Origin of the sequence: Streptomyces sp. NPDC101191 (assembly GCF_044767915.1) — a bacterium.
GTDB lineage: Bacteria > Actinomycetota > Actinomycetes > Streptomycetales > Streptomycetaceae > Streptomyces.
Genome location: NZ_JBIWOU010000008.1, coordinates 110,645 through 341,330 on the forward strand (window position 1 = coordinate 110,645; position 230,686 = coordinate 341,330).

General features: G+C 72.8%; 176 protein-coding genes, 3 pseudogenes and 1 riboswitch (1 of these 180 only partly in view). Of the genes and pseudogenes, 62 read left to right on the plus strand and 117 right to left on the minus strand.

All coding sequences use genetic code 11. The annotated features are described in order from the left end of the window. Positions 1–56: the 3' end of a polysaccharide deacetylase family protein gene (locus tag ACIRQF_RS28895; protein ID WP_376628975.1), read on the plus strand. Its footprint begins 898 nt before the window's first position; only the last 56 of its 954 coding nucleotides appear in the window; its start codon lies off the left edge, out of view; it ends in the stop codon at positions 54–56. Between the two features lie 20 nt (positions 57–76). On the opposite strand, the gene ACIRQF_RS28900 is transcribed toward ACIRQF_RS28895, so the two are convergent. Beyond that, positions 77–1,828 carry a hypothetical protein gene (locus tag ACIRQF_RS28900; RefSeq protein WP_404096307.1) on the minus strand — a complete coding sequence of 584 codons (1,752 nt, stop codon included), beginning with the start codon at positions 1,826–1,828 and terminating at the stop codon, positions 77–79. 291 nt (positions 1,829–2,119) lie between these two features. On the opposite strand from ACIRQF_RS28900, the gene ACIRQF_RS28905 reads away from it, so the two are divergent. Then, complete coding sequence (locus tag ACIRQF_RS28905; RefSeq protein WP_404096310.1) at positions 2,120–2,416, plus strand: FtsK/SpoIIIE domain-containing protein; 297 nt, start codon at positions 2,120–2,122, stop codon at positions 2,414–2,416. 162 nt (positions 2,417–2,578) lie between these two features. Here the strand turns inward: ACIRQF_RS28905 and ACIRQF_RS28910 are convergent, their stop codons facing one another. The 4 genes from ACIRQF_RS28910 to ACIRQF_RS28925 all read right to left on the minus strand — a co-directional run bounded on the left by ACIRQF_RS28910 (position 2,579) and on the right by ACIRQF_RS28925 (position 6,103). Continuing rightward, positions 2,579–3,670, minus strand: a complete 1,092-nt coding sequence (locus tag ACIRQF_RS28910; RefSeq protein WP_404096661.1) for an acyltransferase family protein — start codon at positions 3,668–3,670, stop codon at positions 2,579–2,581. Positions 3,671–3,808: 138 nt separating this feature from the next. Next, positions 3,809–4,459: an ABC transporter gene (locus ACIRQF_RS28915; protein WP_404096664.1), complete on the minus strand. Its 651-nt coding sequence runs from the start codon at positions 4,457–4,459 to the stop codon at positions 3,809–3,811. A 5-nt stretch (positions 4,460–4,464) separates the two neighbouring features. Continuing rightward, complete coding sequence (locus ACIRQF_RS28920; protein ID WP_404096313.1) at positions 4,465–5,415, minus strand: ATP-binding cassette domain-containing protein; 951 nt, start codon at positions 5,413–5,415, stop codon at positions 4,465–4,467. Between the two features lie 13 nt (positions 5,416–5,428). Then, positions 5,429–6,103: an AIM24 family protein gene (locus ACIRQF_RS28925; RefSeq protein ID WP_376628951.1), complete on the minus strand. Its 675-nt coding sequence runs from the start codon at positions 6,101–6,103 to the stop codon at positions 5,429–5,431. Positions 6,104–6,184: 81 nt separating this feature from the next. Between ACIRQF_RS28925 and ACIRQF_RS28930 the strand changes: the two genes are divergently transcribed. The 5 genes from ACIRQF_RS28930 to ACIRQF_RS28950 all read left to right on the plus strand — a co-directional run bounded on the left by ACIRQF_RS28930 (position 6,185) and on the right by ACIRQF_RS28950 (position 12,555). Further along, on the plus strand, positions 6,185–6,937 hold the full coding sequence (locus ACIRQF_RS28930; protein WP_404096315.1) for an aminoacyl-tRNA hydrolase: 753 nt from the start codon (positions 6,185–6,187) through the stop codon (positions 6,935–6,937). A 174-nt stretch (positions 6,938–7,111) separates the two neighbouring features. Continuing rightward, positions 7,112–8,854, plus strand: a complete 1,743-nt coding sequence (locus ACIRQF_RS28935; protein WP_404096317.1) for a DUF692 family multinuclear iron-containing protein — start codon at positions 7,112–7,114, stop codon at positions 8,852–8,854. A 7-nt stretch (positions 8,855–8,861) separates the two neighbouring features. Beyond that, the gene (locus tag ACIRQF_RS28940) at positions 8,862–9,935 is read left to right on the plus strand and encodes a TIGR04222 domain-containing membrane protein (protein ID WP_404096320.1); all 1,074 of its coding nucleotides are present in this window, start codon (positions 8,862–8,864) and stop codon (positions 9,933–9,935) included. A 28-nt stretch (positions 9,936–9,963) separates the two neighbouring features. Further along, positions 9,964–10,734 carry a TIGR04222 domain-containing membrane protein gene (locus tag ACIRQF_RS28945; protein ID WP_404096323.1) on the plus strand — a complete coding sequence of 257 codons (771 nt, stop codon included), beginning with the start codon at positions 9,964–9,966 and terminating at the stop codon, positions 10,732–10,734. 75 nt (positions 10,735–10,809) lie between these two features. Continuing rightward, complete coding sequence (locus tag ACIRQF_RS28950; RefSeq protein ID WP_404096326.1) at positions 10,810–12,555, plus strand: alpha/beta fold hydrolase; 1,746 nt, start codon at positions 10,810–10,812, stop codon at positions 12,553–12,555. Positions 12,556–12,577: 22 nt separating this feature from the next. On the opposite strand, the gene hemQ is transcribed toward ACIRQF_RS28950, so the two are convergent. Continuing rightward, positions 12,578–13,291: a hydrogen peroxide-dependent heme synthase gene (gene hemQ / locus ACIRQF_RS28955; RefSeq protein ID WP_376628940.1), complete on the minus strand. Its 714-nt coding sequence runs from the start codon at positions 13,289–13,291 to the stop codon at positions 12,578–12,580. Between the two features lie 17 nt (positions 13,292–13,308). Continuing rightward, complete coding sequence (gene hemG, locus ACIRQF_RS28960) at positions 13,309–14,928, minus strand: protoporphyrinogen oxidase (protein WP_404096330.1); 1,620 nt, start codon at positions 14,926–14,928, stop codon at positions 13,309–13,311. 138 nt (positions 14,929–15,066) lie between these two features. Between hemG and ACIRQF_RS28965 the strand changes: the two genes are divergently transcribed. Beyond that, positions 15,067–16,083 carry a DUF4349 domain-containing protein gene (locus ACIRQF_RS28965; RefSeq protein ID WP_404096332.1) on the plus strand — a complete coding sequence of 339 codons (1,017 nt, stop codon included), beginning with the start codon at positions 15,067–15,069 and terminating at the stop codon, positions 16,081–16,083. 5 nt (positions 16,084–16,088) lie between these two features. Next, positions 16,089–17,462 (plus strand): FAD-dependent oxidoreductase, encoded by a 1,374-nt coding sequence (locus tag ACIRQF_RS28970; RefSeq protein ID WP_389757025.1) that lies wholly within the window; start codon positions 16,089–16,091, stop codon positions 17,460–17,462. A gap of 320 nt (positions 17,463–17,782) precedes the next feature. Here the strand turns inward: ACIRQF_RS28970 and hemE are convergent, their stop codons facing one another. Further along, the gene (gene hemE / locus ACIRQF_RS28975; RefSeq protein ID WP_376628932.1) at positions 17,783–18,859 is read right to left on the minus strand and encodes a uroporphyrinogen decarboxylase; all 1,077 of its coding nucleotides are present in this window, start codon (positions 18,857–18,859) and stop codon (positions 17,783–17,785) included. A gap of 91 nt (positions 18,860–18,950) precedes the next feature. On the opposite strand from hemE, the gene ACIRQF_RS28980 reads away from it, so the two are divergent. The 7 genes from ACIRQF_RS28980 to ACIRQF_RS29010 all read left to right on the plus strand — a co-directional run bounded on the left by ACIRQF_RS28980 (position 18,951) and on the right by ACIRQF_RS29010 (position 27,787). Next, positions 18,951–19,691 (plus strand): DUF3000 domain-containing protein, encoded by a 741-nt coding sequence (locus ACIRQF_RS28980; RefSeq protein ID WP_404096336.1) that lies wholly within the window; start codon positions 18,951–18,953, stop codon positions 19,689–19,691. 472 nt (positions 19,692–20,163) lie between these two features. Next, entirely contained in the window at positions 20,164–20,829 is a 666-nt protein-coding gene (locus ACIRQF_RS28985) for a response regulator transcription factor (protein ID WP_017242457.1), read from the plus strand. Between the two features lie 144 nt (positions 20,830–20,973). Further along, positions 20,974–22,257: an HRDC domain-containing protein gene (locus ACIRQF_RS28990; RefSeq protein ID WP_382481515.1), complete on the plus strand. Its 1,284-nt coding sequence runs from the start codon at positions 20,974–20,976 to the stop codon at positions 22,255–22,257. 331 nt (positions 22,258–22,588) lie between these two features. Further along, entirely contained in the window at positions 22,589–23,803 is a 1,215-nt protein-coding gene (locus ACIRQF_RS28995) for a thiolase family protein (RefSeq protein WP_376628926.1), read from the plus strand. After that, entirely contained in the window at positions 23,800–25,938 is a 2,139-nt protein-coding gene (locus ACIRQF_RS29000; protein ID WP_376628924.1) for a 3-hydroxyacyl-CoA dehydrogenase NAD-binding domain-containing protein, read from the plus strand. Before ACIRQF_RS28995 ends, ACIRQF_RS29000 begins: the two co-directional genes overlap by 4 nt. Positions 25,939–26,008: 70 nt before the next feature. Continuing rightward, positions 26,009–26,362, plus strand: coding sequence for an NTP pyrophosphohydrolase (locus ACIRQF_RS29005; RefSeq protein ID WP_404096341.1), 354 nt, complete (start codon positions 26,009–26,011; stop codon positions 26,360–26,362). A 105-nt stretch (positions 26,363–26,467) separates the two neighbouring features. Further along, positions 26,468–27,787 carry a phospholipase D-like domain-containing protein gene (locus tag ACIRQF_RS29010; RefSeq protein ID WP_404096344.1) on the plus strand — a complete coding sequence of 440 codons (1,320 nt, stop codon included), beginning with the start codon at positions 26,468–26,470 and terminating at the stop codon, positions 27,785–27,787. A gap of 104 nt (positions 27,788–27,891) precedes the next feature. Here the strand turns inward: ACIRQF_RS29010 and ACIRQF_RS29015 are convergent, their stop codons facing one another. The 9 genes from ACIRQF_RS29015 to ngcE all read right to left on the minus strand — a co-directional run bounded on the left by ACIRQF_RS29015 (position 27,892) and on the right by ngcE (position 39,972). Then, positions 27,892–29,370: an amino acid permease gene (locus ACIRQF_RS29015; protein ID WP_382481549.1), complete on the minus strand. Its 1,479-nt coding sequence runs from the start codon at positions 29,368–29,370 to the stop codon at positions 27,892–27,894. A gap of 158 nt (positions 29,371–29,528) precedes the next feature. Beyond that, complete coding sequence (dxs, locus tag ACIRQF_RS29020) at positions 29,529–31,448, minus strand: 1-deoxy-D-xylulose-5-phosphate synthase (protein ID WP_404096347.1); 1,920 nt, start codon at positions 31,446–31,448, stop codon at positions 29,529–29,531. Positions 31,449–31,667: 219 nt separating this feature from the next. Continuing rightward, a complete protein-coding gene (locus tag ACIRQF_RS29025; protein ID WP_376628915.1) occupies positions 31,668–32,990 on the minus strand; it encodes a sugar ABC transporter permease in 1,323 nt (440 codons plus the stop codon). After that, positions 32,987–33,802, minus strand: a complete 816-nt coding sequence (locus ACIRQF_RS29030) for an ATP-binding cassette domain-containing protein (RefSeq protein ID WP_376628913.1) — start codon at positions 33,800–33,802, stop codon at positions 32,987–32,989. The genes ACIRQF_RS29025 and ACIRQF_RS29030 overlap by 4 nt, the downstream gene beginning before the upstream one ends. 171 nt (positions 33,803–33,973) lie before the next feature. Further along, positions 33,974–35,074, minus strand: coding sequence for a sugar ABC transporter substrate-binding protein (locus ACIRQF_RS29035; protein ID WP_376628911.1), 1,101 nt, complete (start codon positions 35,072–35,074; stop codon positions 33,974–33,976). Positions 35,075–35,196: 122 nt separating this feature from the next. After that, positions 35,197–36,435 carry an ROK family protein gene (locus tag ACIRQF_RS29040; RefSeq protein ID WP_404096352.1) on the minus strand — a complete coding sequence of 413 codons (1,239 nt, stop codon included), beginning with the start codon at positions 36,433–36,435 and terminating at the stop codon, positions 35,197–35,199. Between the two features lie 155 nt (positions 36,436–36,590). Next, complete coding sequence (locus tag ACIRQF_RS29045; RefSeq protein WP_376628907.1) at positions 36,591–37,532, minus strand: carbohydrate ABC transporter permease; 942 nt, start codon at positions 37,530–37,532, stop codon at positions 36,591–36,593. 15 nt (positions 37,533–37,547) lie between these two features. Next, positions 37,548–38,477 (minus strand): carbohydrate ABC transporter permease, encoded by a 930-nt coding sequence (locus tag ACIRQF_RS29050; RefSeq protein ID WP_376628905.1) that lies wholly within the window; start codon positions 38,475–38,477, stop codon positions 37,548–37,550. Between the two features lie 55 nt (positions 38,478–38,532). Beyond that, the gene (ngcE, locus tag ACIRQF_RS29055; RefSeq protein WP_382481525.1) at positions 38,533–39,972 is read right to left on the minus strand and encodes an N-acetylglucosamine/diacetylchitobiose ABC transporter substrate-binding protein; all 1,440 of its coding nucleotides are present in this window, start codon (positions 39,970–39,972) and stop codon (positions 38,533–38,535) included. Positions 39,973–40,353: 381 nt separating this feature from the next. On the opposite strand from ngcE, the gene ACIRQF_RS29060 reads away from it, so the two are divergent. Beyond that, positions 40,354–44,169, plus strand: coding sequence for a GH92 family glycosyl hydrolase (locus tag ACIRQF_RS29060; RefSeq protein WP_404096356.1), 3,816 nt, complete (start codon positions 40,354–40,356; stop codon positions 44,167–44,169). A gap of 59 nt (positions 44,170–44,228) precedes the next feature. Here ACIRQF_RS29060 and acnA read toward each other — a convergent pair whose 3' ends face one another. Next, on the minus strand, positions 44,229–46,943 hold the full coding sequence (gene acnA, locus ACIRQF_RS29065) for an aconitate hydratase AcnA (protein WP_404096359.1): 2,715 nt from the start codon (positions 46,941–46,943) through the stop codon (positions 44,229–44,231). Positions 46,944–47,289: 346 nt separating this feature from the next. Then, positions 47,290–48,138 (minus strand): alpha/beta fold hydrolase, encoded by an 849-nt coding sequence (locus ACIRQF_RS29070; RefSeq protein WP_404096361.1) that lies wholly within the window; start codon positions 48,136–48,138, stop codon positions 47,290–47,292. A 66-nt stretch (positions 48,139–48,204) separates the two neighbouring features. On the opposite strand from ACIRQF_RS29070, the gene ACIRQF_RS29075 reads away from it, so the two are divergent. The 4 genes from ACIRQF_RS29075 (at position 48,205) to ACIRQF_RS29090 (ending at position 51,908) form a co-directional block, all read left to right on the plus strand. Next, positions 48,205–48,894: a sigma-70 family RNA polymerase sigma factor gene (locus ACIRQF_RS29075; protein WP_404096363.1), complete on the plus strand. Its 690-nt coding sequence runs from the start codon at positions 48,205–48,207 to the stop codon at positions 48,892–48,894. A gap of 56 nt (positions 48,895–48,950) precedes the next feature. Continuing rightward, positions 48,951–49,307, plus strand: coding sequence for a VOC family protein (locus ACIRQF_RS29080; RefSeq protein ID WP_376628893.1), 357 nt, complete (start codon positions 48,951–48,953; stop codon positions 49,305–49,307). Between the two features lie 50 nt (positions 49,308–49,357). Continuing rightward, the gene (locus ACIRQF_RS29085; RefSeq protein ID WP_404096366.1) at positions 49,358–50,887 is read left to right on the plus strand and encodes a helix-turn-helix domain-containing protein; all 1,530 of its coding nucleotides are present in this window, start codon (positions 49,358–49,360) and stop codon (positions 50,885–50,887) included. A 295-nt stretch (positions 50,888–51,182) separates the two neighbouring features. After that, on the plus strand, positions 51,183–51,908 hold the full coding sequence (locus ACIRQF_RS29090; RefSeq protein WP_404096368.1) for a methylmalonyl-CoA mutase family protein: 726 nt from the start codon (positions 51,183–51,185) through the stop codon (positions 51,906–51,908). 114 nt (positions 51,909–52,022) lie between these two features. Here the strand turns inward: ACIRQF_RS29090 and ACIRQF_RS29095 are convergent, their stop codons facing one another. From ACIRQF_RS29095 to ACIRQF_RS29105, 3 genes are all read right to left on the minus strand, one after another. After that, positions 52,023–53,573 (minus strand): MFS transporter, encoded by a 1,551-nt coding sequence (locus tag ACIRQF_RS29095; protein ID WP_376628865.1) that lies wholly within the window; start codon positions 53,571–53,573, stop codon positions 52,023–52,025. A gap of 115 nt (positions 53,574–53,688) precedes the next feature. Next, on the minus strand, positions 53,689–54,087 hold the full coding sequence (locus ACIRQF_RS29100) for a RidA family protein (protein ID WP_403522085.1): 399 nt from the start codon (positions 54,085–54,087) through the stop codon (positions 53,689–53,691). Further along, positions 54,084–55,214: an acyl-CoA dehydrogenase family protein gene (locus tag ACIRQF_RS29105; RefSeq protein ID WP_404096372.1), complete on the minus strand. Its 1,131-nt coding sequence runs from the start codon at positions 55,212–55,214 to the stop codon at positions 54,084–54,086. Before ACIRQF_RS29105 ends, ACIRQF_RS29100 begins: the two co-directional genes overlap by 4 nt. Positions 55,215–55,434: 220 nt before the next feature. Here ACIRQF_RS29105 and ACIRQF_RS29110 point away from each other — a divergent pair, with 220 nt between their 5' ends. Both ACIRQF_RS29110 and ACIRQF_RS29115 read left to right on the plus strand, forming a co-directional pair. Next, complete coding sequence (locus ACIRQF_RS29110; protein WP_404096375.1) at positions 55,435–57,090, plus strand: AMP-binding protein; 1,656 nt, start codon at positions 55,435–55,437, stop codon at positions 57,088–57,090. Positions 57,091–57,094: 4 nt separating this feature from the next. Then, positions 57,095–57,901, plus strand: a complete 807-nt coding sequence (locus tag ACIRQF_RS29115; RefSeq protein WP_376628857.1) for a PaaX family transcriptional regulator C-terminal domain-containing protein — start codon at positions 57,095–57,097, stop codon at positions 57,899–57,901. Positions 57,902–57,911: 10 nt separating this feature from the next. Here ACIRQF_RS29115 and ACIRQF_RS29120 read toward each other — a convergent pair whose 3' ends face one another. The 4 genes from ACIRQF_RS29120 to ACIRQF_RS29135 form a co-directional block, all read right to left on the minus strand. Next, positions 57,912–58,301 carry a VOC family protein gene (locus tag ACIRQF_RS29120; RefSeq protein ID WP_376628855.1) on the minus strand — a complete coding sequence of 130 codons (390 nt, stop codon included), beginning with the start codon at positions 58,299–58,301 and terminating at the stop codon, positions 57,912–57,914. After that, positions 58,298–58,597 (minus strand): ArsR/SmtB family transcription factor, encoded by a 300-nt coding sequence (locus ACIRQF_RS29125; RefSeq protein ID WP_403522076.1) that lies wholly within the window; start codon positions 58,595–58,597, stop codon positions 58,298–58,300. Before ACIRQF_RS29125 ends, ACIRQF_RS29120 begins: the two co-directional genes overlap by 4 nt. 140 nt (positions 58,598–58,737) lie before the next feature. After that, positions 58,738–60,981: a bifunctional salicylyl-CoA 5-hydroxylase/oxidoreductase gene (locus ACIRQF_RS29130; RefSeq protein ID WP_404096667.1), complete on the minus strand. Its 2,244-nt coding sequence runs from the start codon at positions 60,979–60,981 to the stop codon at positions 58,738–58,740. Between the two features lie 335 nt (positions 60,982–61,316). Then, a complete protein-coding gene (locus tag ACIRQF_RS29135; RefSeq protein WP_376628851.1) occupies positions 61,317–62,144 on the minus strand; it encodes an enoyl-CoA hydratase family protein in 828 nt (275 codons plus the stop codon). A gap of 322 nt (positions 62,145–62,466) precedes the next feature. Here ACIRQF_RS29135 and ACIRQF_RS29140 point away from each other — a divergent pair, with 322 nt between their 5' ends. Then, positions 62,467–62,928, plus strand: a complete 462-nt coding sequence (locus ACIRQF_RS29140) for an ATP-binding protein (protein WP_404096379.1) — start codon at positions 62,467–62,469, stop codon at positions 62,926–62,928. A gap of 11 nt (positions 62,929–62,939) precedes the next feature. Here the strand turns inward: ACIRQF_RS29140 and ACIRQF_RS29145 are convergent, their stop codons facing one another. Then, entirely contained in the window at positions 62,940–63,791 is an 852-nt protein-coding gene (locus ACIRQF_RS29145) for an MBL fold metallo-hydrolase (RefSeq protein WP_404096381.1), read from the minus strand. A 68-nt stretch (positions 63,792–63,859) separates the two neighbouring features. On the opposite strand from ACIRQF_RS29145, the gene ACIRQF_RS29150 reads away from it, so the two are divergent. Together ACIRQF_RS29150 and ACIRQF_RS29155 are read left to right on the plus strand one after the other, a co-directional pair. Then, on the plus strand, positions 63,860–64,402 hold the full coding sequence (locus ACIRQF_RS29150; RefSeq protein WP_376628846.1) for a MerR family transcriptional regulator: 543 nt from the start codon (positions 63,860–63,862) through the stop codon (positions 64,400–64,402). 412 nt (positions 64,403–64,814) lie between these two features. Next, positions 64,815–65,744: pseudogene (locus ACIRQF_RS29155) on the plus strand (IS5 family transposase). A gap of 4 nt (positions 65,745–65,748) precedes the next feature. On the opposite strand, the gene ACIRQF_RS29160 reads toward ACIRQF_RS29155, so the two are convergent. The 17 genes from ACIRQF_RS29160 to ACIRQF_RS29240 all read right to left on the minus strand — a co-directional run bounded on the left by ACIRQF_RS29160 (position 65,749) and on the right by ACIRQF_RS29240 (position 95,188). Next, the gene (locus tag ACIRQF_RS29160; RefSeq protein WP_404096384.1) at positions 65,749–66,183 is read right to left on the minus strand and encodes a hypothetical protein; all 435 of its coding nucleotides are present in this window, start codon (positions 66,181–66,183) and stop codon (positions 65,749–65,751) included. Between the two features lie 48 nt (positions 66,184–66,231). Further along, positions 66,232–67,239: an ornithine carbamoyltransferase gene (argF, locus tag ACIRQF_RS29165; protein WP_389750584.1), complete on the minus strand. Its 1,008-nt coding sequence runs from the start codon at positions 67,237–67,239 to the stop codon at positions 66,232–66,234. Between the two features lie 212 nt (positions 67,240–67,451). After that, a complete protein-coding gene (locus tag ACIRQF_RS29170) occupies positions 67,452–68,684 on the minus strand; it encodes an arginine deiminase (protein ID WP_376628842.1) in 1,233 nt (410 codons plus the stop codon). A gap of 40 nt (positions 68,685–68,724) precedes the next feature. Continuing rightward, the gene (locus tag ACIRQF_RS29175; RefSeq protein WP_404096388.1) at positions 68,725–71,319 is read right to left on the minus strand and encodes a hypothetical protein; all 2,595 of its coding nucleotides are present in this window, start codon (positions 71,317–71,319) and stop codon (positions 68,725–68,727) included. A gap of 3 nt (positions 71,320–71,322) precedes the next feature. Further along, the gene (locus ACIRQF_RS29180) at positions 71,323–73,452 is read right to left on the minus strand and encodes a hypothetical protein (RefSeq protein ID WP_404096391.1); all 2,130 of its coding nucleotides are present in this window, start codon (positions 73,450–73,452) and stop codon (positions 71,323–71,325) included. Further along, complete coding sequence (locus ACIRQF_RS29185) at positions 73,449–75,950, minus strand: hypothetical protein (RefSeq protein ID WP_404096394.1); 2,502 nt, start codon at positions 75,948–75,950, stop codon at positions 73,449–73,451. Before ACIRQF_RS29185 ends, ACIRQF_RS29180 begins: the two co-directional genes overlap by 4 nt. After that, a complete protein-coding gene (locus ACIRQF_RS29190) occupies positions 75,947–79,330 on the minus strand; it encodes a tubulin-like doman-containing protein (RefSeq protein WP_404096396.1) in 3,384 nt (1,127 codons plus the stop codon). Before ACIRQF_RS29190 ends, ACIRQF_RS29185 begins: the two co-directional genes overlap by 4 nt. 285 nt (positions 79,331–79,615) lie before the next feature. After that, the gene (locus ACIRQF_RS29195) at positions 79,616–82,258 is read right to left on the minus strand and encodes a VWA domain-containing protein (RefSeq protein ID WP_404096399.1); all 2,643 of its coding nucleotides are present in this window, start codon (positions 82,256–82,258) and stop codon (positions 79,616–79,618) included. 4 nt (positions 82,259–82,262) lie between these two features. Continuing rightward, a complete protein-coding gene (locus ACIRQF_RS29200; protein ID WP_404096402.1) occupies positions 82,263–82,847 on the minus strand; it encodes a Pycsar system effector family protein in 585 nt (194 codons plus the stop codon). Then, positions 82,844–84,325, minus strand: a complete 1,482-nt coding sequence (locus tag ACIRQF_RS29205) for a hypothetical protein (RefSeq protein ID WP_404096404.1) — start codon at positions 84,323–84,325, stop codon at positions 82,844–82,846. Before ACIRQF_RS29205 ends, ACIRQF_RS29200 begins: the two co-directional genes overlap by 4 nt. Beyond that, positions 84,322–86,736: a hypothetical protein gene (locus ACIRQF_RS29210; RefSeq protein ID WP_404096407.1), complete on the minus strand. Its 2,415-nt coding sequence runs from the start codon at positions 86,734–86,736 to the stop codon at positions 84,322–84,324. Before ACIRQF_RS29210 ends, ACIRQF_RS29205 begins: the two co-directional genes overlap by 4 nt. Next, on the minus strand, positions 86,733–87,632 hold the full coding sequence (locus ACIRQF_RS29215; RefSeq protein ID WP_404096409.1) for a hypothetical protein: 900 nt from the start codon (positions 87,630–87,632) through the stop codon (positions 86,733–86,735). The genes ACIRQF_RS29210 and ACIRQF_RS29215 overlap by 4 nt, the downstream gene beginning before the upstream one ends. An 85-nt stretch (positions 87,633–87,717) precedes the next feature. After that, positions 87,718–88,443 carry a Crp/Fnr family transcriptional regulator gene (locus ACIRQF_RS29220; protein ID WP_376628822.1) on the minus strand — a complete coding sequence of 242 codons (726 nt, stop codon included), beginning with the start codon at positions 88,441–88,443 and terminating at the stop codon, positions 87,718–87,720. A gap of 578 nt (positions 88,444–89,021) precedes the next feature. Then, complete coding sequence (locus ACIRQF_RS29225; protein ID WP_404096412.1) at positions 89,022–91,580, minus strand: polynucleotide kinase-phosphatase; 2,559 nt, start codon at positions 91,578–91,580, stop codon at positions 89,022–89,024. Beyond that, positions 91,577–93,214, minus strand: a complete 1,638-nt coding sequence (locus ACIRQF_RS29230; protein WP_404096415.1) for a 3' terminal RNA ribose 2'-O-methyltransferase Hen1 — start codon at positions 93,212–93,214, stop codon at positions 91,577–91,579. The genes ACIRQF_RS29225 and ACIRQF_RS29230 overlap by 4 nt, the downstream gene beginning before the upstream one ends. Before the next feature lie 143 nt (positions 93,215–93,357). After that, positions 93,358–94,260 (minus strand): homocysteine S-methyltransferase, encoded by a 903-nt coding sequence (gene mmuM / locus ACIRQF_RS29235; protein WP_404096417.1) that lies wholly within the window; start codon positions 94,258–94,260, stop codon positions 93,358–93,360. A gap of 4 nt (positions 94,261–94,264) precedes the next feature. After that, entirely contained in the window at positions 94,265–95,188 is a 924-nt protein-coding gene (locus ACIRQF_RS29240) for an LLM class F420-dependent oxidoreductase (protein ID WP_404096420.1), read from the minus strand. A gap of 249 nt (positions 95,189–95,437) precedes the next feature. On the opposite strand from ACIRQF_RS29240, the gene ACIRQF_RS29245 reads away from it, so the two are divergent. Next, positions 95,438–95,728, plus strand: coding sequence for a hypothetical protein (locus tag ACIRQF_RS29245; protein ID WP_404096423.1), 291 nt, complete (start codon positions 95,438–95,440; stop codon positions 95,726–95,728). A 310-nt stretch (positions 95,729–96,038) separates the two neighbouring features. Here the strand turns inward: ACIRQF_RS29245 and ACIRQF_RS29250 are convergent, their stop codons facing one another. The 7 genes and pseudogenes from ACIRQF_RS29250 to ACIRQF_RS29280 form a co-directional block, all read right to left on the minus strand. Next, positions 96,039–96,545 carry a DUF6099 family protein gene (locus ACIRQF_RS29250; protein ID WP_376628811.1) on the minus strand — a complete coding sequence of 169 codons (507 nt, stop codon included), beginning with the start codon at positions 96,543–96,545 and terminating at the stop codon, positions 96,039–96,041. 126 nt (positions 96,546–96,671) lie between these two features. Continuing rightward, positions 96,672–97,055: a nucleotide pyrophosphohydrolase gene (locus tag ACIRQF_RS29255; protein ID WP_389750570.1), complete on the minus strand. Its 384-nt coding sequence runs from the start codon at positions 97,053–97,055 to the stop codon at positions 96,672–96,674. Continuing rightward, on the minus strand, positions 97,042–98,478 hold the full coding sequence (locus ACIRQF_RS29260; protein ID WP_404096427.1) for an ATP-binding protein: 1,437 nt from the start codon (positions 98,476–98,478) through the stop codon (positions 97,042–97,044). The genes ACIRQF_RS29255 and ACIRQF_RS29260 overlap by 14 nt, the downstream gene beginning before the upstream one ends. 55 nt (positions 98,479–98,533) lie before the next feature. Continuing rightward, positions 98,534–98,956 (minus strand): cell division protein SepF, encoded by a 423-nt coding sequence (locus tag ACIRQF_RS29265; protein WP_376628805.1) that lies wholly within the window; start codon positions 98,954–98,956, stop codon positions 98,534–98,536. Positions 98,957–99,189: 233 nt separating this feature from the next. Further along, positions 99,190–99,511 (minus strand): annotated as a pseudogene (locus tag ACIRQF_RS29270) (hypothetical protein); the annotation flags it as partial. A 100-nt stretch (positions 99,512–99,611) separates the two neighbouring features. Further along, complete coding sequence (locus tag ACIRQF_RS29275) at positions 99,612–100,802, minus strand: amino acid deaminase/aldolase (protein ID WP_404096430.1); 1,191 nt, start codon at positions 100,800–100,802, stop codon at positions 99,612–99,614. Between the two features lie 49 nt (positions 100,803–100,851). After that, positions 100,852–102,168, minus strand: coding sequence for a D-arabinono-1,4-lactone oxidase (locus ACIRQF_RS29280; RefSeq protein ID WP_404096433.1), 1,317 nt, complete (start codon positions 102,166–102,168; stop codon positions 100,852–100,854). Positions 102,169–102,352: 184 nt separating this feature from the next. On the opposite strand from ACIRQF_RS29280, the gene ACIRQF_RS29285 reads away from it, so the two are divergent. The 7 genes from ACIRQF_RS29285 (at position 102,353) to ACIRQF_RS29315 (ending at position 109,389) form a co-directional block, all read left to right on the plus strand. Then, positions 102,353–103,300: a LysR substrate-binding domain-containing protein gene (locus ACIRQF_RS29285; RefSeq protein ID WP_404096436.1), complete on the plus strand. Its 948-nt coding sequence runs from the start codon at positions 102,353–102,355 to the stop codon at positions 103,298–103,300. A 344-nt stretch (positions 103,301–103,644) separates the two neighbouring features. Then, on the plus strand, positions 103,645–103,920 hold the full coding sequence (locus ACIRQF_RS29290; RefSeq protein WP_376628799.1) for an isoamylase early set domain-containing protein: 276 nt from the start codon (positions 103,645–103,647) through the stop codon (positions 103,918–103,920). Positions 103,921–104,491: 571 nt separating this feature from the next. Further along, complete coding sequence (locus ACIRQF_RS29295) at positions 104,492–104,968, plus strand: hemerythrin domain-containing protein (RefSeq protein ID WP_376628797.1); 477 nt, start codon at positions 104,492–104,494, stop codon at positions 104,966–104,968. After that, complete coding sequence (locus ACIRQF_RS29300) at positions 104,965–105,402, plus strand: hypothetical protein (RefSeq protein WP_404096440.1); 438 nt, start codon at positions 104,965–104,967, stop codon at positions 105,400–105,402. The genes ACIRQF_RS29295 and ACIRQF_RS29300 overlap by 4 nt, the downstream gene beginning before the upstream one ends. An 82-nt stretch (positions 105,403–105,484) precedes the next feature. After that, a complete protein-coding gene (locus tag ACIRQF_RS29305) occupies positions 105,485–106,189 on the plus strand; it encodes a DUF6766 family protein (protein ID WP_404096442.1) in 705 nt (234 codons plus the stop codon). Positions 106,190–106,393: 204 nt separating this feature from the next. Continuing rightward, positions 106,394–108,901 carry a molybdopterin oxidoreductase family protein gene (locus tag ACIRQF_RS29310; RefSeq protein WP_404096445.1) on the plus strand — a complete coding sequence of 836 codons (2,508 nt, stop codon included), beginning with the start codon at positions 106,394–106,396 and terminating at the stop codon, positions 108,899–108,901. After that, entirely contained in the window at positions 108,898–109,389 is a 492-nt protein-coding gene (locus ACIRQF_RS29315) for a hypothetical protein (RefSeq protein WP_404096447.1), read from the plus strand. Before ACIRQF_RS29310 ends, ACIRQF_RS29315 begins: the two co-directional genes overlap by 4 nt. A 345-nt stretch (positions 109,390–109,734) precedes the next feature. Here ACIRQF_RS29315 and ACIRQF_RS29320 read toward each other — a convergent pair whose 3' ends face one another. From ACIRQF_RS29320 to ACIRQF_RS29330, 3 genes are all read right to left on the minus strand, one after another. Beyond that, the gene (locus ACIRQF_RS29320; protein WP_404096450.1) at positions 109,735–110,418 is read right to left on the minus strand and encodes a UdgX family uracil-DNA binding protein; all 684 of its coding nucleotides are present in this window, start codon (positions 110,416–110,418) and stop codon (positions 109,735–109,737) included. Between the two features lie 377 nt (positions 110,419–110,795). Then, positions 110,796–111,362, minus strand: a complete 567-nt coding sequence (locus ACIRQF_RS29325) for a cysteine hydrolase family protein (RefSeq protein WP_404096453.1) — start codon at positions 111,360–111,362, stop codon at positions 110,796–110,798. 330 nt (positions 111,363–111,692) lie between these two features. Then, complete coding sequence (locus ACIRQF_RS29330; protein ID WP_404096455.1) at positions 111,693–112,967, minus strand: peptide ligase PGM1-related protein; 1,275 nt, start codon at positions 112,965–112,967, stop codon at positions 111,693–111,695. Between the two features lie 464 nt (positions 112,968–113,431). On the opposite strand from ACIRQF_RS29330, the gene ACIRQF_RS29335 reads away from it, so the two are divergent. Then, positions 113,432–114,322 (plus strand): glucose 1-dehydrogenase, encoded by an 891-nt coding sequence (locus ACIRQF_RS29335; RefSeq protein WP_404096458.1) that lies wholly within the window; start codon positions 113,432–113,434, stop codon positions 114,320–114,322. Positions 114,323–114,500: 178 nt separating this feature from the next. On the opposite strand, the gene ACIRQF_RS29340 is transcribed toward ACIRQF_RS29335, so the two are convergent. Continuing rightward, on the minus strand, positions 114,501–115,061 hold the full coding sequence (locus ACIRQF_RS29340) for a metallophosphoesterase family protein (RefSeq protein WP_404096459.1): 561 nt from the start codon (positions 115,059–115,061) through the stop codon (positions 114,501–114,503). A 205-nt stretch (positions 115,062–115,266) separates the two neighbouring features. Here ACIRQF_RS29340 and ACIRQF_RS29345 point away from each other — a divergent pair, with 205 nt between their 5' ends. From ACIRQF_RS29345 to ACIRQF_RS29360, 4 genes are all read left to right on the plus strand, one after another. Then, entirely contained in the window at positions 115,267–116,811 is a 1,545-nt protein-coding gene (locus tag ACIRQF_RS29345) for an FAD-dependent oxidoreductase (RefSeq protein WP_404096462.1), read from the plus strand. Positions 116,812–117,157: 346 nt separating this feature from the next. After that, the gene (locus ACIRQF_RS29350) at positions 117,158–119,428 is read left to right on the plus strand and encodes a catalase (RefSeq protein ID WP_404096464.1); all 2,271 of its coding nucleotides are present in this window, start codon (positions 117,158–117,160) and stop codon (positions 119,426–119,428) included. A gap of 344 nt (positions 119,429–119,772) precedes the next feature. Beyond that, the gene (locus tag ACIRQF_RS29355; protein ID WP_404096467.1) at positions 119,773–120,057 is read left to right on the plus strand and encodes a hypothetical protein; all 285 of its coding nucleotides are present in this window, start codon (positions 119,773–119,775) and stop codon (positions 120,055–120,057) included. After that, the gene (locus ACIRQF_RS29360; RefSeq protein WP_404096470.1) at positions 120,054–120,452 is read left to right on the plus strand and encodes a DNA-binding protein; all 399 of its coding nucleotides are present in this window, start codon (positions 120,054–120,056) and stop codon (positions 120,450–120,452) included. Before ACIRQF_RS29355 ends, ACIRQF_RS29360 begins: the two co-directional genes overlap by 4 nt. Before the next feature lie 392 nt (positions 120,453–120,844). On the opposite strand, the gene ACIRQF_RS29365 is transcribed toward ACIRQF_RS29360, so the two are convergent. Both ACIRQF_RS29365 and ACIRQF_RS29370 read right to left on the minus strand, forming a co-directional pair. After that, positions 120,845–122,173, minus strand: a complete 1,329-nt coding sequence (locus ACIRQF_RS29365) for a class I SAM-dependent RNA methyltransferase (RefSeq protein ID WP_404096472.1) — start codon at positions 122,171–122,173, stop codon at positions 120,845–120,847. An 80-nt stretch (positions 122,174–122,253) separates the two neighbouring features. Beyond that, positions 122,254–124,305 carry an APC family permease gene (locus ACIRQF_RS29370; protein ID WP_376628701.1) on the minus strand — a complete coding sequence of 684 codons (2,052 nt, stop codon included), beginning with the start codon at positions 124,303–124,305 and terminating at the stop codon, positions 122,254–122,256. A 379-nt stretch (positions 124,306–124,684) separates the two neighbouring features. Here ACIRQF_RS29370 and ACIRQF_RS29375 point away from each other — a divergent pair, with 379 nt between their 5' ends. Continuing rightward, the gene (locus tag ACIRQF_RS29375) at positions 124,685–125,353 is read left to right on the plus strand and encodes a TrkA family potassium uptake protein (RefSeq protein WP_046911473.1); all 669 of its coding nucleotides are present in this window, start codon (positions 124,685–124,687) and stop codon (positions 125,351–125,353) included. Continuing rightward, on the plus strand, positions 125,353–126,030 hold the full coding sequence (locus ACIRQF_RS29380) for a potassium channel family protein (RefSeq protein ID WP_376628699.1): 678 nt from the start codon (positions 125,353–125,355) through the stop codon (positions 126,028–126,030). The genes ACIRQF_RS29375 and ACIRQF_RS29380 overlap by 1 nt, the downstream gene beginning before the upstream one ends. Before the next feature lie 202 nt (positions 126,031–126,232). On the opposite strand, the gene ACIRQF_RS29385 is transcribed toward ACIRQF_RS29380, so the two are convergent. From ACIRQF_RS29385 to ACIRQF_RS29420, 8 genes are all read right to left on the minus strand, one after another. Beyond that, positions 126,233–126,979, minus strand: a complete 747-nt coding sequence (locus ACIRQF_RS29385) for a DUF3159 domain-containing protein (protein ID WP_404096476.1) — start codon at positions 126,977–126,979, stop codon at positions 126,233–126,235. Between the two features lie 3 nt (positions 126,980–126,982). Then, complete coding sequence (locus ACIRQF_RS29390) at positions 126,983–127,381, minus strand: OB-fold nucleic acid binding domain-containing protein (RefSeq protein WP_365340625.1); 399 nt, start codon at positions 127,379–127,381, stop codon at positions 126,983–126,985. 46 nt (positions 127,382–127,427) lie between these two features. Continuing rightward, positions 127,428–128,117 carry a response regulator gene (locus ACIRQF_RS29395; protein ID WP_376628695.1) on the minus strand — a complete coding sequence of 230 codons (690 nt, stop codon included), beginning with the start codon at positions 128,115–128,117 and terminating at the stop codon, positions 127,428–127,430. A 90-nt stretch (positions 128,118–128,207) separates the two neighbouring features. Further along, the gene (locus ACIRQF_RS29400) at positions 128,208–130,793 is read right to left on the minus strand and encodes a DUF4118 domain-containing protein (RefSeq protein ID WP_404096479.1); all 2,586 of its coding nucleotides are present in this window, start codon (positions 130,791–130,793) and stop codon (positions 128,208–128,210) included. Between the two features lie 402 nt (positions 130,794–131,195). Then, positions 131,196–131,864 (minus strand): ABC transporter ATP-binding protein, encoded by a 669-nt coding sequence (locus ACIRQF_RS29405; RefSeq protein ID WP_404096669.1) that lies wholly within the window; start codon positions 131,862–131,864, stop codon positions 131,196–131,198. Between the two features lie 232 nt (positions 131,865–132,096). Next, complete coding sequence (locus tag ACIRQF_RS29410; protein WP_376628691.1) at positions 132,097–132,855, minus strand: DUF3710 domain-containing protein; 759 nt, start codon at positions 132,853–132,855, stop codon at positions 132,097–132,099. A gap of 1 nt (position 132,856) precedes the next feature. Next, the gene (dut, locus tag ACIRQF_RS29415; RefSeq protein ID WP_389750413.1) at positions 132,857–133,369 is read right to left on the minus strand and encodes a dUTP diphosphatase; all 513 of its coding nucleotides are present in this window, start codon (positions 133,367–133,369) and stop codon (positions 132,857–132,859) included. Beyond that, positions 133,369–133,953, minus strand: a complete 585-nt coding sequence (locus ACIRQF_RS29420; protein WP_376628687.1) for a PaaI family thioesterase — start codon at positions 133,951–133,953, stop codon at positions 133,369–133,371. The genes dut and ACIRQF_RS29420 overlap by 1 nt, the downstream gene beginning before the upstream one ends. Positions 133,954–134,011: 58 nt before the next feature. Here ACIRQF_RS29420 and ACIRQF_RS29425 point away from each other — a divergent pair, with 58 nt between their 5' ends. Then, positions 134,012–134,500, plus strand: coding sequence for a DUF3093 domain-containing protein (locus tag ACIRQF_RS29425; RefSeq protein ID WP_382481652.1), 489 nt, complete (start codon positions 134,012–134,014; stop codon positions 134,498–134,500). A 478-nt stretch (positions 134,501–134,978) separates the two neighbouring features. Here ACIRQF_RS29425 and ACIRQF_RS29430 read toward each other — a convergent pair whose 3' ends face one another. The 4 genes from ACIRQF_RS29430 to ACIRQF_RS29445 form a co-directional block, all read right to left on the minus strand. Then, positions 134,979–135,980, minus strand: a complete 1,002-nt coding sequence (locus ACIRQF_RS29430) for a hypothetical protein (RefSeq protein ID WP_404096484.1) — start codon at positions 135,978–135,980, stop codon at positions 134,979–134,981. Between the two features lie 12 nt (positions 135,981–135,992). After that, on the minus strand, positions 135,993–136,289 hold the full coding sequence (locus ACIRQF_RS29435) for a DUF4193 domain-containing protein (protein ID WP_003955561.1): 297 nt from the start codon (positions 136,287–136,289) through the stop codon (positions 135,993–135,995). Positions 136,290–136,684: 395 nt separating this feature from the next. Next, entirely contained in the window at positions 136,685–137,920 is a 1,236-nt protein-coding gene (locus ACIRQF_RS29440; RefSeq protein ID WP_376628682.1) for a sensor histidine kinase, read from the minus strand. A 4-nt stretch (positions 137,921–137,924) separates the two neighbouring features. Then, positions 137,925–138,578, minus strand: a complete 654-nt coding sequence (locus ACIRQF_RS29445; protein WP_345485078.1) for a response regulator transcription factor — start codon at positions 138,576–138,578, stop codon at positions 137,925–137,927. 358 nt (positions 138,579–138,936) lie between these two features. Here ACIRQF_RS29445 and ACIRQF_RS29450 point away from each other — a divergent pair, with 358 nt between their 5' ends. Then, on the plus strand, positions 138,937–139,110 hold the full coding sequence (locus ACIRQF_RS29450) for a hypothetical protein (RefSeq protein ID WP_404096487.1): 174 nt from the start codon (positions 138,937–138,939) through the stop codon (positions 139,108–139,110). A gap of 72 nt (positions 139,111–139,182) precedes the next feature. Here the strand turns inward: ACIRQF_RS29450 and ACIRQF_RS29455 are convergent, their stop codons facing one another. After that, positions 139,183–139,983 (minus strand): inositol monophosphatase family protein, encoded by an 801-nt coding sequence (locus ACIRQF_RS29455; protein ID WP_404096489.1) that lies wholly within the window; start codon positions 139,981–139,983, stop codon positions 139,183–139,185. A gap of 13 nt (positions 139,984–139,996) precedes the next feature. Continuing rightward, positions 139,997–141,124: a ferrochelatase gene (locus ACIRQF_RS29460; RefSeq protein WP_376628677.1), complete on the minus strand. Its 1,128-nt coding sequence runs from the start codon at positions 141,122–141,124 to the stop codon at positions 139,997–139,999. Between the two features lie 169 nt (positions 141,125–141,293). Between ACIRQF_RS29460 and ACIRQF_RS29465 the strand changes: the two genes are divergently transcribed. Both ACIRQF_RS29465 and ACIRQF_RS29470 read left to right on the plus strand, forming a co-directional pair. After that, positions 141,294–142,565 carry an MFS transporter gene (locus ACIRQF_RS29465; protein WP_404096492.1) on the plus strand — a complete coding sequence of 424 codons (1,272 nt, stop codon included), beginning with the start codon at positions 141,294–141,296 and terminating at the stop codon, positions 142,563–142,565. Further along, positions 142,495–143,844, plus strand: coding sequence for a D-arabinono-1,4-lactone oxidase (locus tag ACIRQF_RS29470; RefSeq protein WP_404096494.1), 1,350 nt, complete (start codon positions 142,495–142,497; stop codon positions 143,842–143,844). Before ACIRQF_RS29465 ends, ACIRQF_RS29470 begins: the two co-directional genes overlap by 71 nt. A gap of 3 nt (positions 143,845–143,847) precedes the next feature. Here the strand turns inward: ACIRQF_RS29470 and ACIRQF_RS29475 are convergent, their stop codons facing one another. Continuing rightward, positions 143,848–144,648: a hypothetical protein gene (locus ACIRQF_RS29475; RefSeq protein ID WP_404096497.1), complete on the minus strand. Its 801-nt coding sequence runs from the start codon at positions 144,646–144,648 to the stop codon at positions 143,848–143,850. Positions 144,649–145,100: 452 nt separating this feature from the next. Here ACIRQF_RS29475 and sepH point away from each other — a divergent pair, with 452 nt between their 5' ends. Next, complete coding sequence (gene sepH, locus ACIRQF_RS29480; protein WP_376628670.1) at positions 145,101–146,156, plus strand: septation protein SepH; 1,056 nt, start codon at positions 145,101–145,103, stop codon at positions 146,154–146,156. A gap of 185 nt (positions 146,157–146,341) precedes the next feature. On the opposite strand, the gene ACIRQF_RS29485 is transcribed toward sepH, so the two are convergent. Continuing rightward, positions 146,342–147,169 (minus strand): sulfurtransferase, encoded by an 828-nt coding sequence (locus tag ACIRQF_RS29485; protein WP_382481641.1) that lies wholly within the window; start codon positions 147,167–147,169, stop codon positions 146,342–146,344. Between the two features lie 210 nt (positions 147,170–147,379). Between ACIRQF_RS29485 and ACIRQF_RS29490 the strand changes: the two genes are divergently transcribed. Then, a complete protein-coding gene (locus tag ACIRQF_RS29490; protein WP_376628666.1) occupies positions 147,380–148,156 on the plus strand; it encodes a VOC family protein in 777 nt (258 codons plus the stop codon). Between the two features lie 111 nt (positions 148,157–148,267). On the opposite strand, the gene ACIRQF_RS29495 is transcribed toward ACIRQF_RS29490, so the two are convergent. From ACIRQF_RS29495 to ACIRQF_RS29505, 3 genes are read right to left on the minus strand one after another with little or no spacing between them, the layout of a single operon-like run. Then, positions 148,268–149,551: a polysialyltransferase family glycosyltransferase gene (locus ACIRQF_RS29495; protein ID WP_404096501.1), complete on the minus strand. Its 1,284-nt coding sequence runs from the start codon at positions 149,549–149,551 to the stop codon at positions 148,268–148,270. A gap of 3 nt (positions 149,552–149,554) precedes the next feature. Continuing rightward, complete coding sequence (locus tag ACIRQF_RS29500; RefSeq protein WP_404096503.1) at positions 149,555–150,520, minus strand: glycosyltransferase family 2 protein; 966 nt, start codon at positions 150,518–150,520, stop codon at positions 149,555–149,557. A 39-nt stretch (positions 150,521–150,559) separates the two neighbouring features. After that, a complete protein-coding gene (locus tag ACIRQF_RS29505; protein ID WP_404096505.1) occupies positions 150,560–153,433 on the minus strand; it encodes a YfhO family protein in 2,874 nt (957 codons plus the stop codon). Positions 153,434–153,671: 238 nt separating this feature from the next. Here ACIRQF_RS29505 and ACIRQF_RS29510 point away from each other — a divergent pair. Then, positions 153,672–154,658 (plus strand): annotated as a pseudogene (locus ACIRQF_RS29510) (GlxA family transcriptional regulator); the annotation flags it as partial. Between the two features lie 200 nt (positions 154,659–154,858). Here the strand turns inward: ACIRQF_RS29510 and ACIRQF_RS29515 are convergent. The 4 genes from ACIRQF_RS29515 to ACIRQF_RS29530 form a co-directional block, all read right to left on the minus strand. Then, positions 154,859–155,509 carry a thymidine kinase gene (locus ACIRQF_RS29515; RefSeq protein WP_376628659.1) on the minus strand — a complete coding sequence of 217 codons (651 nt, stop codon included), beginning with the start codon at positions 155,507–155,509 and terminating at the stop codon, positions 154,859–154,861. Between the two features lie 71 nt (positions 155,510–155,580). Further along, the gene (locus ACIRQF_RS29520; protein WP_389750405.1) at positions 155,581–156,786 is read right to left on the minus strand and encodes an alkaline phosphatase family protein; all 1,206 of its coding nucleotides are present in this window, start codon (positions 156,784–156,786) and stop codon (positions 155,581–155,583) included. Further along, positions 156,786–157,379 carry a DUF5998 family protein gene (locus ACIRQF_RS29525; RefSeq protein WP_376628655.1) on the minus strand — a complete coding sequence of 198 codons (594 nt, stop codon included), beginning with the start codon at positions 157,377–157,379 and terminating at the stop codon, positions 156,786–156,788. The genes ACIRQF_RS29520 and ACIRQF_RS29525 overlap by 1 nt, the downstream gene beginning before the upstream one ends. A 78-nt stretch (positions 157,380–157,457) precedes the next feature. Then, entirely contained in the window at positions 157,458–160,349 is a 2,892-nt protein-coding gene (locus ACIRQF_RS29530) for a GNAT family N-acetyltransferase (RefSeq protein WP_404096509.1), read from the minus strand. A gap of 176 nt (positions 160,350–160,525) precedes the next feature. Between ACIRQF_RS29530 and ACIRQF_RS29535 the strand changes: the two genes are divergently transcribed. Next, on the plus strand, positions 160,526–160,807 hold the full coding sequence (locus ACIRQF_RS29535) for an HPr family phosphocarrier protein (protein ID WP_376628651.1): 282 nt from the start codon (positions 160,526–160,528) through the stop codon (positions 160,805–160,807). A gap of 197 nt (positions 160,808–161,004) precedes the next feature. Here ACIRQF_RS29535 and ACIRQF_RS29540 read toward each other — a convergent pair whose 3' ends face one another. The 4 genes from ACIRQF_RS29540 to ACIRQF_RS29555 all read right to left on the minus strand — a co-directional run bounded on the left by ACIRQF_RS29540 (position 161,005) and on the right by ACIRQF_RS29555 (position 165,742). Continuing rightward, positions 161,005–161,688 (minus strand): GntR family transcriptional regulator, encoded by a 684-nt coding sequence (locus ACIRQF_RS29540; RefSeq protein ID WP_404096511.1) that lies wholly within the window; start codon positions 161,686–161,688, stop codon positions 161,005–161,007. 158 nt (positions 161,689–161,846) lie between these two features. Continuing rightward, complete coding sequence (locus ACIRQF_RS29545) at positions 161,847–162,617, minus strand: M23 family metallopeptidase (RefSeq protein ID WP_404096513.1); 771 nt, start codon at positions 162,615–162,617, stop codon at positions 161,847–161,849. Between the two features lie 12 nt (positions 162,618–162,629). Further along, positions 162,630–162,796: riboswitch (cyclic di-AMP (ydaO/yuaA leader) on the minus strand. A 202-nt stretch (positions 162,797–162,998) separates the two neighbouring features. Continuing rightward, on the minus strand, positions 162,999–164,366 hold the full coding sequence (locus ACIRQF_RS29550; protein ID WP_376629178.1) for a M16 family metallopeptidase: 1,368 nt from the start codon (positions 164,364–164,366) through the stop codon (positions 162,999–163,001). Positions 164,367–164,392: 26 nt separating this feature from the next. Beyond that, a complete protein-coding gene (locus ACIRQF_RS29555) occupies positions 164,393–165,742 on the minus strand; it encodes a M16 family metallopeptidase (RefSeq protein ID WP_376628647.1) in 1,350 nt (449 codons plus the stop codon). A gap of 181 nt (positions 165,743–165,923) precedes the next feature. On the opposite strand from ACIRQF_RS29555, the gene ACIRQF_RS29560 reads away from it, so the two are divergent. Next, complete coding sequence (locus ACIRQF_RS29560) at positions 165,924–168,380, plus strand: DNA topoisomerase (ATP-hydrolyzing) subunit A (protein ID WP_382481623.1); 2,457 nt, start codon at positions 165,924–165,926, stop codon at positions 168,378–168,380. A gap of 69 nt (positions 168,381–168,449) precedes the next feature. Here ACIRQF_RS29560 and ACIRQF_RS29565 read toward each other — a convergent pair whose 3' ends face one another. Further along, positions 168,450–169,109 carry a TetR/AcrR family transcriptional regulator C-terminal domain-containing protein gene (locus ACIRQF_RS29565; RefSeq protein ID WP_376628643.1) on the minus strand — a complete coding sequence of 220 codons (660 nt, stop codon included), beginning with the start codon at positions 169,107–169,109 and terminating at the stop codon, positions 168,450–168,452. Between the two features lie 92 nt (positions 169,110–169,201). Here ACIRQF_RS29565 and ACIRQF_RS29570 point away from each other — a divergent pair, with 92 nt between their 5' ends. Next, entirely contained in the window at positions 169,202–170,653 is a 1,452-nt protein-coding gene (locus ACIRQF_RS29570; protein ID WP_404096516.1) for an FAD-dependent monooxygenase, read from the plus strand. A gap of 47 nt (positions 170,654–170,700) precedes the next feature. Here ACIRQF_RS29570 and ACIRQF_RS29575 read toward each other — a convergent pair whose 3' ends face one another. Further along, positions 170,701–171,762 carry a CobW family GTP-binding protein gene (locus ACIRQF_RS29575; protein ID WP_382481617.1) on the minus strand — a complete coding sequence of 354 codons (1,062 nt, stop codon included), beginning with the start codon at positions 171,760–171,762 and terminating at the stop codon, positions 170,701–170,703. A 170-nt stretch (positions 171,763–171,932) separates the two neighbouring features. Here ACIRQF_RS29575 and ACIRQF_RS29580 point away from each other — a divergent pair, with 170 nt between their 5' ends. Together ACIRQF_RS29580 and ACIRQF_RS29585 are read left to right on the plus strand one after the other, a co-directional pair. Then, positions 171,933–173,612, plus strand: coding sequence for an ATP-binding protein (locus ACIRQF_RS29580; protein WP_404096519.1), 1,680 nt, complete (start codon positions 171,933–171,935; stop codon positions 173,610–173,612). Next, entirely contained in the window at positions 173,609–174,328 is a 720-nt protein-coding gene (locus ACIRQF_RS29585) for a response regulator (protein WP_404096522.1), read from the plus strand. The genes ACIRQF_RS29580 and ACIRQF_RS29585 overlap by 4 nt, the downstream gene beginning before the upstream one ends. Before the next feature lie 6 nt (positions 174,329–174,334). On the opposite strand, the gene ACIRQF_RS29590 is transcribed toward ACIRQF_RS29585, so the two are convergent. From ACIRQF_RS29590 to ACIRQF_RS29600, 3 genes are all read right to left on the minus strand, one after another. Further along, positions 174,335–175,927: a cation acetate symporter gene (locus ACIRQF_RS29590; RefSeq protein WP_382481609.1), complete on the minus strand. Its 1,593-nt coding sequence runs from the start codon at positions 175,925–175,927 to the stop codon at positions 174,335–174,337. Then, positions 175,924–176,403, minus strand: a complete 480-nt coding sequence (locus ACIRQF_RS29595) for a DUF485 domain-containing protein (protein WP_404096525.1) — start codon at positions 176,401–176,403, stop codon at positions 175,924–175,926. Before ACIRQF_RS29595 ends, ACIRQF_RS29590 begins: the two co-directional genes overlap by 4 nt. Before the next feature lie 187 nt (positions 176,404–176,590). Further along, a complete protein-coding gene (locus tag ACIRQF_RS29600; protein ID WP_382481604.1) occupies positions 176,591–178,708 on the minus strand; it encodes a type IIA DNA topoisomerase subunit B in 2,118 nt (705 codons plus the stop codon). A 430-nt stretch (positions 178,709–179,138) separates the two neighbouring features. Between ACIRQF_RS29600 and ACIRQF_RS29605 the strand changes: the two genes are divergently transcribed. Continuing rightward, positions 179,139–179,369 (plus strand): hypothetical protein, encoded by a 231-nt coding sequence (locus ACIRQF_RS29605; RefSeq protein WP_365340701.1) that lies wholly within the window; start codon positions 179,139–179,141, stop codon positions 179,367–179,369. A 120-nt stretch (positions 179,370–179,489) separates the two neighbouring features. On the opposite strand, the gene ACIRQF_RS29610 is transcribed toward ACIRQF_RS29605, so the two are convergent. The 7 genes from ACIRQF_RS29610 to ACIRQF_RS29640 form a co-directional block, all read right to left on the minus strand. Further along, a complete protein-coding gene (locus tag ACIRQF_RS29610; RefSeq protein ID WP_376628629.1) occupies positions 179,490–180,308 on the minus strand; it encodes a serine protease in 819 nt (272 codons plus the stop codon). A gap of 165 nt (positions 180,309–180,473) precedes the next feature. Beyond that, positions 180,474–182,021, minus strand: coding sequence for an RNA polymerase sigma factor (locus ACIRQF_RS29615; protein ID WP_376628627.1), 1,548 nt, complete (start codon positions 182,019–182,021; stop codon positions 180,474–180,476). Between the two features lie 428 nt (positions 182,022–182,449). Next, positions 182,450–183,334, minus strand: coding sequence for a FadR/GntR family transcriptional regulator (locus ACIRQF_RS29620; RefSeq protein ID WP_404096529.1), 885 nt, complete (start codon positions 183,332–183,334; stop codon positions 182,450–182,452). Positions 183,335–183,494: 160 nt separating this feature from the next. Then, the gene (locus ACIRQF_RS29625) at positions 183,495–185,567 is read right to left on the minus strand and encodes an ATP-binding cassette domain-containing protein (protein ID WP_404096532.1); all 2,073 of its coding nucleotides are present in this window, start codon (positions 185,565–185,567) and stop codon (positions 183,495–183,497) included. Between the two features lie 173 nt (positions 185,568–185,740). Next, positions 185,741–186,505 (minus strand): NUDIX domain-containing protein, encoded by a 765-nt coding sequence (locus ACIRQF_RS29630; RefSeq protein ID WP_376628619.1) that lies wholly within the window; start codon positions 186,503–186,505, stop codon positions 185,741–185,743. A 141-nt stretch (positions 186,506–186,646) separates the two neighbouring features. Beyond that, on the minus strand, positions 186,647–188,689 hold the full coding sequence (locus tag ACIRQF_RS29635; RefSeq protein ID WP_404096534.1) for a glycogen debranching N-terminal domain-containing protein: 2,043 nt from the start codon (positions 188,687–188,689) through the stop codon (positions 186,647–186,649). A 433-nt stretch (positions 188,690–189,122) separates the two neighbouring features. Continuing rightward, positions 189,123–190,616: a DUF4192 domain-containing protein gene (locus ACIRQF_RS29640; protein WP_404096537.1), complete on the minus strand. Its 1,494-nt coding sequence runs from the start codon at positions 190,614–190,616 to the stop codon at positions 189,123–189,125. 133 nt (positions 190,617–190,749) lie between these two features. On the opposite strand from ACIRQF_RS29640, the gene ACIRQF_RS29645 reads away from it, so the two are divergent. Continuing rightward, positions 190,750–192,933 carry a RecQ family ATP-dependent DNA helicase gene (locus tag ACIRQF_RS29645; RefSeq protein WP_404096539.1) on the plus strand — a complete coding sequence of 728 codons (2,184 nt, stop codon included), beginning with the start codon at positions 190,750–190,752 and terminating at the stop codon, positions 192,931–192,933. Positions 192,934–193,149: 216 nt separating this feature from the next. Continuing rightward, entirely contained in the window at positions 193,150–193,776 is a 627-nt protein-coding gene (locus ACIRQF_RS29650; protein WP_376628612.1) for a hypothetical protein, read from the plus strand. A gap of 363 nt (positions 193,777–194,139) precedes the next feature. Here ACIRQF_RS29650 and ACIRQF_RS29655 read toward each other — a convergent pair whose 3' ends face one another. From ACIRQF_RS29655 to ACIRQF_RS29665, 3 genes are all read right to left on the minus strand, one after another. After that, positions 194,140–194,772, minus strand: coding sequence for a hypothetical protein (locus ACIRQF_RS29655; RefSeq protein ID WP_404096542.1), 633 nt, complete (start codon positions 194,770–194,772; stop codon positions 194,140–194,142). 129 nt (positions 194,773–194,901) lie between these two features. Next, entirely contained in the window at positions 194,902–195,612 is a 711-nt protein-coding gene (locus ACIRQF_RS29660) for a ribonuclease HII (RefSeq protein WP_404096544.1), read from the minus strand. A 116-nt stretch (positions 195,613–195,728) separates the two neighbouring features. Continuing rightward, positions 195,729–196,346, minus strand: coding sequence for a TetR/AcrR family transcriptional regulator (locus tag ACIRQF_RS29665; RefSeq protein WP_376628607.1), 618 nt, complete (start codon positions 196,344–196,346; stop codon positions 195,729–195,731). Positions 196,347–196,480: 134 nt separating this feature from the next. Here ACIRQF_RS29665 and ACIRQF_RS29670 point away from each other — a divergent pair, with 134 nt between their 5' ends. After that, complete coding sequence (locus ACIRQF_RS29670) at positions 196,481–198,034, plus strand: MFS transporter (protein ID WP_404096546.1); 1,554 nt, start codon at positions 196,481–196,483, stop codon at positions 198,032–198,034. Between the two features lie 89 nt (positions 198,035–198,123). Here the strand turns inward: ACIRQF_RS29670 and ACIRQF_RS29675 are convergent, their stop codons facing one another. From ACIRQF_RS29675 to ACIRQF_RS29690, 4 genes are all read right to left on the minus strand, one after another. Further along, positions 198,124–200,070, minus strand: coding sequence for a DUF4153 domain-containing protein (locus ACIRQF_RS29675; RefSeq protein ID WP_404096549.1), 1,947 nt, complete (start codon positions 200,068–200,070; stop codon positions 198,124–198,126). A 242-nt stretch (positions 200,071–200,312) separates the two neighbouring features. After that, the gene (locus tag ACIRQF_RS29680) at positions 200,313–201,227 is read right to left on the minus strand and encodes an ADP-ribosylglycohydrolase family protein (protein WP_376628601.1); all 915 of its coding nucleotides are present in this window, start codon (positions 201,225–201,227) and stop codon (positions 200,313–200,315) included. A 12-nt stretch (positions 201,228–201,239) separates the two neighbouring features. After that, positions 201,240–201,899 (minus strand): histidine phosphatase family protein, encoded by a 660-nt coding sequence (locus ACIRQF_RS29685; RefSeq protein WP_376628599.1) that lies wholly within the window; start codon positions 201,897–201,899, stop codon positions 201,240–201,242. A 33-nt stretch (positions 201,900–201,932) separates the two neighbouring features. Continuing rightward, complete coding sequence (locus tag ACIRQF_RS29690; protein WP_376628597.1) at positions 201,933–203,543, minus strand: ABC-F family ATP-binding cassette domain-containing protein; 1,611 nt, start codon at positions 203,541–203,543, stop codon at positions 201,933–201,935. Between the two features lie 99 nt (positions 203,544–203,642). On the opposite strand from ACIRQF_RS29690, the gene ACIRQF_RS29695 reads away from it, so the two are divergent. Beyond that, entirely contained in the window at positions 203,643–204,326 is a 684-nt protein-coding gene (locus ACIRQF_RS29695) for a TetR/AcrR family transcriptional regulator C-terminal ligand-binding domain-containing protein (RefSeq protein WP_404096552.1), read from the plus strand. Between the two features lie 229 nt (positions 204,327–204,555). On the opposite strand, the gene ACIRQF_RS29700 is transcribed toward ACIRQF_RS29695, so the two are convergent. Next, complete coding sequence (locus ACIRQF_RS29700; RefSeq protein ID WP_376628593.1) at positions 204,556–205,161, minus strand: YdbC family protein; 606 nt, start codon at positions 205,159–205,161, stop codon at positions 204,556–204,558. 32 nt (positions 205,162–205,193) lie between these two features. Continuing rightward, the gene (locus tag ACIRQF_RS29705) at positions 205,194–206,039 is read right to left on the minus strand and encodes an arylamine N-acetyltransferase (RefSeq protein ID WP_404096554.1); all 846 of its coding nucleotides are present in this window, start codon (positions 206,037–206,039) and stop codon (positions 205,194–205,196) included. 60 nt (positions 206,040–206,099) lie between these two features. On the opposite strand from ACIRQF_RS29705, the gene ACIRQF_RS29710 reads away from it, so the two are divergent. After that, on the plus strand, positions 206,100–206,630 hold the full coding sequence (locus ACIRQF_RS29710) for a TerD family protein (protein WP_404096556.1): 531 nt from the start codon (positions 206,100–206,102) through the stop codon (positions 206,628–206,630). Positions 206,631–206,679: 49 nt separating this feature from the next. Here the strand turns inward: ACIRQF_RS29710 and ACIRQF_RS29715 are convergent, their stop codons facing one another. The 3 genes from ACIRQF_RS29715 to nrdR form a co-directional block, all read right to left on the minus strand. Further along, entirely contained in the window at positions 206,680–207,366 is a 687-nt protein-coding gene (locus tag ACIRQF_RS29715; protein ID WP_404096559.1) for a DUF6215 domain-containing protein, read from the minus strand. Between the two features lie 156 nt (positions 207,367–207,522). Then, complete coding sequence (locus ACIRQF_RS29720) at positions 207,523–210,417, minus strand: vitamin B12-dependent ribonucleotide reductase (protein WP_404096562.1); 2,895 nt, start codon at positions 210,415–210,417, stop codon at positions 207,523–207,525. Between the two features lie 179 nt (positions 210,418–210,596). Further along, entirely contained in the window at positions 210,597–211,106 is a 510-nt protein-coding gene (gene nrdR / locus ACIRQF_RS29725; protein WP_376628584.1) for a transcriptional regulator NrdR, read from the minus strand. A 502-nt stretch (positions 211,107–211,608) separates the two neighbouring features. Here nrdR and lexA point away from each other — a divergent pair. Next, entirely contained in the window at positions 211,609–212,400 is a 792-nt protein-coding gene (gene lexA, locus ACIRQF_RS29730) for a transcriptional repressor LexA (protein WP_376628582.1), read from the plus strand. Positions 212,401–212,547: 147 nt separating this feature from the next. Here the strand turns inward: lexA and ACIRQF_RS29735 are convergent, their stop codons facing one another. From ACIRQF_RS29735 to ACIRQF_RS29755, 5 genes are all read right to left on the minus strand, one after another. Then, positions 212,548–214,524, minus strand: a complete 1,977-nt coding sequence (locus tag ACIRQF_RS29735) for an ATP-dependent DNA helicase (RefSeq protein WP_404096565.1) — start codon at positions 214,522–214,524, stop codon at positions 212,548–212,550. 50 nt (positions 214,525–214,574) lie between these two features. Further along, positions 214,575–216,371 (minus strand): IucA/IucC family protein, encoded by a 1,797-nt coding sequence (locus ACIRQF_RS29740; protein WP_404096568.1) that lies wholly within the window; start codon positions 216,369–216,371, stop codon positions 214,575–214,577. Positions 216,372–216,437: 66 nt separating this feature from the next. Next, positions 216,438–217,148: a GNAT family N-acetyltransferase gene (locus ACIRQF_RS29745; RefSeq protein WP_404096570.1), complete on the minus strand. Its 711-nt coding sequence runs from the start codon at positions 217,146–217,148 to the stop codon at positions 216,438–216,440. Between the two features lie 150 nt (positions 217,149–217,298). Then, complete coding sequence (locus tag ACIRQF_RS29750; RefSeq protein ID WP_404096573.1) at positions 217,299–219,185, minus strand: IucA/IucC family protein; 1,887 nt, start codon at positions 219,183–219,185, stop codon at positions 217,299–217,301. A gap of 47 nt (positions 219,186–219,232) precedes the next feature. Continuing rightward, positions 219,233–220,663, minus strand: coding sequence for a diaminobutyrate--2-oxoglutarate transaminase family protein (locus ACIRQF_RS29755; protein WP_376628573.1), 1,431 nt, complete (start codon positions 220,661–220,663; stop codon positions 219,233–219,235). Positions 220,664–220,982: 319 nt separating this feature from the next. On the opposite strand from ACIRQF_RS29755, the gene ACIRQF_RS29760 reads away from it, so the two are divergent. Both ACIRQF_RS29760 and ACIRQF_RS29765 read left to right on the plus strand, forming a co-directional pair. Then, positions 220,983–222,161, plus strand: coding sequence for a trypsin-like serine peptidase (locus ACIRQF_RS29760; RefSeq protein WP_382481554.1), 1,179 nt, complete (start codon positions 220,983–220,985; stop codon positions 222,159–222,161). Positions 222,162–222,318: 157 nt separating this feature from the next. Next, complete coding sequence (locus ACIRQF_RS29765; RefSeq protein ID WP_404096576.1) at positions 222,319–223,500, plus strand: trypsin-like serine peptidase; 1,182 nt, start codon at positions 222,319–222,321, stop codon at positions 223,498–223,500. An 87-nt stretch (positions 223,501–223,587) separates the two neighbouring features. Here ACIRQF_RS29765 and hflX read toward each other — a convergent pair whose 3' ends face one another. From hflX to dapF, 4 genes are all read right to left on the minus strand, one after another. After that, positions 223,588–225,081 (minus strand): GTPase HflX, encoded by a 1,494-nt coding sequence (hflX, locus tag ACIRQF_RS29770; protein ID WP_376628567.1) that lies wholly within the window; start codon positions 225,079–225,081, stop codon positions 223,588–223,590. 121 nt (positions 225,082–225,202) lie between these two features. Beyond that, on the minus strand, positions 225,203–226,738 hold the full coding sequence (locus ACIRQF_RS29775) for a M1 family metallopeptidase (RefSeq protein WP_404096580.1): 1,536 nt from the start codon (positions 226,736–226,738) through the stop codon (positions 225,203–225,205). Positions 226,739–227,096: 358 nt separating this feature from the next. After that, positions 227,097–229,259 (minus strand): RelA/SpoT family protein, encoded by a 2,163-nt coding sequence (locus ACIRQF_RS29780; RefSeq protein ID WP_404096583.1) that lies wholly within the window; start codon positions 229,257–229,259, stop codon positions 227,097–227,099. 200 nt (positions 229,260–229,459) lie between these two features. Next, the gene (dapF, locus tag ACIRQF_RS29785) at positions 229,460–230,332 is read right to left on the minus strand and encodes a diaminopimelate epimerase (RefSeq protein ID WP_404096585.1); all 873 of its coding nucleotides are present in this window, start codon (positions 230,330–230,332) and stop codon (positions 229,460–229,462) included. Positions 230,333–230,686 lie beyond the last annotated feature (354 nt).

Here is a 230,686-nt window from a genome sequence, read left to right on the forward strand (position 1 = left end):
AACTGCGCGCGAAGGGCTACCGCTTCGTGAAGGTCTCGGAGCTGATGAGCCGATAGGGAGCGCGGGTGACCCGGCCCTACGGCCGGGTCATCAGATCGAGGACGATCCAGCCCTCCCTGGTCGCCTTCCGCCACGGGTACTCGCACACCATCCGGTCGACCTCGGTGAAGTTCTCGGCCACGGTCCGCGTGGGGAAGGGCTTGCACTTCCCCTTGTCGGCGTACTTCGGGCAGGAGCCGTCCGGCTTGCGGAACTGGTGGGCCTGCCAGGCCAGCGTGCCCGCGAGCTTCTCGTCGGGGTGGGTCGGCAGGTACTGGTTGCTGAAGAAGGACCCGATCATGCCGCCCGCGAGCGCCATGGCGAGCAGCACGCCGACCGCGGTGAACCGCTGCGGCGGCGCCTGGCCCGGCTTCTCCTCGGCCCTCAGCCGCTTGACGAGGGGAGCGAGCCGCTGGGCGGCGAGCACGCAGGCCAGGACGGTGAGGGCGGTCAGCGTCACCTGAATCTGGATCATGGTCCGCGGGAAGAGCTGCACCTGCTGGTCCGCCTCCATGTGGCCGGCCAGCCAGAAACGGATGAGCCACGCGCTGCCGAAGCAGGCGAGCGGGGCGACGACCACGGCCTTGCGCAGGCCGAGCGCGACGGCGAAGCCGAGGCCGATCAGCACGATCACGGCGTACATGTGCAGCCCGGAGAACTCGCCGAAGCCCGGGTACTCACCGGGCTCGTCCCAGGCGCGGCTGCTCAGCGGGGTGGTGCCGATGTACGCGGGCTCGGTGAGCGTGTAACCGGAACACCACTGGTCACGCGTGCTGGTCGCCCCCAGCAGCACCCGCAGGTAGACCCCGGCGACGAGCAGGAATCCGCCGAGCGCGCTGCCGAGGAGGACGAGCCCGCGCAGCGGCCCGGTCCGCCACGGGTAGAAGAACAGCACGGCGACGATCACGCCGGGCAGCGACCACAGGTGCCAGCCGGAGTAGACGAGGAAGAGCAGCCCGAAGAGCAGCCCGAGGAAGCCGCCGCGCAGGACCGTGCCCCGCGTGCTGAAGCGCGGCGAGGCCCGCAGCCACAGCAGCAGCTTCGCGATGAGCGGCAGGAGCAGGACGAGGACGAAGGGGCTGTAGGGCTTGTGAGGGAGCGTCTGCTGGAGGGCGGGCAGCAGACCCAGGGCGAGCGCGGGCAGCGGCTTGAGGCACATTCGCCACAGCAGGTACGCGGCGGGGCCGGTGAGGGCCACGATGGCGATGAAGACCCACTTGAACGCGAGGGCGGGCTCGCCGTCGAAGAGCCCGGCCTTGGCGAGGTAGCCGATGGTGTAGGGCACGGCCGGCGGGTAGAAGGCGTCCATGGCGCCGGTGTGCAGCACCTCCTCGGCCCAGCCGAGGATGCGGTTGTTGTCACCGTAGGGACCGTTCAGCGGCCAGGGCGTGCCCCGCAGCGCGAAGATCTGGCCGGCCCCGATGAACCCGGTGGAGAGGCCTGCGACGGCCGCGGCGGCGAGGCGGTTGGTGATCTGCTTGACCCGGTCGGTCGCCCGGACGGTGACCCACCCCACGACGGCGAGGACCACGAGCACGACGACCGCGAACCGCAACTGAAGGGTGGAGAGCCCGCTGACCTGCCCCACGCGCGTGACGGGGCTGTTGCCGATGCTCAGCCCCCAGACGGTGAACCCGAGCGCGGTCGCGGTCGCCACCGCCACCTCTCCGGCAGCGGGCCCCCAACGGCGGGCCACCCTCCTGAGCAGGTCCTGCGGCGCCCGGCGCGGGGGTCTCTGATGGGCACCGGTGGCGGGCTCCGCCGCCTCCAGCGTCGTGGCTGTCTTCAACTGTCTCTCCAGAACGGCGGCCGGGCCCCGGGCCCGGCGTCGCAACCGCTTGCATCAAGGGGGAGGCGCCGCTCAGGGCACCAGAAGTCCAGAACTCAGACGATCCTCCACGCCGTTGGGTTGCCATCCAACTGGGGTGACCTTCGCCACGCGTCACAGAGGCCAACCCAATCCTGCCGCGAGTCCGCCGCGACATCGTTCCTCCACGCCACCACCACCCCGGCCGGCAGCAACCCCACGCAGCACCCCCGCCTCCCACCGCAACCGTGCAAACGGAGACGGCACGATGATGTGCTGCTCGGCTGGGACGAGGACGGCACCCCCATCGTGCTCAACCTCGCCTACTCCGCCCCCGCCCTCGTCGCCGGCCTCACCCGCTCCGGCAAATCGATCACCGTCAACACCCTCCTCGCCTACGCCTCGCTCATGCGGGATGTGCGGCTGATCGTGATCGATCCCAACCTCGGTGCGGTCGCGCCCTGGTGGCGTACCGCCTACAAGGTCTCCGACGCCATTCACCCAGACGAGCCGACCAAGATCCTGCGCTGGGTGCGCGAGGAGATGCAGCGCCAGGAACGGCTGTTCTAGTCCGGCCGCACCGACCGCATCACCGAATTCAGCCCCGAGCTGCCGCTGCTGCTCGTGGTGATCGACAGGAGCGACATTTCCACTGGGGCAAACGGGGCAGTGCTCCACCCTTTCGGGTGTCGGGCTTCACACGTGACCGAGAACGTGTTTGTCAGGTGAAGGTCACGTGTTGATCCCGGGGCTGCCCACGGCCCGGTGCCGCGCAACCTCGTCGGAACGGAAGAGCCAGCGGAGCCGCGGCTCGATCAAGGGCCGCATGAGGCGGTGCACGGGTCGCGTGCACAGCGCGAGGGCCAGGCCCGCCGAGAGGACGGTGAGGACCGCCTGCCCTGGCACGCCCTGGAAGAACTCGTGGTCGTAGAGACCGCCGTGGAGGGCGGCCTGCCGGACGAACGCGTGCAGCAGGAAGGCGGACATCGTGCCGGCCCCCAGAGCCGTGAACCAGGTGCGGCGGCTCGGGACGAGCACCAGGAACGCGCCGGTGAGGACGAGACCGACCGCGTAGACGGCCGAGGCCTGAACGAGCCAGTGCAAATAGGAGACGTGCAGCTCCGAGGCGCCGGCACTCCGGTAGAACCACACCGCGCTGATGTCCGGTGCGATCACGTAGGCCCCCACACCCGCGGTGACGAAGGCGACGACGGCCGCCGGCCTGGCCCACACCCTGTCGCGCAGCCACGCCAGCCGCTCGGGCGACACGGTGAGGCCCAGCACGAAGAAGGGCAGGAACTGCAGGACTCGGGTGATCGAGAGCTGAGCGCCGAGCGAGAAGGCGCCCGCGGCGAGGAAGACCGCCGTGGTGGTCGTCACCGGCGCCCGCAGGTTCTGCCACAAGGGCGCGGACAGCCGCCACAGGAACAGGGCGATCAGGAACCACGTGACCCAGACGGGAGTGAGCGGCAGGAGCTTCGGCTGCGTCTCCGTGAGAAAGCTGTTGAAGAGGGCGAGGAGCACGCCCCACAAGATGAAGGGGATCAGCACGCCGGTCGCCAGTCGGCGGACCTGCCGCGGCTGAGCCGTGTACGTCCTGGTGAAGTAGCCCGATATGAATACGAACGCCGGCATGTGGAAGGCGTAGACCAGCAGATACAGAGCCTTCACAGGGCGCTGCTCGGGCTGACCGATCAGGGGCTCCCAGAAGTGGCCGCAGACCACGAGGACGACGGCCAGCAACTTGGCGTTGTCGAAGTAGGCGGCGCGCCCGGGCGCGGCTGACTCGGAAGTGCCGACCTTCTGGGTCGGCAGGGCGGGCATGGACACGGAATTCCTCTGGGGCCGGCTGGTGACAGGACGTCCATGGCTGGGCGGCTCTGCAGCGCGGCACATGACACGGGTTTCGTCCGAGGCAGAGTCAATCACGGTACGGGAAGGTCCTGGGTCGGCCCCGGGCCTTCACGACCGCCAGGCCGTCGCCCGGCACGCGAGGGCCACGGCGCCCGTCGCGAGCGCCAGGGCCGCGCCCAGCGCGGGCCACGGGAGGGTGACCGCCGGCGCGCGGGCGTCGGTGACCAGGGCCGTCACGGCGGTCCGCACCGGGGAGCCCGCGGTGACCAGGGCGAGGAGGGAGCCGAGGAGCAGGGTCGCGAGCGACCAGCCGCGCGAGGGGATCAGCGGGCGGGTCGTGAGGGCGCCGACGGCGGCGCCGGTCAGCACGCAGACGGCGGCCGCGAGCAGGCCCTCGGCGCCCGCCTCAGGCGCGGTGACCCCGTGCCGGTCGCTCACCGCCGTCACCCCGAGAGCCGTTCCGGCGCCGGTGAACAGGACGGCCGCGGTGCCGGTCAGGATGGCCGCCAGGTGCGCGCGGGCGCGGCCGGCCGCCGCCGCGGTCACGGCGCGCGCGGCGGGCGGTTCCTGGTTCAGGCAGATCCGCACCGCCCAGGCCGCCACCGGGACGAGACCGGTCACCGCGTAACCGAGCGCGCCGAGTACCGGCTCCCCCGGTCGGATGCCGACGCCGACGTACGCCACGTAGAGCAGGAAAGGCGCGAGCCAGCGCTGCGAGCGCAGGAGCAGGGCGGCCTGGTAGCGGAGCAGGGCGGACATGCCCGTCATGCGCGGGTGCCTTCGGTCGTCGCCTCGGGGGTCAGGTGCTCGATGTGCCAGTCCGCGTCCAGCAGGGCCCGCAGGACGGCGTCGGAGTGGTCCGCGTGGACCGTCGCGACCAGCTGGTGACCGTGCCACGCGCAGTCCGGCGCGCCCGGCAGCCCCTCGGGCAGCCGCGTGCCGCCCGAGGCGGTGATCCGGGTACGGGTACCGGCGCCGGGGTGGACGGGGTCGCGGGTGTCGGCGCCCGGGTGGACCGGGTCGGAGGTACCGGCGCCCGGGTGGACGGGGTCGGAGGTGCCGGCGCGCGGGTGCACAGCCCGGGACGGAGCCGGTCCGGCGGGTTCCGTCCGGTGGAGTCTCCCGTCCGAGACGGCGTACTCCGCGTCCGCCTCCCCCTCCAGCCGGCCCGGGTCGTGGTCGACGAAGACGACCCGGGCGCCTGCCGCGACGCGTTCCCGCACCGCGCGGTCGAGTTCCGCGCGGGCGGCCGCGTCCAGACCGGTCCAGGCCTCGTCGAGGACGAGGAGGTCCGGCTCGGCGAGGAGCGCCTGCGCGACGGCGACCTTCTGGCTGGTGCCCTTGGAGAGGGCGGCCAGCGGGGTGTTCCCGTACGCGGCCGCGCCGAACCGGTCCAGCCACTCCCCCGCCCGCGACCGCGCCGTACGCCCGTCCAGGCCCTGGACACGGGCCAGGTGGACGAGGTAACCGCGCGCGGTCAGCGGCAGGGCGGCCGGGAAGCGTTCGGGGACGTAGGCCGTGCGGGCGGGGCGGGCCGTGATCCGCCCCTCGCTGGGAGCGTCGATGCCGGCGACCAGCCGCAACAGGGTGGACTTGCCGGTGCCGTTGGTGCCGTTGACGCGCGTCAGGGTGCCGGCGGGCAGGCCGAGGCCCACCTCGCGCAGCACCCAGGGCCCGCGTGGTGCGTAGCGGCGTCCGACGCCCTCCAGGATCACGGTCGCGCCGGGATCAGTTCGCGACCTTCTGCGGGGTCGCCTCGCTCGGGCGGACGATGACGAAGCCCTGGCCCTCCAGCTTCAGCTGGACCGCCTCGCCCGAACCGCCGCGGATCATCGAGCCGAAGGACTGGGAGCGGTGCAGCGAGGTCTGCAGGCGCTCGCTCCAGCCGACGACCGCGTCCGTGTCGACGAAGACCGGCTCCTGCGGGTTGACCGGGATGACGATCGGATTGCCCTCGCACATCAGGGCGATCTTGCCGTAGCCGGTGAAGACGCTGTTGAACAGGCCGCCACCGGTCATGCCGGCGCCCTTCACCGTCTTGATCTCGTAGTGGAGCGTGGAGTCGAAGCACAGCACGTTGCGGCCGTTGACGGTCAGGGCGTCGCCCTGCTCGATCTCCACGATGAAACAGTTCTGCGCCTCGTGGGCGAACCACGCCTCGCCCTGGCCGCGGACGGCCATCAGGGCCAGGCCCTCGCCGGTCACCGCGCGCTTGAGCAGGCCACCGAGGCCCTGGCTCTTGTGCTCGAACTGCAGGTTCCCCCGGAAGGCGATCATCGAGCCCTGTCGGGCGTGCATCTCCCCGTTGACGGTGTACTTGACCGACTTGGCGTTCTGGAGGGTCATCCCCGGAAACGTCGCCGCCTCGGCGAGGTGCTCACTGGCGAAAAGATCACTCTTCATGGACGGCATCCTGTCCCGGAAGCCCTCATTCCCACAAGAATCGCTCGTACGGGCATCCGGACGGGCTGGCAGACTTGCCGGGTGAGCAGCAACGACACCCGTGACGACAAGCCGCAGTTCGTCCTCCCCCTCGTGGTCCGCATCGAGAAGGCCGCGCCCCCGGCCCGTACCGACGCCCTGGAGACGGCCGCCCGCGCGGTCCTGGAGATCCTGGCCGACGAGCGGTCCCACGGCGAGGGCGAGTGGGCGCAGGCCATGACGGACTGGCAGGACGCCCGGATCCGCAAGGTCGTACGGCGGGCCCGCGGCGCGGAGTGGCGCCGGGCGGCGGCCCTTCCGGGGATCGCGGTGACGGGCGCGGGCGGCGGCGACGCCGACGGCGACGTCCCCGCCGCGGAGGTACGGGTCTTCCCGCCCGTCCCGCTCGACGGCTGGCCCAAGGAGCTGGCCAAGCTCCAGGTCTCCGGCACCGACCTCGACGACCCCGTCGAGCCCGGGCCGGTGCCGGAGGGCACGGTCGTGCTGTGGCTCAATCCGCAGCTGGACATGTCCGCCGGCAAGACCATGGCCCAGGCCGGGCACGGCGCCCAGCTGCTGTGGTGGGAGCTGTCGGACGCCGACCGCAGGACCTGGCGCGAGGCCGGCTTCCCGCTCGCGGTCCGCACCGCCGACCCGGAGCGCTGGGCCCGGCTGACGGCGGGCGGCCTCCCGGTCGTCCGGGACGCGGGCTTCACCGAGATCGCGCCAGGGTCGTGCACCGTCGTCGCCGAGGGCGGGGAGCGGGTCGGCGCGCGGCTGCGGCTGCGCGCGCAGGAGGACGTGTCCTTCGGTTGAGGGCCGGCGCGATCCGCAGGATCGTCCACGGCCCGCGTGGCAGGAAGAGGGCGTCGCCGGTGGTCACCACGGCTTCCGGCCGCGGCGAACCTCAAATCAACCTCTGAACGTCTCCCCGTCCGGATTCGAACGGCGGCTTCCGGGCCATCACGTGAGGGACCGAAGGAGGGGGACATGAAGGAACTCGGTATCGGCATCGGCTGGCGGCCCGAGATCGCGGACGCGGTCGAGGCGCTGCCCGGTGTCGACTGGGTGGAGGTCGTCGCGGAGAACGTCTGCGCCGGCCATCTGCCCGACTCCCTGCAGCGGCTGCGGGCGCGCGGGGTGACGGTCGTGCCGCACGGCGTCTCGCTGGGGCTGGGCGGTGCCGACCGACCGGACGCCGGACGGCTCGCCGCGCTCGCCGAGAAGGCCACCGCTCTCGGGGCGCCGCTGGTGACGGAGCACATCGCGTTCGTACGGGCCGGGGGGCCGCTGACGGCGACGCCGCTCCTGGAGGCGGGCCATCTGCTGCCCGTCCCGCGCACCTGGGACGCGCTGGAGGTGCTGTGTGAGAACGTCCGTGCCGCCCAGGACGCGCTCCCGGTGCCGCTGGCCCTGGAGAACATCGCGGCCCTGGTCGCATGGCCGGGCGAGGAGCTGACGGAGGGCCAGTTCCTGTCGGAGCTCGTGGAGCGCACGGGGGTGCGGCTCCTGATCGACGTGGCCAACCTGCACACCAACCACGTCAACCGGGGCGAGGACCCGGCGGAGGCGCTGTCCTCGCTGCCGGTCGAGGCCATCGCGTACGTGCACGTGGCGGGCGGCCTGGAGCGGGACGGGGTCTGGCACGACACCCACGCCCACCCGGTGTCCCGGCCCGTCCTCGACATCCTGGCGGACCTGGCTTCCCGGGTCTCCCCTCCGGGTGTCCTGCTGGAACGGGACGACCACTTCCCGGCGCCGCGGGAACTCGCGGCCGAGCTCTCCGCGATCCGCGCGACGGTCACCGGGGCCCGGCCCCGGCCCCTCCTCATCGGCGCGGGCGCCCGGGTCTCGGGGGGCCCGATGCCGGCACCGTCGGCGGACGGCGAGCCCCGCGTGCCCGCCCAGGCACCGGCCGGAGCGACCCGCGTCCCGGCGGAGGCCGGAGCCCGTACGCCGGTGCCGGTCCCGGCGGAGGCCGGAGCCCGTACGCCGTCGGTGCCGGTCCCCGCCGGAGCGACCCGCATCCCGGCAGAGGCCCGAGCCCGTACGCCGTCGGTGCCGGTCCCGGCCGGAGCGGCCCGCGTCCCGGCAGAGGCCGGAGCCCGTATGCCGGCGCCGGTCCCCGCGGAAGCCGGAGCCCGTACGTCGTCGGTGTCGGCCCCCGCGGGGACCGGAGCCCGCTCGGCGGCTCCCGGCGCGGCGCCGCTCCCGGCGCACGCGACCGGAGCCCGCTCGGCGGCTCCCGGCGCGGCGCCGCTCCCGGCGCACGCCCCGGCCGTGGCGGCCCCGGGGGCCGCCGCCCCGTCGGCGGGCGCCCCCGCGGCCGCCCGCCAGCGGGTCGCCGTCGCCGAGGCGGCGCTGCTGTCGGCGCTGGTGGCCGGGACGCCCACGCCCGAGGGCTTCGACGTACGGCGGCTCGGGGTGCAGAGCCGGGCGCTCGCGGCGAAGCGGGCGGACGTCGTGGCCAAGGTGGCACCCGAGCTCCCGGAGATCCTGGGCGAGGGCTACCGGCCGGCGTTCCTCGCGTACGCCAGGAACCGGCCCATGACCGACGGCTACCGGCACGACGCCCTGGACTTCGTCGAGGGCCTGCTCGTGGCCGGCCGGCCCGAGGACCCCGACGCCAGGCGGCGGCTGACCGCCTGGTGGAAGGAACGCGCCGGCATCCGGCCGCCCGGCCCGGCGGCGCGCCTCGCGCACCGGGTCCGTACCGCACTGGGAAAGGGGTGAGGCGGCCATGAACACGACCGCTGTCGTCTTCTCTGTCATCGCCGTCGGCGTCGCCGCCCTGCTCGTCACGAAGCTGCGGCGCACCCGGCGCGGCTCCGGCGGGCCCGTCCACGACCGTTACGAGGTCGCCTTCCTGAACGGCGGCCCGGCCCGGGTCGTGGACAGCGCGCTCGCCTCGCTGCAGGCGAACGGCCGACTCCTGATCGGCGGCCCGGGTCTGGTGTGGGCCGCCCAGCAGGGCGCCGTGGCGCAGGACCCGGTGGAGCGGGCCGTGCTCGCGTCGCTCACGGCGGCGGGCAACGGCGCGCTCGCCCCGCTGCGGATCGAGGTCATGCGGCACCCCGCCGTGCAGGAGACCGGCGACGCGCTGGCCGCGCGCGGGCTGCTCGTCGAGCCCCGGGCGCGGCGCTCGGCGCTCCGCTGGAGCATCGGGACGGGTATCGCGAGCCTCTGCATGCTGCCGGTGACCCTGATCCTGACCGTCGTGGAGATGACGGGCCCGGGCAGCCCCGTGCCGTTCGTCCTGAAGGTGCTGCCGGCGCTGGTCGGTGTGCTCGTCACGGCCGTGGTCTGCGCGTCCTCGGTGGCGAGCCGGACCACGCCCGCCGGCCGGGCGGCCGTCACGGCCTTCGGACGGGGGCACGCGCACCTCGCGGACCCGGGCACCCTGGTCGCCCTGCACGGGCTGCGGGCGCTGCCGGACCCGGAGCTGCGGCAGCAGCTGGCCACCGCGGCCCGTACCCCGGTGCACCGTCCCCGTCCCCACACCTCGCACCGGGTCCGTTCCTCGTCCGGGTCCGACTCGTCCTACGACGCCGCCGTCCTGCCGGTCATGTGGTGCGCGTCGGCCGCGGGGGGCGAGACCGGGGGCGGCGGCTGCGGGAGCGGCAACTCCTGCTCCGGGGGCGGCGGGAGCTCCTGCTCGGGCGGGAGCAGCTGCTCAGGGGGCGGCAGCTCCTGCTCCTCGTCGTCGAGTTCCTGCTCCTCCGGCAGCAGCTCCTGCTCCTCGTCGTCGAGTTCCTGCTCCTCCGGCAGCAGCTCCTGTTCCTCCAGCTCCAGTTCCTGCTCCTCCAGCAGCTGACGGGGCGCCCGGGAGGACCGCCATCGGGGTGGCGGTCCGGTCCGTCCTGCCGTACAACCTGATCGTGGTCTGGGTCCCGCTGCTCCTCGTCGCCCTCGTGGTCTCCGGTGTCGCCTGCGCGCGGGTGTGCCGGGACGCCGTCGCGGGCGACCGGCCGGCGCACGGGGACGCGCTCTCCGTCCGCGAGGCCGCGTATCTCGCGGGCGGGCCGCTGCGCGTCGTCGACCTCACGCTGGTCGGCCTGCACCGCTCGGGGCTCGTGCTGCTGGCGCACACCGGCTGGGCGACCGTCGTGGACGGCGCGGGCGGCCGGGACGTGCTCGAGCGCGCGGCGCTCGGCGCGATCGGGCCCGGCGGGCAGGCGCGGATCGGGGACGTACGGGAGCTGGCCGCCGGCGCCGCGGGCGTACGGGCGCTGGCCGACGGTCTGGTCGAGCGCGGGCTCGCGCTGCCCGAGGCCGAGCGGCGGGTGACGGCCGCGGGTGCGCGCGGGGTGCGGGGCGCGTTCCTGCTGACGCTGCTGCTCGGGGCCTGTGCGGTGCTGCCGGCGCCGGCGGGCGAGCGGGGACCGCTGGCGGCCTGGTTCTCGCTGCCGCTGGTGGCGTCCGGGCTGTGCCTTCTGATCGCCCGCGCCGACGACCCCGGCCACGGCTGCTGGGCCTCACCGGCCGGGCGGCGGCTGCTCTCGCAGCTGTCCGCCCACGACCCGCTGACGGCCCTCGCGCGGCGGGGCACCGAGGTGCTCGAACCGGAGCTGCGTGCAGCCTTCCGGGTACATGACAGGCGACACCCCGCCTAGGTCCTGGACGGGGCCGGTGCCCAGCGCCGACCCTCCTCGTGTCCGCTGCTCCGCGGCTACGAAGGGAAGGCGTCGATGAAGGCGGTCGCGCTGCACGCGCTGGTGCTGTCCACCCTCCTGACCCCCGCCGTGGCCGGTCCGCCCCGGCTCGACGCGCCGCCCTCCGAGAGCCGCGGCGTGTCGGCCGCGGCACGGGCCGCGGCGGCCACCGGGATCCGCTTCGGGCCGTGCCCGGCGGCGGAGAAGCTGCCGGCACCGGTGGAGTGCGGCACCGTACGCGTCCCGCTCGACTACGCGCACCCCGAGGGCACCCGCATCCCGCTCACCGTCAGCCGCGTGAAGGCCTCGGGCCCCGCGGCCGACCGGCAGGGCGCACTCGTCTACAACCCGGGCGGCCCCGGGGCCTCCTCCACGTACTTCCCGCTCGCCGCCGGGCTCCCCGCCTGGCGGCGGATCGCCGCCGCGTACGACCTGGTCGGCTACGCCCCGCGCGGGGTCGGGCGTTCCGCACCTGTGTCCTGCCAGGACCCGGCCGACCGCGTGACGGGCCCGACGCTCGCGCCGACCCACCCCTCCGACGTCTTCAAGAAGGAGCGGATCGCCCGCGCCACCACGTACGCGCGGGGCTGCGCCCGCCGCACCGGGGCGGCGCTGCGGCACTACCACTCGCTGAACAACGCCCGCGATCTGGAGGTGCTGCGGGCCGCGCTCGGCGAGCGGCGCCTGACGTACATGGGCGCCTCCTACGGCACGTACTTCGGCGCGCTGTACGCGACGCTGTTCCCGCACCGGGTGCGCCGGATGGTCTTCGACGCGCCCGTGAACCCCTCGCCGCGGCAGATCTGGTACGTCGACAACCTCGACCAGTCGCTCGCCTTCGAGCGCCGCTGGGCGGACTTCCGCGCCTGGGCGGCCAAGCACGACCGGGTGTACGGGCTCGGCACGAGCGCCGCCGCGGTGGGCGAGCAGTACGAGAAGGTGCGCGTCGAGCTCGCCGCCGCCCCGGCGGGCGGCAGGGTCGGGCCCGGGCAGCTGCACCGGGCGATGCTGCAGGCGCTGTACGACGACCGCTTCTGGCCGGCCCGGGCGGGTGCCCTCGGGGCCTACCTGCAGGGCGACCCCCGGCCGCTGATCGCCCAGGCGGCGCCGGCCGGCCCGGCCCGTTCCGGCGAGGCCGCGACCGGCGACCCCGGCAACGCGACCGCCGTCTACACGGCCGTGGAGTGCAACGACGCCCCCTGGCCGGAGGACTTCGCGCTGTGGGACCGGGACAACACCCGGCTCGCCCGCCGGGCACCGTTCGAGACCTGGGACAACGTGTGGGCCAACCTGCCCTGCGCGTACTGGCAGGCCCCCCGCCAACGGCCGCTGGACGTGCGGACCGGTCCGGGAGTGCTGCCGCCGGTGCTGATCCTGGCGGCCGAGCGGGACGCGGCGGCGCCGTACGAGGGGGCACTGGAGCTGCAGCGCCGCCTGGCGGGCGCGGCCCTGGTGACGGAGGCGGACGCCGGGTCGCACGGCATCGGGGGCGGCGCGAACGCCTGCGTGAACGCCTATCTGGAGCGCTATCTGCTCACCGGAGCGGTGCCCGGCGCGAAGGCGGGCGTGACCGCGGCTGCGGAGGCCGGCGCGGATGCCGGGAGCGACTCCGAGGAGGTGACCAGCGCTGCGGCCGGCACGGAAGGGACGCCGGTGCGGCGCGCGTCGTGCGCGCCGCACCCGGAGCCGGACCCGGTGTCGCTGGAGCGGCAGGCGGAGGTCCGCGCGCCGTCTGATCTTCCGGGTCGAGGGATCACCGCCGGGCTGGGCGCCGGGCGGTGACCGGGTCGGGTGGGCCGGGCCGTCAGGCCAGGCCGGCCACCAGGTCCGCCACGCTCTTGCGGCGGCCGGTGTAGAACGGGATCTCCTCGCGGACGTGCAGCCGCGCCTCGGAGGCACGCAGGTGACGCATCAGGTCGACGATCCGGTACAGCTCGTCGGCCTCGAAGGCGAGGATCCACTCGTAGTCGCCGAGCGAGAACGAGGCGACGGTGTTGGCCCGCACGTCCGGGAAGCCGCGGGCCATCTTGCCGTGGTCGGCGAGCATGCGACGGCGGTCCTCGTCCGGCAGCAGGTACCAGTCGTAGGAGCGGACGAACGGGTACACCGAGACGTAGTCGCGCGGGGTCTCGTCGGCCAGGAAGGCCGGGATGTGCGACTTGTTGAACTCGGCGGGGCGGTGCAGCGCCATGTTCGACCAGACCGGCTCGAGGGCACGGCCCAGCCTGGTGCGGCGGAAGAGGTTGTACGCCTCCTGGAGCTGGTCGCTCGTCTCGGCGTGCCACCAGATCATCACGTCGGCGTCGGCACGCAGACCCGAGAGGTCGTACGTGCCGCGGACGGTGATGTCCTTGGCGGCGAGCTGATCGAACAGCTCCTGGACCTCGTCGGCGTAACCGCCGCGGTCCTCGGGCAGAACGTCGCGCAGCTTGAAGACAGACCACAGGGTGTAGCGGATGACCTCGTTGAGGTCCTTCGCCTTCTTACCGGCGTTCGGGATCTTTTCGGGCGCACTCATGCGTCCATTCTCGCCCGTCACGAAGAGTGCCCTGCACCAGGGTGGGTGGTTTTCGACGTGGCGATGATCTCGTCGGCGGCACGGCTGCCCGAGGCGATGCACGCGGGGATGCCGACGCCCTCGTACGCGGCGCCCGCGAGGGCGAGTCCGGGCAGGCCCGCGACGGCGGCGCGGACGCGCTCCATCCGGGCCAGGTGGCCGACCGGGTACTGGGGCAGGCCGCCGATCCAGCGGGTCACGGCGGCGGCGACGGGCCGGGCGGCGAGGCCGGTGGCGGCGGACAGGTCCCGGAGGGAGACGTCGACGAGGTCGGCCTCCTCCCGGTGGACCTGCTCCTCCTCACCGTGGCGGCCGACGGAGGTGCGCAGGACGAAGAGGTCGGGGGCGGCGTCGGTCACCCAGCGCCACTTCTGGCTGGAGAAGGTGGACGCCTTGATGGTGTGACCGTCGACGGGCGGGACGAGGAAGCCGGAGCCGGGGAGCGCCGCCACGTCCGCGCGGCGGAAGGCGAGGGTGACGAGGGCCATGGAGGCGTACTCGACCGCGCCGAGCTCGGTCGAGGCGGTCGGCGCGTGGGCGGCGAGGAGCGCGGCGGCGGGTCCGGCGGGGGTGGCGAGGACGACGGCGTCGGCGGTGTACGTGTGCTCCGGGGTCACGGCCTGCCAGCCGTCCGGGCCGGTGCGGCGCAGCTCCGTCACCGGGGTACGGGTCAGGACCGTGCCGCCCGCGGCCCGGATCGCGTCGGCGACCGCGCCGGGCAGGGTCCCCACGCCGCCCCGGACGCCGGCGAACACCGCCGCGCCGAGACCCGTGCCGCCGAGGCCGGTGGCGGCGCCCGCGGCGTCACTCGGGGTGGCGGCGCCGGCCTGCTGGACGGCGCGCACGGCCTCGGTGAGCGTGGGGTGCCGGCGGGCGGCCGCGAAGAGCGCGGGCACGGCGGCCCTCATGGAGATGCGGTACGCGTCGCCCGCGTAGACCCCGCCGAGGAGGGGCTCGACGAGCCGGTCGACGACCTCGTGGCCCATGCGCTCGGCGACGTACGCGCCGATGGCGACGTCCTCGCCGATCTCGGTCGGCGGGAGCGCGAGGTCACGGCCGATCCGCGCGACGGCCTCGGCGGACAGCAGGCCCTCGACCGCGCGGCCGTCGCCGGGAACGCCCATGACGTGGCCCTTGGGCATGGGCACGAGCGTGCCGCGGGACCAGACGGAGGCGGTGGTGGTGGCGGGGGCCTGGAGCCGGTCGCCGAGACCGACCCGTTCGGCGAGCGCGACGGCCTCGGGGCGGCGGGCGAGCAGGGACTCGGCGCCGAGGTCGACGGGAGCGCCGGCGATCTCCCCGGCGAGGAGCTTGCCGCCGAGCCGGTCGGAGCCCTCCAGGAGGGTCACCCGGGCGCCCGCGGTGACGAGGCGGTGGGCGGCGGCCAGGCCGGAGATGCCGCCGCCGATCACGACGACGCGCGGTCCGGCCGCCCGGCCGTCGCCGACCCGCCCGTCGGTGGTCCGCCCGTCGCCCGTCCACCCGTCGGTGGTGCGGGCGTCGCCGGTCCACCCGTCGGTGGTCCGGGCGTCCGTGGTCCCGGCGTCCGTGGTCCGACCGTCCGTGCGCTGCGCGTTCGCGTTCATGGGGCCGTTCATGGGACCACTCTCTCAAATCGCCCGCGCGCACCCGTTCCGAGGCCCGAACGTGACCGCTTCGCGACCGCCGGACCGAAACCCGCTCCCCCACCCTGGCGTCCAAGGGGCACCACAGACCGAGACCTTGGGGGGTACGGCATGCGAAGAGGGCGCACGGCCGCGGCGGCGGCGCTGCTGACGGCTTCACTCGTCCTGACCGGTTGCGCGGGCGGCGCCGACGACGCGCGGGGGGACGCCAAGGGCCTGAGCGCGGAGAAGCCCGGATACGCGGGCCCCGAGGCCGCGTCGGACGGCGCCGCGGACACCGCGTCGGGCGCGGGGCGGAGCACCGCGCCGCAGCCCAGGACACCCGTCGCGGTGCGACATCACGTCATCCGGACCGCCGAGCTGACCGTGGAGGTCGAGGACGCGGCGAAGGCGACGGCCGCGGCGCGCCGGGCCGTCGGGAACGCGGGCGGCCACGTCGAGAACGAGACGACCGAGCGGGTCGACGACACCCACGTCACCTCGCGACTGGTGCTGCGCGTCCCGCAGGAGCGCTACGACGCCGTCCTCGCCGAACTGGCGGGCGCGGGCAAGCTGCTGTCGCGCAAGGCCGACGCCAAGGACGTCACCGAGCAGGTGGTGGACGTGGAGAGCCGGATCGCGACCCAGCGCGCCAGCGTGGCGCGGGTGCGAGCGCTGATGGACCGGGCCACGCGGCTGAGCGACGTGGTCACCCTGGAAGGCGAACTGAGCCGCCGTCAGGCGGACCTGGAATCGCTGCTCGCCCAGCAGTCCGCGCTCCGGGACCGTACGTCGATGGCGACGATCACCCTCCAGCTCACCGAGCCGGAGACCGCGCCGGCCGGGGAGGACACCGACCGGCCGGGCTTCCTCGACGCGCTCTCGGGCGGCTGGGACGCGCTCGTGGCCGCCGCCGCCTGGATCCTGGTGGTCCTCGCCGCGCTCGCGCCGTGGCTGGCGGTGGCAGCTCTCGCGTACGCGGTGTGGCGGTGGGTGATCCGGCCGCGGCGGACCCGGACGCGTCCCGTGCCGCCCGCGGAAGCGTCCGTACCGGCCGCGCGAGGGGCCGGAAACCGGCCCGGGGCATCCGCGGAGGAGGGGCGGGTCCGCTCCGGCGCGCCCGGAGAGGAGGCGAGCCCTGAAGAATAGGGCTCATGAGCGAACGACTGGTGGTCATCGGCGGTGACGCGGCGGGCATGTCCGCCGCGTCGCAGGCGCGCAGGCTCAAGGGGCCCGGGGAGTTGGAGATCGTCGCCTTCGAACGGGGGCACTTCAGCTCGTACTCGGCCTGCGGCATCCCCTACTGGGTGGGCGGGGACGTCCCCGTGCGCGACGCGCTGATCGCCCGTGCCCCCGAGGAGCACCGGGCGCGGGACATCGACCTGCGGATGCGGACCGAGGTCACCGAGCTCGACGTGGCCGGGCAGCGGGTGCGCACCCGGGACCTGGAGTCGGGCGCGGAGGCCTGGACGGGCTTCGACAAACTGGTCATCGCGACCGGCGCGCGGCCGCTGCGCCCGCCCCTTCCGGGCATCGACGCGCCGGGCGTGCACGGCGTGCAGACGCTGGACGACGGGCAGGCGCTGCTCGACTCGCTGTCCGCGGCCCGCGGCCGTCGGGCGGTGGTGGTCGGCGCCGGGTACATCGGGGTGGAGATGGCGGAGGCGCTCCTCGGCCACGGCTTCGAGGTGACGGTCCTGAACCGGAGCGAGCAGCCGATGGCGACGCTCGACCCGGACATGGGGCGGCTGGTGCACGAGGCGATGGACGGCCTGGGCATCACGACGGTCGGCTCGTCACCGGTGACGAAGATCCTCACGGGCGAGGACGGCCGGGTGCGGGCGGTGGCCACGGACGGGGGCGAGTACCCGGCCGACGTGGTGGTGCTCGGCACCGGCGTGGTCCCAGAGACCTCTCTGGCGCGGGCGGCGGGGCTGCCGCTCGGCGCGTACGACGGGCTGCTGACGGACCTGTCGATGCGGGTGCGCGGGCACGGCAACATCTGGGCGGGCGGCGACTGCGTGGAGGTCCTCGACCTGGTGTCGCAGCGGGAGCGGCACGTGCCGCTGGGGACGCACGCCAACAAGCACGGCCAGGTGATCGGCTCGAACGTGGGAGGCGGCTACGCGACCTTCCCGGGCGTGGTGGGGACCGCGGTGTCGAAGGTCTGCGACCTGGAGATCGCCAGGACCGGGCTGCGGGAGAAGGACGCCCGGGAGGTGGGGCTGCAGTACGTGACGGTGACCGTGGAGTCGACGAGCCGGGCGGGCTACTACCCGGGCGCGGCGCCGATGACCGTGAAGATGCTGGCGGAGCGGCGTACCGGGCGCCTGCTCGGCGTGCAGATCGTGGGCCGGGAGGGGGCCGGGAAGCGGGTGGACATCGCGGCCGTGGCGTTGACGGCGGGGATGACGGTGGAGGCGATGACGGCGCTCGACCTGGGCTACGCGCCGCCGTTCTCACCGGTGTGGGACCCGGTCCTGGTCGCGGCGCGCAAGGCGGTGGGGGCCGTACGGGCAGCGGGCTGAGCAGCCCTGGCCGCGGCGCGCGAGGCCGTGGCGGCCGTACGGGCGGCGGGTTGACCCGGGCGAACTGCGCGCTGCGCGCGCCTGGTCACGGCGCGCGGGGCGGTGGCGGCCGTACGGGCAGCCGGCTCCCGGGCGTGCTGCGGCGGGGCGCGTTTCCGCCGTACGAGCGGCGGGCGGTCCACGGCGGGGCGTCCCCTTCCGCGGTACGGGCCGCGGGTCGACCCGGGCGGCCGACGGCGGAGCGGGCGCGCTTCGCCGGCGGCCGGGCGGCCCGGCCGCCGCCCGCCGGGTGCCGTCGGGCGGGCGGCGGACCGCGGGTGTCAGGCGGCCGTGCGCGTGTGGACGTAGTCGACCAGGCGCGTCAGGGCGTCCGGGTCCATCGCCGGCATGACGCCGTGGCCCAGGTTGAAGACGTGCCCCTCCAGGCCCTTCGCGGCGGCGAGGACCTCGTCCGTCTTCGCCTCGACGACCTCGCGCGAGGCGAAGAGCACGGCCGGGTCCAGGTTGCCCTGGAGCGCCTTGCCGGGGCCGACGCGGCGGGCGGCCTCGTCGAGCGGGACGCGCCAGTCGACGCCGACGACATCCGCGCCGGCCTCGCCCATGAGGCCGAGGAGCTCGCCCGTGCCGACTCCGAAGTGGATGCGCGGGACGCCGTAGGAGGCGACCGCGTCGAAGACCTTCACGGAGGCCGGCATCACCGAGCGGCGGTAGTCGGCCGGGGCGAGCGCGCCCACCCAGGAGTCGAAGAGCTGGACGGCGGAGGCGCCGGCCTCGATCTGCACCTTGAGGAAGGCCGAGGTGATCTCGGCGAGGCGGTCGAGCAGGTCGGCCCACAGCTGCGGGTCGCCGTACATGAGCGCCTTGGTGTGCTCGTGGCTGCGCGACGGACCGCCCTCGACGAGGTAGCTCGCGAGGGTGAAAGGCGCACCGGCGAAACCGATCAGCGGAGTGGACCCCAGTTCGGCAGTGAGCATGCCGATCGCCTCGGTGACGTAGTGGACGTCCTCGGGGGTCAGGTCGCGCAGCCGGGCCAGGTCGGCGCGGGTGCGGATGGGCTCGGCGACGACCGGGCCGACGCCCGGCTTGATGTCGAGGTCGACGCCGATGGCCTTGAGGGGGACGACGATGTCGCTGAAGTAGATCGCCGCGTCGACCTTGTGCCGGCGCACCGGCTGCAGGGTGATCTCGGTGACCAGCTCGGGCCGCATGCACGACTCGAGCATGGGGATGCCCTCGCGGACCTTGAGGTACTCGGGCAGGGACCGCCCGGCCTGCCGCATGAACCAGACCGGCGTGTGCGGCACGGCCTCACGCCGGCACGCCTTCAGGAACGCGGAGTCGTACGTCTGCGGCTGGTGCTTCGTCGGGTTGCCCTCAGGGCGGTCATTGGCACTCACGCCCAGAATCTTCGCATGTGGCGAGAAGCCGCTCGCCCGGCCCGGGTGTCCCTCCCTGCGCACGGGCCCCGTTCCGCCTACTCTTCCCGGCATGGCTGCGGCTCAGGGACATTCTTCCGATCATTCCGACGGCATTCGAGGGACGGAGAAGGCGGCGGGCGACAGGGTGGACCCCACGGATCCCACGCCTCCGGAGGCGCCCCCGGAGGCGGACCCGCTGCCGCCCGCGTTCCTGCGGGCGGTCGAGGGACTGGACGCGGTCCGGCTGCGGCCGGAGATCGAGGTCGACCCGACCCGGCCGCCGCAGCGGCTCGCCCCGTACGCCCACGCCCTGGAGGCGGCGGTCGTGGACGGCGAGGACGACCTGGCGGACGGGCGTCTCGTGCTGCTGCACGACCCGGCGGGGCACGACGCCTGGAAGGGCACCTTCCGCCTGGTGACCCTGATCAGGGCGGAGCTGGAGCCGGAGATGGCCTCGGACCCGCTGCTGCCGGAGGTCTGCTGGTCCTGGCTGACCGGGGCGCTGGAGGCGCGCGGTCTGGCGTACGGGGAGGCGAGCGGCACCGTCACGATGGCGGGCTCGCACTACTTCGGCGGGCTCGCGGAGCGGCGCCCCGCGACGCAGATCGAGATCCGGGCCTCGTGGACCCCCAAGGAGGGCCGGACCGGGGTGCCGGACACCGGCACGCACCTGGCGGCCTGGTGCGACCTGCTGTGCCAGGTCGCGGGGCTGCCGCCGTCCGTGGACCCGGTCCCGGGGGCCGGCGCCGGGACGACCTCGGGTGCGGGCGTCGTCTCGCTGCCGCAGCGGCGCGGACCGCAGCATCCGTGACGCGGACGGCTCGGGCCCGGACGGCGGCTCCGTGACGCGGACGCCTCGCACGCGGACGGCTCGGGCCCGGACGGCGCCTCCGTGACACGGACGGCTCGCACGCGGACGGCTCGGGCCCGGACGGGCTCCGTGACACGGACGGCTCGCACGCGGACGGCTCGGGCCCGGACGGCGGCTCCCCGGCGCGGCCGCTCAGCGCGCGCCCCCCTGGCCCGGACCGCCGCTCCGTAGCGCGGACCCCGGCATTCGGAGGGTCGATTTCCGGACACTTTCGAGTGGGGCGGGCGTGAGGCTCGTACGATGATCGATCACTCGTCCGAATTGCCCCAATTGTTACTCACCAAATCGTGATCTTTCTCTAAAGGCGGGCGGCCCAGCTGCCGAAGGAGTCAGTGACCCCTTCACAGCACGGGTCCGCCCCCGGCTTCTTCCCCGAGCCGGCTCCGTCCCCCCACCTTCCCCAGGAGGCCTGGTGTCCGTTCTCCTCGAGCAGCCCGCAAGCCTGGTCGCCTACCGCCCGAACAAGCCGACGGCCATGGTCGTCGTGGCCGACCCACGCGTCCGCTCCACCGTCACCCGCCACCTGTGGGCGCTCGGAGTGCGGGACGTCATCGAGGCGTCGTCCATCGCGGAGGCCCGTCCCCGAGTCGGCAACCCACGCGACATCTGCGTGGCCGACGTCCACCTTCCCGACGGCAGCGGACTGACCCTGCTGTCCGAGACCCGCGCCGCGGGCTGGCCCAACGGCCTCGCCCTCTCCGCCGCCGACGACATCGGCGCGGTGCGCAACGCCCTCGCCGGGGGCGTCAAGGGCTACGTCGTCACCGGTACGCGCACCAACATCGGGCACCCCACCCGCCCCGGCGCCGCCCCCATCGGTTCCGCGGCCGCCCGCCTCGGCCACCGCCGCCCCCCGGGTGCCCCGAGCCACCCGGGCGGCTACCGCGAGCTCTCCGGCCGTGAGGTCGAGGTGCTGCGGCTGGTGGCCGAGGGACAGTCCAACAAGGCGATCGGCGTCTCCATGGGCCTGTCGGCGCTCACGGTGAAGAGCCACCTCGCCCGCATCGCCCGCAAGCTGGGCACCGGCGACCGGGCGGGCATGGTCGCCGTGGCCCTGCGCACCGGGATCATCCACTGAGCGGCACGGCCCCACGAAGGGCGTGAAGCGCGGCAGCTGCCTGTCGACGGAACGTTCCCTCTCGCTCCGACCGGTCCGGCCGGCGGTCGCGGGTTCGGGCTGTTCCGTCGATGGGCTCTTGCCATTCACAGATACCCTTGACAGGTGACCGACGCCCAAGACACCGCGAGTGACACCGCACTGCGCACCACCGGGGGCGCCCCCTCGGACGACGACGTCCCTGCGGATGGGCTGCCGATCCCGCTGCTCGAACCCCGCGAGGGCATTCCGCCCGTCGTCGCGACCGAGGACGCCCTCGCCGAGGTGATCGCCGCCTTCGCGGCCGGCCGCGGCCCCGTCGCCGTCGACGCCGAGCGCGCCTCCGGCTACCGCTACGGGCAGCGCGCCTATCTCGTCCAGCTGCGCCGGGAGGGCGCGGGCTCCGCGCTGATCGACCCGGTGGGCTGCCCTGATCTCTCCGCGCTCGGCGACGCGCTCGCCGGGACCGAGTGGATCCTGCACGCCGCCACCCAGGACCTGCCGTGTCTGCGCGACATAGGCATGGTGCCGACGCGGCTCTTCGACACCGAGCTCGCCGGGCGGCTGGCCGGCTTCCCGCGGGTCGGCCTCGGCGCGATGGTCGAGACGGTCCTCGGCTACGCCCTGGAGAAGGGCCACTCCGCCGTCGACTGGTCCACCCGGCCGCTCCCCGAACCCTGGCTGCGCTACGCCGCGCTCGACGTGGAACTCCTCGTCGACCTGCGCGACGAGCTGGAGAAGGAGCTGGACCGGCAGGGCAAGCTGGAGTGGGCGCTCCAGGAGTTCGACGCCATCGCCTCCGCGCCGCCCGCGCCGCCGCGCAAGGACCCCTGGCGCCGGACCTCGGGCATGCACAAGGTGCGCCGGCGCCGCCAGATGGCGGTCGTACGGGAGCTCTGGACGGCCCGCGACAAGGTGGCGCAGCGGCGGGACGTCTCCCCCGGCAAGGTGCTGAGCGACGCGGCGATCATCGAGGCCGCCCTGGCCCTGCCCCCGAACGTCGGCGCGCTCTCCGCGCTGCCCGGATTCGGGCAGCGGATGGGCAGGCGCCAGCTGGAGCAGTGGCAGGCGGCCGTGGACCGGGCCAAGGCCCTGCCGGACGCCGAGCTGCCGCAGCCGGGCCAGCAGGTGGCGGGCCCGCCGCCGCCGCGGGCCTGGGCCGACAAGGACCCGGCCGCCGCGGCCCGGCTGTCCGCGGCCCGCGCCGCGGTCTCGGCCCTCGCGGAGGAGCTGAACCTGCCGCAGGAGAACCTGATCACCCCGGACACGGTCCGCCGCGTCTGCTGGGAGCCGCCGTCCCCGGCCACCCCGGAGACGGTCGCCGCGGCCCTCACCGGGTACGGCGCCCGCCCCTGGCAGGTCGGCCTGGTCACCCCGCTGCTGACACGGGCCCTGGCCGCGCAGGCCTGATCCGGCCCAGCCGCATTGCTCGACGTCGACGAAGCCCCCCGTGCCCTCGCACCGGGGGCTTCGGTCGCCTCCCCCTCGGATGTTCCGCACCTGCGAGGTCCCTTGCTGAACCGTGTCCGTACCGTCCGGCACGGAGGGCGGGGCACGCCCCCGCCGGGGCCATGCGGTCCACAAGGGCACCCTGCGCAAGTGTGACGTTCGCCGCTTGGGGCGGGGGGGCTGGGCAGTCTGGTTACCCGCAAGTAGCATGGGGGGAGCAAGCGCGCGCTTAGCCGCGTGCCGGGCAGCGCGCCCGCAGCAGTGCCATCCCGCACCCTGGAGGAGAGCCATCGTGCCTCGTACCGTCAGGGACGTCGTCTTCGTCGACGGCGTCCGTACCCCGTTCGGCAAGGCGGGCCCGAAGGGCATCTACCACGAGACCCGCGCCGACGACCTCGTCGTCAAGGCCATCAGGGAGCTGCTGCGCCGCAACCCGGGTCTCGACCCCGCCAAGATCGACGAGGTCGCCATCGCCGCGACCACGCAGATCGGCGACCAGGGCCTGACCCTCGGCCGTACCGCCGGCATCCTCGCGGGCCTGCCGCAGTCCGTGCCGGGCTACTCCATCGACCGCATGTGCGCCGGCGCGCTGACCGCCGTCACCACGACCGCCGGTTCGATCGCCTTCGGCGCGTACGACGCCGTCATCGCCGGTGGTGTCGAGCACATGGGCCGCCACCCCATGGGCGAGGGCGTCGACCCGAACCCGCGCTTCGTGTCGGAGAAGCTCGTCGACGAGTCCGCCCTCTTCATGGGCATGACCGCCGAGAACCTGCACGACCGCTACCCCACCATCACCAAGCAGCGCGCCGACGAGTACGCCGTGCGCTCGCAGGAGAAGGCCGCCAAGGCGTACGCCGACGGCAAGATCCAGCAGGACCTGGTGCCGATCTCGGTCCGCCGCACCTCGCCCGAGGGCGGCGAGACGGGCTGGGGCCTGGTCACCGCCGACGAGCCGATGCGCCCGGGCACCACGCTGGAGTCGCTGGCCAACCTGAAGACGCCGTTCCGCGTCCACGGCAACGTCACCGCGGGCAACGCGGCCGGCCTGAACGACGGCGCCACCGCCTCGATCATCGCCTCCGAGGACTTCGCCCGCGAGAACAACCTCCCGGTGAAGATGCGCCTCGTCTCCTACGCCTTCGCCGGCGTGGAGCCCGAGGTCATGGGCTACGGCCCGATCCCGGCCACCGAGAAGGCGCTGGCCCAGGCCGGCCTGTCCATCTCGGACATCGGTCTCTTCGAGATCAACGAGGCCTTCGCCGTGCAGGTCCTCGCCTTCCTGGAGCACTACGGCATCGCCGACGACGACGCCCGCGTGAACCAGTACGGCGGCGCCATCGCGTACGGCCACCCGCTCGCCTCCTCCGGCGTCCGTCTGATGACGCAGCTGGCCCGCCAGTTCGAGGAGAACCCGCAGGTCCGCTACGGCCTCAACACGATGTGCGTCGGCTTCGGCATGGGCGCGACGGTCATCTGGGAAAACCCCCACTGGGAGGGCAAGTGAGCACCACCGCTGAGCTTCTGAAGGGCGCCGCCGAGCTCTTCCCGGACGAGGTCGTCACCTCGGCCCACGTCCGTCACTTCGAACTCCCCGCGGGTGCGGGCCGGTTCGCGCTGATCACGCTGGACAACGGCTTCGACCACACCAAGCCGACCACCTTCGGCCCGCAGTCGCTCGCCAACCTCAACACGGCGATCGACCAGGTCGAGGCCGAGGCCGCGAACGGCGAGATCGTCGGCGTCGGCGTCACTGGCAAGCCGTTCATCTTCGCCGTCGGCGCGGACCTCAAGGGCGTCGAGCTGCTCAAGCAGCACTCCGACGCGCTCGCCATCGGCAAGGGCGGCCACGACGTCTTCAAGCGTCTGGCGGGCCTGGCCGTCCCGACCTTCGCGTACTACAACGGCGCGGCCATGGGCGGCGGCGTCGAGGTCGGTCTGCACTGCACCTACCGCACCGTCTCGAAGGCCCTGCCGGCCTTCTCGCTGCCCGAGGTCTTCCTCGGCCTGGTGCCCGGCTGGGGCGGCTGCACGATCCTGCCGAACCTGATCGGCGCGGAGAAGGCCGTCTCGGTCATCATCGAGAACAGCCTCAACCAGAACCGCCAGCTCAAGGGCAAGCAGGTCTTCGAGCTCGGTATCGCCGACGCCCTCTTCGAGGGCGCCGACTTCCTGGAGCAGTCCCTCATCTGGACCGCGCAGGTCCTGAAGGGCGACGTCACCGTCGAGCGCCCGGAGATCGACCGCGGCGAGGGCTGGGACCAGGCCGTCGCCAAGGGCCGTGCCATCGCCGACTCCAAGGTGCACGGCGCTGCCCCGGCCGCCTACCGCGCCCTCGACATCATCGAGGCGTCCAAGGACGGCGACCTGCAGAAGGGCTTCGACGCCGAGGACCAGGCCCTCGCGGACCTGATCATGGGCGGCGAGCTGCGCTCCGGCATCTACGCCTTCAACCTGGTGCAGAAGCGCGGCAAGCGCCCGGCCGGCGCGCCGGACAAGAACCTGGCCCGCCCGGTCACCAAGGTCGGTGTCGTCGGCGCCGGTCTGATGGCCTCCCAGCTGGCCCTGCTCTTCCTGCGCCGCCTCGAGGTGCCGGTCGTGCTGACCGACATCGACCAGGAGCGCGTCGACAAGGGCGTGGGTTACGTCCACGCCGAGATCGAGAAGCTGCTCGGCAAGGGCCGCATCAACCAGGACAAGGCCAACCGTCTCAAGGGCCTGGTCTCCGGTGTCCTGGACAAGGCCGAGGGCTTCGCGGACGCGGACTTCATCATCGAGGCCGTGTTCGAGGAGATGTCGGTCAAGCAGAAGGTGTTCGCGGAGGTCGAGGCGGTCGCCCCGGCGCACGCGATCCTCGCCACCAACACCTCCTCGCTGTCGGTGTCGGAGATGGCCTCCAAGCTCCAGCACCCCGAGCGCGTGGTCGGCTTCCACTTCTTCAACCCGGTCGCGATCCTCCCGCTCCTGGAGATCGTCCGCGGTGAGCAGACCGACGACGCCTCCCTGGCCACCGCGTTCGGTGTCGCCCGGAAGCTGAAGAAGACCGCGGTGCTGACGAAGGACGCCCCGGCGTTCGTCGTGAACCGCATCCTGACCCGCTTCATGGGCGAGATCCAGAACATCATCGACGAGGGCACCCCGGTGGCCACGGCGGAGAAGGCGGTCGAGCCGCTGGGTCTGCCGATGTCCCCGCTGGTCCTCCTGGAGCTCGTCGGCCCGGCCATCGGTCTGCACGTCTCCGAGACCCTGAACCGCGCCTTCCCCGAGCGCTTCACGGTCTCCCCCAACCTGAAGGCCGTCGTCGAGGCCGGCAAGCGCGGCTTCTACGTCTACAACGCGGAGAACGGCTTCAAGCCGGAGCTCGACCCCGAGGTCGCCGCGCTCCTGAAGCAGGGCGACGTCGTCCTGACGGAGGAGCAGGCCCGGGACCGCGTCCTGGACGCGGTGGCGCAGGAGATCGGCCTGATGCTGGAGGAGGGTGTCGTCGCCGAGGCGCAGGACATCGACCTCTGCCTGATCACGGGCGCGGGCTGGCCCTTCCACCTGGGCGGCATCACGCCGTACCTGGACCGTGAGGGCGTCTCCGAGCGCGTCAACGGCAAGCGGTTCCTGGCGCAGGGCGTGGCGAGCGTCCCGGCGTAACCCGCGCGCTCACGCGTACGTGTGAACGGCCCCGGCACCCTGGTGGTGCCGGGGCCGTCATGCTGGGTGCATGGATCTTCTGATCGTGGACGGCGCCAACGTGGTCGGGTCGGTGCCCGACGGATGGTGGAAGGACCGGCGCGGGGCCGCCGAGCGGCTGCGGGACCGGCTCGCCGAGCGGGGCGGGCCCGAGGGCGGGCCGTACGAGATCGTGCTGGTCGTCGAGGGCCGGGCCCGTGGTGTGGCCTCCGTGCCGGGGGTCCGGGTCGATGAGGCGCCGGGCAGCGGCGACGACCGGATCGTGGAGCTGGCCCGGGAAGCGGCGGGCCGGCCGTGTGTGGTGGTGACCGCCGACCGCGAACTGCGGCGCAGGGTGGAGGCGGAGGGCGCCCGGACGACGGGGCCGCGTTCGCTGCCGTCCTAGGCGGGCGGCCGGGGCGGCTCCCGGAAGCGTGGCTTCCATGATCGACAATGGCTAGGATCGCCGGATTCCCCGGACCTCCCCTCCCTGTCGAACGGAACCCTCTCGATGCGCATACGCGCCCTCAGGCGTCTCGCGGCCGCCTCGGCCCTCGTCGTCGCCACCTCGCTCCTGGGCGCGCCCCAGGCGCTGGCCGAAGACCCGGCACCCGTCACGGTACGGGCGAAGGCGGTCTTCAACGACCCGGCGACCAGCCCGAACGCCGTACGCGACGAGCTGGTGACGCTGATCCGGAACACCGAGCCGAACGGTCTGATCCGCGGCTCGATCTACCTCTTCACCGACGGCGTCGTCCGCGACGCCCTCGCCACGGCCCACCGGGACCGGGGCGTCCGGGTCCAGATCCTCTTCGACCACGACGCCGTGGCCGACCAGAAGCTGGTGGACGGGGTGTGGAAGGCGACCGGGAGCGAGTTCTCCACGCTGGGCCAGCGGCTCGGCCGGGTCGTGGGCTACGGGGAGAGCGTCGACGCCGACGCCACCGGCTCCTTCGTGCTCGGCTGCCCGGAGAACCGGGGCTGCATCGGCAACCGCGGGCTGAAGAAGTCCGACGGCGGCGTCGAGTACGCCATCAACCACAACAAGTACTTCCTGTTCTCCAAGGTCGGGGCCACGCCGAACGTGGTCTTCCAGTCCTCGGCGAACCTGACGGCCAACCACCGCACCGGCATGTTCAACAACGCGGTGACCGTCCCGCACACGGGGCTCTACGACGAGTACACCCACTACTGGAAGGACCAGCTCACCCACGGCACGAGCGGGGCAGGGCTCGACGACTACTACCGGAGCACGGACGTCGGGGCCTACAAGACCTACTTCTTCCCCCGCATCGAGTCCGACCGTGACACCAGGGACACGTCGGCCGTGGATCCCCGCGAGGACGCGTCCACCGACACCGTGGTGTCGCTGCTGAAGAACGTCTCCTGCGCCACGACCCCCGCCACCGAGATCCGGGTCGCTATGTACGCCTTCACCCGGACGCAGGTCGCCGACCGGCTGGCCGCCCTCCAGGCCGCCGGCTGCCGGGTGCGCGTGGTGGTGAACGGGGAGGACGGCAACGTCGGGTCGGGCGTGCGCGCCGCGCTCACCTCGGCCGGCCTGACGACCCTGCGGCAGTGCGCGGGCACCGACGCCGGCTCGTACGGCGTCCACTCCAAGTACCTGCTGATCGACGGCTCGTACCTGGGCAGCCCGCGCAAGGTGGTCTTCACCGGGAGCCACAACTACACGTACCCGAACCTGCGTTCGCAGGACGAGACCCTGCTGAAGATCGACCAGGCCGAGATCTTCGAGGCCTACCGGCAGAACTTCGACACGACCCTGCTGGGCAGCGCCGCGTGCCAGGGGGCGCTCTCCTCGGCCCCGTAGCCGACGCCACGACCCCGTAGCCGACGGCACGACCCCGTAGCCGACGGCACGACGGCCCGGCGGGCCCTGACGGGCCGGCCGGGCCGGTACGGCGCTCCGTGGGGTCAGTACTTCGCCTCCTGCCCCACCTTGCCCAGGCGGCTGTGGCCGCGTCCGTACAGGAAGTAGACGACCAGACCGATCACCATCCAGACCGCGAAGCGGAACCAGGTCTCGCCCGGCAGGTTGAGCATCAGCCAGAGCGAGGCGGCGATGGAGAGGATCGGCAGGACCGGCACCCACGGCGTACGGAACGCCCGGTGCAGGTCGGGGCGGGTGCGGCGGAGGATGATGACGCCGACGGCGACCATGACGAAGGCGAAGAGGGTGCCGATGTTCACCAGCGTCGCGAGCTCGTTGATGCTGGTGAACCCGGCGACGACCGCGATGATCGCGCCGAGCAGGATGGTCGGCCGGTACGGGGTCCGGAAGCGCGGGTGCGTGACGGAGAAGAAGCGGGGCAGCAGCCCGTCGCGGCTCATGGCGAAGAAGACCCGGGTCTGACCGAGCAGCAGGATCAGGCACACCGTGGTGAGGCCGACGGCGGCGCCGAAGCTGATGACGCCCGCGTAGAACGGATGGCCGACCGCCTTGAAGGCGTCGGCGAGCGGCGCGCTGACGGACAGTTCCGTGTAGTGCTGCATGCCGGTCACGACGAGGGCGACCGCCACGTAGAGCACGGTGCAGATGAGCAGCGAGCCGAGGATGCCGCGGGGCATGTCGCGCTGCGGCAGCTTGGTCTCCTCGGCGGCGGTGGCGACCACGTCGAAGCCGATGAAGGCGAAGAAGACCACGGACGCGGCGGTGAAGATGCCCATGACGCCGAAGTTGCTCGGCTCGTAGCCGAAGATCAGCCCGACCATGGGCTCGTCCCACCCGGAAATACCACCCGGAGGGGTGACGGCCGGCGGGATGAACGGCGTGTAGTTGTCGCCGACGATGAAGAACAGACCGGCGATGATCACGATCATCACCACGGTCACCTTGATGGCGACGACGATGGCGGTGATCCGCGCGGAGAGCTTCATGCCGAGGACCAGGATGGCGGTCAGCACGAGGACGAGGATGAAGGCGAGGATGTCGAAGGTGCCGCCCGGCACGTCCGGGCCTTCGAGCGCGGCCGGTAGGTGCCAGCCGATGTTGTCCATGAGCGAGCGCACGTAGCCGGACCAGCCGACGGCGACGACCGCGGTGCCGAGCGCGAACTCCAGGACGAGGTCCCAGCCGATGATCCAGGCCGGCAGCTCGCCGATGGAGGCGTACGCGAAGGTGTAGGCCGAACCGGCGACCGGCACCGTGGAGGCGAACTCCGCGTAGCAGAGCGCCGCGAGCGCGCAGACGATGCCCGCCGCGACGAACGCGAGGGCGGTGGCCGGGCCCGCGTTCTCCTTCGCCACCTTGCCGGTGAGGACGAAGATGCCGGTGCCGATGATGACACCGACGCCGAAGACGGTGAGGTCCCAAGCGGACAGGGACTTCTTGAGCGCGTGCTCGGGCTCCTCGGTGTCACGGATCGACTGCTCGACCGTTTTCGTCCGGAACATCCCGGTGTTCGCGCGTGGCTGCTGATCCGTGCTCACGTCGTACCTCCCTGGCATGGGGCTGCCCGCCCTGAGGCCAGGATGCACGCGGAAGGGCCGATCGGCACCCGAAGGTGTGGTCCGACCGGCCCAAAGGTGACGCCGAGTGAGGTGCTGCCGCGTCAGTCCCGCGCGGGCTCCACGGCCTGGCTGCTGCTCTCGAAACGGCCGTCCAGGCGCGAGACCAGACCGGTGACCTGGCGGGCGATGTCCGGGGCGGTCAGCCCGATCTCGGCCATGACCTCGGCGCGCGAGGCGTGGTCGAGGAACCGCGGCGGGATGCCGAAGTCACGCAGCGGTACGTCCACGCCCGCGTCGCGCAGGGCCTGGGCGACGGCGGAGCCGACGCCGGCGGCGCGGCTGTTGTCCTCGACGGTGACGACCACCCGGTGCTGCTCGGCGAGCGGGGCCAGGGCCTCGTCGACGGGCTTGACCCAGCGCGGGTCGACCACGGTGGTGGTGATGCCCTGACTGTCCAGCAGAGCGGCGATCTCCAGGCACATCGGGGCGAGCGCGCCCACCGAGACGAGCAGCACGTCCGGCGTGTCGCTGCCGGCCTCGCGCAGCACGTCCATACCGCCGACGCGGCGCAGCGCGGGGACGGCCGGGCCGACCGCGCCCTTGGAGAAGCGGACCACGGTGGGGGCGTCGGTGACCTCGACGGCCTCGCGCAGCTGGGCGCGGACCTGGTCGGCGTCGCGCGGGGCGGCGAGCCGCAGGCCGGGCACCACCTGAAGGATCGACATGTCCCACATGCCGTTGTGCGAGGCACCGTCGGTCCCGGTGACACCGGCCCGGTCCAGGACGAAGGTGACACCGCACTTGTGCAGCGCCACGTCCATCAGGACCTGGTCGAAGGCGCGGTTGAGGAAGGTCGCGTAGACCGCGAACACCGGGTGGAGCCCCCCGGTGGCGAGGCCGGCGGCGGAGACCGCGGCGTGCTGCTCGGCGATGCCGACGTCGAACACGCGCTCGGGGAAGGCCTTGGCGAACTTGTCGAGGCCGACCGGCTGCAGCATCGCGGCGGTGATCGCGACGATGTCCTCGCGCTCCTTGCCGAGCGCGACCATCTCCTCGCCGAAGACACTGGTCCAGTCGGCCCCGGAGGACGCGATCGGCAGACCGGTGTCGGGGTGGATCTTGCCGACGGCGTGGAAGCGGTCGGCCTCGTCCTGGAGGGCGGGCTGGTAGCCGCGGCCCTTCTCGGTGAGGCAGTGCACGATGACCGGCCCGCCGAAGCGCTTGGCGCGGGTGAGCGCGGACTCCAGCGCCTCGATGTCGTGCCCGTCGATGGGGCCGACGTACTTGAGGCCGAGGTCCTCGAACATGCCCTGCGGGGCGATGAAGTCCTTCAGGCCCTTCTTGGCGCCGTGCAGGGTCTCGTAGAGCGGCTTCCCGACGACGGGGGTGCGCTCCAGGATGTCCTTGCCGCGGGCGAGGAAGCGCTCGTAGCCGTCGGTGGTGCGCAGGGTCGCCAGATGGTTGGCGAGGCCGCCGATGGTCGGCGCGTAGGAACGCTCGTTGTCGTTGACGACGATGACGAGCGGGCGGTCCTTGGCGTCGGCGATGTTGTTGAGCGCCTCCCAGGCCATGCCGCCGGTGAGGGCGCCGTCGCCGATGACCGCGACGACGTGGTCGTCCTTCTTCAGGACCTGGTTCGCCTTGGCCAGACCGTCGGCCCAGCCGAGGACGGTCGAGGCGTGCGAGTTCTCGATGACGTCGTGCTCGGACTCGGCCTGCGAGGGGTAGCCGGACAGGCCGCCCTTCATCTTGAGCTTGGAGAAGTCCTGGCGGCCGGTGAGCAGCTTGTGCACGTAACTCTGGTGGCCGGTGTCCCACAGGACCTTGTCCTTGGGCGAGTCGAAGACGCGGTGCAGGGCGATGGTCAGCTCGACCACACCCAGATTGGGACCGAGGTGCCCGCCGGTCTTGGAGACGGCGTCCACGAGGAAAGTCCTGATCTCTCCGGCCAGCTGGTCCAGCTGTTCCGAGGAGAGCCGGTCCAGATCTCGCGGTCCCCTGATACGGGTCAGCAGAGCCACCCGTGCCTCCTTGCGTTTGAACTGGTCGAGCTTGCCGATTTGTCGAGTCTAATGTTCCGTCTTGGATCGTGGGCAGCGGGCCGGGGGTGGCGCGCCACCCCGATGGCCGACACACCGCTGATCCGTGCGGCCGGTGCACTGGTCCGGACGCAGCAGCGCCCGGCGCCGGTTCTCGGCGCCGGGCGGACTGTGGCGAGCGTTACCCTCGCCGGCCGGGCATCAGGCTCGGCCCGCGGTCTTCTGCGTACGGCGGGAGACCGAGTCGATCACGACGGCGGCGAGCAGCACCGCGCCGGTGATCATGTTCTGGATCGCGTTGGACATGCCGATCATGTTCAGGCCCTGCTGGATCGACTGGATCACGATCATGCCCAGGAGCGCCGACCAGACCTTGCCGCGGCCGCCGAAGAGGCTGGTGCCGCCGATCACGGCCGCGGCGATGACCAGCATCAGCGTGTTGCCGCCGCCGAGGCTCTTGGTCGCACCGCCGGAGAGGCTCGCGATGAACAGGCCGCCGAAGGCGGCGAGGGTGCCGGAGATCGCGAAGACGGCGATCCGGACCAGGTCGACGTTGATGCCGGCGCGGCGGGCCGCCTCGGCGTTGCCGCCGACCGCGAAGACCTTGCGGCCGAAGAGGGTGCGGCGGGCGACGAAGTCGGCGAGCACCAGGACGGCCAGGAAGAGCACCAGGGCGAGCGGCAGGCCGCGGGCGCCGGCGGGCTCGTTCATCACGTAGGCGACGACGAAGACCAGGACGGCGACGACGGCGGCGCGCAGCACGATCTCGCTGACCGGGCGGGCCGGGAGCCGGGCGGCCTTGCGGCGGCTGCTGTCACGCAGCAGGGAGAGCACGTACGCGGCGACCGCGACCAGGGCGAGGCCATAGGCGGCGATCTTGTCGGCGAAGAAGTAGTTGGTGAGGTTCTCCACCACGCTGCCGGACGGCGTGTTGATGGAGCCCTCGCCACCCATGAGCCACTCCTGGAAGCCCATCCAGCCGAGGAAGCCCGCGAGGGTGACGACGAAGGCGGGAACGCCGATCTTCGCGAAGAAGAAGCCGTGGAGCGCGCCGATGGCGGTGCCGGAGAGCACCGCGAGCACGATGGCCACCCACTGGTTCATCCCGTTGCTGACCTGCAGGCCGGCCCAGACGGCCGCGCCGACGCCGGCGACGGAGCCCATCGACAGGTCGATCTCGCCGAGGACGAGGACGAAGACGATGCCGACCGCCATGATGCCGAGGCCGGAGGCGTAGACGGCGACGTTGGCGACGGAGCTCGCGGACAGGAAGTTGCTGTTCTGGAGCTGGAAGACGATCGCGATGACGATCAGGCCCAGGACCACGGGCAGGGAGCCGAGCTCACCGCCGCGGATCTTGCGGGTGAACTCCGTCCAGTAGCCCTTGAAGCCCTCCTCGCGGACGAGGAGGCGGGGGTCGACGGCCGGGACGGGCGCCGCGGAGGCCTCGACGGGTGCCCCGGTGGCCTCGGAGGGCGCCTCGGGGACCTCGGAGGCTTCGGGGGTCTTGGCGAGCTCGCTCACTTGGCGGCCCCCTTCACGGCGGTGTTCTCGGTGGTCTCGGCCTTACGGGCCTGCCTGCGGGTCACGGCGTTGTCCGTGGCGCCGGTGATGGCGGCGATGATCTCTTCGTGGCTGGTCTCGGCGACCTGGAAGTCGCCGTTGTTGCGGCCGAGGCGGAGCACGGCGACGCGGTCCGCGACGGCGCGCACGTCGGCCATGTTGTGGCTGATGAGGATGACGCCGTGGCCGCGCTCGCGCAGCCGCTCCACGAGGTCGAGCACCTGTGCGGTCTGCTCGACGCCGAGGGCGGCGGTGGGCTCGTCCAGGATGACGATCTTCGGGTCGCCGATCAGGGCGCGGGCGATGGCCACGACCTGGCGCTGGCCGCCGGAGAGGGCGGCGACGGGTATGCGGACCGACGGGATCCGGATGGACAGGGTGTCCAGGAGTTCCCGGGCGCGCTTCTCCATGGCGATCTCGTCGAGGACGGAGCCGGAGCTGAGCTCGCTGCCGAGGAAGAGGTTCGCGACGACGTCCAGGTTGTCGCAGAGTGCGAGGTCCTGGTAGACGGTCGCGACCCCGAGGTTCTGGGAGTCGTGCGGCTTGGTGATCTGGACGGGTCGACCGTCCCACTCGATGGTGCCCTCGTCGATCGGGTGGACACCCGAGATCGTCTTGACGAGGGTCGACTTGCCGGCGCCGTTGTCGCCCACGAGGGCGACGACCTCTCCGGCGTGGATCTCCAGATCGACATCGGTGAGCACCTGGACGGCGCCGAACCGCTTGGAGACCCCGCGCAACGCCAGCACGGGCGTAGCGGACACGTGAATCATCTCCTTCGCCGCCTGACCGGCGGGGATGTGGTGCGAGGACCCCCTCGGAGGGGAGGAGGGGGTACGTGGGGAGTCCGGCGCCCCGCCCCCGCTTGCGGGGCGTGGAGGACGGGGCGGGGCGCCGGACCGTTTCTGCGTGGGGGGCGCGGGCGGGCCCGGGGGCCCGGCGGGCTACTTGATGCCCGCCGCCTCGCAGGCCGCCTTGTACTCGGCGGTGCAGATGTCGGCCGCCTTGTAGACGTTGTCGGCGATGATCGTGGAGGCGATGTTCTCCTTGGTCACGACCTGCGCGTCGTAGAGCTTCGCCGGGATGTCCTTGAACTCACCGGTGAGGCTGGTGACCTTGACCGGGACGAGGTCGTCGATCTTCTCGCCCTTGAGGAGCTTGACCGCGATCTCGGCGGTCGTCTCGGCCTCGGGCTTGATCTGCTTGTAGATCGTGAAGGCCTGGTCGCCCTTCAGGATGCGCTGCAGACCCGCGAGTTCGGCGTCCTGGCCGCCGACCGGGACCTTGACGGCCTGCTTGTTGAGGGCGGTGATGATGCCGCCGGCCATGCCGTCGTTGGCGGAGTACACGCCCTGGAAGCCGGTCTTGCCCAGCGAGTCGATGGCGGCACCCATCTTCTTGTTGGCCTCGTCCGGGGACCAGTCCGGGATGTCCTGCTCGTAGACGACCTTCTTGACGCCGCTGTCGAGGACGCTGTGGGCACCCTTCTTGAACAGCGGGGCGTTGGGGTCGGTCGGCGAGCCGTTGATCATGACAACGTTGGCGTCCTTCGCCTTGTCGCCGAGCGCCTTCACGAGCGCCTCGCCCTGGAGGCGGCCGATCTTCTCGTTGTCGTACGAGACGTAGGCGGAGATCGGGCCCTCGGCCAGGCGGTCGTACGCGACGACCTTGACGCCCTTCTTCTCGGCCTGCTGGACCCAGGACTTGGTGGCCTTGTAGTCGACCGAGTCCAGGATGATGACCTTGACGCCCTGCGTCACGAGCGCGTCGAACTGCTTCTTCTGCGTCTCGGTGTCCTGCGCGGCGTTGTTGTACTTGACCTCGCAGTCCGAACAGAGGGCCTTGATCTTCGCCTCGATGATCGGGCGGTCGAAGGTCTCGTAGCGCGTGGTCTTGTTCTCCGGCAGCAGCAGACCGATGGTCTTGCCGTCGCCGCCGTTGCCGTCGCCGGACCCGTTGTCGCCGGCCTGGCCACAGGCGGCAAGGGAGAGGGCCATGGAAACCGCGGCCGTGCCTATGACGACGCGACGCGTCACTGCGTTCATGTGGGGTTGCCTCCCTGACGAGGCCGCGACATTGCGGCCGAGGTGGCTGGAAGTCAACTCGGCCGCCGGGTCGACGTCAAGGAGTAAATCCTTAACGAGACGACAACGGTGCCATTCGTTATCTAAGTGAAGGCAGGCGTCCGAGTCGCCGCGGTGCCCGACGGGGTGCCCGCATTGCTCGCGGACCCCCCGGAGCCTTCCAAAAGAGTCGAATCGCCCATCTCGCTAAGAACCAGGGCAAGGGCGCCGAGCACCTCCGCGCGCCCGCCCAGCGCCCCAGGGGCCAGCGAAAGCTGCCGGGCGGCGCTGGGGATGGCATAGCGCGACACGGAGTCCCTGATGGGCGCCAGGACCAGTTCTCCGGCCTCTGCGAGGTCGCCGCCGAGCACCACCCGGCTGGGGTTCAGGAGGTTACAGAGGTTGGCGATACCGCTGCCGATGTGCCGCCCGACGTCGGCGATCACCCGGCGGCAGCCGGGGTCGCCCTCCCTGGCCAGCTGGACCACCCGTTCCATGGTCAGGTCCGGGCCGTGGCTGGGCTGCAGCAGCGGCAGCACGTAGCGGGCGGCCGTGAAGGTCTCCAGGCAGCCCCGGTTGCCGCAGCGGCAGACCGGGCCCGACTCGTCGAGCGTGATGTGCCCGATCTCCCCCGCGGTGCCGCCCGGGCCGCGGTAGACCCGCCCGTCGATCACCAGACCGGCGCCGACACCGCTGGCGACCTTGATGTACGCGAGGTCCTTCACCCCCCGGCCGCTGCCCCAGACCAGCTCGCCGAGCGCGCCGAGGTTGGCGTCGTTGTCGACGTGCACGGGGACGCCGAGGCGGCCGGAGAGCTCGTCGGCGGGATTGATCCCGCTCCAGCCCGGCAGGATCGACGTGGAGCCCAGGGTGCCCGAGGAGACGTCGATCGGGCCCGGCACGCCGAGACCGACGCCGACGACCTTGTCCCGGCCGATGCCGGTGGCCGCGATCAGCCTGCTGACCAGCTGCTCCGCCCGGTCGAAGCCCTCCGCGGACGAGGCGTCCACGTCCAGCGGCTCGGCCTCCTCGGCGAGCACCTGGTGGGCCAGGTTGCCGACCGCGACCCGCAGGTGGGTGTGGCCGAAGTCGACGCCGATGACGATGCCGGCGTCGCCGCTCAGCGAGACGCTGCGGGCCCGGCGGCCCCCGGCGGAGGTCGGGGTGACCTCGACCGTCCCACCGTCCTTCAGCTCCCGCACGATGTTGGAGACCGTGGCGGCGGACAGGCCCGTCGCCCGGGCGATCTCCGCCTGGGTGAGCGATCCGGCCATCCTTACCGCCCGGACGACCCGCTCGAGATTGGCCCGGTGCAGCGAGGACTGCGACCCCGGAGTCTCCATTGACTCTCTCCACCCTACGACGTGTACAAGTTATGAACTCCAAGCTCCTTCGTAGGGCTTGTCGTCGTCAAGTCCTCGACGGTAGTCGAAAACGGACGCAAAAGGTCCGGTCCCGGGACGGAGCCCCGGGACCGGACCGTGGATCGGCGACCTTGTTACTTGAGCGTGGCCGAAGTGAGACCCGCCTGGACCTGCCGCTGGAAGGACAGGTAGACGACGAGCATGGGGATCATGGCGATGGTCACGCCGGCGAAGAGCACCGGCAGGTCGGTCTCGTAGCCCTGCTGCTGCTGGAGCTGGATCAGGCCCTGGGTGAGCACGTAGCGCTCGGGGTCGTCACCGCTCTGCGGCTGCATCAGCACGGTCGGGAGCAGGAACTGGTTCCACTGCCCCAGCGTGTTGAAGATGCCGACGCTGAGCAGGCCCGGCTTGGCCATCGGGAGCATCACCTGGAAGAAGGCCCGGGTGTGCGAGGCGCCGTCCAGGATCGCGGCCTCGAAGACGGCCGTCGGCAGCGTCCTGAAGAAGGAGTGCATGAAGAAGACGGTGAACGGCATCGAGTAGGCGACGTACACCAGGACCAGGCCCTGGTACGTGTTGAGCATCCCGAGCATCTTGACCATGAAGAAGAGCGGGACGAGCGCCAGGAAGACCGGGAACATCGCGCCGGCCACGAAGAAGTAGTAGATGAGCCGGTTGCCCCAGAACTGGTAGCGCGCCAGCACGTAGGCCGCCATGGAGCCGAAGAGCATGGTCAGCGGCACCGAGAACACCAGGACGACGATCGTGTTCACGAAGTAGTCGCCGATGCCCTTGTTCCAGGCGCGGCCGAAGACGTCGAGGGACCAGTTGGCCGGCCAGCCGAAGGCCGACCCGGCGATCTGGGAGTCCGTCTTGAAGGAGCTCAGTACGAGCCAGATCAGCGGCAGCACGATCATCAGCGCCCAGAGGGCGAGGAAGCCGTGCGAGAAGACGTTGAGGACGGTGCCCTCACGGGCGGGGCCCGGGGCCGGGGTGCTCCCCTTGCCGGCCGCGCGCTGCCGGGGTACGGCGGCACTCGTGACGGGGGCGTCGGACTTCTGGATGGGTGCAGTCATCGTGGGTTCTCCCGCTCAGAACTCGAGGCGCTCGCGGCGGGTGGCGCGCAGCGTGACCACGGACACGATCAGGGTGAGCAGCAGCATGACCACGCCCATGGCGCAGGCGTAACCGCTCTTACCGAAGTAGAGGAAGTTGCGCATCATGACCGTCGACATGGTCTCGCTGTGGTGGTCGGGGCCACCGCCGAACTCGCCCTGGGTCATGGTGGAGACCAGGACGAACATGTCCATGGCCACGATGCCGAGGTAGACCCAGGCGGTCTGCACGGCGTCCCACAGCAGCGGCAGCGTGATGCGGAAGAAGGACTGGGCCCGGCCGGCGCCGTCGATCAGCGCCGCCTCGTAGATGTCCCGGGGGATGGACTGCATGGCGGCGGAGAACAGCACGAGGTAGAAGCCCACGCCGTGCCAGACGACGACCGCGACGAGGGCCCACAGGACGAAGCTGGGCTCGTTCAGCCACTCGACCGGCTGGTCGGCCTCGATGAGGCCGAGCTTCAGCAGCAGGCCGTTGAGCATGCCGCCGGTGTCGCTGCGGTACACCGCGCCGAAGAGGACGGCGAGGATCGCGAGCGAGAGCACCTGCGGGAAGAAGTAGACGACCTTGTAGAACTTGGACCCGGCGACACCCGCGACGCCGCCGGCCCGGCTCCGCCCGCCCGCGTTCACCATGAAGGCGAAGAAGAGGGCGAGCAGAATGGTGATCACCGGGATGAACACCAGGAACAGGATGTTGTGCCAGACCGCTCCCAGGAAGATGTCGTCCTCGAACAGCGCGACGTAATTGTCGAGCCCGACGAAGGAGAAGGTCTGCGACTGGCCCTTCCAGTCGGTCAGCGAGTAGCCGAACGTCTGGATGTACGGCCAGATGACGAAGACCAGATAGAGGGCCACGGGTATGAAGAGAAATCCCGTGACGAACTTGTACTGCCCTTTGCGCATGGCGTTCCTGTCCCTGATGTCCCCGGCGGAGTGATACGCGAGTAGGTTCCGCGTGTCAGGCGCGGTGGTTGTTCTTGGACGCCGGGTCCTTGGCCGCCTTGTCGACCGCGGCCTGCGCCCGCTTGAGCCATTCCGCGGGCTGGATGCGCTTGGCCATCAGCTCGTTGGAGGCGTTCTGGATCTCCGTGTCCATCTCGCTGTACCACTCGGTGTACAGGTAGCGGAACGTGTTGGTGCCGGCCGCCTTGGACGCCTCGACCGTGGACTGGGTGCCGGGGCGCAGCTTGACGCCCGGGTCCACGCCGTCCTGCAGGATGGTGAGGGAGTTGGCCTCCTTCGCGAAGAGCGTCGACCACTCCTTCGAGAGCATCATCCGCATGAACTCCTTCGCCTCGGCCAGGTTCTTGGCCTTGGAGGGGATGATGAAGGGTTCACCGGAGCCGGCGCGGATCGCCTCGTACGGCATCGCGCTGCCGGGCAGCACCGGCATCGGCATGAACTTCATGTCGAAGTCGGCCGGGGTCTGCTTGAGCTGCTCGTTCTCCAGCCAGGAGCCACAGGTGATGAACGCGGCCTTGTACTGGTTCCAGCGGGTCTGCGACTCGGTGTGGGTGAGGCCGTTGGTGCCGGGCATGAGGTAGCCCTTCTCGACCACCTCGTAGATCGCCTCGACGGCCTCCTTGGCCGCGGCGGAGCCGACGAAGGCCTTGGGGTCGAGGTTGTCGATCGCCTTCATGGCGTCCAGACCGCCCTTCTTGGCGATCAGGTCCATGATGGCGACGTTGATGTAGTACGGGAACTTGCCCTGGTGGGCGAGTCCGCCGATGCCCTGGGCGGTGGCGTCCTTGCAGATGGCGAGGAACTCGTCCCAGGTCTTCGGCTCCTTCCAGCCCTTCTCCTTGAAGAGCTTGCCGGAGTACCACAGGCCCCACACCGTGTAGATGTAGTTGAGGGCGACGGTCTTGCCCTCCAGGACACCGGCGTCGATGGTGCCCGGGATCAGGGTGTCGCGGACCTTCTTGGCCGGGTCGTCCACGGACGGCGCGTCGAGGACCTCGGCGAGGTCCAGCAGCTGCCCGTTCTTGTGCAGGACGTCGATCTTGATCTTCTGGGCGCCGGAGTCGTCGACGATGTCCGGCGGGTTGCCGGCGTTGAAGCGCGGCTGGAGCTTGCCGGTGATCTCCTGGGTGCCCGTGTGGGTGGCGGTGATGCCCCACTTCTTTTCGAAGCTGGCCTCCCACGCCTTGGCGTAGTCGTCGCCGTATCCGCCCTTGAAGACGACGACGTCGATCTTGCCGCCCTTGGCGACGCCGAACGGATTGTCCTTCGTCTTCTCGCCCTTGGGCTTGTCGTTGTCCGTGCTGTCGCCACCGCTGGAGGCGCACGCGGACAGGAAACTCATGGTCGGCACCGAGATCAGACCGAGGGCGGCGGAACGCTTGATCAGATCGCGACGGCCGAGGCCCTCATCGTGCCGGGCGGAGGTGGATCCCATGCTCAAGTCCTCGCCTTCATTCAGGACTCAGGCGGTGTACCGGTCGCCCGTACAGAATTCGCCACAGGCGAAGGGCCCCGCCACCGCGGTCAATTGCAGCTGGGTCGTGCAGGCGTCGGGCCGTCGTCGGTGTCTACGACGGGCGGGACGCCGACAGGTATAGTCCACTTCCCGCCGCCGGAGCAAGATCGAAACCAGCTTTCCCCGGCAGTCTTCTCCGAGTTGAGACCTGCGGGATATCCGAGGCGTTTCTGCCCCGTTTCCTCCCTCGAATTGCCGTCAACACCCTTGACACCACCTGCGACTTGCCCTTCTCCTTGGTTCTTGCGCGACCGGTTTGACAACGTTGTCTAGAACCAGCGGCAGGAGCGACGACACGGCATGCACCCCCATCTCAGAGCGGTCTCCCTGGTGGCCTCGGCGGCGCTGGTCCTGAGCCTCACCCCCGCGGTGGCTCAGGCGCTTCCGGGCACAACGGAACAACCCGGCGGATCCGTACGGGAGTTCACCACCTCCTTCGAACCGGAGGAAACCCAGCCCACCTGGCGCAACACCGTAGAAGTCGGACCCGACGGGAGGAAGCGCGCCTCGGGCGTGGACGGCGGATTCGTCACCGGCATCCCCGGCAACGTCACCGACCACGTCACCACCGTGCGCGCCAGCGGCGAGAACGCGGGCTCCGGCGAGGTCAAGGAGAATCTGGTCGACCTCCAACCGGGTACCAAGTGGCTCGTCTTCGAGCCCACGGCCTGGCTGGAGTTCGACCTCGACCAGCCGGTGAAGCTCGCGACGTACGCGCTGACCTCGGCCAACGACGCCGCGGAGCGCGATCCGCGGGACTGGACCCTCAAGGGCTCGACGGACGGCAACGAGTGGACCGTCCTCGACACCCGCGCCGGCGAGAGCTTCACCAAGCGCTTCGAGACCAGGACGTACGACATCCCGGGCGGCGGCGCGACGGCCTACGCCCACTACCGCCTGGAGATCACCAAGAACGCCGGTGCGGGGCTCACCCAGCTCTCCGACGTTCAATTCTCGAACGGGGACACCTCACAGCCCGTCCCGGAGGAGATGCGCAGCCAGGTCGACCGCGGCCCCAGCGGCTCCCCCACCGCCAAGGCCGGCGTGGGCTTCACCGGCAAGCGCGCACTGCGCTACGCCGGCACCCACAAGGCCGACGGCCGGGCCTACTCGTACAACAAGGTCTTCGACGTCGACACCCGGGTCGTGCGCAACACCGAGCTCTCCTACAAGATCTTCCCGTCGATGTCGGCGTCCGAGACCGACCTGAACTACCCGGCCACGAACGTGTCCGTGGACCTCGCCTTCACCGACGGCACCTATCTGAGCGAACTCGGCGCCACCGACACCTACGGCGGACTCCTCACCCCGCAGGGTCAGGGCGCCGCCAAGCGCCTCTACGTCAACCAGTGGAACCAGGTCACCGCCCGGATCGGCGAGGTCGCCAACGGCAAGACCGTGGACCGGATCCTGGTGGCCTACGACTCCCCCAAGGGCCCGGGCAAGTTCCAGGGCTGGCTCGACGACCTCTCGATCGCGCCGGAGCAGCCGCGGGAGCCGTACGCGCGCCTCTCCGACTACGCCTCGACCCTGCGCGGGACCAACTCCTCCGGCTCCTTCTCCCGCGGCAACACCTTCCCGGCCACCGCGGTGCCGCACGGCTTCAACTTCTGGACGCCGGTGACCAACGCGGCGACGCAGAGCTGGATCTACGAGTACGCGCGCGGCAACAACGCGGACAACCTGCCGACCCTGCAGGCGCTGTCCGTCAGCCATCAGCCGAGCCCCTGGATGGGCGACCGGCAGACCTTCCAGGTGATGCCCTCGGCCGCCGCGGGCAGCCCACCGGCCGACAAGGGCGCCCGCGCGCTCCCCTTCCGCCACACGAACGAGTCGGCGAAGCCGCACTACTACGGCGTCACGTTCGAGAACGGTCTGAAGGCGGAGGTCGCCCCGGCCGACCACGCGGCCGTCATGCGGTTCACCTATCCGGGCGAGGACGCGAGCGTCGTCCTGGACAACGTCACCGCCCAGGGCGGACTCACCGTCGACCCGGCGACCCGTTCCTTCACCGCCTACTCCGACGTGAAGAGCGGGCTGTCCACGGGCGCGGGCCGGATGTTCGTGTACGGCGTCTTCGACGCGCCCGTCACGGACTCCGCGGCACAGGGCGTGCGGGGGCACCTGCGCTTCGACGCGGGCGCCGACCGCACGGTGACCCTGCGGATCGCGACCTCCCTGATCTCGGTCGACCAGGCGAAGGCGAACCTCGCCGGCGAGATCCCGGAGGGCACGGACTTCGGCACCGTGCGGGCGCGGGCGCAGGACGCCTGGGACGAGGTGCTCGGCCGGATCACGGTCGAGGGCGCGACCCACGACCAGCTCGTCACCCTCTACTCCAGCCTCTACCGGCTGTACCTCTACCCCAACTCCGCCTACGAGAAGGTCGGTTCCGAGGACAGGTACGCCAGCCCCTTCTCCGCCCCGGCCGGGCCCGACACCCCGACCCGGACCGGCGCGAAGATCGTCACGGGCAGGGCGTACGTCAACAACGGCTTCTGGGACACCTACCGGACGACCTGGCCGGCCTACTCCCTCCTCACCCCGCGGAAGGCGGGCGAGCTGGTCGACGGCTTCGTGCAGCAGTACAAGGACGGCGGGTGGATCTCCCGCTGGTCCTCCCCCGGCTACGCGGACCTGATGACCGGCACCTCCTCGGACGTGGCCTTCGCGGACGCGTACGTGAAGGGCGTCGACTTCGACGCGGAGGCGGCGTACGAGGCGGCCCTGAAGAACGCGACCGTCGTGGCTCCCAGCCGGGGCGTCGGCCGCAAGGGCATGGAGACCTCCCCGTTCACCGGCTACGCCTCGACCGAGACCCACGAGGGCCTCTCCTGGTCCCTGGAGGGCTATCTCAACGACTACGGCATCGCGAGGATGGGCCAGGCGCTCTACGAGAAGACCGGCAGGAAGCGCTACCAGGAGGAGTCCGCGTACTTCCTCAACCGTGCGCGCTCCTACGTCTCCCTCTTCGACACGAAGGCCGGCTTCTTCCAGGGCCGGGACGCCGCGGGCGCCTGGCGCGTTCCCTCGGCCTCCTACGACCCGCGGATCTGGGGCTACGACTACACGGAGACCAACGGCTGGGGCTACGCCTTCACCGCCCCGCAGGACTCCCGGGGCCTCGCCAACCTGTACGGCGGGCGGGCGGGCCTCGCGAAGAAGCTCGACGCGTACTTCTCGACGCCGGAGACGGCGAGCCCGGACGTCGCCGGCTCGTACGGCAGCGTCATCCACGAGATGACGGAGGCGCGGGACGTGCGGATGGGCATGTACGGGCACTCCAACCAGGTCGCGCACCACGTGCCGTACATGTACGACGCGGCCGGGCAGCCCTGGAAGACGGCTTCGACGGTCCGCGAGGTCCTCTCCCGCCTGTACACCGGCAGCGAGATCGGGCAGGGCTACCACGGCGACGAGGACAACGGCGAGCAGTCGGCCTGGTTCCTCTTCTCCGCGCTCGGCTTCTATCCGCTGGTGATGGGCAGCGGGGAGTACGCGATCGGCTCCCCGCTCTTCACGAAGGCGACCGTACGGATGGACAACGGGCGCACGCTGGTCGTCGAGGCCCCGCGCAACAGCGCGCGCAACATCTACGTCCAGGGCGTGAAGCTGAACGGGCAGCGGTGGAACTCGACGGCGCTGCCGCACGACCTGCTGGCCCGGGGCGGCACGCTGAAGTTCGACATGGGTCCGCAGCCCTCGGCCTGGGGCACGGGCGCCTCGGCCGGCCCGGTCTCGATCACCAAGGACGACAAGGTGCCGGCACCGCGCGCGGACCTGGTGAAGGGGGCGGGGCCGCTGTTCGACGACACCTCGGTGACGGCGGGGCCGGTGTCCGGCCCGGTCGGGCTCCCGGTGGCGGGTCCGGTGAAGGCTGTCCAGTACACGCTGACCTCGTCGGCGGACCGGGCGAAGGCGCCGGCGAGCTGGGTGCTCCAGGGCTCGGCGGACGGTGTGACCTGGAAGGACCTGGACCGGCGCGACGGCGAGTCCTTCGCCTGGGCGCGCCAGACCCGGGTGTTCTCGGTGTCGGCGCCCGGCACGTACGCGAAGTACCGGCTGGTGGCGGCCGGTACGGGCGGTGAGCTCGCGGAGGCCGAGCTGCTCGGCTGACGTTCCGCGGACATGCGTAAGGGCCCGTCTCCTCGGAGACGGGCCCTTACTGCTGATCCTTAGCCGCGGATCAGGTTGCGCAGCACGTACTGCATGATGCCGCCGTTGCGGTAGTAGTCCGCCTCACCGGGGGTGTCGATGCGGACGACCGCGTCGAACTCGACACCGGTGTCGGTGATGACCTTGACCGTGCTCGGGGTCGTGCCCTCGTTCAGCTCGGTGATGCCGGTGATGGAGAAGGTCTCCTCACCGGTCAGACCGAGCGAGTCGGCCGACTGGCCGGCCGGGAACTGCAGCGGCAGGACGCCCATGCCGATGAGGTTCGAGCGGTGGATGCGCTCGTACGACTCGGTGATGACGGCCTTGACGCCGAGGAGCGCGGTGCCCTTGGCCGCCCAGTCACGGGACGAGCCGGAGCCGTACTCCTTGCCACCGAGGATGACCAGCGGGGTGCCGGCGGCCTGGTAGTTCTGCGAGGCGTCGTAGATGAAGGAGACCGGGCCGCCCTCCTGCGTGAAGTCACGCGTGAAGCCGCCCTCGGTGCCCGGCGCGATCTGGTTGCGCAGGCGGATGTTGGCGAAGGTGCCGCGGATCATGACCTCGTGGTTGCCACGGCGCGAGCCGTAGGAGTTGAAGTCGCGACGCTCCACACCATGCTCGGTGAGGTACTTGCCGGCCGGGGTGTCGGCCTTGATGGCACCGGCCGGGGAGATGTGGTCGGTGGTGACCGAGTCGCCGAGCTTCGCCAGCACGCGCGCGCCGGTGATGTCGGTGACCGGGGTGGTCTCCATCGTCATGCCCTCGAAGTACGGGGGCTTCCGGACGTAGGTCGACTCGGCGTCCCACTCGAAGGTGTTGCCGGTCGGGATCGACAGCGCCTGCCACTGGGCGTCGCCGGCGAACACGTCCTGGTAGGACTTCGAGAACATGTCCTCGCCGATGGCGTTGGCGACGACGTCGTTGACCTCGGCCTCGGAGGGCCAGATGTCGGCCAGGTAGACCGGCTTGCCGTCCTGGTCGGTGCCGAGGGCGTCCTTGGTGATGTCCACCTTCATGGACCCGGCGAGGGCGTACGCGACGACCAGCGGCGGGGAGGCCAGGTAGTTCATCTTGACGTCGGGGTTGATCCGGCCCTCGAAGTTCCGGTTGCCGGAGAGGACCGAGGTGACCGCGAGGTCGTGCTCGTTGACGGCCTTGGAGACCTCCTCCGGCAGCGGGCCGGAGTTGCCGATGCAGGTGGTGCAGCCGTAGCCGACGAGGTTGAAGCCGACCTTGTCGAGGTACGGGGTCAGGCCCGCCTTGTCGAAGTAGTCGGTGACGACCTTCGAGCCCGGGGCGAGGGTGGTCTTGACCCACGGCTTGCGGGTCAGGCCCTTCTCCACGGCCTTCTTCGCAACGAGCGCGGCGGCGACCATGACGTACGGGTTCGAGGTGTTGGTGCAGGAGGTGATGGCCGCGACCGTCACCGCGCCGTGGTCGAGCGTGTAGGTCGAGCCGTCGGGGGCGGTGACCTGGACCGGGTTCGACGGGACGGTGCTGCTGACGGCCGGGGCGTCGGAGGCCGGGAAGGACTCCTGGCCCGCCTCGTCGACCATGTCGACGTAGTTGCGGACGTCCTGGGCGAACTGCTCGGCGGCGTTCGCGAGGACGATGCGGTCCTGCGGGCGCTTCGGGCCGGCGATCGACGGGACGACGGTGGAGAGGTCGAGCTCCAGCTTCTCGGAGAAGTCGGGCTCGGCGGACGGGTCCAGCCAGAGGCCCTGCTCCTTGGCGTACGCCTCGACGAGCGCGACCTGCTGCTCGGAGCGGCCGGTGAGCTTGAGGTAGTTCAGGGTCTCGCCGTCGATCGGGAAGATCGCGGCGGTGGAGCCGAACTCCGGCGACATGTTGCCGATGGTGGCGCGGTTGGCGAGGGAGGTGGCGGCGACGCCCTCACCGTAGAACTCGACGAACTTGCCGACGACGCCGTGCTTGCGCAGCATCTCGGTGATCGTGAGGACCAGGTCGGTGGCGGTGGTGCCGGTGGGCAGCTCCCCGGTGAGCTTGAAGCCGACCACGCGCGGGATCAGCATGGAGACCGGCTGGCCGAGCATCGCGGCCTCGGCCTCGATGCCGCCGACGCCCCAGCCGAGGACGCCGAGGCCGTTGACCATGGTGGTGTGCGAGTCGGTGCCGACGAGGGTGTCGGGGTAGGCCTGGCCGTTGCGGACCATGACCGTGCGCGCCAGGTGCTCGATGTTCACCTGGTGGACGATGCCGGTGCCCGGCGGGACGACCTTGAAGTCGTCGAAGGCGGTCTGGCCCCAGCGCAGGAACTGGTAGCGCTCGCGGTTGCGGCCGTACTCCAGCTCGACGTTCTGCGCGAACGCGTCGTTGGTGCCGAACTTGTCGGCGATGACGGAGTGGTCGATGACCATCTCGGCCGGGGAGAGCGGGTTGATCTTCGCCGGGTCGCCGCCGAGCGCCGCGACGGCCTCACGCATGGTGGCGAGGTCGACGACACAGGGGACACCGGTGAAGTCCTGCATGATCACGCGGGCCGGCGTGAACTGGATCTCCTGGCTCGGCTGGGCCTGCGAGTCCCAGTTGCCCAGGGCCCGGATGTGGTCGGCGGTGATGTTCGCGCCGTCCTCGGTGCGGAGAAGGTTCTCGAGGAGGACCTTCAGGCTGTAGGGGAGCCGGGCCGAGCCCTCCACCTTGTCCAGGCGGAAGATCTCGTAGGACTCGTCACCCACGCGCAGCGTTGCGCGGGCGTCGAAGCTGTTCGCCGACACGACAGTCTCCTTCATATATGTGCGCGTTCCACCACATCCTGCCGCCACGTACACGTCGTCGATCCGCTAAGGTAAGGCTAAGTTAGGTAATCCTTACCGGGGTGGCGGCAGCGGTGCGCCTCGGCAGATATCTCGATGTCGAGATAACTCTAGTACATGACCGGCGGTCGGTCATGCCCGGCATGCGCCCGAGCCGCTGCGGCTTCGCCGCGAGGACGGCGCGCACGCGGTCCGAGTCCGCCGGGTCGGCGGCGCCGCGCTTCGGAAGGACGGCGCGGATCCGCTGGCGGCGCCGTCCCCGGTCCACCCTCTCGTCCGCCTCTGCCCGATCACCCGCCTCCGCCGATCAGGCGGTGCCCAGGAAGGTGAGGAGCGACGCCGTGAAGGTGTCCGGGTCGTCGAGCCAGGGGTAGTGCCCGGCTCCGGGCTGGACGGTGACGGAGGCATCCGGCATCAGGTCCAGGAGTTCGGCCACCGCGCTCGGCGGGCTGTTGAGGTCGAACTCCCCCGCGAGCAGCAGCACGGGCGAGGCGAGACGGGCGAGCGCGGCACGCGTGGCGGCCGGGGTGAAGGCGCCCTCGGCGCCGAAGCCGGCGACGGCGTCCGCATTGTCCGGCCGGCCCGCGGCGTGGTGCCGGCGGGCGGCATCGTCCCAGCGCCCGTACCGGAAGGGCGCGACGGCCTCCCAGTCGGAGCCGGTGCCGTCGTTGATCGCTTCCAGGGCGGCGAAGGCGGCAGGGAACCAGGGCTCGTGCGCGCGCCGCAGGGCGAGGGCGAGCCGAGCCTCGGCCGGGACGTCGACGCCGACCGCGCGCAGCCCCGGGGTGACGAGGACGAGCCGGGCCACCCGGTGCGGATGGCGGGCGGCGTACTGGAGGGCGATGTTGGCCCCGGCCGAGTGGCCGAGCAGATCGACCCGGTCGAGGCCGAGGTGCGCGCGCAGCGCCTCGATGTCGTCGACGAGCCGGTCGCAGCGGTACGTGGCGGGGTCCGCGGGCCGGGCGGAGGCCCCGGTACCGCGCAGGTCGGGGACGACGAGGGTGCGGCGGGCGGAGAGTCCGCCGAGGTCGCCGAGGTAGGCGGAGTCGGCGGGGCCGCCCGGGACGCAGAGGAGGGGGCGGCCCGATCCGGTGAGGCGGTGGGCGAGCCGGGTGCCGTCGGCGGCGGTGAGGGTGTCACGTCGTTCTTGATGCATAACCACGTTGTACAACCTGGTTATGAGATCTGTCGAGTCCCTGCCGGATGCGGGTATAACTGAGTTGTGACAGACGACGAGAGCGCGGGCAGGCCCCAGGAGCGGACCGGGGGGATGTCCGGCGACCAGATCGGCCGGATGCCCGAGGAACAGGTCGGGCAGATGTCCGAGGAACAGGTCGGGCGGATGTCCGAGGAACAAGTCGGGCAAATATTCGCGGGAATGAACGAGATCATCCGCGCGGGCGAGGAGATGCGCCGCCTGCGCGCCGAGATGATCCAGGCCTTCGCAGGGGCCGGCTGGACCCAGGACCGGCTCGCCCGCCTCGCCGGCATGAGCCAGCCGGCCGTCTCCAAGCAGGTGGCCAAGGAGCGGACCGTCGGGGCGGTCGACATGTCGCTGGACCAGCACGACACCCCCTGGCTGGAAGGGCGGCTGTGGGGGCTGGCCGAGGAGATCTCGGAAGCCCTGGACGACGGCGCCCACTGCTCGCGCCTGGTGCACGTCCTGGCCCGGGGCCGGAAGCGGTTCACCGAGCAGAACGTGGACGCGCTCCGGCGCCTGATGGAGGAGGACCTCCGGGAGCATGCGACGGGGGCGGCATTTCCCGCATACCGGGTCGTCTATGACGCAATCGCGCGTTGCCTGGACGTGCGTTCCACGGCCCGCACGGACGAAGGACCGGCCGGGTCGGCGTCGGCACGGCGGACGCTCGCGTGCCAGATCCAGCGCGTACGCCTGCGGGGCGACATCTGAGCCCGGATGGCCGCAACACAATTGCCGCGAACCGGACTGACTCCGACAATTGAGTCATGTTCAGCGGCGCGCATGTGATCCTCTACAGTCGGGACGCGGAGGCGGACCGGGACTTCCTCAAGGACGTCCTCGGCTTCGACCACGTCGACGCCGGGCGCGGATGGCTCATCTTCAAGCTGCCGCCGGCCGAGATCGCGGTGCACCCCACCGAGGGCGAACCCCGCAGCGAGGTCTACCTGATGTGCGACGACATCGCCGCGACCCTGGCCGCACTGGAAGACCGCGGGGCCGTGGCCCCACGACCCGTCACCGACGAGGGCTGGGGCCGGGTCTGCTCCGTACGGCTGCCGAGCGGAACCGAACTGCCGCTGTACGAACCGCATCACCCCATTGCCCACAGCCTGTCACCCTGATGGCCTACCCCACCGCGAGCGTCATCTCATATCTGAGATAACGTGACGCCATGGCAGACGACTACCTCGTACGCATCGGCAAGCTCATCCGTGACGCCCGTCAGCACCGCGGCTGGACCCAGACGCAGCTGGCCGAAGCACTCGGCACCAGCCAGAGCGCCGTCAACCGGATCGAACGCGGCAATCAGAACATCAGCCTTGAGATGATCGCCCGCATCGGCGAAGCCCTCGACAGCGAGATCGTCGCTCTCGGTTACGCCGGACCGATGCACCTGCGGGTCGTCGGCCGCCGTCGGCTCTCCGGCGCCATCGACGTCAAGACGAGCAAGAACGCCTGTGTCGCGCTGCTGTGCGCCTCGCTCCTCAACTCGGGCCGCACGGTGCTGCGCCGGGTCGCCCGCATCGAGGAGGTCTTCCGTCTCCTGGAGGTCCTCAACTCGATCGGCGTCCGCACCCGCTGGATCAACGAGGGCGTCGACCTGGAGATCGTGCCGCCGGCCGAGCTGGACATGGAGTCCATCGACGCCGAGGCCGCGATCCGCACCCGGTCGATCATCATGTTCCTCGGCCCGCTGCTGCACCGCATGGACCGTTTCAAGCTGCCCTACGCCGGCGGCTGCGACCTCGGCACCCGCACGATCGAGCCCCACATGATCGCGCTGCGCCGCTTCGGCCTCGACATCACCGCGACCGAGGGCCTCTACCACGCGCAGGTCGAGCAGTCCGTCACCCCCGACCGCCCGATCGTCCTGACCGAGCGCGGCGACACCGTCACCGAGAACGCCCTGCTCGCGGCCGCCCGCCACGACGGCGTCACGGTCATCCGCAACGCCTCCTCCAACTACATGGTCCAGGACCTGTGCTTCTTCCTGGAGGCGCTCGGCGTCCGGGTCGAGGGCATCGGCACCACGACCCTGACCGTGCACGGCATCCCGCAGATCGACGTCGACGTCGACTACTCCCCCTCCGAGGACCCGGTCGAGGCGATGAGCCTGCTCGCGGCGGCCGTCGTCACCGAGTCGGAGCTGACGATCCGCCGGGTCCCCATCGAGTTCATGGAGATCGAGCTCGCGGTCCTGGAGGAGATGGGCCTCGACCACGACCGCTCGGCCGAGTACGCGGCGGACAACGGCCGCACCCGCCTGGTCGACCTCACGGTCCGCCCCTCCAAGCTGGAGGCGCCGATCGACAAGATCCACCCGATGCCCTTCCCGGGCCTCAACATCGACAACGTCCCCTTCTTCGCGGCCATCGCGGCCACCGCCCAGGGCAAGACGCTCATCCACGACTGGGTCTACGACAACCGCGCCATCTACCTCACCGACCTCAACCGCCTCGGCGGCCGCCTCCAGCTCCTCGACCCCCACCGCGTCCTGGTCGAGGGCCCCACCCGCTGGCGCGCCGCCGAGATGATGTGCCCGCCGGCCCTGCGCCCGGCGGTGGTCGTCCTCCTCGCGATGATGGCGGCGGAGGGCACCTCGGTGCTGCGCAACGTCTACGTCATCAACCGCGGGTACGAGGAACTGGCGGAGCGCCTGAACTCGGTGGGGGCTCAGATCGAGATCTTCCGGGACATCTAGGACGAAGCGCCCGGATGAGCCGCTGAGGCCGAGGCCCCGTCACCCCCGCTCCGGGGGTGACGGGGCCTCCGGCCGTTTGCGGGCCGCCCGTCGGACGCCGGTGCGGCCGCGGCCGCTTCGGCGTCCGCATCACCCTCGGCGTCCGCATCAGCCTCGGCGACCTCGTCCGCCCCGGCGTCCGGAAACTCGTCGCTCGGGGCACCGCCCGGCGGTTCCCCCCGGGCCCCCGCCTGGGTATTCATGGGTCCGGGACCGCTGTTCGCCGACGTCGAGCCGGTCCGAGGGAGGCACGACGGTGCACCACTACACGGGTCCCGGTACCGCGGTGGAGTCCAACGAGTATCTGAGGAGACGGGCCGACGGCGGCGCGCGGGCGCTGGCCGTCGTCGTCGACGTCCCCACCCGGCAGGGCTACGACTCCGACAGCCGCGAGGCCGCCGGGCGGGTGGGGCGGGCCGGGGTGGCGATCGACTCGGTCGACGACATGCGCGTGCTCTTCCGGGGGATCCGGCTGGGCGCGGTGTCGGTGACCCTGACCGCCGCCGACCCGGCCGGGGCGCTGCTCCTGCTGTGCCAGCTGGTCGGCGAGGAGCAGGGCGTTCCGGCCCGCCGGATGAAGGGCGTCCTGGGTACCGGGGGTGCGGGCGGGCCACGGGTCTTCCCGGCGTCCGCCGCGCCGCGGCCGGGCGCCGACGTCCTCGCGTACCTCCGCGCCGAACTGCCCGGCTGGACCTTCCGCGAGGTGGCCGCTCCCCCGCCGGACGCGGCCTGTCTGCCGTGCCCGGTGCTGGAGTCCCGGCAGCGGGAGCGGCTGGCGAAGCTGCGGGCCTGGCGGGACCAGGACCTGGTCGGCGAGGCGCTGTTGCGGGTGCACAAGGCCGCCTGGGGTACGGACGGGGTGCTCCCGCCGATGAAGGACGCGCTCAGGTCGGGCGCGACGGTGGGCGAGGTCTACGGGACGCTGCGCGAGGTGTGGGGCGGCGGGGTCGGCCCGCAGGGAGCGCCACGCCGGACGGCCTGAGGCCGGGCCGGCCCGCAGGGAACGCCACGCCGGACGGCCTGAGGCCGGTCGACCTGCCGGGGCGCCGCCGCGCCGGACGTGAGGCCGGGACGGCGCCCCCGACACCCGGGGCCCTCAGCCCGGTGGCACCATCGCCCCGCCCTGCAGGCGTTCGAGGTCCGAGGCGCGGACCTTGATGACGAACAGGGCGATGAAGAAGGCGACCACGCCGAAGATGGCGGCCGTGATGAATCCGGCCGAGACGCCGGAGGTAAGCACCTGGTCGGCCCACGGTGGGGGGAGTTCGCCGGTCTTGGCGAACGCGGCCTTCTGCAGGGGGGTCGCCTGCGAGAGGAAGAGGGGCACCTGGGTCTCCGCCTCGTTGCGGCTGGCGGTGCCGAAGACCGTGACGAGGATCGACAGGCCCAGCGAACCGCCCACCTGCTGCATGGCGTTGAGCAGTCCCGAGGCGGCTCCGGCCTCCTGGGGTTCGACGTTGGACAGCGCCATGATCGTGAGGGAGACGAACATCAGGCCCATGCCGAGACCGAAGACCAGGATCGGTCCGAGGATGCTGCCGAGGTAGGTGGAGTCGACGTCGGTCAGCGTCAGCCAGGACAGGCCTCCCGCGGCCAGGAGAGAGCCGGTCACCATGAAGGGTTTGGGTCCGTAACGCGGCAGCAGGTTGGAGGTGAGCCCCGCGCCGACCGCGATGATCGCGCTGACCGGCAGGAAGGCGAGTCCGGTCGAGAGCGGGCTGAAGCCCAGGACCTGCTGGACGAACAGGGTGAGGAAGAAGAACATCCCGAAGATCGCCGCCGCCAGGCACAGCATGATGGCGTAGGTGCCGGAGCGGTTGCGGTCGGCGAACATGTGCAGCGGGGTGATGGGCTGCTGCGAGCGCCGTTCGTTGAAGACGAAGGCCACGAGCAGGAGGATGGCCGCCACGAAGGAACCGATGGTGTAAGGATCCCGCCAGCCCTCCTGGGCGGCGCGGATGAAGCCGTACACCAGGGCGACCATGCCGAGGGTCGAGAAGAGGGCGCCGGCGAGGTCGAAGTGTCCGGGGTGCCGTTCGGACTCCTTGACGTGCCGGGGCGTGAGGAAGGCGATGAGCACGGCGATCGGCACGTTCACGAAGAAGATCCAGCGCCAGTCGAGCCATTCGACGAGCATGCCGCCGGCGACCAGGCCTATCGCGCCGCCGCCCGCCGAGACGCCCGCGAAGACGCCGAAGGCCCGGTTGCGCTCCGGTCCTTCGTCGAAGGTCGTGGTGATGAGGGAGAGCGACGTCGGCGAGGCGATGGCGCCGCCGACGCCCTGGAGCGCGCGGGCCGCGAGGAGCTGGCCCTCGCTCTGGGCAAGTCCGCAGAACAGGGAGGCGAGCCCGAAGAGCAGGACGCCGAACATGAAGACGCGGCGCCGGCCCAGGATGTCACCGGTGCGCCCGCCGAGGAGCAGCAGGCCGCCGAAGGTCAGCGTGTAGGCGTTGACGACCCACGACAGGCTGGTGGTGGAGAAGTCCAGCGCTTCCTGGATGTGCGGGAGGGCGACGTTCACGATGGTGATGTCGAGGACCACCATCAGCTGGCAGGAGGCGATCACGAAGAGGGCGATGCCCTTGCCGTCGCCGCCCGACTTCGGGGCGGCGGTCTGTTGCGGGGTCGTCGGCTTCGGAGTGCTCATGACGCATCGTGCCCTCACCTGCGGGAAGGGGCCGGTCAGTCCACCTTTCGACACTAAGCCCGGCCCCCGGGCGTGACCAGTTGATCAAGGGCATCCCCCGTCCGGGGGAAACCGGTCAGTCCAGCACCGCGAAGCCGTCGAGTTCGACCAGGGCCGGGTCGTCCCACAGGCGGACGACCCCGATCACGGCCATCGCCGGGTAGTCGCGGCCGGCCAAGCGGTGCCAGATGCGGCCGAGTTCGGGGGCGTTCCGGCGATAGGCGTCGACGTCCGTGGTGTAGACGGTCACGCGGGCGAGGTCCGCGGGCGAGCCGCCGGCGTGCCGGAGGGCGGCGAGGAGGTTGGCGAGGGCCGTCTCGAACTGCTCGGGCAGGGTGTCCCCGGTGACCTTGCCGTCCCGGTCGAGGCTGGTCTGCCCGGCGAGGAAGACCAGCCGCGTGCCGGTGGCGGTGACGGCGTGGCTGAAGCCGGTGGGCGGGGAGAGCTCGGCGGGGTTGTGGCGGTGCAGGCTCATGGACGGACCTCCCGGTAGAGCTCCTTGGCGATGATGGTGCGCTGGACCTCGGTGGCCCCTTCGTAGATCCGGGGTGCCCGCACCTCCCGGTAGAGGTGTTCCAGGAGGTGTCCGCGCTGCAGGGCACGGGCGCCGTGCAGCTGCACGGCGGTGTCGACGACGTACTGGGCGGTCTCCGTCGCGAGCAGTTTCGCCATGGCCGCGCGGCGCGGCACGTCCGCCCCGCCGCGGTCGTACGCCTCGGCCGCCGCGTAGACGAGGAGCCGGGCGGCCTCGGTGCGGGTGGCCATCTCGGCGACCTGGTGGGCGACGGCCTGGAGGTCGGCGAGCACGCCGCCGAAGGCGGGCCGGGCGGAGGTGTGGGCGAGGGTGGCGTCGAGGGCGGCCTGGGCCATGCCGACGGCGAAGGCGCCGACGCTGGGGCGGAAGAGGTTGAGGGTGGTCATGGCGACCCGGAAGCCCTCGCCGGGCGCCCCGAGGACGTCCTCGGGGCCGACGGGTACGCCGTCGAAGACGAGGCTCCCGAGGGCGTGCGGCGCGAGCATGTCGAGGGGCTCGCCGGACAGCCCGGGGCGCCCGGCGGGCACCAGGAAGGCGGTGACGCCGCGGGCGCCGCCCGTGCTGTCGCCCGTTCGGGCGAAGACGGTCGCGAAGTCCGCCTCGGGCGCGTTCGAGATCCAGCGCTTCTCGCCGTGGAGGCGCCAGCCGCCGGTCGCCGGGTCCGGTACGGCGTCCAGGGCCAGGGCGGCGGCGTCGGAGCCGGCGCCCGGCTCGGAGAGGGCGAAGGCGGCGACGGCGCGACCGGCGACGACCTCGGGGAGCCAGCGGGCGCGCTGGGCGGCGCTGCCGTGGGCGGCGACGGGGTGGGCGCCGAGGCCCTGGAGAGCGAGGGCGGTCTCGGCCTCGGTGCAGGCGTGGGCGAGCGACTCGCGCATGAGGCACAGGTCGAGGGCGCCCGAGTCGAAGAGGCGGGCGAGCAGTCCGTGGCTGCCGAGGGCGGCGACGAGCGGGCGGTTGACGCGGCCGGGCTCGCCCTTGTCGGCGAGGGGGCGCAGTTGCTCGGCGGCGAGGCCGCGCAGCGACGCGCACCAGGCGGTCTGTTCGGGATCGAGCGAGAATGCGGCCATCGGGGCCCTCTCTGGCGCGCCCGTCGGCCGCCGGACGGGCGACGAGCTGGCTTGTATCGCGAACCGTTGACTGTCGTCACCATCACGATACGCTCGTGGGGCGACGGTCGACCCCATCACGACGAGCCAGCGATCCGCGAAAGCCGCACGAGCCTCGCGATCCCAGCGAGCCACGCACACCACGCGACAGAGGAACATCCCACCGAACAGGGGGACGGACGTGGAGCTGACGCCCTCGGCCCATCTGGACACCTTCGCCCGCGACCATCTGCCGCCCGCCGGACAGTGGCCGAAGCTCCTCTTCGACCTGCCCTCGCTCGCCTACCCCGACCGGCTCAACTGCGGCGCCGAGCTCCTCGACCGCACGGTGGAGCGGTTCGGCCCCGAGCGGAAGGTCTTCCTGGACGGCGAGGGCGGCGTCTGGACGTACGGGCAGCTGCGCGAACGGGTCGACCGGATCGCCCACGTGCTCGACGCCGACCTGGGCGTCCGCCCCGGCAACCGGGTGCTGCTCCGCGGCCCGACCACGCCGTGGCTCGCGGCCTGCTGGCTCGCCGTGATGAAGACCGGCGCGGTCGCCGTGACCGTGCTCGCCCAGCAGCGGGCCCGGGAGCTGGCCGTCATGTGCGAGATGGCCCGCTGCACCCACGCCCTGTGCGACGTGCGGGCGGTCGACGAACTGCTCGCGGCCGAGGTGCCGGGCCTGCGCATCACGCCGTACGGCGGGGACGGCCCGGACGACCTGCTCAGCCTCGCGATCGGCAAGCCCGCGCGGTACGACGCGGTGGACACCGCCGCCGACGACGTGGCCCTCATCGCCTTCACCTCCGGGACCACCGGGCGCCCCAAGGGATGCCTGCACTTCCACCGTGACGTGCTCGCCGCCGCCGACACCTTCTCCGCGCACGTCCTGCGGCCGGAGCCGGACGACGTCTTCGCCGGCTCCCCGCCGCTCGGCTTCACCTTCGGTCTCGGCGGGCTCGTCGTCTTCCCCCTGCGGGCCGGGGCGTGCGCGGTCCTGCTGGAGCAGGCCGGCCCGCAGCAGCTGCTCGCCGCGATCGAGCAGCACCGGGTGTCGGTGCTGTTCACGGCGCCGACCGCGTACCGCGTGATGCTGGACGAGCTCGACAAGCCCGGGCACGGCCACGACCTCGACTCGCTGCGCCGCTGCGTGTCCGCGGGCGAGAACCTGCCGACGGCGACCTGGGAGGCCTGGCGGGAGCGGACCGGGGTGAAGCTGATCAACGGCATCGGCGCGACCGAACTGCTGCACATCTTCATCTCCGCCGCCGACGGCGAGATACGCCCCGGCACCACCGGCCGGCCGGTGCCCGGCTGGCAGGCGCGGATCGTCGACCGGGAGGGGCCCGGCCTGAAGGAGCTGCCGGACGGCGAGGAGGGGCTGCTCGCGGTCCGCGGCCCGGTCGGCTGCCGCTATCTCGCCGACCCGCGGCAGGCGGAGTACGTGAGGGACGGCTGGAACATCACCGGCGACACCTACGTACGCGACCCGGACGGCTACTTCCGCTACGTGTCCCGGGCCGACGACATGATCATCTCGGCCGGGTACAACATCGCCGGCCCACAGGTCGAGGAGGCCCTGCTCGCCCACCCCGACGTCGTGGAGACGGCGGTGATCGGCCGGCCCGACGAACGGCGTGGCCAGGTCGTGGTGGCGTACACGGTGGTGCGGGACGGGGTGCCGCACGACTCGGCCACGGCCGCGGCGCTGCGGACCTTCGTCCGCTCCCGGCTCGCCCCGTACAAGTCGCCGCGCGAGATCGTCTTCATGGACGCGCTGCCCCGCACGGCGACGGGGAAGCTCCAGCGCTACCGGCTGCGGGACGACGCGCGGGACCCCGGCCCCCTAAAGTGATCACGTGGCCGAGCAGCACACCCCCCGATCCCTGATCGTCTCCCTGTACGGCGCGTACGGGCGGTTGCCCGACGGCGCGCCGATGCCCGTGGCGGAGCTGATCCGGCTCCTCGCGGTGCTCGGCGTGGACGCCCCGTCGGTGCGCTCCTCCGTCTCCCGGCTGAAGCGCCGCGGGCTGCTGCTGCCGGGGCGCACGGCGGACGGCGCCGCCGGGTACGCGCTCTCGGACGACGCGCGGATGCTCCTGGAGGACGGCGACCGCCGTATCTACGCCCGCACCGAGCCGGCCCTGTCGGACGGCTGGGTGCTCGCCGTGTTCTCCGTGCCCGAGGCCGAGCGCCACAAGCGCCACCTGCTGCGTTCGCGGCTCGCCCGGCTCGGCTTCGGCTCGGCCGCCCCGGGTGTCTGGATCGCGCCGGCCCGCCTCCACGAGGAGACCCGGCACACCCTGGAGCGGCTCGACCTCGCCGCGTACGTGGACCTCTTCCGCGGCGACCACCTGGGCTTCGCGCCGACGGCGGAGGCGGTGGCCCGCTGGTGGGACCTGCCGTCGATCGCCAAGCTCCACGAGGAGTTCCTGGACGCCCACGAGCCGGTCCTGCGCGCCTGGTCGGCCGCCCCGGGCACCCCGGAGGAGGCCTACCGCGCCTATCTGCTCGCCCTCGACTCCTGGCGCCGGCTGCCGTACGCGGACCCGGTCCTGCCGCTCGCGCTCCTCCCGGAGAACTGGCCGGGCACCCGCTCGGCGGAGGTCTTCCTGGCCCTGCACGAGCGCCTGCACGCCCTGGGCGCGCGGTTCGTGCGGGTGTGACCGGGCCGGATCAGCCCTTGTACTCGGCGATCTGGATCAGGTTGCCGCAGGTGTCGTCGAGGATCGCGGTGGTGACCGGACCCATGTCCACGGGCTCCTGGGTGAAGCGGACGCCGAGGGCGCGGAGCCGGGCGAACTCGGCGTGCACGTCCTCCACGGCGAAGGAGTTCACCGGGATGCCGTCGGCGGCGAGCGCGTCCTGGTAGGCCTTGGCGGCGGGGTGCTGGTTGGGCTCCAGGACCAGTTCGACGCCGTCGGGGTCCTCCGGCGAGACGACGGTCAGCCAGCTGTGGCCGCCGAGCGGGACCTCGGTCTTCTTCACGAAGCCGAGCACCTCGGTGTAGAAGCGCAGGGCCTTGTCCTGCTCGTCGACGAAGACGCTGGTCAGGTTGATCCTCATGGGGTGCTCTCCGGGGGGTCGGGCCTGAGCCACCGGGTCGCGATGCGCTCGAGCGGCTCGGTTTCCAGGTCGTGGAATTTGTAGCGGCCCTCGCGCCGGGTCCGGACCAGGCCGGCGGCCTCCAGGACGGCGAGGTGCTGGCTGACTCCCTGGCGGGAGAGGCCGAGGCCGTGCCGGGTCGCCAGGCGCGCGCAGATCTCGAAGAGGGACTGCCCGTCCCGTTCCGCCAGCTCGTCGAGGACGATCCGGCGGGTGGGGTCGGCCAGCGCCTTGAAGAGTTCGTCGTCGTCCGCCACCGCTCCACCATAGGCAAGCTGCCACTTGCCTATCAAGTCGATCACCGGGTCGTCGGCCGGCGTTTCGCCGGCACCGGCCGATGTCAGGGGCACCGGCCGGTGTCAGGGGCACCGGCCGATGTAAGGGGCACCGGCCGGTGTCAGGGGTCCTTGCGGCCCGTCGGCGGACGGCGGCTGCCCGCACGGTACGGGGGCGGCCAGGGGGCGGCGGAGCCCGCGTAGCCCTGTTCGGCGGCGGCGTGCAGGGTCCAGTGCGGGTCGTAGAGGTGGGGGCGGGCCAGGGCGCACAGGTCGGCACGACCGGCGAGGAGCAGGGAGTTCACGTCGTCCCAGGAGGAGATCGCACCCACCGCGATCACCGGTATCCCGAGCGCCGAGCGGATCCGGTCGGCGTACGGGGTCTGGTACGAGCGCCCGAACTCGGGGCGCTCCTCGGGGACGACCTGGCCGGTCGAGACGTCGAGCGCGTCGGCGCCGTGCGCCGCGAAGGCCCGGGCGATCCCGACGGCGTCCTCGGGGGTCGTGCCGCCCTCGGCCCAGTCGGTGGCGGAGATGCGGACGGTCATGGGGCGGTCGGCCGGCCACACCTCCCGTACCGCGTCGAAGACTTCGAGCGGATAGCGCAGCCGTCCGGCGAGGTCGCCGCCGTAGGCGTCGGTGCGCAGGTTCGTGAGGGGGGAGAGGAAGCCGGAGAGCAGATAGCCGTGGGCGCAGTGGAGTTCGAGGAGGTCGAAGCCGGCCCGGGCGGCCCGGCGCGCGGCGGCGGTGAACTCCTCGCGGACGGCGGTGAGTCCGGCCCGGTCGAGGGCGTGCGGGGTCTGGTTGACACCGGGGCGGTACGGGAGCGGGGAGGCGGCCACGAGCGGCCAGTTGCCGTCGGGCAGCGGCTCGTCGATGCCCTCCCACATGCGCCGGGTGGAGCCCTTGCGGCCGGAGTGCCCGAGCTGGACGCCGATCGCGGTGCCGGGGGCCTGCGCGTGTGCGAAGGAGGTGACGCGGGCCCAGGCCTCGGCCTGCTCGTCGGTCCACAGACCGGCGCAGCCGGGGGTGATCCGGCCCCGTTCGCTCACGCAGACCATCTCGGTCATGACCAGCCCGGCGCCGCCGAGGGCGCGGGCGCCGAGGTGCACGAGGTGGAAGTCGCCCGGGACGCCGTTCTCGGCGACGTACATGTCCATGGGCGAGACCACGACCCGGTTGCGCAGGGTCAGGCCGCCGAGCCGGAAGGGCGTGAACATGGGCGGGGTGCCGGGCGGGCAGCCGAACTCGTCCTCGACGGACGCGGTGAAGGCGGGATCGCGCAGCCGCAGGTTGTCATGGGTGACCCGGCGGCTGCGGGTGAGCAGGTTGAAGGCGAACTGGCGGGGAGGCCGGTCGAGCTGGCCGGCGAGCTCCTCGAACCAGCGCAGGCTCGCGGCGGCGGCCCGCTGGGTCGACTCGACGGCGGGGCGCCGCTCGGCCTCGTAGGCGGCCAGCGCCCCGGTGAGATCGGGGTGCCGGCCGACTGCGGCGGCGAGGGCGACGGCGTCCTCGACGGCGAGCTTGGTGCCGGAGCCGATGGAGAAGTGCGCGGTGTGGGCGGCGTCGCCGAGGAGGACGGTGTTGCCGTGGGACCAGCGGGCGTTGACGACGGTACGGAAGGCGGTCCAGGCGGAGTTGTTGGAGCGCAGCGCGCGGCCGCGGAGCGGTTCGGCGAAGAGCTTGGCGCAGCGGGCGGCGGACTCGGCCTCGTCGAGCTCGTCGAAGCCGGCGGCCCGCCAGACCTCCTCGCGCATCTCGACGATGACCGTGGAGGAGGTGTCGGAGTAGGGGTAGGCGTGGAGCTGCATCACGCCGTACTCGGTCTCGGCGATGTCGAAGCGGAAGGCGTCGAGGGCGAAGTCGGCGGCGAGCCAGATGTAGCGGCAGCGGTGCGTGGCGATCGTGGGCCGGAAGACCTCGGCGTGGGCCTCGCGGGTCCGGCTGTGCACGCCGTCGGCGGCCACGACGAGGTCGTGACCGGCGGCGAGGACGTCGGCGGGCGGGGCCTCGGCACGGAAGCGGAGGTGCACGCCGAGCCCGGCGCAGCGCTCGTGCAGGAGCTCCAGGAGCCGGCGGCGGCCGAGGGCGGCGAAGCCGTGGCCGGTGGAGGTGAGCAGATGGCCGCGGTGGGCGATGTGGATGTCGTCCCACCGGACCAGTTCGCGGCGCAGGGCCGCGTGGACCTCGGGGTCGGCGTCCGCGATGCCGCCGAGGGTCTCGTCGGACAGGACGACGCCGAAGCCGAAGGTGTCGGTGGGGGCGTTCCGCTCCCAGACGGTGACCTCGCGGTCCGGGTCGTCCCGCTTGAGGAGCGCGGCGGCGTAGAGCCCGCCTGGCCCGCCGCCGACGACCGCGACCCGCAGGGCCCGGCTCCCGCCCCGCGCCGCGCCGGTGCCGCCCGGCGCGGAGCGGGGGTTGGGGGTGACGGGGGAGCCCGGGGCGGGACGGGAGGTGGGGGCGGGACGGGAGGCGAGGGCGGGACGAGAGGCGGGGGCGGGACGGGAGGTGGGGGCGATCAGGGAGCCCGGGGTTGGACGGGAGGTGGGGGTGACCGGGGAGCCCGGGGCGGTACGGGAGCCCGGGGCGGGACGGGAGACGGGGCCGGTACGGGAGGTGAGGGCCCGCGTCGCCGGCGTGCGTGGGGCGCCCGGCGCGGTGCCGGGGGACGGGCCGGGGCGGGGAGCCGGGGCGGGCACGGTCACCGCCCCCGCCACTTGGCGGGGCGTTTCGCGGTGAAGGCCGCGTGGAACTCGGCGTAGTCCTCCCCGTGCATGAGGAGGGCCTGGGTGGCGGCGTCCATCTCGACGGAGGCGGCCAGCGGCATGTCGAGCTCGGCGGTGAGCAGCGCCTTGGTCTGGGCGTGGGCGAGGGCGGGCCCCTCGGCGAGCCGGCGGGCGAGGGCGGCGGCGCGGGCGTCGGCGGCGCCCTCCTCCGTGAGCTCGCTGACGAGGCCGATGCGCTCGGCCTCGGCGGCGCCGACCGGGTCGCCCAGCATGAGGAGCCGGGTGGCGTGCCCGAGTCCGACGACCCGTGGCAGCAGATAGGCGGCGCCCATGTCGCCGCCGGAGAGCCCGACGCGGGTGAAGAGGAAGGCGAAGCGGGCGGTGGGGTCGGCGACCCGGAAGTCCGCGGCGAGCGCGAGGACCGCCCCGGCGCCGGCGGCCACGCCGTGGACGGCGGCGATCACCGGGAAGGGGCACTCGCGCAGGGCGCGCACGGTCTGCCCGGTCATCCTGTTGAAGTCGAGGAGCTGGGCGGTGTCCATGGACAGCGTGGCGCCGATGATCTCGTCGACGTCGCCGCCCGAGCAGAAGCCGCGGCCCTCGCCGCCGAGGACGAGCGCGCGGACGGCCCGCTCGCGGGACAGCTCGGCGAGCAGGTCGCGCAGGTCGGCGTAGGCGCCGAAGGTGAGCGCGTTCAGTTTCTCGGGGCGCGCGAGCGTGATCGTGGCGACCCCGTCGTCGACGGTGAGGCGCAGGTGCCGCCAGCGTTCGGTGCGGGTCGCGGAGCCGGTGAAGGGGCTCATCCGGGAGAACCTCCCTGTTGTGTGCACGTACGGGTACGGCATCACCTCCTGGAGGGTATCACTCACCTGTGACTGTCGTCACGAGTGCGCGATATCGGTCCCGGGCCCCCGGGAGCGAAGGTCCCGCGCAGGGCGGACGCAGGTCCCCGACCAAGGCGGGCGACCGCCTCTGTTTCAAGGTTTTCGGGTCCGTAAGGTGGAAACCAGGACGTCGCCCCCACCCGGCGTCCACCTCCCCCTCCCCCTCCCCCACGCCAGTCCCCGCCCGACTCCCCCACACCCCGGCCCCCACGCCCCCGTCGAGCCCGAACGGAACCCCGCCGTGTTCGAAGCCTCCGGTCCCGCCACCTGGCGCGTCGAGCTGCCGCACACCACGGCCGCCGTGCCGATCGCCCGTGCCCTGGTCCGCTCCGTCCTCACCGAGATCGAGCGCGCGCGGCGCGCCGCCGCCGACCGCGACACGGCCGAGCTGCTCACCTCCGAACTCGTCGCCAACGCCGTCGAGCACACCCCCGGCGACCGCCCGATCGAGCTGGTGGTCGAGCTGCTCCCGGCCTTCGGCGGCTGCCAGATAGAGGTCCACGACGGGCGCGCCGCGAACCCCGGCGAGCTGCTCCGCCCGGGGCCCGTCACCCCGGTCGACCCGTGGCAGGAGCACGGCCGCGGACTGCTCCTGATCCGCGCCCTCAGCAGCGACTGCGGTCACCGTCCCACCGCGCACGGCAAGGCGGTCTGGTTCACGCTCCCGGCCGTGCCGGCACCTCGTCGGAGTCCGGAGCAGTGAAGGGCGTGTTCCTATACGCGGCCGCCGGTTAGGCGTGCGAACTCCCAGGGGTCGTGCGCCGAGAAGACCGTCACCTCGTCACCGTGGTCGCGGACCAGCTCGCGCAGCCGGGCCTGGGTGCCGATCCGCAGGTCGCGATGGACCTGCGAGCGCGTCTGGACGACGTCCATCACCGGATGAACCTCCTTCGCCTCCTCGACCTCGCGGTGGTAGTAGTACGCGTCGCCGCAGTGCAGCAACCACCGGTCGGCGTCCCGGACGGCGACGCCGGTGTGACCGGCGGTGTGACCGCCGAGCGGGACGAGCCGGAACCCCTCGGGCAGCCCCTCCGGCCGGTGGGCGGCGAAGCCGAACCAGTCGTCGGCGTGGTCGGGGGCCGGGACGGGCCCGGTGTCGGGGTCGAGGTCGGAGGGGAAGGAGTACGTGACCCAGTCGGGCTCGTGGGCCCAGTGGGCGGAGCGGTAGCGGTAGCTGGGGGCCTCGGCACGCGCCGCGGCGAGTTCGGCGGCGAGCACGTGCACCCGGGCACCGGGGAAGTCGGGCAGGCCGCCGCAGTGGTCCACGTCCAGGTGGGTCAGCAGGATGTGCCGCACGTCGGCAGGGTCGTACCCGAGCCGGGCGACCTGCCGAATCGCCGTCTCCCCCTCGTCGAGCGCGGGCTGGGCCATGGCGACCCAGTCGGCGCCCAGCGTGACCTCCGGGTCCCGGACGTCGCCGAGGCCGAGGCCGGTCTCGACCAGGACCAGGCCGTCGGCATCGGTCTCCACGAGCAGGCAGTGGTTGACGGCGGGCAGGGACGCGGGGCCGTCGTAGGTGGGGTCGATGGTGCGGACCGAGCCGCAGTTCAGGTGATGGATCCTCATGACGGGTAGGCTGCGACTTGAAGCGCGGTTCAAGTCAAGGCCGGCAGCCGGACGAAGAGGAGACGGGCGTGCACGGGACCCTGCTGGACATCGCCGAGGTCGCCGAACGCTCGGGCCTCGCGCCCTCGGCGCTGCGGTTCTACGAGAAGAAGGGCCTCATCGCCCCCGAGGGACGGAACGGCCTGCGGCGCGCCTACCGCCCGGACGTCCTGGAGCGCCTCGCGCTCGTCACATGCGCCCGGAGCGCCGGATTCTCGATCGCCGAGATCGAGCGCTTCGTGGTGGCGCGCCCGTCCGACGCGGACGTTCGCGCCCGGATGACCGCCAAGGCCGACGACCTCGACGAACAGATCGGGCGGTTCACCCGGCTCCGCGACAGCCTCCGGCACGCCGCCGTCTGCGACCACGAACCGATCGTCGACTGCCCGGACTTCAAGCGCGCCGTCGGGAACGTGGCCGCGACGCCGACGGCGACTGCCCCTGCGGACGCGCCAACGGAGGCGTCCGCGGAGGCATCCGCGACAGGGACAGCGCCAGACACAGCGACAGCGACAGCGACAGCGAGGGAAGCAGGAACGGCGACGGCCGGCACCGCCGCGCGGATCGCCTAGCGGCGTTCGCGGTCGGGGCGTTCACGGGCGGCGAGCAGTCCGCCGACCGCGCGCCGCGTCCTTCCTGTGCGTCCACGGCCGCCTACCGCGTTGCCCGCTCGTCCCGCGTTGCCCGCTTGTGCCGTGCTTCCTGCTCGTCCCGGGTTGCCCGCTCGTCCCGTGCTTCCCGCTCGTCTCGGCATGGCTCTCCTCCAGGGGTCGGCACGGTGCGCGTCCTCGCATCGCGACCAGAGCCATGGTCGAGTCCTGCGGCGGTGAAGTCCGGCGGCAGGGGCCCAGCGGTGACGGGGGATCGCTGGGCGTCTGCACAGAGGGCCGGGGCAGGTCGGCGGCCGGGGTGGCCGGCTGGGCGGGCCTAGGAGCTGTCCGGTCGATCATGTGACTGTCGCCTGGTCTGATCGTTGTCCCGTGTATGGGGCGGGGTGATCTGCGTGATGCCGAGTGGGAACGGCTGCGGCCGTTCCTGCCGGTCAGTAACGGGCGGTGTGGCAGGTGGCGGGATCACCGGCAGGTGATCGACGGGATTCTGCACCGGGTGCGGACCGGGGTGCAGTGGCGTGACCTGCCCGAACGGTTCGGGCCGTGGAAGACCGTCTACGAACGCCACCGCCTGTGGTCGGCCGACGGCACCTGGGAGCGTCTGCTCCAGCAGGTCCAGGCCGCAGCAGACGCCGCAGGTGAGATCGACTGGGACATCTCGGTCGACTCCACCATCGTCCGTGCGCATCAGCACGCGGCCGGCGCCCGCACCGACCCGCCTCGGCCCCGGGATCAAAGGGGGCCGCAGGGATGGAACATCAGGACGAGACGCCGGGGCAGAGCCTGGTCGCCCGCTTGGTGGAGGTGGTGCTGGAGGTGAGGGTCTGGGCCGCTCGCGCGGCGGTTCACCAGCAAGCTCCACCTGAGCGCGGACGGCCGCTGCCGACCCCTGTCCCTGATCGTCACCCCAGGTCAGCGGGCCGACTGCACCCAGTTCAAGCCAGTCCTGGAGAAGATCCGAGTACCCAGATCGGGCCTGGGACGGCCACGCAAGAAGCCCGCCAGCCTCGCGGCCGACAGGGCCTACAGCAACGGCCCCGTCCGCGAGTACCTGCGACGGCGGGGAATCCGCCACACCATCCCAGAGAAGACCGACAGCCAGGCCGCCCGCCTGCGCAAAGGCGCACGCGGCGGACGACCACCCGGCTTCGACGGGGACCGCTACAAGAAACGCAACACCGTCGAGCGGGCGATCAACCGCCTGAAGCAGTCCCGGGCGGTCGCCACTCGCTACGACAAACGCGGCTACGTCTTCCTCGGCACCGCCACCGCCGCGGCCCTCGTCATCTGGCTCCGGACCTGAGCTCCTACGCGACCCAGCAGTAGACACTCTGGCCCTGGCGGCGGGCGGTGCTGACGAGAGCAGCGAGATCTCCCACGATCGCGTCGGCGATCTCCGTGCCGATGACCTCGCCGTCCTCCGCACGCAGCCGGATCCACGAGGCGGCGACGTCGCTCAACCTGGCGTGCGTGGCGTCCGCGAGCGCAGTGGACAGGCGAGGCGAGAGCGCGAAGACGACGCACCCGTCGTTGTCCTGGCCGGCGACGATGCGAGGCTCGCCGGCCTCGACGAGTTCCTCGAAGCTGCCGCCGGTCAGAAGGCATTCCCACTCGACCACGGCTTCTTCGGGATCGAAGTTGCCGAAGGAGAGCGACTCGGATGCCCGTCCCGGCCCGGACTGGAGGGCCAGACTCGCTGACCTGTCGTCCGGCGCCACGAAGAACTTCACGATGATGCTCACCCGGGCATCATGCCCGACAGCCTGCACCCATGATCGGCCGGACAAGTCCTAGGCGGGGTCGCCCATCGTGGCCACCATGACGGCCTTGATCGTGTGCATCCGGTTCTCGGCCTCGTCGAAGACGACCGAGTGCGCCGACTCGAAGACCTCGTCGGAGACCTCGAGCTCGGTCAGGCCGTGCCGGGCGTGGATGTCGAGGCCGACGGCGGTGCCGAGGTCGTGGAAGGCCGGGAGGCAGTGCAGGAACTTCACGTCCGGGTTGCCGGTGGCGCGGATGACGTCCATCGTCACGGCGTACGGGCCGAGCGCGGCGATCCGCTCGTCCCAGACCTCCTTGGGCTCGCCCATGGAGACCCACACGTCCGTGGCGACGAAGTCGGCCCCGCGCACGCCCTCGGCGACGTCCTCGGTGAGGGTGATCGTCGCTCCGCTGGTCCCGGCGAGGCGACGGGCCTCGGTGACGAAGTCCTCGGCCGGCCAGTAGGCCTTGGGGGCCACGATGCGGACGTCCATGCCGAGCAGGGCGCCGGTGATCAGGTAGGAGTTGCCCATGTTGAAGCGGGCGTCGCCGAGGTACGCGAAGGTCATCGCCTCGAGGGCCTTGTCGCTGTGCTCGGTCATGGTGAGGACGTCGGCGAGCATCTGGGTGGGGTGCCAGTCGTCGGTGAGCCCGTTGAAGACGGGCACCCCGGCGAACTCGGCCAGCTCCTCGACGGCGGCCTGGCTGTCGCCCCGGTACTCGATGCCGTCGAACATCCGGCCCAGCACACGGGCGGTGTCCTTGACCGACTCCTTGTGCCCGATCTGGGAGCCCGAGGGGTCGAGGTAGGTGGTGGACGCGCCCTGGTCGGCGGCGGCGACCTCGAAGGCGCAGCGGGTGCGGGTGGAGGTCTTCTCGAAGATCAGGGCGATGTTCCGGCCCCGCAGCCGCTGCACCTCCGTACCGGCCTTCTTCGCCGCCTTGAGCTCCGCGGCGAGCGCGACCAGACCGCGGAACTCCTCGGCGGTGAAGTCCAGCTCCTTGAGGAAGTGGCGGCCGGTGAGGTCGGTGGCCATGGGGGGCTCCTGAGATACGGTCGGTGACGTCGGGGGACGAGGACGGTGGAAGTCTATACGCGATTAGACATTCTTATACAGCCCCTCCTGGGCCCTGCCTCCTGGCCCCTGCCTCCCCGTCCCCCACCTCGGCCTCCGCCGCGCCCCCCGGGACCGTCACCCGCTCGTGCGCCTACGCGGGCACGCGGGATCCCCGCCCCACGGCCGCCGGGTCACACGGCGTCACGCTCGACAGGGCAGCTCATACAACGGGGCCCGCCCCTTCCCCGGCCGAGCTCGCTCCCCGGGATCTCGATCACCTCGATGCCCAGCTTGCGCAGATGCGTGTTGGTGGTCACGTTCCGCTCGTAGGCGACGACGACTCCCGGCTCGACGGCGAGCACGTTGCACCCGTCGTCCCACTGCTCCCGCGCCGCCGCGTGCACGTCCTGGGTGGCGGTGAGCACACGGATGTCCTGGAGGCCGAGGGCGGCGGCGATGGCGCTGTGCATCTGCTCCGGCGGGTGGTCGGTCACCCGCAGGGACTGCCCCTCGTCGCCCGGCTCGATCGTGTACGAGCGGAGCATGCCGAGACCCGCGTACTGGGTGAAGGTGTCCTGGTCCACCATCGTCATCACGGTGTCGAGGTGCATGAACGCGCGGCGCTTCGGCATGTCGAGCGCGATGATCGTACGCGCGGAGCCGGCCGCGAACATGCCGCGGGCGAGCATCTCCACGGCCTGTGGGGTGGTGCGCTCGCTCATGCCGATGAGGACGGCGCCGTTGCCGATGACGAGGACGTCGCCGCCCTCGATGGTCGAGGGGTAGTCGGACTGCCCCTCCGACCAGTGGTGGAAGTTCCCCGCCTCCGAGCCGGTGAACAGGGGGTGGTGCTTGTAGATCGCCTCGAAGTGCACGGTCTCGCGCTGGCGGGCGGGCCAGCGCATGGCGTTGATGGACACCCCGTCGTAGATCCATGCGGAGGTGTCGCGGGTGAAGAGGTGGTTGGGCAGCGGGTCGAGGACGAAGTCGTCCAGATCCAGGGCGTGGAAGCGGACCGAGGTCGGCTCGCGGTGGCCCGCGAGGAACTCGCGCTTCGTCATCCCGCCGACGAGCGCCTCGACGAGGTCCGGGGCGTCGAGCGCGTCGAAGGCCGCGCGCAGGTGGTCGGTGGCGAGCGGGCCGTACTCCTTCTCGTCGAAGACCCGGTCGAGCACGAGTGCGCGTGCCGCCGGCAGTTCCAGGGCCTCGCGCAGGAGGTCCCCGAAGAGGTGGACCTCGACGCCTCGGTCGCGCAGCACGTCCGCGAACCCGTCGTGCTCCTGACGGGCCCGGCGCACCCACAGCACGTCGTCGAAGAGGAGGGCGTCCTTGTTGGTCGGGGTGAGCCGCTTCAGCTCCAGATCCGGTCGGTGCAGGATGACGCGGCGCAGCCGCCCGGTCTCGGAATCGACATGGAATCCCATGCGCCCATCCTGACGGAGCGGGACGGCCCGCGCGTGGTACTCACGGTGTCAGGAGCGCCGCGAAGATGACGACGACGAGCGACACCAGGAGGAACAGGGCGCAACCGAGCACGGCGTAGGCCACCCGCCCGTCGCTGCGTTGCCTGGCGGACGAGGGGTCGGGGACGGGAGGACGGGCGGCCGGGGTGGGTGGATCCGTGCTGGACGGGGGTGCCGGGAAGGCCGGGGCCGGGGGCGGAGAGGGCGGGCACGAAGGGGACGGGGAGGAGGCCCTCGGGGCGGGGGCCGAGGACGCGGAGGAGGCCTTCGGGGCGGGGGCCGAGGACGGCGGAACGGCCGGGTGCGGGACGAGCGGGTTCGGCGAGGTGAGGCGGACGTCGAGGACGAGGGTGCGCCAGACCGACTCGGGCAGCCCGGGGCGCTCGCCCCCCACGATCCGGCGGAAGGCGGCCCGGGCGGCGGGGTCGGGACTGGTACGGAACCGGGCGAGCACGAGGGCCAGCCGTTCGACCGGCCCGTCGCCCTCCTTCGCGCCGCCGAGCATCGGGCGGACGGCCCAGTCGTGCAGCTCCGCGGCCTCGGCTGCGCGTTCGGCCGCGGCAACCCGGTCGTCGGGGTGGGCGCGTCCGACGAAGTACTCCTCGGCGATCACGAGGTCGCGCAGCTCCCGCCGCAGCTCGCGCCCCCAGGCCGGGAAGCGGCGGACGACCTCCTGGATCAGGACGGTGGTGACGAGGTGCGGGCGCCCACGGTCCCGGAGCGCCAGGAGCAGCTCCCCGTCGGACGCCTCGTCGGCGGCCTCCCGTACCTCCCCCCGTCCGTCGGCCCGTACGAGCCGCCCTTCCAGCCCGGTCTCCCGCCGCACGCGCTTCCGGCGCCCGCGGTACCTCCGCCGCGTCTCGACGGGCCCGGCCCAGGCGGACCCGAGCACACCACCGGCGCGGGGCTCGGCGACCGCGTCGGACGACCGGTCGGGACCCGCCGTATCGTCCGACGGGTCCGGACGCTCGGCGGCGGATTCGAGCCGCCGCGCGCCGAACGGACGGGCCGTGGTCTCCTCCGTGCCGGCCGGGCACTCGGCCCCCGGATCGGACGACCGGAGGCCGCCCTGCCCCGCCGGCCCCCGCCCCTCGGCCGACGACCGGGAGCCCCGGCCCTCCGCGGAGGACACGAAGGGCCGCGGGCCGGACCGGACCGGCGAGGCCGTGCCGTCGGCCGGCGGCCAGGCGTCCGAGCCCTGCGGAGCCCCCTGGGCCGGCGGCACCCGCGGCGCCCCGGGGAGCGAGGGCCCCCCGCCGCCCGACGGAGCCTCTCGGACACGGGGAACGCCTGGAACCGGCGAACCCCCTGGGACCGCCGAACGCCCAGGGACCGGCGGGGCCTCCGGGATCGAGGGAACGTCGCCAGGGACCGGCGGGTCCTCAGGAACCGAAGGAACGCCGCCAGGGACCGGCGGGGCCTCCGGAACGGGGGGAACGCCGCCTGAAATCGGAGGGACCTCCGGACCCGGGGCAGCACCGGGGATCGGCGACCCCGCCGGGACGCCGCCCGGGACACCGCCCGGGACCGCCGAGCCGTCCGGCCCCGACGGTACTCCCGGGGCCGCCGAGCCTCCGGATCCCGACGCTCCCGCCGTCCCCGAGCCCCACGAGGCCCCCGGCGCCCCCGCCGTCCCTCCGTCCCCCGTCGTGCGTCGACCGCCTGCGGCGGCGCTCCCGCCCCCGCCCGCCGGATAGCGCCTGTCCAACCGCGTCACGGCACCCCGGGCCGTCGCCATCAGCGGGGCGCCCGGCCGGGTCAGGGCGTGACGGAGGGCGGCGCCGACGGCGTACTCGCGGTCGGCGCCCGCCGCCACGCCGCGCAGGTGGTGGTCGACCAGGCGGGCGGCCAGGGACTCCGCCTCGTCGCCTGCGCGTTCACGGGGATCGGCGCGGTGGCGGTCGGTGTTGCTGCTTGCCGCACCGGCCCAGCGGCCGACGAAGACGAAGCGGAGGGCACGGAGTTCGGCCGTGTCGTGGCTCGCGAAGGTCCAGCGGAGGTCGGTGAGTTCGCCGAACATGCTGTAGAGCCCCCACAGCACCGGCAGAGCCGTGTCGCCCCGCTCGTCGAGGAGCGTGAAACGCCCCTCGGGCCGGCGCAGCAACTCCGCGACCGCGCCCGTGAGTTCGTCGGCGACCTCCGGGAGGCGTGTGTCGAGCGCGTGCTGGCCCAGGCCCGCCGCCGGGATCAGCGCGTCCTCCCGTACCTCCGGAAGCCCGCCCCGTACCGCCGCGAGCGGCAGGTCCGCGCCCTCCCAGGTCCAGCCGTGCAGCCCCAGGCAGAGCGACGGGTCCAGGAGGTCGGAGGGGCCGACGAGGGCGTGACAGATGGTGGAGGCCCCACCGCCGGGGTCGGTCCAGGGGATGCGGCGGATCAGCATGGCCTCCGTGCGGCGCTGGAGCCGGATCAGGGCCGGCCGGGTCTCCTCGCCGCTGGCCCTCAGCACCGTCCCGGCGCTGCGGAAGAGTGCCTCCGCCTCGTCCCTGCCGCCGGACCAGGCCACCGGTCCGAAGCCGGTGGTGCCCGACGCGTTCCCGCTGTCCCAGCGGAACACGATCTGGTCGACCCGTTCGGCCGCTCCGTCGGTGGGCGCCATGGGTCACTCCCTTCCTCGAAGCAGCCCGCACGCGGCGAAGACCGACAGCAGCGGTGCCAGGACCCGTCGCGGCCGGGCACCGTGCGGGAAGCGGTCGCCGCGGGCCTGTCCCCCGGTCGCGGCGACGAAGTGCAGGGTGCAGCGGGCGCAGTCGTCGAAGGGCCGCAGCCAGGCGGCGCTCGCGTGCCGGTCCAGGAACGCGTACGCGTCCCGGCTCTCGTCCTGCTCGGCAGCCGCGTCGTGGCGCTCGGGCAGGGCCCGCCCCAGCCAGCGGTCCACGGCGGGTTCGAAGCGCACCAGATCGCTCTTGTTCACGGCGAGCGCGGCGGGCGCCGCGACGAACCCGTCCCTGCGGGGCAGCCGGTTGAGGACGGTGGTGAACGCCTCGTCGCCCAGGTCGCGGCGTGGCAGCCCGTAGCGCTCGCGCACCGGGTCGAGGGCCGGCATCCGCAGGGCCCGCAGCGGGTCGACGACGAAGACGAAGGCGTCCACCCCGGTGAGGAAGCTCGTCACCTCCCCGTCCTGCGCGAGGTCCTCGCCCGCGAGGTCGAAGAAGACGACGGGCCGCGGGGTCCGGCCGGGCGCGGAGACGAGGAGTCCGTCGGCGAACCGGGCGAAGGTCTGCTGGCCGGTGCGCCCGAGCTGCCGCCCCTGCTGCAGGTTCTGCACGCGCTCGCGCAGATACGTGCGGTGCGCCTCCGGGTTGAGCGGCAGGCACTTGAGCCCGTACGGCTCCAGGCCGCCGAGCTCGACCTCGCCGAGCATGGCCGCCATCAGATGCGTCTTGCCGACGGCGGAGCTGCCGACGAAGGCGATGGACAGCGGCTCGCCGTTGGTGAGATAGGGCACGGGCAGTTCGTGTGCCTCGTCGCCTTCTCCGGTGTGCGGGCACAGGTGGTACGCGGTGCGCATGAGGTCCTGGCGGCGGCCGGGGCGGTGCTCGGCGGCGAGGTCGAGCGGGACGCGGTTGCCCTTGGCGTCGATGGTGACGAGCAGCCGCTCGTCGTACTCGACCGGCAGCAGGCAGTGCGGGCACAACCTCCCCCGCTGCGAGGGCGGTTCGGCCGCGGCCGGTGCCCGTGGCGGCGGGGACGGCGGCGGTGCTTCGCCGAAGAGCAGGGCGCGGAAGCCCCGCCGGGGCGGCGCGTTGTCCGCCTCCGATTCGGCCGCCTCTCCGCGCGCGGTCCGCAACGCGGTCCTCTTGCGGTCCAGTTCGGCGTCGTAGCGGGCCCTTCCGGCGGCGAGCGGGTCGGCGGTACCGACGGCGTGGGCGAGCGGGTCGGTCAGCCGGAGCAGCCGCAGGAGGTCGGCCGGGGACGGCCGGGCGGCGGCCTCGGCGGCGAAGAGGCCGCTCTGGGCGAGCGCGGCGAGCCGCCGGTAGTCACCGAGGTCCTCCGGCGGCCCGTCGGCCCGGTCGGTGCGGCCGGGCGGTCCGGGGTGGCCGGAGAGCAGCAGGTAGGCGATCCGCGCGAGCGACCACAGGTCGTCACGGCTGTCGGCGGCGCCCCGACCCGCGCGCTGCTCGGGCGAGGCCCAGGGGGCCGTGCCGAAGGGCTCGCGGGCCTCCCCGGCGCGCTGCGCCGCGTAGGGCTCGCACAGCCGCACATGGCTGCCGTCCCAGCGTACGGTCTCGGGTGAGAGCGCCCGGTGGACGTACCCGGCGTCATCCAGGAGCCTTACGGCGAGGGCGAGTTGTCCCACAATCCGCTGCTGCTCGTCCGCACCGAGCCGGGTCAGGCACTCGGTGAGCGGGGTCCCACCGGAGCGGCGGTAGAGCACGAACGGCTCGGAGCCGTCGAGGTCGAAGCCCACGATCCGGGTGAACACCTCGGCGTACTTCTCACCGCCGTAACGCCGTTCGAGGGCGATGGCCGCGGCCACCTCCCTTTCGAGCAGGGCGTACGCGTGCGGGTCCCCCTGGGCGGAGGAAGGCAGCCGGAACTGGATCACCGGCCAGCCCGCGCCCAGGGTGACCGGCCGCGTCCTCAGATACGGCCGCCCCGGCGCGCGGGCGTCCTCGCCGAAGCGGACGGCGAAGCGGATCGGCTCCTCCTGCGCGGTGAGGAACTCGAGCTCCTCGTCGGGCCCCTGCTCCTCGGGAGGACGGTCCTGGGGTCGGTCTGCGGTCGTCATGGGGCTCCCCCCTCCTCCGCCCTGACGGTGTGCACGACGTCGGACCGCAGCGGTACGAGACGCAGGACGCCCGCGTGCCGGCCGCCCCCCGTCCACACCACGTCCTCCACGGCGCCCCGCCATATGTCGTCACCTGCGGTCCCCCGCCGCATGGTCTCGGGCACGAACCGCACCCGGCGCACCGCGCCCGGCTCGTGGGAGAGCAGCCGCAGGTGCTCGGGACCGCACAGCGGAACGGTGAGGGCCGGCTCGTCGTCGGCGGCGAGCAGCCGGACGACGCCGTCCGGGGCGACGCCGATGAGCCGGGCCGCGTCGGGGCGGTCGCCGCGCTCCCGGCCGGGCGGCGGGGACGCGGCGGCATCCCGTTCCAGGCGGGTGCGGGTCTCGTCGAGCAGGGCGGTCATCGGCGCTTCCAGGGGGAGCCGGCCCGCGTTCCCGGGGTCGCGTTCGATGCCGGCCCAGCAGGTGTCGAGGATGCCCGTGACCCCCTCGACCAGGTCGGAGACCAGGGTGTCGACGAGGTCCGGTCCCCCGTCGCCGTACCGACGGTCGAGCCACTCCGGCGCCGGTGCGGGGGGCGCGGGAGCGAAGACCGGGGCGGCCGTCGGGGCGGCGCCCGGGGACGGCGGGAGCGGAGCGGTCCGGCCGGGCTCCTCCCGGTCGGACCAGACGTCGTCGTCGGCGCCGTCCGCCCAGCCGTCCCAGTCCCAGCCGGTATCCGCCGCGGTGCCGTCGCCCACGGCGCCGGCACCGTGCCCGCTCGCGGCACCCGTGCCGAACGGGTCGGCGGACACGTACGGATCGGAGCCGCCGTGCGGGTACGCGCCGGGCGCGCCCGGACCCGCGTACGCCTCCGCCGTCGCCGCGAGGCCGCGCAGCAGCCGGGCGACCGCGCCGGCGCCGTCCGAGCAGTGGTGGCGCACGTCGGCGAAGAGCCAGTCGTGCACGGCGGTCGTGACCACGAGCGTGTGGACCTCCTTGAGGGCTCGGCCGGCGTCCTCGGGGTCCACCCGGTCCCACCAGTCGTCCACGGCCCGGTTCCAGTCGCGCAGCGCGAGCAGCACGACCGCGGCGACGGCCAGGGCCAGGGCGGTCGCCGTCACCCAGAGCGGCAGGCCGAGGGCCTGTCCGGCGCCGGCGCCGGCGAAGCCGCCGACGAGACCGCCGAAGAGCCGTGCCCCCCAGCCGGTACGGGCGCCGCCGTCCAGGCGTCCGTCGGGCGACCGGTTGGGCCGGCGGCGCAGCATCAGCAGGGCGAGGACGGCCGCGAGCAGTCCCGTGGCGGGGCCGAGGACCCACCCGGCGCCGGGCCACAGGCCCGCGAGCAGGGCGAGGACACCGGTCACCAGCGCGGCGCCGGACTGCGAACCGCCGGCCAGGAACGGCTGCTGGGCGCCGAGCCGGTCGAGCCGCTCGGGCCCGCAGACGGCGTCGAGTTCGGCGAGGCGGGCGGCGCTGCCGGCGGGGGCGGTGCGGGCGGCGAGGGCCGCGAGCCGGGCGGCGACCGAGCGCAGCGGGAGCCGGCCGGCGATCAGCTCGTGGGTGTGGTCGCGGAGGGCGGGGACGATGCCGGTGCGGGTGATCTCGCGGGGCATCTCGGGGAGCCGGATGCCCCGGTCGCCGAGGAGTCCGCGCTCCTCGGCGCTGGGCCGGGTGGCGCCGGCGACGGTGAACGCATCGGCGACGGCGCCGCGGAAGCCGCGCAGTTCCAGGGCGAGCCGCTCGACGGTGCCGGGCAGGTCGGCGTCCCGGCCCGCGCGGGTGAGCAGCCCGGCGGGGCCGCGCACGCGCGCGTGGCCGTCGAGGGCGTCCTCCAGGGCGTCCTCGCAGGCCCGCAGCCGGCCGCCCGCGCGGCCGCCGGCGGGCAGCCAGCCGTGTGCGGACAACGAGCGCGGCACCGACTCGTCGAGCAGCAGGGCGAGTTCGCCGGGGACCTTGCCGACCGAGCCGGCGGCCGGGACGTCGGGGCCGGTCAGCGCCTCCACGGCCTGCCGCCAGGCCCTGGCCCGGGCCTCGTCGCTCAGGTCGTGCTCCAGGACCCGTACGGAGGGGACGGCGACGCCGCCGGCGACCCGCCCGAGGGCGCGCAGCACGGCGTCGAAGACCTCCGGGGCGGCGAGCACTTCCACCAGCGGACGCAGGGCGTCGGCGCCGGGCTCCTGGAAGCCGTCGAGCAGCCACAGCACTCCGGCGGCCGGCGGCCGCAGGGTCAGCGTGCGGCGCAGGGTCCGCTCCCCCGGGGCTCCGACGGCGAGGCACACGACGTGGGCGGGGCCGTAGGAGGAGAGGCGTTCGTGGAGGAGCTGGTGGCCGACGAGCCGGTCGGCGTCGTCGACGACGAGGAAGCGGCGCTCGCCCGCGGGCTGCGGGGCGGTCAGGGCCCGGTGGACGGCGTCCTCGGGCGCCTGCCGGTCCCCGGGGTCGTACGCCGCGGCCCGCAGGTCGAGGCAGACCGCGTGGCCCGGTAGCGGACGGTCGGGTACGACGGGCCGGCTCACTCCTCCTCACCGTCCCAGTCCCACGGGTAGCCGCCGTCCGCGGGCTCAGGTGCGGGCTGCGACGGGCCCGCCGAAGGGTGCTGCGGCGGGGAGGACTGCGGCGGCACGTGGGCGGAGGCGGTGCCGGCCGGCGCGGGCCCGGCCGGCGCGGGCCCGGCCGGCGCGGCGGGTCCGGGTACCGGGGCCGGGTTCTGCACATGCGCGTGGGAGGGCGCCGGGGCGGGCGCCGGCGGGTGCGCGGACGGCTGGACGGTGGACGGGGCGTGCCGCTCGTAGAGGGCGCGCAGGGTGGGCCGGGTGGGCTTGCCCGCGCCCGCGAAGCGCATGTCGAGGGCCCCGGGGAGGGTGACCTCCCAGAAGTCGCGCAACGGCGCCAGCCACTCGGCCTCCTCCTCCCCGTACTCGGCGGCCACTTCGTCGAGGAGCACCCGCTGGCGCGGGGCGACCTTCTCGACGAAGTGGACGAAGAGCGGCGAGGGCGGCGCCGGGGTGTGCGAGAGCCCCTTCGGCAGCGCCTGCATCAGACGGCCGCAGAACTCCTCGATGATCTGGCCCTCGTCGAGCAGCGCCCACCGCTCGTACGCCCTGAGCAGTCCCGCCCAGCTGGACAGTGCGCCGTCGAAGTCCTCCAGGCGCAGCGACATCGTCGCGGACTCGCCCTCCTGGAGCCGGATGCGGACCAGATGGGGCGAGTCCACCGGCCCCTCCGTGTGGATGTGCCCGTTCCACATCGCGCACAGGAGCCGGTGCATGATGCGCCGCCGGTCCTCCTCCGTGGAGACCAGCCAGTCGTCCTGGTGCCCCAGCCGCTGCCGCCAGTGCAGGAAGTCCTCCTGCCCGCCGGAGTCGCGCGCGTCGGCCCACTGGCTGAGGACGCCGCGGACCTCGGAGATGTCGGTGAGGTTCATACCGCTGCGGAAGAGGACGACGGTGATGGAGTCGGTGTCGACGGCCCGGTACTCCTGGGCGGCGCGGGGCGGCAGGTTGAGCTCCTGGCGCAGGTAGTCGGCCGCGCGGCCGTCGGACTCGCTCGCCGGGTGCACGATGAGGATCTTCAGGGGGCCGCCGCCGTCCGGGGTGAAGCCGACCGGGAGGAGTCCGGCGAGCGCGGCACGGAACTGCTCCAGCCAGCGGGCGTCGACCTTCGACTCGGCGGACTCGTCGCCGGACGCGGCGCGCAGCAGCAGCTCCATGGAGGGCAGCAGGGGACGGGTGAACCGGTCGTCGTTGGCCTCGCCGAACAGCTTCTTCACCCGCCGCTCGACGACCTGCTTGATCTCCTTGACGGCGGCGCCGGGCGACCGGCGCACGGCGTCGAGCGCGCTGCGCCACTCCTCGGGACGGACCAGCCGTTCGAGGAGGCCCGCCGCGTCGGTGTTCTCGGGCAGGCCCTCGCTCTGCACGAGCCGGGCGAGGACGTCGTCGTAGAAGGCGCGCAGACTGTTCTGCGGCGGCAGGAGGTAGGAGATGCCGGTGCGGTCGTCGCGGTAGAGCTCACGGCGCCGGTCGGCGAAGGCCTTGCCCTCGTCCTGCTCGTGGGCGCGCAGCACCTTGGCGAACTCCCCCAGCTCGTGCAGGGTCTTGGTGAGCGCGGGCCGCCACTGCGCCTCACCCGCCTGCCAGGCGCGGTGCCACAGCACCCTGGCCCGCCACTGGTACCACGCCTCCTGACGGGCCAGTGCCTCCTGGACGTCAGGGTCGCTCCACCGGGCGGCGACGATGCCGCCGGCGGTGCGCCGGATGTGCGGGATGGCGGGGGCGGAGGTCTGGACGTCCGCGGGCCTCTCGGGGTCGTTGCGGCGGTTGTCGAGCATGCCGGTGAAGCCGGCGGCGGCGACCCGGTCGGCGTGACCGTGCATGCCCTTCAGAACGGCCTCGATGCGGAACGGGCTCATGGGGCCGAGGAGTTCCCGTGCGGCCGTGCCCGGCTTGAAGTCCTCGGTGAGCCGCGGCACGTCACGGGCGAGCTCCGCCTCCAGGCGCCGCAGCGCGTCCCCCATGTCGCCGATCCGGTTGCGCAGCTCCTGGGTGATGGCCTTGCCGCCCTTGGGAAGGTGCTCGGGCAGCGGCACGTCGGGCGCCTCGCGGGCCCACAGACGCCCGATGCCCGAGCGGTTGAACATGTCCTGGACGAGGTGCTTGTCCTCCGGGGTGACCCGGCGCGCCTTCTCCCCGAGGCCGCGGACGGCCTGCGCGAGCAGCCGCGCGGCGACGATCTCGGCGAGGTCGTCGACCGGCACGGTGAGCGACGCCGCCAGGCTGGTGGACATGCCGCGGTAGCCGATGCCGGTGCGGGCCGGGGTGGAGCGCTCGACGCTCTTGTTGATGAAGCTGGCCGCGAAGGACTGGTAGTCGTCCTCGGCGCGCCCGGCGGCACCGGTCTCCTCGCTCAGCTCGGTGCCGATGAGGGACATCACCATGGCGGTGATCGAGCGGCGCAGGTCCTCCGTGCCGATGACGGCCGGCTTGGAGAAGAGGAAGGCGGTCTGCACCGTGGACGGGCGCAGGGCGACCACGCCGTCGCCGGGGTACTGGACGCTGATCCGGCCGCGCTGCTCCACGTCGCCGACGTCGTCGAGGGCGTCGGGCACGTTCTGGTCGTCCACGAGCCGGGAGAGGTCGACGAGGGCGCGGGCGGCGTTGAGTTCGGCCTCGCGGCCGCCGCCCGCCTCGGGCGGGAAGGCGGAGGGCATGACGACCAGCGGGTAGATCTTGACGCCGGGCACCTTGCCCTTGCGGAACTCGTGCCCGATGAGGTGGATGAAGTCGTAGAAGATGCCGGCGCCGGTGCCCCCGGCGACGGAGAAGGCGACGAAGACGTCACAGCCCCGGATACGGCCCCCGCCGACCCGCTGGAGATCGCCGGCCGCGTTGCCGATCGCGCCGATGGCCTCACGGAGCTGGCGCAGGACGGGGTCGAGGCCGGAGCGCATGGTCGCGAACAGCGCGGCCCGGCCCACCGTGGGCAGTTGGCCCGCGCCGTTGTGGAGCGGTGCGACACGTGGCTGGCGGGCCTGCGGCGGCAGCCACGACCGGGTCTCCTCGTGCAGGGCGACCCGCAGCATGCGGGTGACCTCGGGCGAGGAGTCGTAGTCGGTGGGCAGCAGGTCGCGCACCATGCGGGAGGTGCGGGCGTAGGCGGCGTTCTCGGCGCCCTTGGCCCGGAACTGCGGCTGGCGCTGCAGCTCCGCCTCGCTGAAGTCGGCGTACACGAACTGCAGGCAGTCGGGCAGCTGGAAGGGCAGCCGCCGGCCGCCGTCGACGAGTTCGGTGCCGTCGGGACCGCACAGCTCGCGGCGCAGGCTGCGTTCCAGCTCGCTGCCGATGCGACCGCCGGTGCCGCCGAGGCCCACGAAGAGCATGGGCTGGTAGATCTTCATTGTCGTCTCCCCTGGGGACCCGAGGGCCCGTGGTTCGTTCGTGGGGCGTGGTGTGGGGTGCGGGAGGGTGGGATGGGTGCGGGGCTGTGGGATCGGGCTGCTGTTCGGACCCGTGACGGCCTGGGGCCGGACCGGGCGGACGGGGTGGCCCGGCAGACGCGGGACCAGTCACGTGTGCGTACGGGGCCGCGCGGACGCGTGACCGTCGGACGGGGGACCGGCTGTCGCCGGGAGCCGGCCGGGCCTGGAGACCTGCCGGGCCCGGGACCGGCGGACGTGGGCGGGTCAGAAGTCCGGGTCCCAGCCGCCTCCCGGCGCCGTCGTGGTGGTCGTGGGGTCGGGGGCGGCCGGGTCGTCGACGCGCGGGGCGGTACGGGGACCCGGGGTCGTACGGCCACCTGGCCGGGGAATGCGCGTGCGAGGGCGCAGGCGGCTCCGGCCGGGGCTGCTGCCGTCGCGGACGACGACCTCGCACTCCTCCACCTCGACCGGCTCCCCGGCCCGTATCGGCGCCTCGCGGCCCCGGTGCGGCCGGAACAGGAGTTCGCCCGAGCCGGTCCTGCGCAGCCGGTGCGCCGCTCCGGCACCGCGGGCCCGGCGCAGGGTGGGCGCGGCGCCGCGCGGCTCCTCGACACTGAAGAGGAACTCGCCGCCCGCGCTCTGACCGGTGCGCACGGTGAGGGTGTCCAGGAGCCTTCCGTCCTTGAGGAGTTCGATCCTGACCCCGGCCAGGTCCTGACGCCGCCGGCGGGCGGCGAGCCGGACGCCGGCGACCGCCGCGGCGGCGAGGAGCACGAGGGCGCCCCCGACGACGTACGCCCACCAGAGGTCCCACCAGGTGGGCCGCGCCTCGACGAGGACGTCGAGGAAGGAGGTGTCGAGGACCCGGTCCCCCCGGGTGGTGTCCACGACCGTGAGCAGCCCGCCGAGTTCGCCGAGCGGGGTGTCCGGCGGAAGGGTGAGGGTGAACTCCGCGCGGGTGGCGGGTCCGGGCTTGGCCACCACCGTGGCCGGCGCGATCGCCGGTACGGAGCCCGGCGCCCCGGCCGCCTGCGCCGCCCCCGGGCCGCCCTGACCGCCGGTCCCGCCCCGCTCGTCGCCGAGTCCGAGCCGCAGGGTGTGCGGGGCGCCGTCGTCGTTGGTGATGTCGAGGAATCCGCGCACGGTGTCGCCCGGGTGGACGGTGACCCGTTCGACGGAGACCTGGGCGCTGAGCAGCGGGGTGCCCTCGGTGACGGCGGTGTGGAACGGGCGCCGGTCGGACGTGACGCCCGGCGCGGCCATCTCGGTGACGATCTCCAGGTCGCCGGTGGCCCCGGACGGCACCGTGAACGTGCCGGTGAAGCGGACGTCGCCGGCCTTGCGGTCCGGAGCCTTCCCGTCGTCGGAGAGGCGGACGCTCACCGGGGTGAATCCGGCGCCGGACAGCCGGGCGGCGACGGTGACGCCGGCCAGCTGACGCGGGTCCGAGATGACGACCCCGCGCCGGGTCTGCATCCGCACCTCGACCACGGCCTCCTGGCCGGGGCGCGGCGCGACGGGGTCGAGGAGCACGGCGGAGCTCAGCCGGCCCTGCCAGATCGCGCGGACGGCGACCTCGCGGTCCCGGTGCCCCTCCGGGGCCTCGACGTGCACCCGCCAGCGGCCGGGCAGGGGGTTCTTGACGCGCAGCGCCTCCACGGGCCCGTCCTCGCCGCTGACTTCGAAGGCGGAGCCGTCGAAGTCGCCGTGCGTCGGCACCTTGCGCTCCTGCGGGTCGTAGTAGGTGACCCGCACCTTGGGGTCGTGCTTGCTCACGGTGAGGGAGCCGTCGGTGGCGATGGGCGGGATCGTGACGTACAGGTCAGCGGGCGGCTTGCCGACGGTGCCCTCGGAGACGCGGGCGCAGCGGGCGGCGGCGAAGGTCTCCTGGAGCGCCTTGTCGATCCCGGCCGAGTCGGCGACGACCCGCATCCTGGGGACCGAACCGGGCACGTCGGAACACGCGCCGCGATAGCCGCCGTCGGCCATCGCGGCGAGCGCGGCCCGGTCGATCTCGTCCCCGAAGCCGAGCGGCCAGATCTGCACACCGGCCTCACGGGCGCGGGCCAGCTCCTCTTCGAGGCGCTTCTCGCCGTTGGCCCGGCGGCTCGCCGGGTCGGCCCCGTACTCGGGGCTGTCGGCGACGTCGAGCCGCCCGTCGGTGAGGAGGAAGACCACCTTGGGGGTCTTCGCGTTCCCGGCGTCGGCCACGCCCGAGCCCGCGCCACCGTCCGCACCGCCGGTGTTCCCGGTGCTGCCGGTGTTCCCGGTGCTGTCGGTGTTCCCGGTGCTGTCGGTGTTCGCGGTGCTGTCGGTGTTCCCGGTGCTGTCGGTGTTCCCGGTGCTGTCGGCGCCATCGGTTCCATCGGCGCCGTCAGTGCCGTCAGTGCCGTCAGTGCCGTCAGTGCCGTCAGTGCCGTCGGTGTTCTCGGTGAGGCGGGCGACGGCCTGGCGGATCGCCGCCGGGAAGTCGGTGCCGGGGCCGACCCGGTCCCGGTCGCGGCGCGCGAGCTGCTTGACGCAGTCGCTGAGGCGCCCGCGGCCCGCCGCGTCGACGACGGTCAGCGGACACACTTCGCGCACCGGCGACTGACCGGGCTTCTCCGAGCTGCCGAAGCCGATCACGGCGGCTCGGGACCGTTCGGAGATCTCGCCCTGGCTGAGCAGGGCCGCGGCCTCGGTCTCCCGGGCCAGGTCCTCGTCGGCGAGGCTCTCCGACTGGTCGACGACGACGGCGAAGTCGATCGGGTCGGCTCCCTCCGCCACCGGGACGGCGGACGCCGCGAGGGGCGCCCGGGCCACGGCGGCGGGGTTGCCGAGCGGTCCGGACAGGGCGAGCAGCGCCCCGGCGAGGAACAGCGCGCCCCTGCGGCGGCTGTGCCGGGTCAGCATCACGGTCACGTGCATGGACTCACCACAGTTCGCTGAAGAGGGCCAGAAGGGCGCCGAGCGCGAGGGCGGTGACGCCGAGTCGCAGCCAGCGGTACTTGGCGGCGAGCACGACCCCGTGGACGCTCGCCTGTTCCAGGAGCCAGCCGGTGACGTCCGCGCCGGAGGACTCCAGCCGGGCCCGCAGGCTCGCCGCCGAGGTGCCGGAGGTCAGCTCGCGCAGGAGCGTGCGCTCGGCGCCCGGGCGGGTGCGGGGCAGGACGACGGAGACCAGCATCACGACCCCGGCGGTCCACAGCGCTCCCGCCGCGACGAGCACGACGAGGCCGCCGCCGGACGGAAGCGGGCCCTGGTCCCGCGAGAAGACGACGGCGAGGAAGGCGAGGGCGCCGGACAGCAGGATCGCGGCCTTGGTGTCGGCCCGGCCGATGTCGTCCCGGACGGTGGTGAGCAGTTGCTCGGCCATCCGCCGCAGCTCGGCGGCGTCGGGCGCGGGCACGGGCACGGGGCCGGGGGCGGGGGCGCCTTCCCGGGTGGGAACGGCTTCAGGGTCGGAGGTGGGTTCGGTGGCCGGGGTGGGGACACCGGTCGGCTGCGGAGTGCTCATTCGTCGTCCCAGTCGTCGAACTCGGCGCTCGGACGGGAGCGCCGGGGAGCGTCGTACGGATCCTGCGGGGCGCGCTCGGCGCGCGCGGGCGCCTGCCGTTCGTCGAAACGGTCGTCGAAACGTCCGTCCGACCGGTCGTCGGAACGGTCGTCCGACCGGTCGTCGGAACGGTCGTCGAAACGCTCGTCCGACCGGTCGTCGAAACGGGCCTCGTAGCGCTCTTCGGGCCGGCTCGCGCTCCGGTCGGCGAAGCCCTCTTCGCTTCGGTCGGAGAAGCGGCCGTCGAAACGGGCCGCGGGCTCGTCCCGCTCGAACGAGGCCTGGACGCGGGTGGGTTCATAGATGCGGGGGTCCGGTGCCGATTCCGGCTCGGGCTCGTCGTCCCAGTTGGGTGCGGTGGGCTCGGGGCGGGAGCGCTCCAGGGCCCGCCGGTCGGTGCGGTGCGCGGGGTCGAGGACCTGGCCGGCGACCCCGCCGATGATGGCTCCCGTGCTGCTGCGCAGGTGCTGGATGATCTGGTACGCCTGCTCGTCGACCTCGTGGCGTTCGAGCACGCCGGAGTCGAGCAGCCGGTTGAAGACGGCGAGGAGATCGGCCTGGCCCTCGCGCTTCTCCCGCTGCAGCTGGGTGCGGATCTCCCACTCCTGGTCCGGGTTGCGGGCCATGTGGTGGGCGATCTGGGCCAGGTCGCCGCGCCGGAACATCGCTTCCAGCTCACCGGCACGGGCCGCGATCCGCTTCCGCTCCCACTGCTCCTTGCGCAGCTCGGCCTCTGCCTCGCGGGCGTCGGCGAGGCTGGTCACGTCGACCAGGTCGGCGCGGGCGACCTCCCCCTTGATCTGCTCGTCGAGGTCGAAGAACACGTAGACCTGGGTGCGCAGTCCGATCTCCCGGCCGACCACGAGACGTCCGGTGGCCAGCTCGTCCCGTACGGCCTCGTCGGCGCGCTGGGCCTCGGTGAGCCGGAAGCGGCGGGAGAGCGAGCGCAGTCCGTCGAGCAGGTCGTCGTGGAGCAGCTCCGCGACGTTCCACACCTGCTCCCTGACGACGAGGTACGGGTCCTCGACCGTCCACTGGACCCGGACGCGCGCGTTGAACGTGGCGCCGTCCCCGGCGGCGGGCAGCTGGAGAGCGAACTCGGTGACGTTCCGGCCGAGCTGGACCTCGAAGACGGTGTACGGGGAGCCGAGCAGGGGCTTGTTGGTGTCCTCGTTGCGGTCGGGCCACATGATCCGGTGACCGCCGTTGCGGTAGAGCAGGACGGCCGCGATGAGCCCACTGGTGCGCCGGTACGGCGGCGGGCACTCGCGCAGCAGCGGCCCGACCGGCCCCTTGCCGGCGCCCTTGCCGCCCCCGGCCTGCTGCGGCCGCCCCTGCTGTCGCGGCGCACCCGCACGGGCCCGATCGCCCTGACCGCCGCGCGCGGCGCGGCCGGCCGGTCCGCGCTGCTCCGGTCCGCCCTGGTTCGGCGCGTTCATCGCTTCGCTCCTTCCGCGACGGCGTCCCACATGCGGCGCGCCGCGTTCTTGTCCAGGGGCCGGTCCCGGTCCCGTACGAGCTCGTTGAGGAGTCCGCGGAGCCGGTCGCGGTCGCGGCGCTCGGCCGCGAGCAGGGGCAGCAGGGCGCAGACCAGGTCGAGGGCGGTGGCGTCCTTGGCGGCGCGCCGCAGCAGGCTGCCGAGGCCGTCGAGGGCGGCCTCGCCGGCGCGCGCGGTGTTCAGGCTGTGGCGCAGCAGGGCGCCGAGCGCGGGGGCGAGATCGGGACGGGTGGCGAGCAGCGCGACCAGCAGCGGCCGGGCGGCGTGCTCGTCGAGCTCGGGCACGTCGCGCAGGCCCCACAGGTAGGTGGTGCGGGTGGTCAGGGTCCTGATCACCGCCATGTGCACGAGGTTGGCCAGGTTGAGCCGCCCGTCGGTGAGCCAGCGCTCCAGTCGCCGGACCACGGGCTCCGGGTCACCCGAGGCGAGCAGCCGGGCGACGCTGAAGGAGGCGGGCACGAGGATGCCGATGTCGTCGGCGTCGTGCGCGCGGACCACGCGGGCGACCGCGTCGAGCGAGCCGCGCGGGCCGCCGGCGGCCAGCAGGTAGCCGTGGGTGAGCAGTGCGGTCTCCAGGAGGTTGCCGTCGTCGGAGCCGGCCCATTCCTTGACGGTGGCGGCGACGGCGGGCCGGACGGCGGAGTCGCGGGCGGCCTCGGCGAGGGCGGTCGCGGCCGCCATCCGGGCCACCGGGTCGTCCGTCCCCGCGAGAGGGGCGACGAGTTCGCGGAAGCCGTGGATCCAGTCCCAGGAGCAGAGCACCCCGGCCGCGATGGAGGCGCGGACCCACACCTCGGGGCGGGGGTCGTCGCAGAGGGCGCGCAGCCAGCGGGCCACCGGGCCGCGGACGTTGTGGTAGCCGTGCCAGACCTCGCCGAGCACGGCGGTGGCGAGCGCGTCGCCCTGGAAGCGCACGGCGCGCACGGGCACCCTGACGGGGCCGAGGTCGAGCTCGGTGTCCTCGAGGACGGACCGGGCGAGTACCGGGCGGTGCTCGGCGTGGGTGCCGAACAGGCGCCGTCCGGAGGGGTGTTCGGGATCGAGAGTGACGGCGAACTCCCAGGTGAGGAGCTCGGCTGCCTCGGTGGCGATGCTGTACGCGGAGCGGTTGAAGACGGCTACGGCGATCCGGAGAGCGGCGGCGCCGAGCGAGGGCAGCGCCTCGGGGAGCGTCCCGGGCCGGTCGGCGCCCGCGAACCACTCCCGGGCCTGCACGCGCACGAGGTCGGCGCACTCCTCCAGGAGCCGGTCGTCGTCGAGTTCACCGCGCTGCCGTTCCGCGAGGTGCTCGGCGAGGCGGGCGGCCTCGCGCGGCCTGAGTTCTTCCAGGCCGATGGCGGCGACCACGTCGGGGCGGCCCGCGAGGGCCCGGGCCCCGGCCAGCAGGTCCTCGGACGCGCCGCGCAGCAGCAGCCGCAGGTGGCGGTGCAGGACCTCGTCGGCGGGCGGGGGCGCGCAGTACATCCCGTAGCGGCCGCGCAGCAGCCGGTCGGCGAGGTCGCCGTTGCCGACGACGACCACGGCGTATCCGTCGATCGCGTCGAGCAGGTCGGCGAAGCGGTCGAGGTGCAGTTCGGAGAGGCGCACCGGGGGGCGGCGCGCGGGGTCGGTGCGTTCGCCCCGGGAGTGGCGCGGCTCGCTCTCGGTGCGGACCTCCTCGGCGAGGTGTTCGAGCAGGTGTCCCGCCTTCTCGTGGAGGGCGTCCGCGGTGATCTCGTCGACGCCGTGGCGCGGGTCGAGCCGGAACACCTGGCGCCGGGCGACCTCGGAGAGCAGCGCGAGCGCGGTGGCCTTGCGACCGCTGCCCGGCTCGCCGCAGAGGACGAGGACCCGGTGGCTGCGCAGCCGCTCCTTCATGCGCTGATATCCGGCGGTCTCGCAGTACACGTCGTCGAGGTGGTCGAGGGTCTCGCCCGGGACGGTGCCCTGGACGAAGTGGGTGCGGTCGCCGAGCTGGAAGTGGAGGCGGTCGCCGTAGTGGACGTAGGCGTCGCGGCCGGCCGACGTGCGGTGGTCGCCCGGCCGCGGCCCCGCGAGCGACCGGCGCGCGGCCCGCGCGGTGCCCGCGCCGCCGGTGGTGCCGGCGCCGCCGAGGGGGCTGCGCCCGGCACTGTCGAACGGGCTGGGCTCACGCGGCTGTTCACCCGGCGCGCCGTCGCCGCCGCTGCCCGCGGCCCCACCCGCGGAGCCGGAGCCGGAGGCGGATCCTGAACCCGATCCGGATCCGGAGGCGCCGGCCGCGCCCTGGCCCCCGCCCTTCTCCCCTCCCGCGTTCCCCTGCGGGGAGTCGCCCTTGGGCTCCGGGTCGCCGGCGGCTCCCCCGCCGCCGTGGTCGAGGTCGTCGTCGCTCATGCCGGGACCTCCGTCTCGTCGTCCCCACCCAGGGGGTCGGCGCCGTGCCCGGACCCGGGGGTGTCCGGTTCCTCGCTCGCCGGGCCGTTACGGATGCCGGTGAAGCGGCCGTGGAAGGTGTTGCCCTCGATCACCTGGATGTCGCGGCCCGCCGTGTACGACCGGTTGCCCGCCGGCGCCCTGGGCGGTGAGCCGTCCCCCCGCGACGGCCCACCGCCGGTCCTTGGGTCACCACCCCGGCGTTCCGGCCCGCCGGGGCGCGCGGCGCCGGGAGCCGTCGGCGGCTCGGGAAGCCCGGGCACGTGGAACCAGGCGTCCTCGTCGGTCTCCTTGGAGACGACGGCGGCCCGCCGGTAGCGGTCGGGCTCGATGTAACGCCCGCCCTCGACGACCACGTTCCGGTAGAGCCAGTCGGACACCACGATCAGCAGGTCGACCTCCGGCGCGTCCGCCATGACGCGCTTGGCGGGGGCGCTGTCGCACAGCCGGCAGGCGAGGTCGACGGCCCGGCCGACGAGACCGCGGCCGTCGTCCAGGACGAGCCCCGCGTTCATGCCGACGCGCATCCGCAACCGCCCGCGACGGCCCGCGTTGTGCACGCGCAGGCTCTCGTGGAGGGTGTCGATCCAGCGTCCGACCATGAGCGCGGGGGGCACGTCCGGGCGGAGCGCGGCGAGGATGCCGTCGCCCCGGTCCTCCTGGTGGACGGTGCCGGGCTCGATGCCCACGGAGGCGTACGCCTCTCCGAAGGCCTCGTACATGGCGGCGCGGGTCAGCCGCTTCTCGTCCATGCCGAGGCGTCCGGAGCCGACGACGTCGCCGAAGACGACGAGCCGGTGGAGTGCACCGGCGCTCGCCCCCTCGTGCGCTTCCGCGTTCGCTCCCGTACTGCTCACTCGGACTCCTCTGATGCGGTTCAGGTGGTTCCGTGGTGGTGACGCGTCCAGCCTGGCGGCTGCGGCTCGCGGGCGATGTAGCCGTTTACACAGCCGGGGGTTGTTTGTCGGAGGACTGCGCGCCGGGGTGCGCGCGCCCCTGCGCGAGCAGGACGAGGACGGGCATGTCGACCACGATCACGGTGCGGTTGGCGGTGCGGACGACGCCCTGTTCGCGCAGCAGCCGCAGCGCCTTGGCCACGGCTTCGCGGGTCGCCCCGATGGCCGCCGCCAGGTCGTGCTGGGGCAACGGCAGTTCCAGTACGGTGCCGGACTCGGCGCGCCGGCCGGCCCGCTCGGCGAGCTCGACGAGACGGGCGGCGAGCCGCTGGAGCACGGTCTCCGACGCGAGCGAGCGCCGCTCGACGTCGGCGCTGCGCAACCGGGTGGCGAGCTGCCGCAGGATCAGGGAGGTGGCGTGCGGCCGTGCGGCCAGGAAGCGCCGGAAGCGGTCGCCGGAGATGGCGACGGCCTCGACCCGGCCGAGCGCGGTCACGGTGGCACTGCGCGGCCGGCGGTCGACCGCGGCGAGGTCGCCGACGACCTCGCCGGCCCCGCGCAGCGCCAGGATGAGGCGGGCGCCGCGCTCGGTGCCGACGGAGACCACCGACCAGCCCGAGAGGAGGGCGAGGACGTACGCGGAGGTCTCCCGCTCGCGGATCATGATCTCGCCCGGCTCGTACGTCCGCGGAGCGCCCTCGGCGAGCAGCGCCCGGCGGTCGGCCGCGGGCAGGGCGTGCAGGAAGGAGCGGTCCTGGCCGAAAAGACTCAACGGTCGCTCACACCCCCGCACGACTGGCGCATTCGCGTGCTTGTTCCCACCCCAACCAGCAAACAGCGTCACATTGTTGACGCTCCGTCACTCCGTGGGGTGAAGAACGCTAGGGGCTCACGAAGAATCACGTCAACGCGGGTGGTGCAGACACGAGGGGCGCAAGGGAGCGCTGTTTTCAGCCCCCTTGCGCCCCCTGTGCCCAGCCTGTGACCACCCGCACACCCGCCCGCAACCTGCCGGTTCCCCTGCCGGCCACCACCGCGCCCCCAGCGCGAACGCGGCGCGAACGCGTCCCGGGGCGGGGGGCGGGGGCCCGGGGTGCGGGGGCCCGGGGTGCGGGGGCCCGGGGTGCGGGCCCGGGGGGCGGGGTGCGGGCCCGGGGGGCGGGGTGCGGGCCCGGGCGCGCGGTGCGGGCCCGGGGCGCGGGGTGGGGCGCCCCGCGATGCGGGGCACGACACGATGCGGGGCGCGACACGACACGGGGCCACCCCCGACCGTGGAACGCCCCGCCGCGCCTCGGACCCGCGGGCCGGCGCCAGCGGGTCTCACCGTCCCGCGAGGCCGCCGGCGCCGCCTCACAGCCGTGGGTCCACCGGCTCCGACTCCAGCGCGAGGACCGCGAAGACGGCCTCGTGGACCCGCCACAGCGGCTCCCCCTCGGCCAGCCGGTCGAGCGCCTCCAGCCCGAGCGCGTACTCCCGCAGTGCCAGCGAGCGCTTGTGGCCGAGGAAGCGGTTGCGCAGCCTCTCCAGGTTGTCCGGGCGGGTGTACTCGGGGCCGTAAATGATCCGCAGGTACTCCCGGCCGCGCACCTTCACGCCCGGCTGCACCACGCGCCCGTCCGTGCCCCTGGCCACCGACGCGAGCGGCTTGACGACCATGCCCTCGCCGCCCGCCGCCGTCATTTCGAGCCACCAGTCGACACCGGCCGCCACGGACTTCTCGTCGGCCGGGTCGACCACGAGCCGTCGCGTGACCTGGACCAGCCCGGTCGGATCGTGCTCGACCAGACGGTCGAGCCAGGCCAGTTGCTCGTCGTGCGGTACGGCGGCCAGCGAGCGCCCGCGCGCCGCGAGCACCTGGAACGGCGCGAACCGCACGCCCTCCAGGCCCTCGGTCGGCCAGCAGTAACGCCGGTAGGCGTCCGTGAACGCGACCGCGTCCGAGGCCCGCTCGCGCTGCCGGCCCAGAAGCTCGTCGAGCCCGGACACACCGCGCGCGACGGCCTGTTCGAGCGCCCCGAGGGCGCCCGGGAAGACAGCCCGCGAGGCCGCGCCGACAGCGGCGTACTGGGAGCGCAGCAGACCGGCCGACTTCAGCGACCACGGCATCAGCTCGCCGTCGAGCAGCAGCCAGTCCGTGTCGAGCTCCTCCCAGAGCCCGGCGGCGCCGATCGCCGCCCGCAGGCGTGCGAGCACCTGCTCGGTGGTCTCCCGGTCGTCGAAGAACGGGCGCCCGGTCCGGGTGTGCAGCGCACCGGTCACCCCGTCCGCCGCGGCCACGCCGAACCGTTCCGCCGCCACGTCCGCGTCCCTGCAGACGAGGGCGACGGCCCGCGACCCCATGTGCTTCTCCTCGCACACGACCCGCCCGACCCCGTCCGCCGCGTACTGCGCGAACGCCTCGGCCGGGTGCTCCAGGAACCCCTCCTCCTTCGACGTCGCGGTCGGCGCCATCGTCGGCGGCAGGTAGGCGAGCAGCCGCGGGTCGACGGCGAAGCGGCTCATGACCTCCAGCGCGGCGGCGGCGTTCTCCTCGCGCACCGCCACGTTGCCCGCGAGCCTCGTCTCCACGATCCGCCGGCCGTGCACGTCGGCGAGGTCGAGCGGCCGGCCCTGGTGCCCGCCGGGCGCCTCGGGCGCGAGCGGCCGGGCCGGCTCGTACCAGACCCGCTCCGCCGGCACGTCGACGAGCTCGCGCTCCGGCCAGCGCAGCGCGGTCATCCTGCCGCCGAACACCGCGCCGGTGTCGAGACAGATGGTGTTGTTGATCCAGGACGTGTTCGGCACGGGGGTGTGCCCGTAGACGACGGTCGCGCGGCCCCGGTAGTCCTCGGCCCACGGGTAGCGCACCGGCAGCCCGAACTCGTCGGTCTCGCCGGTGGTCTCGCCGTAGAGCGCGTGCGAGCGCACCCGGCCGGAGGTGCGGCCGTGGTACTTCTCCGGCAGACCGGCGTGACAGACGACCAGCTTGCCCTCGTCGAGGACGTAATGGCTGACGAGCCCGTCGATGAACCGCGCGACCTCGGCGCGGAACTCCTCCGGCTCGCGGCCCAGCTGCTCGATGGTCTCGGCGAGGCCGTGGGTCTCCTGGACCTTGCGGCCGTGCAGCCAGCGCCCCAGCTTGTTCTCGTGGTTTCCGGGCACGCACAGCGCGTCCCCGGCGGCCACCATGCCCATCACACGGCGCAGCACGCCCGGGCTGTCGGGACCGCGGTCGACGAGATCACCGACGAAGACGGCGGTCCGGCCGTCCGGGTGGTGCCCGTCGACGTAGCCGAGCTTCGCGAGCAGGGTCTCCAGCTCGGAGCGGCAGCCGTGGATGTCACCGATGATGTCGAAGGGGCCGGTGAGGTGACGCAGGTCGTTGAAGCGCTTTTCCAGCACGACCTCGGCCGCCTCCACCTCCTCCGTACTGCGCAGGACGTGCACCTTGCGGAAGCCCTCGCGCTCCAGCCCCTTCAGCGAGCGCCGCAGCTCGCGGCGGTGCCGCTGGATGACGTGCCGGGGCAGGTGGGCCCGGTCGGGGCGGGCGGCGTTGCGTGCCGCGCACACCTCCTCGGGCAGGTCGAGGACGATCGCGATCGGCAGCACGTCGTACTCGCGGGCGAGCTTCACCAGCTGCCGCCGCGCCTCGCTCTGCACGCTGGTGGCGTCGACGACGGTCAGCCGTCCGGCCGCGAGCCGCTTGCCCGCGATGTAATGGAGGACGTCGAAGGCGTCCTTGCTGGCGCTCTGGTCGTTCTCGTCGTCGGCGACGAGCCCTCGGCAGAAGTCCGAGGAGACGATCTCGGTCGGCTTGAAGTGGCGCCGCGCGAACGTCGACTTGCCGGAGCCGGTGGCGCCGATCAGGACCACGAGGGAGAGATCGGTGACGGGCAGCGTGCGGCGCTGGGTCCCGGTGGTGTCGGTCATGCCGCGTCCTCCTTCGTGCTCCGGCCGGTCTCGGGGCTCTGCTCGTAATGCGCGCTCCGGTCGCGCTGCGCACTCCGCCTGGTGGGCGCCTGCGCGCTCTGGTCGTTCGGGGTGCTCCGGCCGGTGTCCACGCTCTGGTTGTCCGGGGTGCTCCGGCCGGTGTCCGCGCTCCGGCCGCCGGTGTGCGCACCCTGTTCGACACGGGTGAAGACGGCCATCTGCGTGGGCGGGCCGACCTCGGGGTCATCGGCCCCGACGGCCACGAACTCGACACCGTATCCATGGCGTTCGGCGACGCTCCCGGCCCACGCCCGGAACTCCTCCCGGGTCCACTCGAAGCGGTGGTCGCTGTGCCGGACGTGCCCGGCCGGCAGCGACTCCCAGCGCACGTTGTACTCGACGTTCGGCGTCGTCACCACGACCGTCCGCGGCCGGGCGGAGCCGAACACCGCGTACTCGAGCGCGGGCAGCCGCGGCAGGTCGAGGTGCTCGATGACCTCGCTGAGCACGGCCGCGTCATAACCGGTCAGACGCTTGTCGGTGTACGTGAGGGAGCCCTGGAGCAGCTTCACGCGGGCCGCCTGCCGCTCACCCATGCGCTCCAGGCGCAGCCTGCGCGCGGCCACGGTCAGGGCACGAGCCGACACGTCGACGCCGACGATCTCGGTGAACCGCACGTCCTTGAGCAGGGCCTGCACCAACTGCCCCTGGCCGCAGCCGAGATCGAGCACACGAGCCGCGTCGGCGGCACGCAGCGCACCGAGAATCGCCTCGCGGCGCTGTTCGGCCAGTGGCACCGGCCGGTCCTCGGTGTCCTTCGTCTCGTCGACCGCGTTGTCGACGTCCTCGACGTCCAGTCCGTCGGCCTCGGCGAGCCGCACCAGTTCCAGACGCTCGGTCGCCTCCCTGGTCAGCCCCCAGCGACGCGAGAGGTAGCGGCTGGTGATCAGCTGCCGGTCCGGGTGATCGGCGAGCCAGCCGTCACCGGCGCGCAGCAGCTTGTCGACCTCGTCCGGGGCGACCCAGTAGTGCTTGGCGTCATCGAGCACGGGAAGCAGCACATACAGCTGGTTGAGGGCGTCGGCGAGCCGCAGTTCGCCCTCCAGGACGAGCCGCACGTAGCGCGAGTCGCCCCACTCGGGGAACTCCGGGTCGAGCACGACCGGCTCCGCCTCGACGGCGGCCCAGCCGAGCGGCCCGAACAGCCGGGCCACGAGCCCTGCACCGCCCCGCGCGGGCAGCGCAGGGACCTCGATCCGCAACGGCATCGGCGTGGCGGCCCGCTCCGGCAGCGCCGCGCACGCACCGTGCAGGGCGCTCTTGAACACCTTGGCGAGCGCGACGGCGAGCAGCGAGGAGGCCGCGTAGGGGCGGTCGTTCACGTACTGCGCGAGCGCCGCGTCGGGCGCTCCGCCCCGGCCCTTGCCCTTCCCGCGCCGCACGAGCGCCACGGGGTCCACCTCGAGCAGCAGTGCAGCCGTGCACCGCTCCGCGCTCGCCTCGGGGTAGAGGACGTGCGCGGTGCCGTGAGAGGTCGAGAACGACTGCGCCTTCTCGGGATGCTTGTGCAGCAGAAAGCCGAGATCGGTCGCGGGCCGCTCATGGGTACCGGTGGTACTGATCGTCAGGAACACCCCTCCGAGTATGGCCACCCCCGCCCCACCCGACCAGGCATTTTCCCAGCAGCCTGCCCCCCGGGGGCCCTCCCCCGCCCCGCCCCCACCCCGCCCCCTCCCCCGCCCCCCTCCTCCCCTCCTCCTGCTATCCCTCCCCCTCCTCACCCCTCCAGCGTCGTGGCCAGGTCCTCGATCGCGGCAGGGCCGACGCGGCAGCAGCCACCGATGAGCCGGGCGCCGGCCGTTCGCCACGTGGTGGTCGTGGCCGGGGCGAAGGAGGCTCCGCCGTGCCAGGAGCGGGCCGTGGCGTCCCAGTGCTCGCCGCTGTTGGGGTAGACGACGACCGGCTTGCCGGTCACCGCGGCGGCGATCTCCGCCGCGGGCCCGACGTCGGCGGGATCGCAGCAGTTCACGCCCACCGCCACGACCTGGTCGACGCCCGCCGCGAGCCCGAAGGCGTCCTCCAGGCGCTGACCGGCCCGGGTGAGCCGGCCGTCGATCGTGTACGAGAGCCAGACCGGCACACCGCACCCGTCGACGGCCCGCAGCAGGGCCTCGGCCTCGTCGGCGTCGGGCACCGTCTCCAGGGCCAGGACGTCGGGCCCGGCCGCCGCGAGGACCTCGACCCTGGGCCGGTGGAACCGCTCCAGGTCCGTCACCGAGAGGCCGTACCGGCCGCGGTACTCGCTGCCGTCCGCGAGCATCGCCCCGTACGGCCCGACCGAGGCGGCGACCCAGATCTCGCGCTCCGACCGCTCCCCCGCCGCCCGGGCGAGCTCCACGCTCCGGCTCAGGAGCCGCGCCGCCTCCTCGTGGCCGGTCCCGCGCCGGGCGAAGCCCTCGAAGGTGGCCTGGTAGCTGGACGTGATCAGCACCTGGGCCCCGGCCCGCGCGTACGCCGCGTGGGCCGCCTCGATCTGCTCCGGCGCGTCGGCGAGCAGCCGCGCGGACCAGAGCGCGTCGGAGAGGTCGCAGCCCTGCGCCTCCAGCTGGTTGGAGAGCCCGCCGTCGAGGACGAGCACGTCCTCGGCGAGGGCGGCGGCGAGCGAACGGTCGGGTTTCATCGGGTCACCCCAGCTGCGTCTGAACCTGTGCGGAGATCAGCTCCAGGTGGTCCAGATCGTCCAGGTCGAGGACCTGGAGGTAGATCCGGGTGGAGCCGAGGGCACCGTACCTGCCGATCTTGTCGACCACCTCGGCGGGTGAACCCGCCAGGCCGTTCGCCTTGAGCTCGTCCACGTCCCGACCGATCGCGGCGGCCCTGCGGGCGACCTCCGCGTCGTCCCGGCCGACGCAGACCACGAGCGCGTTGGAGTACACCAGCGCGTCGGCCGACCGCCCGGCCTCCGCCGCCGCGGCCCGCACCCGGGCGAACTGCCGCTCGGTGTCCTCCAGCGACGCGAACGGGATGTTGAACTCGTCCGCGAAGCGCGCCGCCAGCCGGGGCGTCCGGCTCGCGCCGTGGCCGCCGATCAGGACCGGGATCCTCGCCTGGGCCGGCTTCGGCAGCGCCGGCGAGTCGGCCAGCTGGTAATGCCTCCCGTCATACGAGAACGTCTTGCCCACCTCGGTGCCCCACAGCCCGGTGACGATCTCCAGTTGCTCCTCGAGGCGCCCGAACTTCTCCTTCGGGAACGGGATCCCGTACGCCCGGTGCTCCTCCTCGAACCAGCCCGCACCGAGTCCGAGCTCGATCCGCCCGCCCGACATCCGGTCGACCTGCGCCACCTGGATGGCCAGGACGCCGGGGAGCCGGAAGGTGCCGGCGGTCATCAGGGTGCCGAGCCGGATGCGCTTGGTCTCGCGGGCCAGACCCGCCAGGGTGATCCAGGCGTCCGTCGGGCCGGGCAGGCCGTCGGCCGAGCCCATGCTCAGGTAGTGGTCGGACCGAAAGAAGGCGTCGAAGCCGAGCTCCTCGGTGGCCCTGGCGACCTTGAGCAGGGTGTCGTAGTCGGCCCCTTGCTGGGGTTCCGTGAAGATTCGAAGATCCATACCTCCCATCCTGCACCCCCGGGCGCACGTCAACCTTTTCGTCACCGGATGATCTCCACCGGCTCGGTCGGGTGAATATCCCTCCCTCGGGCGGGCGGCGTCCCACCAGGGCAGTGACCGGGGCCGGGGAGCCGTCGTTGGCTCGGGCGGAGCCGGACCGCCCGGCCCGCGCGCCGGCGGCCGCTGCCGGTGCGTCGCTCTCTTGTGGTCCTTCCCTCGCCGGAGGGCCCCCGGGCCGAGGAGGCCGCCATGTCCCAGGACGCCGCACCGGAGCTGCCCGTGTCGTCGGTGCCACCCGCGCCGCCGTCGGTGTCGGTGCCCGAGCAGCAGGACGGTGGCGCCCCGAAGGGCCTGCTGCAGCAGATGGAGGAACTGATGGCGGCCCTCACCGCCGACCTCTCGCAACTCGACGCCGACCTCCAGTCCTCGGGCGACCGTCAGGCCTCCGCTCCCGACCGCCCCGGCGCCGGCACTGGCACTGGCGCCGGCACTGGCACTGGCACTGGCACTGGCACTGGCACTGGCACTGGCACCGTCTGACGGGTGACGGGCCCCGGGCAGCCGCCCGCTCGCCCCATGCCCGGACGCCAGGCCCCCGGCACTCCACTCACCGGCGGACCACCCGAGCCGATCCGCCACCGGCCACGCGGCACCCGGCACCGTCACGCGGCACCCGACGCCCGCCACCGGTCATCCGTCATCCGGCACCCGGCACCCGGCACCCGGATGCGACGCCCAGCCCGCCCCGGCCAGCAGCCGACCGCGCCGCAGCATCCGCACCCGCAGCCGCCCGCCGCCGCACCGTCCATCCACGCACCCGGACGTCCACGCACGGACGTCCACGCACCCCTCAGTCCGACCGCCCCGACGGACCCGCCCTGCCCCGGGCCGGGTCGGGCGGGCGGGCGCGTTCTCGGTCGCGGTCGCGGGCCGCGAGGCGGCGGAGCATGGCGCGGACCCGGTCGCCCGCCTCGTCGGCGGCGTCGATGGCTTCGATGCACTGCCAGTACAGCCCCTCCTCATCGGTCGCGCAGGCCACGCCGACGAGGGCGATGCCCACTTCGCCGAGAAGCGCTCCGAGCGCGGTCAGCGCCGCGCGCGCCTCCGACACGCCCGTGAGCTGCGCGGCACGCAGCCCCGTGCGCACGGCGGGGTGGTCGGCCAGGCCGCGCCCGCCACCTATCTCGCCCAGGCCCCGCGCCTCGCTCCGCAGCTCCAGTGGGCCGCAGAGCGCGAGATGACTTCCTATCGCCTGCGCCAGGGCCTGTGCCTGCCAGGCCTCCGCCACGATGTCCAACGCCGTGCGGCTCTCGGTCAGCGCGTGCCGACCGGTCGCGATGAGTCGCTCCGCTTCCATCAACGCCGCCCCCGTTCTTGTGACTTACCGCTCACTCATTCCATTACCCAGCGTGAGGCCCGCTGAGCCCAAACACCAGGGGAATTCGGAAATCTGTGGACAGGAAGCTCGATGGGGAAAACTCGATCACTCCGAAGAGTGACGATCAGCGTCCTCGGCCGGCGTCGCGGGCTCCGCGGGCCCGCCTCGCCGGGCCGGGAAGCGGAGTTCGTTGCGGTCGATCTTCGCCGAGAGAGCCGCGAGCGGGTCGATCCCCGACACCTCGCAGAACTGGAGCAGATAGGCCAGGACGTCCGCGACCTCGTCGGTGACCCGGTGCGCCGTGTCCGGGTCCGCCATCACCCGCCCGGCCTCCTCCGGCGTCAACCACTGGAAGATTTCTAGGAGTTCGGCCGCCTCGACGCTCAGCGCGGCGGCCAGGTTCTTGGGCGTGTGGTACGGCTGCCACTCCCTGGCCGCGGCGAAGTCGGCGAGGCGGCGCTGCAGGCCCGCCACATCATGTTCTGTCACGTCCCAGGTCTACCACCGCCACCCCGGTCGCATTCGGCACGTCCGCCGGGCCGGCGCCTGCCCATCCGTCCTCCCCCGCCGGTACGTCCTCCCCCGCCGGTACGTCCTCCCCTACGGTCGCCACGAGCCTCATGTGGCCGCCGGCGCCGATCTCCCCCGCCAGCTCCAGCAGCGCGCGCACCTGCCGGGCGTCGAGCCCGCGGTCCAGGCCGTCGGTGAGGACGGTGAGCGTCTGCATGGCCTGGGGGACCTCGGCGACCGGATCCATCGCGAGCACCCCCGGCCCGGTCAGCAGGACGAGCCCGAGGGCGAGGTAGCGCAGTTCGCCGTCGCCGAGCCGGCCCAGCGGGGTCGGCGTACGTCCGGGGCGTTCGAGTACGGCCTGGACCGTGCCGCGCTCCGCCGACTCCCGTAATCCGAGCGCCGTGACCGGCCCCACGCAGCCCGCCCCCGCGAAGGCCGCCAGACGCGCGTGCCGTCGCGGGCACTCGTGGGCCGTGCGGTGCAGCACCTCGGCGAGGTTGCGGCAGTCGCGTCGCAGCCGCCCCTCGCCCACCGGCACCTCCGCCCGCATGCGCCGCGGCTGCGGATCGCAGGCGAACACCGACCGCAGCCCCACCACCACCTGCTCCGCGGCGGCCAGGACGTCCCGCTGTCCCGGGGTCTTCCCCGCGACGCGCAGGGGGAGCAGCGCCGTACCGAGCAGATCGTCGGGGAACGGTGCCCGGGTGACGGGCGTGCTGCCCGCCGTGTGCCACTCGGCCTGAACGGTGCCGCGGCCGGGGTCCCGGAGCGCGGTGGCAAGGAGGGTGCGGCCGTCCTGTCCGGTGAGGCGTTCGCCGACGATCCTGAGGGTCGGTTCGGCCTGTACGGCCACGTCGAGGTGAACGGGGCCGGCCGGGCCGTCGACCGTGCAGCCGATCCGGAACCCACGCCTCCCCTGGGCGTCGGGCCGCGCCGATTCCGGTACGCGGTCGACCGCGTCCGGCAGCGCCTCCGCGAGGCCCGCCCCCGCCCCGAGCGCCGCCAGCACCTCGTAGGCGCGCAGCACGGTGGACTTGCCGCTGCCGCTCGGACCCCTGACCAGGGTCACGGGCCCGAGCGGCAGGACGGTTCCGCGATGTGCTCCGAAGGCGGAGAGCCGCAGCTCCGTGACGGCGGGCCGGACGAACGCCCCACCCGCTCCTCCCGCGGAAGCGAACGCGCGCGCGGAACCGGAACCGGAACCGGGTGTGGACGCGGACCCGCGCGGGGATGCGGACGCACGTGCGGGGACAGGGGCAGGTACGGGGACAGGGGCAGGGACGGGTCCGCGGGCGCGCCCCTGCGCGGGGACGTGCGTCCGCTCGGGCGCCGGTCCGGCCAGAGGGCCGGCCGACGGGCGGTGCGTACGGTCGGGGGCGGTGCCGCCGGTGGTGGTCATGATCGGACGGTACGCAGCCGCCCGGACGCGGAACCGTTACGTCTGAAGGACCTTCCTACGAACGAGGGACCGCGCCCTCTTCGAGGTTCTCCGCGTTCTCGTCTTCGGCGCCCTCCACCTCGGTACCGGCCGGGGCCAGCAGGAACACGTTGCGGTCGACACGGTGCATGCCGCTGCCGAGTCCGAAGACGACACCGCTGCTGAAGTCGAGGATGCGCTTGGCGACCTCGGTGTCGGCGCTCGTGAGGTCGAGGAGCACGGGGATCTGGGCGATGAGGTACTCGGCGACCTCGCGGGCGTCGGCGAAGACCTGGACCCGCAGCACGACCATGCGGCGCTGCTCGGCGGTCTCGTACTGCTCGGGGAACGCGCGATGGTCCACTCTGGACGGCCATTCGTCACGGCCTCGCAGGGGAACGACCTGGGCCAGACCCTCCCACTGCTCGTCGGTGACGTCGTACCTCTCGTACCTACTCATGCACCCATCCTCCCGTTACTCACCCGTTCGGCCCAACACCGACACGAACCGACTGCGAAGGCCTCGAAGCCTCGAAGCCGTCCGGCAGCCCTCGAACCGGCGTCGGCGGCTTCCGAAACCCCGTCAACAGCTCTCGAAACGCCGTCAACAGCCCTCCGAACGGCGTCAGCGGCCGCCGACGAGCGTCGAAGGCCGTCGCTGCGGACCGTTCTCCCGGCGTTCGACCGCACGCCCTATGATCTCCCGCCGGTACGACGCCGGACGGACACCTGACGCTCCGTGGGGGAACCATCGTGAACGGACCGGATGACCGCCTCGCCGCGGCCACGCTCAACAGTGAGCAGCGCGGCGGGGACGGTGCGCATGGCGAGCAGGGTGAGCCCCTTGAGGGCGATCTCGTGCGTGCTCGTGGTGATGGGCGATGCGCCGCCACAGGCGGGTCGCCAGGGAGCCGGCGTAGGTAAGGCCCGGGCCGGTGGTGGCGCCCAGCAGTACGGCCAGGACCGCGCCGGGTCCGGAGGGCGCGGCCGGCGTGACGAGGGCGGGAACTGAGGGCGGGGACTGAGGGCGGGAACCGACCGGCGCCTCCACCAGGCGCACCGGTCACCCCGGTCACCCCGGTCGCGCCGCCCCGACCGCGCCGCGCCGACCGCGCCTAAAGCAGGGCTTGCCCCTCGCCCCGGTAGGTGGGCAGCTCGGCGGTGATGCGGTCGCCGTCCACGAGGTGGAGGACGTTGACGCGCTCGCACAGCTCGCCCGCCTTGGTGTGCCGGAACCAGACGCGGTCACCGACGGAGAGGCGCGCGGCGCCGGGACCGGTGAGCGGGGTCTGGACCTCGCCCGCGCCTTCGAGGCGGGTGAGCCGCAGACCGGGCGGCTCGACCGGGGTGGGGAGCCGGTCGCGGCCGGCGGCGCCCGAGGCGGGCCAGCCGCCGCCGAGGACGGTCGCGCGGGCGGCCGAGGGGCGGCGCACGACGGACTGGACGAAGAAGGCGGCGGGCCAGGGGCGGAAGGCGCGGTAGGTGTCGAAGAGGGTCGGGCCGTAGAGGCCCGAGCCCGCGCCGAGTTCCGTCACGACGGGCTCGGCGGCCGTGGACTCCAGGCTGCCGGTTCCGCCGCCGTTGACGAACTCCAGCGGAGCCACCTGCCGTACGGCCGCGATCGCGGCCTCGCGCCGGGACCGCAGCTCGCGCCGGGACACGCCCTGAAGGGCCCGGATGGCGGCCCGGCGCAGGAACGGTCCGGGAGCGTCGTCGCCGACGCCGGCGATCTGCGCCTCGTACGCCATCACCCCGACCAGCCGCAGTCCGGGGCGCTCGACCACGGCCCGCGCGAGGGACCGGGCCTGCTCGGGGCTGTGCAGCGGCGAGCGGTGGGTGCCGAAGTGGAGTCTGCCGCCGAGCGACTTGAGCGAGGCGTCGAGGTCGAGGCAGACCCGCAGCGGGCGGCCACCGGCGGCGGCGGCCGCGGCGATCAGGTCCAGGTGCTCCGGGCAGTCGGCCATCACGGTCACCCGGGAGGCACGCCGGGGATCCTCCGCGAGGCGGCGCAGGGCGGAGTCGTCGGCGGTCGGATAGCCGACGAGGATGTCGTCGAACTCCTCGGCCAGCCAGAGGGCTTCCGGCAGGGTGAAGGCGAGGATCCCCTGGAAGCCGGGCATCGCGAGGACCGAGCGGATGACGGCCCGGCTCCGTACGGACTTGCTGGCGAGCCGGATCGGCTTGCCGCCGGCGCGGCGCCGCATGGACGCGGCGTTGAGCCGCAGGGCCGCCGCGTCCAGCACGGCGAAGGGCGGTCGGAGGTCGCGGGTGGCCCGGTCGAGGGCCGTGAAGTCGGGCATGGTCATCGGTCGGCACCTGTCGGGTCGGAGACGGGGAGCGGGCCGGGCGCCCCGGTCACGACCGCCCTGCCGGAGCGGGGCCGAGGACCCGGGCGACGTAGTCGTTGGTGAACGTCCCCTCGGGGTCGAGGCGGGCGCGGACGGCCTGGAAGTCCTGCCAGCCCGGGTAGCGCGGGGCCAGCGTGGCGGCGGTCTGGAAGTGGCGCTTGCCCCAGTGGGGGCGCCCCTCGTACTCGTCCATGATCGCCTCGACGCCGCGGAAGAAGGCCTCGTACTCGGCCCCGGCGACCTGGTGGACGGCGACGTAGGCGGTGTCGCGGCCGTGGGCGGTGGAGAGGAAGGCGTCGTCGGGCGCGGTGAAGCGGAGCTCGATCGGGAACAGCACCGGCAGCCGCCGGTCGACGATCAGGGCCCTCACCCGCTCCAGGGCCTCGGCGGCGTGGGCGCGCGGGATCGCGTACTCCATCTCCGTGAACCGGACCCGGCGCCGGTGCGCGTAGACCCGGTGGCTGTCGTCGAGTTGCTCGTACCGGCCGAGCACGCCGGCGACGGCGCGGGCGATGCCGGGCACGGCACCCGGGAGCAGGCGGCCGAGTCGGCAGGCGGCACCGAGCCCGGCGTTGGGGAGCGCGTCGTCGTTCCACCACGCGGTGAGGCGGCCGGGAGGCGCCGCGGGGCGGTCGGTGCGCTGCGAGGAGTAGGTGAGGACCTTGTCGGTGTGCGGCAGGGCGAGGAGTTCGAAGTGGTCGTGGGCGGCGACGAGTCGGTCCAGGTCGGCCAGGACGGCGGCCGCCGGGCGTACCTCGTCGATCCGGTGGATGCGGAAGGCGGGGACGCAGCGCAGCGTGTAGTGCGAGATCACGCCCAGCGCCCCGAGCGAGACACGGGCCGCGCGCCAGGCGTCGGGGGCGCTCGCCTCGTCGATCGTGAGGACCTCGCCGGTGGCGGTGACCAGTCGGCAGCCGATGACGTTGGCGGACAGGTTGCGGAAGCGTTCGCCGGTGCCGTGGGTGGCGGTGGCCAGTGCCCCGGCGAGGGACTGGGTGTCGATGTCGCCCTGGTTCTCCAGCGCGAGGCCGTGCCCGTGCAGCTCGGCCGTCAGGCGGTGCAGCTTGATGCCGGCCTCGACGGTCACCAGACCGCTCGCCGTGTCGACGTCGAGGACGCGCTGCATGCCGGTCTGGTCGACCATGACGCCGTCGGTGAGGCAGGCGGCGGTGAAGGAGTGCCCGCTGCCGACGGGCCGCACCCGCAGACCGTCCCGGACCGCGCGGGCGACCGCGTCGCTGAGCTGCTCCTCGTTCGCGGGCCGCTCGACGCGGGCGGGGGTGCAGGTCTGCTGGCGGGCCCAGTTGCGCCACTTCTCGGCCACTGCGGGCTCCTTCAGGGATCGGGGCGGTCATGGCCGCCGCAGAGGTGAGGCGGTGGGGACAGGACGGTGGAGAAGGACGGTGGAGAAGTGCGTCGCCGTATCGTCGCCGTACCGCCAGCCAACGTAGAGGCGCGGCGTTACCCAGGGAAACAACGAGTTGGGCCCGCACCTACAATCAGCGGTTGTGGATGTGGCGACGCAGAAGCTGCGCAATTTCGTCGTGGTGGCCGAGGAGCTGAACTTCAGCCGCGCGGCCGGCCGCCTCTTCGTCACGCAGCAGGCGCTGAGCAAGCAGCTCCGCGACCTCGAGGACGCGGTCGGCGTACGTCTCCTCGACCGCACCACCCGCAGCATGGCGCTGACTCCGGCCGGCGAGGCGTTCCTGGCCTCGGCACGGGAGTCGCTGGCCGCGCTGGACGCGGGGGTCGCCGCGGCGCGCAGCGCGGACCGGGGCGGGTCGGGCACGGTCCGCCTGGGCTTCCTCACGGGCGGCGCGCTGGAGTTGACCACGCCGATCCTGGCGGCGTTCGCGGCACGGCATCCGGACATCCGGCTGGAGCTGCGCGAGACGGCCTTCGACGACCCGTCCGCCGGACTGGCGGACGGATCCTCCGACGTCGCGATCGTCCGGCTCCCTCTGTCCGTGCCGGGCCTCGACTCGCTGACGCTGTTCGTGGAACCCCTGGTCGTCGGACTGCCGCCGCAGCACCGCCTGGCCGGCCGGAGCACCCTCACGGCCGAGGACGTCCTCGACGAGCCGCTGGCCATCGGCCGCACCACCGACGCGGTGTGGCGGGCCTACTGGACCCTGGACGCCCAGCGCGGCGGCCGTCCGCCCGCGTCCGTACGCGAGACGTCCTCGCACACCGAGGAAATGCAGCTGGTCGCCGCCGGCCTGGCCTGCACGATCACCATCGCCGGCGCCGAGCGCCACACCCCGCTCGCCGGCGTGCGCTACGTCCCCCTGACGGGAGTCCCCGGCTCGACGGTGGCCGTCGCCTGGAGCCGCGACCACCGCACCACGGGCGTGGACCATTTCGTGACCGTCGCGCGAGAGGTCCGCGACCGGGAACGGGCGATCGTCCGGGCCATCGAGCGGCCGCCGTCAGCGGGCCGGGGCGCGGGGGCGTAGGCCGCAGCCCCCTCGCAGCCCGCACCTACGGGGCGAGCACCCGTCAGGTCGGGCGCGGGAGCGTAGGCCGCAGCCCCCTCGCAGCCCGCACGTACGGGGCGAGCACGCGTCAGGTCGGGCGCGGGGGCGTAGGCCGCAGCCCCTCGCGGCCCGCACGTACGGGGCGAGCACCCGGCAGGTCCGGGGCAAGGCCTCCCACGGGTCGCAGCCAACCCCGGCATGTACGCTCTTCGGCCCAGTACGAGACCACGGAAGGCGACCTCTCCTGGCGTGTCCGGCGCTCGCCGCGCGCCGCCGGACGGAGGATGACCGGCGACGATCCGCCTCTGCCGCCAGGAGACTCCGTGCTGGAACGCAAGAAGCTCAAGGACCGCACCCAGGTCACATTCGTCCTGCCCGCCGATACGCCCCCCGGGCCGGTCAGCGTGGTCGGTGACTTCAACGACTGGCGGCCCGGCGCCCACACCCTGGTGCCCCGCAAGGACGGCACGCGCGCGGTCACCGTCGCCCTGCCCGGCAAGAGCGTGCACTCCTTCCGCTACCTGGCCGCAGGCGACTACTGGTTCGACGAGGACCACGCCGACGGCCACGACGGGACCAACAGCCGCCTGCACACCTGAGTCCCCGCGCGTGGGCGGGCACCCGAGTGCCCGCCCACGTCGTGAAGGTCCTCGGAGCCGCCAGGACCGGGCCCCGTGCACGGCCGGAGAACCGGCCCGGGGCGCACCGGTCACCGTCCGAGCCGACGCCGACTCCGACTCCGACTCCGACTCCGACTCCGACGAGATCATGCGCCCGATGCCGACCACCCGGTAGGGCGCCTGCCCGTCATCGGCGGCCACCGGCGCGTCGCCACCGGAAGGCCTGGCGTCGCGGAGTGGAAGCACCGCGCCCGCCGTGTCGCCGAGGACTCCGGCCCCGCACGCCGGACTTCGGAGTGTGCGTCCGTAGGCGGGGTATGCGCCCCGCGTGGATCACTCCGCGCGTATGCCGGCCATCGGTCGCCCGACGAACCGGCGGGTCGCGTCGCCTCGGGAACAGGCGTCCGTGCCGCTGCCCGGCCCCGTGGCGGAGGACGGCTCCGTATGGCCCGCTCGGGCGACATCGGCCCGGCCGCGCGGCGAAGACCGCTCCCCCAGGGCAGGGAAACCTGCGCTTCCATCCCGTAATCGGCACTCCCGGAGGACATCCATGGACGCCATCGTGCTTCTGCGTGACGACCACAAGACCGTCGAGAAACTGTTCAAGCAGTTCGAGAAGACCGGGGACGAGGACACGGACGAACGCCGGAAGATCGCCGACCAGGTCATCGAGGAGCTGACCGTCCACGCCTGGATCGAGGAGCAGATCTTCTACCCCGCCGCCCGCGAGGCAGCGCCGGACACCACGGACCACATTCTGGAGAGCATCGAGGAGCACCACGCCGTCGTGTGGATGCTGTCCGAGCTCAAGGGCATGGACGCGGCCGACGAACGGTTCAAGGCGAAGATGAGCGTCCTGATGGAGAACGTCCGCCACCACGTCGAGGAAGAAGAGAAGGAATGGTTCCCCGACGTCCGCAAGGCGATGGGACGCAACCGGCTCACCGAACTCGGTGAGCGGCTGGAAGCCGAGAAGCCGAAGGCGCCCCGGGATCCGTTGGCGACTCCCAGCGCCGGCAGCCGATGACACCGGGAGCCGGCTCCCGCCATGCGGCTCCGCGGGCGGCCGGTGCCCTGGCCCTGGCGGGGCTGCTCGCGGTACTCCTGACGGGCTGCGGAGCGTCCGCGACACGTGTGGACGGTGCCCGGGACGCCGGCCGCGCCTTCGAGCAGGCGCTCGCGTCGCGGGACTACCGGGCAGCGTGCGGCCTACTGGCCCCCGAGACCCGCGCGGCGCTGCAGGAGGACGAGAAGCAGGCGTGCGCGAAAGCGCTGGAGGGGCAGGACCTGCCGGTGGCGGGGGCGGTGAACGGCGCCGAGGTCTACGGGCGCCAGGCTCTGGTCCACGCCGGCGGCGAGACGCTGTTCCTGTCGCAGTTCACCGGCGGATGGCGGGTCGTCGCGGCAGGCTGCACACCGCAGGAGGACAAGCCCTACCAGTGCGCCGTGAAGGGCGGATGAGCATGCGCGGACTCTTCATTGCCTGCCTCGTCGTGATCGTGGGCGGGCTCGGCTACTTCATCGCGATCGGAGCGATGGACCGATGAGCGGAAGCCGGCGGGGGAGCCAGGAGCACGGGAACTTCTGGAGGGACAACAGCCTCACGCTCGCCTTCGGCACGGCGTTCCTGCTGGTGCTGCTCGGTCAGGCGTTGGCGGGCCACGCCGACTTCAACGGCCAGCTCACCGACAACGGTCTCCAGCGCATGAGTCTGGGCGAGTACATGACGTCCTCGGACTTCGCCGTGGACGTCACGGAGAACTGGCAGTCGGAGTTCCTGCAGTTCTTCCTGTTCATCTTCGGCACCGTCTGGCTCGTCCAGCGGGGCTCACCCGAATCGAAGGAGCTCCACAAGATCGGTTCGGAGTCCGACCGCGAGCAGCGCCTGGGCGATCACGCCGGGAAGGACTCACCGCGCTGGGCCGGCACGAAGGACTGGCGGCAACTGGTGTACTCGCGCTCGCTGGGCCTCGTCATGGGCGGTCTGTTCGTCCTGTCCTGGCTGGCCCAGTCCATCGCGGGAGTGGCCGCCTACGACGAGCAGCAGCTACGAGAGCTCCAGGACCCCATCGGCTGGGGCGCCTACCTGGTCGCACCGGACTTCTGGAGCCGGACCCTGCAGAACTGGCAGTCGGAACTCCTGGCCGTGGCCGCCATGGTCATCCTGTCCGTCTACCTGCGCCAGCGGGGATCGCCCGAGTCCAAGCCGGTCGGCGCCGCCCACACCTCCACCGGCGTCGAAGGATGAGGCCATGAATGTCCGGCCGGCCGAGGTGTCGGTCCCCCGGTGGCCCACGGCGCAGCCCCGGGGGCGTTCGGCCGGGCCGGGTCCGTCCCACGGGTGACCACGGCCCGGCCCGGAATGGAAGCGGAGCCCGCGAGAAGAAGGTCTCCGGGTACGGATGAGCGGACGGCGTGGCGGGCGCCGCCGCGGAGGTCGTCGGGAGGCGGCATGGGCAACCGGGTGGACCGGATCGCGGAGCCTTGGGGCGGCCGTACGCCGTACGGACGGCACCAGCAGTGGCCCGCGCGCCAGGACACGTACCTGGCCGGGGGTGTGAGCCCGGACGACGTCGAACAGTGGGTGCAGACCGCGTCGATCCTTCACTCGGACGGCGACGCCATGGACATCGCCGTGCGGGACGGCGCCATGGTCGGCGTACGCGGCCGGGTGGTGGACCGGGTCAACCGCGGCCGGCTCGGCCCCAAGGACGCGTTCGGCTGGCAGGCCAACGCCTCGCCCGATCGGCTCACCCGACCCCTGGTCCGCGAGGGCGGGCGGCTGGTCGAGACGGACTGGGAGACCGCGATGGACCTGGTCGTCTCCCGCTCCCGCGCACTGCTGGAGAACCGCGGTCCCGGCTCGATCGGCTTCTACACGACCGGCCAGCTGTTCCTGGAGGAGTACTACACGCTCGCCGTGCTGGCCCGGGCCGGCATCGGTACGAACCACCTGGACGGCAACACGCGGCTGTGCACCGCCACCGCGGCCGAGGCGCTCAAGGAGTCCTTCGGCTGTGACGGACAGCCCGGCAGCTACGACGACATCGACCACGCCGACGTCATCGCCCTGTTCGGCCACAACATCGCCGAGACCCAGCCCGTGCAGTGGATGCGCATCCTCGACCGGCTCGAGGGCACCGATCCGCCGCGCCTGGTCTGCGTGGACCCCCGCCCTACCCAGGTGGCCCGCCGGGCCGCGGTCCACCTCGCGCCGCGCGGCGGAACGAACGTGGCCCTGTTCAACGCGCTCCTGCACGAGATCGTCCGCACCGGCCGCGTGGACCACGCCTACGTCGAGGCCCACACCGTGGGTTTCGACGAGCTGGCGAGGAGGGTCGCACCCTGCACGCCCGAGTGGGCCGCCGACATCTGCGACGTGCCCGCGGCGAGGATCAGGGAGGCGGCCGAGCTGCTCGGCACGGCCGACAGGCTCCTGTCCACGGTCCTCCAGGGCGTCTACCAGTCCCACCAGGCCACGGCCGCCGCCGTGCAGATCAACAACCTGCACCTCATCCGGGGCATGCTGGGCCGGCCGGGAGCCGGCGTGCTCCAGATGAACGGGCAGCCCACCGCCCAGAACACCCGTGAGTGCGGCGCCAACGGCGATCTGCCCGGCTTCCGCAACTGGGAGAACGACGCCCATGTGGCCGACCTGGCGAAGGTGTGGAACGTAGATCCGAAGACGATCCCGCACTACGCCCCGCCCACCCACGCCCTGCAGATGTTCCGCTACGCCGAGCAGGGCTCCCTGCGGATGCTCTGGATCAGCGGCACCAACCCCGCCGTGTCCCTCCCCGAGCTGTCCCGCATCCGCTCGATCCTGACCCAGGAACGGCTCTTCACCGTCGTCCAGGACCTCTACCTCACCGAGACCGCGCAGCTCGCCGACGTCGTCCTGCCCGCGGCGACCTGGGGCGAGAAGACCGGCACCTTCACCAACGCCGACCGCACCGTCCACCTGTCGGACAAGGCCGTGGAGCCGCCCGGCGAGGCCAGACCGGACCTCGACATCTTCCTCGACTACGCCCGACGCATGGACTTCCGCGACAAGGACGGCGGCCCGCTGGTCACCTGGCACGATCCGGAGTCGGCTTTCGAGGCGTGGAAACGCTGCAGCGCCGGCCGGCCCTGCGACTACACCGGCCTGTCCTACGGAAAGCTGAGCGGCGGCAGCGGCATCCAGTGGCCGTGCAACGCGCAGGCCCCGGAGGGCACCGACCGGTTGTACGGCGACGGCATCGCCTGGGCCCACCCCGACACCTGCGAGACGTACGGCAAGGACCTCCTCACCGGCGCCTCCGTCCCGGCGGTCGAATACCGGTCGCTCAACCCGGACGGCAAGGCCGTGATCAGGGCCGCAGAGTACCTGCCACCGCGCGAGGCGCCCGACGGTGACCGCCCGTTCCAGCTGACGACCGGCCGCACCCTCTACCACTTCCACACCCGCACCAAGACCGGCCGCACACCGCAGCTCAACGCCGCGGCACCCGAGGTCTGGGTGGAGATGTGCGCCTCCGACGCGGCCGCCCACGGCCTCGGCGAAGGCGACCTGGTCGAGGTCAGCAGCCCGCGCGGCTCCCTGGAAGGACGCCTGCGCATCACCGGCATCCGGCCCGGGCTGCTGTTCGTCCCCTTCCACTACGGCTACTGGGACACGCCCTCCGGCTCCGGCCCGGACGCCGTCACCCCGGGCAGGGCAGCCAACGAGACCACCGTCACCGACTGGGACCCGGTCTCGAAACAACCCCTGTTCAAGACCTCCACCGCGGCTGTCACCCTCGTGGAGAAGGCGGACGGCCGGCCTTCCGCGGCACCCACCACCACCGCGTCCGCGCCCGCGCCCGCGTCCGCGTCCGCGCCCGCGTCCGCGGTGCCCGCCACTGAGGGCGGCCCCACGGCCCAGGTCCTCGAAGTCCTGGAACCGGACGCCGACAACCCCCTGGGAGGCGCACGGTGAACGGCATCACCCTCACGCTCCGCGCCCTGCACCACGGCGAGCGCGGCCTGGCGAAGCGACTGGCCGCCGCGGCGGAACGCCACCGCACCGAGCACGAGGTCCACCACGTGGCCCAGGACCTCGTCCTCTGGTCGGACGACCACTGCCGGCGCGTGGCGGAGACGGGCCGTCACTACGGCCTGGACCTCGACGGGCCGCCCGAGAAGTCCGCTCCCGGCCTGGTGACGGCGCTCCGGGAAAAGACGGCCGAGGCCGTCGGCCACCGGCCCGAACCCGGCCTGCTCCTGCTGCACGACCTGCGGGAGCTCCACCTCGCCGCGGCCGGAAACTCCCTGTACTGGGAGATGCTGGCGCAGGCCGGGCAGGCCGCGAAGGACGACCGTCTGGTCGAGCTGGCCTCCTTCTGCCACCCGCGCACGCTCCGTCAGATGCGCTGGACCAACACCATGATCAAAACCCTGTCACCGCAGATCCTGACGAGCGTGTGACACCACGCCCCCGGCGTGCCGGGGCCTGAATCCCGGGGCGAAGCGCCCCGCAGGCAGGGCACCACCCTGTCCGCGGGGAAGGGGCGCGTGCCGTCGCGTCTCGTGGGACCCACCCGGGCAGTGGGCAGGGACCGGCCTCCGGGCGCGCGGGATCAGGCCACCAGGCCGCGTGCGCGACCTCGTGGGCAGGGACCGCGTACCGGGCGCGCGGGATCAGGCCACCAAGCCGCGCGCCCGACCTCGCGGGCACGGACCGGGGCACCCGTCGGGGCGAGATCAGGCCACCAAGCCGCGTGCCCGGCCTCGGCTCAGCGCGCCTGCGCAGCCTGCGGAGAGGTCCGCGCCCTACTGCAGCACGGTGGCGGCCAGGGACAGGTCGGCCACCAGTCCCGCGAAGGCCGCCTCCCGGTCGTCGGCCCGCAGGACGGCGGAGGGGTGGACCGTGGCCAGCAGCCGGCCGGGGGCGGCTGGCTGCCGGCCGAAGAGGTCCGGCATCGGCAGCAGGACACCACGCCGCTCGCCCACCCGGAACGAGGACCCGAGCAACGCCTTGCCCGCCGTTCCTCCCAGCACCACCAGCACCTCGGGGGCGACCCGTTTCAGCTCCTCCGCCAGCCAGGGCGTGCACGCGGTCATCTCCCGCAGGCTCGGAGCCTTGTGGATCCGGCGCCTGCCGCGCGCGTCCGGTGTGAACTTGAAGTGCTTCACCACGTTGGTGAAGTACGCCTTCTCGTCACCCAGCCCGGCCTCGTCGAGCGCCCGGCGCAGCAGCTGCCCCGCCGGGCCGACGAAGGGCTCCCCCTGCACATCCTCCCGGTCTCCGGGCTGCTCCCCGACCAGCATCAGCCGTGACCCGGCCGGGCCCTTTCCGAAAACCGTCTGCGTGGCATCGAGGAAGAGCGGGCACCCGTGGCAGTCGGCCGCCGCCCGGCACAGAGCCGCCAACCCGCCGCGCGAGGGCAGGTAGGGAGTGGCGTCGTACCCCTGGCCGCTGTCCGCGGCGGAGGCAGTACCCGCGTCAGCGACCATGACCGCCACCTTCGAGCCGTGGATCCCGTTCGTACGTCCTCGGTCGCCGTGAGCGCACGACCGAACGGCAGTCGGCGTGTGCCCGAGCGGCTCGGCCCGAAACCACCGGGCGGGCGAGCGACGTCGCCCGGCCGGTCGAGGGCGATCACCTCCCTCGAGGGCGATCACTTCCCCCCCGCCGATGGGAGCGGCGCCGCTCGGGTACCCAGGCCCGCAACCGGTCGGCGACCTGGTCGGCCCGCTGATCGGGTACGAGCCGGAACAGGAGGTCGGCGCCGACTTCCGCCTGAATGGGCGAGTGCGGGTGCGTTCCCAGGCGCCGAGCCTTCATGCGGCGGGGCTCCCGGCGGCGCGGTCGGTCTCGTCGACCGTCCGGCTCACGGCGCCGACCGGGCGTCGAAGGCGATGTCGTTCACCGGGGAGATCACGGCGGACATGTTGGTACGCATCATCCGCAGGGCCGCGGCGGCCAGCTCCGCGTCGATGTGGGCGACCGCGTCCTGCGCCACGACGACGTCGAAGTGCCGGATGTGAGCGTCCAGGGCCGAGTACAGCACGCACTGCTCGGTCACCTGGCCGCACAGGACCAGGCGCTCGGTTCCGAGCTGGTTCAGCAGGTACGCCAGAGCGGTCTCGAAGAAGATCGAGTGCCGCGCCTTCACCACGAAGAGGGACTCGTCGTCAGGTGCCACCGGTTCCACCAGGTCGGCGTGCCGGCCGGCGAGGGCGGCTCGCAGGATCTCCCCGTGATGGGAGCGCCATTCGCCGAAGTTGTCGTTCACGTAGACGACCGGGGACGCACTCGCCCGCGCGTTCTCGAGGAGTGTGGTGATCGCGGGAAGGGCCTCGCGGACGGACGGGACCAGGGCGTCGGCGTCCTCGTGGGCGTAGGTGTTGAGCATGTCGATCACGATCAGCGCCGTACCGGGCGTGGGAGTCGCCACTGCTACTCGTCCTCCTCCCCTCGCGAGACGGGTCCGGGCCTGGCGGAGCGGTGAGCGGGTAGCTCAGCGGCACTCTTGGGCACCAGTGTGCCCCGCGGGTGCGCATCCCGCCCCGCCGACGAGCCGGGGGCGGTCGGTTGATCCCCGGGCCTTCGCCGGCATTCGGGCGGCCCGGGGCGGTCGGTTGATCCCGGGGCCTTCGCCGGCATTCGGGCGGCCCGGGGCGGTCGGTTGATCCCGGGCCCTTCGCCGACCCTCGGGCGGCCCGGGGCGGTCGGCTGACCCCCGGGCCTTCGCCGACCCTCAGGCGGCCGGGGGCGCGGCGGCCGTTCACTCGAGCCCGAAGGCCTCCACCAGCCCGCCTTCCCACTCGCTCACCCCGTCCGGGTGGGCCGCGATGACCGCGTAGCGCCAGGAGCGGCCGTCCGGCGGCGCGTCCGCGTAGAGGACCACCCCCTCCCCCCGCGCCGGGTCGAACGCGAGCCGGTGGGCACGCAGCCGGTCGAGGGCTTCCGCCAGACCGAATGCCGTCCGGGCGTGCCCCTTCGACACCGTCCACGCCGGGTGGGCCGCGCCCGACGCGGCCGCGAGCCGGGTGACCATGGCGTGGGGCGTGGTGGTGGCGGTCCTGCGGACGTTGCTCTCACTGGCGTACAGCACTCCGTCCGCGTCCACGAGTGCGTCGATTCCGAACGGGCCGAGGTAGCCGTGGGCGGCCAGGTGGCGGCCCAGTTCCCTCCCCCACTCCTCCAGCTCGCCGGCCACGTGCGCACACGACATCGGCAGGGGTGACGCGTATCCGGTGAAGGAGCCCTGTTCCGTCCGCATCGCCCCGCTGAACATGGCACGAGTGCCTGAAGCCGTGTTCTCCATCTGGATGCTCACCGACTCGGCCACGGCCACGCACTCCTCCACCACCCACGTTCCCCGCGGGCCGCCGACCGTCGCCAGCGCCAGGCCCGCTCCTTCCCCGTCCTTCCCTGAGAGGAAGCGCATCCCGTGGCCCCCTGCGGAGCGGTCGGGCTTCACCACCACCTGCTCGTACCGCGCGAGCAGCTGCCGTACGACCTCCTCGACTTCGGGTCGGCGGCAGACCCGTCCCGCCGGCAGTCGCATGTCCAGCCGCGCGGCCGCTCGGCGGAAGCCGGCCTTCGTGTTCAACAGCATGGTCACCGGCAGAGCGGCGGCGGCATCGTCGACCGTCTCGTACGGATGGACGGTCAGCCCGAGTTCGCGCGCGAACCCGACGGCCGACGCGTCGGCAGCGGTCGGCAACAACGCCGTCCCCGGCCGCGCGTGAGCGGCCACCCGTTCCATCAGCCCCGCCTCGCGTACCGCCCGGGCCAGCGGGACCGCGCCGGCCGGTGGCACCTCGATGACGGTCGTCCGTTCCCGGGCCACCCCCGTCAGGTCGCTCACGTACCGCCGGAACCCCTCGCTCAGCGAGCCGGGGGTGACCAGTGCGTCGCCCTCCCGCAGCAACCACGCCTTGCGCGGCGCCTGCTGGGCCCACTGCGCCAGCACCCGGCCTTCGTTCAGGTCGACCGCCAAGTCCGAGAGGAAGTTGGCAAACAGCAGCAGGGGTCCTGCGTCCGGCTCGTTCACGGCTGTTCCTTTCACGCCGCACCGCGGAGGGTCCCGCTGGTCGGGCCTGCGGCGTCCCCATACTGCTTCCGGTCGGCTTCCGGTCGGTGGACCGGCACAGCACACCACGCGCGCCGACGACGATGTCGTCGGCGCCCCGAAGCCGGTACCGGCCACGGGCGGGCACGGGACGCACCGTCCGATCCACGTGAGATTCGGGCCGATCCACGTCAGATGCGGGCCGACCCACGTGAGATGCGGGCCGATCCGGGTACGCGCACGATGACCTTGACATCACACCCACGAGGACGAGGCGAAGAACGCCGCGTCGAGGGCCGCTCACCATGAACACGCAGCAGCCGAAGACCGCTCTCGGTCACTGACCACAGTCGATACGGAGTGGCCGCCGTCTCCCGGCACCCCTGCCGGTGGAACGGTGACGGGCACTCCCCGATCCGCCCGGACGGGCGCCCCATGGAGATCCCATGTCGCACGAAGAACGGCACGTTCCCGACCCCGTGACCCGCCACCCCCGCCCGCCCTTTCCCGACCAGGAGCAGGACCACCCCGGGTTCACCGAGGGGATGGATCCCCGGCCCGACCACGGTGAGGACTCCTACCGGGGGCACGACCTCCTCTTCGACCGGGCGGCCGTCGTCACCGGGGGCGATTCCGGGATCGGCAGGGCCGTGTGCCTGGCCTTCGCCCGGGAAGGCGCCGACGTCGTCTTCACCCATCTGGCCGAGGAATCGGACGAGGCGGCGGAGACGGCCCGGCTGGTGCGCGAGGCGGGCCGCACGGCCGTGGCCGTCGCGTGCGACATCCGCGACGAGGAGGAGTGCACGGCCCTGGTCGACCGGGCCGTGGCCGAACTCGGGCGCGTCGACATCCTCGTGAACAACGCCGCGTACCAGATGTCGCAGCCCGACGGGATCGAGGCGATCACGACGGAGCAGTTCGACCGGGTGATGAAGACGAACCTGTACGGGATGTTCTGGCTGACCCGTAAGGCCCTCGCGCACATGCCGAAGGGCGGCTGCGTCATCAACACGACGTCCGTCCAGGGCTACCAGCCCAGCCCGCATCTCCTCGACTACGCGATGACCAAAGCAGCGATCGTGTCCTTCACGCATGGGCTGGCGCAGATGCTCGCCGAGCGGGGCATCCGCGTCAACGGGGTCGCACCCGGGCCCGTGTGGACGCCGCTCATCCCGGCGACGATGCCGGACGCGAAGGAGTTCGGCGCCCAGTCGCCGCTGGGCCGGCCGGCCCAGCCCGCCGAGATGGCACCCGCGTACGTGTTCCTCGCCTCGCCGCAGGCGAGCTACATCACCGGCGAGATCGTGAACGCCACGGGCGGCACGCCTCTGCCGTGATGGCCCCTGCCGTGGTGATCCCTGCCGTGACGGCCCCTGCCGTGACGGCCCCTGCCGCGGTGATCCCTGCCGCGGTGATCCCTGCCGCGGCGATCCCTGCTGCGGTGATCCCTGCCGTGATGCGCGTGACCGCTCCGGAACCGGCCGAGAACGGTTTCGGCCGCCGTCCGACCGACACCTACCCCCCGGCAGGTGTCTCCGGCGGTGCCGAAGCCCTCGGCGAAGGGGCCCGGGACGGGGCGGCGGCGCGGGGCAGACGGTGGAGCGTCACGTCGTACAGCCTCGCGTCGGCCACGGTCAGCGTCATGAAGGAGCAGAAGGGCTGGCGCCTGCGGTCCGTCGGCGAGCCCGGGTTCAGCAGACGCAGACGCCCGGCGCGGGTGTCCCACGGGATGTGGCTGTGACCGAACACCAGGACGTCCACGTCGGGGAAGCGCGCGGCGCAGCGCCGCTCCCGGCCCGCGGCCGCACCCGTCTCGTGCGCGACCGCGAACCGCAACCCCTCCAGCTCGGCGTGGGCGACCTCCGGAAGCCTGCGGCGCAGTCCCGGGCCGTCGTTGTTGCCGTACACGCCGATCAGCCGGCGGGACCGCGACTCCAGCAGGTCGAGCGTGGCTTCGTCGATCCAGTCACCGGCGTGGATGACGGCGTCGGCGTCGGCGACGGCTGCCATGAGGGCTTCCGGAAGGGACGCGGCGCGGGCGGGGACATGGGTGTCCGAGGTCAGCAGGAGCCGCATGCGTCCCACGGTAGGCCGTCGCAGCCGCCGACGCCTCCGCGGGCGCGGCCCGTCCGGGAGTCGGCGGCGCTGCGGGGACCGCGGGAGCCCGCCCGGTGCGCGGACGCCGACGCGAGGGCGCACCGGTGGGGCGGGGGAACGGCGGTGCACCCGTCCGGGCGGAGCGACCGCGCATCAGTTTCGGTTCCGCGGGCAGCCGCAGACCATGCAGCGACTTCCCGATGCCGGACGGTCCTACTGGATGCGGACGGTGGCCTTTCCGTCCTTCGCCCCCCTTACCCGACCCGCCGAGGCGGACGTCGCGGTCATCGGCAGCGGCATCGCGGGGTTGAGTACGGCCTGGGAGCTCGCGCGGACGGGGCGGAGCGTCGTCGTGCTGGAGGCGCACCGGCTCGCGAGCGGCGTCACCGGGCATACGACGGGGAAGCTCACCGCCCTGCACACCTCCGTGTACGACACGCTTCGGAGAACCCACGGGGAGCGAGCGGCCCGCGACTACGCGGATTCCCAGAGCGCCGCCCTGCGCCACGTGTTCGACGTGGCCGGGCAGCTGGGCGTCGACTGCGAGCTCGAGACCCGCCCGGGCCTCACCTACTGCGAGCGACCGGACGCCGTCGACGCGCTGCGAGCCGAGGCCGAGGCGGCGCGCTCGGCCGGCCTCGCCGCCTCGTTCGTCACCGAGACCGGTCTCCCCTTCCCCGTCGCCGGCGCCGTCAGGGTGGAGGACCAGGCCCAGTTCCATCCGCTGAAGTACCTGCGCGGGCTCGTCGACGACATCGTCGCGCACGGCGGCCGGATCCACGAGGGCACCCGGGTCACCCGCCTCGACGACGGTGATCCCTGCCGACTCACCACGGAGGCCGGGGTGACCGTCTCGGCCCGCCACGTCGTGGTGGCCACGCACCACCCCGTCTTCGACCACGCCGTGCTCGCCGCCCGGCTCACCCAGCACCGCGACCTGGTGGTCGCGGGCTCGCTGCCCGCCGGTCGAGACCCCGACGGCATGTACATCACCACGGAAGGCGGCAAACGCTCCGTCCGCACCTCTCCCCTCGCGGACGGCAACCGCCTGCTCATCGTCACCGGCGAGGCGTTCACCCCCGGCACCGGCGAAGACACCGAGGCGGGATACGCCCGCCTGGAGGCCTGGACCGAGCGGCACTTCCCGGAGGTGGAGATCTCCCACCGATGGGCGGCTCAGGACAACAGCCCGACGGACACCGTGCCACTCGTGGGCAGGCTCCCCACGGGCGGCGAGAACGTGTACGTCGCCACCGGCTTCGGCGGCTGGGGAATGACGGGCGGGGTCATGGCCGGGGCGCTCATCGCCTCTCTCGTCGACGGCGCGCCCCACCGGTGGGCCAGCCTCTACGACCCCGGCCGTCTCGGCTCCGCCGTGCAGGCCGCACCGGCGTTCCTCAAGGCGCAGTGGGACACCGGCAAACACTTCGTCAAGGACCGCCTCGACACGTTCGGCGACGGCACGGGGGGCTCCGTCGGAGACCTGCGGCCTGGTGAGGGGACCGTGGTCCGGGTGGAAGGCAAACCGTGCGCCGTGCACCGCGACGACGAGGGCGAGCTGCACGCGGTGTCCGCCGTCTGCACCCACCTGGGGTGCATCGTCGCCTTCAACAACGCCGAACGCACCTGGGAGTGCCCGTGCCACGGCTCCCGCTTCGGCATCGACGGCGACGTGGTGCAGGGCCCGGCCCTGCACCCTCTGGAACGGCGGGACCCCCCGGAGTCGTGACGGACCAGCGAGGCGTCGAGCTCGCCGGAGCGATGAGGGTCGCGCGACCGCGGACCCGCGCGCCCCCGCCGTACGCCCCAAGGTCCTCGCGCGTGCGTGGCCCCGGCATCGGCGCCCTGCCCACGCCCCGCCCTCCCCTGCCCACGCCCCACCCTCGCCCTGGCCGCGCAAGAGGCTCACGGCCGAAGTTCCGAAACGGTCGGTCGCCAGGACCGCGCGACCGCCACGACCGCCACGACCGCCACGACCGCCACGACCGGACAGGCTAGCCAAGGTTTCAGGAGGCATGGCTTCCGGTCACACGTACAGGGCCCGAGGGCACCCCCTGCTTGCGTCTGGAGATGTGATGTCCGAGAAGAAACCGGTGAAGGCTGTCGCCGACAAGAACGCCGCCCTGCACTCGGGTCCGGCAGAGGGCCCCGAAGGGGGAGTCCCCGGCAAGCCCGCTCCGGTCTCTCCCCAGCTCGTCGAACCCGTTGTTCCCGTGGAGCCGCTCCCGCCGAAGGCGGACCAGAGCGGCCCGGAGACGGTGAGCCCGACCGGGCAGCCCACCGGCGCGGAGCAGGCCAGGTCGGCGCAGAGCGGCGCGTACCTGACCACGGCCCAGGGCACGCGCCTGCCCGATACCGACCACTCGCTGAAGGCGGGCCCGCGGGGGCCGGTGCTGCTGCAGGACCACCATCTGCGCGAGAAGCTCATGCACTTCGACCACGAGCGGATTCCGGAGCGCGTGGTCCATGCCCGAGGCGCGGCCGCGCACGGCGTGTTCCAGTCCTACGGCACGGCGCAGGAGGTCAGCAAAGCCGCTTTCCTCGCCCGGGACGTCGAGACGCCGGTCTTCGTGCGGTTCTCCACCGTGCTGGGCTCGCGCGGCTCCGCCGACACGGTGCGCGACACCCGCGGCTTCGCCACCAAGTTCTACACGGAGGAAGGCGTCTTCGACCTCGTCGGGAACAGCATTCCCGTGTTCTTCATCCAGGACGCCATCAAGTTCCCCGACATCGCCCACGCCGCCAAGCCCCACCCGGACCGGGAGATCCCGCAGGCCCAGTCCGCGCACGACACGTTCTGGGACTTCGTCTCCCTGCACACCGAAGCCACCCACCACACCCTGTGGAACATGTCCGACCGGGGCATCCCCCGCTCGTACCGGATGATGGAGGGCTTCGGCGTCCATACCTTCCGCCTCGTCAACGCCGAAGGCATCACGACGCTGGTGAAGTTCCACTGGAAGCCCAGGCTGGGCGTCCACTCCCTCGTCTGGGAGGAGGCGCAGATCCTGGGCGGGGTGGATCCCGACTTCCACCGCCGGGACCTCTTCGACGCCATCGAGGCGGGTGCGTTCCCGCAGTGGGAGCTGGGGATCCAGACCTTCCCCGACACCGACGACCAGATGTTCGAGGGCATCGACCTCCTCGACGCGACGAAGTTCGTGCCCGAGGAGCTCGCGCCGGTGAAACCGGTCGGGCTGCTGACGCTGAACGCGAACCCGTCGAACTTCTTCGCCGAGGTGGAACAGGTCGCCTTCCACCCCGGCCACCTCGTCCCGGGCATCGACGCCACCGACGACCCGCTGCTCGCCGGACGCAACTTCTCCTACCTGGACACCCAGCTCACCCGGCTCGGCGGCCCCAACTTCGCGCAGATCCCGATCAACCGCACGCACGCCCCCGTCAACGACATGCTCCGCGACGGCTTCCACCAGACGGCCGTGCACCGGGGGGCCGCCCCGTACAAGCCCAACAGCCTCGACGGCGGCTGCCCCTTCTTCGCCGGCGCCGACACCGGGGCGTTCATCGAAGTACCGGTGGAGGTACCGGCCGGACGCAAGGTCCGGGAGGCCCCGGCCTCGTACGACGACCACTTCTCCCAGCCGCGCCTGTTCTGGCGGAGCATGAGCCGCGTCGAGCGCGAGCACATCATCGCCGCCTACGCCTTCGAGCTGTCCAAGTGCTACGAGCAGGCGATCAAGGAACGCACCCTGGCCGTCCTCGCCAACATCGACCCGGAGCTGTGCGCGCAGGTCGCCGCCGGCCTGGGCCTGGCCGCGCCCGCCGCCACCGAACCCCTCGCCGACGTCACCCCGAGCCCCCGCCTGTCGCAGGTCGGCGCCACCTGGCCCCTGGACGGACGCGTCGTCGGCATCGTCACCGATCAGGCCGTCGACACGACCGGTGTGCGTGCGGTCCGCGAGGCCGTACTGGACGCCGGCATGGTGCCGCTGGTCGTGGCGGCGGCCGGCGGAGTGCTGGGCAAGGGCGGCGACCCTGTCACCGTGCAGCGCACCTTCGCCACCGCCCGCTCCGTCGAATTCGACGCCTTGGTCTTCCTGGGCGCCCCACAAGCCGGGGCCGACGCGTACGGCGCCCGCGACGCCAAGGCGGGCGCTCCCGGCCAGGCCATCGGTGACCCGCGGGTGCTGACACTGCTGACCGAGGCGTACCGGCACGGCAAGGCCCTCGCGGGCTGGGACGGAGCCGAAGCACTCTTCGAGGCCGCCGGCATCTCCGCCGGTGAACCCGGCGTCATCCTGTCGGACGGACCGCAAGCGGTACCCCGGTTGCTGGAACTGCTGGCGTCCCACCGTGTCTGGGAACGCTTCCCCGCAGCCGTGTGACGCCCTCCCCCGCCGCGGACCGTGCTCCGCCCCTACGGGCTGGCAACGGTCCCCTGCGGGCGGGATCACGCACTGCCCCCGGCTGCGCACGGGCCCGCCGATCAGCGGACCGCGGCCCGTTGCGGGCTCAGAGACCGGGGCCCGCCAAGGAGCCGCCGGTCACTGACTGCCGCAGGGGGCCCTCAGCTCTGACGTCATGCCAGAACGGGCGGCACGAACGTCATCTCAGCGTCGGATATCGCCCGCCACGTCCACCACGCACCTCATGCACCCGCAGAGGATCTCCGGGACTGACCGGCAGCAAGGGGATCGCCGTATAGCATTTGAAATGCGATACTCGCCCTATGGCTGACGACGACACCGACTTCCCTCCCGGCGACGGTCCCAGCAGCGGTATCTCCGTCTCCCTGACCGCCGGCACCCTGCAAGCGATCCGTGAGCGGGTCGGCAAGCGGGGTGTGTCCGCATACCTGGAGAAGGCCGCGCAGCGGCAGATCGAGCGCGACAACCTGGACGAGTTGATCGCCGACTTCGACAAGACCCACGGGCCCGCCGACCCGGAGGCGGTGGCCGCCAAGCGGGCAAAGCTCACCGGCGGCGCCTCCTCCGGGACCGGGGCTGCCGCGTGAGCGGCGCCCTGATCCTGGACAGTGAGGGCCTGGCCAAGGCCGTCCAGCGCGACCGCGAGGTCCACGAGTGGCTCACGGCCGCCCGCGACGCCGACCTTCCAGTGCTCACCTCCGCCGCGGTACTCGTCGAAGTGATCCACCCCCGAATCAACGATGCCGCTCTGAAATGGACGCTGTCCCGCCTCCGGGTCGAACCGGTCACCCAGGCCCTCGCCCAGTCCGCCGCCACCCTGCTACGCACAGCCGGGCTCCACGGTCACAAGTACGCCATCGATGCCATACTTTGCGCCACCGCGCTCGCCCAGCCGGGCCGCGTCACGATCCTGACGTCCGACGTCGAGGACATCACCCTGCTCACCGCCGACCACCCACGCGTAACTGCCGAGAAAATCTGATCCCGGCCACGCCGCCTGCCCTGACGCACGACGGAGTACGCAGAAGGAGCGGCGCCCCGGAGCCCGGCACAACCGCCCCTTCGTGTTCAGCCGTCCGCCGGTCATGAGGCCCCGCGGAGGAATTCCTCGTAGAAGGCGTGCTTGCCTTACCCGGTCTCCAAGATCTCCAGGAGGTCACGCGCCTCCTCGCGGCCCCACGAGCTCGGCCGCCACCTCAAGGTACCCACGGCTACACAGCCGAGGGCTCCGCCCGGCGGTCGCCAATCACGCATGCCGACCCATCAGAAACCGCGCCGTCCGTGCGTCATACGTGCGCCGCGTGCGTCGAATATGCCTCAAGATCGCACCTAACGCACGCAACACCCATAACGCACACTCGGAGAAACAGCAGGTCAGCGGCCCTTATCGGCCGGCTCAAGGATCGCCACGCACTCCACATGATGCGTCATCGGGAACAGATCGAACGCCCGCAGCGTCCGGACCCGGTAGCCGCCCTCGCGGAAGTACGCCAGGTCGCGGGCCAGGGCCGCCGGGTCGCAGGCGACGTAGGCGATGCGGCGGGCGCCGAGGGAGGCGAGGTGCTTGACGGTCTGCTTGCCGGCGCCGGCGCGCGGGGGGTCGAGGACGATGAGGTCCACTTCGGTGATGCCGGTGCGCGGGAGGACCGACTCGACCTTGCCCTGCTCGATGCGGACGCGCGGGAAGTCGGCCAGGTTGTGGCGGGCGTCCTCCACCGCGCGCTTGCCGGACTCGATGCCGAGGACGGCGCCCTGGTCGCCGACGCGGTCGGCGAGGGCGCCCGCGAAGAGGCCGACGCCGCAGTACAGGTCGAGGGCCGTCTCGCCCTTGCGGGGCGTCAGGCCCTGCATGACGGCGAGCATGAGCGTCTGCGCGGCCTTCGGGTGGACCTGCCAGAAGCCGCCGCTGCCGACGCGGTAGGTGCGCTCGTCGGCGCGCTCGCGGACGAAGGGGCGGCCGTGGACGCGGTGCACGCCGCCGTCCTTCTCCTCCACGCGCATCACGGAGACGGGCTTGTCGAGCTCCACGATGGGAAGGCGGGCGCCCGGGCGCGGGGTGAGGATCACCTGACGGTCCTGCGAGCCGCTGGCGGCGATGGCCTCGACGGACGCCATGCCCTCCCAGGTGCGCTGCTCGATGCCCAGCTCGGAGACGCCCTCCGCCGCGATCATGCAGTGGTCGATCACCTCGACCTCGTGCGAGCGGTGCTTGCGCAGGCCGGGTCGGCCGAATTCGTCGATCGCGTACTGGACGCGGGTGCGCCACTGCGGGACCTCGCCCGCGGGGACCTTGTCGCCCTCGGCCGGCGAGACGGTGCCGTCCCAGCCGGCCTCCTCGGGGGTCAGGCCGGCGAGCCGCTTGAGCTGCTCGGCGATGACCTCGCCCTTCAGGCGCCGCTGGGCGCCCGGCTTGGCGTGCTGCCAGTCGCAGCCGCCGCACTTCCCGGGGCCGGCGAAGGGACACGGCGCCTCGATGCGGTCCTTGGAGGCCTCGAGGATCTCGACCGCGTCGGCGCGCAGGAAGCGCGAGGTCTCCTCGCCCTCGGTGACCCGGGCCCGGACCCGCTCGCCCGGCAGCGCGTGCCTGACGAAGAGGACCCGGCCCTCCTCGGTGCGGGCGATGCAGTGACCGCCGTGAGCCACCGGGCCGACCTCGACCTCGTACTCCTCCCCGACCAATGACGCAACAGGGGTGTTCTGCATGACCGGGGGCTCCAGGGAGGAAGGGGGAAGACTGGTGGGCTGCTGTCGTGACAGCAGCCCACCAGTCTAGTTGTTCTTTTTCAGTGGTTCTTTCCGGCCGGTTCCTTCGCGCCCTTCTCGACCGGGCCGCGGCGCACCGAGCCCGGCGCGTTCCACTCCTGGCGCTTCCTCGCCCGCTTCTTCGCGACCTCGGAGGACTGGAGCTGGTACGGGACCGAGGTCACCATGACGCCCGGGGTGAAGAGCAGGCGGCCCTTGAGGCGCAGGGCGCTCTGGTTGTGCAGCAGGTGCTCGTACCAGTGGCCGACCACGTACTCGGGGATGTAGACCGAGACGGCGTCGCGCGGGCTCTCCTTGCGGAGGTTCTTCACGTAGTCGATGACCGGCCGGGTGATCTCGCGGTACGGCGAGTCGAGGATCTTCAGCGGCACGTTGATGCCGCGCCGCTCCCACTCCTCCTTGAGCGCCTTGGTCTCCGCCGGGTCGACGTTGACGGTCAGCGCCTCCAGCTCGTTGGCGTGGAGCAGCTTCGCGTAGGCGAGGGCGCGCAAGGTGGGCTTGTGGAGCTTGGAGACGAGGACGACGGACCGGACCCGGGAGGGGCGGACGTACTCGTCGGGGCGCTCCTCGGCGGCGGCGATCTCCGCGGCGACGGAGTCGTAGTGGCGGCGGATCGCGGTCATCGTCACGTAGAAGATCACCATGCCGAGCAGGGCGACCCACGCGCCGTGGGTGAACTTGGTCGCGAGGACGACGACGAGGACGAGGCCGGTGAAGAAGGCGCCGAAGGTGTTGATCGCACGGGAGCGGATCATGTGGCGGCGCTTGGCCTGGTCCCGCTCGGTGGCCAGGTGCCGGTTCCAGTGCCGGACCATGCCGATCTGGCTCAGGGTGAAGGAGACGAACACACCGACGATGTACAGCTGGATGAGCCGCGTCGAGTCGGCGCCGTAGATCCACACCAGCAGGGCGGCGGCGCCGGCCAGCAGCACGATGCCGTTGGAGAAGGCGAGGCGGTCGCCGCGGGTGTGCAGCTGGCGGGGCAGGTAGCGGTCCTGGGCGAGGATCGAGCCCAGGAGCGGGAAGCCGTTGTACGCCGTGTTGGCGGCCAGGAACAGGACGAGCGCGGTGGCGGCGGCCAGCAGGATGAAGAAGAACGTGTCCTGGCCGAAGACGGCGGCGGCGACCTGCGAGATGACCGGGTCCTGGACGTAGCCCGGGCCGACCGGCACGCCGTTGAGGAGCAGGTCCTCGGCGGGCTTCTCGGCCATCCGGACGTCGGTGGCCATGGCGAGGAAGATGATGCCGCAGAACATGGTGACGGCCAGACCGCCCATGAGGGCGAGCGTGGTCGCGGCGTTCTTCGACTTCGGCTTGCGGAAGGCGGGCACACCGTTGGAGATGGCCTCGACACCGGTGAGCGCCGCACAGCCGGAGGAGAAGGCCCGCAGCAGGAGGAACACAAGGGCGAATCCGGCCAGCCCCTGGTGCTCGGCCTTGATCTGGAAGTCGGCCGTGGGCGCGCGCATGGTGTCGTCGAGGACGAGACCTCGCCAGGCACCCCAGAGGATCATCACGAAGACGCCGAAGACGAAGACGTACGTCGGGATGGCGAAGAGGCCGCCGGACTCCTTCACGCCGCGCAGGTTCATCAGCGTCAGCAGCACGATCACCGCGACGGCCGAGGCGACCTTGTGCTCGACGACGAACGGCACGGCCGAGCCGAGGTTCTCGATGCCGGAGGAGATCGACACCGCGACGGTGAGGACGTAGTCGACGAGCAGGGCGCTCGCGACGGTCAGTCCGGCCTTCGGCCCCAGGTTGGTGGTGGCTACCTCGTAGTCGCCGCCGCCGCTCGGGTACGCGTGGACGTTCTGCCGGTACGAGGCGACGACCGTGAACATCAGCACCACGACGGCCAGCGCGATCCACGGGCTGAAGTGGTACGCCGACAGGCCAGCGACGGAGAGGACGAGAAGGACCTCGCCCGGCGCGTACGCCACCGAGGACAGCGGGTCGGAGGCGAAGACGGGGAGGGCGATCCGCTTCGGGAGAAGGGTCTCTCCGAGCTTGTCGCTGCGCAGGGCCCGCCCGATCAGGATCCGTTTGGGCACGTCGGTCAGTTTGGACACGCAGAGGATCGTAAGCGTTCGAAAAGGGCGGCGCCGACCCACCACCCCTATCCGCACGGAATCTCCCTGGGTACCACCTCCGCGCGGGCCCCGGCGAGTACCCCTCGGCACGGCTGACGCGGTCATGACGGTGTCTTGACGCGTTTCTAACGAGGGCTGCGTGAGGTCCCCACCCCCGTGGCCGCATAAGCTCGTTCCGGACAGCACGTCGGTGCCGGTCCGCCACGGCCCGGGCCAGACGGGCCGGGCACCTGTCCGAAACGGGCCGGTGTCAGGCCGGCGTCGAGCCGGACGGGTTGGCCGCATCCGCGGCCAGGAAGTTGTGAGCAGGGTGTTTTCGCAGGTCAGTAAGACGATCAGGAGTGCGGGGTAAGGGGACGTGCACATCGTCATCATGGGCTGCGGGCGAGTGGGAGCCGCTCTCGCGCAGACCCTGGAGCAGCAGGGGCACACGGTCGCCGTCGTGGACCAGGACCCGACGGCGTTCCGCCGTCTGGGCTCGGGCTTCGGGGGCCGCCGGGTCACGGGCGTGGGCTTCGACCAGGACACGCTGCGTGAGGCGGGCATCGAAGAGGCCGGCGCCTTCGCCGCGGTGAGCAGCGGCGACAACTCCAACATCATCGCGGCGCGGGTCGCGCGCGAGATGTTCGGCATCGAGAACGTCGCCGCCCGCATCTACGACCCCCGGCGCGCCGAGGTCTACCAGCGCCTGGGCATCCCCACCGTCGCGACGGTCCGCTGGACCGCCGACCAGATGCTGCGACGGCTGCTGCCGTCCGGCGCCGAGCCGCTGTGGCGTGACCCGAGCGGCGGCGTACAGCTCGCCGAGGTGCACACCTCCCCGGCGTGGATCGGCCACAAGGTCAGCCGGCTCCAGGAGGAGACCGGCGTGCGCGTGGCATTTCTCACCCGGCTGGGCGAAGCGATTCTTCCGACCTCGCAGACGGTGCTGCAGGAGGGCGACCTCGTGCACGTCATGATGCGCACGGACGAGATCGACAAGGTCGAGGCGGCCTTCGCCGAGGGTCCCGAGGAGGGCGGTCACTGATGCGTGTCGCTATTGCCGGCGCCGGCGCGGTGGGCCGGTCCATCGCGGGCGAGCTCCTGGAGAACGGCCACGAGGTCCTGCTCATCGACAAGGCGCCGACCGCCATCTCGGTGGAGCGGGTGCCGCAGGCGGAGTGGCTGCTCGCGGACGCCTGCGAGATCACCTCGCTGGACGAGGCCGCGCTGCAGCGCTGCAACGTCGTGATCGCCGCGACCGGTGACGACAAGGTGAACCTGGTCGTCTCGCTGCTCGCCAAGACCGAGTACGGCGTGCCCCGCGTGGTCGCCCGGGTCAACAACCCGAAGAACGAGTGGCTGTTCAACGAGGCGTGGGGCGTCGACGTCGCCGTCTCCACGCCCCGCCTGATGTCGGCCCTGGTGGAGGAGGCGGTGAGCGTCGGCGACCTGGTCCGGCTGCTGCGCTTCAGCCACGGCGACGCCAACCTGGTCGAGCTCACGCTGCCGCCGGAGTCGGCGATCGCGGGCACGCAGGTCGGCGACGTGGCCTGGCCGCAGGACACCTCGCTCGTCACCATCATCCGCGGCTCGCGGGTCCTGACGCCGAGCGCGGAGGAGACCCTGGAGGCGGGCGACGAGCTGCTGTTCGTGGCCACCCAGGCGCGCGAGGAGCAACTGGAGGACCTGCTGTCGGTCCGCCGGGAGCCGACGGAGAGCTGACGGCCTTCGGGAGGCGCCTCCCGAGGGCGCCGCTCGCCGCTACGCGAAGGGGCCCGGGACCTGTGACAGGTCCCGGGCCCCTTTCCGTACGAGGTACGCGGTACGAGTACGCGGTACGCGGTACGAGCTGCGTCGGCGGTGCGGCGTGCGTCCCGCCGTACGGCACCGCGGCCGCTGCACGGCAACGGCCGCCGCCGCACGGCTACGGCTCGATACGCCCCTTGGCCGCGGCCTCCTTGCGGGCCTTCTCGGCCTCCTCCTCGGCCTCCATCTCCGCGAAGACGTCGATCGGCGGCGGCGCCTTGGCGAGGAACACCCAGGTCAGATAGACCGCGAGCAGGAACGGCGGGATCTTCAGGGCGACCAGCACCCAGCCGAGCTGCGCCGTGTCCGCCCACCAGTAGAGCGGGAAGAGGATCGCGCACTTGGCGAGCAGGATCAGGCCCCAGGCCCAGCTGGCCTTCGCGTACGCCTTCTTGCGCCCCGGGTTGCGGGTGCGCCAGGAGAGGTTCTCCTTGAAGACCGGGCCGAGGATCAGGCCGATCAGGGGCACGCCGGCGAGGGTCGTGACGATGTACGCGAGCGCGAGACCGAGCGTGTAGATCATGCCCGGCAGGTAGAAGTCCTTCGCGTTGCCGGTCATCATCGCGAAGACGACACCGAATGCCACGCCGAAGACACCGCTGAAGGCGTGCTTGACGGTGTCGCGGCGGACCAGCCGTACGACCACGAGGACGACCGAGACCGCGAGCGCGGCGATCGCCGAGACATGCAGGTTCTTGTTGATCGTGTAGATCGTCACGAAGAGCAGGCCCGGCAGGACCGTCTCCACCATGCCGCGAACCCCGCCGAACGCCTCGAAGAGCGCGGCCTCGGTCACCGCCTTGTCGGTCCGGGCGTCCTGGTCCGGGGCCGACGGGTCTGCGGTCGGCTTGTCGACTGACGTCACCGGCTACTCCTGTCCGAGCGGTCGGAGCTCGTATTTGGGATTGAAGAGGACCCGCCGGCCGTGGCTCATCGAGATACGGCCGGAGGCGATCAGCTTGCGACCCGGTTCGATGCCCACGATGGACCGGCGGCCCAGCCAGACGACGTCCAGCGGTGCCGTGCCGTCGAACAGCTCGGCCTCCAGCGCGGGCACCCCCGCCCGGGGACGCAGGGTGACCGTGCGCAAAGTACCAGTCACCTTGACTATCTCGCGGTCGGAACAGTCCGAGATGCGGGTGCACCCGGAGGCCGCGGAGTCTTCCTGGAGCTCCACCGACTCCAGCTCCTCCTGCGAAGTGGAGAGTCGGTCGAGCAAGCGGCGGAAGCGCCCGGCCGGCTTCTCTGTACGGGGTGCAGCACTCATACAGAAAGCGTACCGGCCCCCGTCGACACGGAACCCGGCACCGAACTCAGTGTTCGAAGCGGTAGCCCATGCCCGGTTCGGTGACGAAGTGCCGCGGATGCGAGGGGTCCTGCTCCAGCTTCCGGCGCAGCTGCGCCATGTACACCCGGAGGTAGTTGGTCTCGGTGCCGTACGAGGGTCCCCACACCTCCTGGAGCAGTTGCTTCTGGCTGACCAGGCGGCCGCTGTTGCGGACCAGGACCTCCAGGAGGTGCCACTCGGTCGGGGTGAGCCGCACGTCCTTGCCGTCGCGGTGGACCTTCTTCGCCGCCAGGTCGACGCTGAAGCCGTCCGTCTCGACGACCACGACGACGCCCTCCTCACCGCCGCCGACCGGCTCGGCCCGGCGGACCGCCGCACGCAGCCGGGCCAGCAGCTCGTCCATGCCGAAGGGCTTGGTGACGTAGTCGTCGGCGCCCGCGTCGAGCGCCTCCACCTTCTCGTCGGAGGTCTGCCGGGCCGAGAGCACCAGGATCGGCACCCGGGTCCAGCCGCGCAGGCCCTTGATCACCTCGACGCCGTCCATGTCGGGCAGACCGAGGTCGAGGACGACGACGTCGGGGTGCCGCTCGGCGGCGAGCCGCAGGGCGGTGGCGCCGTCGGGCGCCGCGTCGACCTCGTACTTGCGTGCCTTCAGGTTGATCACCAGGGCGCGGACGATCTGTGGCTCGTCGTCGACCACGAGGACCCGGGTCATGGAGGGGTGCCCTTCTTTCCGTGGGTAGGCGGTGCGGGGGGGGAGGTGGAGGCAGTGGGTGCGAGTCGGCGGTACGGGGCAGGGCCCGCGCTACGTGAAGGTGTGGACGGACGTCGTGTGGGCGGACGCCGTGCGGGCGGACGTCGTCGCGGCGGCCTCGGGGGGCGGGGGCGCGGTGCCGGCGGCGGTCCTGAGCGTGAGGACCATGGTGAGTCCGCCGCCCGGGGTGTCCTCGGCGGAGACCGTGCCGCCCATGGCCTCGACGAAGCCGCGGGCGACCGCCAGGCCCAGGCCGACCCCCGAGCCGCGCGGGGCGTCGCCGAAGCGCTGGAAGGCTTCGAAGATGCGCTCCTTGCCCGCGTCGGGGACGCCGGGCCCGCGGTCTGTCACGCGCAGTTCGAGCCGCTCGCCGAGCACGCTGGCGCCGACGGCGACCGGGACGCCCTCGGGGCTGTACTTCACGGCGTTCTCGACGATGTTGGCGACGGCCCGTTCCAGCAGGCCGCGGTCGACGGCGACCATGGGCAGGGTCTCGGGGATGTCGAGTTCGACGCTCCCGTCGGGGACGCCGCCCAGCGCCATGGGCACCACCTCGTCGAGGTCCGTCGGACGGATGAGCGGAGTCACGGTGCCGGTCTGGAGCCGGGACATGTCGAGGAGGTTGCCGACGAGGTGGTCGAGCCGGTCGGCACCCTCCTCGATGCCTTCGAGGAGCACGGCGCGGTCCTCCTCGGACCACTCGACATCGTCGGAGCGCAGGGAGGAGACAGAGGCCTTGATGCCGGCGAGCGGGGTGCGCAGGTCGTGGCTGACGGCGGCGAGGAGCGAGGTGCGGATCTTGTTGCCCTCGGCGAGCCGGCGGGCCTCCTCGGCCTCGCCGACGAGGCGCTGACGGTCCAGGACGACGGCGGCCTGGGCGGCGAACGCACCCAGCACGCGGCGGTCCTCGGCGGGCAGCACCCGGCCGGTCAGGGCGAGCGCGAGGTGGTCACCGACGGGCATGTCGACGTCGGCTTCCTCGGGCCGGTCGACGGGCCGGGCGCCGACGCTCGCCGCACAGGTCCACGGTTCGAGGTCGCCCGAGCGTTCCAGGAGGGCGACGGAGTCCATGGAGAAGGTCTCGCGGACGCGTTCGAGGAGGGCCTCCAGGCTGGACTCCCCGCGCAGGACACTGCCCGCCAGATGCGAGAGGACCTCGGACTCGGCGCGCAGCCGGGCGGCCTGGTGGGTGCGGCGGGCGGCGAGATCGACCACGGAGGCCACGGACATGCCCACGCCGAAGAACACGGCAATGGCCACGATGTTCGTGGGATCGGCGATGGTCAGCCGGTGGATCGGCGGGGTGAAGAACCAGTTGAGCAGCAGCGAGCCGAAGGCCGCGGCCACGAGGGCCGGCAGGAATCCGCCGAGGAGGGCGGCGGCGACCGTCAGGGCCAGGAACAGCAGCATGTCGTTGGCGAGCCCGAGGTCCGCGTCGACGTTCGTGAGCAGCAGGGTGAGCAGCAGGGGCGCGACGACGCCGACCACCCAGCCCCACAGGATCCGCGCCCGGCCGAGCCGGGCACCGCGGGCGACGGGCAGACCGCGGCCCTTGGCGGCCTCCTCGTGGGTGACGATGTGCACGTCGAGGTCGGGTCCGGAGTCGCGGGCGACGGTCTGGCCGACACCGGGACCGAGCACGTACTGCCAGGAGCGGCGCCGGCTGGAGCCGAGGACGATCTGCGTGGCGTTGACGCCACGGGCGAACTCCAGGAGGGCGGACGGCACGTCGTCGCCTATGACGTGGTGGAACGTTCCCCCGAGGTCCTCGACGAGGGTCCGCTGGTCGGCGAGCTCCTTCGGGGAGGCGGAGGTGAGACCGTCGCTGCGGGAGACGTAGACGGCGAGGACCTCCCCGCCCGCGCCCTTCTCCGCGAGGCGGGCGGCGCGGCGGATGAGGGTGCGCCCCTCGGGGCCGCCGGTGAGGCCGACGACGATGCGCTCGCGGGCCTGCCAGGTGGAACGGATGTTGTGCTCACCGCGGTACTCGCGCAGGTACTCGTCGACCCGGTCGGCGGTCCAGAGCAGCGCCAGCTCCCGCAGCGCGGTGAGGTTGCCGGGGCGGAAGTAGTTCGACAGGGCCGCGTCGACCTTGTCGGACTGATAGATGTTCCCGTGCGCCATCCGACGTCGCAGGGCCTGCGGCGACATGTCGACCAGCTCTATCTGGTCGGCCCGCCTGACCACCTCGTCGGGTACGGTCTCCCGCTGCCGTACGCCGGTGATCGACTCGACCACGTCACCCAGTGACTCCAGGTGCTGGATGTTGACGGTCGATATGACGTCGACCCCCGCGGCGAGCAGTTCCTCGACGTCCTGCCACCGCTTCGCGTTGCGTGAGCCGGGCACGTTGGTGTGGGCGAGCTCGTCCACGAGCGCCACGGCGGGCCGTCGGGCCAGCACGGCGTCGATGTCCATCTCGGGGAAGGCGGTCCCCCGGTACTCGATCCGCTGCCGGGGCACCTGCTCCAGCCCGTGCAGCATCACTTCGGTCCGCGGCCGCCCGTGGTGCTCCATGAAGGCGACCACACAGTCCGTCCCCCGCTCGACGCGCCGATGCCCCTCGGACAGCATCGCGTACGTCTTGCCGACGCCCGGTGCCGCGCCCAGGTAGATCCGTAGTGTCCCGCGTCCCATGGCTCGACCTTACGTCCAGCGAAACGGACATTCCGTACGGGTGTGGGCGGCCTGGGCGGGTATTGACGTGATCCTGATGCCCCCGGGGGCCTCCCCCCCTCCCCCTCCCACCTCCTCCCCCCAGCGCTCCTCGGAGCGCGACACGGCTACGGCTCGCCACCGCCGCGCGCCCCCGTGACAGCCGGGCACCGCGCAGCTCCGTACCCGCCGCCACCCCACTCAGCGCTCGCCGATCCCGCCGTCGCCCGGCCGCGCACCTCCGCACGCGGCACCACCCGGCTCAGCACACCACGATCTCGCAGTCGCCCGACCGCGCACCTCCGCACGCGGCACCACCCCGCTCAGCGCTCCACGATCTCGCCGTCGCCCGACCGCGCACCTCCGTACCCGCCGCCACCCCGCTCAGCACTCCACGATCTCGCCGTCGCTCAGCTCCAGAACGCGGTCCGCCAGGCCGAGGAGCTGGGAGTCGTGGGTGGCGACGAGGGCGGTACAGCCCTCGCTGCGGACCACGGCGCGCAGGAGTTCCATGACCGCGAGGCCGGTCTCGGCGTCCAGCTGGCCGGTCGGCTCGTCGGCTATCAGGAGCGCGGGGCGGTTGGCGAGGGCGCGGGCGATGGCGACGCGCTGCTGCTGGCCGCCGGAGAGCTCGCCGGGGCGCTGCGCGGCGTGGTCGGCGAGGCCGACCAGGGCGAGGAGCAGGGCGACGCGCTCCTCGCGCTCCTTCGGGTCGGCCTTGCGCAGCCGCATCGGCACGCCGACGTTCTCGGCGGCGGTGAGGATCGGTATGAGGCCGAAGGACTGGAAGATGAAGCCGATCCGGTCCCGGCGGAGTTGCAGAAGGCCTTCCTCGCCGAGGTCGGCGAGGTCGGTGCCGTCGATGACGATGCGGCCCTGGTCGGCGGTGTCGAGGCCGCCGACGAGGTTGAGCAGGGTGGTCTTGCCGGAGCCGGAGCGCCCCTTGAGGGCGACGAGTTCGCCGCGCGGGATGTCGAAGGAGACGCCGCGCAGGGCGTGGACGGCGGCGGCGCCCGTCCCGTACGACCGGTGCAGGTTCTCCACGCGGACCATGGGCGCGCCGGCCGGGTCCTCGATGACGGCCGTGCCGGCCCGCGCGTTGCTCTCACTCACCGTGCTACCCCCCTGGTGCGAACGTGTGCGCCGCCAGTATGGGCACAGGGCGGCGGCGGGTGCCAGGGCTGTGGATAAGCCGGCGCGGGGTGGGAGGGGCGCCTGTGGAAAAGCCCGGTGGGCCGCTCCCGGGGTCGGGGGCGGCCCACCGGGCCTCGGTCCTGTCGTGCGGTCAGCGGATCTCGGAGATCTCCGGGCCGCGCTGCAGCTGGCCCATGCCGCCGGAGAAGCGGGAGCCGGCCTGGTCCTCCTGCTGCACGCCGTCCGGCACCATCTGCGCGTCGTTGGGCAGCTTGAGGACGATCGGGTCGCGCGGGGCCATGGGGCCCTCGCCGCGGACGACCACGGTGTCCCGGAAGATCTGCTCCAGCAGACCGGCGGCCTCGGGCTGCACCGCGCCCTGGCCGGAGATCACACCGCGCAGGAACCAGCGCGGGCCGTCGACGCCGACGAAGCGCACGAGCTGCACGCCCCGGTTGCCGTCGGGCAGCTGCACGGGGACCTGGGCGCGCAGCTCCCAGCCCAGGGGGCCCTCGATCTCCTCGATGGCGCCGCCCTGCTGGGTGATGCCCTCGGCGATCTCGTCGCGGACCTCGCCCCAGATGCCTTCCTTCTTCGGCGCTGCGAAGGCCTGGAGCTGCACGGCGCTGTCGCGCAGCACGACGGTGGCCGCGACGATCGCGTCGCCCGCCACCTCCACGCGCAGTTCCATGCCCTCGACGCCGGGCACGAAGATGCCGCCGAGGTCCACGCGGCCTTCCTCGGGCGTGCCGACCTCGGAGATGTCCCAGGGCCCGTCGGGCCGGGGCGCCGGCGGAAGGTTCACCCGGCGCGGCGCGGCCGCGTCCTCGGTGTCGACCGCGTCGACGACCTGCTCGGCCTCGCCCGCCGCGTCCTCCGCGGCACCGCTCTTCTTGCGACGTCCGAACACGTCACTGTCCTTCCCGGTCGGATACGACCGAAGCGTATCGATTCCCACCCGTTGTGCCGTCCACGTCGGCATGACCGCCGGTGGACCCGAAGCCCCCCTCGGCCCGCGCGGAGCCGGGAAGCTCCGCGACCTCGTGGAAGCGCACCTTCTCGACCTGCTGGACGACCAGCTGGGCGATCCGGTCGAACCGTTCGAACCGCACGCTTTCGCGCGGGTCGAGATTGACCACGATCACCTTGATCTCTCCACGGTACCCGGCATCGACCGTCCCCGGGGCATTCACGAGGGCGACTCCGCAGCGGGCGGCGAGACCGGAGCGTGGGTGCACGAAGGCCGCGTAGCCGTCGGGCAGGGCGATGGAGACGCCGGTGGGCAGGACGGCGCGCTCACCAGGGGCGAGCTCGGCGGCCTCGGTGGTCACCAGATCGGCGCCCGCGTCGCCGGGGTGCCCGTAGGCCGGGATCGGCACTTCCGGGTCCAGGCGGCGGATGAGTACGTCGACGGGATTGCGCATCAGGGGTTCACCTCGAAGGCGCGGGCGCGCCTGACCTGGTCGGGGTCGGACATGGCGGCCTGGATCTCCTCCGGGCGCCCGTTGTCGATGAAGTGGTCGACCTTGACCTCGATGAAGAGGGCGTCGGCGCGGACGGCGACGGGGCCTTCGGGCCCGCCGATCCGGCCGACGGCGGTCGAGTAGATCTTGCGGCCGTGTACGGCGGTGACCTCGGCCTGCAGGTGGAGCACGGTGCCGACCGGCACGGGCCGGGCGAAGTCGGTCTCCAGGCGGCCGGTCACGGCGATGACCCGCAGCAGCCAGTTCAGGGAGCCCAGTGTCTCGTCGAGCGCGGTGGCGAGGACGCCGCCGTGCGCGAGGCCGGGGGCTCCCTGGTGGTCGGGGGTCACGGTGAACTCGGCGGTGACGGTCACGCCCTCGCCCGCCCGCGCCTCCAGGTGCAGCCCGTGGGGCTGCCCGCCGCCGCACCCGAAGCAGTACTCGTAGTGCGCACCGAGCAGCTCGCCGGGGGCGGGCGCGTCCGGGTGGCGTACCGGCGGTATGGCGTCGGCCGGCGGGGTGAGAGCGGCAGATGTTCCAGTCACAGGCGCAGACCTTACCCGCGCGGCCGGGCGGCGGTCGCGCCGTGCCAAGCTTGGACGCATGCAGCCTTCCGCAGCGTCTTCCGCACAGCCCGCCGCGCCGAGCTTCGACGAACGTCTCACCGCCCCTGCCTCCTGGTGGGTGATCGTGGCCCTGCTGGGTCTTTCCGGCGGTCTGGTGCTGTTCCCGCTGGGCACGGTGCCGACGCTGGTCGGTGTGGTCGCGGCGGCGGCGCTGGCCGCGGTGGCGGTGTCCTCGTACGGCTCCGCCCGGGTGCGGGTGGTGTCGGGGTCGCTGGTCGCGGGGGACGCGCGGATTCCGGTGTCGGCCCTGGGTGTCCCGGAGGTCCTGGACGCGGAGGAGGCGCGCGCCTGGCGCTCGTACAAGGCCGATCCGCGCGCCTTCATGCTGATGCGCAGCTATGTGCCGACGGCCGTGCGGGTCGAGGTGACCGATCCGGCGGATCCGACGCCGTACGTCTATCTGTCCAGCCGTGATCCGGAGGCGCTGGTGAGCGCCCTGGAGTCGGCCCGCGCCGAGGCCCGCTAGCCGAGCGTCCGCCGCCCGGGGCGCGTCCGCAGGTCGAGCCGCGTCCGCCGGTCGGCCGGGCCGTACCGCGGGGGGCATCAGGGGAGGGGCACCGCTCGCGGCCTGTGCGCGCCCGTGCGAGAGGCCCTGGTAACGGCGAGCGCCCGTGCGCGAGGCCCCCGGAACGCGCGCGCCCGTACGCGAGCGCCTGTACGCCGGGCCCGACGCAACCCCCCGTACGCAGGGCCCGGTACCCCGAGCGCTCTCACGCACGCCCGACGCAAGCGCCCTTGCGAGCCCGTAACAGCGCGCCCCCTGCCTCTACGCGCCCTCTGAGCTGCGCTCCTCGACGCCCGCTAGTTTGCTCGTAGATGTCCATGCGCACGCCCGTACGCGCGCGTGGGGGGTGGCCGGTGCTCCGCAGGACACCCGGGAAGGGCGGTGGACGGCCTCTGGAGGGCGTCCGGGCCCCGGAGTGGTCCCTGCGGGCACCGGGGGTCTAGAAGTCGATCTCCTTGGGATTCTCCGGCTGCTCCAGCGGAGGCAGGTCCGGGAGGGCGTCCCACGGGATCTGGCGGGCGCGCAGGTCCTTGCGAACGTGCGCGGCGACTTTTCTGGTGTCGCGCCGGTTCATGACCGCGCCGACGGCCGCGCCCACCATGAACGGCGTGAGCATCGGCAGGTTGCGCACCATGCGCTTCATGATCTGCTGGCGCAGTTCGCGCTTGAGCTGGCCGCCGAGGGCCGCGTTGACCGTGGTCGGCTTGGTGGGGTCGATGCCGCGCTCCTCCGCCCAGGAGGTCAGGTACGCGGTCGAGCGCTGGGTGAGTCCGCCGGGCGGCCGCAGGCCGTAGACCTCGTGGAGCTCGGCGATGAGCTTGATCTCGATGGCGGCGACGCCGGTGATCTCCGCGGCCAGTTCCGCGGGCATCGCGGGTGGTACGGGCAGCATGGCGGCGGCGCCGATGCCGGCGCCGACGGTGGCGCTGGCGTTGGCCGCGCCGGTGATCAGCTTGTCGGCGATCTGCTCGGGGCCGAGCCCGGGGAAGTGCCGTTGCAGGGTGGCCAGGTCCCGGACGGGCACGCGCGGGGCGAGCTCCATGACCCGGTCCGCGAGATACCCGATGCCGGCCTTGGCCCCCTGACCGCCGCGCTTGACTCCGCGCCGTACGGCTTCGATGCGGGCGTTGTCGAGCTTGATGCGGTCGAGCTGGACGCGCGCGGGGTTGGCCACGCGCCTCAGGACGCCTCCCTTGGGGGTGTCGTCCTGCTGCTTGTCCGGGGCAGGGCCGTCGTCGGCCTGGTGCGGCGCATCCGCTGCTTCGAGCGAGGCCGCATGGCCTCGCTCGTCGTCACGTGCGCCAGGTGAGGGCAGGTGGGCGGAGTGCACGGCGGAGGAAGCGTCCGTGACGCCCTCTGCCGAGCCTGAGCCGCCCTTGTACGTCTCCGACCTCCCAAGGAGTCGGAGCCGCCGCTTCCGAGACGGTGTGTCGCCTGCCACGGCCGCTCGATCTCAGTCGCAGTCGCGGCAGATCGGCTGGCCGTTCTTCTCCCGAGCCAGCTGGCTGCGGTGGTGCACGAGGAAGCAGCTCATGCAGGTGAACTCGTCCGCCTGCTTGGGCAGGACCCGGACGGCCAGCTCCTCGTTCGAGAGGTCTGCGCCCGGGAGCTCCAGGCCCTCGGCGGCCTCGAACTCGTCGACGTCGACGGTCGAGGTCGACTTGTCGTTCCGGCGGGCCTTCAGTTCCTCAAGGCTGTCCGAGTCGACGTCGTCGTCGGTCTTGCGTGGGGTGTCGTAATCCGTTGCCATGTCGCTCTCCCCCTCTGGGTGGTTTGCGGTGTCTCCAGCGCACGTAACGCGTGAGAGGCCGGACTTGTGCCCGACCCGAGGCGGAGATTTTGCCTCACATCAAGGTCTGTTACTCAATCGACACCCAATCCGCCCTCTCACGAGTGAGCGGCTTTGGGTGGCGATGCGGACCGTACACGGTCCGCAGGCCCTCCTTCACGGGTGCCACCCCGTGTACTTCCCGTCATTCCGACCCCCGGAAACCCGGACTTTTCCGGGTTTTCCGAAGAATTCTCGATCACGGAGAGTGGAGGTCCGGACACTGATTCCTGTGATCGATCACACAGGACCGTCTCAGGAACGAGACCCGGAAATTCCGCGCAAGGCGAACAAATCCGGTTGGCACGTGAAGTGTGTCAGATCGGGAGCGTGACACGCATCACGAGGCCACCACCCTCGCGGGGCTCCGCGATGATACGGCCGCCGTGGGCGCGCGCGACGGAGCGCGCGATCGACAGGCCGAGGCCGACCCCCTTGTCGCTGCCGGTGCGGTCCTGACGGAGGCGCCGGAATGGCTCGAAGATGTTGTCGATCTCGTACGCCGGAACCACGGGTCCGGTGTTGGTGACGAGCAGGACCGCCTCGCCGTTCCGGGTCTCGGTCGTGACTTCCACCCAGCCGTCCTCCGGAATGTTGTACCTCACGGCGTTCTGCACCAGGTTCAGGGCGATCCGCTCCAGCAGGACGCCGTTGCCCTGGACGACGGCCGGGGCCCGCTCCCCGCGGCACTCGACGCCCTTGGCCTCGGCCTCGGCATGCACCTGGTCCACGGCCCGCGAGGCGACCTCGGCGAGGTCGACCGGCTTGCGCTCGACGATCTCGTTGTCGCTGCGGGCGAGCAGCAGCAGGCCCTCGACCAGCTGCTCGCTGCGCTCGTTGGTGGCGAGCAGGGTCTTGCCGAGCTGCTGGAGCTCCATCGGCGCCCCGGGGTCCGAGAGCTGGACCTCCAGGAGTGTGCGGTTGATCGCCAGCGGCGTGCGCAGCTCGTGGGAGGCGTTGGCGACGAAGCGCTGCTGGGCGCTGAAGGCGCGCTCCAGGCGGCCCAGCATGTCGTCGAACGTGTCGGCGAGCTCCTTGAGCTCGTCGTCCGGTCCGTCCAGCTCGATCCGCCGGGACAGATCGGATCCGGCCACCTGGCGGGCGGTGCGGGTGATCCGGCCGAGCGGGGAGAGCACCCGGCCGGCCATCGCGTAGCCGAAGGCGAAGGCGATGATGCTGAGGCCGAGCAGGGCGAACAGGGAGCGGCGCAACAGGTCGTCCAGGGCGAGGTCGCTCTGGTGCCGCAGGCACATGGAGACGGCGTTGTTGAGCTGCTCGCCGGTGGACTTGTCCGGCAGCCGGCACCAGTCCGTGGTGGCGGTGACCGTGCCGGTGACGACCTTGAAGGGCAGCTCGCTCGTGCTGTCCCGCAGGGCCTGCGCGGTGAACAGGTAGATGATCGCCAGCAGCAGGATGCCGGCGATCAGGAACATCCCGCCGTACAGCAGGGTGAGTCTTATCCGGATGGTCGGACGCAGCAGCGGGCGGACCGGGTCCCTCGGGTCCCACGTCGGCTTGGGAGGCGCGTGCACGGGCGCCGGGCTCTGGGGCATCGGGTCAGATCCGGTATCCCGAGCCGGGGACCGTGACGATGACCGGGGGCTCGCCCAGCTTGCGGCGCAGGGTCATCACGGTGACCCGTACGACGTTGGTGAACGGGTCGGTGTTCTCGTCCCAGGCCTTCTCCAGGAGCTGCTCCGCGGAGACGACGGCGCCCTCGCTGCGCATCAGGACCTCCAGCACCGCGAACTCCTTGGGCGCCAGCTGGACCTCCTTGCCGTCGCGGAAGACCTCGCGGCGGTTGGGGTCGAGCTTGATGCCGGCGCGCTCCAGGACGGGCGGGAGCGGGACGGTGGTGCGGCGGCCGAGGGCGCGGACGCGGGCGGTGAGCTCGCTGAACGCGAAGGGCTTGGGCAGGTAGTCGTCGGCGCCCAGTTCCAGGCCCTCGACGCGGTCGCTGACGTCTCCGGAGGCGGTGAGCATCAGGACGCGGGTGGGCATGCCGAGCTCGACGATCTTCCGGCAAACGTCGTCGCCGTGGACCAGGGGGAGGTCCCGGTCGAGGACGACGACGTCGTAGTCGTTGACCCCGACCCGTTCGAGGGCCGCGGCGCCGTCGTACACGACGTCGACGGCCATCGCCTCCCGGCGCAGGCCGGTGGCCACCGCATCCGCGAGCAGCTGCTCGTCCTCGACGACGAGTACGCGCACGTCGGTATGTCCTTTCCTGGAGCCCTGGTCCTGGAGGCGGACGGGGCGTTCTGCGCACTGACTGTGCGTGTCCATCCTGCCCCGAACGCGCGTAAACCGGCTGTAAGGCGGTCCTGCGGGGGTCGGCGGGCGGGCGTACGGGAGGGGCCGGTGGAGTGGGGCCGGAAGAATTCACCTGATTCACGGGCCAGTTGAGGTTTCTGTGAGGAAAGGGCTGGGGAGGACGACTGCACACCCCGCGATCACGCCCTGTAGGTGGCACGCCACCTACCGCTCTCTGTCCCCCAGAGGTAGCAGTGTGTGGTCCACCCACCCCCGGCACTCCCCGTGCCACCGACCCACCACGAGGGGGCGCACGATGGACGCTTTCACCGCAGGACTGCTGCACCGCATCAAGGCCACGCAGTCCGACCTCACGCGCGCTCGTGAGTCGGGCGACGACTTCCTCGCGGACGTCGAGCAGGCCGAGCTGGACGACCTGCACCGCCTGGCCGCCGAACACGGCGTGGAGGTCGGCGCGAGCTGCGCCTGACCCCCGGCACCATGGGTGGGCCCCCGGAGTCGGTGACTCCGGGGGCCCACCCATGTCGCGTCGCGATGCGGGTCAGTCGTGCCAGGCGCCCGCGTCCTCCAGGAACTCCTGGAGGACGTCGAACAGCCCCGGGGACGACGCCAGGGCCAGCTCCCCCGACGCGGCGACACCGGCGCGGCCGCCGGTGAGGGCGCCCGCCTCGCGGGCGATGAGGTCGCCGGCGGCGAGGTCCCAGGGGTTGAGGCCGCGTTCGTAGTAGGCGTCGAGGCGGCCGGCGGCGACGTCGCAGAGGTCGATCGCGGCCGAGCCGCCGCGGCGGATGTCGCGGACGCGCGGGAGGAGGCGCTGGGCGACGTCGGCCTGGTGGGCGCGGCGGGCCTGGAGGTAGCCGAAGCCGGTGGCGACGAGGGCCTGGTCGAGCGCCGGGGAGGGGCGGACGGCCAGGCGCCGGTCGCCGAGCCAGGCGCCGCCGCCGAGGACGGCGTGGAAGGTCTCGCCGCGCAGCGGGACCTCGACGACGCCGACGACGGCCTCGCCGTCCCGCTCGGCGGCGATGGACACGGACCAGGTCGGCAGGCCGTAGAGGTAGTTCACGGTGCCGTCCAGCGGGTCGACGACCCAGCGGATCCCGCTGGTACCGGTGCTGGAGGCGCCCTCCTCGCCGAGGAAGCCGTCCTGGGGGCGGTGCTCGGCGAGGAAGCCGGTGATCAGCTTCTCGGCGGCGATGTCCATCTCGGTGACCACGTCGATGGCGCTCGTCTTGGTCCGGGCCACCGTCAGGTCGTCCGGTCGCCCGTCGCGCAGCAGGGCACCGGCCCGGCGGCCGGCCTCCAGGGCCAGGTCGAGGAGTTCGGGCAGCAGGGGGTCGGTCACGGGGGCGGTCTCCTTACGCGTACGGGCTGTCGGCGCCGGCCGCCGCCGGCCGCTCGGCCCGGGCGGGGCAGCAGCTGATCGGGCAGAGGTCGTGGGAGGGGCCGAGCGCGCCGAGGGCGCAGCGTTCGACGCGTTCCCCGCGCTCGTGCGCGGCCCGCTCCAGGACGAGCTCGCGCACGGCCGCGGCGAACCGCGGGTCGGCCCCGACGGTGGCCGAGCGCCGCACCGGGAGTCCCAGCTCCGCGGCCTTGGCGGTGGCCTCGGTGTCGAGGTCGTACAGGACCTCCATGTGGTCCGAGACGAAGCCGATCGGCACCATGACGACGGCGGGGGCTCCGGCGCCGTGCAGCTCCTCCAGGTGGTCGCAGATGTCGGGCTCCAGCCACGGGATGTGCGGGGCGCCGCTGCGCGACTGGTAGACGAGCTGCCAGGGGTGCTCGACGCCGGTCTCCTCGCGGACCGCGTCGGCGATCAGCCGGGCGACGTCGAGGTGCTGCTTCACGTAGGCGCCGCCCTCGCCGTGGTCGGTGACGGGGCCCGAGGTGTCGGCGGCGGAGTCGGGGATGGAGTGGGTGGTGAAGGCGAGGTGGGCTCCGGCCCGTACGGACGCGTCGAGCTCCTCGAGGGAGGCGAGCACGCCCTCGACCATGGGGCGCACGAAGCCGGGGTGGTTGAAGTAGTGCCGGAGCTTGTCGACCCGGGGCAGCGGCAGCCCCTCCGCCTCCAGCTCGGCGAGGGAGTCGGCGAGGTTCTCGCGGTACTGGCGGCAGCCTGAGTACGAGGCGTACGCGCTGGTGGCGAGGACGGCGATGTGGCGTCGGCCGTCGGTGATCATCTCGCGCAGGGTGTCGGTGAGGTACGGCGCCCAGTTGCGGTTGCCCCAGTAGACCGGCAGGTCGAGGCCTTCGGCGGCGAAGTCCGCGCGCAGGGCGTCGAGCAGGGCGCGGTTCTGGTCGTTGATGGGGCTGACGCCGCCGAAGAGGAAGTAGTGCTGCCCTACCTCTTTCAGCCGTTCCTTGGGGATGCCTCGGCCGCGGGTCACGTTCTCCAGGAACGGGACCACGTCGTCCGGGCCCTCGGGGCCACCGAAGGAGAGCAGCAGCAGGGCGTCGTACGGGGCGGGATCGAGCTCGTCGGACATGGCACCGATCCTCCCACTCGCCTCGGACGGCCCGGGCCGCGGCCCGACCGAAAAAAGTGAGTGACCCCACCAGTTCAAAGCCGTAGGCTTTAGCTATTAATTACACGTGTTGAGCGCCCCGGCCCGACCCGTGCGCGTCCGCACGCCCTGCCCGATCCCGGAGATCCCCTTGCCCAGTCCCTATCGCGCGATCTTCACAGCGCCCGGCACCAGAGCCTTCTCCGTCGCCGGGTTCGTCGGCCGCCTGCCGCTGTCCATGATGGGCATCGGCATCGTCACCATGATTTCCCAGGTCACCGGGCGGTACGGGCTCGCCGGCGCGCTCTCCGCGACGCTCGCGATGTCCGCCGCGGCGATCGGCCCGCAGATCTCGCGGCTGGTCGACCGGCACGGACAGCGCCGGGTGCTGCGCCCGGCGACCCTGGTGTCGCTCGTGGCCGGCGCGGGACTGCTGTTCTGCGTGAAGTTCGAGGCGCCGGACTGGACCCTCTTCTTCTTCACGGCCTTCATCGGCTGCGTGCCGAGCGTCGGCGCGATGACCCGTGCCCGGTGGGCGGACATCTACCGGGGCGAGGCGCGGCAGCTGCACACCGCGTACTCGTGGGAGTCGATCGTCGACGAGGTGTGCTTCATCTTCGGCCCGATCATCTCGATCGGCCTGTCGACCGTCTGGTTCCCCGAGGCGGGCCCGCTGCTCGCCGGCGTCTTCCTCGCCATCGGCGTCTTCTGGCTGACCGCACAGCGCGCCACCGAGCCCGCCCCGCACCCGCGCGGGGCGCACACCGGCGGCTCCGCGCTGCGCTCCCCCGGCCTCCAGGTGCTCGCGCTCGCCTTCGTCGCCACCGGCGCCATCTTCGGTTCCGTGGACGTGGTGACGGTCGCGTTCGCCGAGGAGCAGGGCCACAAGGCCGCCGCAAGTCTGGTTCTGGCCGTCTACGCGCTGGGCTCCTGCCTGGCCGGCGCGGTCTTCGGACTGCTCCACCTCAAGGGCGAGCCGTCGCTGAGGTGGCTCCTGGGCGTCTGCGCGATGGCCGTGAGTATGATCCCCCTCCTACTGGCCGGGAACTTGCCGTTGCTGGCCGTGGCGCTCTTTGTCGCGGGCCTCTCCATCGCACCGACGATGGTGACCACGATGGCCCTCGTCGAAGCGCACGTACCGCGCACCAAGCTGACCGAGGGCATGACCTGGACAGGGACCGGGCTCGCGATCGGTGTGGCGCTCGGCTCCTCGGCCGCCGGCTGGGTGGTCGACGCGTCCGGGGCGAAGGCGGCGTACGTGGTGCCCGTGGTCTCGGGTGCGCTCGCGGTCGTGGTGGCGCTCCTGGGCTTCCGCCGGCTGCGCAGGCCGGTGCCGACGCGGGAGGGGCAGCGTGAGCAGGACGCCGAGGACACGGGCGACGCAGTGGTCGGGGAACGGGGCGGCGAGCAGCCCGTGGCGTAACTGGGCGGGGAACGTCACCTCCCGCCCGGTACGGGAGGTGAGCCCGGCCTCGGCCGAGGAGCTCGCGGACGCCGTGCGCAGGGCCGCCGAGGACGGGCTGCGGGTGAAGACGGTCGGCACCGGCCACTCGTTCACCTCGATCGCCGCCACGGACGGCGTGCTCGTCCGGCCCGGACTGCTCACCGGCATCCGGAGGATCGACCGCGAGGCGATGACCGTGACCGTGGAGTCCGGCACGCCGCTGAAGCGGCTCAACGTGGCGCTGGCCCGGGAGGGCCTGTCGCTCACGAACATGGGCGACATCATGGAGCAGACCGTCGCCGGGGCCACCTCCACGGGCACGCACGGCACCGGCCGCGAATCGGCCTCCATCGCCGCGCAGATCCGCGCGCTCGAACTGGTCACGGCCGACGGGCGCCTGATGACCTGCTCCAGGACGGAGAACCCCGAGGTCTTCGCCGCCGCCCGGATCGGCCTGGGCGCGCTCGGCGTGATCACCGCCATCACCTTCGCCGTGGAGCCGGTCTTCCTGCTCACCGCGCGCGAGGAGCCGATGTCCTTCGACCGGGTGACCGCGGAGTTCGACGAGCTGCACGCGGAGAACGAGCACTTCGAGTTCTACTGGTTCCCGCACACGGACAACTGCAACACCAAGCGCAACAACCGCAGCGCGGGCCCGGCGGCCCCGCCCGGGAAGGTCAGCGGCTGGATCGAGGACGAGCTGCTGTCCAACGGCATCTTCCAGCTGGCCTGTTCGCTGGGCCGGGCCGTGCCGCCGGTCATCCCGTCGATCGCGAAGATCTCCAGCCGCGCCCTGTCGGCCCGCACGTACACGGACATCCCGTACAAGGTCTACACCTCGCCGCGCCGGGTGCGCTTCCTGGAGATGGAGTACGCGCTGCCCCGCGAGGCGGCCGTGACGGCGCTGCGGGAGCTGAAGGCGATGATCGAGCGCTCACCGCTGAAGGTGAGCTTCCCGGTGGAGGTGCGGACGGCGCCCGCCGACGACATCACGCTGTCCACGGCCTCGGACCGGGAGTCCGCGTACATCGCCGTGCACCTGTACAAGGGCACGCCGCACCAGGCCTACTTCACCGCCGTGGAGCGCATCATGACCGAGCACGGCGGCCGGCCGCACTGGGGGAAGGTGCACACCAGGGACGCCGCCTACTTCGAGAAGGTCTATCCGCGGTTCGCGGAGTTCGTCGAGCTGCGGGACCGGCTGGACCCGGACCGGCGCTTCGCCAACGACTACCTGCGCCGGGTGCTCGGCGACTGACGGTCATTCGCCCGCCGTCCCCCGCGGGCTCGCGGGGGCGGTGGCCGGCGGGGTCGTCGGCGGCTCCGTGGGGGGCGGGGTCGTGCCACCGTCGGTGGGCTCGGCGGAGCCGGACGGCGTGGGCGCGGGGGTCGGGGTGACGTCGGGGGTCGGCGAGCCGGTCCCCGGGGTGGTGTCCGGGGTCGGGTGCGTCCCCCGCCCACCGGTGGAACCGTCGCCGCCGGTGCCCGGCGTGACGTCGGGCGTGCCGCCCCGGGACGGGTGCTCCTCGCCCTTGTCGCCGCCGGTGTCGCCGCTCGCCCGGCCGCGGACCGCGGAGCCGAAGGTGGTGGACCCCTGGGTGCCGCCGAGGTCCTGACCGGAGCTCAGCTCGTACGCGGTGATGCCGCCCATCGCGACCAGGAAGACCACGGCCGCGCCCAGGAAGGGGCGCTTCCAGCCCCGGACCCGGGTGCCGTGGGTGGTGGGCGCGCCGAACTCCTCGCTGTGGCCGGCCTCGGGCGTCACGGGCAGCCGAGGCCCGTGCGGCTTCGCCTGGGTGCCGGCCCCGCGCATCTGCTCGCCGGTGCGCTTGAAGACGTGCTGCAGGACCGGACCGCCGCAGGTGGCGATGACACTGATCACGCCGGCGCCGAGGATGGTGCCGTACACGCCCAGCGTGGAGGCGAGTTTGGCGGCGAGGACGGCGGCGATCGCGCTGCCCGCGACCTGAGGAACGCTCAGGTCGAAGCGTTTCCTCTCGTTCTCGCGCTCCTTTGCGCCGGTTTTCCGCTCCTCCGTGCCGGTTTCCGGCGTGTGACGCATGTCCAACCCCTGCTGTCCATCTGTTCCACCATGCACTCACAAGGGACAAATGGGCGAAGGGATTAGTTCCGTTTCTGGCGTTTCTGTGAAGAGGGACACGCACGGGGGGAGAAGGCGGAGACTCAACTCCCGAACCTCCCGAGAAGTTGGGCGGCGCGGCGGTCCACCCAGGTGGCCCGAATGGAGTACTGTGGCGAGCCCTGGGTCCGGATTCCCTCACGGGTGTCCGGAATCGACGGAAGGGGGCCGAAGGTGGCACTCGAACCGACGACGCCACGGCACGCACGGGCACCCGCGACACAGCGTGACGGCCTGTCACTCTGCGTCGCAATCAGGTAACCGTGCCATAACGGCGCTCCAGGGTCCATGCCCGACACGCCGGGCAACTCGGCAGGGTTGTGGCAGGCTGCACCCGGGCAGGCCACACTCGACTAGCGGAAGCAGCGACGCACGTGACGTCGGCAGGCACCACCCGGGAGGTTCCCATGCCCGAACTGCGTGTCGTGGCCGTCTCGAACGACGGCACACGACTGGTGCTGAAGGCTGCTGACAGCACGGAGTACACGCTTCCGATCGACGAGCGGCTGCGCGCCGCGGTACGCAACGACCGCGCGCGCCTCGGGCAGATCGAGATCGAGGTGGAGAGCCACCTCCGCCCCCGGGACATCCAGGCACGGATACGTGCCGGCGCGTCCGCGGAGGAGGTCGCGCAGCTCGCCGGCATCCCCGTCGACCGGGTACGGCGCTTCGAGGGCCCCGTACTCGCCGAGCGCGCGTTCATGGCGGAGCGGGCCCGCAAGACCCCCGTGCGTCGGCCCGGCGAGAACACCGGCCCCCAGCTCGGCGAGGCGGTGCAGGAGCGGCTGCTGCTGCGCGGCGCCGAGAAGGACACCGTGCAGTGGGACTCCTGGCGCCGTGACGACGGCACCTGGGAGGTGCTGCTCGTCTACCGCGTCGCGGGCGAGGTGCACACCGCGAGCTGGACGTACGACCCGCCCCGGCGGCTCGTCCAGGCCGTCGACGACGAGGCGCGGGCGCTGATCGGCGAGACCGACGACACGCTGGCCGCCGCCCCGGAGCCGACCTTCCCCTTCGTGCCGCGGATCGCCCGGCTGCCCCGGGACCGGCCGCTGGACCGTGCGCTCGACCGCCAGATCGAGCGGACACCGGTCCCGGCCCCCGAGCCGGAGGAGGAGCGGGACTCCCTGACCAGCCTCCTGGAAGCGGTGCCGAGCTTCCGCGGCGACATGGTGGTCCCGGAGCCGGCCGACACGGAACCCTCCGACGAGGTCGAGGCCGAGGAGCCGCCGGCCCCGGCGGCCTCCGCGGGCGCCGGTTCCGCCTACGCGGACGTCCTCATGCCCCGCGCCGTCTCGGGCCACCGCGACCGCCTCATCGGCACCACGGACCGCCAGGCCGAGGCCGACGGCGTCCGCCCGGGCCGCCGCGCGGCGGTCCCGAGCTGGGACGAGATCGTCTTCGGCACACGCCGCAAGAAGCAGGACTGAGGCCTGACGTGTGAGGGCCCGCGCCAGGGGCGCGGGCCCTTTCGCCGTGCGCGAGCCCGGGCCCACTCGCCGTGAGCCCGCGCCCGTTAGCCGTGTGCGAGCCCGGGCCCCCTCGCCGTGCACGAGCAGGGGGCCCGTTCGCCGTGCGCGAGCCCGGGCCCCCTCGCCGTGCGCTGCCGGGCGGACTACTGCGGATCCGGACCCGTGGCCACCGGGCGGCCCGGGTCGGCGGACCACTCGGACCAGGAGCCGGCGTAGAGGGCTGCCGGGCGCCCGGCGATCGCGAGGGCGAGGACCTCGTGGGCGCCGGAGACGCCGGAGCCGCAGTAGACCGCGACGTCCGCGCCCTCCGTGGCGCCCAGGGCGGAGAAGCGCGCCGCGAGGTCCTCGGCGGGCAGGAAGAGCCCGTCCGGGCCGACGTTCTCCGTCGTCGGGGCCGAGACGGCGCCCGGGATGTGGCCGCCGACCCGGTCGATGGGCTCCACGTCGCCGCGGTAGCGCTCGGCGGCGCGCGCGTCGAGGAGGAGGCCGGAACGGGCCAGGCTCGCCGCGCCCTCCGCGTCCAGCAGGCCCAGGGCGCCCGGGCGCGGCTCGAAGTCGCCCGGCGCCGGGTCCGGGACGTCCTTCACCAGCTCCCCCGGCCACGCGGCCAGCCCGCCGTCGAGGACCCGGACGTCCGGGTGCCCCGCCCAGCGCAGCAGCCACCAGGCCCGCGCCGCGCCCCAGCCCAGGCCGCCGTCGTAGACGACGACGGGGGTGTCCGCCGAGACGCCCGCCCGGCGCATCGCCGCGCCGAAGGCGGCGACGTCCGGCAGCGGGTGCCGCCCGCCGCTCCCGGGCGGACCCGCGAGGTCGGTGTCGAGGTCCACGTAGACGGCGCCGGGAAGATGGCCGGCCTCGTACTCGGGACGCCCGGGCGGACCGCCGAGGGTCCAGCGGACGTCCAGGAGGACCGGCGGCCTTGCTCCGGCCGATTCGCTCACGAGTTCGCTTGCGGAGATGATGGGCTTCATGGGGCCATCCTCGCTCAGCCCGCACGCCGAGATCGGACCTCTCCCGGATTGTCCGGGGCGCGCGGCGCGCTCCGTGGTGCAACGATCAGCGCAGAGCGTACGACCGGCGCAGGTGTAGGAGGGCCGGGCGGCGGGCAGTGACCCGCCGGGGCCCCCTTGGACGGACTTCCGGCCCCACCTCGTACGGCCACTGGCGAGGAGAGAGTGACGATGACCGAGGCGACTCGGCGCACACCCGGTACACCCTGTTGGGTGAGCCTGATGGTGCACGGACTTGACGCGACGCAGGAGTTCTACGGCGCGCTGTTCGGCTGGGAGTTCGTGCCCGGGCCGCAGCAGCTCGGACCGTACGTGCGCGCGCTGCTCGACGGCCGGGAAGTGGCCGGCATCGGCCAGCTGCCCCCCGACCGGCATCTGCCGATCGCCTGGACGACCTACCTGGCCACCGACGACGCCGACGCGACGGCGGAGAACGTCCGCTGCTGCGGCGGCACGGTGGCGGTCGGCCCGATCGACGCGGGCGAGGCCGGGCGCATGGCGATCTGCGCGGACCCGGCCGGCGCCGTCTTCGGCGTCTGGCAGGCCGAGTCCCACCACGGCACCGCGGCCGCCGGACGCGCCGGGACCCCGGTCTGGAACGAGCTCCTCACGTACGAGACGTCCTCGGTCGCCAAGTTCTACCGGTCGATCTTCGGTTACGAGGCCGAACCCGTCGTCTCCGCCGACTTCGACTATCTGACGCTCCACCTCGACGGCCGCCCGGTCGCCTCCCTGCACGGGGTGGGCACGGCGCTGCCGCGGGACCGGGGCGCGCACTGGATGACGTACTTCGAGGTCGAGGACGTGGACGCGTCCGCCCGCCTGGTCGGCGAGCTGGGCGGCCAGGTGCTGCGTCCGCCGCGCGAGGGCACGGCGGGGCGGCTCGCCCTGGTGACCGACCCGGAGGGCGCGGTCTTCACGCTGGTGCGGTCGACGCCCCGACGCTAGGACACGGCCGCCCGGAACCACGGCGGCCAGGGCGCACAAGGCTCCGGGCGCGCTCCTGCTCCCCCGCCACGCATGACGGCGAGACGAACGCCCGGGTGCCCACCTGCAGGCCTACGCCCGCGCCGGGATCCGCAGTGCCAGCTCCGCCAGCCGCTCCGCCGGGAAGTGGAGCGCGGCCGCGGGGCCGGTGCCGTGTGCCGCCAGGTAGGCGATCGTCTCGGTTCGCAGGCCCGGGTGCGCGGTCGGGCGCATGCAGTGGCCGACCGCCCGGACCAGCGGCGCGAGACTGTCGGGCGCCTCGCCGGGTACGGCGGGCTCGGCGGCGCCCTCCAGGTCGGGGACGAGGTGGTGGACGATCGTCAGCGGGACGCGGTTGCTGTTCTCGTACGGGGTGAGCCGGGCCAGCACGGTGTCGGTGCCCACGCGCGCGACGGGGACGCCGTAGTAGACCGCGGCCGTGAGCATCGCGGTGGAGAAGCAGCCGACGACGAGGCCGGGACGGCAGCGCTCGTAGAAGGTCTCGGCGAGCAGCGGCCCGTCCAGCACGGTCAGGGTCACGCCGGTGCGGGCGGCCTCCTCGTGGAGGGCGTGCGAATAGCTCGCCGGGGCCGTGGGGTGCGGCTTGAAGACGATCGAGCGGTGCCCGGCCGCGACCGCGCCGCGCAGCATCCGCAGGTGCAGCTCCTCTTCCTCCTCGCCGGTGAGGATGCCGAGGACGGCGAGGTACTGACCGAGCAGCAGCGCGGTCGGCGCGGCGGCGACGGCCTCCGCCAGCCGGCCGTCCTCGCCCCCGTCCTCGGCGATCTCCCGGAGAACGGCACGGAAGGCGTCGTCGGGGACGAGCTCGGCCCCGACGCCGTACTCGGTGAGCAGCAGCGGGCGCAGTCCCGGCACCAGGTCGAGGTGGAGGACCCGGCGGACCCGGGCCGCGATCGACTGGGGCAGTTCGTCGCGGGTGGGGCCGTAGCTCATGAGCCCGTCGGCGTAGACGTGGACGGCGCTTTCGGCGAACACGGCGGCGAGCGCCTTCGCCGGGTTGACCTGGATGGACTCGACGATCACCTCGACGGTGGCGGAGCCCAGGCCCCACGCGGTGCGGAGGACCCGCTGCCACAGCGGGGACTCCTCGGGGCGGGGCGCCCAGGAGCTGGGGTGGTGCGGGTGGACGGCCTCGTTCCAGTCGACGACCTCGTCGAAGCGGGCGGCGATCCGCTCGTAGCCGGTCATCGAGTCGATCCGGACGGCGGTCTCGGGGATCTCGGCGTTGTTCGCGACGAGGAGGAGGCGGCGGGCGTGGCCGGGGGCGCCGAACCGGCCGGCGTCGAGGGCGGCCGCCACGGTGGCGGCGCCGTAGAGCGTCGACACCTGGAAGATCTGAACGCGGTCGTGCGCCATGGGTCAGGCGGCCTTTCCGGTGTCTCGCAGGCTCCTGAGCAGGGTGCTGCGGGGGGTGTCCATGGTCGCGAGGGTCTCGTCGAGGACCGCCTGCGGCATCCGGCGCAGGGCGTCGCTGACATCGCGCCGGAGGCGCTTGGTGACGGCGGGCTCGTACTGGTCGGCCTTCGCCATGTGGAAGGCGATCATCGCGCAGTAGGTGCGGACGGCCTTCGGCAGGAAGCGGTCGGCGTCGCGGTCGCGGGAGACCTCGTCGAGCAGCAGGTCGTAGGACGGGATGAAGTCGAGCTGGCGGTTGTCGGTGATCTGGGTCAGCGAGGTGGTGACGCCGCGCCGGTAGAAGACTCCGTGCAGGGAGAGGGCCGCGTAGGTGCGGGCCGTGAGGTGGAGCCGCCAGATCCACAGCCGGTCCTCGGCGGTGCGCAGCTTCGTCTCGAAACGCGAGGCACCGTTCTCGAAGAGGCGGGCGCTGTAGATGCCGAAGGGGACGAAGGGGTAGTCGACCATCGTCACCATGCTGGCCGGGGCGATGCCGTCTCTCGGGTCCATGACGGTGTCGCGTTCCTTGGCCGGCGCGTAGCGGATCTGCCGGTTGCGGTCGGTCGACAGGACGTGGTCGGTGCGGGCGAAGTCGCAGCCGAGGCGGTCGATGCCGGCCACCATCGCGCGCAGGTGGCCGGGGGCGTACCAGTCGTCGCCGTCGAGGAAGGTGAGGTAGTCGCCGGTCGCCGCGTCGATGCCGGTGTTGCGGGCCTGTGCCACGCCGAGGTTGGTCTCGTGCCGGATCACGGTGGCCTGCGGGATGCGGTCCTTCCAGCGGTCGAGGAAGTCCGGGGTCTCGTCGGTGGAGTGGTCGTCGACCAGCAGGAACTCGGTGTCCGCATCCGCGTTGTCGGCGAGACTGCGCAGGGTGTCGGGGGCGTAGGGCCCGACATTGTGGAACGGCACGACGACGGACAGTTTCGGCACTCGGAATCCCCAACTCGCGTATCTGTACAGGCGGGCAGACTAGACAGCGCTCTTCTCCGGTGAACGAGCCCGATGTGCACGGGCGGTGAACTCTTGCCGTCCCTCGCGTGCACGGCCGCGGCGCCGGTGGAGCACGGCGGTGGCCAGGAGGGCGGCGAGGGCCGCCGCACCGACCGCGCCGCCGATCCGGACGCCCGGCGGGCGGAAGGAGCAGGTCACGGAGGTGGCCTTGCCGTCGAGGGGGACGGCGAGCAGGCCGAGCCGGCTGTGTGCGGGTGCGAGCGGGGCGTCGCCGGCGGCACAGCGCCAGCCGGAGATCCGGGGGACGGCGAGCACGGCGGTGCCGGTGCTGCCCGCGGGAAGGTCCGCGGTGAGGGTGTGGCCGGTGGTGCGCACCTCGGTCGCGCCGGTGGCGGTGAGGTCCCGGACGGCGGAGGTGAGCCTTTGCCGCTCCAGGCAGCCGACGGGTTGGGCGGGCAGCTTCAGCCGGGGCTTCGCGCCGTCCTCGGGGAGCAGCCGGATCCGTACGGCACCGGTGGCGGGGACGGTGCCGAGCCGCTGCATGGGGCCCAGTACGGCGGGAAGTCTGCCGGCGAAGCCCACTGCCGGGCCGTCCGCGAGCGCGGCGGTGCCCTGGTACTCGGGCGCCCAGAACCAGACCTCGGAGCCGGCCGGGCAGCGCACGTCGAGGGTGGCGGTGCCGTCGGGTGCGTCGGTACGGCGCGCGGCGGGGACCTCGTAGACGGTGTGGCCGAGCATGCGCTCCTGGCGGGCGAAGGCGTTCGCCGCGCTCGTCCGCGGCCTTGGGTCCGTCGGGTGGACGGTCACGAGCGGCGGTACGGGGGTGTCCGTGACGGTGATGCCGGCCTCGGGGAGCCGGTCGACGGCGAGCTCGGCCTTCGGGGTGGACCGCATCCGGGTGCCGATCGAGAAGATCGCGTCGGTGACGGGGTTGTCGAGGGTGACGGGGTGCCGGCCCTTGGCGAAGTAGCCGAAGCCGAGACCGGCGAGCGTCCGGGAGTACGTGTCGGCCGTGAGGCTGCTGTAGTAGTCGGCGCCCTGCCCGCCGACGAGCAGGACGTCGTTGCCGCCGGGCACCTCGCCGGGGTCGGTGCGGTGCCTCGGCCAGGCGTCCTTCTCCGCGACGGCGCGGGTCATGTCCGTGTGCCAGGGGCCGACACGTGGCGACCAGGAGACCTTGCTCAGCTGCTGTTCCTCCGTGCGCTTGCCGGTGACGAGGATCTCCCCGGTCTGCGCGGCGAGCAGCAGTCCGACCGCCAGGACCGGCAGCAGGCGCCGGGCGCGGCGGCCCGTGGCCCCGCGGGCGAGCAGTGCGGCGACGGCGGCGAGCACGGCCAGGGCCATGGCGCCGACGGCGGCTGGGTACGTCCATCGGTCGATGTCCCGGCTGACGGCGGCCGCGCGGGCGCCGAACACGAGCAGTCCGGCGCCGCCGAGCAGCGCGAGGGGCCGGGGCACGCCCCGGGCCACGGACAGCCAGGCCGCCATGAGGAGCAGGCCGCAGAGGACGAAGGTCTGGCGGTAGGGGATGCCGTTGGGCGAGGCGCCCGCGTGCCAGATCAGATGGGTCGGCTCCCACTGCAGGGAGAGTGTGACCAGGACGACCGCCACGGCCCAGCCGGTGCGGACCCGGGCGGCGACGGAGGTGTTGAAGGGCAGGGTGAGGGCGAGGGCGAGGGCGGGCGTGCCGATGAAGAGGGCGGGGGTGGCGACGCTCGCGGTGGCCGGCAGGAAGCGGGCGAGCACGTCCGTCCAGGCGGCGGGGGCGAAGGCGGTGGGCGGGGTCGGGTCGGCGACCTTGGTGGCGAGGAAGATGACCACGACGAGCGGGGCTGCCAGCCCGATGCCGATGAGGACGCTCCGGGCGGCCCGCAGTAGCGCGGCGAGGCGCGGGCGCCGCTGCCCGACGGTGCGGCGGGGGCCGTCGGAGCCGCCGCTGCCGTCCGGGCCGTCCAGGGCATTGGAGCCGCCGCTGCCGTACCGGCCGAGGGTCCGGCGCGGGCCGCCGGAGCCGCCGCTGCCCTCCGGGCCGTCCAGGCCGTCGGAGCCGCCGCTGCCGTACCGGCCGTCCGGATCACGGAGGCGGCCGTCGCCGTGGCGCGCGCGGTCGGCGTCGTGGGTGGCGTCGTGGGTGGCGGTGCCCGCGCCGGACGCGCGGCCGGGGGCGGCGCCGGTGCGTGTGACGGCGGGCCGGTCGGAGCCGGTGTCGTCGGTGGTGAGCAGCCGGACGACGAGGACGACGCCGGCGCCGATGGTGGCCATGTAGGCGGTGTAGAAGTTGGCGAACCAGGCGACGGCGACGACGAGCGGCCCCAGGACCGGCCGGCGCCCCTTGCGGGCCCACTCCCCCACCAGGCACAGCAGCGGGAAGGCGACGAGTCCGTCGAGCCACATCGGCACGGTGGCCGCGTAGTTGAAGGTCCAGCCGGACAGGGCGTACGCGGTGCCGAGGACGGCGGCGACCGGCCAGGGCCCGCGCCTGAGGGTGAGGAGCAGGGCCGCCATCGCCGCGGCCGCGGTGGCGATCTTGGCGGTGGTGACGACGTACAGGGCGAGTTCGGTGCGGTCCGCCGGAAAGAGGACGACGAGCAGATCGAACGGGCTGCTCAGATAGGTGCCGAAGTCGCCGAGGAAGTTGGAGCCGAATCCCGACGTCCAGTTGAGGAAGAGATCGCCGTGGCTCTCCCCCGTGAGCAGCGTCCGCCAGTACGCGTGAAACGGGAGGTACTGCTGGCCCAGGTCGACGATGTTCCGGGTCCTGGGGCCGAACGGATAGCTCCCCGCGAGGCGCCCCGCGAGGCAGAACAGCAGTCCGGTGAGCACGGCCGCCCCGGCCGCTGCCCGCAGCCGGGGCCGCGACGGGGGGTGCTCGGTCTCGGCAGCGGGTGGCACACGTCCTCCAGGGGCTGCTCGCCGGCCCGTTCGGCCCGTTCCGAGCGGATCGGCCCTTATGGCGCTTCGGCCCGGCGCGGGCGTTCTGATCGTCGTAGAAACGCATTACCTCCGAGTCGGGCGACCCCCGACCGAGCACGAGGAGGTTCCTGAGCGCACCTCAGGTGAACAGCCGGTGCCGCCGGCCGCGGCTACCCTGCGTATGCGAACACCGTTGCCGAACACCGGGCGGAGACCCATGAGCACCGTCGGACGCCTGATCGTCATCGTCCTCTTCGAAGGGGTGGACCTGCTCGACGTCACCGGACCGCCCGAGGTGTTCGCCCTCCTGCGGCGCGAGACGGACGACGCGGCGGCCTACGAGGTCGTCCTCGCCGCCGAGACCCTGGCGCCGGTCACCACCGCGGCCGGGGTACGCGTGCTGCCCGACGTCACCTTCGAGGAGGCGGCCGCCAGGAGCATCGACACGCTGCTGGTGCCCGGCTCCGTCGAGGTGGACGGCGAACGGCGCGTGCACGCCCTGGTCGATCCCGCGGTGGTCGCCTGGGTACGCGTCCTGGCCGAGCGGACCCGGCGCGTCGCCTCGGTCTGCGTCGGTGCGCACATCCTCGCCGCTGCCGGGCTGCTCGACGGCAAGCGCGCCACCACCCACTGGTCCACCGCGCGGCAACTCGCCTCGGATCACCCGGAGGTGGAGGTCGACGCCGACCCGATCTTCATCCGCGACGGCGACGTGTGGACCGGCGCCGGCATCAGCTCGTGCCTCGATCTGTCGCTCGCCCTCGTCGCCGACGACTTCGGCGAGACGCTGGCGCTGCGCGTGGCGCGGCAGTTGGTGATGTATCTGAAGCGGCCCAGCGGCCAGAGCCAGTTCAGCGTGCCCCTCGAACCGGTCTCCACCACCCGGCGCGTCGAGGACCTGCGCCACTACGTCACGCGCCGTCTCGGCTCCCCGCTCACCCTCGCGGAGCTCGCCGCGAGCGCCCACGTCAGCGAGCGCCAGCTCACCAGGATCTTCAAGGCCGAGCTCGGGACGACCCCGAGCGCCTACGTCGAGGCGGCCCGCGTCGAACGCGCCCGCCACCTGCTGGAGTCCACCGACGCCACCCTCGAACGCATCACGAGCAGCTGCGGCTTCGGTACGACGGACACGCTGATCCGGGCGTTCCGGCGGCGGCTCGACACGACACCGATGGAGTACCGGCGCCGCTTCCGGGCGGTCCCGTCCCTCGCGCTGGGGGCGGACGGGGCACCCGCCGACGGGTCGGGGGGAGGCGCGCCGCCGGTCGGGCCCGGTGACCACGCCCCGCCGGTCGGGCCCGGTGACCACGCTCCGCCGGTCGCGCCCGCCGTACCGGAGGAGGACGGCCCGTCCGCTCCGTCCCCGGTGGACGGCGTGCCGGAGGCCTCCCCCGCGAACGCTCCCTAGGAGGCGTCGGGCACGGGCAGGACATCCGGGGACAGCGCCGCCGCGCGAGCGGTGGCGGCCGTCATGCGGCGGCGGTGGTGACGGCGGCACAGCACCTCGTAGCCGACCTCGTCACCCGCGTTGACGTCGCCGACGACCACCTGCGCGCCCTCGACCACCATCTCGCCGCCGACGGTCCGCGCGTTGTGGGTGGCGCGGGCACCGCACCAGCACAGGGCCTCGACCTGGAGGACCTCCACCCGGTCCGCCAGCTCGACGAGCCGCTGCGATCCGGGGAACAGCTTGGAGCGGAAGTCGGTGGTGATGCCGAAGGCGAACACGTCGAGCTCCAGGTCGTCGACGACCCGGGCCAGCTGGTCGATCTGCTCGGGCGCCAGGAACTGCGCCTCGTCGGCGATGACGTAGTCGCAGCGCCCGCCCTTCGACAGATGGGCGACCAGGTAGGCGTAGAAGTCGAAGCCCTCGGCGGCCTCGACGGCGTCGGTGACCAGGCCGAGCCGCGACGAGAGCTTGCCCTCGCCGGCGCGGTCGTCCCGCGTGAAGATCATGCCCTGGAGGCCACGGGTGGAGCGGTTGTGCTCGATCTGAAGAGCGAGGGTGCTCTTTCCGCAGTCCATCGTTCCGGAGAAGAACACCAGCTCGGGCATGGGAGGTCGAGGACCTTTCGAGATCGGAGAGGGAAGGGGGCGAGGGGCGGAGGCGGGTGGTGGCGGAGGCCTCAGGTGCGGACTTCGAGCAGCGGGACGAGCTGCTCCGCCGGGGTCATGGACCCGTGCATGCCGGCCATGGCGGACTCGTTCGGCTCGTTGACGGAGGCGGTGATGGCGAGGTCGCCCTCGGCCGCGGCGACCACGTCGCCGATCCGGCCGTAGACCCGCTCGTCGATCCGGTCGCCGAACCAGCCGAGCTCGATGGCCTCGTCGCGGCTCGCGACCCAGAAGCGGTCGCCGATGACCTCGCGCCAGCAGGTGAGGACGTCCGCCTCGGCGCCGGGAACGGCGTAGACGTGGCGGGCGCGGCCCTCGCCGCCGAGCAGGGCGACACCGGCCCGCAGCTCCCAGTCCTCGTCGAAGTCGATCCGGTGGTCCTCGTCGAAGGGGATGTCGACCATACCGTGGTCGGCGGTGACGTAGAGGGCCGAGCGGGGCGGCAGCTGTTCGGCGAGCCGCTGGACGAGCCGGTCGACGAACATCAGCTGGCCGCGCCAGGCGTCGGAGTCGATGCCGAAGCGGTGTCCGGCGCCGTCGAGCTCGCTGTAGTACGTGTAGACCAGCGCGCGGTCGCCTGCGGCGAGCTGCTCGGCGGCGCAGTCCATGCGCTCCTCGCCGGAGAGCCGCCCGAGGAAGGTGCCGCCGCTCAGCGCGATCTTGGTGAGCGGGGTCTCCTGGAAGATCGGCGAGGAGACCTGGGCTGTGTGGACACCGGCCTCGTCGGCGAGCTGGAAGACGGTGGGGTACGGCTGCCAGACGCGCGGCGGGGTCCAGGGCTTCCAGCGGAGCTGGTTCATCAGCTCGCCGGTGTCGGGATTGCGCACCGTGTAGCCGGGCAGGCCGTGGGCGCCGGGGAACTGCCCGGTGCCGACCGAGGCGAGCGAGGTCGCGGTGGTGGCGGGGAAGCCGGCGGTGAGGGGGCGCCCGGTGCCGCCGCGCGAGGTGGCGAGCAGCGAGGTGAGGTACGGGGCCTCGTCCGGGTGGGCCTTGATCTGCTCCCAGCCGAGTCCGTCGATGAGGAAGACGCAGTTGCGGTCGGCGGGCGCGAGCTCGGCGATCCGCGCCTCGCAGCCGGGCACTCCCTGCCCGGCGACGAGCGTCGGGAGCAGGTCGCCGAGCGACCCGCTGCCGTACTCGGGGAGCGGGGCCGCGGCGGGGTCCAGCGGCACCGGTTCGTCGGGCCAGCCCTGGGCGAGCGTGGCGGGCTGGGCCATCAGCGGGCGACCGCGGTGGCGGCGGTGGCTTCGGAGAGCGCCTGGGCGAAGGCCAGGGTCTGCCGGACGGTGTCGGGGCCGTCGCCGGCGTCGCTGACCCGGAGGCTGAGGTCGTCGGCGGTGGAGTTGCCGGTGTAGCCGTGGTCGGCGTCGCAGTTGGGGTCGCCGCAGGCGGCCGGCTCCAGGTCGATGCGCGAGACCGCGCCCCAGCCGATGGTCAGGACGACCTCGCGGGGCAGGGTGCCGGGGGTGTACGACTCGGGGTTGGCGACGACACGGCTGACGACGATCGACGAGATCCGGTCGAGCTTGACGGACTCGGTGGACGTCGTGGCGTACGGCGTCGGGGAGCTGTTGTCGGCGGACTGCTCGTCGGTGTGGCTGACGATGAAACGGTTGGCCGTGAGGACGAGGACCGTGACGTGGCGCCGGACCTCGTTGGCGTCGAAGGTGGTCTCCTGGTGGACCACGTACGACGTGACGGCCTCGCCGCCGACGGCGGACTCCACCGCCTCGGCCACGAGGGCCGGGTAGTAGCCGCTGCGCTCGATCGCCGCGCGCAGCCCCTGGGTCGTCGTACCGGTCTTCGCCATGGACTCCATCCTACGGGGCTGCGGGGCCCCTTCCGGCCCTCCGGCGGGGCTGGTCGGCTCGGTCATCTCACGGTCTCTCTAGTAGCTCGGCAGACGGCGCGGGCCGAGGTCGGTGCGGGGCGGCGGCGGCGCGAGGCGGACGGTGGCGCCGAGGACGGAGAGGCCGCGGGGCGCGACGACGACGGGTTCGAGGGAGATGGCGACGACCTCGGGGTGGTCGTCGACGAGCCGGGAGACGCGCAGCAGGAGCTCCTCCAGCGCGGGCGTGTCGACGGGGGCCGCGCCGCGCCAGCCGAAGAGGAGGGGGGCGGTGCGGATGGAGCGGACCAGCTCGGCGGCGTCCCGGTCGGTGGCCGGAACGAGCCGGTGGGACATGTCGCCGAGGAGTTCGGAGGCGGCGCCGGCGAGGCCGAAGGAGAGGACGGCGCCGACGGCGGGGTCGATGGCGGAGCGGACGACGGTGTCGACGCCGCGGGGCACCATCGCCTGGACGACCGGCTGGAGCTCCTCGGGCTTGCCGAGGGTCTCGGTGAGCTCGCCGTACGCGGTGCGCAGCTGCTCCTCGGTGGCCAGGTCGAGCCGGACGCCGCCGAGGTCGGGGCGGTGGCGCAGGTGGGGCGCGGTGGTCTTGAGGGCGACGGGGAAGCCGAGGCGGGCGGCGGCGCGGACGGCCTCGTCGGGGGTGGGCGCGGGCAGGGTGGGCAGCACCTCGATGCCGTACCGGCCGAGCAGTTCCAGGGTGGCGTCGAGGCCGAGGGTGACGCCCCGGGGGTCGGCCTGCGGCTCGCCGAGGCTGCGCTCGATGAGGGCGGCGGCACCGGTCTCGTCGATGCGGTCGAACTCGGGCACGCGCCCGGGGTCCGCGGCGCTCTGGCGGCGCCATTGGGCGTAGCGGACGGATTCGGCGAGGGCGCGGACGGCGCGCTCGGCGGCGGGGTAGGCGGGGATGGGGCCGGGTGCGGGGGCCTGCGCCGGAGCGGGCTCGGTCGCCGTGTCCGTCTCGGTCTCCGTGCGCGGCTCCCCCGTCGCCGGGGCCGCGGCGCCCGCCGGGGAGGAGGCGACGGGGGCGGTGCGGCCGGCCGGGCGGGTGCGGGTGGCGGCGGAGAGGGCCTCGGCGAGGGCGCCCATCTCGACGTGGACGACGACGACCGGCTTGGCGGGGCCGGGGGCGGCGGCGACGGCGGAACGGAGGGCCGCGGCGAGGACCTCGCCGTCGCCGGACTCGGTGGCGCCGTTCTCGCCGACCCAGGGGATGGCGGTGACGACGACGGCGTCGCAGGCGTCGTCGGCGAGGGCGGCGGTGAGCGCGGCGCGGAAGTCGGCGGGGGTGGCTCCGGTGGTCAGGTCGAGGGGGCGCAGCGGGCGCAGGCCCTCGGTGAGGCAGGCGTCGTAGGTGAGCAGGCCGAGGGACTCGGAGTTGCCGAGGATGGCGACGCGGGGGCCGGCGGGCAGGGGCTGGTCGGCGAGGAGGAGGCCCGCGTCGACGAGTTCGGTGACGGTGTCGACGCGGATGACGCCGGCCTGGCGCAGCAGGGCGGAGACGGTGGCGTGCGGGATACGGGTGACCGGGACGCGGTGGCCGGGCGGGGCGCTGCCGCTGTGCCGGGCGCCCTTGACGACCACGACGGGCTTGAGCGCGGCGGTCCGGCGGGCGAGCCGGGTGAACTTCCGGGGGTTGCCGATGGACTCCAGGTAGAGGAGGACGACGTCGGTGGCGGGGTCGTCGTACCAGTGCTGGAGGAGGTCGTTGCCGGAGACGTCGGCGCGGTTGCCCGCGGAGAGGAAGGCGGAGAGGCCGGCGCCGCGCCGGTGCAGTCCGGCGAGCAGGGCGATGCCGATGGCGCCGGACTGGGTGAAGAGCCCGATCCGTCCGGCGGCCGGCATCTGGGGGGCGAGGGAGGCGTTCAGCCGGACGGACTCGGCCGTATTGATGATCCCGAAGGCGTTGGGCCCGATGATCCGCATGCCGTACGAGCGGGCCTGGCGCACCAGTGCGCGCTGGCGTTCGCGGCCGTCGGCCCCGCTTTCGGCGTATCCGGCGGAGAGGACGACGAGGCCGCGGACCCCGTGCTCTCCGCAGTCGGCGACGGCCTCGGGGACCCGCTCGGCGGGGACGGCGACGACGGCGAGGTCGACGGGCTCCCCGACGGCGGCGACGGAGCGGACGGCGGGGACCCCCTCCAGCTCGTGGGGGCCCTCCCCCAGGGCGGCGTTCACGGCGTGGACGCGGCCGGTGTAGCCGGCGTCGAGGAGATTGCGGAGCACGGTCCTGCCGACGCCGCCGGGGGCGCGGCCGACGCCGATGACGGCGACGGAGCCGGGGGCGAGGAGCCGCTGCACCGAGCGGGCCTCGGCGCGCTGTTCGCGGGCGCGCTGGACGGCGAGCGAGCGGTCGGTGGGTTCGAGGTCGAGGTGGAGGCGGACGGATCCGTCCTCGAAGCTGCGCTTCTGGGTGTAGCCGGCGTCGGTGAAGACCTTGATCATCTTCGTGTTGGCGGGCAGCACCTCGGCGGCGAACCGCCGGATCCCGCGCTCCCGGGCGACGGCCGCGATGTGCTCCAGGAGGGCGGAGGCGACGCCGCGCCCCTGGTGGGCGTCCTGGACGAGGAAGGCGACCTCGGCCTCGTCGGCGGGGGCGGAGGCGGGGCGCCCCAGTTCGTTGATGCGGTCGTAGCGCACGGTGGCGATGAACTCGCCGCCCACGGTCGCCGCGAGCCCGACGCGGTCCACGAAGTCGTGGTGGGTGAAGCGGTGGACGTCCTTGGCGGAGAGGCGCGGATAGGGGGCGAAGAAGCGGTAGTACTTCGACTCGTCCGAGACCTGCTCGTAGAAGCTGACCAGCCGGTCGGCGTCGTCGACGGTGATGGGCCGGATGCGCGCGGTGCCGCCGTCGCGGAGGACGACGTCCGCCTCCCAGTGGTCGGGGTATGCGTGTTCCGACTGCTCCGACTGCTCCGACGCGCTCTGCATGGGCCAAGCCTACGGCGGGGGTACGACGGTGGCACCGGTCGCGCGCCGCTTGCCCGCCGTGCAAGGTAAGGAGGGCCGAGGGGCCCTCCCGCACCCGGGTCGAAGGTCGGTAGGAGCACGTCGCCACCCGTGAGAGACTGGTCTAGACAACCGCTGAAAGTTGAAGGGCAACCACCATGGCTGAGCGCCGCGTCAACGTCGGCTGGGCCGAGGGCCTGCACGCCCGCCCCGCCTCCATCTTCGTCCGTGCCGCCACGGCCGCCGGCGTCCCCGTGACGATCGCCAAGGCCGACGGCAACCCGGTCAACGCCGCGTCGATGCTCGCGGTGCTCGGCCTGGGTGCCCAGGGCGGCGAGGAGATCGTGCTCGCCTCGGACGCCGATGGCGCCGAGGCCGCGCTCGAGCGCCTCGCGAAGCTGGTGGCCGAGGGTCTCGAGGAGCTCCCCGAGACCGTCTGAGCCGTCTCCTCCCCGACGGCGGATCGCGAGGAAGCCGTGCCCTCCGGAATTCCGGAGGGCACGGCTTCTTTTGCCTCTTCTCGGCGAGGTCGAAGAATTTCGGGCAGCCGGAGGACCGTCACGGCATGCCGCCGAAGAATTCAGGCGTGCCGAATTGCGCCGAGGAATTCCTCGGTTCTTTGTATACGGCGCGCGTGTTAATTCCGGGGGCCCGCCATGTTGACGACGTGTTGCGAAACCCTCACACGGGGCCGGTCCGCCTGTTTCAGCCGGTGCAGCGCCACCGCGTGCTCCCCGTGGAGCGCGGTCAGGTTCCGGGCCCGCTCGGCGTCCCCGCGCGCGACCGCGTCCACGATCGCGCCGTGCTCGGCCCAGGCCTCCACGGGCCGCTCGGAGGGCTCCACCGCGTACATCCAGGCGATCTTGTAACGCAGTTGCGTGAGCAGCGTCGTGAGCGACGGGCTGCCCGAGGCCTGCGCCAGCGTCTCGTGGAACCAGCCGCCCAGCGAGGCCAGATCCTCTCCCCTGCCGCGCCTGGCCCGTTCCTGCCCCAGTCTGACCAGGCCGCGCAGCACCTTGAGGTGGGCTTCGGTGCGCCGCTGCGCGGCCCGGGCGGCGCCCAGGGGTTCCAGCAGGGAGCGCATGTCGAGCAGGTCGGCGGCCTCCTGCGCGGTGGGCTCGGCGACATGGGCGCCGGCGTGCCGGCGGCTGACCACGAAGCCCTCGGACTCCAGGGTGCGCAGCGCCTCGCGGACCGGGACGCGGGAGACGCCGTAGCGGCGGGCGAGCTGTTCCTCCGTCAGTCTGGCTCCCCGCGCGTACACCCCGGAGACGATGTCGTCCCGGATCGCCGTGCATACCGAGTGCGCGGGAATGCGCATGTCCGACCTCCGCTTTTGTCCGCGCGAATCCAGATCGAGCGGCGCCTGTCCGGCGACTCTATTGCAGGACGCGGGAATTTCCGATGCCGCCCGACGGAAAGGGACGCAAAAAAGCCCCGGCTCGTTTCGAGCCGGGGCTTTCGCACGGGATGCGACCGTCAGACGTTCACCCCGCGCGAGCGGAGGTAGCTGATCGGGTTGATGTCCGAGCCGTACTCGGCACCGGTGCGCGCCTCGAAGTGGAGGTGCGGGCCGGTGGAGTTGCCGGAGGAGCCGGAGACGCCGATCCGCTCGCCCGGCGTGACCGTCTGGCCGACGGAGACCTGGATCGCGGAGAGGTGCCCGTACTGCGTGTACGTGCCGTCGTTCATCCGGATCACGATGTTGTTGCCGTAGGCGCCGCCCCAGCCGGCCTCGACGACGGTGCCGGAGCCGACGGAGACGACCTTGGTGCCGTAGGCGGCGTGGAAGTCGATGCCGGTGTGGCTGCCGGAGGACCAGAGCGAGCCGCCGGTCTTGTAGCCGGTGCTCACGTAGGAGCCGGAGACGGGGAGCTGGAAGGACGCCAGGCGCTTGCGCTCGGCCTCGCGGGCGGCGCGCTCCTTGGCGGCCCGGATCTCCTTGGCGCGGGCCTCGGCCTTGCGCTTCGCCTCGGCGGTGGCCCTGGCGCGGGCGGCGGCCTCGTAGGCCTCCTTCTCCTGCGCGGAGGCCTGGGCGTCGACCCGCTGGGCGAGGGACTCCTCGGTGATCACCTGGGTGAGACCGGTGTCCTCGACGGAGGGCTGCTCCGTGTCGGCGGCGAGCGCCGGGGAGGCGAGGGTGCCGATGACGCCTGCGGTGGCGAAGGTCGCCACGCCGGCGACGCCCGCGCTGCGGCGCGCCAGACGGCTCGGACCACGATGCTTCCCGGTGGCACGGGTGAACGCCATGTAGTGGCTGATCCTTTCCTTCCCTCTCGCCTACCGGGTTAGCTGACGGGTTTGGAGCAGGAAGGTCTCCTACGGGCCCCTCCGCGTGGCGCGAAGGCGTCCGATTCACCCCAGGGGACTACGGGTGGGTCCCCGGCTCCCCAGGCTCGCGCCTTACGGGGACTCGGCGATGACTGTCCGTTGCCGCGGATGCGGCGTCGTGCAATGGCCGGACAGCCGGATCGACGCTAGGCCGATCTTCTGTCAATCGCCAAACACGGCAGCGGATTTGTTAGACATGCCACAGGTCATTAGCCCACAGCCGCTCCCAATACGGGCAAAGGGGAGGACCCCGGCGAACCAGGTCGCGGGGGTCCTCCTCCGTGCGTGACCGGAGCTCAATCAGCCCGTGACGACACGCACTTCACCGATGCCCAGGGCGCGCACCGGCTCCTCGATCTGCGACGCGTCCCCGACCAGGACCGTGACGAGGCGGTCCACCGGGAAGGCGTTGACCACGGCGGCGGTCGCCTCCACGGTGCCCGTCTCGGCGAGGCGCGCGTAGAGCTGCGCCTGGAAGTCGTCCGGGAGGTGCTGCTCGACCTGGTCGGCCAGCGTGCCCGCGACGGAGGCGGCCGTCTCGTACTTGAGCGGGGCGACGCCCACCAGGTTCTGCACGGCGACATCGCGCTCGGCGTCCGTCAGGCCCTCTGCGGCGAGCGTGCGCAGCACCTTCCACAGGTCGTCAAGTGCCGGACCGGTGTTGGGGGTGTCGACGGAGCCGCTGATGGCGAGCATCGAGGCGCCGTGGCCCTCACCGTCGGAGCGCAGCACCTGGCCGAAGGCGCGCACGCCGTAGGTGTAGCCCTTCTCCTCGCGCAGGACGCGGTCCAGGCGGGAGGTGAGGGTGCCGCCGAGGCAGTACGTGCCGAGCACCTGGGCCGGCCACACACGGTCGTGCCGGTCGGCGCCGACGCGGCCGATGAGCAGCTGCGTCTGGACGGCGCCGGGACGGTCCACGATGACGACCCGGCCGGTGTCGTCGGCGGTGATGGACGGCATCGGACGCGGCGCCGCCGGGGCACCCGTCCAGGCGCCCAGGGTCTCGTCGAGCACCTTGTCCAGCTCGACGCCGGTGAGGTCGCCGACGACCACGGCGGTGGCGGCGGCCGGCCGCACGTGCGCGTCGTAGAAGGCGCGGACGGCGGCGGCGTCGATCGCCTCGACGGTCTCCTCGGTGCCCTGGCGCGGCCGGGACATGCGCGCGGCGGCCGGGAACAGCTCCTTGGAGAGCTGCTTGGCGGCCCGGCGGGCCGGGTTGGCCGTCTCGTGCGGGATCTCGTCGAGCCGGTTGCGCACCAGGCGCTCGACCTCGGACTCGGCGAACGCCGGGGCGATCAGGGCCTCGGAGAGCAGGGCGAGCGCCTTGGGCAGCCGGGAGACCGGGACCTCGAGGGAGACCCGCACGCCGGGGTGGTCGGCGTGCGCGTCGAGGGTGGCGCCGCAACGCTCCAGCTCGGCCGCGAACTCCTCGGCCGAGCGCTGGTCGGTGCCCTCGGACAGGGCCCGGGCCATGATCGTGGCGACGCCGTCCAGGCCCTCGGGCTCGGCGTCGAGGGGGGCGTCGACGAAGATCTCGACGGCGACCACCTGCTGGCCGGGGCGGTGGCAGCGCAGCACGGTCAGGCCGTTGTCGAGCGCGCCGCGCTCGGGGGCCGGGAAGGCCCAGGGCCTGGCCGCGCCCGGCTGGGGCTGCGGGTGGAAGGTCATGCTCGTCAAAGACGCGGCAGCGTCGGTCACTGGTCCGCTCCCTCTTCCTCGTCGCTGTCGTCGGCGTTCTCGGTGCCCACCGGCTCGTAGACCAGGACGGCGCGGTTGTCGGGGCGCAGCCGGGCCTTGGCGACCTCCTGCACCTCCTCGGCGGTGACCTCGAGGACCCGGTTCACGGCGGTCAGGGCGAGCTGCGGGTCGCCGAACAGCACCGCGTAGCGGCACAGTTCGTCGGCGCGGCCGGCGACCGTGCCGAGCCGGTCCAGCCATTCGCGCTCCAGCTGGGCCTGGGCGCGCTCCATCTCCTCGGGCGTCGGGCCCTCGGCGGCGAACCGGGCCAGCTCCTCGTCGACGGCGGTCTCGATCTGCGGGACCTCGACGCCGCCGGAGGTCTTGACGTCCAGCCAGCCGAGCGAGGGCGCGCCGGCGAGCCGCAACAGGCCGAAGCCGGCGGCCACGGCGGTGCGGTCGCGGCGGACCAGGCGGTTGTGCAGGCGGGAGGACTCGCCGCCGCCGAGGATGGTCAGGGCCAGGTCGGCCGCGTCGCACGCGCGCGTGCCGTCGTGCGGCAGGCGGTAGGCGGCCATCAGCGCGCGGGCCGGGACCTCCTCCTCGATCACCTCGCGCAGCTGCTCGCCGATGACCTCGGGCAGGTCGCCGGGGCGCGGCGCGGGCTTGCCGTCGTGGCCGGGGATGGAGCCGAAGTACTTCTCGACCCAGGCCAGGGTCTGCTCCGGGTCGATGTCGCCGACGACCGACAGCACCGCGTTGTTCGGCGCGTAGTACGTGCGGAAGAAGTTCCGCGCGTCTTCCAGGGTGGCGGCGTCCAGGTCGGCCATCGAGCCGATCGGGGTGTGGTGGTACGGGTGGCCCTCGGGGTACGCGAGCGCGGTGAGGCGCTCGAAGGCGGTGCCGTACGGCACGTTGTCGTAGCGCTGGCGGCGCTCGTTCTTGACGACGTCCCGCTGGTTCTCCATGGACTCGTCGTCGAGGGCCGCGAGCAGCGAGCCCATGCGGTCGGCCTCCAGCCAGAGCGCGAGCTCCAGCTGGTGCGTGGGCATGGTCTCGAAGTAGTTGGTGCGCTCGAAGCTCGTCGTGCCGTTGAGCGAGCCGCCGGCGCCCTGCACCAGCTCGAAGTGCCCGTTGCCGTGGACCTGCTTCGAGCCCTGGAACATCAGGTGCTCGAAGAGGTGGGCGAGCCCGGTGCGGCCCTGGACCTCGTGCCGCGAGCCGACGTCGTACCAGAGGCAGACCGCGGCGACCGGGGTGAGGTGGTCCTCGGACAGCACCACGCGCAGGCCGTTGGCCAGCCGGTGCTCGGTCGCTGTCAGGCCGCCGGAGCCGGCCTCGGCCGTGGCCGTGTGACCCATGGGCATGTACGTCCCTTCGATCGCGATGTGGAAAAGTCCTGCCACTGTATGCAAGCGCGCCGACACCTGGCGAAGTTCCCGCCCGTTCGTGATGTCCCTCTTCCGGGTCGCGGTCGGCGTTGTCGGTGGCACGGTCCACAATGGTCCGCGTCAGATCAACCTTGTTGGTGAAGGAGCCGCAGCCGCGATGGCCCGCCGCAGCACGAAGACACCGCCGCCGGACGACGCGTTCGAGGAGCGAATCCTCGACATCGACGTCGTTGACGAGATGCAGGGCTCCTTCCTCGAGTACGCGTACTCGGTGATCTACTCGCGCGCCCTGCCCGACGCCCGCGACGGCATGAAGCCCGTGCAGCGCCGCATCGTCTACCAGATGAGCGAGATGGGGCTGCGGCCCGAGCGCGGCTTCGTGAAGTGCGCCCGTGTCGTCGGCGAGGTCATGGGCAAGCTGCACCCGCACGGCGACGCGTCGATCTACGACGCGATGGTGCGCATGGCGCAGCCCTTCTCGATGCGCCTGCCGCTCGTCGACGGCCACGGCAACTTCGGCTCCCTGGGCAACGACGACCCGCCGGCCGCCATGCGGTACACGGAGTCGCGGATGGCCCCGGCGGCCCTCCTCATGACGGACTCCATCGACGAGGACACCGTCGACTTCACGCCGAACTACGACGGCCAGGAGCAGGAGCCGGTCGCGCTCCCGGCGGCGTACCCGAACCTGCTGGTCAACGGCGCGTCCGGAATCGCGGTCGGCATGGCGACGAACATGCCCCCGCACAACCTGGGCGAGGTCATCGCGGCCGCCCGGCACCTGATCCGCCATCCGAACGCGGACCTGGAGGCGCTGATGCGCTTCGTGCCGGGTCCCGACCTGCCCACCGGCGGCCGGATCGTCGGCCTGTCCGGCATCAAGGACGCGTACGAGTCGGGCCGCGGCACGTTCAAGATCCGCGCGACGGCCACCGTGGAGAGCGTGACGGCCCGCCGCAAGGGCATCGTCGTCACCGAACTGCCCTTCACGGTCGGACCCGAGAAGGTCATCTCCAAGATCAAGGACCTGGTCGGCTCGAAGAAGCTCCAGGGCATCGCCGACGTCAAGGACCTCACCGACCGCAACCACGGCCTGCGCCTGGTCATCGAGGTGAAGAACGGCTTCGTGCCGGAGGCCGTCCTGGAGCAGCTGTACAAGCTGACGCCCATGGAGGAGTCCTTCGGCATCAACAACGTGGCGCTGGTCGACGGCCAGCCGCTCACGCTGGGCCTCAAGGAGCTCCTGGAGGTCTACCTCGACCACCGCTTCGACGTCGTCCGGCGGCGTTCGGAGTACCGCCGCGGCAGGAAGCGCGACCGGCTCCACCTGGTGGAGGGTCTGCTCGTCGCGCTCCTCGACATCGACGAGGTCATCCGGCTGATCCGGGAGAGCGAGAACTCGGCGGAGGCCAAGGCGCGTCTGATCGAGCGCTTCTCCCTGAGCGAGATCCAGACGCAGTACATCCTGGACACCCCGCTGCGCCGGCTGACCAAGTTCGACCGGCTGGAGCTGGAGAGCGAGCGCGACCGCCTCAACGGCGAGATCGACGAGCTGACCGGGATCCTGGAGTCCGACGCGGAGCTGCGCAAGCTGGTCTCGGCGGAGCTGGCGGCGGTCGCGAAGAAGTTCGCCACCGACCGGCGCACGGTCCTGCTGGAGTCGGCGGGCGCGCCGGTCACGGCCGTCTCCCTGGAGGTCGCGGACGACCCGTGCCGGGTGCTGCTGTCCTCGACGGGCCTGCTGGCCCGTACGGTGACCGCGGAGCTGCCAGCCGCCGAGGAAGGCAAGCGGACCAGGCACGACGTGATCGTCTCGGCGGTCGCGGCGACCCAGCGCGGTGACATCGGCGTCGTCACCTCGGCCGGCCGGCTGCTGCGGCTGGCGGTGATCGACCTGCCGCAGCTCCCCGACACGGCGAACGCTCCCAACCTGGCCGGCGGCGCGCAGCTGTCGGAGTTCGTCTCCCTGGAGGCGGACGAGACCGTGGTGTGCCTGACCACCCTCGACGAGGCCTCGCCGGGTCTGGCTCTCGGCACCCTGCAGGGCGTGGTCAAGCGGGTGGTGCCGGACTACCCGGCGAACAAGGACGAGCTGGAGGTCATCACCCTCAGGGACGGTGACCGGATCGTCGGCGCGACCGAGCTGCGGACGGGCGAGGAGGACCTGGTCTTCATCACCTCCGACGCCCAGCTGCTCCGCTACCAGGCCTCCCAGGTGCGGCCGCAGGGCCGGCCCGCCGGCGGCATGGCGGGCATCAAGCTGACCCCGGGCGCCGAGGTCATCTCGTTCACCGCGGTGGACCCGGCGGCGGAGGCCGTGGTGTTCACGGTCGCCGGTGCGACGGGCACGCTGGACGCCTCGGCCGCCACGTCCGCGAAGCTGACGCCGTTCGACCAGTACCCGCGCAAGGGCCGGGCGACCGGCGGCGTGCGCTGCCAGCGTTTCCTGAAGGGCGAGGACGTCCTGATCCTGGCCTGGGCGGGTGCCTCCCCGGCCCGCGCCGCACAGAAGAACGGCAACCCTGCCGAGCTTCCCGAGCTCGACCCGCGCCGTGACGGCTCTGGCACGCCGCTGGGGAACCCGGTGGACGTGGTGGCCGGCCCGGTGAGCTAGCCGGCCCGGGTCGCTCCCGTACGCCCCCTGTTCCGCGCGACCGGCGCGGTGCGGGGGGGCGTCGTCGTGTCAGGCGCCGGGCGCGTAGGTCGCCGCGATGCCGGCGACGATCAGGCGCAGCCCCTCCTCGAAGCGGCCGTCGTAGTCGGCGAAGATCTCCGCCCCGGCGGCCGCCGCGAGCGGGAACGCGGCGAGGCGTTCCGCGCGCTCGCCGACGTCCATACCCTCCCGGGGCTGCCCGGGCACCGGCTCGGTTCCCTGTTCCTCGGTGACGAAGCCGAGCGTGTACATGTACGCGGTGGTGCTGGCCCGGACCGCGTCTCGCAGCGAGAAGCCCGCTTCGACGAGCGCGCCGAGCTGCTCCTCCATGTCGGCGGCGTGGTCGGTGCCGGTGAACCGTGCGCCGCTGTAGACCTTGGCGCCGTCGCGGTAGCGCAGCAGCCCGGCGCGCAGGCCGCGGTTGGCCGCGAGGATCCGCTCCTGCCAGCTCACGTCGCCGGGCGGCCGGGCCGCGGGGTCGGCGGCCATCTGCCGGTACATCACGGTCGCCATCTCGTCGAGCAGCGCCTGCTTGTTCTTGAAGTGCCAGTAGAGCGCGGGCGCCTGGACGTCCAGCTCCTGGGCGATGGCGCGCAGGGTCAGTCCGTCGAGCCCCCGCTCGTTCAGCAGGCGCAGGGCGGTCTCCGCCACTGTCTCGGGTTGCAGCCGGGTCGTCTTCTTCGTCGCCACACCGTCACGGTATCCCCTTGACAGCTTAACGCCGTTAAGGGGATGCTCTCCATGTCGGAACTTAACGGCGTTAAGGGCTCGGAGGAGCGAACATGGACACGGACGTCGTCATCGTCGGAGCGGGGCCTACCGGACTGGTGCTCGCCATCGATCTGGCCCGCCGCGGGGTGCGCGCGGTGCTCGTCGAGAAGGGGGAGGGACTCTTCCCCGGCTCGCGCGGCAAGGGAATCCAGCCGCGCAGCCTGGAAGTCCTCGACGACCTCGGCGTGCTGCCCGCGATCCGGGCGGCGAGCTCGCTCTACCCGCGGATGCTCGGCTGGGAGGGCACCGAGCGCCTCGCCGAGTGGGACATGCTCAAGCGCTCGGAGCCGAGCGAGCAGGTCCCGTACGCGAACACCCTGCTCATCCCGCAGTCCCGGACCCAGGAGCTGTTGTACGAGCGGCTGACCGAACTCGGCGGCGACGTCCGGTTCGGTACCGCCCTCACCGGGCTCCGCCGGTCCGAGGACGGCGTCGAGGCGGACCTGTCCACCGGCGAGACCCTGCGGGCCGCCTATCTGGTGGCGGCGGACGGCGGGCGGTCCACGATCCGCAAGGCGCTCGGCATCGGCATGACCGGCGAGACCGTCGACCCCCGCCCGATGCTCGTGGCCGATGTCCGGCTCTCTCCCGACACGATCGTCGACCGGGGCAACTGGCACATCTGGCTCAAGGCGCCGGGCGGTGCCGTGGCGCTGTGCCCGCTGCCCGGGAGCGACCGCTTCCAGCTCATCGCCGCCTCCGAGGACGAGACGGCGGCCGTGGACACCTCGCCCGAGGCGGTGCGCGCACTCCTCACCGCCCGTACCCCCCTCACCGAGGCGGACGTCGTGGAGGTGCTGTGGGCCTCGGACTTCCGTGCGCGGGCCGCGATGGCGGACCGCTTCCGCGCCGGGCGGGTGTTCCTCGCGGGCGACGCGGCCCATGTGCACTCCCCGGCCGGCGGCCAGGGCCTCAACACCAGCATCCAGGACGCCTACAACCTGGGATGGAAGCTCGGTCAGGTGCTGCGGCACGGCGCCCCGCCGGCCCTGCTCGACTCCTACGAGTCCGAGCGGATGCCCGTCGCCGCCGACGTCCTCGGCATCAGCACCCGCATCCACCGGGCGAGTTCGGACGGCGCGAACGCCCAGCGCGGCGAGGAGGTCCAGCAGCTCATGCTCGGCTACCGGGACTCGGCCCTCGCCGTGGAGACCCGCGAAGGACTCCCCCAGGGCGCCCTGCAAGCGGGCGACCGTGCCCCGGACGGACCGTGCGGCGAGGGCCGCCTGTTCGACCTCTTCCGCGGACCGCACTTCACCCTGCTCGCGGTCGGTGTCCCGCTCCCGGCATCCGCATCGGAACAGGTGCGGACGGCCCGGCTCGCCGGGTACGAGGCGTACGGCAGGGGCCTGTTCCTGATCCGCCCGGACGGCTACGTGGGCTGGGCCGGCGAGACCACGGACGGCCTCGACGCCTACCTCGCGGCCGTGGGCGCACCGGTCCCGGCATGGGCCGCCGTCTGAGGGCGGCCCACGGGCCGGTCCGGGGGCCGGTCCGGCTCCTCGGCCGCCTACTCGGCCGGCACCTCGCCCGGCTCCTCATCGGCCTGCTGCACGTAACGCAGGACGCCCCACATGCTGTGTTCGTCCGGCACGTCCTGCGGGCCTTCGAGCTCGCAGCCGGAGAGCTCCTTGCGGAGCGCCGCGGCGTCGACGCCGGAGCCGATGAGGACGAGCTGGGTCAGGCGCTCCTCGCCGGCGGGCCAGGGCTCGGGATAGAAGCGCAGAAAGCGGCCGACGGCGTGGACGGCGTAGCGGTTGGCCGGGTCGGCGGCGCCGAGGTCGACGAAGCCCTTGATCCGGTAGAGGCCCTCGGGACGGGAGTCCAGGAAGGCCATCAGCCGACGGGGATGCAGAGGCGTCGCGGTCGCCAGCGAGACCGTCTCGTAGGCGGCGTGCGGGTGGGCGTGCTCGTCGTCCCCGGAGCCGTAGAGAATGTCCTCGATCGACATCTGGCCCGCGATCTCGTCCTCGGGCACGACCCGGTCGAAGAGCAGCTCGGGATCGATCCGCCCGTGTGCGGCCTCGATCACCGCCGCTCGCGGGGCCAGCCCGGCGACCGTGTCCCGCACCGTACGGAGGGCGTCCGGCGCCACGCGGTCGGCCTTGTTCACGACGACGAGATCGGCGGCCGCGAGATGGCGGTCGGTCTCCGGGTGCCGGTCGCGGGTCGCGGCGAACTCGGCCGCGTCCACCACCTCGACCAGGCCGCCGTAGACGATCCGCTCGTTGTCGCTGGCCAGGACCATGCGGACGAGCTCCTGCGGCTCGGCGAGACCGCTGGCCTCGATCACGATCACGTCCAGCCGGACCTCGGGACGGGTCAGCACCTCCAGGTACTCGTCGAGTTCGCTCGCGTCCACCGCGCAGCACAGACAGCCGTTGCCCAGCGAGACGGTGGAGCCGACCTGTCCGGCCACGGTCATGGCGTCGATGCCGATGTCCCCGAAGTCGTTGACCATGACCCCGATCCGCGTGCCGCGCGCGCTGCGCAGCAGATGGTTGAGCAGGGTGGTCTTCCCCGCCCCGAGAAACCCGGCCAGGACGACGACGGGGATCTGCTGGGTGGTCACGGGTCGAGCCTCCGGGCCTTCGGTGGGTACGGGTGGTGCCCGCGGTCGGTCCCTCGACCGCGAAGGCCCCAGGATAGGCAGGCGCCGGCGCGGATCCCGGCACCGGCGGTCCCGGCCGGGGCAGAGGCGGCATTTCCGGTCGGCGCCCCCTCACCCGTACCGTTTCCGCCATGAGCCCCGCATCCAGCCCCTCCGCGCGGCCGCCCGTCCGCCGGCGCCGGTTCGGGTGGCCGCGGCGGGTGTTCTCGCAGGTCCTGCTGATGCAGCTGGCCATCGCGACAGGGGTGACGGTGCTCGCGACCGGCCTGTTCCTGGCCCCGCTCAGTGCCCAGCTCGACGACCAGGCCATGCGCCGCGCCCTCGCCATCGCCCAGACCACGGCCTCCCCGCAGGTCGCCGCCGAGGTGGCGACCACCCGCCCGTCCGCCCGGGGGCCCGTGCAGACGGAGGCGGAGCGGATCCGGCGCTCGACCGGCGCCGAGTACGTGGTGGTGATGGACACCCACGGGGTGCGCTGGTCGCACACCGACCCCGAGCGGATCGGCAAGGTGGTCTCCACCGACCCGAGCGACGTGCTCGCCGGCCACGCGGTCATGGAGATCGACAGCGGAACCCTGGGGCGCTCGGCCCGCGGCAAGGCGCCGCTGCGGGACTCCCGCGGCGAGATCGTCGGCGCCGTCTCGGTGGGCATCGAGTACGACAGCGTCCGCGACCGGCTCGTGGCCGCCATCCCCGGCCTCCTCCGCTACGCCGGCGGGGCCCTGGCGGCGGGCGCGCTCGCCGCGTACCTGATCTCCCGGCGGCTCCAGCGACAGACCCACGACCTGGCCTTCTCGGACATCTCGGCACTGCTCGCCGAACGCGAGGCGATGCTGCACGGCATCCGCGAGGGCGTCGTGGCCCTCGACCGGACCGGCCGGATCCGCCTGCTGAACGACGAGGCGCAGCGGCTGCTCGGTCTCGGGCCCGAGGCCACCGGGCGCCCGCTGGAGGAGGTCCTGGGCGAAGGCCGGACGGCCGATGTGCTCGCGGGCCGGGCCACGGGCGAGGACCTGGTCACCGTCCGCGGCAGCCGGGTGCTCATCGCCAACCGCATGCCCACGGACGACGGCGGCGCCGTGGCCACCCTCCGCGACCGCACCGAGCTGGAGCGTCTCGGCCGCGAGCTGGACTCGACACGGGGACTGATCGACGCCCTGCGCGCCCAGGACCACGAGCACGCGAACCGGATGCACACGCTGCTCGGGCTGCTCGAACTGGAGATGTACGACGAGGCGGCCGAGTTCGTCACCGAGGTGGTCGGCGTGCACCGCGCCACGGCCGAGCAGGTCACCGAGAAGGTCCACGACCCACTGCTCGCCGCGCTCCTCGTCGGCAAGGCGGCCGTCGCCGCCGAGCGGGGCGTCTCGCTGCGCGTCGCTCCCGGCTCGCTGCTCCCGGACCGGCTCGTCGACCCCCGCGAGCTGGTCACCGTCGTCGGCAATCTCGTCGACAACGCGCTGGACGCCGCCTCCGGCAGCCTCCACGCGCGCGTGGAGGTGGATCTGCGGGCCGAGGGGCGGACGGTCGTGCTGCGGGTCGGGGACAGCGGCCCCGGTGTCCCCGACGACCGGCGCGAGCTGATCTTCACCGAGGGCTGGAGCACCAAGGAACCGCCGGCACACGGCAAGCGAGGCCTGGGACTCCCCCTGGTCCGCCGGCTCGCGGAGCGCCGGGGCGGCGGCGCCCGGGTCGGCACGAGCGCGGACGGGGGCGCCGAGTTCACCGTGGTCCTGCCGGAGGCGCTGACCGACGCAGCGGTCGGGGCCGACGCGCCACCGGCGCCCGCACCGGCCGGGGAGGGACGATGACCGGCGGGGCGGCGCGGATCGGCGTCCTCGTCGTCGACGACGACCTGCGCGTGGCGCGGATCAACGCCGCCTACGTGGCCAAGGTGCCCGGCTTCCGGGTGGTCGGCGTGGCCCACTCTGCGGCCGAGGCACTGGACCGCAGCGCCGAACTCGCCGCGTCCGACACCCCGGTGGACCTGATCCTGCTCGACCACTACCTCCCGGACGGCAACGGGCTCGCCGTCGTCCGCGAGCTGCGCACCCTCGGCCGCCCGTGCGACGTGATCATGGTGACCGCCGCCCGCGACGTGGCGACCGTGCAGGCGGCGATGCGCCAGGGCGCCCTGCAGTACCTGGTGAAGCCGTTCAGCTTCGCCGGCCTGCGCGCCAAGCTGGAGGCCTACGCGGCTCTGCGGCGGACCCTGGACGGTGGTGGCGAGGCCGAACAGGCCGAGGTGGACCGGATCTTCGCCCAGCTCTCGGCCGGCGCGGTCGAGCCCGAGCTGCCGAAGGGTCACTCCCCCACGACGGCCGAGCTGGTACGTCAGGTGCTGCTCGCGGCGGACGGACCGCTGTCGGCTCAGGAGATCGCCGAGCGGGCCGGCGTGAGCCGGCAGACCGCCCAGCGCTACCTCAAGCTCCTGGAACGGACCGGCCGGGTGCGGCTCTCGCTGAAGTACGGCGAGACCGGCCGCCCCGAGCACCGGTACGTCTGGGCTGTCTCGACGGACCGCTGAGCTCCCTCAGACCGCCCCGGCGCCGGTGAGCGCCCGGACCTCCGTCTCGGCGTGCCGGGCCTCGTCCGGCGGCTCGGGCGAGGTGACGGTGCCGAGCCAGCCCGCGAGGAAGCCGAGCGGGATGGAGACCACGCCCGGGTTCTGCAGCGGGAAGAGCTGGAAGTCGACCCCGGGGAAGAGCGATTCGGGGCTGCCGGAGACGACCGGCGAGACCAGCACGAGCAGCATCGCCGGGATCAGCCCTCCGTACACCGACCAGACCGCGCCGCGGGTGGTGAACCTGCGCCAGAACAGCGAGTAGAGCAGCACGGGGAGGTTCGCGGAGGCGGCGACGGCGAAGGCGAGGCCGACGAGGAAGGCCACGTTGAGGTCGCGGGCGAGCAGCCCGAGCCCGATGGCGGCGACCCCGATCCCGGCCGCGGCGAGCCGGGCGACGGTCACCTCGCTGACCTGGCGGGCGTGCCGGCGACGCAGCGAGGCGTAGAGGTCGTGGGCGACGGACGCGGACGAGGCGAGCGTGATGCCGGCGACGACGGCCAGGATGGTGGCGAACGCGACGGCGGCGACGATCGCGAAGAGCACGGTGCCGCCGGTGGACCCCGCCCCGCCACCGAGGTCGAGGGCGAGCAGCGGAACGGCGGTGTTGCCCGCGGCGTTGGAGGCACGGACGGTGTCGGGCCCGACGAGGGCGGCCGCGCCGAAGCCGAGCACGATCGTCATCAGGTAGAAGCTGCCGATGAGGCCGATGGACCAGACGACGGAACGGCGGGCGGCACGCGCCGTGGGCACGGTGTAGAAACGGGACAGGATGTGCGGCAGTCCGGCGGTGCCGAGGACGAGGGCGATCCCGAGGCTGACGAAGTCGAGGCGTGCGGACCAGTCGCCGCCGTAGCGCAGCCCGGGAGCCAGGAAGTCCCGGCCGTGCCCGCTGCGTTCGGCGGCGGTGGTGAGCAACTGGTCGAAGTCGCCGTGGAAGCGCAGCAGGACGAGCACGGTGAGGGTGATCGTGCCGGCCATGAGGAGCACGGCCTTGACGATCTGGATCCAGGTGGTGGCCCGCATGCCGCCGAGCGACACGTACACGACCATGAGCGCCCCGACCCCGATCACCGTCCAGGAGCGGGCGGCGTCGCTGGTCCCGCCGAGCAGCAGGGCCACGAGGCTTCCGGCGCCGACCATCTGGGCCACCAGGTACAGCACGGAGACGGTGACCGAGGAGGCGCCGGCCGCGATCCGGACCGGGCGCTCGGCCATGCGGGAGGCGACGACGTCGGCGAGGGTGAACCGGCCGCAGTTGCGGACGAGTTCGGCGACGAGCAGGAGGACGACCAGCCAGGCCACGAGGAAGCCGACGGAGTAGAGCATGCCGTCGTAGCCGAACAGCGCGATGAGGCCGGAGATGCCGAGGAAGGAGGCGGCGGACATGTAGTCGCCGGCGATGGCGAAGCCGTTCTCCATCGGCGAGAAGAGCCGGCCGCCGGCGTAGAACTCCTCGGCCGACCCCCGTCGGTTGCGGCCGACCCACGTGGTGATCCCCAGGGTGACCGCGATGAACACGCTGAACAGCAGCAGCGCGAGGGTCTGATGGTCTCCGCTCACGGCCGCGCTCCCCGGGTCATCTCCTGGGTGTCCCAGCGCAGTTCGAGGGCCGCGCGATCCCGGCGCAGCCGGGCGTGCCGGGCGTAGGCCCAGGTCAGCAGGAAGGTCGTGGCGAACTGGGCGAGTCCGGCGACCATGGCGACGTTGACCGCTCCGGCGACGGGGCGGGCCATGAGGCCGGGGGCGGCGGTCGCGGCGACGACGTACGCCAGGTACCAGAGGAGGAAGGCGGCGGCGGCCGGGAAGACGAACCGGCGGTAGCGGCCCCGCACCTCCTGGAAGGCGGGGCTGCGCTGGACCTCCAGGTAGATGTCGGCCGCGGTCGGGGCGCTCTGCTGCCGTGGCAGGGCGCCGGGCGCCGCCCCGCTGCCCTCGGGTCCGACCCCGTCGTGCTCGCCCCAGCCGGCGGCCAGCTCCTCGTACCAGGGATCGTCGATCCGCAGCGCTGCGGGGTCGCGCCCTTCCTGTTTGTCCACCCGTGAACTCTCCTTGTCAGCGAACCGTTTCGGCCGCGTGCCCAAGGATGGACAGAGCGGGAAGATCCCGGACTCTTCTCCCGCCCCTCTTCACCCCATTGTGTGACTTCGCCCCTGACACGCCTGACCGGCCCGTCCGACAGTCGTATCGGGCGGGCCGGTCAGGGCGGGTGGGCGGATGCCCGCGTCAGGCGTCGATGCGCGAGCGGTCGAGGGTCGCCGCGGAGCTGGTGATGAACTCCTTGCGGGGTGCCACGTCGTTGCCCATGAGCAGGTCGAAGACCTGCTCGGCCGCCTCCAGGTCACCGATGTTGATCCGGCGCAGGGTGCGGTGGCGCGGGTCCATGGTGGTCTCCGCCAGCTGGTCGGCGTCCATCTCGCCGAGGCCCTTGTAGCGCTGGATGGAGTCCTTGTAGCGGACCCCCTTGCGCTGGAACTCGAGCAGGGTCTGGCGCAGCTCGTTGTCCGAGTACGTGTAGACGTACTTGTCCTGGCCCTTCTTGGGCTGGACCAGCTCGATGCGGTGCAGCGGCGGCACGGCGGCGAAGACGCGCCCCTGCTCCACCATGGGGCGCATGTAGCGCTGGAAGAGGGTCAGCAGCAGGGTGCGGATGTGGGAGCCGTCGACGTCGGCGTCGGTCATCATGATGACCTTCCCGTACCGGGCGGCGTCGATGTCGAAGGTGCGGCCCGAGCCCGCTCCTATGACCTGGATGATCGCTCCGCACTCGGCGTTCTTGAGCATGTCCGAGACGGAGGACTTCTGGACGTTGAGGATCTTGCCGCGGATCGGCAGCAGGGCCTGGAACTCGCTGTTGCGGGCGAGCTTGGCGGTGCCGAGCGCGGAGTCTCCCTCGACGATGAAGAGCTCGCTGCGCTCGACGTCGTCGCTGCGGCAGTCGGCCAGCTTGGCGGGCAGCGAGGAGGACTCCAGGGCGGTCTTCCTGCGCTGCGCCTCCTTGTGCTGGCGGGCCGCGATCCGGGTACGGGCGGCGGCGACCGCCTTCTCCAGGACGGCGCGGGCCTGGGCCTTGGCGTCGCGCTTGGTGGAGGTCAGGAACGCCTTGAGCTCCCGGCTCACCACCGTGGCGACGATCCGGCGGGCCGCGGAGGTGCCGAGCACCTCCTTGGTCTGGCCCTCGAACTGCGGCTCGGCGAGGCGCACGGTGACGACGGCGGTCAGGCCCTCCAGGGCGTCGTCCTTGACGACGTCGTCCTCGGCGACGCGCAGCAGCTTGCTGGAGCGCAGCACCTCGTTGACCGTCTTGGTGATCGCCTGCTCGAAGCCGGAGACGTGGGTGCCGCCCTTGGGCGTGGCGATGATGTTGACGAAGGAGCGGACCGTGGCGTCGTAGCCGGTGCCCCAGCGCAGGGCGACGTCGACGCCGAGCTCGCGGGTGACCTCGGTCGGGGTCATGTGGCCGCGGTCGTCGAGGACCGGGACGGTCTCCTTGAAGGTGCCCTGGCCGGTGAGGCGCAGCACGTCGCAGACGGCCTTGTCCTGGGCGAGGAACTCGCAGAACTCGCTGATGCCGCCGTCGAAGCGGAACGTCTCCTCGCTCTTGCCGATCCCCTCCAGATCACGCTCGTCGCGGACGACGATGGTGAGGCCGGGGACGAGGAAGGCGGTCTGGCGGGCGCGCTGGTGCAGCGTCTCCAAGGAGAGTTTTGCGTCCTTGAGGAAGATCTGCCGGTCCGCCCAGTAGCGCACGCGGGTACCGGTGCGGGTCTTGGGGACGCGCTTGCCCTTGAGCAGGCCGCCCGCCGGGTCGAAGGGGCTGTCGGGGCCCTGCTCTGTGAAGATGCCGGGGACGCCGCGGCGGAAGCTGATCGCGTGCGTGGCGCCGTTGCGGTCGACCTCGACGTCGAGACGGGCGGAGAGGGCGTTCACCACGGAGGCGCCCACGCCGTGCAGACCGCCGGAGGCCGCGTACGAGCCGCCGCCGAACTTTCCGCCGGCGTGGAGCTTGGTCATGACGACCTCGACGCCGGTGAGGCCGGTCTTCGGCTCGACGTCGACGGGGATGCCGCGGCCGTTGTCCCGGACCTCGACCGAGCCGTCGTCGTGGAGGACGACGTCGATGTGGTCGCAGTAGCCCCCGAGGGCCTCGTCGACGGAGTTGTCGATGATCTCCCAGAGGCAGTGCATGAGGCCGCGGCTGTCGGTGGACCCGATGTACATGCCGGGGCGCTTACGGACGGCTTCGAGCCCCTCGAGGACGAGCAGGTGCCGCGCGGTGTAGTTGGATCCGTCACGGTCTGCGGTCAGCAGCGCACTGGACGGCACGGACTTCTCGGCGGTCACGCGGTTCGCTCCTCGCTGAATTTGAAATCTGGCCCGGTGGGGTAAGGCCCGGCGTCGGTCACCGGTCAGAGGGTACCGATGCCTGGTAGAGCCGTTGTCACGCCACCCTCCTGATTCTTCATGCTAGTCCAGTGTCGTATGGATGTTCGATCCCTCGATGGGGTGACGCGAACATCACGTTCCCTTCGACGCATGAACCATTTAGGGTTCGGGCACGTCCTCATGAACAACCGGCAACCCGCCGGAGGGACGCAACCACACACAGCAATGCGAAACCCGTAGAGCGAAGCAATACGGCTCATTCGCCGCCAACCGGCAGCAGACAGCCACCTGGAAGAAGTTTCGAGGAAAAGCCACGAGCGGGAACGTTTTCGGCCTGGTTGGATGTTGACCCTGGTACGACAGCTCGTCGAGCTAGAGAAGAGGCGACGTGACTACTGTTCTGACCCCCGCGAGCCCCCTGACGGCCGCTGACCGCTGCGACCGCTGCGGCGCCCAGGCATACCTGCGTGTCGTCCTTGTCAGCGGCGGTGACTTGCTCTTCTGCGCCCACCACGGGCGCAAGTTCGAGCCGGAACTCAAGAAGATCGCCGCAGAGATACAGGACGAGACCGACCGGCTCACCGACGTGCCGGCGCGCACCATGGGCGACGAGCACTGACGCCTCGCATCCACGACGAGCGACGTGCCGGTCCCTGAAACCGGCCGACGGGCGGCCACTCCCGCAGTTCGAGGGGGGTGGCCGCCCGCTCTCGTACCGTCACGACGTCTCGACGGAACGTCAGAGGCGTGGTGGCAGTACCGCGGACACCCGGGTGTAGACCCCGGGGTTCTCCGCCTGACCGCAGCCGCTCCCCCAGGAGACGAGTCCGATCAGGCGGCCCTGCGCGACCAGCGGCCCTCCGCTGTCGCCCTGGCACGCGTCCCGGCCCCCGTTCGGGTCCCCGGCGCAGAGCATGCTGTCGCCGCGGTACGAAACGCCGAAGCCGCCCGGGTACGCCCGCTCGCAGGCCCCGTCGGGCAGCACCTGCACCTGGGCCGAGCGTAGGGACGTCGCGTACGAGCCGTTCCCTGTGGTGTCCCCCCAGCCGTACACGGTGGCCGGCGTCCCCGGGTGCATCGCCGGGTCCTTCGGGGCGGCCACGGCGATGGCGTACGCCGTCGGCAGCGCCTTCTCGAGCGTGAGCACCGCCAGGTCGCCCGAGTTCCCCGCCGGGTCGTAGTCCGGGTTGACCCAGGTGTCGCTGACCCTGATCTCCTGGCCGCCCTGCCCGCGCAGGGACGTGCGCCCCGCGATCACCGCGAAGTCGGCGAGCTGCCATGGTTCTCCGCCCAGGACCTCGCGACCCAGGCAGTGGGCCGCCGTGAGCACCTTGGTGGGGGCCACGACCACCCCTCCGCAGAACTGGCCCGCCCGTGTACCCCCGAACCGGTCACGGCTGGACAGCGCGACGACCCACGGCGCCTCGGTGATCCGGGCCGGCTGTCCGCCGACCACGACGCTGTCGGCGGACGCCGGGGCCGTGGCGGCGAGCGGCGCCACGGCCCCGGCGAGCAGGCCCAGGGCACCGGTCAATGCTCGGGCAAGGGGACGACGCATATGGCCTCCTGACTCTCCGATGATGTCGGTTCACCCAGCGTCGTCCAGGCGTGCCCGCCGTGCACCCGCGCACGCGCCGAAGGGCCCGGCTCCCCGCGTGGGGGAATCGGGCCCTTCGTTCGTCGTACGTGCCCTCGGCCGGACGAGACCTGGAGAGGTCCCGGATCAGTCGAGGTAGTCGCGCAGCACCTGCGAGCGCGACGGGTGGCGCAGCTTCGACATCGTCTTCGACTCGATCTGACGGATGCGCTCACGCGTCACGCCGTAGACCTTGCCGATCTCGTCGAGGGTCTTCGGCTGACCGTCGGTGAGACCGAAGCGCATGGAGACGACACCGGCCTCACGCTCGGAGAGCGTGTCGAGGACGGAGTGCAGCTGCTCCTGCAGGAGCGTGAAGCTGACCGCGTCGGCCGGGACGACCGCCTCGGAGTCCTCGATGAGGTCACCGAACTCGCTGTCGCCGTCCTCGCCCAGCGGGGTGTGCAGCGAGATCGGCTCGCGGCCGTACTTCTGGACCTCGATGACCTTCTCCGGGGTCATGTCGAGCTCCTTGGCCAGCTCCTCCGGCGTGGGCTCGCGACCCAGGTCCTGGAGCATCTGGCGCTGCACACGGGCGAGCTTGTTGATGACCTCGACCATGTGCACCGGGATACGGATGGTGCGGGCCTGGTCGGCCATGGCGCGGGTGATCGCCTGACGAATCCACCAGGTGGCGTACGTGGAGAACTTGTAGCCCTTGGTGTAGTCGAACTTCTCGACGGCGCGGATCAGACCCAGGTTGCCCTCCTGGATCAGGTCCAGGAAGAGCATGCCGCGGCCGGTGTAGCGCTTGGCCAGCGAGACCACCAGACGGAGGTTGGCCTCCAGGAGGTGGTTCTTGGCGCGACGGCCGTCCTCGGCGATGATCTCCAGCTCGCGCTTGAGCTTGGGGGCCAGCTTGTCGGAGTTCGCCAGCTTGTCCTCGGCGAACAGACCGGCCTCGATGCGCTTGGCGAGCTCGACCTCCTGCTCGGCGTTGAGCAGCGGGACCTTACCGATCTGCTTCAGGTAGTCCTTGACCGGGTCCGCGGTGGCACCGGCGACGGCGACCTGCTGGGCCGGGGCGTCGTCCTCGTCCTCGTCGGACAGGACGAAGCCCTTGTTCTCGCCCTCGGCCTCTTCCTCGTCCTTGCCGGGCGCGGCGTCCTCGAGCAGCTCCTCGCCCTCGAGCAGCTCCTCGTCCTCGCCCTTCTTGGCCGTGGTCTTCTTCGCCGCGGTCTTCTTGGCGACGGTCTTCTTGGCCACCGTCTTCTTGGCGACGGTCTTCTTGGCCGCGGCCTTCTTGGCCGGCGCTCCGGCCTCGTCGGCCGGGTCCGCGCTCTCGGCCGCCGGGGCCGCGGTGGCGGCCGAGACGGTCTTCGTCACGGTCGTCCTGGCGGTGACGGTCTTGGTGGCGGTGCGCTTGGCCGGGCTCTTCGCTGCGACGCTCTTGCGGGCGCGCTTCGGCGACTCCGCTGCACTGACCATCAGCGTCACACCCTCTTCCTCGAGGATCTGATTGAGGCTGCGCAGAACATTCTTCCACTGGGTTGGCGGAATCTGGTCAGCCTCGAAGGCCCGACGCACGTCATCGCCGGCGATCTGCCCATCAGCCTTTCCCCGCTCGATGAGCGCCATCACAGACTCGGACTCGGCGATCTCCGGCGGGAGCGTACGGGATGTGCTGGCCGACACGAACAACCTCTCGGAACGATGGAAAACGGCTTCCGGCCCCGCCCTGGATCAGGCTGGAGCCGACGACCGTCGGCCAGGAATGTGCCGACGGCGCGGGCTGGACCGGGGAACTGCACAGCGCCGCGAGCGGCTGCTGTATTCCTTCCTCGGCTGTCACCTCTTAGGTCATCGCGCGGCTTCGAGGAGTGTTACGCCCAATCCGCGTGGCCCGAGTCACACCTCATTTGCGACGAATCCACCATGAAACCTCCGAAACGCGACACGATCAAGGGGTTCGGACCGACTGATTCCGGCCCCACCTTCCACGGTCGCACCTTCGCGCCGCCAGACCCGGGCGCTCCCGGGGGTGAATTTCCACCCCCGGGCCCCGCTCGGGTCCGGCGGCGCGTGGTGCGGGTGTGACGGCGCTCCTGGCCACGACTCGAGGATCAGTGCTCGCGGGGAGCCGGCACGACGCGCTCCACGTCGGGGTGGACGGTCAGCAGCTGCCGCATGGCGGACTCGGCGGCGACGGCGTCCCCCGCTGCGAGCGCGTCGACGATCCGGGCGTGGTGCGTGAGGGAGCTGTCGCTCGGGCGGTCGCAGCCGGTCGCGGGCGACCCGGAGACCTGCAGGGCCGCGCCGACGATGCCGGAGAGGTGTTCCAGCATCCGGTTGCCGGCGAGCTGGATGAGGAGGGCGTGGAACTCCGCGTCGGCGCGCGCGAAGGTGATCCCGTCACCCTGCGCGTACGCGTGGCCCATGATCTCGACCATGTCGGCGAGGCGCTGCTGGATGTCCGGGCGACCGTGCCCGGCGGCCAGCCGCGCGGCGAGGGGCTCGATGGTCCAGCGCAGCTCGTTCAGCTCGCGGCGCTGGTCGTCGCGCTGCGGACCGAAGGCGCGCCACTCGATGATGTCGGGGTCGAGCAGGTTCCAGTCGCTGACCGGACGGACCCGGGTGCCGACATTGGGGCGGGCGCTGACCAGGCCCTTGGCCTCGAGCACGCGCAGCGACTCGCGGACGACGGTGCGTGAGACCTCGAAGCGCTGGCCGATCTCCTCGGGGACGAGGGGACGGTCGGCGCCGAGGTCACCGGAGACGATCATCTGACCGAGCTGCTGGACGAGCTGTCCGTGCAGGCCGCGGCCGCGGCTGCCGGCGGTCCTGCGGCCGACCCGGCCGAGTTCTTCCGTCGCCTCCCAGGCGGGTGGACCGACGCGGTCGGCTCCGGGCGCCTCCGCGTAGGGGTAGCGGTCGAGGTCGCCCGGCGCGCCGAGGCCGGACTCGACGGGGCGGGCGGGGGTCATCATCGTGTGCGCAAGGGTACTCACGCATCCTTTGTCGGCGTGGCTCTCGTGCCCCTTGAGGTCTTTGGTGAAAAGCACACGAAAGGGTGATCGGCACCCCCTACACAATTGACGATTAATCGGACATAGAGGGCATTTCTGCGGGGAGTTACCGGTGAAGCGGAATCTTTCGATCCGAGGGTGATCACCAACGGGCCCTGCTGTGGCGCCCCGTGAGCACATAGGCGCAGAGCAGGACCGTCAACGTCAGGGTCAGGGCCACCCCCACGGGCTGTCCGACCACCCGCAGCGCCCCCATCAGCCACCGGTCGGCGTCCGACGCCCACTCGACGCGCGCGAACTCGCGCAGCCGGGCCGGAAGTCCGGTGACGGAGCGACGGGGCGCGCCGGCCAGGAAGCGCTGCAGAGGCGGCGCGAAGAGCACCGGCACGGCCAGGACCGCGGCGACTCCCGCGGCCGCGGCCCGGAAGACCCCCGCCCCGAGCACCCCGGCCCACGCGCAACCGACCACCAGACCGAACCAATTCGCACAGAGCGTGGGCCAGTTCCGCGGTACGGGGATCAAGTCGCCGCCGTAGACGAGACGCAGGGCCTCCAGGTCGGCCACGACGACCACCCCCGCGAGGCACGCCCCGACGGCCGCGGCGACCCCGAGCTTGGCGAGCAGCAGGCCGAGGCGGCGGGGGACGGCGCCCCGCCCGGTGGTCAGGGCGGGGTAGCGGTACTCCTCGCCGAAGGAGAAGGCCCCGAGGAGCCCGGCCCCGAGGGCCGCGGGTGGCAGCGGGGAGATCCCCGGCCAGCCGGCCAGGGCCGCGGGCAGGGGCGTCCGCCCGCCCCGGGCGAGCAGCACGGCGAGGGTCACGGACACCATCAGGACCCCCACGACGACCAGCGGCGTGGACGGCACACCGAGGAGCCTGCGGACCTCGTAGCGCAGCGGGCGGAGGGGGGAGCGGTACGGGGCGCGAGGCGAGCGGGGAGGCCGCCGGGAGGAGCGCCCGGCGGCGGCCCGCGCGCCGGGGGACGCGGTCCCGGAGGCGCGGGACGGGGCTCGGGAGTCCGAGGCCGCCGCTCCGGCGGCGGGGGGCGAGGCTCGGCCGACGGAGGTGGCCCCGGAAGCGGGGGAAGCGGCCACGGCCGCGGGCGCCCCACCGGCCCCTTTCCTCCTGAGCCGGTCCTTCCAGTCCGGCCTGTCCGCGGTGGCTCTCCCCCTGGCCCGCTTCTTGCGGACGGTCCCCTCTTCGGTCGGCGCCCCTTCGTCCCACCGCTCCCCCGCCGGGCGGGCGGCGGCGCTCCCCGCGACCGGCACGTCCGAGGACGCCTGGGCGAGGGCGGTCCGCCCGGCTCCCGCCCGGGTGGCCGTCTGGTCCGGAGCGGGGGCGGCGAGTCGCGTACGTCCGGCTCTCTTGCCACCCGCCCCGACCGCGGTGCCGAGATCACCCTCGGCACCGATCTCGTCGGCGAGTTGATGGATGAGCACACCGTTGCGGTAGGCGCTCTCGCCGACGGTCGCGCAGTCGCTCCCGTACACGGAGAGGCGGTTGCCGCCCTCCGTCACGACTTCCACGGGGCGGCGCGCGGCACGCGACTCCTGAGTGAGGACCGCGGCGAGCCGGGCGGCGTGCGGGGTGCGCACGGCGACACGGGGGCGCAGGCGGGTGCGGGTGAAGTCGGTGACGTCCTGGTCGGCGGCGAGCCGACCGCCGTCGAGGGTGACGACCCGGTCGGCGTTGCGGGCGGCGTCCTTCGGATCGGCCGTGGTGTAGACGACCGTGCCGCCCTCGTCGGCGTGGGTGCGCAGGAGTTCGTGGAACCAGGCGCTTTCGTTGACGGAGAGTCCGGCGACCGGCTCGTCCAGGAGCAGGGTGTGCGGGTCGCCCAACAGGGCCGAGGCAAGGCCGAGTCGGCGGTCCATGCCGCGGGGAAGGGTGCCGATGCGCTGGTCGTGGACTCCGGTGAGGCCCACGACCTGGAGCATGTCGTCGGCCCGGGCGCCGGAGACACCGGTCGCGGCGCAGAGCATGCGCAGCTGGCTGCGCAGGGTGCGGGAGGGGTGTCCGGGGACGTCGCCGAGGAGCACGCCGACCTCGCGGGCGGGGTGGGCGACGCGGTGCAGCGGGCGGCCCCGGAAGTAGGTGACGCCGCGGCCCGGTTCGAGCTGCAGCATCAGGCGCAGGGCGGTGGTCTTGCCGGCGCCGGCTGGTCCGAGCAGGGCGGTGACGGTGCCCGGCCGGGCCTCGAAGGAGAGATCGTCCACGGCGGGCGGTCGATCCCGGCGGGGGGTACTGGTGAGTCCGATGGCCTGGAGCATCGCTTCTCTCGCGGGTAGGTGAGACCGCTCCGCGGCAGGGCGGCTTTCCCAGCAAGATAACGCCAGATTTCGGACTTTTGGTGCATGGTTGGCGGCTCGGGTGGCCGGACGAGCGCCCGTCAGACCTCCGGCCGGAGCATGGGCGGGTTCAGCAGGGTGGCCCCACCAGCGCGGAACAGCTGGGCGGGGCGCCCGCCCTGACGGGTCGTGGTGCCGCCCGCCGGCACGAGGAAGCCGGGCGTGCCGGTCACCTTGCGGTGGAAGTTGCGCGGATCCAGGGCCACGCCCCACACGGCCTCGTAGACCCTGCGGAGCTCGCCGACCGTGAACTCGGGCGGGCAGAAGGCGGTCGCCAGGGAGGAGTACTCGATCTTGGAGCGGGCGCGCTCCACGCCGTCGCCCAGGATTTTGGCGTGGTCGAAGGCGAGCGGCGCCGGCGACTCACCCTCCGCTGCCGCGTCCTGCCCGAGAATCTCCTCCACGGGCGCCCAGCGCGCGCTGTTGGCGTCGCCGCCGGCCCGCGGCGCGGGCAGGTCGGGCGAGAGCGCGAGGTGGGCGACGCTGACCACGCGCATGCGCGGGTCCCGGTCGGGCGCTCCGTAGGTCGCCAGCTGTTCCAGGTGGGCGCCGTTGCCGGCCTCGAGCTCCGGTTCGCCGGGGGCGTGGACGCAGAGCCCCGTCTCCTCGACCAGCTCGCGCGCGGCGGCGGCGTCGAGATCCTCGTCGGCCCGGACGAAGCCGCCCGGCAGCGCCCAGCGGCCCTGGAACGGGGCCTCTCCCCGTTTCACGACCAGGGCGCACAGGGCGTGGCGCCGCACGGTGAGCACGACCAGATCGACGGTGACGGCGAAGGGCGGAAAGGCCGACGGGTCGTAGGGAGACATGCCCGTGATCATAGTCGTCTTCCTGACGATAAACACGTCCGCCGGAACGATCCGATACCACTTCTTCTCCGCCCCGCCCCTCCCCGTCCCCCTCTTCTTCCGCTGGGACCCGCCTTCGGCCGTGGAAACGCCCCGGCGGGGTCAGACACCCAGCTGAAGGCCGGGCGCGGCCTCCTCGACCATGCCGAGCCCGAGCCGCCCGACGCGTGCCGCGAACGGCTCGCCCGCGACCCTCAACCCCGAGAGGCGTACCTCGCCGAGCGGCGCCGACCGCAGCGGATGCAGCGCCACCGTGCGCCCGGGGACGTCGGGCCGAATGCCGAGGACCGCAGTCAGCAGCTGCACCACGGCCGCGGCTCCGACTGCGGCGGGCCGGCAGGCCGCGGGATGCGGCACCGGCAGGGCGCCGGTCGTCCGACGCTCGCCCGCGTACATCTCGGGCAGCCGGTGGTCGAAGGCCTCGGCGACGTCGAGCACCCCGCGCAGCAGCGCCGCCGCCTCGCTCTCGTGCCCCGCCGCCGCGAGCCCCGCGACGGCGACCGCCGTCTCGTGCACGCGGACCGCCCCCGACCGGTGCCCGAAGGGGCTGTACCCGGGCTCCTTCTCCCCCAGGCCGCGCAGGCCCCAGCCGGAGTCGAGCCCGGGTGTGGCGAGCAGCCGGGCCAGGCGCTCCGTCTGGGCCTTGTGCAACAGTCCCGGCGCGTCGCATCCGGCGACGGTCAGCCCGTTGTCGAGGAGATGGGCGGCCCAGCCGCCCAGGTGGGGAAGCGGCCGGTCGTCCACCGTGCGGGCCAGCACGGGCCGACCGCCGGAGGGGTCGTCGATCCAGAACCGGCTCCGGAACCGCTCGCGCAGTTCCCGGGCCCACTCGCGCCAGGCCTCCCCGCCGGGCCGTCCGCAGGCGTCGAGCAGCTCCGCTCCGAGCACGGCCGCGCGGTGCGCGTGCGCCTGGGTCTCGGCCCGCGCCGGTCCGGCGGGCCACGGGTCCGGCACGAACCCACAGGCGTCGACCGCACCGCGCAGCCGACCGAGGCAGCGCTCGGCGGCGGGGAGCAGCTCGGCCAGGTCCTGCTCGGGCAGCCCCCAGCGTCGGGCCTCGGCGAGGACGACGGGGAAGGCAAGGGTGGCCTCGACGCCGGTGCACCGGGGCGGGAGGTGCGGGCCGGCGTCCCTGAGCGGTCCCGGGATTCTCCCCGAATCGGCCCCCGTCCCGGCGATCTGGGTGCGGGCGAGGGCCCGCAGCGTGGTCGCGGCGAGCCGGGTGCCGAGCGGGAGTGCCATGCGGGCGGCCCAGAGCGCCTCGGCGGTGACGGGTCCCGAGCGCCAGGGCACTCCGGCGGCGAGGTACACGTCGGCGGGGTGCTCGGGGTCGCGCTGGAGCAGGGCACGCAGATCGGCGACGCAGGCGCGGAGCAGGGGGCCGAGGCGAGGGTCGTCCCCTTCGGCGACGGCGTCGGCGAGGACGTGCCCGCCGGGCCGACCGCTGCTCGCGCCGAGCGGCCGGCCGGAGCGTTCACCACGGACCCGGAGGGTGAGGGTGAAGGAGTCCCCGGGGGCCAGTTCGGCCTCCCAGCGGAGGAGTCCGGCGGCTGCCAGCGCGTCGCTGGGCGGCGGGTCCGCCGAGACGATGACGGCGGCACCGTCGTCGGCGGTCCAGCGGAGGCCGGTGCCATGGACGCTCGCGGAGAGCTCCGCGCCGGGCCGCCCCGCCGCCACCGGGCCCAGGTCCGCGAGATCCGTGCCCAGAGCGAGCTCCACCGGGAGCCGCAGCGGCCGGGCGACGGAGCTGCGCAGGGTGATGCGCTCCGTCCCGTCGGCCTCGCGCGACCGTTCGACGACGAGGCCGGGGTCCGGGCCGGTATCCCCGGGCGCCCGCAGGACACCGAGGAAGTCGGCGCGGTCCGCGGCGGTCGAACGGCCCCGGAGCGGGACGGGCTCGCGGCCGGCGACCCGCAGCACACTGCGGGCGAGAAGGCGGCGTCCGGCGAGGAAGACCCCTTCGAGGCCGGCGCCCGTGAGCTGTCCGTGCCGGGGGCTGACGACGAGGGCGGGGAGGGCGACGCCCACGAGCATGTCGTGCACGGCGGGCAGATCGCCGGGGCGAACCGCCCCGGCTCCCGGCCCCGGTGACGGAGCTCCGTTGCGGGCGGGATGTCCGGGGGCCTGGGCGGGACTGGGGACCATGACGGAAGTACGGGGCTCTCTGTGCGGTCCGGGCGGCGCGACCGGACCCGGCGACCGCCGTCGGGCCCGCGTGGGCGGCGCCGGCGGTCCGCGGGTGCGGCCGTGGGGCGGCGGCACGGCTCGTGCGGGACCGCCACAGACCTGAACGCCCTCACAGGCCACGGAGTCACGGCCGGGAGCGGAGCGGACCGTCCGATCCGCTCCTTCTCGAGGGCGATCGGGCCCCGATACGGAGAAAGGGCGTCCCGCACGGCGCTCGTCAGGCTCCTGCGCCGCTCCTTACCGCGGGCCGCCGGAGCGTGCCCCGGCGGGCTCTCGGCCGCCTCGGCCGCAGTCCCAGCGCCCCTGGGGTGAGCCGCTCGGCTCGGAGCGCCTCTGGGGCGAACCGCTCCGCTCGCCCCCGTCATGGCGCCGGGCGCGTCCACTGTCCTCCTCACTCCCCGCTCCTCGCCCCACGCCGCCGAGTCCGCGTCCGCCGCCCGGCTCCGGCCCTGGGGGGCCTGGGTTCCGCGTCGTGGCGGACGGCGGCCGTTCGCGCGGGGCCCCGGCCCGCTCCGGCGGCGCGGAGGGCGGCCTGACGGGTGGTGCGGCGGGCGGCCTGGCGGGCCTGCCTGCGCTCGCGGCCGGGCCCGTCGGAGCCCGTGGTGGGAGCCCGGTCGTCGCCCGGCTCCCCCGGGGCGGGGCCCCTGTCCTGTCCCGGTGCGGCCTCGGATGCGACGCGGGCGTCCCTTTCCCTCCGCAGGCAGTCGCGCAGCGACTCCGGGTCCAGTCCCTCGTTGCAGGCCTGGTGGAGCAGCCGTGCGAAGAGGTAGTCGGGGTCGGTATCCAGGGCGAGGCCGAGGGCGACACGGGCTGAGGGTTCGTCGCCGGTGGACCAGGCGACCCAGCCGGCGAGGGTCAGCGGGGCCGCCGCGTATTCCTGGTACGGAGCGACACAGCGGCGGGACAGGGCGCGCCACAGCCGCAGTGCGGGGAGGGCCTCCGGGCCCTCCATCCATTCGGCTGCCTGGTCGCGGGTCTCGCGGTCCTGCAGGCCGAGGATGACCGTGGCCGCCTCGTCGGAGGTCAGGAGTTCGTCGTCGCGGGCGTCGGCCGTCGCCGTGCCGGTCCCCACCCCGCTCGCGAGGCCGGCGAGACCGGCCGGAATCGCGTCCCTGCGAGTGGGATCCGGACGCTCCTCCGATCGCGAGAACCGCTCGATCAGGCGCCGGACGACGGCCAGGGTCGTCTCCCGTGTCTCCTGACGGGCCGGGCCGCTCGCCGGCGCGTCGAGGAGGCGGGGCACGATGACCGTGGCGGCCTCGTCGAGTGCGGCGCGCTGCACGGCGTCGCCGTCCGCGCCGCGCGGCTTCAGCCGGGCCTCCATGTCCTTGAGCGTGCCGCGCACCTGGATCCCGGCGTAGGCGGCGGACGCCGCCATCACCGACGTACCGGAGAGGGCGAGCGGTGTGCCGTCGGGCGGGCAGCAGCGGGCGTCCGGGCAGCAGTAGGAGAAGTAGAGGCCGTCGGAGATGCAGAGGGCTTCGAGGACGGGGATGTCGAGCGCGCCGCAGGCGGTGCGCAGGCGCTGGGCGAGGGGGCGCAACCGCTCCATCACCCGCTTGCCGGTCTCGCCCGGTGCGGGTTCCTGGCAGAGGAAGGCGACGATGGCGTCGGGGCGGTCCTCGCTACGGCGGGTACTGCCCTCGACGAGGCACTCGGCCAGGTAGTCGGCGATGGCGGACCATTCGCGCGGCGAGCCCGGGATGCCGACCCGCACGCGGCCGCCGAATCGTCCGCGCTCGCCGTGCAGCGCGACGAGGACGACGGAGTCGCTGGGGTGGAAGCCGAGCATGAACGGCAGCGCGTCGGCCAGCTCGGCCGGTCCGCGCAAGGTGATCTGCCGGCTCGTGGACGGTCCGTGTGATTCGTGGTGGTTCGCGTTCATGGTCACGACGGTCCCGCGAGCACCGCCGATCGCGAAACCCCTGTGGATAACTCCGGGCCGGGCGGCTGCGAAGTTATCCACAGGCTTCGCGGCTCGTTCGCGCTTTGTCGGACCGATCGGGTTGCATGGGTGCATGACCAACGCAGACCGCCCCGAGGACCGCGCCGCCCTGCGCGCGGCCGCCGACTCCGTGCTCGCCCGTCTCGTCTCGGACCCGACGGGTGCCGCGCGCCTGCGCGAGGACCAGTGGCGGGCCATCGAGGCGCTGGTCGCGGACAGACGCCGGGCGCTGGTCGTGCAGCGGACCGGCTGGGGCAAGTCGGCGGTGTACTTCGTCGCCACCTCGCTGCTGCGCGAGCGCGGCGCGGGTCCGACCGTGATCGTCTCTCCGCTGCTCGCGCTGATGCGGAACCAGGTGGACGCGGCCGCGCGGGCGGGCATCCGCGCCCGCACGATCAACTCGTCGAACACCGAGGAGTGGGACACCGTCCAGCAGGAGGTCGCGGCCGGCGAGGTCGACGTGCTGCTCGTCAGCCCGGAGCGGCTCAACAACCCCGATTTCCGTGATCAGGTGCTGCCACGCCTCGCGGCGGCGACGGGTCTGCTCGTCGTGGACGAGGCGCACTGCATCTCGGACTGGGGGCACGACTTCCGGCCGGACTACCGGCGGCTGCGCACGATGCTCGCGGACCTGCCGGGCGGGGTGCCGGTGCTGGCGACCACGGCCACCGCCAACGCCCGGGTGACCGCGGACGTGGCCGAGCAGTTGGGGACGGGCACGGACACGGACGCGCTGGTGCTGCGCGGTCCGCTGGACCGCGAGAGCCTGAGCCTCGGCGTGGTGCGGCTGCCTGACGCCGCGCACCGACTGGCCTGGCTGGCCGAGCACCTGGACCGGCTGCCCGGCTCCGGGATCGTCTACACGCTGACGGTGGCGGCGGCAGAGGAGGTGACGGCCCATCTGCGCCAGTGCGGGTACGCGGTCTCCTCGTACACGGGCCGGACGGAGAACGCCGACCGGCAGCAGGCCGAGGACGACCTGCTGGCCAACCGGGTCAAGGCGCTGGTGGCGACGTCGGCGCTCGGCATGGGCTTCGACAAGCCCGACCTCGGCTTCGTCGTGCACCTCGGTTCGCCCTCCTCCCCCATCGCCTACTACCAGCAGGTGGGCCGGGCCGGGCGTGGTGTGGAGCACGCGGAGGTGCTGCTGCTGCCCGGCAAGGAGGACGAGGCCATCTGGCAGTACTTCGCCTCGGTGGCCTTCCCTCCGGAGGAGCAGGTTCGGCGCACCCTGGACGTCCTGGCCCACGCGGGCCGCCCGCTGTCGCTGCCCGCCCTCGAGCCGCTGGTCGAGCTGCGCAGGACACGGCTGGAGACGATGCTGAAGGTCCTCGACGTGGACGGGGCCGTCAAGCGGGTCAAGGGCGGCTGGGAGAGCACCGGGCAGCCCTGGGTCTACGACACCGAGCGGTACGCGTGGGTGGCCCGGCAGCGGGAGGCCGAGCAGCAGGCCATGCGGGAGTACGCGGCGACGGGCGGCTGCCGGATGGAGTTCCTGCGCCGCCAACTGGACGACGAGGCCGCGGCGCCGTGCGGCCGGTGCGACAACTGCGCGGGGGTCAGGTTCGACCCGAAGGTCTCGGACGCGGCGCTCGACACGGCCCGGGGCGAACTGGGCCGGGCGGGGGTGGAGGTGGAGCCGCGCAAGATGTGGCCGACCGGACTCGCGGCCGTGGGCGTGGATCTGAAGGGGCGTATCCCCGCGGGCGAGCAGTCGTACACGGGCCGCGCGCTGGGTCGGCTCTCGGACATCGGCTGGGGCAATCGCCTGCGTCCGATGCTCGCCGACTCGGCTCCTGACGGGGAGGTGCCGGACGACGTCGTGCAGACGGTGGTGCGGGTGCTCGCCGACTGGGCCAAGGGTCCCGGGGGTTGGGCCTCGGGTGCGGCGGACGCCCCGCCCCGGCCGGCCGGTGTGGTGACCGTCGCCTCGCAGGGCAAGCCCCAGCTGGTGGGCTCGCTCGGGAACCGGATCGCCGAGATCGGCCGGATGCCTCTGCTGGGTGCTGTGGAGTACACGCCGGAGGCGGAGGACCTGCGGATCTCGCGGACGAACAGCGCGCAGCGGGTGGTGGGACTGCAGCGCGCGCTGGTCGTTCCCGAGGGGCTGACGGAGCGTCTGGCCTCGGCGGGCGGCCCGGTGCTGCTCGTGGACGACCTCGCCGACAGCGGCTGGACCTTGGCGGTGGCGGCGAGGCTGCTGCGGCGGGCGGGAGCCGAGGGAGTGTTCCCGCTGGTGCTCGCCGTCCAGGGGTGAAACGGGGCGTGAACAACAGGTAACTGGGCAGGGATATGAGAGTCATACCGGTTGATTCCAGTCAGCGGCCTCAATTGCTCGTTGCCGCCCGCGCACGGGCCAGGAAGAATTGGGAATCAGCCCCGCACGGCCCGAACGCGGTCCGGTTGGACCGTGCCGTGGTGCGCCCTCACCCGACCCTGCCCGCGGAGCGGGCGCGTCTCCGAAGGGAGGATCGTGACCCTCGGATTCGCTCCGTCCTCAGCCGTTCCTGCCGCGTCGTCGTCCGGTTCGGCCAGCCGCCTCGCCCGGATGCTCGAACCGGCGGAATGGACCGCGGCGGGGATCCCGCTGCTGCGCAGTCCCCGTGAGGTCGTCAGCGGCCTGCATTCCCGCCACACGCCCACACCCTCCACGGCGGTCGTCGCCGTCCTCGACCACGAGGAACGGCTCGTCGCCAGCGCCTCCTTCACGCGGCGGCCCACGCCGGCCGACGGCTGGGAGTTCCGCAACGCGCTGCTCGCCCACCTGCGCCGCGTCATCCCGCACGACCTGCGCCGCCGTGTCCCCGTACGCACGGCCGTGCTGCTCTACTGCCGCGAGGGTGACGAGCGCTGGACCGAGGAGGACGGCGCCTGGATGTGGGGGCTGCGGGACGCCTGCACGCTCCACGGGCTGCGCTGCGGGGCGTACATCACACTGACCGGGGGCGGCTGGCAGGTGCTCGGCGAGGGCCGGGGCGGGCGCAGGCCCGGTTCGGACTCGCCGCCGACTCCGCTGGGCGAGGACTCCGCCCTCGACCGGCTGGTGCCGCGCATCGCGAGCGGTGCGCCCGAGCCCCTGCGCCGGGCCGCCGCCCGCTGAGCGGACGGCCGACCTCGGGGAGCAGGGAACCGACCGCGCAGGGAACCGACCGCGCCGGAAGCGCGCGCCGGCACGAACCGGCCGGAGCGACCGGCCACATGAGACGCGAAGGACCGGTGCGACTGGTGCCGGGAGCACGGTCCGGCGCCTATGACCGACCACCGGAGCGACACGACGGACGCGATGGCCGGCGCGTGAGCGGGACCGATGCGCGGCTGCCCCGGCCGGGCGGCTCGCCGGCCCCGAAGGCGGGCAGGAACTCCCGCCGTTGCCACGCGCCGGAGGGGGATCGCCCGGGCGGTCGTCCCGCCTTGGAGGTCCGCCCGGCCGCCCGTCGGGCGGCCGGGGTGGGGGCGGATGTGGTCAGACGCGGGCGCCGAGCACGGAATCGACGCGCTCCTGGTCACCGCAGACGATCAGCAGGGCACTCGCCCGCTCCCTCGCCTCCGGCAGTCGGCGCGCGACGTCCTCGTCGGAGCCGCCGTTGACCGCGACGACCACCACGGGGCGGACGGCGGCCCGGGCCACGGCGGAGGCGTCCGCGAAGAACACGTCCTCGCGGGCGTCCTGCTGAGCCCAGTAGGCGTCCTCGCCGAAGGACAGCTCGTGCGCCGCCCACGGGTGCTGGTCACCGGTGGTCAGCACGAGGACGTCGCCGGGCGCACGGCCGGACTCCAGGAGCAGGTCCACGGCCTCCTCGGCGGCGTCGATCGCGCCGTCGACGGGGGCGGGGATCACCTGGATCTGCGGTCCGGTCCCCAGGTCGGAACGATTCTCCGCCCGGGGGGCGGGGACCGGTCCGGCGGCAGCGGGCGGGCGCGGCACCGGCGGTGCGGGCCTGGCCGGACCGGGGCCCGGACGTCCGGGACGCGGAGAGGCCGCGGAACGCGGGCCGGGTACGGGTCGAGGGGTCGGCACGGGGCGGCCGGCGGCCGCGGTCGCGCGGGGACCCTGGGCACTCTCGTGAATCTGAGGCTCCTCGGGGATGAGAGGCATGGGTGGATGTCTATCAAACGCCGTCGCACGGGGCTCCGGCGGGTGGGCACACAGGTGTGCCCCGGCTGCTGAAAGGGGCTCTGCCGGAGGGTTCCCAGGAGGAACACCGGAGAATCCAGGAGCCGGAAGTCAGAAGTCGAAGCCGAGCTGGCCCCCGCTTTCCAGTGCGGCCGCCTCGGCGGAGACGCGGACCTTCTTGAGATGCCGCCAGCGCGGCATCGCGTCGAGGTACGCCCAGGAGAGCCGGTGGTACGCGGTGGGTCCCAGTCCCTCGAGCGCCGCCTTGTGGACCGGCGAAGGGTAGCCCGCGTTGGCCGCGAAGCCGTAAGCGGCACATCCCTCCGCCTCGGCCTCCAGCTCGGCCATCAGGTTGTCGCGCCGGACCTTGGCGATCACGGAGGCCGCGGCGACGGAGACGCAGGACTGGTCGCCCTTGATCACCGTGCGGACCTGCCAGGGGCTGCCCAGGTAGTCGTGCTTGCCGTCGAGGATCACGGCGTCGGGACGGACCGGCAGAGCCTCCAGGGCTCGGACCGCGGCCAGTCGCAGCGCGGCGGTCATCCCGAGCTCGTCTATCTCGGCGGGCGAGGCGTCGCCCAGCCCGTACGCCGTGACCCACTGCTCGAGTTCCGCGGCGAGCGTCGTGCGGCGCTTGGGGGTGATCAGCTTGGAATCGGTGAGCCCGGCGGGCGGGCGGCGCAGGCCGGTGACGGCGGCGCAGACCGTGACGGGACCGGCCCATGCCCCGCGTCCGACCTCGTCGATCCCAGCGATGATCTTGGCGCCGGTGGTGGCTCGGATCGAGCGCTCGACACTGTGGGTGGGTGGTTCGTACGGCATGGCGTCCTCAGGTTACGCCGCCGGGAGCCCCGCCCGGTACCCGGATTCCCTCTGGTGATCCGTTACGGGCCGAAACGCGCTGCGCGTCCCGGCCCGCCCGGCCGCCCGGCAAACCCTCAGCGCCGTAGCAGGGGCACCATGACCAGATCGATCATCTCGGCGATCTCGGCGTCGCTCCATTCGCTTCCGCACACCTTGGCCCGGTACATCATCATCGCCGGCATCACGTCGTAGACCGCCTCGTGGGCCGCGTCCTCGCGCACCTCACCCCGGGCGATGCCGCGCTGCACCACGGCACGCAGCAGTCGCTGCGAGGGTTCGATCACTCCGGTGCGGATCAGTTCGTGGAAGCGCTCGGCGGACGCGTGGTCGCATTCGTGAAGGACGGCCCGCAGGGCGTAGCCGGGCTTCGAGTACATCGCGGCCCGCACCCTGCGGCACAGCTGGTACAGGTCCTCGCGCACACCGCCGTGGTCCGGCGTCTCGTCGAGGGTGGGGAGCGCCGTCCCGAGCGCGTCCGCGACCAGATCTTCCTTGGACGGCCACCGGCGGTACACCGCGGCCTTGCCGGTCTGTGCGCCGACGGCGACACCCTCCATGGTCAGACCGTTCCAGCCGACAGTGCTGAGCTGCTCGAGAGCGGCTTCCAGAATGGCGCGTTCCAGTACCGGACCGCGCCGCCGCGGTGCCGCCCCGTGCGGCCGAGCGGCGGCCTCGGAGTGCGAAGTACCCATCAGAACCTCTCTGTTGAGAACGAACACGGCGTCCGGCGGTGCTCAGTGAACGGTTGCGTTCCCTGAGGGGGAGTCACTACCGTGGACGACAGTGAACGAGTGCGTTCACTAAATTCTTCCGTGGGGGATGCACAGTGACAACATCGCCGGTGGACATCCAGGCCGATCCGGGCACCGCCCGGTATCCGAATCGGCCGGGAATCGCCCTCGCCGTCATCGCCGCCTGTCAGTTGATGGTCGTCCTTGACGCCACGATCGTGAACATCGCGCTGCCGCACATCCAGGAGGCGCTCTCCTTCTCGACCACCGACCTGTCGTGGGTCCTCAGCGCGTACACCCTGACCTTCGGCGGCCTGCTGCTGCTCGGCGGCCGGGCGGGCGACATCCTCGGGCGCCGCCGGGTGTTCCTGACCGGCATCCTGCTCTTCACCCTCGCCTCCCTGCTGGGCGGCTTCGCGCAGGAGCCGTGGCAACTCCTGGCCGCACGCGCCCTCCAGGGCGCCGGCGGCGCGATCGCCTCGCCGACCTCGCTCGCCCTGATCACCACGACGTTCCCCGAAGGCCCCGAGCGCAACCGTGCGTTCGGCGTCTTCGCGGCGGTCTCGGCAGGTGGCGGCGCGATAGGCCTGCTCGCGGGCGGCATGCTCACCGAATGGCTCGACTGGCGCTGGGTGTTCTTCGTGAACGTTCCGATCGGCCTGCTCATCGCCTTCCTGACGCCGCGCTTCATCAACGAGTCCGAGCGTCACCCGGGCCGCTTCGACCTCGCCGGCGCCCTGTCCTCCACGCTCGGCATGGCCGCCCTGGTCTACGGCTTCATCCGCGCCTCGGAGGAGGGCTGGAAGGACTCGCTGACCATCGGGTCGTTCATCGCCGCGGTGATCCTGCTCGCGGCCTTCGCCGTCGTCGAGTCCCGGGCCCGCGAACCCATCACGCCGCTGCGGATGTTCGCCGACCGCAACCGCTCCGGCACGTACGTGATCATGCTCAGCCTGGCCGCCGCCATGTTCGGCATGTTCTTCTTCATCGTCCTGTTCGTACAGAACGTGCTCGGCTACACGCCGATCCGTGCCGGACTCGCCTTCCTGCCGGTCACGCTCGCCATCGGGGTCGGCGCGGGGCTCGCCCAGCGGCTGCTGCCCGTCCTCGGCCCGAAGCCGTTCATGGTGACGGGAGCGGCGCTCACCGGGACCGGCCTGTTCTGGCTGACCTTCATCGAGCGGGACAGCTCCTACCTGAGCGGCGTGCTGGGTCCGATGGTCACCTTCGGCTTCGGCATGGGCCTCAACTTCGTGACGCTCACTCTGACCGCGGTCTCGGGAGTCGCCCAGCACGAGGCCGGCGCCGCTTCGGGCCTGCTCAACGCCACCCAGCAGGTGGGCGGTTCGCTCGGCCTGTCGATCCTGGTCACGGTCTTCGGCACGGCCAGCCGGAACGAGGGGGAGCGTCAGGTTCCGGACTTCCTCGCCCATGCGACCCCGGAGCAGAAGGCGGCGTTCCTCAAGGAGAAGCAACTTCCGGCTCCCTGGTCCCACGACGTGCTGACGGCCGGCATCTCCAGCGCGTTCACCGCCGCCGTCGCGATGGCGCTGATCGCGCTCGTCACCGCCGTGACGGTGATCCGGGTCCGCAAGAGTGACCTGGAGGCCCTCAGCGGCAAGGCGGAGGCCGCCGGTCCGGTCGCCTGACATCCGACGTCCCGGCCCACAACAGACGGCGTGCCTTCCTCCCGTACGGGGAGGGAGGCACGCCGTCTGTTGTACGAGGCCCTGGGGCATCAGGGAGCGTACGGATCCGCGTCCGGGTCGTAATCCTCGTCGCGGGTGGCTCCGCCGCACGAGGCCGCACCGCTCGTACCCCGCTCGGCCAGGATGTCCCTGGCCCGGGCCTCGGACAGGCTGGTCTCGTACCAGCTCTTCTCCCGGGCGTTCTCGAGCTGCTCGGCGATGTCCCGGAGGGCGCAGGAGCGCAGGGGCTCGGGCAGACGGTCGAGCGCCGGTACGGCGTCGGCGGAGAGGCCCCGCAGATAGCGGACGTCGATCTTGTCGAGCCGCTCGTAACGCTGGACGTTCTGCTCGGCGATGACGGCGTCGGGGCGGATCACGCCGAAGGCGAGCACGAAACCGGCCGCGCTGACCGCGAGGGCGCGGGGCAGCATCCGGGCACCCCAGATGCCGGCGGCCATGATGAGCAGGATCGCCGCGCCGAGCCAGATCTCCATGGCGGCGACGGAGATCCGCAGCCGGGTGAGCCCGTACGCGTCCACGTACAGGTCCATCCTGCGCAGCGCCGAGGCGACCACGACCAGGGTGAGGACGCAGAGGGTGCCGAGCACGGCCCGGACCAGCCGCCGGTCGCCGGCGCCGTCGCGCGGCGCCCAGCGCAGCGCGAGGCCGATCACGACGAGGGTGAGCAGGGTGGCCCACAGCAGCTGCCAGAAGCCCTGGCGCGCGTACTCGGCGTAGGTGAGGCCGGTCTCGCTGAGGACCTTGTCGTAGCCGCCGAAGAGCACCGCGAGCTGGATCGAGTTGAAGGCCGCGAAGAGCAGGTTCAGAACGATCAGGGGGAGCGCCCACTCGAACCGCCCGCGGGCCCGGCCCGGGTTGAAGGTCATCCTGTCCCAGCGCAGCGGGGCCGCTCCGGTGCGGGCGACCGCGAGGGCGCCGAACAGGCCGAGGATGAAGCACAGCACCCGCCAGGGCGCCTGTTCCAGCGAGATGTCCGGCATGAGCGAGCCGAGCAGGTCGGCGAAGGCCGCGTCCGCCCCGGCGAACAGGGCGCCGAAGACGACCAGGAGGCCGAGGGCGATCAGGACGGTGCGCAGCACCGGCACCCAGCGGCCCTGCGAGCCGCTCGCGCGCTCGCGCACGCCGCGCCATGTCCACAGCATGCCGGTGCCGACGGAGTCGAAGAGGCCGATCGGTCCGAACAGCATGCTCGGCCAGCTGCGGCCGCCGTGCAGGGCGAAGCCGGTGAGCCCCAGGGCGGCGACGATCGCGAGGAAGGTCGGCCAGCCCGCGTCGCTCAGCGCGGGTACGACCAGCAGGGCCGCACCGCCGATCGCCCAGACCAGCGTCCAGGGGCGCAGCCGGCGGCCGGCCGTGCGGGCGGCGAGGGCACCGGCGAAGGTCGCGGGCACGGCCACGAGCAGCAGGTTCACGCCCGCGCCCGCACCGATGAAGAGAGCGGCGAACAGCGCGGTGGCCACGATCGCCCACAGCGTCGCGACGGTCGGGCGGGCGGGCTCCGCGGGCCGCAGCTTGCTGGGTGGCGGCTTCCGCGGCTGGCCCCAGGCCTGGTAGGGCGGATAAGCCCCCGGCCCGTACGGCCCGGGTACGGGTCCCCCCGGTACGGGCCGGCCGGGTACGGGTCCCCCGTATGCGGGCCGACCGCCTGCGGGGCCGGCCTGCACGGCAGCGGCCGGTACCGCGGTTGCGGCTGGTACTGCGGAAGCGGCCGCAGCGGCGGCCGCTGCGGGAGCGGGCTGACCGGCGGCCGGGGGCAGGGCGTCAGCCGACGGCGCCGCGGGCGAGGCAGACGCGGCGACCTGCCGGCTCGGCTCCGGTGTCGGCGCGGTGGCCTTGTCGCTCCCGGTACTGCTCGCTGCGTCGCGCGCAGCGGCCTTCCGGGGCCCGGCGCCGTCCTGCGGCTCCGGGCTGTCCTTCGGCTGCTCGGCGGACGGTGGACTGTCCTTCGGCGGTTCTGCGGACGGTGTGTCGGTCACGGGACCCCCTCCCCGCCCGGTCCGCGCGGTCCTGCGGCGGAAGGCGGCGGTCCCGGGTGTCTCGTCGGCACGCTGTTGTCATGATCAGCGCTGCGGAGTGGCCGACTCTAATTGCGGGAGGTCCAGGTGAACCGGCCCGACCGCAGCTGTGGCAGGACCGTGACACTCGGGCCGCCCCGGCCGCGGCCGGTCGCGGGGCCGACGCGACACACGAAGGCGCACGCGGACGGCCCCGACGGCACTTAGGAACGGACCCCCTCGGGCATCCAGTCGGGAAGTCCCTCGGTCTGCTCCAGCCACGCGGCCGGCGGGGCGCCCGCCGCACCGGCGGCGGCCACGACGCCACCGGCGATAGCGCACGTGGTGTCCACGTCACCGCCCACACCCGCGGTGGTCCAGAACACCCGCTCGAAGTCGCCGAGAGCCCGGGCCGCCGACCACAGCGCGAACGGCACGGTGTCGTGCGCGCTCGTACGCCGGCCGCTGCCCAGGACCGCCGCGACCGTCCCGGCGTCGCCGTAGTCGAGCATGTCGCGGGCCCGGCGCAGCCCGGCCCCGACCGCGCTGCGCGGCACCAGCGCGACGACTCCGTCGAGCAGCGCCTCGGGCGTGGGCGGACCGGCCGGGTCCGCGGCGAGCGCGGCCGCGGCGGCGACCGCCATCGCCCCGACCACGGCCTCGCGGTGTTGGTGGGTGATGTAGGCCGAGATCTCGGCCTGGTGGGTCGCCTGTTCGGGGTCGTCGGCGTACCAGGCGCCGAGGGGCGCGATCCGCATGGCGGCGCCGTTGCCCCACGAGCCCTGCCCGTTGAAGAGCCCGGCCGCGAGCTGCCGCCAGTCCCCTCCCTCGCGGATGAGCCGGAGCATCCGGTTGACGGCGGGGCCGTAGCCGCGGTCGAAGTCGTGGTGGCGGGCGAAGGACTCGGCGAGCGCGTCCTGGTCGATCCGGCCGTGGGCGACCAGCACGGCGAGGACCGAGCAGGCCATCTCCGTGTCGTCGGTCCACTGCCAGGGACCGGTCGGCGGCTCGCGCCGCTTCAGCAGGGGGTAGTTGGCGGGAACGAAGTACTGGGAGCCCAGGGCGTCTCCCACAGCCAGTCCGCGCAGGCTGGCCAGGGCGCGGTCGAAGCGCCGGTCGAGAGAGGAGTCAGCGGTCATCGCCGTGCCACTCTATCCGGTGGGGCCGTACGGTTCCGGTGTACGCCAGCGTTCGAAGGGCCGGTCGAGCCGGTACTTCCCGTCCTCCCCCAGCAGCAGGATCCGGGTCTCCGCGTTGCCGGGGTTGGACAGGGACTCGAATTCGGCGACCGACCAGTGGAACCAGCGCATGCAGAACAGGCGCATGGTCAGCCCGTGCGTGACGAGCAGGACGTTGGGCGGGTGGTCGGGCGCCTCGAAGCTCCGGTAGAGGCTCTCCAGGAAGGCCCCGACCCGGTCGTACACGTCGGCCCCGGACTCACCCTGGGCGAAGCGGTAGAAGAAGTGCCCGTAGGCGTCCCGGTACACCTTCTGGAGGCGCACGTCCTCCCGCTCCTGCCAGTTTCCCCAGTCCTGCTCGCGCAGCCGGGGCTCCTCCCTGACCCGGGCGCGACGGGGGTCGAGCCGGAACGCGCGCAGTGTCTCGTGGGTGCGGCGGTACGGCGAGACGTAGACGCTGACCCGCTCCTCCCCGAACAGCTCCCGCAGCCGCTCCCCCGTCTCCTCCGCCTGTCGCCATCCTGTCGCGGTGAGCCTCAGCGCATGGTCGGGCTCCCGCTCGTACACGGTGTCATCGACATTGCCTTCGGACTCTCCGTGCCGTACGAGAACGATGCGCCGCGGTCGTGCCATGCGACGACCCTAGACGGCCCTCGGCCGGACGGCTCAGTCGAGCAGGCGTCCGGAGTCCATCCGGCGTATGCGGCCGGTGAACCTGCGACGCAGCTCGCGGTCGTGGGAGACGACGACCACGGCCCCCTCCCACCGCTCCAGGGCCTGCTCCAGCTCCTCGACCAGCCCCAGGGCCAGGTGGTTCGCGGGCTCGTCGAGGAGCAGCAGGTCGGCCGGACGGGAAAGCAGCCTGGCGAGCGCGAGCCTGCGGCGCTGCCCGGCAGAGAGGACGCCGACCGGCACGGTCAGGTCGGCGGGCCGGAACAGTCCGTACGAGAGGAGCAGTTCGGCCTGCTCGTCGTCGGTGAGGGCGAGACCGCGCCCGAAGGCCGCGAGCAGCCGCTCGGCGGGGCGCTCGGCCGGTATCTCCTGGGCGAGGAATCCGATCCTTCCGCGCCGCACGACCTGTCCGGCGTCCGGCTCGACGAGCCCTGTCATGACGCGGAGCAGCGTGGACTTGCCGGCGCCGTTGGCGCCATGGACGAGCAGCCGCTCGCCCGCGTGGACGGTCAGCGCGTCGACGGCGAGGCGGTCGGCGACCCGTACGCCGTTCAGCGTGATCAGTTCGCCCGCGGCGCGTCCCACGGCGGGGCGTGCGGTGAAGGCGAGCGGCCGGGGCGGCTCGGGCACGGCTTCCTCCCGGAGCCGGCGCAGCCGTTCCCGGGCGTTGCGCACGCGCCCGGACACCGAGGCCTGCACGCGGCCGGCGGCGCGGTCGTAGGCCATCTTGTTGTTGTCCTTGATGGCCCGTCCGGCGGCGACGCCGTGAGCGGTCGTCCGCGTGTACTCCTCCAGCCGCGCCGTCTCGGCACGCCACTCCTCGTGGGCCTGCTCCCAGCGCCGGCGGGCGGCTGCCCGCTCGGCGCGGAAGCCGGCGTACCCGTCGCCGTAGCGCACGAGCGTGCGACGGTCGGCGTCGACCTCGAGGATCGCGGTGGCCACCCGCTCCAGGAAGACCCGGTCGTGGGAGACGGCCACGACCGTGCCGCGGTGAGCGAGAAGGGCACCCTCCAGCCAGTCGAGAGCCCGCGCGTCGAGGTGGTTGGTCGGCTCGTCCAGGAAGAGCACCTCGGGTGCGGCGGCGAGCGTGCAGGCGATGCCGAGGCGGGCCTGCTCGCCGCCGGAGAGACTGCCGAGCCGTCGCTCACGTCGTATGTGGGCCAGCCCGAGTCCGTGCATCGACTTGTCGACGCGCGCGTCCGCCTCGTATCCGCCCCGTAATGCGAAGGCGGTCAGCAGTTCCCCGTACTCGTGGAGGGCGCACTCGCCCCCCGTGGCGAGCTCCGGCTCCAGATCGCGCAGGCGTCGCTCCATCGCCCGCAGTTCGGCGAGCGCGGCGTCGATCGCCTCGGCGACGGTGGCGCGCGCGGGCAGCTCGGGTGTCTGGGCGAGCAGCCGCGCGCCGCCCTCGGCCACGGCGACGGCCTCGCCGGAGTCGGGTGTGTCGAGTCCCGCGAGTACGCGCAGAAGGGTGGACTTGCCCGCGCCGTTCTCGCCCACGATCCCTATCCGCTCGCCGGGGCGCACGGTGAGCGAGACCTGATCGAGCAGCAGGCGTTCGCCGCGGGTCACGGTCACGTCGTGAAGTGAGATCTGCGTGGGCAAGGGGCGCCTCCAAGGGGCCACAGGGAACGACTAACGCAACAGGTGTCGCGTTACGTCGAGTGTGGCACACTCTTTCCACTAACGCAACGGGAGTAGCAATTGAACGAGTCGCAGCGCGTGTCGGCCGAGGCACCGACCGCCCCCGCTCCCGGCAGCCGGCGCCCCGGCGGCCGGACCGCCCGTACCCGCGCCGCCGTCCGCGACGCCGTCCTGACGGGCCTGGCCGAGCACGGCTATCCGGCACTCACCGTCGAGTACGTCGCGGAGCACTCAGGGGTCCACAAGACGACGCTCTACCGGCGGTGGGGCGGGGTCGAGGGGATGGTCGCGGACGCGCTCGCGCTCGCGGGCGAGGACGAGTGGACGGCCCCGGACACGGGGAGCCTCGCCGGCGATCTACGCACGCTCGCCCACGAGGTGGTCGACGCCTTCGCGGATCCGGGACAGGCCGCGGCGCCGACGGCGTTCGTGGCCGCCGCGTTCCAGTCCGCGGAGGCCGCCGCATCCCTGCGGGCGTTCTACGAGGAGCGCTTTCGGCGCTGCGAGAGCGTCGTCGACCGGGCCGTGACGCGGGGCGAGGCACCGGCCGACACGGACGCGGGCGCGGTGGTGCGCGCCGTCTCGGCGCCGCTCTTCCTCCGCCTGTTCGTCACGCGGGAGCCGGTCGACACCGCCGTAGCTGACCAGGCGGCGCGGAGTGTTCTGGCCGCAGTGGAGGCGGGCGCGTTCACCCGGGAGAACACCGCGCCGGCGGCCGAAGCCTCGAACGCCGCGCCCGCCTGACCACCGGCCGGAGTTCCGCCTCCCCGGACAACAGGGCGGAGGCCCGCCCGAAGCACAGCCATCCGGAGCGAAGTCGTCCGAAGCCCAGCCATCCGGGGCAAAGTCGTCCGGAGCGCAGTCACCCGGACCACAGGGCGGATCGCCCGCCCGAAGCCCAGCCATCCGGAGCACAGCCGCCCGAAGCGTGCGTCGCCGGCGGTCGCAGCCGTCCGAAGGCGATCCCCGTCCCTCACACCGTCCACGTCGGTTCGAGCTGCACCACGTCGCCCGTCATCGCCGCCACGTCCGCCTCGGTCTGCGCCCGCAGGCCGAGGCGCTCCACCCGTTCCACCCGGTACTTGCCGTGCTCCGCCGCCGAGTTCCACATCGACAGGACCAGGAACTCGTGCCCGGGCGCATCGCCGAACATGCCCCGCAGCATCCCGGGGGACCCGGCCATCGCCGGGTTCCACACCTTCTCCTGCATCAGGGCGAAGTGCTCGACGCGCTCCTCGTGCACCCGGCAGTGCGCGACCCGGGCCACGTCGGCGTCGGCGAAGCGCGGCTCGAAGCCGGTCTTCACGTCGAAGCGATGGTCGAAGAGCCTGACCTGGAGATCTCGGTGCGTGCCGACCTGTGCGGCGGCGAGCCGGTCGTGCGACCGCGCCATGAACGAGTCGTAGAACGCCCGGCTCTCCCAGAACGCGAAGACGTGGGCGACATCCGGCCGCCGCCGGCTCCATCCCCCACCCTGTCCCCGGAATCCCGGCTCTCCGAGCAGCCCCGCCCACTTCCGCTGCCCCCGCTCGAACCCTCGACGGTCCACCACGGTGCAGCGAATCCACTTGACCAGCACCGCGCCATCGTACGGGGCGGAGCGACACGCCGTCAGACCTCGCCGGAGTGCACCCGGAGCAGACCCCCGACCTCCTCGTCGTCCAGTTCGATTCCGAAGATCTCGGCGAGGGTCCCGGCCAACTCGGCCGGACCCACACGTCGTTCCTCCGGTCCCCGGTCGACGCGTGTCGAGCTCAGGCAGTCGCGGACCAGCGCCCTGCGTATCTCGGCGCCGGGCAGGTGGGCCACCACCTGCCCGAGAAAGCGCGAGCGGGGGTGGCTCGAGCTGTAGTGGTTCATGAGCTCGAAGTCGACGGGGTACAGGGCGTGCGGCGCGAAGGAGTACAGATCGGTCCACCCCTCCGGGCGAAGCGTGCGCAGCACGTGGACGCCCTCCGCCTCGCTGCCGACGCCGAAGACCCAGCCGTCCTGCTCGACGCGCGCGCCGTCGGTGAGCGGCACCGGCTCCAGCGGTCCCTGCCACCCGAAGCCGGCGTCCGCCAGCCACTGCTCGCCGTCGACCGTGACGACGAGCAGCGCGTGGGTGATCGGTGTCAGCGCATCCCCGCGCGTACGGTTCCGGGCGCCGCGCCCCGCCACCTGGAAGCCGATCCGCTCCAGGGCGGCTGCGAGCAGGCCGTTCTGCTCGTAGCAGTAGCCACCACGCCGTCGGCCGACCAGCTTGGCCTCAAGGTCCTTGACGTCGAGGGAGATCCGGCGCCCCAGCGCCACGTCGAGGTTCTCGAAGGGGATCGCTTCCACGTGCGCCCGGTGCAGGGCGCGCAGCGTCGCGAGGTCGGGCGTGAGGCCCCCCGAATACCCGATCCGCGCCAGATATGCGTCCAGATCCAGCTCTTCCCCGCCCCACATCCCGCGGCCCCCCTCTTCCGATGACATGTTGATCACATGACACCATGAACGGATCGTCAGGAACCGCGCAGAGAGAGGGGATTCACGATGAGCGGACTCAACAAGGGGGTCGGCAAGGTCGAGGTGGCGCTCAAGTGGGACCCCAGTCCGGCCGGCGCGCCCGCGCACGACCTGGACATCGTCGCGGGGGTCTACACGGAGGACGCCCCGTACGGTGCGCCGGACTACCTCGTGCACTTCGACAGCCGCTCCCCCGACGGCACCATCACCCTGCACCGGGACAGCCGCACGGGCCAGGGTTTCGGCTACGACGAGGCGATGACCCTGGAGCTCACGCGGCTCGCGCCGCGGTACGCGCGCGTGGTGGTGGGCCTCGCGATACAGCAGGGCGGCGGGCGGCTCACCTTCGGCCAGGTGGCCGGGCTGGGCGTCCGGGTCCGTGAGGGCTACACGGACCTCCTGGACGACGACCTGTCGTCCCTGGCGGACGCGACCGCGGCGACGGCCGCCGAGTTCGTACGCGACGGCGCGGAGGGCTGGACGTTCCGCCCCTTCCTCCACGGATTCGACACGGATCCGGGCGACTTCGGCGCCGTGATGGGCGCACGGCGCACCTGAGGGCTGCACCGAGGAGGGGCCGGCATCAAGGGGCCGCCCCCCTTCGTGTTCAGCGTCCCGCCCAGCCCGGGACCGTCGGCAGTACGCTCTCGGCGATCCGCAGCAGCGCCGTGTCGTCGGGCATGGCCTGGTCGGTGCGCCAGATGACGATCTCGTAGGACCCGCCGCCGTCCTTGGCGTCCTTGGCGACCAGCAGATGGCGGGCGATGCCGCCGGTGCGGGTCTCGGCCTTGCCCCCGCCACCGAGCGGCACGGCGAACGCGATGGTGCGGTCGGAGTAGAAGACGGCTTGGCGCCCCAGAACCTTCGTGGGCTCCGCCGTGTTCCCCAGGAGGCGGCCGAGTCGGGCGACGGGCAGTTTGTCGTAGGAGACCGCGAGCTTCACCTCGTACGTCTGCAGGGTCACGTTCCCCTCGGGCGAGGGGCTCCTGTCGTCCCTGTCGGTCCAGCCGTCGCTGCCCCAGGCCGTGCGTGCCTGATCGCCGGGCGTGCCGAGCAGGGCGGGAAGATCCGGACGGTTCAGCACCTCGCACAGCCGCGTCCCGGAGACGTACGGCGCCGGCATGGTCCCCGTCGCCGCCGTGCAGACGGCCGGCCGCTCCGCGGCGCTGCTCTCCGCCGAGTTCTTGGCCATGTACCAGAAGCCACCGGCCAGCATGCCGCCCAGGATCAGCGCGGTCGCCACCTGAGCGCCCACGTTCGGACGGTCGGCCGCCCCGGCCCCGTCACCAGCCATGATTCCCCCCTGCTGTCCGCGCTCGTCGCGCGCCGCAGAGCCTAACCGGTGATCGTTTCCCGGCGCACCGAGCGGTCGGTCAGGAGCGGACCGCGGACGCGGAAGAGGGCGCCGGCTCGTGGCCGGCGCCCTCATCTCATGCGCTGTTCAGGACGGTCAGCTGCAACCGCTGGTCGAGCCGCAGCCCTCGCAGATGTAGCAGGAGCCGGCGCGCTGCATCTTCGTACCGCAGGAGAAGCAGAGCGGGGCGTCCGCGCTGATGCCGAGCTGCATCTCGACGAGCTCCGCGGAGGTGTGGGCCTGCTTCGGGGCCGGGACCTCGACCTTCACCGGGGCGGCGACCGCCTTCAGCTCCTGGGTGCGCGGGGCGGACTGGGCCAGCCCCTCGACGTCGACGTCGACGTCCTCGACGGACTGCTCGTACGAGCCGGTCTCCAGGTGGCGCTGGCGCTCCTCGGCGGAGTGGATGCCGAGCGCGGAGCGGGTCTCGAACGGCAGGAAGTCGAGCGCCAGGCGGCGGAAGATGTAGTCGACGATCGACTGCGCCATCCGCACGTCCGGGTCGTCCGTCATGCCGGCCGGCTCGAAGCGCATGTTCGTGAACTTCGAGACGTAGGTCTCGAGCGGCACGCCGTACTGCAGGCCGACGGAGACGGCGATGGAGAAGGCGTCCATCATGCCGGCGAGCGTCGAACCCTGCTTGGACATCTTCAGGAAGACCTCGCCGAGACCGTCGTCCGGGTAGGAGTTGGCGGTCATGTAGCCCTCGGCGCCACCGACGGTGAAGGAGGTGGTGATCCCCGGGCGGCCCTTCGGGAGGCGCTTGCGGACCGGGCGGTACTCGACGACCTTCTCGACGGCCTCGCGGATCGTCGCCTCGGTCTTCGCGGTCACCTCGGCCTTCTCGTCCTCCTTCTTCTTGGCGGAGAGCGGCTGGCCGACCTTGCAGTTGTCGCGGTAGATCGCGAGCGCCTTGACGCCCAGCTTCCACGCCTCGAAGTAGATCTCCTCGACCTCCTCGACGGTCGCCGTCTCCGGCATGTTGACCGTCTTGGACAGGGCGCCCGAGATCCAGGGCTGGATGGCGGCCATCATGCGGACGTGGCCCATCGCGGAGATGGAGCGCTCGCCCATGGCGCAGTCGAAGACCTCGTAGTGCTCGGTCTTGAGGCCGGGGGCGTCGATCACGTTGCCGTTCTCGGCGATGTGGGCGACGATCGCCTCGATCTGCTCCTCCTGGTAGCCCAGGCGGCGCAGGGCCTGCGGCACGGTGCCGTTGACGATCTGCATCGAGCCGCCGCCGACCAGCTTCTTGAACTTGACCAGGGCGAGGTCGGGCTCGAGGCCGGTGGTGTCGCAGGACATCGCGAGACCGATGGTGCCGGTCGGGGCGATGACCGAGGCCTGGGCGTTGCGGAAGCCGTTCTTCGCGCCGAGGCGGACGACGTCCTGCCAGGCCTCCGTGGCGGCGGCCCAGATCGGGGTGTCCAGGTCGTCCATGCGGACGGCCTTGCCGTTGGCGTCGGCGTGCTGCTTCATGACGCGCTGGTGCGGCTCGGCGTTGCGGGCGTAGCCGTCGTAGGCGCCGACGACCGCGGCGAGCTCGGCGGAGCGCTTGTACGAGGTGCCGGTCATCAGGGAGGTGATGGCGCCGGCGAGGGCGCGGCCGCCGTCGGAGTCGTACGCGTGGCCGGTCGCCATCAGCAGGGCGCCGAGGTTCGCGTAGCCGATGCCGAGCTGGCGGAAGGCGCGGGTGTTCTCGCCGATCTTCTCGGTGGGGAAGTCGGCGAAGCAGATGGAGATGTCCATCGCGGTGATGACGAGCTCGACGACCTGGGCGAAGCGCTCGACGTCGAAGGACTGGTTGCCCTTGCCGTCGTCCTTGAGGAACTTCATCAGGTTCAGCGAGGCGAGGTTGCAGGACGTGTTGTCCAGGTGCATGTACTCGCTGCACGGGTTCGAGCCGTTGATGCGGCCGGACTCGGGGCAGGTGTGCCAGTGGTTGATCGTGTCGTCGTACTGGATGCCCGGGTCGGCGCAGGCCCACGCGGCCTCGGCCATCTTGCGGAAGAGCGACTTGGCGTCGACCTCCTCGATGACCTCGCCGGTCATACGGGCGCGCAGGCCGAACGAGCCGCCGGCCTCGACCGCCTTCATGAACTCGTCGTTCACGCGGACGGAGTTGTTGGCGTTCTGGTACTGGACGGACGTGATGTCGTCGCCGCCCAGGTCCATGTCGAAGCCCGCGTCACGGAGGGCGCGGATCTTCTCCTCCTCCTTGACCTTGGTCTCGATGAAGTCCTCGATGTCCGGGTGGTCGACGTCGAGGATGACCATCTTGGCGGCGCGGCGGGTGGCACCGCCCGACTTGATCGTTCCCGCGGAGGCGTCGGCACCGCGCATGAAGGAGACCGGGCCGGAGGCGTTGCCGCCGGAGGAGAGCAGCTCCTTGGAGGAGCGGATGCGGGAGAGGTTCAGGCCGGCGCCGGAGCCACCCTTGAAGATCATGCCCTCTTCCTTGTACCAGTCGAGGATCGACTCCATGGAGTCGTCGACGGACAGGATGAAGCAGGCGGAGACCTGCTGGGGCTGCGGCGTGCCGACGTTGAACCACACCGGGGAGTTGAAGCTGAAGATCTGGTGCAGGAGGGCGTACGCCAGCTCGTGCTCGAAGATCTCGGCGTCGGCGGGCGAGGCGAAGTAGCCGTAGTCCTCGCCGGCCTTCGTGTAGGTCTTCACGATCCGGTCGATGAGTTGCTTGAGACCGGTCTCGCGCTGCGGGGTGCCGACGGCCCCGCGGAAGTACTTGCTGGTGACGATGTTGACCGCGTTCACCGACCAGAAGTCGGGGAACTCGACGCCGCGCTGCTCGAAGTTGATCGAGCCGTCGCGCCAGTTGGTCATGACGACGTCACGGCGCTCCCAGTTCACCTCGTCGTACGGATGCACGCCGGGGGTGGTGTGGATGCGCTCGATACGCAGGCCCTTGCTCGCCGCCTTGGCTCCCTTGGTGCGGGAACCACGTGCCGGACCGCTCGCCGTCTCTGTCATGCCGCCTCCCATATACGGGCAAAACACACTGGAGCGCCAGGAAAATTCCAGGGCTCCGTTTTCTGTACTGACGTCTGTAGTGCTCTTGCCACGAACGCCTCACGGATCGCTCGGGGCAGGTCTTCTGGGGGCCGCGGGGCGGCCCCGGTCGCCGGACCTCCGGGGTCCGGCCCGCCGGTCTAGTCGGCGGCGGTGGCGGGAACGGGGACCCCGGGGGTCGCTCCGGTCCCCCCGTCCTCAGCAGGAGGCCGCTCACGGAGTTCCGCGATGGCGGCCTCGAAGTCTTCGAGGCTGTCGAAAGCCTTGTAAACGGACGCGAATCGCAGGTAGGCGACGAGGTCGAGTTCCTGCAGCGGGCCGAGGATGGCCAGCCCCACGTCGTGGGTGGTCAGCTCGGCGCTCCCGGTGGCGCGCACCGCCTCCTCGACCCGCTGGCCGAGCTTGGCGAGGGCGTCCTCGGTGACGGGCCGCCCCTGGCATGCCTTGCGGACGCCGGAGATGACCTTGGTGCGGCTGAAGGGTTCGGTGACCCCGGACCGCTTGACCACCATGAGCGAGCACGTCTCGACCGTCGTGAAACGACGGGAGCACTCGGGACACTGGCGGCGGCGGCGGATGGACGTCCCGTCGTCGGTGGTGCGACTGTCGACGACACGGCTGTCGGGGTGCCTGCAGAAGGGGCAGTGCATGTGGTTCCGACCCTCCCTCACGGCACGACTGAATAGCCTCGCCAGGCCCGTCAGGGCCCCTCGAAGCGACCACCAGCATAGGCGATCCGAGCACCCCGGGCAGACCGGGGACCACTACTTGTGGGTGGCAGCTGACATGCAACCACTAGATCTTGGGTTGGTGCGCAATTTCGCCCCATGCGCGTGTCGCACGCACCGAGGGCGTTCCGAGGCGTCCGCGACCGGCCACGAGGGTACGGGAAGGGCGCGGCGGCACCGATTCCGGGGTGGCCGGTGCCACACTGAGGGGAGCACCCTCGGCCCGGCGCCCGACCGATCCGCCCCGGCGGCGAAGGCTACCGTAATGACCGATTTGAGACGGCGACGGGTCTGCCCATACACCCACACGCATACACGCGTAAGGCGAACTGCGAATTTTCACTCGAACGTGTGTTTGGCGCAACCTTTCGAAAGCTACTACCGTTGTGCCAGCCAGGGAGACCATTCGAGAGGGGCCGCCGACGTGACCACCACCGCAGACAGTGCCACCATCACTGCCCAGGACCGCTCCCAGGGCCGACTCGAGCCGGTGCACGCCATGAATGACTCAGTCATGAACGGGGAGGGGGAGCCCGGGCGACCCGCGCGCTCGCTCCCCGGACGACCTCCAGGCATCAGGGCGGACAGCTCGGGCCTCACCGACCGCCAGCGCCGTGTCATCGAGGTCATCCGCGACTCGGTACAGCGCCGCGGGTACCCGCCGTCGATGCGCGAGATCGGGCAGGCCGTGGGCCTCTCCAGCACCTCGTCGGTGGCGCACCAGCTCATGGCCCTGGAGCGCAAGGGCTTCCTGCGCCGCGACCCGCACCGCCCGCGGGCCTACGAGGTGCGCGGCTCGGACCAGCCGAGCACGCAGCCGACGGACACCACGGGCAAGCCCGCCGCCTCCTACGTCCCCCTGGTCGGACGCATCGCGGCCGGTGGCCCCATCCTGGCCGAGGAGTCCGTCGAGGACGTCTTCCCGCTGCCCCGGCAGCTGGTCGGTGACGGCGAGCTGTTCGTCCTCAAGGTGGTCGGCGACTCGATGATCGAGGCGGCGATCTGCGACGGGGACTGGGTCACGGTCCGCCGCCAGCCCGTCGCCGAGAACGGGGACATCGTGGCCGCCATGCTCGACGGCGAGGCCACGGTGAAGCGCTTCAAGCGCGAGGACGGCCACGTCTGGCTGCTGCCGCACAACGCGGCGTACCAGCCGATCCCTGGTGACGAGGCCACCATCCTCGGCAAGGTCGTCGCCGTACTGCGACGGGTGTGACCCCACCTCGTCGGCCCTGAACCGGGCCCCGGGACCCACTGCGCCGGTCCCGGGGCCTGCTGTCTTTTCCCGGCTGCCTTCGGCCTCGTTCGGGGGCTCCGTCACCGTGGGGGCCCACTACCAGGGCCACCACGGTGTCCGCCCCCGCTACGCCTCCGCCGCGGCCCGGGCCGCGGCGTCGATGGCCGCCAGGGACTTCCGCACCTGGTTGCGGTCCGTCGTGTACCAGAAGTCGGGGAGCGAGGCCTTCAGATAGCTGCCGTACCGCGCGGTCGCCAGCCGGGGATCGAGAATGGCGACCACACCGCGGTCCCCCGTCGCCCGTACCAGCCGGCCGGCGCCCTGCGCCATGAGCAGCGCCGCGTGCGTCGCCGCCACCGCCATGAATCCGTTGCCGCCGGCGTCCTCGACCGCCTTCTGGCGCGCGCTCATCAGCGGGTCGTCCGGGCGCGGGAAGGGGATCTTGTCCATGACGACCAGCTGACAGTTCGGCCCCGGGACGTCCACGCCCTGCCAGAGGGAGAGCGTGCCGAAGAGGCAGGTCTTCGGGTCGGCGGCGAAGTTCTTGATCAGCTCACCGAGGGTGTCCTCGCCCTGGAGCAGGACGGGCAGCTCGGGAATCCTGGTCCGCAGCTCCTCGGCCGCCTGCTGGGCGGCGCGCATGGAGGAGAACAGGCCGAGGGTGCGTCCACCGGCGGCCTGCATGAGCTCGGTCAGCTCGTCCAGCATGTCGCCGCGCTCGCCGTCCCGCGCGGGCCGGTTCAGATGCTTCGCGACGTAGAGGATGCCCTGCCGCGGATAGTCGAAGGGCGAGCCGACGTCGATGCCCTTCCACACCGGCAGGTCCTCGCCCTGGGTGCCCTCCGGGGCGAGGCCCAGCGAGGCGCCCACTCCGTTGAAGTCGCCGCCCAGCTTGAGGGTGGCGGAGGTGAGGACGACCGAGCGGTCGGCGAACAGCTTCTCGCGCAGCAGGCCCGACACCGACAGCGGCGCGACCCGCAGCGAGGCCCCGAACCGGTCGTGCCGCTCGTACCAGACGACGTCGTACTCGGAGCCCTGGGTGATCCGCTCGGCGACCCCGTGGACGGACTCCACGGACGCCAGGGCCTGCTTGCGGACCGCGTCCTCGTCCTGCACCGAGCGGTCCCGCGTGGAGCCGAGGGCCGTGATCACCGCACGCGAAGCGTCGCGCAGGGCCATCAGCGCGTAGGCGAGGTCCTCCGGGATCTTCTCCAGGCGGCCGGGCAGCGCCAGCTCCATCAGCCGCTCGAAGCCCTCCGCGGCGGTCTGCAGCTGATCGGCGACCTGCTCGTCGACCAGCTTCGCCGAGCGCCGGACCGCACGGTTGACCTGCCCCGGGGTGAGCTCGCCGGTGGCGACCCCCGTCACCCGGGAGACCAGCTCGTGGGCCTCGTCGACGATCAGCACCTCGTGCTGCGGCAGCACCGGCGCACCCTCGATGGCGTCGATGGCGAGCAGCGCGTGGTTCGTGACGACGACCTCGGCCAGCTTGGCGCGCTCGCGGGCCGCCTCGGCGAAGCATTCCGCCCCGTACGCGCACTTGCTCGCGCCCAGGCATTCGCGCGAGGAGACGGAGACCTGGCCCCAGGCGCGGTCGGAGACGCCCGGGGTGAGGTCGTCCCGGTCACCGGTCTCGGTCTCGTCGGACCAGTCACGCAGCCGCAGCAGGTCCTGGCCGAGCTTGCTGGTGGGGGCCGCCGCCTCGAAGGGGTCGAAGAGACCCTCCTCCTCGTCCTGCGGCACGCCTTCGTGGAGGCGGTGCAGGCAGAGGTAGTTCGAGCGGCCCTTGAGCATGGCGAACTCGGGGCGCCGCCGCAGCTGCGGGTGCAGCGCGTCGACGGTCCGCGGCAGGTCGCGCTCGACGAGCTGGCGCTGGAGCGCCAGCGTCGCCGTCGCGACCACCACCCGCTCTCCCTGCGCCAGCGCCGGCACGAGATAGCCGAGCGACTTACCGGTGCCGGTGCCGGCCTGGACGAGGAGGTGGGAACCGTCGTCGATGGCCTCGGCCACGGCCTCGGCCATGGTGACCTGGCCGGGGCGCTCCACACCGCCGACGGCGGAGACGGCGGCGTGGAGGAGATCGGGGAGGGATGGCTTCGTCATAGCCCTTCCACCCTACGGGGCGGCACCGACAGCCGGGGTCGTCACGGTGATCATGCGAGCGGGTTCGGGACGGTGCCGTGGACGGCGGCGTGGGGCCGCTCGGGGCGGTCGCGGTAGCCGTCGAGATGGAGGCGGTTGCGGTTCAGACAGAGCCGGTCGATCCGCGGCACGAGGAGGTCGAACAGCTCGAACCGTTCCTTCAGCTCCGGGAAGCGCGCCTGGTGCCGGAGGATCTCGGCGCGCACGAGCGTCCAGAACTCCTCCTCCGGGACGTCCAGTTGTTCCTCGAAAAGCGGCGCAAGGTAGCGGAAGACGCCCACGAAGAGGCCCGAATGGATGAACTGGGTGAGGAAGTCGGGCTCCTCCGTGAGCAGCACGGCCCGCACGTCGTCCGGCATCGTGGCGTGCTCGGGGAGCGGCACGGCGCTGATGTTCACGTCGTCCACGAAGTCCTTGATCGCCAGGCGCACGGGCACGTCCTGCTCGTCGAAGACGACGATGGCGTTCTCGCCGTGCGGGGAGAAGACCGTGCCGTAGCGGTAGAGGAAGTGCAGCAGCGGGGGCAGCAGGGCCGCGAAGAGGCGCTGGAGCCAGGCCCGCGGGGCGAGCCCCGAGCGCTCGACGAGCTCGGCGGAGAAGGCCCGGCCGCCGGGGTCGGTGTGGAGCAGCGAGGCGAGGGTGCGGGCGCGTTCGCCCGGGGGGAGCCGCAGGGGCTCGCGCCAGATGGCGCCGAGGAGTTCCTTGTACTGGTACGGCACTTCCGGCAGCCGGTCGTACAGCGGGTGCTCGACGGTGACGGAGGCGACCTCGCCGAGGAGGATCACGCCGCACTCCTCGCGCAGGAAGGGATCGGCGTCGCGCAGCCCGTGGACCCAGGCGGTGACGGCGGGGGCGGCGAGGGTCCGCTCGGTGGGCAGGCCGCGCCAGACCAGGGTGTTGAGGACGGACAGGGGCAGCTTGACGGTGTGCCGGTCGGGGCGGGTGGTGTTGAGGAAGGTGCGGATGGACTGCTGCGGCAGCCGGAGGTCGCCGTCGGCCGGGAGCGGGACCACGGCCCCGGAGGTGATGGCGGGGGCGAAGAGCGGCAGCAGGATCTCGTCCCACTGCCAGGGGTGGACGGGCAGCAGGAGGTACGCGTCCGGGTCGAGACCGCGAGCGCGCAGGGTGGCGTGGAAGGTCTCGCGCACCTCGGGGTCGAGTTCGCGGGCGTACAGCCGGTCGGGGGTGTCGAGGCCGGCGACACCGCGGTAGGCGGCGATCCGGCTGCTGACGGCGATCCACGGCAGCGGGGCGGGGCGGCGGGCCTCGGGGGCCCAGCGCGCGGCGTCGCCGGCGGAGAAGCCGATCCGGCCCTTGTTGACCACGAGCCACGGGTGCCCGGTCTGGTGCCCTTCGAGCTCCGCGTAGCCGAGGTCGGCGAGGCGGGCGGCGGGCAGGGCGGTGTGGGCGAGCCGGGCGTCCGCGGCGAGGGTGGTGCTGAGCTCGCGGATGAGGTGGCCGAGGGTGGCGCCGTCGAGGCCGAGGAGGCGGCGGGCGCGGACGAGGAAGTCCAGCGGGTCGGTGGCGGGGCGGCCGTCGAGGGTGAGCGAGTCGGGGTCGACGAGCCAGCCGAGGTACGCGCCGCGGCGGGCGGTGAAGGCGAGGGTGGCGCCGTCGTCGAGGGTGAGCGTGTAGCGGTCGGGGCCGTCGGCGGGCCGGGGCTCCACGATCTCCTCGTACGCGAACTCCGCGACGGCCTTGGCGAGTAGCCGGGAGGAGGCCCGCGACCAGGCCCCGGGGTTCAGCTCGGGTGGAGCGGACAGGACGGGCGGTGCGGATTGTGCGGAGTCGTGGGGTGCAGGGGACATCGACACGAGGACTCCTCGGAGTGGGAACCGCTGTGGGTCGAGCGGTGTATGTAAGGCAGAGGGTGTTCAGAGGACGTGACGCAGGGCGCGGTCGCGGACCATGAGCGCGGCTCGTTTGTCGGGCAGGCCGACTTCCGCGGAGAGCCGGAAGCCGGCGCCGAGGAAGGCGGCCACGGAGGGGGTGTTGCGCAGGTCGGGTTCGGCGAGGACCCGGGTGCATCGGGGGCGGTTGTCGAGGATGAGGTCGGCCACGGCCCGCAGCAGGGTGGTGCCGACGCCGCGGCCTCGGTCGGCGACTCCTCCGATGAGGAGGTGGATGCCGGTGTCGTGCGGGCGCGCGGGGTAGTGGCGGGCGAGCGGGTCGAGGTCGGCGCGGTAGATCTCGAAGTAGCTCATCGGCGTGGAGTCGAGGACGCCGAGGCAGGGCACGCTGCGTCCGTCGCCGTCGAGTTGGGCGCGGAGGTGCTCGGCGGTCACGCTCTCGGGGCCTTCGAGTTCCCAGAAGGCGGCCACGGCCGGGTCGTTCATCCAGCGGGCGATGAGCGGCAGGTCGCGGTCCGGCCTGACGGGGACGAGTTGGAAGCGGCCGACCGGGGTGGCGGCGGGCTGCCAGCCGGCGACGTCGTCGAGCAGGTCGCCGTGGGTGCGCTTGCTCGTCCGGTCCGGGGCGAGAAGGGCGACGAGTTCCTCGGGCAGGTGGAGGTCCAGGGTGTCGTCGGCGCCCCGGTCCACGGCGGGCGGGGTGGCGGTGCCGGGGTGCGCTTCGGTGGGAGGCACGGGTGCGCTCTCCTCTCGGCGGGTCGGTGACGGGGGTGAGGTGGGGCGGACGGACGGGTGCGCACGAGGGACCAGCGGTGTTCGGACGGTGGGAACGCCGCTCCCGGTGGTGCGAGGACGGGGCCGGATCGCGTGATCGGCCAGCGGTGTTCAGGAGCGGAGGGGGTTGGTGATGGTGACGTAGACGGACTGGGTGTCGACGGGCCCGACGAGCTCGTCGAGGCCGTGCAGGCGGGTGAGGAGGTTGGCCTTGCAGCGCAGGGTCGCTGCTTCCAGGAGCCGGTGCGGCAGCGGGGAGCCGAGGCCGGTGGCGGAGGCGAGGAACTGGCGCAGGGCGGCCAGCAGGACGCGTTCGTCGGCGAGCTGCTGGGAGCCGAAGGCGCCGATGAGGCCGAGGACGTTGTTGATGCCGAGGTAGTAGGCGAAGCGTTCGTCGGTGACCTGGTCGGAGACGAAGGTGTCGCTGAGGGTGCCGATGCCGGGGAGGCGGTTCTCCAGCTCGTCGCGGCGGGACTCGCGGAAGTAGTAGCCCTGGTTGTCGCGGTAGCGGCCGCCGGTGGGCCAGCCCTCGGGGTCGAGGAGGACCAGGGTGTTCTGCTGGTGGGCTTCGAGGGCCACACCGGCCTGGCCGTCCAGCCACAGCACGGGCCGGACGACGAGGTCGAGGTAGCGCAGGAACCACTCGGCGGCGACGGCCGTGGTGGGGCGTCCGGTGCGGGCGGCGAGCCGGAGGACGAGTTCGGCGAGGCGGGAGCGCATCCGCGGGGAGCCGGGCCAGGGGCGCGGGGCGGTGAGCGCGGCGAGGCAGACGGCGTCGTCGCCGGCTGCGAAGGGGTTGTGCCGGATCATGACGTCGAGTCCGGGCACGTGCTCGCCGTCGGGGGTGTCGACCGCGAGCCAGGCCGGGTCGCGAACGATGTCGAAGCCGGGGTGGGCGGCCTGCCACTGGTCGACGAGGCCGGTCCGCAGGAGGCGGTGCACCTCGACTCCCCGGTGGAGTTCCTTGCGGAGGTTCTCCCGGCGGGAGTTGGTGATCCGCACGCCGAGGGAGAGCTTGAGCATGGACCGGGCGCCGGGGCGGTGCACGGTGCGGACGGAGGAGGTGGGGTGCCAGGGGGCGCCGTAGGGGCCGAGGTCGTGGAGGAGGCCGGCGTCGAGGAGGGCGGCGACGGCGGGGCGGTGCCGGAGCTCGCGGGCCTGCCAGGGGTGGAGCGGCAGCGCGGCGGTGCCGGCGGGGAGGTCGAGGCCCTCGGCGAGGCCCGCGGTGAGCTGGGGGGCGGCGACGGGGCGGCCCTGTTCGGTCCAGGCGGAGTCGGTGGCGAGGACGGTGTGGTCGACGGCCATCCAATGGAGGGGGAAGGCGCCGTGCAACTCGGGTGAGTAGAGCCGGGCTTCGGCTTCGGAGAGGCCTTCGCGGCTTTTGGGGGTGGGGTGCAGCGGGTGGCCGAGCAGCAGGGACTGTTCGGCGGTGAGGAAGAGGTCGGCCTCGGGGTGGGGCCGGGGGGCGCGGCGGCGTTCGGCGATGAACTCGGTGGTGCGGCGGGCGGAGTCGGCGACGCGGCCGACGAGTTCGGTGCCTTCGGGACGGCCGGTCTCCCGGCTGAGCAGGGCGGCGACGGTGACGGCGTCGACGGCCGGCGCCGTGGCGGGGAGCCCTTCGAGGGTGGGGGCGCCGAAGCGGTGCCAGCCGGTGGGCGACCAGTGGCGGACGGGCACGAGGAGGGCGGTGCCGCTGGCGTCGAGGGGGATGCGCAGGGGGCCGCCGGCGTGGGGGGCGGGCAGGTTCTTCTCCCGTACCCAGCAGCGCAGCAGGTTCTCGACGGCGGCGCTGTCGGCCGCCCGGGCGGCGTCGGGGTCGTCCAGCGGGTCGGCCCAGGGGGCGGGCGCGGAGGTGGATGCCAGCGGCGGGGTGGGGACGGGCGCCGACCCGAGGGGGGTGTGGGGGCCGGGGTACTGGCGGGGGACGGTGGGCTCGGCGGTCAGCGGGCCGCCGGAGGTGCCGGTTCCGGTGGTCTCGGAGGCGGGGGTGGGGTTCACGGGGCTTCCTTGGGAGGGGGAAGGGGCCGGTCGGGGTCGGTCCGGATTCAGTGGGACGGCCCGGACGGGCGGGGCCGGTGGGTCCGTTCGGCGGCGGCCAGGGCGTCGGCGAAGCGGTCGAGGACGGCGGCCGCCTGCTCGTCGGTGAGGGTGAGCGGGGGCAGCAGGCGGACGACCGCGTTGTGGCGGCCGCCGAGTTCGACGATGAGACCGCGGTCGAGGCAGTGGCGCTGGACGGCGAGGGCGAGCTCGGGGTCCGGCGGCGGGGCGACGTCGTGGGTCCCGGGGGCCGCGGTGACGAGGGCCTCGGGGTCGACCAGTTCGACGCCGATCATCAGGCCGCGGCCCCGGACGTCGCCGATGCGGGGGTCGGCGGCGGCGAGGCCCTGGAGCTGTCCGAGCATGCGGGCGCCGAGGGTGCCGGCGCGTTCGGCGAGCCTGTTCTCCCGGACGTAGGCGAGGGTGGCGGCGCCGGCGGCCATCGCGAGCTGGTTGCCGCGGAAGGTGCCGGCGTGGGCGCCGGGTTCCCAGGCGTCGAGCTCCGCCTTGTAGACGACGACGGCGAGCGGGAGGGAGCCGCCGATGGCCTTGGACAGGACCATCACATCGGGGACGACGCCGCTGTGGTCGACGGCCCAGAAGGCGCCGGTGCGGCCGACGCCGGTCTGGATCTCGTCGGCGATGAGCGGGATGGAGCGGGCCTCGGTGATCTCCCGCATGCGGCGCAGCCAGCCGTCCGGGGCGGGGATGACGCCTCCCTCGCCCTGGACGGGTTCGAGGATCATCCCGGCGGGGTCGGGGACGCCGCTCTTGGGGTCGTCGAGCACGCTCTCGGTCCAGCGGGCGGCCAGTTCGGCTCCGCGGTCGCCGCCGACGCCGAAGGGGCACCGGTAGTCGCGCGGGTAGGGCAGCCGGGCGACGCGGACGTCGGTGGCGCCGCCTGAGGCGTCGAGGGCGCCGGCCGTCATGCCGTGGTAGGCGCCGCTGAAGGAGAGGACGCCCCGCCGGCCGGTGGCGGTGCGGACGAGTTTGAGCGCGGCCTCGACTGCGTCGGTGCCGGCGGGTCCGCAGAACTGGATGCGGGCGTCGGCGGCGAGCTTCTCCGGCAGGGTGGCGAACAGCTCGGTGACGAAGGCGTCCTTGACCGGAGTGGCCAGGTCCAGGACGTGCAGCGGCGCACCGGAGTCGAGGACCCTGCGGATGGCTTCCAGGACCACCGGGTGGTTGTGACCGAGCGCGAGGGTGCCCGCGCCCGACAGACAGTCCAGATAGCGCCGCCCGTCGGCGCCCTCGATGGTGAGTCCCCTGGCCCGTACCGGGACGATGGGCAGCGAGCGCGCGTAGGTGCGCGCCGCGGATTCGCGCTGCGCCTGCCGGCGCAGGATGCCCTCGTGCGCGCCCCCCTCGCCGGTCGCGCGACGGTCCTCGTGGATCAGTGCGCCCGGTGGTACGGCCGGAGCTGGTTCGGTCACGGCCACGGCTCGGTGTCCTCCCGCGATAACAGTTGCCTTGCACATCGGTACGTTGCAGGGCTGCCCGCCGGGCGTCCTGAAGGCTGCCGATGGGTCCCCCGTACGTACCAACGACGGGGCCCGCCGGGGATCACGGGCGGATGCGGAGTTCCTTGGCGTGTCCCGGATCACGGCACGGCAACGGCCTGGTGGAGGACGGAACCGCGGACCTGCGTCGTACCGTCCCACCCGGCACCGGCATAGTGGGAGCTTCGTGCGGCGCGGCATCCCGCGCCGACGCTGTTCACTGATGCACAAGTTGACGTAGTCCCAGGGGGATCACGAGATGCGATCGATTCGTCCGCTGCTGGCCGCAGCGTCCGCCGTCGCGGCGCTGACGCTGACGGCGACTGCCTGCGGTCCGACCGAGGACAACGCGGGGGGTGACAAGCCCAGCGCCACCGCGACCCCGTCCGGAGGCGGGAAGATCACGATTCCGGACGACGTGAAGAAGCGTCTGAAGGAGCACGGGATAGACGTCGACAGGTGGCGTGGCGGCGAGTGGAAGAACTGGGACAGGGACAAGTGGCTGCGTGAGGCCAAGGACTTCGTCAACCCGATCATCGAGGACCTCTGGGACCCGGACCGGATGCGGGACGCCGAGCGCCCGGACAAGCCGGTCGAGGAGGAGGACATCTCGGGTGACAAGGGTGTGACGGACCCGACGCCGGAGCCGGTGAAGGCGAAGGCCGTGGAGGCGCCGTACCACGCGAACTCGCCGGCCTCCGGCAAGGTCTTCTTCGACGGCCCCGAGGGCTCGATGGTCTGCTCGGCGACGGTCGTTCAGGACCCGGCGCACCCGGGCAGGTCCAACATGGTGTGGACGGCCGGGCACTGTGTGCACGCGGGCAAGAAGGGCGGCTGGTACCGCAACATCGCCTTCGTGCCGTCGTACAACAACGCCGGGAAGCCGACCGCCGCGCTGGAGAGCGCGACGCGCGAGGAGATCGCACCGTACGGCGTGTGGTGGAGCGACTGGGCGCAGACCTCGCAGCAGTGGATCGACCAGGGCGGGCAGACCGGCGGCAAGGGCGCTCCGTACGACTTCGCCGTGCTGCACGTGACGCCGGAGAAGGGCTCCACCGGCAAGTCGCTGGAGGAGACGGTCGGTTCGGCGCTTCCGGTGGACTTCAACGCGCCGGCGGTGCCGAAGATCGCGAACATGACCGCCACCGGTTTCCCGGCGGGCAAGCCCTTCGACGGGCAGAAGATGTACCAGTGCACGGACAAGCCGGGCCGGCTCTCGGTGAAGGCCGAACAGCCGACGATGTACCGCATCGGCTGCACCATGACCGGCGGTTCGTCCGGCGGCGGCTGGGTGGCCCCCGGCAAGGACGGCAGGCCGGCGCTGGTGTCGAACACCTCGATCGGTCCGGTGACGGCGGGCTGGCTGGCCGGTCCGCGGCTGGGCGCCGAGGCCAAGGCCCTCTACGAGGGCGTGAGCAAGAAGTACGCGAACCAGTAGGTCGCGCCGGTGGGTCGGGCGGGACCTACTGCGGTCCCGCCCGGCCCGTACGGGCATACTGTGCACCGCTAGTGACGCGTCCATGGCAATCACCTCCCGAGCGGCCGTAGCCGACCGCGGGACCGGACGCGCGAACACCCCAGGGGGACACCACTTCATGCGTTCCATACGACTCCTGCCCGCCGTCACCGGCGTGGCGGCGGCGCTGGCCATCGCGCTGACCGCCACGGCCTGCGGCCCCACGGAGACCCCGGCGGCGGACAAGCCGGCCGACACCACCGCCACCGCGAGCCCCTCCGAGGGCGGCTCCGGCTCCGACACCTCCGATCTGGCGAACGGCTTCGCCGACAAGCTGAAGAAGCACGGCGTCGACGTCGACAAGTGGAAGGGCGGTGAGTGGAAGAACTGGGACCGGGACACCTGGCTCCGTGAGGCCGAGGACTTCGTCAACCCGGTCATCGACGGCCTCTGGGACACCGAGCGGATGCAGTCCGCGAAGAGCCCCGACCCGACCGTCGAGACCCAGGCGACCTCCGGCGGCAGCGACCCCGTGCCGCGTCCGGTGACGGCGCAGCGCGAGAAGACGCCGTACCACCGCTACGCGGCCCCGGTCGGCAAGATCTTCTTCGACGCCCCCGAGGGCCACATGGTCTGCTCCGGCACGATCGTGAAGGACCCGCGCCGCCCCGGTAAGTCCAACCTCGTGTGGACGGCCGGGCACTGCGTCCACGCGGGCAAGAAGGGCGGCTGGTACCGCAACCTCACCTTCGTCCCGGCCTTCAACGACCTGGGCAAGTCCCCCGCCGCGCTGCGCAACGCGCAGCCGCACGAGGTCTACCCCTACGGCCAGTACTGGGCCGACTGGGCCGTGACCTCCGGCGAGTGGATCCAGGGCGGTGGCACCAACCAGGCCTGGCCGTACGACTACGCCGTGCTGCACGTCCAGCCGCAGCAGGGCCGCAAGTCCCTGGAGGAGACGGTGGGCGTGGCCCTGCCGGTCGACTTCTCGGCTCCGACCCCCGCGCAGGCCGGCACCGTCGGTGCCTGGGGCTACCCGGCCGCGCCGCCGTACAACGGCATGATCATGCACAAGTGCCTGGACCGCGCGACGCGTCTGTCCACGGCCCCGGTCACGCCGACCATGTACCGGATCGGCTGCACCATGACCGGCGGTTCGTCCGGCGGCGGTTGGTTCCGCGCGCTGCCCAACGGCACCACGGCGCTGGTGTCGAACACCTCCATCGGCCCCGCCGGCCGCAACGGCTGGCTCGCCGGACCGCAGCTGGGCCGGGGCGCCAAGGCCGCCCACGAGATGGTCAGCAAGAAGTTCGCCCGCTGACCTGACACGACACACGAAGGCGCCGGCCGTCTCCCGCGGGGAGACGGCCGGCGCCTTCTTCGTGTGCGACGCCCGAGGCGTGCGGCGTCAGTGCGCGGCCGGAACGTACGGCGCGAGCAGCGCCGCCAGCTCCTCGTGCACCCGCGCCTTGATCAGCGTGCCCTCCGGGGTGTGCTCCTCGGAGATCAGGTCACCCTCGGCGTGCATCCGCGAGACGAGGCCGCCCTGCGTGTACGGCACAAGAGCCTCGATCTCGACCTCGGGGCGCGGCAGCTCGGCGTCGATGAGCGCGAGCAGCTCCTCGATGCCCTGGCCCGAACGCGCCGAGACCGCGAGGGAGTGCTTCTCGACCCGCAGCAGGCGCTGGAGCACCAACGGGTCGGCCGCGTCCGCCTTGTTGACGATGACGATCTCCGGCACGTTCACCGCGCCGACGTCGCGGAACACCTCGCGCACGGCGGCCAGCTGCTCCTCCGGGTTCGGGTGCGCACCGTCCACCACGTGCAGGATGAGGTCGGAATCAGCGACCTCCTCCATGGTGGAGCGGAACGCCTCGACCAGGTGGTGCGGCAGGTGCCGGACGAAGCCCACGGTGTCGGCCAGGGTGTAGACCCGCCCGCTGGGCGTCTCCGCCCGGCGGACGGTCGGGTCGAGGGTGGCGAACAGCGCGTTCTCCACCAGCACGCCCGCGCCCGTGAGGCGGTTGAGCAGGGACGACTTGCCGGCGTTGGTGTATCCGGCGATGGCGACCGACGGCACCTTGTTGCGCCGCCGCTCCTGCCGCTTGATGTCGCGGCCGGTCTTCATCTCCGCGATCTCCCGGCGCATCTTCGCCATCTTCTCGCGGATCCGGCGCCGGTCCGTCTCGATCTTGGTCTCACCGGGACCACGGGTGGCCATGCCGCCACCGCCGCCGCCACCCATCTGACGGGACAGCGACTGACCCCAGCCGCGCAGTCGCGGCAGCATGTACTGCATCTGCGCGAGAGCGACCTGCGCCTTGCCCTCTCGGGACTTGGCGTGCTGGGCGAAGATGTCGAGGATGAGGGCGGTCCGGTCGACCACCTTCACCTTGACGACGTCCTCGAGGGCGATCAGCTGGCCGGGGCTGAGCTCACCGTCGCAGACGACGGTGTCGGCGCCGGTCTCGAGCACGATGTCCCGGAGCTCCTGCGCCTTGCCCGAGCCGATGAAGGTCGCCGGGTCCGGCTTGTCGCGGCGCTGGATCACGCCGTCGAGCACGAGGGCGCCCGCCGTCTCGGCGAGGGCCGCGAGCTCCGCGAGGGAGTTCTCCGCATCCTGCGCCGTCCCCGAGGTCCACACACCGACCAGCACGACGCGCTCCAGGCGCAGCTGCCGGTACTCGACCTCGGTGACGTCCTCGAGCTCGGTGGAGAGGCCCACGACGCGGCGCAGGGCCGCACGCTCGGAGCGGTCGAACTGCTCGCCGTCCCGCTCTCCGTCGATCTCGTGGCTCCAGGCGACGTCCTCTTCCATCAGGGCATCGGCCCGAAGGCTCTCGGTGCGGTTCGTCTCCGCGAAGCTCTGCTTGTCCTGGGAAGGGGAAGAAGAGGAGGTCATTTGATCCTTACGTCGAAGAAAAGTCCGTTACGGCAGTCACAACGCGTGACGCCCCTGAAGAATTCCCGGGCTCCGGCCGCGCCGCCGACCAGACGATGGTGACACGGCCGGACCGGGCCCGTCATCCCGGTTTCACGGCGCTCCGCCCGGCTGCCGCGCCGCCGGCCCCCGGCTCCGCCGCCCGCCGGGGCGCCCGGCTGCGCCAGTCGGGGTGCCCGGGCATGGGCGGGGTCTTCCGGGCGTACAGCCAGTCGGCGAAGAAGCGGGTGAGATCGCGCCCGGAGACCTCGGCCGCCAGCGCCGTGAAGTCGGCCGTGGTCGCGGTGCCGTCCCGGTGGTCCTCGACCCACCGGCGCTCCAGGCGCTCGAAGGCCTCCATGCCGATCTCGTGCCGCAGGGCGTAGAGCGCGAGCGCGGCCCCGTCGTAGACGACGGGGCGGAAGAGGCTGATCTTCTCGCCGGGGGCGGGCGGCTTCGGCGCGGCCGGCGGACCGCCGGCGGCGCGCCACGCGTCGGAGGCGGCGTAGGCGGCCTTCATGCGCCGCTCCAGGCTCGGCCCGCCCTTCTCCTCCGCGTACAGCGCCTCGTACCAGGTCGCGTGCCCCTCGTTGAGCCACAGGTCGGACCAGGCGCGGGGCGAGACGCTGTCGCCGAACCACTGGTGGGCGAGCTCGTGGACCATGACGGAGTCGACGTACCACTCCGGGTAGCCGGGCTCCGTGAAGAGGTCGCGCTCGAAGAGGGAGAGGGTCTGGGTCTCCAGCTCGAAGCCGGTGTCGGCGTCGGCGATGAGCACCCCGTAGTTCTCGAAGGGGTAGGGGCCGACCCGGCGCTCCAGCCACTCCAGGTGGCCGGGGGTGCGCCGGAGCCAGGGCTCCAGGAGGTCCCGGTCGGCGGTCCGGACGACGTCCCTCACGGGCAGGCCGTGGGGACCCTGGCGGTGCACGACGGTCGACTTCCCGATGGAGACCTGGGCCAGCTCGGTCGCCATGGGGTGGGCGGTGCGGTACGTCCACGTGGTGGTCGCGCCGTCCCGGGTGCGCCCCGAGGCCAGTCCGTTGGCGACGGCGGTGAGGGTGCTGGGGGCGGTGATCCGGAAGGTGAAGTACGCCTTGTCGGAGGGGTGGTCGTTGGAGGGGAAGACCCGGTGGGCGGCGTCGGCCTGGTTGGCCATGGCGAGGCCGTCCCCGGTGCGGACCCAGCCGCCGGAGTCGGCGGGGCCGCGGGGGTCGCTGGTGTGGCTGACGGTGATCTCGACCGTCTCGCCGCGGTCGACCGGCTCGGCCGGGGTGATCACCAGGTCCTCGCCGCTGCTGGCCCACGTGGCCGGCTCGCCGTCGACGCTGACGGCGGAGACGGTGCCGTGGGTGAAGTCGAGGTTGATCCTCTGCAGGTCGTCGGCGGCCAGCGCCTCGATGGTGGTGACGCCGGCGAGCGGCTCGGTGTTGCGGCCGGGGTAGGTGAGGGCGATGTCGTACGACAGGACGTCGTAGCCGGGATTGCCCAGGTGGGGGAAGAGCGGGTCCCCGATGCCCAGCGGGCCGGGCGCGGGCAGGGTGGCGGCGACGAGCCCCGAGGAGAGGGCGACGAGCACGGCGGAGCGCAGCACGCGCGCGCGTGCCGTCGATTTACGGGGCGTACGGGAGGGGAGCGGCATGGGCTACCGCTACCAGGGCCCGGGCCGCAGCCCTGGACGGCGCGCGCGCCCGCCACCCGAAGGGGGCATGCGCGGACCCCGGGTTCGCGCCGGGGAAATCGGCACCGGGCCCCTCGTCGCCGGGACGGGCGGCGCCATCGGCACCTGGGGGCCGGATCGCCATCGGGACCTGGGGGCCGGATCGCCACCGGGCCCCGGGGCCCGGATCGCCACCGGATCCCGGGGCCCGGAGATCGCCATCGGGTCCTGGGGGACCGGATCGCCATCGGATCCCGGGGCCGGACCCCCATCGGACCCCAGAGCCCGGGCCCCCATCGGACCCCAGAGCCCGGACCCCCCTCGGATCCCGGGCCCCCGATCAGAGCTCCGGCGACGCCGGGTGCCTCGCCCGGCTCACGTCGTAGACCCCCGGTACGTCCCGCATCGCGCGCATCAGGGCGGGCAGGCCGGCCGCGTCGGGCAGTTGGAGGGTGTAGGTGTGGCGGACCCGCTGCTCGCTCGGGGGTTCGACGGTCGCGGAGACGACGGCGACGCCTTCCGCGGCGATGGCCTCGGTGAGGTCGGCGAGGAGGCGGGGCCGGCCGAAGGACTCGGCGACGAGGGTGACGCGGCATTCGGCGGTGTCGCCCCAGTGGACGGGGACGGGGTCCCGGCCGAGCCGGAGCATGGTGTCCGCGGAGGCACAGCCGGTGCGGTGGACGGTGACGGCGCCGCCGCGGACGACGAAACCGGTGATCTCGTCGGGCGGTACCGGGGTGCAGCAGCCGGCGGGGCGTACGGCGCCGCCCGGGCCGGCGGGCAGGTCGGCGCGCAGTCGCGTCCCGGAGCGCCGGTCGGCGGTGACGCTCGCGGGCGGGCGGGGGGCCGCGGCGGGGGCGACGGCCTCGGGGTGGGCCTGAAGCCAGCCGGTGATGGCGATCCGGGCGGCGGGGGTGCGGGCGTGGGCGAGCCATTGCGGGGAGGGGCCGGAGGCGGCGTCCTGGGCGAGCAGGAGCTGGACGGTGTCCCCGTCGTGGAGCACGGTGCTGAGAGGCGCGAGTCGGCCGTTGACCCGCGCCCCGAGACAGCCGTGGGCGGCCTCGCCGTGCTGGGCGTAGGCGGCGTCGACGCAGCTGGCCCCGCCGGGCAGACCGAGGGTGCCGCCGTCGGTGCGGAAGACGGTGATCTCCTGGTCCTGGGCCAGGTCGGCGTGCAGCGAGGTCCAGAAGGTGTCGGGGTCGGGGGTGGCCTGCTGCCAGTCGAGCAGCCGGGAGAGCCAGCCGGGCCGGGTGGGGTCGACGCGTTCGCCGTCCTCGGGTCCTCGGGCGGTCTCCGGGCGCTCGGCGTCCTCGGCACCGTCGGGGGACGCGGCCGCGTACGGGTTGCCGAGGGCGACGACGCCGGCCTCGGCGACCTTGTGCATCCGGTGGGTGCGGATCAGGACTTCGGCGACGGCGCCGTCGGGGGCGGCGACGGCGGTGTGCAGCGACTGGTAGAGGTTGAACTTGGGGGCGGCGATGAAGTCCTTGAACTCGGAGATCACCGGGGTGAAGCAGGTGTGGAGTTCACCGAGGACCGCGTAGCAGTCGGCGTCCTCGGCGACGAGGACGAGGAGCCGGCCGAAGTCGCTGCCGCGCAGTTCGCCGCGCTTGAGGCGGACGCGGTGGACGGAGACGAAGTGCCGGGGCCGGACGAGGACCTCGGCGCCGATGTCCGCCTCGCGCAGGACGGCGGCGACCTGGTCGGCGACGGCGGTGAGGGCGTCGCCCGCACCGGAGTTGTCCGCGATGAGGGCCCTGGTGGTCTCGTACTCCTCGGGATGGAGGATGGCGAAGACCAGGTCCTCCAGCTCGGTCTTGAGGGCCTGGACGCCGAGGCGTTCGGCGAGCGGGATGAGGACGTCCCTGGTGACCTTGGCGATGCGGGCCTGCTTCTCGGGGCGCATCACGCCGAGGGTGCGCATGTTGTGGAGGCGGTCGGCGAGCTTGATCGACATGACCCGGACGTCGTTGCCGGTGGCGACGAGCATCTTGCGGAAGGTCTCGGGCTCGGCGGCGGCGCCGTAGTCGACCTTCTCCAGTTTGGTGACGCCGTCGACGAGGTACGCGACCTCGTCGCCGAACTCGCGCCGCACCTGATCGAGGGTCACCTCGGTGTCCTCGACGGTGTCGTGGAGCAGCGCGGCGGTCAACGTCGTGGTCTCCGCGCCGAGTTCGGCGAGGATCAGGGTGACCGCGAGCGGGTGCGTGATGTACGGCTCGCCGCTCTTGCGGAACTGGCCCCGGTGCGAGGACTCGGCGAGGACGTACGCGCGGCGAAGCACGGCCAGGTCGGCGTCGGGGTGGTGCGCGCGGTGGGCTTCGCCGACGTGCCCGATCGCGTCGGGCAGCCGGTCGCGGACGGCGGGTCCGGCGGTCGCCCCGAGCAGCGCGGCGCGACCCAGCCGGCGCAGGTCGATCCGCGGGCGGGATCGTCTGCGGCCGGGAGCGTCGGGGCCGGTGGCCCCGGCATCGCTCACGGGGTTGGTGGCCTCTGCGCTCATGGGGCACCTCCGGCGGCGTCGACCGGCGGTGGGGCCGGGCAGGCATGCCCGGCGGGCCGGTGCTTGATGCTACCGACCCCACCACGTGGCGCAGTCCCGCTCTCGCCGAGCGTGAACCGGATCACCCATTCGAGGGACGAATCAGTCGTTGACTGTTTCGATTCCGTCGCCTCCGGCGGACCGGAGGATCTCCGCGCGTGTCAGGCGTCGAGCCAGGAGGGCTCGACGGTTCCCTCGGCGACGATCACGGCCGGGCCGGTCATCTCGATCTCGCCGTCGGGGTGCTCGGTGATGATGAGCGTCCCGCCGAGGACGTCGACGGTGTACGTGACGGGGGTGCCGGTCGCGGCCGGGTCGGTGCCGTCCCGGCGGGCGGTGGCGACGGCGACGGCACACGCGCCGGTGCCGCAGGAGCGGGTCTCGGCGGCGCCGCGCTCGTGGACGCGCATGGCGACGTGGCGGGGGCCGCGGTCGGCGACGAACTCGATGTTCACGCCGTCCGGGTAGACCGAGGCCGGCGCGTAGGGCGGCTCGTCGTACAGGGTCCCGGCGTGGGCGAGGTCGTCGACGAAGGCGACCGCGTGCGGGTTGCCCATGTTCACGTTGCGGGCGGGCCAGCTGCGGCCCTCGACCGTGACGGTGACCCCGGCCTCGGGGAGCAGGGCCTTGCCCATCCGCACGGTGACGGAGCCGTCCTTGTCGAGGTGGACGCGCTTGACGCCGCCTCGGGTGGCGACGGACACCTCGCCCGCGGTGACGTGCCCGGCGTGCTGCAGATAGCGGGCGAAGACGCGGACGCCGTTGCCGCACATCTCGGCGACGGAGCCGTCCGCGTTGCGGTAGTCCATGAACCACTCGGCCTCGTCGGCCATGGGCCGCGCCTCGGGGTGGGCGGCGCTGCGTACGACGTGCAGGACCCCGTCGGCGCCGATGCCGGCCCGGCGGTCGCAGAGCCGGGCGACGGCGGCCGGGGACAGGTCGATGACGTTCTCCGTGTCGGGGACGATCACGAAGTCGTTCTCGGTGCCGTGTCCCTTGAGGAAGGCGAGGGGCGAGGTCTGCGCGCTGGTCACGGGATCAACTGTACGGGGCGGGTACGACGGGAGCCGCGACGGTCCACGGAGCGGTACGCGCCCGCTGGCCGACGCACGCGCCACGCCGCGGGGCCCTGCGTCCTGCGTCGCCCGGATCCGCTTCGCGCCCTGCCGGTCCCCGGCTCACACCGCCCGGGGCCTGCCTCACGCCGTCCGTGGCCCGCAGTCCGCCCCGCGCCGTCCGTGGCCGGGGTCCCCCGCACGCTGCCCGTGGCCCGGGGCCCGCCTCGTACCGTCCGTGGCCCGCAGTCCGCCCCGCGCCGTCCGTGGCCGGGGTCGCCCGCACGCTGCCCGTGGCCCGGGGCCCGCCCCGGCCGTGGGTGCGTCCCGCCG

What these genes read in the sequence shown, in the direction of transcription:
- ACIRQF_RS28910 (WP_404096661.1), bottom strand. Translation starts at nt 3,670, where the DNA reads ATGCCCGCCCTGCCGACCCAGAAGGTCGGCACTTCCGAGTCAGCCGCG.
- ACIRQF_RS28915 (WP_404096664.1), bottom strand. Translation starts at nt 4,459, where the DNA reads ATGTCCGCCCTGCTCCGCTACCAGGCCGCCCTGCTCCTGCGCTCGCAG.
- ACIRQF_RS28925 (WP_376628951.1), bottom strand. Translation starts at nt 6,103, where the DNA reads ATGAAGAGTGATCTTTTCGCCAGTGAGCACCTCGCCGAGGCGGCGACG.
- ACIRQF_RS28935 (WP_404096317.1), top strand. Translation starts at nt 7,112, where the DNA reads ATGAAGGAACTCGGTATCGGCATCGGCTGGCGGCCCGAGATCGCGGAC.
- ACIRQF_RS28940 (WP_404096320.1), top strand. Translation starts at nt 8,862, where the DNA reads ATGAACACGACCGCTGTCGTCTTCTCTGTCATCGCCGTCGGCGTCGCC.
- ACIRQF_RS28950 (WP_404096326.1), top strand. Translation starts at nt 10,810, where the DNA reads ATGAAGGCGGTCGCGCTGCACGCGCTGGTGCTGTCCACCCTCCTGACC.
- hemQ (WP_376628940.1), bottom strand. Translation starts at nt 13,291, where the DNA reads ATGAGTGCGCCCGAAAAGATCCCGAACGCCGGTAAGAAGGCGAAGGAC.
- hemG (WP_404096330.1), bottom strand. Translation starts at nt 14,928, where the DNA reads ATGAACGGCCCCATGAACGCGAACGCGCAGCGCACGGACGGTCGGACC.
- ACIRQF_RS28965 (WP_404096332.1), top strand. Translation starts at nt 15,067, where the DNA reads ATGCGAAGAGGGCGCACGGCCGCGGCGGCGGCGCTGCTGACGGCTTCA.
- ACIRQF_RS28970 (WP_389757025.1), top strand. Translation starts at nt 16,089, where the DNA reads ATGAGCGAACGACTGGTGGTCATCGGCGGTGACGCGGCGGGCATGTCC.
- ACIRQF_RS28980 (WP_404096336.1), top strand. Translation starts at nt 18,951, where the DNA reads ATGGCTGCGGCTCAGGGACATTCTTCCGATCATTCCGACGGCATTCGA.
- ACIRQF_RS29005 (WP_404096341.1), top strand. Translation starts at nt 26,009, where the DNA reads ATGGATCTTCTGATCGTGGACGGCGCCAACGTGGTCGGGTCGGTGCCC.
- ACIRQF_RS29010 (WP_404096344.1), top strand. Translation starts at nt 26,468, where the DNA reads ATGCGCATACGCGCCCTCAGGCGTCTCGCGGCCGCCTCGGCCCTCGTC.
- ACIRQF_RS29015 (WP_382481549.1), bottom strand. Translation starts at nt 29,370, where the DNA reads ATGTTCCGGACGAAAACGGTCGAGCAGTCGATCCGTGACACCGAGGAG.
- ACIRQF_RS29030 (WP_376628913.1), bottom strand. Translation starts at nt 33,802, where the DNA reads ATGATTCACGTGTCCGCTACGCCCGTGCTGGCGTTGCGCGGGGTCTCC.
- ACIRQF_RS29035 (WP_376628911.1), bottom strand. Translation starts at nt 35,074, where the DNA reads ATGAACGCAGTGACGCGTCGCGTCGTCATAGGCACGGCCGCGGTTTCC.
- ACIRQF_RS29040 (WP_404096352.1), bottom strand. Translation starts at nt 36,435, where the DNA reads ATGGAGACTCCGGGGTCGCAGTCCTCGCTGCACCGGGCCAATCTCGAG.
- ACIRQF_RS29045 (WP_376628907.1), bottom strand. Translation starts at nt 37,532, where the DNA reads ATGACTGCACCCATCCAGAAGTCCGACGCCCCCGTCACGAGTGCCGCC.
- ACIRQF_RS29050 (WP_376628905.1), bottom strand. Translation starts at nt 38,477, where the DNA reads ATGCGCAAAGGGCAGTACAAGTTCGTCACGGGATTTCTCTTCATACCC.
- ngcE (WP_382481525.1), bottom strand. Translation starts at nt 39,972, where the DNA reads ATGGGATCCACCTCCGCCCGGCACGATGAGGGCCTCGGCCGTCGCGAT.
- ACIRQF_RS29060 (WP_404096356.1), top strand. Translation starts at nt 40,354, where the DNA reads ATGCACCCCCATCTCAGAGCGGTCTCCCTGGTGGCCTCGGCGGCGCTG.
- ACIRQF_RS29070 (WP_404096361.1), bottom strand. Translation starts at nt 48,138, where the DNA reads ATGCATCAAGAACGACGTGACACCCTCACCGCCGCCGACGGCACCCGG.
- ACIRQF_RS29080 (WP_376628893.1), top strand. Translation starts at nt 48,951, where the DNA reads ATGTTCAGCGGCGCGCATGTGATCCTCTACAGTCGGGACGCGGAGGCG.
- ACIRQF_RS29085 (WP_404096366.1), top strand. Translation starts at nt 49,358, where the DNA reads ATGGCAGACGACTACCTCGTACGCATCGGCAAGCTCATCCGTGACGCC.
- ACIRQF_RS29095 (WP_376628865.1), bottom strand. Translation starts at nt 53,573, where the DNA reads ATGAGCACTCCGAAGCCGACGACCCCGCAACAGACCGCCGCCCCGAAG.
- ACIRQF_RS29100 (WP_403522085.1), bottom strand. Translation starts at nt 54,087, where the DNA reads ATGAGCCTGCACCGCCACAACCCCGCCGAGCTCTCCCCGCCCACCGGC.
- ACIRQF_RS29105 (WP_404096372.1), bottom strand. Translation starts at nt 55,214, where the DNA reads ATGGCCGCATTCTCGCTCGATCCCGAACAGACCGCCTGGTGCGCGTCG.
- ACIRQF_RS29120 (WP_376628855.1), bottom strand. Translation starts at nt 58,301, where the DNA reads ATGAGGATCAACCTGACCAGCGTCTTCGTCGACGAGCAGGACAAGGCC.
- ACIRQF_RS29135 (WP_376628851.1), bottom strand. Translation starts at nt 62,144, where the DNA reads ATGAGCCCCTTCACCGGCTCCGCGACCCGCACCGAACGCTGGCGGCAC.
- ACIRQF_RS29145 (WP_404096381.1), bottom strand. Translation starts at nt 63,791, where the DNA reads ATGAGGATCCATCACCTGAACTGCGGCTCGGTCCGCACCATCGACCCC.
- argF (WP_389750584.1), bottom strand. Translation starts at nt 67,239, where the DNA reads ATGGCCACCGACCTCACCGGCCGCCACTTCCTCAAGGAGCTGGACTTC.
- ACIRQF_RS29170 (WP_376628842.1), bottom strand. Translation starts at nt 68,684, where the DNA reads ATGGGATTCCATGTCGATTCCGAGACCGGGCGGCTGCGCCGCGTCATC.
- ACIRQF_RS29175 (WP_404096388.1), bottom strand. Translation starts at nt 71,319, where the DNA reads ATGGCGCCCACCGACGGAGCGGCCGAACGGGTCGACCAGATCGTGTTC.
- ACIRQF_RS29180 (WP_404096391.1), bottom strand. Translation starts at nt 73,452, where the DNA reads ATGACGACCGCAGACCGACCCCAGGACCGTCCTCCCGAGGAGCAGGGG.
- ACIRQF_RS29190 (WP_404096396.1), bottom strand. Translation starts at nt 79,330, where the DNA reads ATGAAGATCTACCAGCCCATGCTCTTCGTGGGCCTCGGCGGCACCGGC.
- ACIRQF_RS29195 (WP_404096399.1), bottom strand. Translation starts at nt 82,258, where the DNA reads ATGCACGTGACCGTGATGCTGACCCGGCACAGCCGCCGCAGGGGCGCG.
- ACIRQF_RS29200 (WP_404096402.1), bottom strand. Translation starts at nt 82,847, where the DNA reads ATGAGCACTCCGCAGCCGACCGGTGTCCCCACCCCGGCCACCGAACCC.
- ACIRQF_RS29205 (WP_404096404.1), bottom strand. Translation starts at nt 84,325, where the DNA reads ATGAACGCGCCGAACCAGGGCGGACCGGAGCAGCGCGGACCGGCCGGC.
- ACIRQF_RS29210 (WP_404096407.1), bottom strand. Translation starts at nt 86,736, where the DNA reads ATGAGCGACGACGACCTCGACCACGGCGGCGGGGGAGCCGCCGGCGAC.
- ACIRQF_RS29225 (WP_404096412.1), bottom strand. Translation starts at nt 91,580, where the DNA reads ATGACCGACACCACCGGGACCCAGCGCCGCACGCTGCCCGTCACCGAT.
- mmuM (WP_404096417.1), bottom strand. Translation starts at nt 94,260, where the DNA reads ATGAAACCCGACCGTTCGCTCGCCGCCGCCCTCGCCGAGGACGTGCTC.
- ACIRQF_RS29240 (WP_404096420.1), bottom strand. Translation starts at nt 95,188, where the DNA reads ATGGATCTTCGAATCTTCACGGAACCCCAGCAAGGGGCCGACTACGAC.
- ACIRQF_RS29245 (WP_404096423.1), top strand. Translation starts at nt 95,438, where the DNA reads ATGTCCCAGGACGCCGCACCGGAGCTGCCCGTGTCGTCGGTGCCACCC.
- ACIRQF_RS29250 (WP_376628811.1), bottom strand. Translation starts at nt 96,545, where the DNA reads ATGGAAGCGGAGCGACTCATCGCGACCGGTCGGCACGCGCTGACCGAG.
- ACIRQF_RS29260 (WP_404096427.1), bottom strand. Translation starts at nt 98,478, where the DNA reads ATGACCACCACCGGCGGCACCGCCCCCGACCGTACGCACCGCCCGTCG.
- ACIRQF_RS29265 (WP_376628805.1), bottom strand. Translation starts at nt 98,956, where the DNA reads ATGAGTAGGTACGAGAGGTACGACGTCACCGACGAGCAGTGGGAGGGT.
- ACIRQF_RS29275 (WP_404096430.1), bottom strand. Translation starts at nt 100,802, where the DNA reads ATGACCATGCCCGACTTCACGGCCCTCGACCGGGCCACCCGCGACCTC.
- ACIRQF_RS29295 (WP_376628797.1), top strand. Translation starts at nt 104,492, where the DNA reads ATGGACGCCATCGTGCTTCTGCGTGACGACCACAAGACCGTCGAGAAA.
- ACIRQF_RS29300 (WP_404096440.1), top strand. Translation starts at nt 104,965, where the DNA reads ATGACACCGGGAGCCGGCTCCCGCCATGCGGCTCCGCGGGCGGCCGGT.
- ACIRQF_RS29305 (WP_404096442.1), top strand. Translation starts at nt 105,485, where the DNA reads ATGAGCGGAAGCCGGCGGGGGAGCCAGGAGCACGGGAACTTCTGGAGG.
- ACIRQF_RS29310 (WP_404096445.1), top strand. Translation starts at nt 106,394, where the DNA reads ATGGGCAACCGGGTGGACCGGATCGCGGAGCCTTGGGGCGGCCGTACG.
- ACIRQF_RS29320 (WP_404096450.1), bottom strand. Translation starts at nt 110,418, where the DNA reads ATGGTCGCTGACGCGGGTACTGCCTCCGCCGCGGACAGCGGCCAGGGG.
- ACIRQF_RS29335 (WP_404096458.1), top strand. Translation starts at nt 113,432, where the DNA reads ATGTCGCACGAAGAACGGCACGTTCCCGACCCCGTGACCCGCCACCCC.
- ACIRQF_RS29340 (WP_404096459.1), bottom strand. Translation starts at nt 115,061, where the DNA reads ATGCGGCTCCTGCTGACCTCGGACACCCATGTCCCCGCCCGCGCCGCG.
- ACIRQF_RS29345 (WP_404096462.1), top strand. Translation starts at nt 115,267, where the DNA reads ATGCAGCGACTTCCCGATGCCGGACGGTCCTACTGGATGCGGACGGTG.
- ACIRQF_RS29350 (WP_404096464.1), top strand. Translation starts at nt 117,158, where the DNA reads ATGTCCGAGAAGAAACCGGTGAAGGCTGTCGCCGACAAGAACGCCGCC.
- ACIRQF_RS29355 (WP_404096467.1), top strand. Translation starts at nt 119,773, where the DNA reads ATGGCTGACGACGACACCGACTTCCCTCCCGGCGACGGTCCCAGCAGC.
- ACIRQF_RS29365 (WP_404096472.1), bottom strand. Translation starts at nt 122,173, where the DNA reads ATGCAGAACACCCCTGTTGCGTCATTGGTCGGGGAGGAGTACGAGGTC.
- ACIRQF_RS29380 (WP_376628699.1), top strand. Translation starts at nt 125,353, where the DNA reads ATGCGTGTCGCTATTGCCGGCGCCGGCGCGGTGGGCCGGTCCATCGCG.
- ACIRQF_RS29390 (WP_365340625.1), bottom strand. Translation starts at nt 127,381, where the DNA reads ATGAGTGCTGCACCCCGTACAGAGAAGCCGGCCGGGCGCTTCCGCCGC.
- ACIRQF_RS29395 (WP_376628695.1), bottom strand. Translation starts at nt 128,117, where the DNA reads ATGACCCGGGTCCTCGTGGTCGACGACGAGCCACAGATCGTCCGCGCC.
- ACIRQF_RS29400 (WP_404096479.1), bottom strand. Translation starts at nt 130,793, where the DNA reads ATGGGACGCGGGACACTACGGATCTACCTGGGCGCGGCACCGGGCGTC.
- ACIRQF_RS29405 (WP_404096669.1), bottom strand. Translation starts at nt 131,864, where the DNA reads ATGGTCCGCGTGGAGAACCTGCACCGGTCGTACGGGACGGGCGCCGCC.
- dut (WP_389750413.1), bottom strand. Translation starts at nt 133,369, where the DNA reads ATGCGCAATCCCGTCGACGTACTCATCCGCCGCCTGGACCCGGAAGTG.
- ACIRQF_RS29425 (WP_382481652.1), top strand. Translation starts at nt 134,012, where the DNA reads ATGCAGCCTTCCGCAGCGTCTTCCGCACAGCCCGCCGCGCCGAGCTTC.
- ACIRQF_RS29435 (WP_003955561.1), bottom strand. Translation starts at nt 136,289, where the DNA reads ATGGCAACGGATTACGACACCCCACGCAAGACCGACGACGACGTCGAC.
- ACIRQF_RS29440 (WP_376628682.1), bottom strand. Translation starts at nt 137,920, where the DNA reads ATGCCCCAGAGCCCGGCGCCCGTGCACGCGCCTCCCAAGCCGACGTGG.
- ACIRQF_RS29450 (WP_404096487.1), top strand. Translation starts at nt 138,937, where the DNA reads ATGGACGCTTTCACCGCAGGACTGCTGCACCGCATCAAGGCCACGCAG.
- ACIRQF_RS29460 (WP_376628677.1), bottom strand. Translation starts at nt 141,124, where the DNA reads ATGTCCGACGAGCTCGATCCCGCCCCGTACGACGCCCTGCTGCTGCTC.
- ACIRQF_RS29475 (WP_404096497.1), bottom strand. Translation starts at nt 144,648, where the DNA reads ATGCGTCACACGCCGGAAACCGGCACGGAGGAGCGGAAAACCGGCGCA.
- ACIRQF_RS29485 (WP_382481641.1), bottom strand. Translation starts at nt 147,169, where the DNA reads ATGAAGCCCATCATCTCCGCAAGCGAACTCGTGAGCGAATCGGCCGGA.
- ACIRQF_RS29490 (WP_376628666.1), top strand. Translation starts at nt 147,380, where the DNA reads ATGACCGAGGCGACTCGGCGCACACCCGGTACACCCTGTTGGGTGAGC.
- ACIRQF_RS29495 (WP_404096501.1), bottom strand. Translation starts at nt 149,551, where the DNA reads ATGGCGCACGACCGCGTTCAGATCTTCCAGGTGTCGACGCTCTACGGC.
- ACIRQF_RS29515 (WP_376628659.1), bottom strand. Translation starts at nt 155,509, where the DNA reads ATGCCCGAGCTGGTGTTCTTCTCCGGAACGATGGACTGCGGAAAGAGC.
- ACIRQF_RS29520 (WP_389750405.1), bottom strand. Translation starts at nt 156,786, where the DNA reads ATGGCCCAGCCCGCCACGCTCGCCCAGGGCTGGCCCGACGAACCGGTG.
- ACIRQF_RS29525 (WP_376628655.1), bottom strand. Translation starts at nt 157,379, where the DNA reads ATGGCGAAGACCGGTACGACGACCCAGGGGCTGCGCGCGGCGATCGAG.
- ACIRQF_RS29530 (WP_404096509.1), bottom strand. Translation starts at nt 160,349, where the DNA reads ATGCAGAGCGCGTCGGAGCAGTCGGAGCAGTCGGAACACGCATACCCC.
- ACIRQF_RS29535 (WP_376628651.1), top strand. Translation starts at nt 160,526, where the DNA reads ATGGCTGAGCGCCGCGTCAACGTCGGCTGGGCCGAGGGCCTGCACGCC.
- ACIRQF_RS29540 (WP_404096511.1), bottom strand. Translation starts at nt 161,688, where the DNA reads ATGCGCATTCCCGCGCACTCGGTATGCACGGCGATCCGGGACGACATC.
- ACIRQF_RS29545 (WP_404096513.1), bottom strand. Translation starts at nt 162,617, where the DNA reads ATGGCGTTCACCCGTGCCACCGGGAAGCATCGTGGTCCGAGCCGTCTG.
- ACIRQF_RS29550 (WP_376629178.1), bottom strand. Translation starts at nt 164,366, where the DNA reads ATGACCTTCCACCCGCAGCCCCAGCCGGGCGCGGCCAGGCCCTGGGCC.
- ACIRQF_RS29555 (WP_376628647.1), bottom strand. Translation starts at nt 165,742, where the DNA reads ATGCCCATGGGTCACACGGCCACGGCCGAGGCCGGCTCCGGCGGCCTG.
- ACIRQF_RS29560 (WP_382481623.1), top strand. Translation starts at nt 165,924, where the DNA reads ATGGCCCGCCGCAGCACGAAGACACCGCCGCCGGACGACGCGTTCGAG.
- ACIRQF_RS29570 (WP_404096516.1), top strand. Translation starts at nt 169,202, where the DNA reads ATGGACACGGACGTCGTCATCGTCGGAGCGGGGCCTACCGGACTGGTG.
- ACIRQF_RS29580 (WP_404096519.1), top strand. Translation starts at nt 171,933, where the DNA reads ATGAGCCCCGCATCCAGCCCCTCCGCGCGGCCGCCCGTCCGCCGGCGC.
- ACIRQF_RS29585 (WP_404096522.1), top strand. Translation starts at nt 173,609, where the DNA reads ATGACCGGCGGGGCGGCGCGGATCGGCGTCCTCGTCGTCGACGACGAC.
- ACIRQF_RS29610 (WP_376628629.1), bottom strand. Translation starts at nt 180,308, where the DNA reads ATGCGTCGTCCCCTTGCCCGAGCATTGACCGGTGCCCTGGGCCTGCTC.
- ACIRQF_RS29630 (WP_376628619.1), bottom strand. Translation starts at nt 186,505, where the DNA reads ATGTCTCCCTACGACCCGTCGGCCTTTCCGCCCTTCGCCGTCACCGTC.
- ACIRQF_RS29635 (WP_404096534.1), bottom strand. Translation starts at nt 188,689, where the DNA reads ATGGTCCCCAGTCCCGCCCAGGCCCCCGGACATCCCGCCCGCAACGGA.
- ACIRQF_RS29640 (WP_404096537.1), bottom strand. Translation starts at nt 190,616, where the DNA reads ATGAACGCGAACCACCACGAATCACACGGACCGTCCACGAGCCGGCAG.
- ACIRQF_RS29645 (WP_404096539.1), top strand. Translation starts at nt 190,750, where the DNA reads ATGACCAACGCAGACCGCCCCGAGGACCGCGCCGCCCTGCGCGCGGCC.
- ACIRQF_RS29655 (WP_404096542.1), bottom strand. Translation starts at nt 194,772, where the DNA reads ATGCCTCTCATCCCCGAGGAGCCTCAGATTCACGAGAGTGCCCAGGGT.
- ACIRQF_RS29660 (WP_404096544.1), bottom strand. Translation starts at nt 195,612, where the DNA reads ATGCCGTACGAACCACCCACCCACAGTGTCGAGCGCTCGATCCGAGCC.
- ACIRQF_RS29665 (WP_376628607.1), bottom strand. Translation starts at nt 196,346, where the DNA reads ATGGGTACTTCGCACTCCGAGGCCGCCGCTCGGCCGCACGGGGCGGCA.
- ACIRQF_RS29680 (WP_376628601.1), bottom strand. Translation starts at nt 201,227, where the DNA reads ATGACCGCTGACTCCTCTCTCGACCGGCGCTTCGACCGCGCCCTGGCC.
- ACIRQF_RS29685 (WP_376628599.1), bottom strand. Translation starts at nt 201,899, where the DNA reads ATGGCACGACCGCGGCGCATCGTTCTCGTACGGCACGGAGAGTCCGAA.
- ACIRQF_RS29705 (WP_404096554.1), bottom strand. Translation starts at nt 206,039, where the DNA reads ATGTCATCGGAAGAGGGGGGCCGCGGGATGTGGGGCGGGGAAGAGCTG.
- ACIRQF_RS29710 (WP_404096556.1), top strand. Translation starts at nt 206,100, where the DNA reads ATGAGCGGACTCAACAAGGGGGTCGGCAAGGTCGAGGTGGCGCTCAAG.
- ACIRQF_RS29715 (WP_404096559.1), bottom strand. Translation starts at nt 207,366, where the DNA reads ATGGCTGGTGACGGGGCCGGGGCGGCCGACCGTCCGAACGTGGGCGCT.
- ACIRQF_RS29720 (WP_404096562.1), bottom strand. Translation starts at nt 210,417, where the DNA reads ATGACAGAGACGGCGAGCGGTCCGGCACGTGGTTCCCGCACCAAGGGA.
- nrdR (WP_376628584.1), bottom strand. Translation starts at nt 211,106, where the DNA reads ATGCACTGCCCCTTCTGCAGGCACCCCGACAGCCGTGTCGTCGACAGT.
- ACIRQF_RS29735 (WP_404096565.1), bottom strand. Translation starts at nt 214,524, where the DNA reads ATGACGAAGCCATCCCTCCCCGATCTCCTCCACGCCGCCGTCTCCGCC.
- ACIRQF_RS29740 (WP_404096568.1), bottom strand. Translation starts at nt 216,371, where the DNA reads ATGTCCCCTGCACCCCACGACTCCGCACAATCCGCACCGCCCGTCCTG.
- ACIRQF_RS29760 (WP_382481554.1), top strand. Translation starts at nt 220,983, where the DNA reads ATGCGATCGATTCGTCCGCTGCTGGCCGCAGCGTCCGCCGTCGCGGCG.
- ACIRQF_RS29765 (WP_404096576.1), top strand. Translation starts at nt 222,319, where the DNA reads ATGCGTTCCATACGACTCCTGCCCGCCGTCACCGGCGTGGCGGCGGCG.
- hflX (WP_376628567.1), bottom strand. Translation starts at nt 225,081, where the DNA reads ATGACCTCCTCTTCTTCCCCTTCCCAGGACAAGCAGAGCTTCGCGGAG.
- ACIRQF_RS29775 (WP_404096580.1), bottom strand. Translation starts at nt 226,738, where the DNA reads ATGCCGCTCCCCTCCCGTACGCCCCGTAAATCGACGGCACGCGCGCGC.
- ACIRQF_RS29780 (WP_404096583.1), bottom strand. Translation starts at nt 229,259, where the DNA reads ATGAGCGCAGAGGCCACCAACCCCGTGAGCGATGCCGGGGCCACCGGC.